Here is a 230686-nt window from a genome sequence, read left to right as displayed (position 1 = left end):
TGAAAGTGAAGCAATTGGTCGGTAATTTCGTCTGCGGTCAGATTTCGTTTCAGGCCGATGGTACCGGTGGCGCAAAAGCGGCACCCGAACCCGCAGCCGCACTGAGTGGAAATACAATACGATTGCCACCCCCGTTTATAGGAAAGTCGTACGGCCTCTATGCGTTCGCCGCCCCCGATGGCAAACAGCACCTTGCTGACCTGCTGCGATGTGAGTTCCTTTACCGGAATAACGCTGGAAACATACGGACCCAGCATCCGGGCCAGCTCTTCCCGCAAAAATTTAGGCAGCATGGCGATCCGTTCGTATTCAGCAATTTTTTGTTTGAAAATAGCGTCCATAATTTGCCCATACCGGTACGCAGGCTGGTTGAAGTCGGACAAGATCTGCCCAATCGTTTCATATTTCGAGGTTGGGTTCATGTGTTCTCCTTACCGCCGGAGAAAATGCAAAAAAGCAACCGTCATCCGGCGCTTTAATGCGTCATTAACCAACTACGCAGGAAAAAACACGCTGCGTATGCGGACATAATCGCTACGTGCATCTGTCGATAGATTGGTAAAACTCCGGCAACAGATTTATTTTTTTGTGAACCGGGTCAACAGGCAGGAACCGGTTCACATAATCATCTACAACCTCAACCTCAATGATCATCGCTTTCATCCTCCTAGAGTGTATTAACTTTCAGTTCCACAATTTTTGTTGCGATATGTCTGCAAAACTCGCTGTCGTGCTCCACAAAAAGGATAGTTGGCGAATGCTCCAGCAGCAGTTCTTCGATTTGCATCCTGGAAATGACGTCGATAAAACGGTTCATCCCAAACATGCAAATGAGCGCGTTCGCAGAGGCTTTTCGCGATCAGAACCTTCTTCTTCTGACCGCCGCTGAACGAAGCGATGTCCTTTTCGAATTGCAAGCGCGAAAAATCGAGTTTTCTCAAAATCGCTTTGAATAAGCTTTCGTCAATCCCGCTGGATCTGGCGAATTCCGACAAATTGCCCCGCAACTCCGAGGTATCTTGTGAAACGTAGGAAATTTTCATCTGGCTCCCTTTTCGAAACACGCCGGAATAAGGTATTTCCTCGCCGCAAATCAGTTTGAGCAAACTGGATTTGCCTGAGCCGTTCGGACCGGAGAGCACGATGCGATCCCCTTGCTCGACAGTAAAGCTGATGTCGCGGCAAACGTTCTTCTCTCCATAATGAATCGAAATGCGGTCAAGCTCGACCAATTGGTGTTTATGATAAGTCATCTGTGATATTTTCAGGCTTTCCGAGCTATCGACGTTTCTCAGAAGCTGAGATCGTTCCTCGATCGCGGATTGCTGTCTTTGCTCGATCGATTTGGATCGCTTCATCATTTTGGCGGCCTTGTGACCGATATACCCCTTATCGACCTTAGAGCCGGAGTTACGGGTGCCGTTTTTCGTTTTTTCTACTTCGTGCGACCAGTTGCTCGTTCGCTTGGCCGCTTCGGACAGCCTCTTAATGTCCTTCCTCAGCTTTTCGTTCTCGGCCCGTTCGAAATTGTCCTGTCTTTGTTTATTCTCCCACCAGTCTGAAAAATTTCCGTTCTGGATTTCGATATTGGTCTTATTGATCGAAAGAATGTGATCCACACAATTGTCGAGAAACGCCCGATCGTGTGACACCAAAATAAAACCGCTCTTGCCGTTCAAATAATCACTTACTAGCTTCCGAGCATGCAGATCCAGATGATTTGTCGGCTCGTCGATCAGCAAAAAGCTGTTTTCCTTCAAAAACAGGACCGCCAGCATGACCTTCGTCTGTTCTCCATTGGACAACGAGTCGAACGGCCGGTACAACACATCCTCTGACAACTTCAGCAGCGAAAACTCGCGCATGAGTTGCCAGTGCTCGTAGTCCGGATAGATGTCGGCTACCACATCGAATGTATAATTTTCCTTGTGTTCGACGTGGAACGGGAAATACTCGAAGCTGACGTTAGAGGAAATCGTTCCGCTGTATTCATACTTGCCGAGCAGCAGATTGAGAAACGTAGTCTTCCCCCGGCCGTTCCTCCCCGTAAAGCCCAATTTCCAGTTGGTATCGATTTGTAAACTTACATGCTCAAAAATGTTGTCGTAACTGCCGTCATAGGCAAACGTCAAGTTAGTTACCTTGATCAATGACATTCCAGAAACCTCCTTGGTTCACAAATAAAAAAGAGCCGCAAGAAAGTTGACCTTTCTTACAGCTCAAAAAAATAAAGCAAATCCAACCCTGCGCAGAGTCAGATAAGGACATATTTTTTGAGTGAAAAGAATAAGGTAACTTTCTTGCCAATAAAGAATAAAACGGAATACACAGAACTTGTTTTATTCTTTAAACGTCAGCAAGAAATTTTACATTATCCTCTTCAACCCCTATCGTAAGCGTTAGCGCAATAGTAACATACCAGGTATTTCATTGCAACATCCCGGCAGTGGCAACATTCATCTGCTTCAGTTCGATTAAGTTCACATCATACATCCTAAGGAAATCTTGCCGTTGCGTTGGATTCTTATTGACTCAGGTAAGAAGGCGATTCCGAGTATCTTAGACTCGGCACCTAACTTCCTCACAGGTATCTACGACTCTACGATATTCCGCCCTCCGTCATGTGCGGGAATCAGCTGAATTTCTATAGCCTGCTAATCCAAGCAAGTAAATAGGTATCGCCGTTTGAAGCAACTTTGTTCCTGCATCTCATTTGGATACTTCTCTCCTTTTCTCACCATAAAAATACACCCCTTAGAAATCATCGGAGTAACCACGGGTTTTATCCAATGTCCATTCTAAGGGGTGTGCTTCATTGGTAACGCAGGCGTTTTCCGCGGCATTCGAAACTTGTCGTCGATCTTCTGTCTCGGTCGCCCGGTCTTTTAAGGCATCACAACCACTTTCTCTTTACAGGATGCACAATACTTCGCATATTGGATACAAGACTCCAATGAATCGTCCGGCTCCATCGGCCACCAGCGGATCGCCCCCGCAGGCGCTTGGGAAGCGACAAACTCCACTTCCTTGGGGATACGGCCCACAACGATAACCTCGATGTGCTTAAAGCCCGACTCCATCCCCCTTTGGAAAGTCTTTCTTAATTGAGTATGCACCGTCTCCGGATGAGAATAAGGAATGGGGAACAATATCGATACTCGGGAAGTATCTTCATGAATGACATGAGCCGTTTTGCGGGCGGGATCGTATACGGAGGTCTCCCATATGCGGCTGTACGGCAGATGCTCCGGCAGATCCAGCTCGATCAGCCTCGAATGAATTCTATCGTGGTATACCCGTTCCAGTTCTCTGACCAAGATCTGAATCTGCTTATTTCTTAGAAAAGTGGTGTTGTTTCCTCTCTCGTTCCGATATTGGATATAGAGTAAATCGGGAACGGCCGCAAACTTGGAGCAAAGAAACGTCCGGATCAGCATGTCGTAATCGTCGGCCACCAGCAACTCATCGCGATGACCTCCGACCAGATGATAGCAATCCCGAGACCATGCGCGGGGATGATTCGGCAGCCCGACCAAGTGGCGTACGGTATTGCCGTTGATCGTCGTATGCCTCTGCGCATTTTGCCAGCGGTTCATTTCACGCAGCCACACCCGATAAGATACGCTGTATCCAAAACCGCAATCCCAGCCGTACCAATGCGCATGAAGGTTCTCTGCGTACACCTCGGTGCAATCCCCGAAAACAAAGCCGCATTCGGGATTTTCCTGAAAAGCCCGAACGATCTTCTCCAGGCAATCGGGCATCAGGTCGTCGTCATGATCGACCTCGACTAAGATTTCACCTGTACAAAGACCTGCGGCATACCTTTTGAGCGCCCCAATATAGCCATTGCGGGAATCCTGGCGGTATCTGCGTACGCGAGGGTCTTTCAGAGGAAGCAAGTCATTTTTGTAAGTTTCCTCGTTATCTCCGGAATCGTCCACGATGACCCATTCCCAGTTCGGGTAGGTTTGATTTAATAGAGATCGATAAGGCCGTTGAATTCTTTCTCTTGACCTGTAGCTGGCCGTGAACACGGATATGAGAGGCGTATCGGAAGAAAAACGGGCAGGAGGAACGGCCTTGTTTTCAGGGAGCGGATCCGTCGCTCTGATCCAGCAATAAAACAATTTATGCGATTCGAGTTCGTCCGGCGAATGGAAGTGCAGCCAACGTTTTTTTTCATGAATAGGCAGCGATCTTAGGGTTGTAAAAGGCTCCCACTCATCTCCTATGGATACATAGACATGCGGCTTTCGGGGGCCGGCATCGACCAGTGGATCATCAGGTCCATACATTTTCACGGTGATGTGGTTTTCTTCCAACCCCGAGATCGGTTCTTTCAATTTCTCCTTCGAAATGTTGTCTGTCAAAAACAGATGAACCGTCAATAAAGGAATAAAGTCCGATGACAAGAGTTGATTCCCCTTTCTCAAATGTCGAACACAAGCTGGAGCCCAAGTGTCGATCCATTCTCTTCTTTCACATACGCAGTCTATTCCGCTGCTCCCCTATTTGTCCACCCAAAAGCCTTGTATGAGCGCACAATTCGCTTGAGACCGCATAGTCTGAGAGGTAGAAATCCGATAATGCAATGCAGGACACAACTCTTTTTCAAGAAAGGTGGAGTTATCTTGGAACATCCGTTGGTTAGTGTCGTGATTCCTGCTTATAACCGGCCACATACGCTAAAAATCGCCATCGACAGCGTACTTGAACAAACCTATCCGAATATCGAAATCGTCATTTGCGACGACAGCTCCAATAACGAAGTGCAACAAATGCTGGAAAAAGCATATCTGCCATCTTATCCCCAGATTAAATACTATAAAAACGAGAAAAACCTTTTTCTTGAAAACTGGCACAAATGCTTCGACCTGGCCTCGGGGGAGTATATCAATTACTTGATGGATGACGACGTCTTTCATAAAGAAAAGATCGCCAAGATGCTTTTCTTTTTTAACGAATTCGAAAACATTACGCTCGTCACCTCCTGCCGGCAAACCATCAATGAAGCGGGGATCTTTCTTTCGCCTGTCGCCGCAACGGTCAGACTCTACGAAGAGACAAGAGTAATGGATGGAAAAACGCTTGGGAATATCGCATTAACCCGTTGCTTAAATGTTATCGGTGAACCAACGACCGTGTTGTTTAGAAAAGCGGACCTTGCCGAACCGTTCGGGGTATACCGCGGGAAGCAATACTCGCTGATTAACGATATGGCTGCCTGGTTATCGCTATTGTCCACAGGAAAAGCGGTGTATATTTCGGAAGCGCTCAGCTACTTTCGGTTACATGCCAACCAAAACAACAGCACGCTTGGCTTTAAAGCGTTCAGCGAATGGCTCGATATTATGATCGCCTCCAGAGAGGAGGGTTTTCTGGAAACGGAGGAGTTGTACAAAACCGCCCTTCTTGCTTATCGGAAACGCGTCGAGGGATATCCGCAATTCGCAGAAGACATTCAGCGGATCGATACGATCTTGACTACGATAGAATGAGGACACGCGAATATCGGAGAGGTATTCGCCGTTCCCCCCGTTCATGGGGTTCATACTCTAAGGTATAAACATGGATTGGAAAAAGGATTTCCAGTGAGAAGAGGTTGCCTTATGTATGAAATTCCGTTCTTGCGACCGAACTTAGTCAAAAAGGAGCGGTTGCTTTCTTATTTTGAAAAAATAGAAGCAAGCCGGATTTACTCCAATTACGGACCCTTAAATCATCAATTTGAAATGCGCGTGATTGCCCGAATGTTCGGCGGCATCGGCGCAGCCGTGACGGTGCATAACGCTACTCTCGGGCTGATGCTGGCGATTTCGCAAAGCAAGCGGCCCCAGGGCAAATATGCGGTGATGCCCAGCTTTACTTTTGCAGCGACCCCTCTTGCCGCCGAGTGGTGCGGGCTGGAGCCCTATTTCCTGGATATTGAACCGGACGATTGGCAAATGAACAGAGCGCAAGTGACGGAAACGGTCGAGCGGCTGGGCGAGCAGATCGCGGTCGTCGTTCCCTACGCCACTTTCGGTTCGGCTATCGATTTATCCCTATACGATACACTGCTGCAGGAAGGAATTCCGGTCGTCATCGATGCGGCTGCCAGCTTCGGAACGACCGTTGCGGAGGATGCGGCACAATTCGGCAAAGGCTTCGGCGGAGCCGTGGTGTTCAGCTTTCACGCGACCAAAACGTTTGGCGTCGGCGAAGGCGGGCTGGTGTACAGCGCGGACCAGGATCTCATTCAGCGAATCCGCCGGGCCGGCAACTTCGGCTTCTCCAGCTCCCGGGAATCCGTAATGTTAGGCTTGAACAGTAAAATATCGGAATATACCGCCGCCATCGCCTTGGCCACTCTTGAAGGGTTCCAGGCCGTACAGAAGAGAAGAAAAACGATCATGGGCTATTATCTCCGCGAACTGCAGCAACAGGATTTAATGCAGCGGGGATGGTCTGTCCAAAAGATGCAAGGCCGGGTGCCCCTGCAATTTTTCTCTATGCTCAGCCCGGATCCTCCCGGCAACCGGGAAGTCATCAAGCGGTTAGCTTCCCATTCGATTGAAGCCCGGACTTACTTCTCCCCCGCATGCCATCAGCAGAAGCAGTTTCAAAGCTGCCCCCATTCTGATCTTGAGGTGACGGAACGGGTTGCAGACCGTATTATCAGTCTCCCCCTCTGGGAGGAAATGAATGAGGCCACCGTTAGGCGGATTGTGAAGGTGCTTGGAAGCATTACCGAGGGGAATGCCATATGAGGAAGATCATCATCTGGGGATCGGGCGGACACGCCCGCGAGGTCAACTGGCTCTGCGAAGAGATGGGAGTGCGGGTGCTGGGCTTCCTGGACGAACGGCCTGAAATGAAAGGCCAACTGGTGAATGGAGTTCCCGTATTGGGAACGCTTGACGATATCGAAGCGATGCGGCATGAGATCGAGATTGTCTGTGCCGGGGTCGGAGCCCCGGCATTAAAGAAGCGGTTCGTTTACGATACCATCCGGTCGGGATTCCGCATCGCAGAGCCGCTGATTCATCCGCGTGTCCGTGTGTCGAGGAGAAATATCGTGGGGCAAGGCAGCATGATCTGCGAAGGGGCCATCCTTACCGATAATATCCGGATCGGATGCCATGTCATTATCAATCGAAGCGCCAACATCAGTCATGATACGGTCATTGACGATTATGTCACCATCGCCCCGGGCGTGAATCTGGCGGGCAATGTGACCGTAGGCGAAGGAGCCTACATCGGCATCGGCGCCTCGGTTCGGGAGAAATGCCGCATCGGCTGCTGGTCTATGATTGGCGGCGGAGCCTTTGTCGCAGGAGATATCCCTGACTTTACTATGGCTGCGGGGGTGCCGGCCGTTATCAAAAAATGGCTTGCCAAGAATTAGGAAAGGAGAAAAATCATTTGGTTGACCATCTCAAAAACCAGGCTCCTTACTATTGTCCTTATTGCAATAATACGATTGTATGCTTTCGCCCGTGGCCGGATATTTACGATTTTCCCAAATGCGAGTATGAAATGTGGAACAAGCAGACCGCCATGTGTCCCGTGTGCTCCTCTTTCGACAGGGAAAGGCTGTATAAATTCTATATTGAAAGGGAAACGGATTTGCTCCTAAGGCCGCAAAAATTACTGCACATTGCACCCGAGAGAAAATTAAGAGAATGGTTAAAAGGATATCCGAACATTTCCTATATATGCGGCGATTTAATGCCTCAGGATTCGGAAATGGAACGGGTGGACTTAACGGCTCTGCCTTACGCTGACGAAACATTCGATGCTGTTATCTGCAGCCATGTGCTGGAACATATTACCGAAGATCACAAAGCGATGGGCGAAATCTACCGCGTATTGAAACCGAACGGCTGGAGCATTCTGCAAGTGCCCATCGCTTTGAACTTCGAGGAGATTCTGGAGGACCCAGCGGTGACCTCGCCACAGGCAAGAAGAGAATACTTCGGCCAAGACGATCATGTACGCATTTATAATCGGAAAGGGTTCGTTGCCCGATTGGAAGCGGCCGGGTTTCATGTCGTTTTATTTAATTTGGCGGAAAAATACGGTATCGAGGAAGCAAACCTGTACGGTTTGTCCGAGAAAGATACGCTGTATATCGGGACCAAGCAGACTGTTCCTGCACGATGAATCGACGGTCCCCCCATTGCGATAAAAGCAAAGAGCCGGCTTCCGCTTGGGAGACGGCTTTTTTTGAGGGTGAATTGGCGAAGTCTTGGTTTCTTCGAGAAGCCAATTGATGTCGATAACAGCCCCTTTCCCGATAGGCAAACCCCCGGATGCGCGTGAATGATATCGCCGGGCGGGATTTTCGGATCCCGACCCGTCTCCTCCCCCGTCATCCTCCTCATAGTGCCGGCTAAATAAAACAGTGCGAACCCCAACTGGCAACAAATGAATCGTAATTGCGGCGGATTGGCCTTTTCCCCTGTTCCTCGCTTTCCTTGCCAAAGCTGGCGCTGCCGTATGGGTATGCGAACGGAGCCCTCCCCCGATTTTTAACTAAAATCAGGCCAATAGTCGCTCCCCGCCACATCCTTGCGGATTGTAGTCGAAATGACCATGTCTCCGTCGAGGAACAGCACGATTTCCTCCCCAGGCTTCTTTAGTACAGATTATTTTTCCATACATTGTAACGAGCGCTTCCCCAAAGCTCGTTCCGCTTATTTTTATCGTTAAAAACAGGTTACTCGGCCAATAAAGTTTGCGGCCAATTCACCAATATGCGGTTCCACCTCTGCAAAAGCCGAGGCTCGCCGCGCATTACCACATACTATATTAAAGGCTTCACTATCTTAAATTTTTTGAGAGTGGAGCTGAATCAATAGACGGAGGTGACATCCAGTTGGCCGAATCCGCATTTAGAGCTCGATCGAGTGCAAATCAATTTATTACACAACCAGGGCCGTTCAATGTATTCTTTCAAACCGTTGAATATGATATGAACGGGGAGTACAACCCAGCGACTTCTACCTTCGTCGCCAGCGAGGGTGGCGTGTATACGATTAGCGTCAGCCTTTTGCTTGTGGCGGACCCTCTTGTGGACTTCATCGTACTCGTATTGGAGGGGCCTAACAACTCAGGAAAGATATTCGTTCCAAATGCGAATCCACCTGGCCTGCCTTTCACAGTAAACTTCACCGCTCAAATGAATTTCAATCCGGGCGACACTTTGAGGGTATTTCTTGTACCCAACGCCGGGGTGGTTAGTGTAGTAGCCGATCCAATTAATACTCATTTGGAGGCTGCGCGGACAGGTGGAGCAGTTGGGCCGACAGGACCTCAAGGGCCTCAAGGACCTCAAGGTGCTCAAGGACCTCAAGGTGCTCAAGGACCTCAAGGACAGGGCGTTCAGGGCGTTCAAGGACCGCAAGGACCTCGAGGCGTTCAAGGCTTCCAAGGACCTCAAGGCACGCAAGGACCTCGGGGCGTTCAAGGTGCTCAAGGACCTCAAGGACAGGGCGTTCAGGGCGTTCAAGGACCGCAAGGACCTCGAGGCGTTCAAGGCTTCCAAGGACCTCAAGGCACGCAAGGACCTCGGGGCGTTCAAGGCGCTCAAGGACCTCAAGGACCGCAAGGCCAGCGAGGCGTTCAAGGCTTCCAAGGACCTCAAGGCACGCAAGGACCTCGGGGCGCTCAAGGCGCTCAAGGACCTCAAGGACCGCAAGGACCTCGAGGCGTTCAAGGACCTCAAGGTGACCAAGGACCGCAAGGGCCTCAGGGCGAGCAAGGGCCGCAAGGCGTTCAAGGACCTCAAGGACTTCAAGGCTTCCAAGGACCTCAAGGACCTCAGGGCGAACAAGGGCCGCAAGGCGACCAAGGACCTCAAGGGCCTCAGGGCGAACAAGGGCCGCAAGGCGACCAAGGACCTCAAGGGCCTCAGGGCGAGCAAGGGCCGCAAGGCGACCAAGGACCTCAAGGGCCTCAGGGCGAGCAAGGGCCGCAAGGCGACCAAGGACCTCAAGGACCTCAGGGCGAACAAGGGCCGCAAGGCGACCAAGGACCTCAAGGACCTCAGGGCGAGCAAGGGCCGCAAGGCGACCAAGGACCTCAAGGACCTCAGGGCGAGCAAGGGCCGCAAGGCGACCAAGGACCTCAAGGACCTCAGGGTGACCAAGGACCGCAAGGCGATCAGGGACCTCAAGGAGCAACTGGCGCTCAAGGACCTCAGGGCGACCAAGGACCGCAAGGCGATCAGGGACCTCAAGGAGCAACTGGCGCTCAAGGACCTCAGGGCGACCAAGGACCGCAAGGCGATCAGGGACCTCAAGGAGCAACCGGCGCTCAAGGACCTCAGGGTGATCAAGGACCTCAAGGGGCGACTGGCGCTCAAGGACCTCAGGGCGACCAAGGACCGCAAGGCGATCAGGGACCTCAAGGAGCAACCGGCGCTCAAGGACCTCAGGGAGACCAAGGACCACAAGGCGATCAGGGACCTCAAGGAGCAACTGGCGCTCAAGGACCTCAGGGCGACCAAGGACCGCAAGGCGATCAGGGACCTCAAGGAGCAACTGGCGCTCAAGGACCTCAGGGCGACCAAGGACCGCAAGGCGATCAGGGACCTCAAGGAGCGACTGGCGCTCAAGGACCTCAGGGTGACCAAGGACCGCAAGGCGATCAGGGACCTCAAGGAGCAACTGGCGCTCAAGGACCTCAGGGCGACCAAGGACCGCAAGGCGATCAGGGACCTCAAGGGGCGACTGGCGCTCAAGGACCTCAGGGTGACCAAGGACCTCAAGGAGCAACCGGCGCTCAAGGACCACAAGGCGATCAGGGACCTCAAGGAGCAACCGGCGCTCAAGGACCACAAGGCGATCAGGGACCTCAAGGAGCAACCGGCGCTCAAGGACCACAAGGCGATCAGGGACCTCAAGGAGCAACTGGCGCTCAAGGACCTCAGGGCGACCAAGGACCGCAAGGCGATCAGGGACCTCAAGGAGCAACCGGCGCTCAAGGACCTCAGGGCGACCAAGGACCGCAAGGCGATCAGGGACCTCAAGGAGCAACTGGCGCTCAAGGACCTCAGGGCGACCAAGGACCGCAAGGCGATCAGGGACCTCAAGGAGCAACCGGCGCTCAAGGACCGCAAGGCGATCAGGGACCTCAAGGAGCGACTGGCGCTCAAGGACCTCAGGGTGACCAAGGACCGCAAGGCGATCAGGGACCTCAAGGAGCAACTGGCGCTCAAGGACCTCAGGGCGACCAAGGACCACAAGGCGATCAGGGACCTCAAGGAGCAACCGGCGCTCAAGGACCTCAGGGCGACCAAGGACCTCAAGGCGATCAGGGACCTCAAGGAGCAACTGGCGCTCAAGGACCTCAGGGCGACCAAGGACCGCAAGGCGATCAGGGACCTCAAGGAGCAACCGGCGCTCAAGGACCGCAAGGCGATCAGGGACCTCAAGGAGCGACTGGCGCTCAAGGACCTCAGGGTGACCAAGGACCGCAAGGCGATCAGGGACCTCAAGGAGCAACTGGCGCTCAAGGACCTCAGGGCGACCAAGGACCACAAGGCGATCAGGGACCTCAAGGAGCAACTGGCGCTCAAGGACCTCAGGGCGACCAAGGACCACAAGGCGATCAGGGACCTCAAGGAGCAACTGGCGCTCAAGGACCTCAAGGAGACCAAGGACCGCAAGGCGATCAGGGACCTCAAGGAGCAACCGGCGCTCAAGGACCACAAGGCGATCAGGGACCTCAAGGAGCAACTGGCGCTCAAGGACCTCAGGGCGACCAAGGACCGCAAGGCGATCAGGGACCTCAAGGAGCAACTGGCGCTCAAGGACCTCAGGGCGACCAAGGACCGCAAGGCGATCAGGGACCTCAAGGAGCGACTGGCGCTCAAGGACCTCAGGGTGACCAAGGACCGCAAGGCGATCAGGGACCTCAAGGAGCAACTGGCGCTCAAGGACCTCAGGGCGACCAAGGACCGCAAGGCGATCAGGGACCTCAAGGAGCAACTGGCGCTCAAGGACCTCAGGGTGACCAAGGACCGCAAGGCGATCAGGGACCTCAAGGAGCAACTGGCGCTCAAGGACCTCAGGGCGACCAAGGACCGCAAGGCGATCAGGGACCTCAAGGAGCAACTGGCGCTCAAGGACCTCAGGGTGATCAAGGACCTCAAGGGGCGACTGGCGCTCAAGGACCTCAGGGTGACCAAGGACCACAAGGCGATCAGGGACCTCAAGGAGCAACTGGCGCTCAAGGACCTCAGGGTGATCAAGGACCTCAAGGGGCGACTGGCGCTCAAGGACCTCAGGGTGATCAAGGACCTCAAGGGGCGACTGGCGCTCAAGGACCTCAGGGTGACCAAGGACCTCAAGGAGCAACCGGCGCTCAAGGACCTCAGGGTGATCAAGGACCTCAAGGAGCAACCGGCGCTCAAGGACCACAAGGCGATCAGGGACCTCAAGGAGCTACTGGCGCTCAAGGACCTCAGGGCGACCAAGGACCGCAAGGCGATCAGGGACCTCAAGGAGCAACTGGCGCTCAAGGACCTCAGGGCGACCAAGGACCGCAAGGCGATCAGGGACCTCAAGGAGCAATCGGCGCTCAAGGACCACAAGGCGATCAGGGACCTCAAGGAGCAACTGGCGCTCAAGGACCTCAGGGCGACCAAGGACCACAAGGCGATCAGGGACCTCAAGGAGCAACTGGCGCTCAAGGACCTCAGGGCGACCAAGGACCGCAAGGCGATCAGGGACCTCAAGGAGCAACTGGCGCTCAAGGACCTCAGGGCGACCAAGGACCACAAGGCGATCAGGGACCTCAAGGAGCAACCGGCGCTCAAGGACCTCAGGGTGACCAAGGACCGCAAGGCGATCAGGGACCTCAAGGGGCGACTGGCGCTCAAGGACCTCAGGGCGACCAAGGACCGCAAGGCGATCAGGGACCTCAAGGAGCAACTGGCGCTCAAGGACCTCAGGGTGACCAAGGACCTCAAGGGGCGACTGGCGCTCAAGGACCTCAGGGACCACAGGGGCCTCAAGGGCTGCTTTAGGGCAAAATTGACGCACCCATGCAATAATGAGCTTTATTTACAACAGATAAGTTCCGCGAATATAACCTGGCTGCCGAGGGCTTCTCTCGGCAGCTTCTTTTTTAACCTATAGCTGGAAACTGTAAAAAAGCGAGGGATATACCATGTTCAATTCTAATACCTTGATCACTCGAAAAATGATATGTGCATCCTTTATACGTTCCTGATCTTAAATTGACGCGATAAAAAAGAGATTTCTTCCCCGGTATTTTTTGTCGTTTCAGACAAACCTGACTGGGTTAAAAAATCCCAATGCCACCTGTCAACACCCGATAATACCGAAGCTTTATAATCACGACTCCGTTTTGGTGGGTGTCAGGAACCCGAAACTACGCGATTAGTCCCGCCTAAACCACGATATTGCAATGAGACCATGCTAGTCAGTGCTATGCTCTGGGCTAAGCTTCTAACTTGGGTGTTCCAGACCAGCATGAGTTTTTGAGCCGTTCTGTTTTCTCCGCAATCCATCTTTTCGAATGGGATTTACCGACACATGTACAGGTGAGCTCGTGGACATTCCTGTGTCTTCTCCATGCATCGCTCTAGCACTTTCATGACGTTGTTGCATAGATTGTGAAATAATCCGACGAACTCTGGAAATACTTGTTCAAGTAATGCCCTGCTATTTAACTTAGCCTGCATGTACATCACAGTTTCAAACTCATCTTGCCTCGTCAAGTGCTGCTAAAGCTCCGTGTAGGATTCTTCCCCCTCACGGTGTGCTTTAACGTCCCCACGGTAGTACAGTTCTGCCAAATGCCAAGCATCTGCTGCATCTGTTTTAACCTTACTCAACTGCGTGCCTTTGATCATTTAACTTGCTGAGGATTGACAATGTGAGGAATCCTACCATTCAAAACCTTCCTCTCCGTGCTGAACGTTCTCCCGTATGTTACGTTTCGTGCTATAAAGGCTTGTATTACGCTAAATCCCTTTGCCACGTAACTCCTACTACTGGCTGCATAATAACCTTCTTGACTCGATTCACCGGAATTCCCACATGTCTTCCAAACCCATAGCTTAGCTTGTAGTGCAAGGTCAAAAGCCTCTACCAGCTCAAAAATGGTCATTGGACGGTAGTAAGAGAACAGTTTTTTTGACGGGATATGCGCCCCTAAGCCACCCTCGTTCTCCCGGCTACCACCATCGAGATTCATTTTGATAACGAGTGCGCCAGCTTTTCCGTTTAGAGGTTAAGGTGTGCCATTCACCGCGTCAATACAGGCATGGTAAGAACAATCTTCATATCAAGCGTCTCTTTTCCTTATTCGATCCATCGAATCAGGTTCGGATTTTCATCCAATATGGATAGATACTGCTCCATCCATCCATATTTCGCTTCCGGATCGAGCAGCATATATCTTTTGTATTTTTCAAGACGGTCTTCGGGTTTAGACCATCCAAAGTGCTTCAATCGAAGCTCCGATAAACGGTGGGGAAGCTCGAATACATTCTCAGGGATCCGCCCGCAATGCAGCGGAGTCTCCTTCCATTTGTATACAAAATCAGAACGGTAACGGAACAAAAACGGACGATAGGTCAAGTGCGATCGCCAAAGATGGTCCTCCCTGTAATGGGTTTCGTTCCAAAAATCGAAGAGCCGAAAACAAAATAAGTCGACTTCGTCTTGCTGTAGCAGTTGTTGAATCTCACTCGCGAAGCGGTCCTCAAATATTTCATCCGCATCGAGATTCAAAATCCAATCGGGCTCTGTTTTCACTGTTTCCTCCCATTGTTGCTTTCGCAAATCGACTTCGTTGTTAAACTTTGACACCTCATTCCTTACCAGCCTAACGGGTATCCCCTGGAGCGCGTCGAGACAAACGTCAACCGTGTTATCTTCGCTGCCGTCATCGATAATCACCGCCTCATCGATATATTTCCGGTGTTCCTCCAGTACTTGCTTCAAATACCGTTTCTCCTCGTTCTTTACCACCATCGTCAATGTCAATTTATCCCGTGCTTGTTTTATCGGGGATTCTATCATTTGAACAATGCTTTTGGATAAAAACCCTATATCCTGCTTTTTGGTATGGTCACAAGTCGCGTGTTTGAACCTTTCTGCCGCATCAAGATCAGATTCCCGATAAATATGATAAGCTGGAAAATGAGTGTCAACATATAACGAAAACCCGATTGCAGCGGCACGAACACAGAAATGACGATCTTCCCCCCAAAAGGAAAGGTTCTTAATAGGCTTGAAGTTCACTCCGGCGACTAATGCATGACGACTGATAAGAGTACAGGCTCCTAGCCCTCCTACCTCATATACCCCCGGAACCTTTAATTGAGTAATAAATTGATCGTAACGGACGGCGATGTCCTCATCGCTTAAATCCTCACCCCGTTGCTGTTCCCACTGCGTGTACTCGTCACGAAGCCATACTTGGGGCTGAGGCGCTGAATCCGACTGCCATGAGGTCCAAAAAATTTCTGACACGATATCTTTCCCCGTAGCGACCAGTTGTTCAACCGTTCTGGGATGCAGCAGCAAATCGGAATCGACGAGAAACAAATAATCGTACTGTTCATCAATGGCATGTTGTATCATGGTATTTTTAAATTCTGCCACTTTCCAAATAAGTTGCTCGTTCCAAAAATGTGTGGTTTCGTTACGAAAATACTCATCCCCTTTCCCGGATGTCAGCACCGCAACATGGTCCACCGCCTTAGCGAAATCTCGAAGCATTTCACTTGCACGTTCATCCCGGTTATCGTCTATAAATAAATATCCGAATTCGATATGTTCCTGCCTTAAACGATGCAAAGAGATTAAAAATTCGCGTAAAATGGCCGGTTTTTGATGGACGGGACTTCCTATTAACACACGCGTTTTGTCATTCATAACGATCCCCTCCGGCCTTTACCTTGTCGTAATTGCTTAAGACAGATTCCAAATACCTTTTATTTTGCATGACTCTTGGGTCGGTCGGACGGTAGCTGCAGGCAATCTCATTATGATAGTGGGCTAATTCGTATTCACCAATTCGGTCGTAACATACGCAAAGCTGAAGGTGGGGCAGCCAGGTCGAGCATACAGGATTGAGAAACCCCCAGTTGTCTCTCGACTGTTCGAGTTGGGTGGCCACCTTATACCAGAATATCGCTGTTCGAATGTCCTCCTGCTGCAAGAAATGAAATCCCAAGCGGCAACAAAATTCGGCGCGGGGACTACCATATTGAAAGGAGCGCAAAGAAGATGCCAGTTCCTGTTCCCGATTACCGAGCTCGTGATAACAGTCCGCTAACTTCCCGCAGGCAGCAATATTATCTTCGATCCATCCCTTTCCCGTGGCCAGAAATTTTTCGTAATAACATATTGCTTGTTGGTACATCTGGTGATCAACGAGTTCATTTGCAAAGTAATATAAATCCCTTGGCGAAAATTCTTCGCCGTGGAGCAAACGTTTTTGGTAAATTCTAAGATTTCTGTCGCTATCATGGTGGAGTCTGCTATGTGTGATGGCAACATCACTATTCAAAATGTTACCCCAAACTTCGAGGTATTCGTGAACGGCACCGATCCACCGGAATTTATTTCTCCTCTTTACAAGACGGTTACGTCTAACGCTTGAAGTCACGTTACCAAATTCATCGAAAGCCAAATGATAATCCATCGTAACAGAATCAACGGATTGATCGAGTCCCCCTTTTAGAGTGGAGAATTTCTTACGGTCTTCATCTTTTAATATGTCATCCGCGTCCAACCAAAAGATATAGTCTTTTGTAGCGCAACTGAAAGCATAATTACGTGCCGCTGCGAAATCATCAATCCATACGAAATCAAAAATTTGATCTGTATACTTACGTACAATTTCCTTGGTGCCGTCGGTCGATCCTGTGTCTACAATAATGATTTCGTCAACGATATCCTGAACGGAACTCAAGCATCGAGCAATACTACCCTCTTCGTTTTTTACAATCATACATAGACTAATGGAAATCAAATTACTCACCTCATTACAGGTATATTCTGGGGGAACTGCCCATGTGAGCTTTATTTCTCCTTTATTTTCTCTATAAACGTTACGCCCAAAAAAAGCGGCCAGCCCCGCTAAGGACTAGCCGCTTATTTCCTAAGGCTGTATTAAAGCCCCTGTAAAAGTGATTGCTCCGATCGCATTAGCTGTACCGACAGGAGTTAGTGCAGCTAACGTATAGGTAATATTTCCAGTTCCAGGGGTTAGATCAACGTGGTCAACACTGGTCGCTCCAAATGTGGTATTTCCGGCTGCATGCTGATTTATGCTAAAAATTATCGTTGCCCCACGAAGGACTTGTAGTTGAAGTACTGTAGTACCTGCCGTAGACTCCCATCCAACGATACCAGTTAACCAAATGCGGCTTCCTGCAGGAACACCCGTTATTGTGATGGTTTGTAATGTAGTTGCGACTGCGCTTAACGGGATGGCTGAACTCCCCGTTGTATTTGGCGTATTCTCGGATACTTGAAATTGCTGGAAAGGGCTTGTGGTTCCTGTTGCTCCCGTGACTCCGGTAACTCCGGTAGCTCCAGTGGCTCCTCTGGGTCCGGTAGCTCCAGTTACTCCTGTAGCTCCAGTGGCTCCGGTTGCTCCGGTGGCTCCAGTTACTCCAGTTGCTCCAGTAGCTCCAGTAGCTCCAGTGACTCCGGTGGCTCCGGTAACTCCAGTGGCTCCCGTTGCTCCAGTGACTCCAGTGGCCCCGGTGACTCCTGTAGCTCCAGTTGCTCCTGTAGCTCCAGTGGTCCCAGTGGCTCCTGTGACTCCAGTGGCTCCCGTGGCACCTGTAGCTCCAGTGACTCCGGTGGCTCCGGTAACTCCAGTGGCTCCCGTTGCTCCAGTAGCTCCAGTGACTCCAGTAGCTCCGGTGACTCCAGTGGCTCCCGTGACTCCTGTGGCTCCAGTCGCTCCGGTGACTCCAGTGGCTCCCGTGACTCCTGTTGCTCCAGTAGCTCCGGTGACTCCAGTGGCTCCCGTGACTCCAGTGGCTCCAGTCGCTCCGGTGACTCCAGTGGCTCCCGTGACTCCTGTTGCTCCAGTCGCTCCTGTGGCTCCGGTGGCTCCGGTCGATCCAGTCACTCCCGTGGCTCCAGTCGCTCCCGTTTCTCCAGTCGCTCCGGTCGCTCCAGTCGCTCCCGTGGCTCCCGTGGCTCCAGTGCTTCCAGTCGCTCCCGTGGCTCCCGTGACTCCAGTGCTTCCAGTCGCTCCAGTCACTCCGGTGACTCCCGTGACTCCTGTTGCTCCAGACGCTCCAGTCACTCCGGTTGCTCCAGTAGCTCCAGTCACTCCTGTGGTTCCAGTCGCTCCTGTTTCTCCGGTTGCTCCAGTCGCTCCCGTGGCTCCAGTTACTCCGGTGGCTCCCGTATCTCCAGTCACTCCGGTCGCTCCGGTGGCTCCGGTCACTCCGGTCGCTCCGGTGGCTCCAGTGCCTCCGGTTGCTCCAGTCGCTCCGGTGGCTCCAGTGCCTCCGGTGGCTCCAGTGCCTCCGGTATCTCCTGTGGCTCCGGTCGCTCCGGTGGCTCCAGTCACTCCGGTGGCTCCAGTTACTCCGGTGGCTCCGGTGGCTCCAGTCACTCCGGTGGTTCCAGTCACTCCAGTCGCTCCTGTAGCTCCTGTAGCTCCAATGACTCCGGTGGCTCCAGTTACTCCAGTGGCACCTGTAGCTCCAGTCACTCCGGTAGCTCCCGTTTCTCCTGTCGCTCCGGTGACTCCACTCGCTCCGGTGACTCCACTCGCTCCTGTAGCTCCAGTTTCTCCAGTCGCTCCAGTCGCTCCAGTCACTCCGGTCGCTCCAGTGGCTCCTGTGACTCCTGTAGATCCAGTTTCTCCTGTGGCTCCAGTGACTCCTGTGGCCCCGGTAGTTCCTGTAGCTCCAGTGTCTCCAGTAACTCCTGTAGCTCCAGTCGCTCCTGTATCTCCGGTGACTCCAGTGACTCCCGTGGCCCCGGTGACTCCAGTCGCTCCTGTAGCTCCCGTTTCTCCTGTGGCTCCGGTGGCTCCAGTTACTCCAGTGGCACCTGTAGCTCCAGTGACCCCGGTAGCTCCCGTTTCTCCTGTCGCTCCGGTGACTCCAGTGGCACCTGTAGCTCCCGTGGTTCCTGTAGCTCCAGTTTCTCCAGTAGCTCCGGTGGCTCCGGTGACTCCGGTGGCTCCAGTCACTCCGGTAGCTCCAGTTACTCCGGTGGCTCCAGTCACTCCGGTGGTTCCAGTCACTCCCGTGGCTCCGGTAGCTCCGGTAGCTCCAGTTACTCCGGTAGCTCCAGTCGCTCCTGTTTCTCCGGTAGCTCCGGTTGCTCCAGTCACTCCGGTGACTCCGGTTGCTCCGGTGGCTCCAGTCACTCCGGTGACTCCAGTGGCTCCAGTGCCTCCGGTGGCTCCAGTCGCTCCCGTGGCTCCGGTTGCTCCAGTGCCTCCGGTGGCTCCAGTTACTCCGGTCGCTCCGGTGGCTCCAGTCACTCCGGTGGTTCCAGTCACTCCAGTCGCTCCTGTAGCTCCTGTAGCTCCAATGACTCCGGTGGCTCCGGTGGCTCCAGTTACTCCAGTGGCACCTGTAGCTCCAGTCACTCCGGTAGCTCCCGTTTCTCCTGTCGCTCCGGTGACTCCAGTGGCACCTGTAGCTCCAGTCACTCCGGTAGCTCCCGTTTCTCCTGTCGCTCCGGTGACTCCAGTGGCACCTGTAGCTCCCGTGGCTCCTGTAGCTCCAGTGTCTCCAGTGGCTCCTGTGACTCCAGTCGCTCCTGTAGCTCCAGTTTCTCCAGTCGCTCCAGTCACTCCGGTGGTTCCAGTGGCTCCGGTCGCTCCAGTAGCTCCCGTGGCTCCAGTTACTCCGGTGGCTCCAGTCACTCCGGTGGCTCCGGTCACTCCAGTGGCTCCAGTGCCTCCGGTTGCTCCAGTGGCTCCAGTCGCTCCCGTATCTCCAGTCGCTCCGGTCGCTCCTGTTTCTCCGGTTGCTCCAGTTACTCCAGTTACTCCGGTTGCTCCGGTGACTCCAGTGGATCCCGTGACTCCGGTGGCTCCAGTCGCTCCAGTCACTCCGGTGACTCCCGTGACTCCTGTTGCTCCAGTAGCTCCCGTGGCTCCAGTTACTCCGGTTGCTCCGGTGACTCCGGTTGCTCCTGTTTCTCCGGTCGCTCCTGTGGCTCCGGTCGCTCCAGTATCTCCAGTCGCTCCAGTCACTCCGGTGACTCCAGTGGATCCCGTGACTCCGGTGGCTCCAGTCGCTCCAGTCACTCCGGTGACTCCCGTGACTCCTGTTGCTCCAGTAGCTCCCGTAGCTCCTGTGGCTCCCGGATCTCCAGTTGCTCCGGTCGCTCCGGTGGTTCCAGTTGCTCCTGTGGCCCCCGTAGCACCCTTAGTTAACACGGGAAAAATGAGTCTACAGCTTTTTGGGGGGATTAATGATAAAGGGAGTAAGTTTAGAGGGTAAAATCTGATTTTCATAAGCAACCTCCATTTTAAGTGGAGATTAAATTAAAAAAGTATCATAATTTCTCACCGTTTCTAATATTTTATGCAGGTAAGTAGTTCAACGTACATTTTTTACTTGATACTTTTGCTCATAAAGCACTAATGAACAAAAAAAATAAGTTGAAAAACAAATGCTGTACAATACGATTACTATATTTTATTAAAATAAACCCGGAGAACAGCCACTCTTTTCAAAAGTGTCTATCTTCCGGGTGACAAGATTTTATTTTTCGCTATCTACAGGAATCGATATTTTCTTATTGTAGGTTTTAATATATTGGAATCCGTCCAGCAGCAGGAACTCCGGTTTGTCCGTAGCGTTAAAAGAATACGTCTGCTCCCATAGAATGTTGCCGTTCTTCAAATCCCACTGTAAGCTTGTGTGGATAAATTGTCCGTTTCCAAGAACGTAAACTGTTTTCTGGCAATGACGATATCATAGCCTGTATGGGTTTTTCGTAACGCTTCGAATCCATAACTTTTCATCACCTACTTTAATGGATCGATCGGATGGTGACGCAAGCGAGATGGGTTCTTGTATTTTCTGATACTCTTCAATTCAAGATCAATGGACTGAATATTGTCTGTAGGGAACGGATTAGATTTCAATTGGAAGTCTGGATTACTTCTCCCTGTTCTAGTCAATCCAACTTCTGATCCATTCACATAAAGTTTTCCTGAAAATCTTCTCGGGTTATTCCTCTAATTCATAATGCCCCTTCACGATGGTCGAAGTTGGCGAAGCCTCCCACGATGATAGCTATAAGCCGCTGTGGGAGCGGTTAGCATCCCTTGGTTACGCCTTAATAAAAGAGGAATTAACGGGTCGGAAGGCAACTGGTTGCAACAGAGTATAGATGATCGTGTGGAAGAAGCCCGTCAGGCCATTGCATGGGCAAAACAGCAGCCGATGATTGACGAGAAGCAAACCGGGGTTTGGGGAGCAAGCCAAGAGGGTTGGGTTATTCCCAAGAGTGCCAAGAAGGAATCGCTCGCATTTAGCCTCCTTCTATCGCCCGCCATTAATTGGTTAAGTCAAGGACAATACTATACACCCATTGAAATGAAAAACGATGGATACTCCGAAGCGGAGATTCAAGACAAGGAGTCGTATGACCGGCAAGTGCGCAAGCTTTTGGAGAAACAAGCTTCCTATGATGAGTATCTCAAAATCGCTCGCGAAAATAACCTCATGTCAAAAGACAGATGGACATTTGTAAGCAAAAATTTCTTGTCGGATGCCACTGATGATCTTCGTAATGTAAATACCCCCGTACTATTGATCCTGGGCGAAGAAGACATGCAGGTCGATGTGAAGGAGACGGAACGGGTATATCGCGATACCGTAAAGCTTGAGCTGCTGAGTGTAGCTGTCTTCCCTGATGCCGATCGTTCCATGTTAAGCAAGCAAACGGCGAATTCGAATGGGCACTATTCATTAGTCTCTTCGCTCCCAGACAGATTACAATACCGGGTTATATGGATGAAATTGAGCAATTTCTAAAGAAACTTCCTAAACACACATAATGGCTATAGAGATGGAAGAGATGAAGAACTTAACTCGTTATCGACTTGCCTTAGCTAAACTAAATAATAGTCAGAAAAGGATGCTCTTCACGCTTTCGAAGACCATCCTTTTTATACTTCCATTTGAGATTAAATGATGCGTTTCTCAGTCTCTATCATTTCACTGGCTCTCCTTTTTCATCTGTCGCTTCGGCCATATAACGGTGCGGCCTCCTCCCTATTATCTCTTCTCCGTATAAAACGCTTCGCACCGAGTATAGCGAGTGATACAATGATGCCTCCAATAATAATCATAATCATCGTGAACAAGCCGACGAGTCCAGGCACGGATTCGTGGAAGGTTATGACTGGTCCGCCATATTGATGCGGGAAGATGACAAACCTGATGATTTCTAAGTAGCCAAGGTGAAACCCAATCGACGCCCAGAGGCTCCCGGTCCATAGACGGAGCAGCTGCAAACATGTTCCAAAGCTTAGAATTAATGTGACATAAAAGACGTTAATGGAGTTTCCGGGAGGAAATCCACAGAGCACTTGAAGCCAGGTAGCTGTAACAGGAACAAGTATAAATAGAATAATTTGAAATAAAACGGCTAGCCAAGCCGCGAATCGATGACGCAAGAGATCATACAGCATGCCTCGCAATCCTAATTCCTCTGGTAAAGCTTCATATAGAAAAGCAACGATAACATTGGTAAGCAGCGCAGCAAGCCACTGATCGGGGGTATGCCATTTTTCAATGACAACCCACCCTTGCGAACTGGCTATGATGAACCCTAATGAAGCCAGTGCAATGGCTAAGAGAACCCCAGTCATAAAGTGAGGAAGTCTTTTCCAGGAGTATACTGACGGTTTGGGTTTAACACCCGTTATCTTATAGACATGCGGATACAAATACAAAATTATCGGAACAACCAGTCCGCTCATTACAATACCCTGAACGAACGTTCGAGAATTTCCTGATAGGCCGAGCAACTGGTTAGCAGCATCACCGGCAAGACCAGCTAGGAACAGACTCACGACTAATGTTGACCATCCGGCGAGCATCAAAAGAATCCATTTCTTATCTTTCATTTGACCAGCCCTTCCTTATTATTGATCACCTTGTCCATACAACTGCGCGGCCTCCTATAAGTCCTTTCTAGTGAACAGATATACAGTTAAGTAATAGGAAGCGATGAGTAATAGCAAGATCCCGATTGAAATAAGAAATAAAATTTGACGACTGATAAAGCTGTCATCGTTCATCATGCTCATCAACATAGCTAAAGGATTCATCAGAGCAACCAGGGCTATAATAAATACGGCATTAATAATTTCAGTTCCTTTTTTACTAAGTGTATAAAAGAGCGGCATATAAATCGAAATTAAAACAAGCATCATTCCTTCTAGAACGAATAAGCTCAAGATCGAATAGCCTGGTTTGTTAAGCTGTGGGAATGCTAGTGTAACGAGCCAGTGAATCCCGTAGGAAGCAAGGACTCCACAAAGCGTAGCAATGATGGTTGTTATGTATTTAGCAAGAACAATATGCTTTCGCTTTATCGGCAGTGTAGCCAGAAACTTATGGTTATGGTTTCTGATATCTATCATCGTACTCAAATTAACGGCGACGATAGCGACAGTGAAGCCCACAGTAAAAAAAGACATATCATGTTTTGGGATAAAAGCAATACTGAATACGGCCAGACAAATGATAATCATCCCAAGAGAGCCTTTTAAAGCGATGAAGTCTTTACGAAGTAAATTAAGCATGAATGCGTCCTCCCTTGGTGGTGAAATATATGATTTCTTCTAAGGAGGGTTTTTCGAACACAGCATAATTTCCAAACAACTGTGCGGCCTCCTGCCTATTATCGACTAAGCCTTCAAAACCAACAGCAGTCTCGCGAATCCCGACAAATTTGTTTCGAATATCCGAATCAAGCAGCTCTGAGCCGCCTTTTACAATGGCGTATCTATCCAGCACTTCATCTTTCGCCTCATTGAAAACGAGTTTTCCACGATTGATGAAAGCAATATAGTCGGCAATACGATCTAAGTCTGTTGTAATATGGGACGAGAAAATAATCGAATTTCTCTCGTCCTGCATCATATCCGCAAGCAGGTCGAGTAATTCCCTTCGAAACACGGGATCAAGTCCAGAGGTAGGCTCATCCATGATGAGGAGCTCCGCCTCATGCGATAACGCAACAGCAAGGGATAACTTGACTTTCATCCCCTTGGATAAATCTTTAATCTTCTTCTTGGGAGACAACTCGAATTGTTCAAGATAGCTGTTAAACTTCTTTTCGTTCCATTTCTTATAGAAAGGTGCAATCATTTTCTTCGTGTCACGAATCGTAAGATGCTCATAATAGAAGCAATCATCCGATACAATACCGATGCGCTGCTTAATGTCAATCTCTTGCCTCGGCATCTCGCAGCCTAGTATTTTTACACTCCCGGAGTCAGGACGGATCAGACCGACCATCATCTTGATCAAGGTGCTTTTACCAACGCCATTCGGACCAATGAGTCCGGTTATGTAGCCTTGTTTCACATCCAAAGTTACATGATCGACGGTAAAACCCGGGTAAGCCTTGGTTAAATTTCGTAATTCAATCGCATTCATGGTGTCTCTTCCTCCTGGAATAATAAAGTCAGATGATCGATTACATCTTGCTGACTCATGCTTAGTTCCTTGCTGTCCCGAATGATTTCTAACATTTTCTCTTCTAATCTTTTCATGCGCTGTTCCCGAATGAACTCTTTATTTGCGCCCGATACAAAACAACCCTTGCCTACGACAGAGTCGATGAGCTTCTCTTTCTCCAACTCTTCATAAGCGCGCTTGGTTGTAATGACACTCACTTGCAAATCCTTGGCCAGCTGCCTGATGGAGGGCAAGCTGTCCCCTGCACGCAAATCCCCGCTAAGGATGCTCTGTCTAATCTGGTTCATGATCTGTATGTAAATCGGGTCGCTTGATGCGTTGGATATGATGATGTTCAGGCTCCCTCACCTCGATGCTGTCAATATAGTGACTACCGTGTATATATACTATATACACTATATACTTGTGCGTCAATATATGATTTCCGCACTCAACTAAAAAGCCCCCTGTTAAGGGGAGCTTGAGGATAATTAGCCGTTATCCTATCGATATCCTTGACACTGAGAAGGCACGGTCGGCCTTCCGAACGGGTCGAATGGGACTCTGCATCCCGCTTTTGTCGCGAAGGGGAACCGTCAGGGATACTTCAAAAGCCGGACCGAAATCCGGCTTGATATTTAAAAGATGGAAGCGAGCTTACTCGTCTTTTTGATGCCGTATTCGCTGTTGAACACATGATCGCCCCACTCTGTGAGAGTTTTCCAATCGCTGGCTTCCGCGAGGTTAAGCCAAGCATTTTTACGATCGTTCCCCGTCCAGGACCAAGCCAAATATCCAATGTCGTTCAAATTGGACTGCTTCATAACCTCAAAAGCGTCTACTTTGCAGTCCAAATTATTGTGGCCATTCTTATAGTTGTAGCCGAACTCGCCGATAATGACGCAGAGCCCCATAGTTTTAATCGCGTTCAGTTCCTTCCCGATGTCACCCGCATCGTTCCATTTGCCGTACATGTGAATGGAGAACAAGACATTTTTGTTCGGATCGTGCTCCAACAGCGCCTTGCCATACTTTTTGATGGGGGAAGAATTTTGTCCGCAGCCTGAACTGTCGATGATGATCGGGTTCGTCAGCCCTGCTGTACGGACTGTTGTGATGGCGGTTTTATACCCATCGAGCCACGCGGTATCAGTCAGCTTGTGGTCGCCCCATTCATTAGCAATATTAATGAGCGTGTACTTGGAATAGGACTTCAGCACGGTGCTGATGTCTTCCCGTGCAAAATATTTGGCCATGTCATTCAAACGCTTAGGGTCGTTGTTCCTGTCGCTCTCGCCTTTTTTGCAAGTTACATCATGCAGTTCGACGACAGCGATCAGTTTCAGCTGCTTGCAGCGTTCGAGAATTTGCTTCAGACGGGCGGCCCGGCCTTTCGTTTCCCACACAATACGGACGCTATTGGCGCCATACGAACGAATCGTGGCAAGCGCGTTGTAGGATTCGGTGTCCCACCAAATATGCGGGTTATTGACTCCCCGCATAATAAATGGATTCCCGTTGGGGTCTTTCAAGATTGAGCCGCTTACATGAAAGTTATTGTGTGCGTTTCCGTGCGGCAAGGTTAGACTCGCCAACTCCCCTGTCACATCTCCGCCGGGAGCGCCGAGCAGATTGCGAACCGCCGTTTTCGCGTCTTCTTCCGTGAGTGCCCCCATATTTCGGGCTAACTCGATGTTTTGCAAGTGATCGTATACTTTGGCTGGATTCGATGCGCGCAACGATTCCCCGGCTTCCGCGTTCAGCGCTTTGCTGGCGTTATCTACGAGTTGGCGTTCCGATTCGGATGCTTCATGCAACGCTTCCGAAGACAAAGACTTGACTGCGTTGACCGTCTCCGCTCCCAACGACATATTGCGGAAGAGTTCTGCTCTTCCAAGCAATTCGAGCGCGGAGGTTAATCCCTTCGGCGCCGGTGCCTCCGGAGCGTTCTGAATCGCGATCATCGGACTGGCAAAAGGAGTCGGAGAGAGATGAGCATCCGATTTGCGGGTCCCCGGAGTAATTCCCGTGATGTCGGGCGCGTGCACATTGCAACCTGTGTCCGAATCGATGATGCGCGTAACGTCCCGCTGCTCCGTCGCGTTGCATCTGGATAACAGGGTCTCGGCAAACACCCCGCGCGTCGGTAAGGTGATATGCCGTTCCGCGATCAGCCTTGCCATGGAGGCGTGCCGCTTCAGTTGGCCGTTCTCAAGCAACGGAAAAGCTACCAGGTTGCCGACGACGCCGACTGCTTCATTCTGAATTTGATCGAGCAGCGATTTCCCTTGGAACAAGTAGGCATCCAATCTGAGGGCACGCCGGTCCGGATCTTCTGCCATCCACAAACCGCGCAAATATTTCATCGGGTCTTCGCGAAGCAAAGCCGCAAGCTCCTTGATGCAGCAATAATCGCGATGCGCCTGTCCCCGATAACCGGAAAAATCGATCTTAGGCACCCTAAGATTGATTACGTGGGCGTTGGCTCCTTTTTTCAAGACGATAGGTACCGCCGCGTCAGGCTCATCCCCTACTTTGTAACTGTGCGTGCCTCGCAAGAACTCCGATGGATCCGTATGGGCTATGAGGCGAATGCGCTTAAGCATATACTCTTGTTCCACCTCTTCCGTATACACCAGCGGACCGGTCGGCGAAGGCAGAGTCTTCGTGACCAACTTCTTGGGCGCGTCATACACGATCTCCAAAGTCTCGACCTTGGACAGATCGATAGGGTCGGAAGTGAATCGGACAACTCCCCCCGGCTTTTCCTGATGGGTACTCAACTCGACCGCTTCTCCGTCGAATGTATTGATGGTCAAGCGAATGTCGGAATTCCATGCTTCGTTCATCTCGACCGTCCACCGGGACGCTGTCGCAAATGGCTCCGTATACCCGTACACGTCACCGCAGTTCAGCACCCGGCGCAAGGCCTCGAAGCAAGGGGCATATTCGGAAGGGAGCATCTGACGCAAAACGGAGGCGTGCTTGTCCAACCATTTTAAAAATGGCAATGAATATCCGGTGGTCTGAAAAGTTTGAAAATCCGGCAGCGCCTGATACAAAAAAGCGGGAACCTCGTAAGGGATCAACAGCACATCCGCTTGCTCGACAAGCTCGGTTCGGACGCGAAAATGCTTGAGCACTTCAAAATACTCGATCGTCAGAGCGTGGTTCACATTGTGATTGCGTACCGTCCGCGTTCGGATCTCCTCTCGTTCCGCCTGAGTGGATTGCGTAATGATCGTGGAACGGAGGGAACGATAAGAGGATGCCCGCTGAACGATGGCATCCGCAAGATTTTGAATGGTTGAAGCCTGTATCTGGCGGTGTCCTTCCGAGGAACTACTTGAATAGCCGCCCCCTCCGCCGATCGAGAAAAAGCCCAGATTCAATCCTCCGCCAGCTTGAGCGGTCCAACTGCTTCCCGATTGCATCTCGTTGAGCACGGACTGGACCACTTCGCCGATTTCACGATCGCGAAAAAGCTCGTGCTGGAGTTGCTCCGCTTGGGCCGTGAATTCCCGACGGGCATTTTCCTCGTGCCGCGACCACTCGATGATCGCGATCTTCGTCTCTTCACAGGGGGCAAGCGCCAGGGAGTACAGCAGTTCGCCCAGACTATGTCCCATCGGCATCCATGCTTGGCGATACAAATTGACTTTGCCGAGCACCGGATTGCCGGCCTGAACCGCGTACATATCCTCATCGAAGCCGATTGCTCTTCTGATCTCCCCCCTTGGGAAAAGTCCGCTGTATGGTTGATCGGGATCGTGAATGCCAAAGTCATACTGGAGATCGGGCGTCTGTTCCCTTACGATCTGCCGGAAGAAAAACTGTCTTGTTGCAAAATTTCGGGCAATCGACAGCGTACAGTCTGCCCCTTCTACCGAAATTGACTGATCGAAAGAGGCGGGTGAATTCCGAATGTCTGCCGAGTCGGGATAATCGATCGTGATCGTTCCGGTGCCGGGCGGCACGCGTGTGATTCGTTTTAACAAGTCTTCACTCAGGATCAATTCATGCGGCAAGCCAGCGTCTCGTATTCCTTCATGCATATGAGCGTGCAGGATCTCAAATGAGACGCTCTCCCGCGGGGAGTCTTCGGTGATCGGTACCAGACGCAATTCAAGCAGCGGATCGGCTTCAATGTGAGAGAGATCGATCGAGCCGTATCCCATTTTATCGGTAGTCAGGATGGCTAGACTCATAGGCGCTTCGTTCTCCATCAGCGCGATGACCGTAAACTGAACCCCCTCAAGCGGCGTTGCCTTCTCGTCGCGCACTCTGACGCGAACTTTGCCCACCGTTTGAACGGATACCAATTTCGTTCGATCCGAGGAGTACCGATACAGTACGCGCTGTCCTCCTGCGAAGGTCGTAGAAGATACCCGGTGCGGCTCCTCGATCGCCGAGTCCTCTATTTCAGAGCCGCTAACTGGAACAAGGGGCGTTTCTTGGAGCTTTTTCCGATAATCGATCCCCCCATCTCGTTCGACGTTAAAAGAAATGGGCTCCGGAACAACGATGCTTTCCATAACCTCACCGTTGTGGTGTTCTCTTGGCATTTTGTACCTCCATTGATGTCTTACTTCGCTTTTATCCTTTCCTGTTCATTGGATTCTCACTCTCCTCTCTTACGCGCCACTAGGCGCCGTCACGCCATGCCTCTGTCTCGCCTTCATCGATTCCACGGATGGAGTGCGATAGGAACAAAATGAAAAAAAAGCACCATTAAGGTGCGCTGTCTTTCTTCAGTGGAAGAGCCAACTCAGTTGGTCCTTCCTGTATGCCACACTACGTTTTTATCATGTACTATCGGGAATCTGCCCATTTTTTAGGGTCAAGTGCCCTTTTTCCAATCTCGGCATATTGTAAATTATGCCAAGCGAAAGCTTCCAAAGCGACTTTTGCAAGATGAGGGTTCACGATACATTGCCCCTCAAAAGATTAGGAGGAAAACCATGACATGCCATCAACCTTTCGTTCAGAACCCGGCCGGCTTGCAGGGTTCCGATCCGTCCGAACAATCGCTAGTGCAGCCAACGAATACTCAAATTAGACCTCGCGATGACGTGTTTCACGAGTCCCATTATACCTGGTACCATACCCCGCCTCATCACGGACACCCCGGGGTGTGTCCTTCATGGGAGGGCGAACCGCAAGCCGTAATGACTCATCCTTGGGAGCACGGGAACTGTCCCGCGATGGTTCACCCCTGGGAGCAGGATCACTATCCGTCCATGATCCTTCCCTTCATGTATCATCCATGGGATCCGCATATGGATCCCTGCCTTCATCCTTATCCGTCTCCAGAGTGGGAGTGCTACTTGGCCGACGACCATCATGATTGGTTCCATCCCTGGGACCATCCCCACGCGTACAGCGACCATCCGTGGGATAACTGTCATTGGTAAGAGCCGACCGGTCTCCCTTTCTGGAAAGAGCGGGGTTCATCGCTAGCGACATGACCGTTGCGTCAATGTCGTTAGCGATGTTTTTTTATTTTAACGGCTCAGACTGCCCTCCAGTCGCAATCGTTGACGATAGGGACCGACCGGTATAAAAATCAGCCCCGTTTCATCCCGGGAAGCCGTCCGATAAAGCGCATCGCAGGAATTCACGTCAAACCCGAGAAGCGGGCGCCCTCCCATTCCGAGGGCGGATGCGGCCAGCAATAATCGGTGCACGAGCATCCCCGCCTCCATTTGCTGTATGCGGTATCCCCGCTTGCCAAGCTGCGATTGGAAGAACCCCCTCTTCCCTGCCACGTGAAAGCCGAGCGGCACTTGAAACAAATTGATATTGGGAAGCGACATTCCCTCCTGCATCCGTTGCCGGTGATCTCCATGGCACACCGACTGCAGCGTATGCGAGGCGCCATCGTACCGATAAGCGCCATCCGGAACGTCTTCGATCCCGTAGAAGCAGCCATACAGGCATACACGGGGTTCCGGCCGCTCCTGCGGGCCATCCAGGTCGTTGCGATACGGGAAGGAAGCCGTCGCTTCCCGAAGCAGAGCGGCCAGGCGGGAGAGACCGATCGGCTTCAGAACAAATTCCGTCTCGGGCGAGAACCGGTTGCGGCACACCGCCGCCAAATCATACGATAAGCGGTCTACAGGCGGCAGAGGCAGGGTGAGCGCTTGATCCGGGATTGCCTCCTCATCCTTCCGGATGTGTCGAAACAAGCGCGTCGAATCCAGACGGGACGCATCGTTCATCCGAAGGAGCATCGGATAATCTGCGATCCGCCGCGACCTGACATAGTGATCATGATTGACTGGCGGCAACTCCCGGCACAGCTCGGAAGCGAAGACCGCATCCTCCTCCTCGTTCCCGCTTTCCACCAAGCGGATCGCCGGTTCCGCCGATAACGGGATAACCGCATACACGCTCTCCTCTTGTTCTGATAGTCCGAGCAGATGATTGATGGCTTGATCGAGAAATTGAAAATGCACGCCAGACGAAATTCCAAATCGTTTCGCGATTTCGAGCAGTTGTCCGATCAATACGCCGGCGTCCAGTCCCTGCAGCCGGTAGGCGAGATTGTTATATTTATAAAAGTTTTTCCAGTAAACTGTAGATACGAACGCGGCCCCGAAACAACCGTTCGCGTCGCAGCGATTCCCGAGCGACCTCGCCAAATAAGCGTCGAAATTCCCTTCGCGCAGCAATGCCAACCGATGATGCGCCGCATCGTAATGGTATACGCCGGCAGGCAATTCACCCAGCTTCAGATAGAGATAGAGTTCGCTCGGGTATAGCCCGCCTCCGGAAGGTACGAAGCGCCGGCACATCTGCAAGACGCCTCCCGATTCTTCCCGTGTATCCCGTTCCATGACGGATTGAGTCAATTGCGCAAGCCCGTATACATAGTAGAGGAAATGTCCGATATCGCGAAGGCTGGGCACCCCGGGCGTATCCCTCCCTTCGAGCGTCGCCGGCACTTCCCTGGATAGCGGAAACATCGGCAAGCCGCGATAAAGCTTGTAAGGAAACGGCGCGTCATCCCAATCCGTCTCCCAATCCAAGGGCTTGATCTTATCCGGATCATATTGCAAACGGTGAAGAAAAACGTCCAGATTCATCAGACTCATCGCTTTCCTCCCTGGCTTCAACCGCACCGTCCCGCAGCTGTAGTTAGGGGAACGGGTGCGGATATGGATTAAGCTGCTCGGGCGACAAGGGCTCCAGCGAATAAGACAGTTCCGCAGGGACTCTGAGCACTCTATCCAGTCCCGTCACACGGATGAGATGCTGCCCGAACGTCATCGGCAGCATGCCGGGAATGAGTACTTTCACGCAATGCAGTCCGTTGCGGCGCGTCTCCGGAGTCGTCTGGTCGACCACGATCACTTCCAGATTCAATTGGCGAAAAACATGCAGCATACCCTTCAGATCATCGGTAAGGTCGGCGTTCCAACCCCTTGGTTCAAACGCTTCGGCGAACGTTTGCAGCGGACGATCATTATTCAGCAGAAAATCGAGCCGTTCCTCCGCCTGTTTCAACCCGTACAGCATGGAGTGGTCCTCCATCTGAACGACCCGGTACGGATCGAGAAGCATCCGTTCATATTGCTGGCGGTTTTCCTCGAATTTCTCGCTGACCGTGAGCAGCATGCCCGCCACCTCGTGGATCGCGCTCTTGGCCGCGCGGATCGGATCCGGGTGGGCGCCCGCGGCGCAAATGAGGTTCAAGCCCCGCTCTTTCTTGTTTTTCGCGAGCGCCCACATGCTCGGTATGCCGTGCTCCATTGTCGAATTATACAAATACACGTCATAGCCCGCCACGGCCTCCAAACGATCCGTCATCCATCTCAATTCCCGGTCCTGAACTGAACGGAGGTCCAGACGCGGCAGTGGCAGCCGCGCGTACCAGGTCATGAGGAAGGAGTCGCGCTCCACCACTTCCAGCATCCCGTAGAAGATCGCTTCTTCCAGACTGCCGCCCAACGCGCAGCCATTAGACGTCTCGTAGACGAATCCGTGACCGCAGCCGGAACTGTAATAAGCCAGCAGCTCCGGTACGAGAATCGGGCGCTGCTGCAGAAAGGAATAGCCCCATACCCAATCGATCGGCCGTTCGGGATCGAATGGCTTGAACGGAAAGCCGGTGCGTTCATACTGTTCCTTCGCATGGACGCCTACGCGGAGAGGATCGAGGGCCTGATCCTGTACATTGCGGTAACTGTCATGAACGGCGGATCGCTTGCCGCGGGGCGAGAGACCGCAATAACGCTCCAGTCCCTCCAGGATGGCCGTCATTTCGCTAACCGCATAGGAGTGGGTCCGGCCGGCGCACGCCTCATCTCCGCCAAACAAGGGCAAATTGATGCTCGCATCGGCGAAAGGGGACACAAGGTCGGCCATTTTTCCGTTAAGCAAACCGGTCCTGGCATCTACATAGTCTTTGGCCAAAACATCCTTCAGTTCATCTATCGAACGACAGCGGTACGTGCCGGTGCTGATTTTCAGGCTTGGCTGCAGCGCAATGCGGGCCGTCTCCGCATCGTCTTCCGGCAGTCTGCCGCATATCGGACATAGCGGATCGGGCAGGAAGAAGTGCGAAGAGCTTTTGAGCGTACGCAGATCGATCAAATACATCCGGCTTTCCGTCTGCGGCCGCCCGCCTTCCAGCATCTTCACGGCTTCTTCCGCAACAAGGCGCGCCACCTGCGATAATCCCGTGCGAGACGCCCAAGCGTCCCGGGCGATTCCCCTATGCGACGCCAGCTTCTGCTGCAGGTGCCACGATTCCCGGCGGTCACTTCCCGCCAACAGGAGCCGGGTATCCGTGCATTGCGAGCATCCTTGTCCCTCGGGACGAACCAGCGGACCGACAACCCCCTCTCCGAATGCAACAAAGCCGCGGAGCCAGGGCGTTCCCGACCGCCGGAACCGCTCCTCCGCCGCAGGATGAACGGAAGGATCCCAAGCATCGTTCAACACCAGCGCCAAGTCTCCCGTTGCCGCCTCTCCGGATTCCATGCTCATCTGCGGGACCAGCCGACAGCGGTCATCGGCAGACAATTGTTTGATTACCAAATCCGCGAGCTCCCCTTGCCCGATGACCGTCACGATCGCGCTCAATTCGTCTCCTCCTCTCGCAGCGACACGCCAAACACGCCTGCCAGCTCTTCTCTCATAAACGGCTCTGTCGACAAATCCACGACCTCGATCCGCTTACGGTTCCCTTGCAGGATCTGCCGGGCAGACTCCAGCATCATGCCGTGCTCCGCCTCATCGAAGCCGGGGATCGTCAGACTCTGCGGCAAGGCATCCTCCACCTTGACCGAAGAGCGCTCCAGGATTTGGCCTTGGAGGTCCGCCGGATCGTTTTGGATTTTCATCAGCGCCTGTCGGAGCGCTTCTCGCAGCGCCATCGCGGGGTTGACTCCGACTCCGCCGTACCAGTACCCGTTCGTGCCGACCCAGATGACCGGGAAACCCGCAACCTCTTGTCCCAGTCCGATTAGCGGGGCGTCCTGCATCGTAGTCAATGCGCGCAAGCAATAGCGGCAAATATCGTCCTCAACTTTGCTCGGCTTGATGCGAGAAACGGAGGGAAGGCTGGACTCGGAACGATTTTTCAGCTCCTCGAACAGACATTTCCGCAATCCGCGGAGGATCGCTTCCGCTACTGTCGCTCCCGCGCCGATCCCTACATATTCATCTGGCTGCGAATCGAGCAGGCTTGCGGAATCCGGCTGGGCAGATCTGGCCGCCCTCATCACCCGGGCCAGCCGGGATACGTACGCTTCGATGCCGGCCAAGCCCGCTTCCTTCCTTGCTTCATGGTGCGTCATTCCCGAACAGACGATCTGCGGCAGCAGCTCGGCTGGGCCTTCGGACAGCGGGTCGACTGGCTGGACGCGGCACTGCGAGAGCGGAAGCTGCTTCGAGTCCCCTTCCTCCCAACGGTGAAGAATGCCGGTCTTCGCGGAAGTCAAGCGATAGAAATAAGAGAGGAGCCGGTCTGCTTCCTCTCGCTCCGTACGTTGAGCGATCGGAAGGTCGAACGGATCCGCAGGCTCGGCCGGACGAAGACCGCTGACGAGCGGATGGGGAAGTAACGAATGCCACTCGCCTTCTAATGTTTCGGGATTCAGCAGAAACAGCTTTCCGCTCAACTCCGAAGCGATCGTCCCCGACACGGTCTTAAGCCATTCGAATACGACCACATTCGCGAGCATGGCTTCCGTCGTAGTAGAGACGGGGGCCCGCCGATCTGCATCGCCCAGGGCGGATCGGTGAATCCTGCGCCATGCGGATTCGAAGCAGACGTCCGAATCCGGGTGCACCAATGGCCCCGCTATGCCCGCCTGCCTCAAGTAGATGGCAGGCACCAGCAGCTTCTTCGCTTCCCTGCAGGCCGCGTGCAGCGCTCTTAGCTCTCCGGGTTCGTCATCCTGGGCGACGTAGAGAACGGAATCCGCCAGCTTCACGACTTCCGGCCAATCGACGAAGCCATCATGCGACGGAATGATCTCCTCGACCTCGATCTCGCTGTCCGATAGACGCGCGGCTGCCGTCAGCTCGGAGATCCGCTGGCGATCCGTGGTCGCCCGGTTCGTGATCAGCATACGAAACCGGGGCAACCCGGATTCCAACAAGGCCGCAACGAGCGAGACAAATATCGGACCGGAACCGACCGCAATCGGATTTGCCTGGCGATAGGTTTGAAAGCGGTAAGCGCCCGAGCCGCCCAAGCTATCCAGAAATTCGATCTGTGCGGCATATTTCCGTACTACCGCTTCCGGGAGGCTGTGCGGGCGGTCTTGGCTGCAATCCCGGACAAAGCCGTTATTGAGCAGCACTTCCGCGATTTCATACACTCGTAACCTGTACGGTTCCGGCAGCCCGTCCGTCAGCTCCGCCATGGAATAGTCCCCGTTGAACACGGGCATTAATTTTTCGATCCACCGATCGACCATGTCGCCTTCCATTCGGAATGAACCCGTATTGTTGCGAAAGTAGACGCCTCCATTCGAATCGGGGAGAAAGAACGTATCCCCTTTCACTTTCAGACGCATAGAAGGATTCAAGTTTTATTCCTCCTTAAGGTTTTGCCGGAGGGACAACCGCATGGACGCAGGCCTTCGGTTTCCCCTCATGTTTAAGTTATGTAGAGCGTTTTGTCCTTCATGCCTGAAACAAAAAAAGGAACAGCCCCTGCAGGACGAGACATCTGCAGGGGCATGCCGTTTTGTGGATCGCCAAGCGTGCTTTGCGGTGCTCAGCGGCAGCGGGCGCAGCTTCCGCAACGTGCGCAGTTACCGCAGTGGGCGCAGTTGAAGCAGTTACTGCAGCGGAAACAGTTGCTGCAGCGGAAGCAGTTGCCGCATGAACAAAACCCGCCGCAAAAACCGAAGCAAAAAAAGCAAACGCCAACACATAAGCGGGGATCCCCCGAACCGCTCTGATTTTGCCCCGACGCAGGCGTCATCCCCGTCGAACTGAACTGGCCGACTTTCAAGTTTTGCAGATCCTTCTGGAAATCGCTCATTTTATACCCTCCGTATCATTCATTCACTGTCCTTGCATGTGACAATCGTGAAATGAGAAGGTTTAGGTCGGGATCCGAGCATGCGGCCCCTCCCCCCTCTCGACTGGATATTTTATGAAATAAACTCCGCTAGTGTTCCTATGTCATCCGCCTACCAAAAAACGGTTGAGATTTCGGGATTTCGATGTCTGCCTTTGTATTTCTCCCTCAGAAAGCAAAGCACATCAATCAGTCGGCAAAATGCGGAAAAGCGGCAAACCGGAATGGCTTGCCGTTCTCAACTTGGGGATGGACGGATAGAGGATACAGTCGAGTGGCGGCAGACTCAGACTTATTCATACTCCAGCACGGGATCGGCCTGTCCGGTGCTCGTGATGTCGAGGAGCGCTTGAAATAGATTAGGAGGATATTCGGCGATCCGGTGGCATAGATACAAATACCATTCACGGCCATACGTTAAATAAACGCGAACGGGATAACCCGCCTTCTTCAATCGGCTGCTCAAATCCGGCCGAATCCCGTATAACAGCTCGAACTCAACGCCGGGCTCATGGATCCATCCCCGCTTGATGACCTCATCAATGACAGACTCATCGTGGGTGGCGATCGACACGCGATGGCCTATGCGGATGGCCTGCTCCACAAGCTGCACATATCGCTCATTTAGGGCGGATGAACGCGGCATAGCGAGATGATCCGGCTCTTGGTACGCCCCTTTTACGATGCGGATCCGGCCAGGGATGGGCTGTAAGGCGTTCAAATCCTGAGCTGTCCGGTTCAATTGTGCCTGCAGCGTAATGCCGATGTTCGCATATGCGGACGTGGCCCTTTCATAGATTGCGAGTATCGCATCCGTCTTGGCTGATTCTTCCATGCTTACAAACAGCTCGATGCCGGCCTGCCGGGCTAGAGCGGCAAGTGCTGTCAGATTCTTATATGCCAGATTGCCGTCTAGCGATAAGCCGATGTGGGACAGATCGAACGACACGCGAGCCGGTATTCCACGCTCTGCCAACGCATGAACGAGCAGCGACAGCTCCAGAGCCGCCGCTTCGCATGCATGGAAGTCTGCCGTATTTTCGCCAATATATTCAAGCGAGATGGCGTACCCTTTATCAGCCAGCTGTCGACCTGCCCCAAGGCCATCCTCCCGCTTCTCCCCCGTCACATACTTAGCTGCTGCACGCTGCAGCAGCTGGTAGATGGCCGGCGTCTGCTCGACATAAGTCTTCACATCGGCTCGGCGGGCAATGGATTTCATCGCCTCGGCAATTTTTTTTTCCAAATTAGTCATTGTCATCATCAAGTGGTCCCTCCTCTTGTCTTATAGATCCAATGTACAAGAGGACAGGAGGAGAGGATTGTAAAAAATTGCGCTTATCTAGACGGACAGGGCATAAGTTTGAGGGGTTGTCCCGACGATTTTAGCAAAGGCTTTCGCAAAATGGCTCTGATCATAGAAGCCGGTGTCCACCGCAATTTCGGCAATGGGCCGCCGATTTTTCAATTCTTTCTTGGCATGATTGATGCGCAGCAGGTTTTGATACGCATGAGGCGGTAGATGCGTGCTTTTCTTGAACATGCGAATGAGATGATAACGGCTGATCCCGGCTTCCTGCTCCAGCGAGTCGAGCGTGATCCGATCCGTATAATGCTCATGGATATATTCCTTGATCAGATTGACGTACTTCGGTTCCAGCATGCCATAAGGCTCATGCGTCAGATCGGAGGCATGCTTGTTTACGAGCTTGTGCACCAGTTCGATTAACGCCGTTTCGGTTTCGAGCGGCGACCCGCTCCGGATCAGTGCGTCCATAGTACGATTGAGCAGCTTGCTGCAAGCTTCATTCTTCCCCTTTTCGAGCAAGAACGGAATATGAAGCCGGTTGATATCGGGCATTTCAAGCTGAGCGAACCATTCCGGTTTAATGAACAGCATTTTGTACTTCCATTGCGCATCTTTCGCAGGCTGACAGGCATGTAGAATGAGAGGCGGGAAGCTGATCATTCGTCCCGTTCCAACGCGCCACAAGACGCCATCACACCATGCCTGCGTCTCGCCTTCATCGATTAAACCGATGGAATACTCCTCGTGAAAATGCTTCTGATACGCCAGGTCATTCTTATGGCATCGCTTCGCCTCCAGAAAAGGCAGCGCTTCGTCACGGTAAAAGGTCACATCCGCCATTTACAAGCCTCCAAATTAGGTTAAGCCAGGCCAATGCCTGACGTGTACGTACTAGTTTATCACATAGTTACAGTTCGTATTGATATACCTATGACCGTAAGCACGATATGAACAAAATAAAAAAAAAAGCACCATGAAGGTGCTTTACCAAGGATGAATGATTCCAGTTGTATCTCCAGCGAATGCCGCCACCATTGCCACAAATGCAACAGAGTAGAGAAGGGATTTGAAATACAGTTTTTTGATCACGTTTTTCATGCTTAATCCTCCATTTCTTTAGCGCTTTTAATATAGTATGTGCTTAACTTTTCAAGCGCAGGCTTATGCATAGGGATATTTTGTTCTATATGACTACGTATAATCATGTTCAAACATTCCTTCTCTTTGATTGCATCGTTCACTTTTGAGTAGTAAAATGCTCCTTCCATCAGACGGCTAATGTGGGAATCGAAGTCGCCTATAGCTAAATAGTATTCGCTTTGAAGTCGTAAGTAATCAGCGTACTCGGAATAAGTCAACGGATTTCTTTTATCTATGATCGATAGGCTTACTTTGCTGCCTTCGATTACAACTTTAGCGCCTTCAAGGTTTCTTTGTTCCAAGTACAGTTGCAGGAGATGCTTGGTGGCGGGAAGGGCAAAGGCATCACTGCAAGTCTCGAGGAATGACCATAGCTGTTCAATGGCTTGAGCCGTATTGCCCTTCACCGCATTGAATAATGCTTCCATCAGGATGACATGCTCTTGTGAGTTCGGATAATTAAACTGTTTATACTGTAAAGAGTACATCTCAGCCTCTTTGTATTCCTTTAAGCCGAAATGCGCGTCTCTCAGCACGCCAAGCGCATATATTTTGTAAGGACTGTGACCGCTATCTTCAGCAAGTACTTTTTTGCAATGCTCGATGCTCTCATCATAAATTCTCAAATGATAAGCATGAACCCCTAATTTGTAGTGTAACTCAAGATGCTCCTCCTGCGGCAAGAAGCCGGCATAGTGAAGAATATACTTTCCGCTGTGGTACGTTTCCTTCAATCTGTTGAAATCATTTCGTTCAATTAGATAACGTTGATACATGCTTTTGGCTATGTAAGGCATGATTCCGTGGGAACGCGAGTAATCAAGGATGAGATCATACAATGAAAGCTTGATGCTGTCGTTATCAATGGAGCCGATATCACGATACAATTTCCCTACTAAATACAGGCTGTCTTCATTCGGTGACTCAAGAAACTTGGCGGCGATTTTGAGTATTAGCGAAGGATGTTCAAGTGTTTCTAGTTCGTTCTGTAAAATCGCGTACACAACTTCCGACTTGTGTCCAATTTCGATATATTGTTCAACGATTTCGTTATGGGGAATGTCTAATTCTGCAGCGATGGACAAGATGGATTGAAAATCAGGGCGCTTGACCTCACGGTTTTCAATTCTCGACAGGCTTCCTTTATCTACGCCGACCGCTTCCTGAAGCTTCGACAGACTCATTTCCTTCTTCTGCCGATAGTGCTTGATTAGCTCCCCCAAGCTCTTGGGCTTCGCGGCAACGGAACTCACAGACTCACTCTCCTTTGGCAGCGCAAATCCGCCGCCCGCATTTTACCATCCTGAATGCATATCACAAAAAATCGTTTTGTCAAAATATCCGCACTTCTCTATTTCTTCGATTTTGCGTTCAATCATCGCAAAGGCCGGATCTTGCGTATTTTTATGGGAAATTTCCTCTTCAAGAAGCATATCGAACAATAGGCCAGTGCCGCATCCCATATCGAGAATCCCTTCTTCGCCAAGGAATTTGCGGATGTAGCCGTACACGACCGAGTATCTGGCATATTCCGTGATGCCGGCCAGGCAGTCCCATACTTTGGAGCGGTATTCCTCATCCCATTGTTGTCGAGTGCTCTCAATAGAATCGGGTACATTCGTGCTTTCCATTCCGATTTCTCCCGGTCGCTTAGTAATGAAACGGAACTTTCATGTTACCAGTGAGCAAACAGAGAAATCATGGCTTGACGCAGCCTGATGCGGCATGATGGCAGAGAAATGCAGAACTGAGACTATTCAGGTTGAGTTCTAGATATTATGATAGTGCCGCAGTTATATTTTGTCAAATAATGTCTTGTAGCATAGGGTTATCCGGAATATCGATAATGTGTCTATGGTAAACGAATCAGACGTCCCCCATCGCTTCCAGGCTTTCCGGAATAATCTGACCGCCATCAACAATGATGGTCTGGCCCGTAATATAACCTGCCTCCTTCGAAGCCAAGAAGAGAGCGGCATAAGCGATATCTTCGACGCTACCGAGCCGCTTGAGCGGGATGGACGCCGACATCGACTCCAGATAATGGTCCCCAAGGCCTTCCAAGCCTTCCGTCATAATGTTGCCGGGCATGACGGCGTTAATGGTAATGCTGTAACGCGCGAGCTCGAGCGCCGCACTGCGCATGAATCCCAACTGAGCGGCTTTGCTTGCGCCGTAGTGCGACCATCCCGCATAACCGGTGGCCGGCCCCGTAATAGAAGAGGTAACAATGATTCGGCCGTATTCCGCTTTCTTCAGAAAGGGCAGGCAGGCTTGAAGGGAAAACAGCGTCCCGCGCGCGTTCGTGTTCATCACATGATCCCAATGCTCGCCGGTCATCTCCTCAATCGGCGCATTCGGAAAAATACCGGCATTGGCGCACAGCACGTCGATCCCCCCGAAAGTACCGGCCGTCTCGTTCGCAACCCGCTTCATCGACTCCAAATCTGCGACATCGCCTTCGAAGGCATGAGCAACGCCTCCGTTCTTCCGGATTTGCGCCGCGGTTTCCTCCGCTTTTGCGAGGCTGCGTGCGACGACTGAGACTTTCGCCCCATGTGAGGCGAAGGTTCTCGCAATTCCTTTGCCGATTCCTTTGCTGGCTCCGGTCACGACGACCGTCTTATCCTTCAGTGGCGTCAGCATACAAAACACTCCTATCGTCTATAAAAATAAGCTGCATCGTTTCCATTACATGGATTCAATGTAATCCTACTACAAATCCGGATGCGGAGACAACGCATGATAGATAGAAGTTTTCCAACCTAAGAATGTCATCATCACATATCCGCCACATTTGTGGCTCCAGACTGAATATAAGGATAGTTATATTCGGTTATAATTATGCGAACTCGGGCAGGTCAATCCACATCGAGATATCTCTCCGCCCCCTCCCTAAGTCCTATTTTCCCAAACTTTCCGGGTAGCATAAATATGTAAAAATCCATAGCAGGGATTGTCAAGAGAACGGCGCTATTACTGGAATGGTGCACATCATCATAGGACAGGGAATCACATTGCATCCCGTTATCGCATCCAATGTTGAACTTGATATGTTTCGAATGAGTAATAAAATCGGCCTATGTTCATATTTTCACAAACGGGCCGCATGCCCCATTAAATAAGCGTGAATTTCCTGTATATTAAACGGTGCAAACATGTATCGTTATACAAGATACAGGATAAAAAGTCATAATTAAAAATAAAAGCGTATGCATTTTTTCAGGTATTACTAGGCAAAGCTAGGGAAATCTAGTGACGCAAAGCTAAAGGGGCTAAGGAAGAAATTCTATGCCAGCCAGCTGCCGGCCAATAGCAACCACACTCTATTCGTCGTATGCGTTATTTTGCATGATTCCATCGCAAGTCCTCCCTAGCTGCCTATTAATATAATCTATTGATAGGAAGTGAATTACGGATGAAGATTAGGAGAAAGCAGAGTGCCCGAAGATTGTTCGCCATGACGGTAATGACCATCATGATGTTCGTCTCTTCCCTGGCGCCGGCTTATGCAGGAACGACTGTTCCCGCAGCAAAGGAACCTGATATCAAACAGGGCTCAGCACAGGAAATCCGGAATGTCATGTACTATGGCGATTGGTCGATCTGGGGAGGACAAGGGAACTTTTATCCCAAGGATATACCCGCCGATCAACTAACCCACTTGAACTATGCCTTCCTAGATTTTGATGCCCAAGGCAATCTCGTCTTTACGGACAAGGATGCGGCTGTCGGCGCGCCTGTCGGTCAGGATGGCGTACAATGGGACGCAGCCAATGCAGGCGTCCTCATCGCCCTGCAGCAATTGCGCGCCGAAAACCCGAATCTGAAAATCGGCATCTCTCTTGGCGGATGGTCGAAATCAGGCGACTTCTCCGTTGTGGCGGCCGATGCTGCGAAGCGGGCGAATTTGGTCCAGAATGTCATGAAATTCATTAAGTACACGAACATGGACTTCGTCGATGTGGACTGGGAGTTCCCGGCTGAAGTGCGACAACCTGATCTTGTCGATAATAAAAACGATGAAGGCACGAAATACGCCACCCCGGAGGATAAAAATAATTATATTTTGCTCCTGCAAGACTTCAAAAACGCCTTGAACCAACAAGGAGCCGAGCTTGGCAAAACGTACGAGCTGTCCGTTGCTCTTCCCGCTCCCAAGGCAAAAATTGATATCGGCATTGATGTGCCGAGGTTATTTAACATTGTAGACTTTGCCAATATCATGACTTATGACATGCGGGGCGCATGGGATGAAGTAAGCGGCCATCATACCGGTCTGTATCCGAATCCCAATGATCCGCTCACCGGCAACAATCTGTCCATCGACGAGAGCGTGAATTATTTGATTCAGCAAGGAGCCGAGCCGAATAAGATCGTCATCGGGGCAGCCTACTATACCCGCGGCTGGGATCAAGTGTCGCAAGGACCCGATCCGAATCATCCGGGACTATTCGGTCAAGCCGCATTATCCGCCAAGGATGCGGATCAGACTCCATCCCGCGGCGCGGTTGGCGAATCCCCTCTCGTCCTTGGGGACGGCGGCCGCCGAACTGGGATTTGGTCTTATCGCAATCTCGACAAGTTGAAGGCCACTTACCCGAATCTCACAGAATATTGGGATGATGCTGCCAAAGCTCCTTATCTGTATGATAAGACAAGCGGCGTATTCTACACCTATGACAATGAAAGATCCATTCAAGAGAAGACGAAATATGTGCTTGAGCGCGGCCTCGGCGGGGTCATTGCATGGATGGCTTCCAATGATGCCCCTACTGCGGACCCTGCCAAGCGTGACAAATTAACAAAGGCGACGAAAGAAGGCCTCTTCGGAAGCCTGCCGCTGCCGACACATGCAATCCAATATGCCAAGCTCGGTGTTACGGCAGATGTGAAACCGTATACGGAGCCTTGGGGCAACAATAAAGGGTATGAAGTTACGCTTGTCAACAACGAAGCTTTGACCGAATCGAATCAAGTGCTGAGAGCCGTGGAACGAGGCGCAAAAACGATTAAGCTGCCGAAGCTGTATATCAAGACAGATGGACCGTTGACTTCCGGCGATTATCTGGCTGGCTCCGTAACCTACGAAAATGGTTACACGGTCGTTGACCTGAAATCGGTCTATGATGCAAAAACAATAGAGCCGGGCGCTTCTTATGCGTTCAAACTTAAGGGAGATGCCCAGATGACAAGCATGGAGCTTGTTCAGCGGGTGTCGAATAACAGCCCGGAAATGAACAGACAACTCATTCTGGGCGATGAAGCTCCAAGCAAGAATCAACCGCCTGTATTGCATGGCGTGACCGATCTCACGCTTCGAGTCGGCGACATCTTCGATAAGCTCGCCGGGGTTACCGCTACGGACGCGGAAGACGGAGACGTAACGTCGCGTATTACCGTGACGGGGGAAGTAGACACGAATGTGGCCGGGAAGTACCAACTGACGTATTCCGTCACGGATTCGCAAGGCTTAACGGCCGAAAAAGAACGCATGATTACAGTGACCGAAGCGGTAGCTCCGGAGCATGACTTTGGGGCTGGCCAAGGAATCGAGTGGCCGAAGCAAGTCCATTCTCCGTTCATCGACATGGTTGCATGGGTGACCAAGCCGGGCTATTCCAACAATGGCGCCCCTAACCTTGCCCGAATTTCCGAGGATACCGGCGTGAAATTCTTTAATCTCGGCTTCATTCAGTCCATTTCGAAGGAAATCGTTGACGGTAAAGTGCAATGGGGCTGGGGAGGATACTCCGTACTGAATGAAAAGAATGCAGACAATGCCCAATATCAAGGAATCAAGCAGTCGATCCGGGAGCTGCGCGAGATGGGCGGAGATGTCGCGATCTCCCTTGGCGGTTTGAACGGCGTTACGTTCTGGGAAGTAACTCAAGACACAGATACGTTGTTCAATACGTATATGGAGCTTGTTCAAGGCTATGGACTGACCCGATTAGACCTCGACATTGAGGGCGGCGCCCAGAACAAAGCCCTGAATATCGCGAATGCGAAGGCGATTAAAAAGCTGCAAGACGCAACCGGAGTCGATATCGTATTGACGCTCCCTGTACTGCCAAGCGGTCTGACTTCCGTTCAATTGGATGTATTGGAGGCTTACCTGTCTGCCGGCGTGGATGTCAAAGTCGTGAACATCATGACGATGTGTTATGGCAGCGGAACGCTCCTGCCTGGCGAGAACTACGGTTCCGCTTCGCTGAGAGCCGTTGATTCGACGAAGAATCAAGTGAAGCAATACTACAAGCAGTATGCCAACACGGATCTAACCGATGAAGAGGCTTATGGAATAATTGGAACGACGCCATCAATCGGTTTTGAAGGCGCGGCTCATCCGATCTTTACGACAGAGTGGTCTCAATGGGTGGTTGATCATGCGATCGAGAAAGGGCTCGCGATGACCTCCTTCTGGTCGATGAACCGGGATGCGATGTTGGAAAATAATAGCGGCGTAACGGCGCAATATCAATTTACCGATATTTTCAAAGCATTCGGAAATGGCAGCATTCCGCCGGCAGCTTCAAAACCCGTGATTCATGGGGCAACGGATAAAACGATTTTCGTGGGCGAGGACTTCGATCCGATGGAAGGGGTTACCGCTGCGGATAAAATGGACGGCGACCTGACCGATCGCATCGTCATCGAAGGAACGGTTGATTCCTCTGCTCCGGGGGCATATCAGCTGGTGTACACCGTTGAGAACAGCCAAGGGCAGCAAGCGGTTGCGGAACGTACGGTCACCGTTGCAGAAAAGATCAATCACAAGCCTGTGATCCTTGGCGCAACGGATAAAACGATTCTCGTTGGCGATCACTTCGATCCGCGAGAAGGGATTACCGCTGCGGATGAAGAGGACGGCGACCTGACCGATCGCATCGCGATCGAAGGAACGGTTGATTCCTCTGTTCCGGGAACATATGAGTTGGTATACACTGTAGAAGACAATCAAGGCCTGCAAGCGTCTGCAAAGCGCCAGATTAACGTGATTGATGGACTTGCGGATACGTATGATCCGACGAAGATCTATTACGAAGGCGATTCGGTCATCTACAAAGGTGAGAAATACACGGCAAAATGGTGGGTGCAAGGCCAAGCGCCAGATACCTCGCAAGCCTGGCAAAAAGAAGTGATTCCAAATGAAGACGGCAGTGTGGATTACGTGCCAGGCAATGTCTATGTAGGAGGCGACTTGGTTCGCTATGAAGGCAAGCTCTACCAAGCCAAGTGGTGGACACAGAGCATTCCGGGAAGCGATGACTCCTGGAAGCTGGTAGAATAATAAGAAGACGAAGCTGTATGTACCGGGACTGGCCTGCATGGGCCGGTCCCTTCCGCTTGCCACGAACCGAAAATGAAACGGGGCTGGCCCGCCTCGAGAATATCATCCTCCGCCCACTCTAGTAATCTACCCTACTAAAGCTGAACTACCTCCGCCCATTCTAATGATCTACTCTACTAAGCTGAACCTACCTCCGACCACCCTTGTTACCTTCTTGCCAAAGCTGCATTATCTCCCGCTCTAGTTATCTGTTTCACCAGGCTGCATTATCTCCCGCACTCTAGTAATCTACTCTACTAAAGCTGCACTCCCTAGTTACCTTCTTCACCAAAGCTGCATTACTCCCGCACTCTAGTCACCTGGTCCACCAATACTGTAAAAGTACAGCATTTTCATTGACACGGGGCTGCGAAAATAGGAATGCTGCAAAAATACAGCAATTCCCCTACGGGAAGGCATAAATAGCGTTCAAAATGGCGAAATAATGTAATTTTGCAGGATTTTCTCGGATTTTTGCCTCTTGAGGTTAAAAATGCTGCGCCTGTGCAGCATTTTCATACGGGGACTAGCTGAACCGCGGTTCCCCTTTCCTTTATTCCTTGAGCCCGGAATATCCCAATTCTGGCTAGTTGCATCGTCCCTGCCGGCGAGCTCCCGCGATCATCAACGCCGCGTCCGGCAACAATTGTTATACGATCTGGAAAATGTATCCTTGATCCTCTATTCTAGAGAAGGTGCAGGACAGATTCTTCAATGCCAAAAGGAGGTTAGAATGAAAACAGCACTCGGGGTTGGACTTGTTGTACTAAGCGTTATTGCCGCGATGTCCGTCGTCGCTTGGGATATTTCCATGGCGATGAAGTTATCCGGCTATGCGGGATTGGGCTCCTTAGCCTTAGCCGCTCTTTTTTCTGGCGCTGTGATTGATCCCGATTCCAGGCGTGCGGATATGGCGACCGAAGGCAGGGAATCGAGAGACCGAAGGTTCAAATTATCCACTTTTTTCCTGCTGGTCGCTTCACCGAATCTGCTTGCGTGCCTCATCCTCTACTTCGGTTCGAAATGATTTCAATCGGGGATGCGACCGACTCCATCGCATCATTTGCGATAGAGTCGGCTTTACGCTGCAACTTTAAAATACTTTCGTCGTCCAGGATTCACAATTCCATGTCTCCGTCACGACATCACGATAAAATTCAGGTTCGTGGGAAATGAGCAGGATGCTGCCCTTGTATGCCTTGAGTGCACGTTTCAGTTCTTCCTTCGCATCGACATCCAGATGGTTCGTCGGCTCATCGAGCACGAGCAGGTTGGTCTCGATATTGACGAGCTTGCAGAGGCGAACCTTCGCCTTCTCGCCGCCGCTGAGCACGGCGATCTTGCTCTCGATATGCTTCGTCGTCAGCCCGCACTTCGCCAATGCCGCACGCACCTCGAATTGGGTGAAGGAAGGGAACTCGCTCCAGATCTCTTCGATGCACGTATTATAGTTCGCATCTTTGACTTCCTGTTCGAAATAGCCGATATCGAGATTATCTCCCCGTTCCACAGAGCCGGATATCGCTGGAATCTCGCCGAGAATACTGCGCAGCAGCGTCGTTTTACCAATACCGTTCGCACCAACCAATGCGATCTTCTGACCGCGTTCCATTCGGAGGTTCAACGGACGGGACAACGGCTCATCATAACCGATGACCAGATCTGTTGTCTCGAACACCAGCTTGCTGGAAGCACGGGAATCTTTGAAGTTGAACTGCGGCTTCGGCTTTTCCTTCGCCAGCTCGATAATCTCCATCTTATCCAGCTTCTTCTGTCTCGACATCGCCATGTTGCGCGTAGCGACACTGGCCTTGTTGCGTGCGACGAAGTCCTTGAGGTCGGCAATCTCCTGCTGCTGACGCTTATAAGCAGCTTCCAACTGCTGCTTCTTCATTTCATAGACTTGCTGGAACTTATCATAGTCGCCGACATAGCGCGTCAGCTCCTGGTTTTCCATATGGTAGATCAGGTTAATGACGCTATTCAAGAACGGAATATCATGCGAGATAAGAATAAATGCATTCTCATAGGCTTGCAGATATCGCTTCAACCATTCGATATGCTGTTCATCCAGATAGTTCGTCGGCTCGTCCAATAACAGGATGTCCGGCTTCTCGAGCAAGAGCTTCGCCAGCAGCACCTTCGTGCGTTGACCGCCGCTCAGATCGTTGACGTCCTTATCAAGACCGATATCATTCAGCCCGAGGCCGCGTGCCGTCTCTTCGACCTTGGCATCAATCATATAGAAATCTTGATTGGTTAACGTATCTTGAATCGTACCGACTTCCTCGAGGAGCTTCTCCAGCTCTTCTGGCGTTACGTCCCCCATCTTGCCGTACATGTCGTTCATTTCTTGTTCCAGGTCAAATAAATATTGGAAGGCTCCCCTTAACACATCACGAATCGTTGAGCCCTTGCTAAGTACGGCATGCTGATCGAGGTAGCCGACACGTACGCGCTTGGACCATTCAACCTTGCCTTCATCTGGTTGAAGCTTGCCGGTGATGATATTCATAAATGTGGACTTGCCTTCTCCGTTGGCGCCGATAAGGCCAATGTGCTCGCCTTTGAGCAGGCGGAAGGATACATCCTTGAAGATTGCACGGTCTCCAAAGCCGTGGCTTAGTCGTTCTACGTTTAATATGCTCATCCATGACACCTTTTCTTATATACTTTGTGCTTGATTTATTATAAACGTTATCGAGCCTAAAAGTAAGCGAAAAATAGCCTGAGCCCGTTTTATGCATGTTCGGCTGTGGAACTGATGCGTCCGTGGACAGGGGATTCTGCCCGAAGCTTGCTTACGTGATAAGTTCTCTGTCTGCAGGAAGAAAATCATGCCCTGGAAAATGGTTGGAGGGAAAAGGAGCAGGACTCTTTTTCCCTCATGACAAAAAGTCTTGGATCCGGTCTCGATACTTCCCCATGGCGCCTTGAATCATAATCAGATTGCTGGCGCCAATCAGCTGAACGATCTCAATCATCCGCGGATACACTTGTTGAAAATATACATTTGCGGCAAGCAGCGGCTTCCGGGCCGGAAGCATATTGCCCCATCGATCGGGGGAAGCCCCTTTCTCGGCGGCAAGCTGAAATGCCTTGAGCGTCTCAAGCGCTACGATTACCTCCGTTACCTTCTCGAAAACATGGCCATGGCTTTCCAATCCGGCGGTCTTCACCAGCATGTCGATCATGCCGAGCAAAAACTCCGTTTTGGCAATGTTCTTGCAAATGCGTGCCGGCGCAGGTGTGAAAATGACTCTCATCCAGTAACCGGCATGCCATTTTTTCATCCCCGCATATGAAGACCCGGTTTCTAACCGCGAACTCAGCGGATCATTGTAAGTGGACTCTCCGCCTACAAAGCTTTCCCTGCATAGAAAGCTGATGCCTTCCAGGTTGCTGGGAACTGCGTAGGCGAAGGAATAGGGGCTTTCCTCTTCCACAGTGAAAGAGAACGGCGCGGGGAATACCAGAATTACGTCCGCGGTTGCTCCTTGCGTGTCTAACAAAAAGGCACCGCGAATCACGATTCCGTCTTTGTTTTTCTCCATGATTCAGGCCGCCTCCGGCTCTTCGAATGTTCGAAGAAAAGTGGATACCCTCCCCGCCTTCGGCTGAATAAATACATGAGAAAGCGTAATATCGTTTTCCCGGCAGGCTTCGTAATCCGTCGCAAGTTCGAGGCATACGCGGGATATTGCTCTTCAAACACCCCGGCCGCAGCCGAAAAAGCCATAATGGCGGTGTTTATGTAATCGGGGAATGATGATTTATCCGCTCGACATACTCGCTCCCGTTTTTGACCGGCATTCAGAGCGCCTCCTCGTTTCTGCCTCTACTTTATTCGTTCCAGGACAGCTTGGAATGAACGAATATCTTGGCTTCTCAAAATAACGAGGACACGGGCTGGCATGCGGCCATAAATTCATTTTAACGGTCCCGATGGACCAAATAATTCAATAAATGCTTCAAAAAAGCGATATGGCGAGGGATCGCTCTCAATGCTTCGCTGGCCAGGCAGTAATGCTCCCACATCTCTTTTCTGGCGCCTTCATGACCAAGGATGGTCACAAATGTCGAAGTGTTGTTTTCCGCATCCTTGCCGACAGGCTTTCCGAGCAACTGCTGGTCTCCTTCATAATCAAGCAAATCATCCTTAATCTGAAACGCAATCCCCGCATGATAGGCGAATTTTTTCAACGCCGACATTTCCGCCTCGTTCACCCGCGCGAGAATGGCAGGCATGATGATAGAGGCCTCGAAGGCAATCCCGGTTTTGTAAAAGCATATCGCGTTCATTTGCTCCAGCGTCAGCGCCTGGCCTTTGGATTGCAAGTCCATCGCCTGGCCCGTGCAAATATCCGCGGCCTTTTGGGACGAATATCGCATCAGTGCCAGCACCGTGTTCGGATCGAACCCGTCCAGGGAAGCTTGTTCTTCGATCGCCTTCTGAATCAGGAACAGGCCGGTTAATTCGGCCGTGGCGCTGTTATACGCCTGGTGCAGGGTTGGCCTTCCTCTGCGCGTCGCCGCATTATCCTGCGATGGCAGATCATCGAAGATTAAAGAGGCGGTATGCATATATTCCAATGATCGCAGCAGCGGCACAAGCGCTGAAGCCTTCAAGCCATATTCCTGTACGCCCATGACCCAGGCCAGGATCGGTCTCAACCGCTTGCCGTCCCCTTCGAGACTGTAATTGGCGGCATCAATAAGCGTGTCCTGCACCGCCGGATTTCCGTGATGCTTCGAAATCGGCAACACCTCGTTGATCTGGCGGCGAACCGTTTTGATCGTTGCGAAAAACCGCTCCTTTTCCTTCCGCTCGTTTTTCAACGCGGTTACCATCTGATCACGAAGCAGTTTATCCAAAAAATCAACCCCGTCCGCTTTGCGCACCATATGTTGGATCAGACGGTTGAATTCCGGGATGCCGGCCGTGAAGAGATCCATGATTTCATGATACTTTTCGTTCCCGACGCGCTGTTTGCACCGTTTTAGACCGTTGATCGCGCGAGCCAGGATCACCTCGCGGGACTTGGCATCGGAGCGGTACACGTTATGGATCAAATGGGAGATGACCGCCCAGTACAGTTCAAATGGATTGATCAGATCCTTGCGCTGACCATGGTATTTCAAATAATAAGTATAGGGTGTTACGGCGCCGTCTCTCATATCGTCAAACATATCCGCAAAATCATCGGCCAACTGGTTGTAGATGCCATAACAAAATGTGCGGTGATGAAAGCCTTCATCCTCGGGGGCGCGAATGAGCGGGCGGACGACCAGCCGGGAAGAAGAAGATTTCAGGATGATTGGCACGTACAGCTCTTCATTGGTGTAATCCGGATTCGACAGTTCCTTTGCGCGGTCCAGATCCTGGGAATGAAAAAACACGTAAGACTGCTCGAAAAATATTCTCTCCGTCTCCGGCAGCTGATGTTCTTTAATATACTCAAAAGCATCCCGGAGCTCCGAATGGATGAACCGGAGCATCTCTTTGTCCCTGCCGGCCCATTCTTCCCATTCCGGCACCGTTCCCGTGAGCAGCGCGGAACGTATCATGCGGGAATATTGCTCCTTCTCGCGCTCGCGCAGCACATGAGAATCGAGCAGGTCGTCAATAAAGGGATAGGTCAGTCCGTAGGAATAACCTAGCCTGATGGCTTCATCAAGTCTTCGGGCGCGTTCCGCCGGCAATATATCGTCCTCCATATCTTCGAGGACATGGAGAACAACTCCGGCAATGATTTTAATTAGCTTGCGCTGGGCCTGCTCCGCATCCATTCCTTCCGGTATATGGGCGGATACGCTTCTCAGCTTGCCGATCACCCATATCGCGGCGTCTTCGATCCCTTCCTTCTGAGCCCAACGATATACCCCGGCCAGGCTCATCGCTTCGGGCTGTTGTCCTCCGTTGGCGGCCGTGGAATGAAGCAAGTGCTTTTTGAGGCCGGCCATGCAGCGCTGAATTCGAATCTGGGTGTCCGAAGAATCCAACGCTTTGCCAAGATCCCTCATATACATATAAGACACGCTTCGCTCCAAGTAAGCGTCTAATTTTCCGGCATCGTTCAGCCAATGTATATATTTCTCATCATCCGAAGCTTCCGGTTTTCTCTTCCTCCGCGACCAAAGGGAGAGCCATGAAGGAGGATGAAGATGGTCCTGTTTCCAGCATTCAAAATCTGCGGTCAGAGCAGGCGCATAAATCTTGTCCTTGACCTGCGCAGCGAGGGAGGCAAAATAGTGAGCGGCCTTCTGCTCGGCTGCCCGATACCCTCTCTCGGCTTGATCGGTCATGTCGTATTTCATAGGATGTCCCTCGGCTTCTCGTATGGATTCATTCGTGCCCCGGCTGTTCGTCGGATCGGGGTTAAGACTTTATACGTGAGATCATCTTAGCGGTTACGAAATTATGACGAGGCAAGTGATGGAATGCACGCCAGAATTATTGTGGTAAGATCAATGAGTAACCACATCTTTTGTTCAAGGAGGCTTATCATCATCATGGCCGACCAACCAATCGACGGGACGAAGAAAAAAGGTTCTGATCTCGATCCCCATATGCGTTTGGAACCAAAAAGATTCACGGGGTTGCAATGGTTATCCCCAACCGACAAACCGTTCCGGTTAAGCGGTTTCCCCTGGTTTAAGCAGGAGCGGTTTTTCCGCAGACTTCCCCTTCAGTCACAGCATACGATCCCCCCCATTGTCTATATGCTCGCTAACCATACAGCAGGCGGGCAGCTTGCGTTCCAGACCAACTCCCGTCAGTTGGCGATTCGCGTGCACTTGGCCAATAAGGCGGATTTGTATCATATGCCTGCCACCGGGCAATGCGGATTTGATCTTTATCTAGGGAAGCCCGGGGAGCAAGTTTATTTCAGAACAAGCCAATATGATCATGCCCAGCTCCATTACGAAGCGATGCTGTACGATTTCCCCGCTGCCGGGATGCGCCATGTGACACTGAACTTTCCGCTCTACCAGGGAGTGAATGGGCTGGCCATTGGCGTAGAGCCGGGTGCGGTAATCGCCGCGCCGCTCCCCTACCGCAAGGACAAAAAAGTGATCGTCTATGGCACATCGATTACGCAGGGCGCCTGCGCCTCCCGGCCGGGAATGGCCTACACGAATATATTAAGCCGCCGCATACCTCTGGAATTTATTAATCTCGGATTTTCCGGGAGCGGCTGCGGAGAGCCGGAGATGGCGCATATCATCGCCGGGATCGACAATCCGGCGATGCTGGTGCTTGATTATGAAGCCAATGCCATCAATCCGGACCTGCTCAAGCAGACATTGCCGGAGTTTATTCGTATTTACCGGGCGGCTTTTCCCCAAGTTCCGCTCCTCGTTATTTCGAAAATGGAATTCGCCAGCGAGTCTTTCATGCCGGAAATAAGGGCACTGCGTCAGGAAATGGGCCGGATTCAACGGGAAGTTGTCGAGAAGTTCCGCAAGCAAGGCGATTCGCAACTTCATTTTTATGACGGCAGCACACTTCTTGGCACCGATGAGACCCGGTTTGAATGTACGGTCGACGGCATCCACCCCACCGATCTTGGCTTTATGCGCATGGCCGACAAGCTGACGCCGATCTTCAAGCATCTGCTGCGGCACGAGCTTGCCTGAGTCTTCCCAGCAAAAGTCCTCCTGCGCGACGCAGGAGGAAATATTCTTCCGCTTTGGATATGGGCTTGACACGAACACGCCTCTCCCCTCCTCCTTCCGTATTTCCGCCATGATACGGGCATCGGCCCTCCCTTTTGTCCTTCAGCAACCTTACAATTTTATAAGCCTCTTGAAAGCTGGATCGATTAGTGTGCAGATGTCTTCTGCTGTATAGTTAAGCCATGGATAACAATGCTAAACTTTCTTGAGGTGATAGATATGAACGGAAACAAACTAGTCTCGGCTCTTTCTTACTGGAGCGTTCTTTTTGCCCCGATTTTATTTCCGATACTTGTCTGGATTGTCGGAGACTCCGAGAGCAAGAGTCATGCCAAACGAGCGCTGTGGACGCATATTCTTCCTACGGTTACAGCCATTGCAGGCTTTGCGGCGTTAGGAGTCATCAGCCTGAGCGTGCGGGAGGTCGAGGTGACCTTGGGGATTGGATCGGTTATTACCGTCGCTCTTTGCGGTCTCATTAGCGTATACTTTTTTATTTGGAATATTGTCAAAGGGATTCAAGTGATCAAATCATAACCATGATATTGCAACAGAGGGAGGTGCCGGCCGGCACCTCCCTCTCCACAATCATAGGGAACTCTATCGAACCCGAAATCCCTTCCCGAACCGAAAAAGAAGTTGAAAGCGGAAAGAACCTCCAACATCACGGCAGCCGTGAAGCAGAGGTTCTTCTCATTGCCCAACACATCAAGTCCTTCGTACCTGCGCATCGCCTTGCGAAAGGTTCACGCTGCCGTCTCCCAGCAGCTTGCGGTTAATGAGCGTGCAGATTTGATCCCAGGCTTCATGGATGAAGAAATGCCCGCCTTGAAATCGGTGATATTCAAATGATCGCTTGGTGTATTGCGCCCATTCCAAAATATCGGGCAAATTAACAAGTTCATCTTCATCGCTCAGAAAAAAGACAATATCGCCATCCACCGGCCTCGGCTTTCCGTTCACCCGATATTGCTCGATCATACGGTAATCCTGCCTTAGAATCGGCATGAAGTGCTGCAGCAGCTCCTTGGATTCGAAAAACTGCGCCGGCGTACCGCCTATCTTCCGGATTTTCTCCAAAAATTCCGCATCAGACAGCTTGTGCATGGGCTCTGTGTCATACTTCAGATGGGGCGGTATGCGGCCGGATAAAAATAGCGCCACCGGCTGCGGCAGTCCGGAAGCCCGGGCAGCCGCGGCGAGCTCATAAGCTAAGCCCGTTCCCATGCTGTGGCCATATACGGCATACGGACGCTGTAAAATCCAAGGACGCATCTCGACCAAAAAGTCTTGGACAGCTTCCTCCACACTCGCATGAAAGGGCTCTGCCATTCTTCGGCCATGCCCTGCCAATTCCAAAGGACGCACCTTGATTCCCGGTTTGAGTTTTTCCGCCCATTTGCTATAGATGGCATGCGCTGAACCGCCGGCATAAGGTATACAGAACAAATCGATCTCGCTCATCCCGCTCACTCCCCTGGCCTCTCCCAATCTGTCCTTCTAGTAATGATAAAATCCCCGGCCGCTTTTGCGCCCAAGCAGGCCGGCATCGACCATCTTCCTCAACAACGTGCAGCATCTGAATTTCGAGTCGCCGTATTCCTTATACAAGACATCCAGCGAACGGACGACGGTATCAAGCCCAATCAGATCCGCCGTCTCCAGCGGCCCCATTTTATGGGCGTAGCCTTTTTTGAACATCAGATCGATCTGTCTCGGCTCCGCCACTCCCTCCTGGACCAGGAATGCCGCTTCATTCATGAATAAATGAGACAACCGGTTGGAGACGAAGCCGGGAGAATCCTCCACCAGAATTGGCTGCTTCCCGATGCTCTTGAGGAGCGCTTCCGCCGCTGCAATCGTCTCCTGCGAAGTGTGGTAGCCTCGCACGGTCTCCACGATTTCCTTGAGCGGGACGGGATTCATGAAGTGCATCCCGATCACCTTGTCCGGCTTGTCCAACAGGGACGCAAGCTTGGTGGGCGAAATGCAGCTTGTATTCACGCCGTAAAACGTATCTTCGCTGCATACCTCGCCCAATTCCCGGTACAGCCGGCTTTTGGCCTCCCAATCCTCGGTAATGTTTTCAATCACCCAGGATACATGTGCAAAATGATCATATGTATTCGTTACCGTAATCCGGCTGAGGATGTCTTCGGCGTCCCATTCGCGCAAGGCAGGAGAAATCATACGATAATTTCGAATATTGCGCTCGATTTTTTGCGGTATTTGCTGCAAAGCTGCCGGATCAATATCTTTGACAATCACCTTATAGCCATGAGAGGAGAGAGTGGACGCAACATCCACACCCATCACTCCGGCCCCCACTACGGCAATCACACTCATGCAGGCCACTCCTTATATTATTGTAGTAGTTACTTCCGGTTCAGAATCCGGATCGCGCCGCCGTATCACGCGGCGGTTCCGGCATGTATTGAGATGTCGAATTGATGGATGTCGGCGTTCTATGGAGTGATCTGTTCGGATCTCACGATGAGCATTGGGAGGATGGGTCTAGGAAGAAATGGGATCAAAATAAAAACGGACGGCTCATGGCAAGCGTTCTCCGTTCGTGAAGTCATTCGAATGCTGTTCTCTTCAAAATATAACACATAATAGTAGATTGTTCCATTGTTTATTTTAAACTATTATATTTTAGTATACTCCTTGGAATTAAAGCTAATGGAGAGGAGCCCTCCATCCGATAAAAGAACCATCCCCCAATTCCAATGGACGGGGGACAGTCGGGAAAGGAGGAGTTCACATGCGTATTGAGTCCGGCTGCCGGCTTCCGTCTTCAATCCAACGGAAGACTCAGAACAATGAATTATTATTTGAAGACGTCTTGACAGTGGATTCATGGAACTCAACATACAGGCCTGCCCTTCTCCGTTCATAAGTAATGTGGAATCCCCGCCGGCCTCTAGCCCAATAACTGGTTTCGGCTATGACGCGAAGGATGACAGAAGCAGTCCAACGTATGGTCATTCACCATGCCTACCGCCTGCATATAAGAATAACATATCGTGCTGCCAATAAATGAAAATCCGTCTTTCTTCAAGCTTCTAGACATTCGGTCGCTGATTTCATTGGACACCGGAACTTCCTTTACGCTTTCCCAGCGGTTCACGATCGGGCTGTTCTCGAGAAAACTCCATATATAACCGGAAAATGAACCATGCTCCTTTTGAATGGTTAAAAAAGCCTTGGCGTTCGTGACGACGCTTTGAATTTTCAGCTTGTTGCGGACAATTCCTTTATTATTCAGTAACGATTGCAATTTTTCATCGGTATAATGAACGATTTTCTCTGCGTCGAAATCATCAAAAGCTTTGCGGTAATTTTCTCTTTTTTGCAAAATCGTCCACCAACTGAGTCCCGCCTGCGCTCCTTCGAGGCACAGCATTTCAAATAATATTCGATCGTCGTATACGGGAATTCCCCATTCTTTATCATGATACTCTCTGTATAACGGTTCATTTTCCTTTACCCATGCGCATCGCTTAATCATTTGCCTTTTCTCCTTATCTATCGCGCTATGTCTTCGCCGTTGCATCATTTTTCGGCTTGCTGATATTTATATTATCGTCTTGGGATACGATTTTCATCAAGCCCGGCCGGAGCATCGCTATCAATGGGGCGCCATGGAGTTTCCTAAATGTTCCTCTAGGTTTTTATCCACTCCGAATCAGGGACAGCGTCATACATTGATACCATATTATTGAATTCTCGTCTCTGCAGTTTCTAGCAATCAGGGCAGTCGATCTTTTGGAAAAGGGTGATGCTTGTTTGCCTGTTCAACATGTATTTAGCAAATGGAAAAAGACGCGCATTTTGCAAAACTCATCGCTGAAGCGTTACATCCCCAAGACGGCCATATACAATTCCATCAGTCTGAGGGATATGCTGAACCGCTACAACATGGTGTATGTGAAGCCGGATAAAGGCACTCACGGGAAAGGAGTCATGCGCGCCAAAAAACGCTCCAATGCATCGTTTGAGCTGAGAGAAGGAGTTTCCACCAAAGTGTTCCGTTCAATGGACGATTTGCAGTCCGGGATCAAGTCCAGAATCGGGAAGCGAAAGTATTTGGTGCAGCGGGGGATTCGTATGATGAGCCACCGCGGCAGAAAATTCGATCTCCGGGTCTTGGTTCAAAAAAATTTAAACAATAAATGGGAGGCCATGTCCATCTTCGGCCGCAAGGCAGCCGCCAATAAGATTGTCACGAATGTCAGCAATGGCGGTTCCATGGAATCGCTGTCTGCCCTATTGCGTCCACATATGAATCCGTCCTCCATTGGCAAGCTCCGCCGTGAATTGAACCAAATGGGCTTATCGGCAGGAAAAAAATTAAGTAAAAAATACAAAGGTCTAAAACAGCTAGGGCTCGATATCGCGCTCGATAAAAATCTGCGGCCATGGATCCTGGAAGTGAACACAAGTCCGGCCATATATGTCTACCGAACCATCAATCCTTCCGCCTATCGCCGAATTCTGCGTTATGCCAAAGCATACGGGCGATTCAAGTAAACGGAAGGAGGCCGCCTGCAGAAGAATCCCGTCGCAGGCGGCCAGTGTTCAGAAGCGGGCCGGCTCTAAATCGCATCGTCAAAAAATGGACTGGCCGCGTTGCCAGAGTCAGCGTATTTTATGGCCATTAGGCAAGTTCGGCATGGTTTGATCCCCGTATCTGTTCAGTAATACATCTTTGGACATGAATAAATAGGCGGGGGTTTGTTTTTTTAAGTTCCTTAACGGATTGTTTGCCGAGACGAAATAGATCGGCATCATCGTGGCATACTTGATCCATTTATACAGCACGTTGCTTATCTGTATCGTTTCGAAGCCTAACCCGCTTCCTCCCCGGTTTAACATCGTTATCCCGATAATTCCTTTAATATCATGGCGCTTCGGATGATTGCGCACATATTCGGCAAGATCAGGCAACGATTTTTCAATGAGGCGATAGAGTATTTTTCCCTTTTTGATTTCACTTTTTATGGACATCATGTTTTTCAAAAGCATGACATTATGCAAATGAATTTTTAACAAAACGTCGCCTTTTTTAATCATGGTTCCATCGGATAAGAGCACGTGCCTCCCCCGGAACGAAGTAATCCTGACGCGGAACGTGCTGCCGCCTTCATGTTCGATGCATTTCAATCTGGTACAGGCATAGTACATCGGATCAATGACACTCCAGATGGAAAGTGCAAAAGCTTTGAACCACATGAACTGTTCCCCTTTGTCGATATCTACTCTTATTTTGCCTTGGGAAAACAAATTCATGGGTGGAAAGTTTCAGTATTATTTCTAACATTAATCATCGAGCTCCACGCCCTGTAGGGACTCTCGCCTATGATTTGGGAAGCCGAACGCAGAATTCACTCCCGTGGCCAAGCGCGCTTTTGGCGGAAATGCGCCCTCCATGCGCTTCCACGATCGCTTTGACGATCGCCAGTCCGATCCCGGCTCCGCCGGTTCGGCGGTTGCGGGATTTCTCGCCCCGATAAAACCGTTCAAATATAAACGGCAGTTCCTCTTGAGCGATGCCAGTTCCGGTATCCGTAAGGGTGACCTTCGCATAGGACGGCTCTTCGGAGATAACGACACGGATGCTGCCCTCGTTCGTATATTTATAGGCGTTATTCAGCAGGTTTACAAAAACTTGAACGAGCCTTACATAATCGCCGGTCAAAAAAACATCCTGGTCCTGCTCTATAGCAATGGAAATATTTTTATCTGCAAACTGGCCGGCTACCGTTTTCACGGACTCCCGAATCACTTCATTCAGCGACACTTTATTTTTTTGAAGCTGCAGCATCGGATTTTCGACCGCCGTCAGCTTCTCAAGATCATGGATGAGCTTCACCAATCGCATCACTTGTTCATGGCATACCTGCAGCTTGTCAGGCGTCGCTTGCCACACCCCGTCCTGGAAAGCTTCAATATGGCTTTGAATCGTGGCTAATGGCGTACGTAATTCATGCGCGATATCGGCCGTCAAATTTTTGCGCAGCTTATCCTGCTGCTCCAGGGCATCCGCCAGGTGATTCAACGCCAAGCCTACCTCGTCGATTTCTGTTTTCGGGCTGGCCAGTGCAACCCGGGAAGACAGATCTCCGGTTCTCATTCGGGTGGCTATCTGCTTGATTCGCATGAGCGGGCGGCTTAAACTATTTGCCATGAAGACGCTGAAGAGGGAGACGCCAACGATCACAATAAGGAGGGCGCCCCATAATAAAAAGTTGAACAACCTCAGGAACTTTTGATTTTGGGAGGCAAAGGCGCTCTCGATTCCTTGAATTTCGAGCTTGCCGATTTTTTTTCCGTTTTTCATCATGCTTTTCGTAATGATATTATCGTTATCGCCGATCTCGTATCCTGTATCCGCGCCTCCGGGCGGAGTATGCATCATCCTGCCCATCCTGCTTGTATCCCAGATCAGCTCATTCCTGTCATCGTAGATTTTGACCGTATAATTACGGAGCATGGCTTGGTGGGAAAGCTGCATGAGCGAGCCCATCGGCCATCCGTCTGCCTCCGCGTTGTAGGAGGTCTCCAGATCGTTAAGCAACATGTCGGCTTCTGCTTGCTGCTGATTCTTCATATACTGGCCGAAGGCAAAGGTCATGACCAGGTAGACGAGAAGCGTTATGGTCAGCAGCGAGGTGAGCGCTACCCCGATATGCGACAATAACAGCTTTTTGCGAAGTCCGCTCTTATTCATCCGGATTCACCTGAAATTTGTATCCGACGCCGAAAACCGTCGCGATAAATGTCGGTTTTCTCGGGTTATCCCCTATTTTTTGCCTAATGTTTTTAATATGAACATCGATCGTGCGCTCGAATCCCTCAAACGTGTCCCCTTGGATAAGGTTAACGAGTTCCAGGCGGCTGAATGCTCGCTTTGGATTCTTCGCCAGAAGCTCAAGCAATTTGAATTCAATGGGCGTGAGCGAGACAGACCCCCCCCTGACTTTCACTTCATGCCGTTGGGGATCAATGGACAGATCGTTATTGCAGAAGGAAAGAGGCTTTTCTTGCTGCGGCGCGACAGGAAGCTGCGCTCTGCGCAACAAGCCAATCACCCGCACCACCAGCTCTCTGGGGCTGAATGGCTTCATAATATAATCGTCTGCTCCGATCAGAATTCCATTCACCATATCATCCTCGCTGCTTTTGGCGGTCAGCATCAGGATGGGAACGTTGGATGTCTTGCGGATGGTTCTGCAGATTTCTTCGCCGGACATGTCAGGCAGCATCAAGTCCAATATGATCAGGTCAGGCCGCAGATGCTCCCACAGACTCAGCGCTCCCTTCCCGGTATCCGCTTCATACACCAGATAATCATTTTTCTCCAGATAGGCTTTAATGACTTGAAGGATATCAGGCTCATCATCGACAATCAAAATTTTTGCGCGATCCATACGTATCAACCTCACCCTATATACAAAGATAGGCCTTGCGATATTCGCGAGGCCTATCATAGCACAGTATTAATTGAAATTCATCATACTGCCGCGCCACTGAGAATTGCTCATCATTCCCCGTCCCATGCCATTGCCGTTGTGACAGCTGTCGTACATCCGTTCAATCTGTTGATCCGAGAGGCCGGGGTGCATTTGCTTCGCGAACGGCAGCATCTGTTCAAAGCCGCTGCGGTCACCGCCCGCATTATTATCGGCCGATGCCGCATATGCGCCGGCTGCTCCCATCCCCATGAACCAAGACCAAGGCGCTAACGCCAAGCCATACTTTTTTCATTAGTGTCTCCTCCTTTTGGTTATAATATAAAGGAAAGATGTGAAGATCGTATTTGCAAGTTGTGAAGATGTTATAAAGGAGTTTTGTCGGTCATGCGCAGACTTCTGGAAATGCAGAGCCTCGTTAGCTTAACGCTGTTAACAGCACGGCAATCGTATTGAACACGCCGTGGACGATCATGCCGGGCACGGCTGAACCTGTCCGCTCATAGGTCCAGGCAAGCACGACGCCGCTAATAAAATTTACGGGCATCGCATTCGTTGTAGGGAAATGAGCTGCGGTAAAGATGAGCGAGCTAATCATGATCGCCCGCCCAATGCCGGTACGCGCCCGCAGCCATTGATATATAAAGCCCCGGTAAAAGATTTCTTCATAAAAAGGAGATACGATACCTGCCGCGGCAATCGCGATCGCGATGGTAAAGAGCGAGACATGCTGCTGCAGACTCTCTGTCTTGCTGTTCTCCACCGGGTTGCCAAGAAGGCCGGTGAGGTAGACGGCCGCGAGGCTCAATACGATAAGAATCAGCGTCCAGAACGGAATCCTCCGCCACACTTCTCCCGGAAAATGCTTTACCCCCAGATCCGCCCACGACAAATTGTGCGGCCGCAACGCAACAACATAAAGCCCAATCAATAGCGTAATCGCGATCGTAAGCCCGGTTAACGTTCCGGAATAAAGCGGATTACCCAGCCACTGCTCATAGATCGACTGCACCGGGTATTTGATCACGAATATCACAAAGACGAATTCCAACGCAAGCAATGCTGCCAGTTCCCGCCATGTCCAGCGGCTGTTTTTCTTCTGCATCACTGTCTGTTCCCTCCTGATCCCTCAATCCTCTGTCGTATAATTTAACTATACAAGGTGACGCTGCGTCACTTGCAAGCTTTATTATTGAGCGGGAACAGCAGGACGGGAGGACTGCAGAATACCGGCTTGGCAAAAAAAAGAAGCGGATCTGAAATCTCAGCAGTTCCCGCTTCTCCATCGCATCTATTTTACGTATGTGGCTATCGAATTGCTCAGATCTCGCAGTTCTTCGTTCAAATGGGCTAAGGTCTCCTCTGTTGCCGGCGCATCTTGGCCGTCATAGACAAGCTGTTCGAGGAATTCCAAAATATCCTCCAACTTGCGTCTGCCTTGATAAAATTGCAATGCGTCGGCGTCGACGGCATAATCCGGATGCCGCTTCCGGTATATGCGGATAAAGGATTCAAAGAAGGGTTCATCAACCAAAAACATCATGTCTGCCTCCACGGGGGCCAGCTTCAGGCCTTCCCAGTCGATCAACACAAGCTGCTGCCCGGACTGCATCATATTCCAGGGGGGGATGTCCGTATGGCAGAGAGCCAATCGGATGTTGCTGTTTTTTAGACGTTCCGATCGCTTCTCTACGCTGTCAACCAGGGCCAAAATCTGCTCCCGATAAGGATTGATCCGTTCTCGCACATCGCCGGGAACCGCTTCATGCTCCTGCTGCCAAAATTCCTTCAACGACCGGGCAAACGGAACTTGAAAATCTTCCTTCAACGCGTCCGTACCAATGGAATGTCTTCGCCGTAACGATGGAGCTCCCCCATCATATCCGCAAGCTGGCAGACCTGCTCCGTCGTCAACGCGTTGCCGCCAATGGCGGCGCCGTGAATATATTCATACATCAGATAGATCCCGTTTTCATCTTCGCATTGATAATGGCCGCTCTTCGTCAGCAGCGGCACCGGGATTTCCCCTTCAGGCCGCTATGCCGCAAGAGCCACAACAAGACCGGCACATAGTTATCGATCAGAGCCGCCCATTTTGGGGTCGAAGCCCTGCTCTTTTCATACATTTTCAAGAAATAGTCCTGATGCGCCGCACCTGCTTTAAAGGCGAGCGCGGACCATCCGCCCTGCTGCGGGATGACCTTCGCTCCCTCGATATCATAATGGCGGTTCTTGAGTAGGAAAATGAATATTTCCACCATCCTGAAAACTGCACCATTTCCCTGGACACGCCCATCCGGCAGTCGAAATCCGCAAAACTCCACGATTTCTCCAGACGCTCCTATTCAGTAAGCGAAATCCTGCATAAATACAGCAATTCGATATGGACGACTATTCCAGAAAGGGAATCCTGCAAAATTACAGGAATTTCCCCCGTTTCGCTTCGGTTTGAAGCAAAAGGGCCTAAAATGATGTAGATTTGCAGCAATTCCTCGGGATGGGGACTCATTAAGCCGAAATTCCTGTAAAATAGCAGCAATTTCCTCCGCACGTCCAAGCCCCAGGAGGCAACGATGCTTCCAGCAGGCCGGATAATGCTTCGAGCAGGCCGATAATGCTTCCAGCAGGCCGGATAATGCGATGATGCCCCCAGCATCCGACGCGGTCGCTTGGATCCCGTAAAATCAGGCCAATGAGTAGTCTATGGGGCTTTTTACTTGTGAGTGATCTCTTCTCCCGGTAGAGAAAATCGATTTAAAACACTCTAAGAGCCAAAGTTTGGAAGAGGAAAATGGACCATCTCCACCCCTTCACAAAAAAACAGGGGATTTTCCAACAGCCTGAAAAGTGCAACATTTCCGGCAGATTTTTGCTTTCTATCTCTTGTATTGGCTGCAATTGATGCGTTTTTGCAGGAATGCCTGTAACGGAGTAAACATCGTAAGGAAAATCTTCACTTTTGCAGCTTTTCGGCAAGTCGAGGCTTGAGATTCAGGAGGGCCGTCTCACGGCAGCTAAATCCTGCGGATGAGACAGCCCCTTCTTCGTTACTTAGTGTCTCGCCGCTTGACGGCTGATCAGGAGCATCATGAGGGCCAGGGCGAGAAAATAAGCGGGCATCGTGAGTAAAGAATCATTGTGCAAGTAACTCATCCCGCTCGTAATCAGACTGACCACCACATAGTAGCCTAATCCGAAAATCGCGCCCGCCGTACCAAGCACATCGCCATAATGGACGAGCGCCAAGCTCAGGCAGTTCGGAATGGCCATCCCTATCCCCAGCAAGAGGATAAAGATGCAGGCTGCCATGAGCACCAAGAAGACAGCGGACGGTCTGATTCCATACAGAGCGAGACCTGCAAGGCATGCAGCTCCGGCCGCCGTCACGGTACAGCCCATCCGGATGATGCGTTCTGCCGGAAATCTCGCGACCATTTTTTTCGACAACATCGCCCCGAATATGGAAGACATCGCTACCAAAATACCGAAAAAACTGAACATCCCCGGGGTCATCCGAAAAAATTCAATAAAAATAAACGGCGCTTCGGCATAGTAGCTGAACAAGATGCCATTGGTGGCGCCGATGAGAAAACCGAAGGCCCATATTCTCCGGTCCGACACGAGGCGCTGGGCCACCGCCCATGTGCTAATCTTCGCCGCGGCGGACACTCTTGTCTCGGGCAGAGCCGCCAGCGTGTACATGAAAATCGCGATGCTCATCACGACGAGCGTGACGAACACCGCCCGGAAGCCAAGCGCTTGATCGATCCACCCGCCGATCAAGGGCCCGATTGCCGGCGTGAAGGCAAGCGCAGCCGATATTTGAGCAAATACGGCATGACGCTTGGCTCCATCGATACTCTCGCGCAAGATCGTCTGCGTCACGACGGATCCGGTACTGGCGCCAAAGGCCTGAATGAAGCGGCTCACCAATAACCATCCCGCCGAAGGAGACAGGGAACAGCCCAAGCTTCCCAGTCCATAGACGAAGATTCCCCATAGCAATGCGGGACGCCGCCCGATGGAATCCGAGAGCCTTCCCCAGCAAAACACGCCGCAGGCGAAGCCGAGGAAGTAGATGCTGAGCGTCAGTTGAATCAGGTTGCCGCTTGCCTGGAGATGACTGGCGATATCCGGCAAGGACGGCGTATATATCGTTTCGCTAATCTGCGGAAAACCGACTAAAACAATGAGCAACCATAATGATGGCGTTGAGATTTTTCTTTGCACTGCGAATATCCCCCTATAAATTCGAAAATCTCGATTCGCGGCAAAGAAATTACGGAATAGGGGGTTTGCATTTGCACAATCTGGAAAATGAGAGCATAACCATTCACCTTTTATCTTATAGGGGGTTAAAGCATATCAAGCATTATAGCAATATTCCAGGGAACTGACAATCGGTTGAAATAAGAATGGAATACCCGTTCACCGCTTTTGAATCCGCTCCGCAATGTCTGCAAGCCGCTGCACGCCAACGCGCAATTGCTCTTCATTCATCACTGAATAGGTCAGCCGAATCCAGGGTTGCATCTCATGAAGCGGGTCGCAGATTTGACCGGGAACGAAGGAAATAGATTGCCGGATGCTCTCGTGAAATAGATCGGAGGCGGGAACCGTATCCGGAAGCCGAAGCCATATATTCAGCCCCCCCTCCGGAGTGGACCACCGCCAATCAATAGACGCGGCTGCCAATTCCTCCTCCATAATATCTCTTCGGATCTGAAGGGCAATTCGCAATTTTTCCAAATGCTGCCGCATCCGTTCCGACTGAAAATAATGCAAAAATATTTTTTGCGTAACTAACGGGTTTCCGTTGTCAGCCAGCGATTTGGCGGCGATCAAAGGCCCGATGACCGACGGACGCCCATATACGGCGCATATCCGCAACCCCGGCGCCACATACTTGCTGAAGCTGCGGAGATAGACTACCCATCCTTCGGTATCATAGGTGAATAAAGGCTGCGGCGGCCGTTCTTCAAAATACATATCGTGAAACGCATCGTCTTCTATCAGCACGCAGCGGTAACGTTCGGCCAGCTCGACGAGCTGCTTGCGCTGCACGGTCGGCAAGGTATAGCCCGTCGGATTGTGGAACGTAGGATTCATATAGAAAAATCGCGGCCGATGCCGCTTCATCAGCATTTCGACCATGTCCATGTCGTAGCCTGCGGGAGCAAACGCGACCGGAATCAATCGGGCTCCCTGCGCCCGGAATATATCAAGCCCCGCGCTGTATGTCGGGCGTTCAACCAATATGGCATCCATTGGCCGGATAAAGATTCGGGCCAGCAAGTCGATCGCCTGCTGCGCCCCAGTCGTGATCAACACCTCGCTTGGGTGCAGATGAACCCGGTAATGGCCCATCAGATACTGGCTCAGGACCTCGCGCAGCTCTTCATCCCCCTGCGGAGTGGAATAGATCCCCATAAGCTTCGGGTAGATGTCAAATACCTTTTTCACATACTCGGATAGAAACAGATTCGGCAGTAAATTCGGGTCGATCACCGCTTGGGAAAATTGATAGGCGGCCGTTACCTTGTGAATGTCGGACAGCTCACTGTTCATTTGAACGGCGGAGGATGGGGGCTTCTGTTGTTCATCATGCCCCCTAGCAAGCAGACTCCCGGCTTCGGAGCAGACATAATAGCCCGATTTCTCCTTGACATAAGCTTTTCCGCTCTGTTTGAGCAGTTGGTAGGCTTTGAACACCGTCAGCCGGTTCACCCCCAATTCAAGGGCAAGACAGCGAATCGAAGGAAGCTTGTCATGCGCATTCCATTCCCCCCGTTCCATTCGCGCCATGATGTGATCGTACACTTGTCTATAAAGCATGCAGACGCTCCCCCTTGTCGAGGTTGTTCGAAATTTTGTTCAAAAAAGACTCCTGAGACTATTGTACCGCACTTCCCTCCCATCTGTTCTATTGGCAAGCATCTGTTCTATTCCGGTCCGTATAACATGATGGGAAAAGGAGGCGCACTTATGATCATCGTGAATTACTTACTCGTCTGTCTTATCTTTGGCACAACCTTTCTCGCCATCAAAATCGGCGTCGATGTCTCTGCCCCGCCGTTTCTATCGGCCGGAATCCGCTTCTTCATCGCAGGGGCGCTGTTGTTCGGCTGGATGATGTGGAGGAAAAAAGCAAGCCTGCCGCTCCTGCTGCATAAAGATATGCTGCTTACCGGCATCGGACTCACTTTCGGCACCTTTGCCGCCTTGTATTGGGGCGAGCAATATGTCGCTTCGGGAGTCGCGGCCGTCTTATCGGCTACGGGCCCGATGATGATTCTGATCCTGCAGCTCATCATGCTGCGCCAAAAACCGTCCGCCCGGTCTCTGCTTGGCTGTCTTGCCGGATTATTCGGCGTTTTCCTGCTCATCGCGCCAAGCCTTACGTTATCCGCCAGTCTCGGGCTGCTCATTGGCAGCATTGTCATTATTGCCGGAGAGGCGTTCTATGCATCGGGCGCGTTGTACTCCAAACGGGTTACGCAGCGTTTCCCGGAGTCGTCGCCGATTGCGCTGAATGCGGCGCAGATGATATATGGCGGATTACTGCTGATCTTGCTGTCCGCTTGCACAGAGCGGTGGCATGTTCAGAGCCTGTTGTCCGCGCAAGCGCTCGGATCGCTGCTCTATCTGATCATTATCGGTTCGATGATCGGGCACAGCCTGTTCTATTGGCTGGTGGCCAAGACGGGCCCGGTCTTCGCCTCTACTTGGCTGTATGTATCCCCGTTGGTCGCCATTGCCATCGGTGTCCTTCTCTATGGAGAATCGGTCACTTGGATGACAGGAATCGGTGCCATCACCGTCATTGCAGGTACCGTGCTTGTCAATTGGGACAGCTTGCAGAAGCTGTTCCGGAAGCCCCGGACGAAAGAGGCGCCCCTTCAGGAGGCTCACTCCCGATCTTAAGGCAGCTTATGCAGTTGATAACACGCAGATAACACGTAACCAGGCTCCCTCTGTTTTGAATGGGGTGCAGACGGAAGCTGCTCCTGGAAAATAACGGCCGGCAGCGTTCGGATCCCGGAACGCTGCCGGCCGTGTTCATCGTTCTATGAATTGCCATAACTATCCGCCGCGATGACCGGGGCATCACATATACCGGGCGATGATGCGGACCAGCTTGACCGGGAGCTCTTGCAAATTCGTCATATCCAAAAATCGCTCGGCTCCATAGATTTGACTAATGACCTCTTTATCTTGGCCGATGGCGGCGGCCAGCACGGCCACTCCCTTCCGCTCATACTCGGCGATGGTCTGCTGCATGTCCCGGATCGCCCGGCTTCCCGTGTAGTCATCCATCGCTTTCGGTTGGCCGTCGCTGATGCTGATCAGCAGCTTGGTCTGCTGCGGAGCGGAAGCCAACCGATCTCCGAGGATGCGTAGAGCGAGGCCGTCCCGGTTATTGCTTCTGGCCCGCATCCCCATCAGCCTGAACCGATCTTCGGGATCCGCCGTCTCTCCGTCGGTATAAGCAAATATCGACATCTGCTCCAGGCGGGCAGCATCGGCCGTGTCCCCGTAGATGAAGACAGGTATCTCGCACATTCGGCAAAATTCGTAGACGGCGAGCGCCGCGCGCTTGGCGGCTTCAAGCCTGCCGAAGGCGGACATCGATGCCGACTCGTCCACTCTCAGGCCGACGGCCAGGGACGGGAACTCCGTCGGAGGACGCCGCTTGGCGAAATGCTTATAATCGCGGCAGGCGATGCTGTCGGCTACAAATTTGCTGCCGTAATACCGGTTCCTCGCCCATTCCGAAGAACTCTCATACTCCAACAGCGGAAGCGCCTGTCTGGCCATTTCCCGTACGACAGGCATCAGTTCCTGGCTCAGGCGTGCATATTCCTGACGATGCTCATCCAGGACGTCCGGATGATGAACGATGAGCCTGATCCCTTGATGAATCGACTGCGCCGCCGCCTCTCTGGCCTCTTGATTCCGCTTTTTCCGAAAATCCCGCTGCCGGTGCTTCGCGTCATCCGGCACGTTATCCGGATGGGACTCATGATACAGGGGAGCCCCGTCCTCTCCCATATCCCGGCTTGCCGTACCGGCTGATTCGCTGGAAGCCGCTGCGCCAATAGAGCTTTCGTCGCTATCCGCCGACTTTTGCAAGGCGAAGCCCCTTTCCTCGGCTTCCTTGTCATCCACAGCGTCAAGATCGCCGGCAGTCTCCCATGTCCTTATCTCAGCGGTCCCAAGAATCGTTTTTTTTTTGCGGCCGCGTCGATAGTATCGAGACCTGCCAACAACTCATGGCTTTGCAGCGCTTCTTCCAATCGCTTGATTTCTTCGGAATCGGTCGTCATTTTGTAAATGACTTTATAGTAGAGCGACTCACGGGCCGAAGCGCCTCGGGCAACCGCATCCGCCCAGTAGAAGAGCGAGCGCATCCCGGCCACGCCCTTGATGGCATGGGCCCGGGCAGCTTGATCGAGAACGATGATGACATCCGCCAATACGCCCAGCACCCGTTGATTTCGAAAGTCGGTTTTGGCCATGGTCCGTTCCACCATAACGCTCTTGGCCGGCAGATCCATCTTCTCCGTATGCTGCACCCGGTCGCGCAGCGCTTCGTTCAGCGGCCTCGTCCCGGCATAACTGCGATTCGTCGTAATGACCGCGATGAAGTCGGGATGCCGGCGGATCACTTCGGTCGGCAGGTTGATGCTTCCATCCAGCTCCAGAGCCGAGTTCAAGGCCATGAGCACGGCGGCATCGCGGATTACGGTCGGCTCTTGGATTTCCAGCAGATAGCCATGCCGGTAGGCTCTCACGATCTCGGAGGGGTAGAATCGATACTCCACCCCTTCACCCTCGTGATGCTCCGCAACCCGCTTCAGCAATTGCTTCATCTTGAGAGCCGCCTCTTCCGGGGCAACCCCCAGGGCGTCCGTCAATATTTCCGTGGCGCTCCGGAACCCGTCGCTCTCATACAAAGCATTCAATGCAAGCTGTTCTTCCGGTTTCAGCTTTGTCATCCGTTCGGGCGCAATCACCGGCAAGATCGCCCCAATCACATCGGATTTATCCATATCGGCGAAGCAAGTCACCTTCGTATAGGGCAGCCCGAAATGAGCGGACAATGCTTTGGCAAGCTGCGTTTTGCCCGACCCGGCATCGCCCTCCAGCAAAATATTCGCGATTTTCATCTCGCCGCGGTTCCAGTTTCGTTTTATTTCCTTACATATCCGCAACTCTTCCTCGCTTGCTTGATGAGAACGCGCCTTCGTCCAGACAAGCGCTTGTTCGGTCTCAGTTAAGTTTCTCCCAGGCGACAAGCGAAAATCTTCTGCGTGAATCATCTTCCTTCTCCTCTCGGGCCGTTTCGAGTAACATGCCTTGATCTCTCACTCTATTATTTAGTAGTTTACTTATTTACTAAATTACTAAACATAATTATAGAGTGCATGTTCGGCTTCGTCAATCCGCGTCTTGCCCAACAGATGCCCGCTGAGAGGACATCCGGCCAATGCGCGCAAAAAAAGCCGCCATCATGCGGCTTATTGTGCAAGTGCAGCTTCGGCCCTTTACTGCTGCGGCATGAGAACATGGCGCAGCGTCGATTTCAGATCCGATAGTTCACGGTGATAAGCATTCATTTGCGCCCTTAGACGATCCATCACCGTTTTGTTCCGGAGGAGCTTGATTTGCTTGTCCATCGTCTCTTTGGCCCAATCCTTCACATAAACGATTACTTGCATGTCCAACAGATGCAGCAGATTGATTTCTTCCTGCCCGGGCAAGGCATGGTAGACGAGGATCGGCATTTTTTTAAATAAGCATTCGCTAACCGTTACTCCCCCCGGCTTGGTCAGTACCGCGTCGGCCTGATTGTATAAATCATTCATTCCCGCTCTCGATTCAATATAAGGCATCGGAATGATGCCGGGGCAGTTTTTCTTCTTCAAATGGCGATATAGCGCTTTATTCTTTCCGCATAGCACGATATAACGAACTCCCTCCGCCTTCCCGATCGTGCGGCACAACGATTTCATGATCCCCGCGCCAAGATTTCCCCCCGTAATCAAGACCGTGAATTCGGAATCCGCTTGCTTCCGTTCCGGACGCGAAGCGGTGAATTGCGGATGCACCGGTATGCCGGTGACGAAAATATGATCGGCCGGAACGGATCGGTTGGTCAGCCACTCCTTGATATGCGCATCCGGAACGAAATGATAATCGATTCCGTCCCTCCCCCATACATCATTGATAAAAAAATCCGTATACACATTGATTACCGGAATGGAAAGGAGGCCGTTGCGTTTCAAGCGATCAAGCAAGTACGACGGCAGCGCATGAGTGCACAGGATGCAATCCGGCTGCCTTTCCCGTATCAATTGTTGCATGCCTCTCATAAAGATCATCTCATAGAGACGGTAACGCCTCTTGCTGCGGAGCTGGCGGCCGCAGCTTTTCCGGTACATCCAGCTGTAAGTCATCGGCAGGAAGTGAATCCATTTCAAATAGGTCGAGGACACCAAGCCTTCCACGCGCCTGCCGTAGGTGTAGTCCAAAATATCAACGATGTCGCATTCGATGGACGGATCGATCGACCGCAAATGCTCCGCCAGCGCATCGGCGGCTTGATGATGTCCCATTTTGATTTGCAAAAAGGGCAGTAACAGAACTTTTGTGGCCATGTCCTTTCCTCCCCAACCAAGCTTCCTCTTGAATGATTAATTTGCGCGAAATCACCGGCCGGCATACATAAAGGGCATGAATCGAAGCTGGAGCGCATCGCGCTCCATGAATTACCGCAGACATGGACCTGCCGATTTTTATATACTGGTATATAGAAAGGAGTTTTAAGTTATGCTATTATTTGTGTTTATCGCATTCCTCTTGGCTATGCTGGCATACCTTTTATATAAAGCTCATCTGAATACGCGGCAAGTAAATATGAACAGGATCAGCCTGGAGAACAGCGCGCCGAACCGTTCCGGGCAGGCCCTTCATGTCTTGCATCTATCGGACTTGCATCTGGAGAACATCTCGATTTCGCCGAAGCAATTATTCGACAAGCTTGCAGACGAACAGATTGATCTCATCGCTCTAACCGGCGATTTTCTTGATCGGACCCGCTCTATACCGAAGCTGATCCCCTATCTCAAGGTGCTGAACCGCCTGCAGCCGGCCTACGGCATGTACGCGGTGTTCGGGAATCATGATTATGTGCTGAAGGGCAAGGACTTTGCTTCGTTGCAGCAAACATTGGAGCAGAACGGCTGTAAAACGCTGCGGAATGAAAATGTCATGATTGACATCAACGGAACGCGGCTCAATATTATCGGGATCGATGATTCCAGCACGGAACGAAGCGATCTTGCCGCTTCCTTCGAAGGGATCGAGCACGGATACCGCCTTGTGCTCACGCATGATCCGAATATTGTGCTGAACATGAGACGATACCGATTTGATTATTTGCTATCGGGGCATTTTCATGGGGGACAAATCCATTGGCCGAAGCCGTATCATTTGGCGGCCATGGGGAAGCTGGTCGGCATGAATATGATCAAAGGCCTGCATGTCTATGACGGCAAACCATTCTATATCAGCGAAGGCCTGGGTCAGACCGGGGTGAACATTCGCGTAGGCAGCCGGCCTGAAATAACCATCCACCGCTTGCCGGTGGCATCATCCGAATCGATGATGGAACAAGCAAAGACTCTGGCAGCCATGTAACCGCCAGAGTCTTTTTTGTCATCCCGCGAACCGGTTCAATTTCGTCCCGCGGCAACCAAGGGAGCCGCCGGGCCCTTCCCGCAACCCTGCCGCAGCATCCGGGCAGGAACCTCTTCCAGCCGCTCGCCTTCGCGAAGCCGGTAATTTTCCCTCTGAATTCTTCCCGGGTTCTCAGGCTGTTGCAAACCCCCTGTTTTTTGTGAAGGGGTGGAGATGGTCCATTTTCCTCATCCAAACTTAGGCTTTTAGAACGTTTTAAATCGATTTTTCTACCGGGAGAAGAGATCCCTCACAGGTAAAAAGCCCCATAGACTACGCAATCGCCTGATTTTACGGGATCCAAGCGACCGCGTCGGATGCCGGGGCATCATCGCCTTCAGGAAGCACTATCGGCCTGCTGGAAGCATCGTTGCCTCCTGGGGCTTGGACGTGCGGAGGAAATTGCTGCTATTTTACAGGAATTTCGGCTTCACGAGTCCACATCCCGAGGAATTGCTGCAAATCTACATCATTTTAGGCCCTTTTGCTTGAAGCCGAAGCGAAACAGGGGAAATTCCTGTAATTTTGCAGGATTTTCTTTCTGGAAAAGTCGTCCCTATCGAATTGCTGTATTTATGCAGGATTTCGCTTACTGAATCGGCGTGTCTGGAGAAATCGTGGAGTTTTGCGGATTTCGCCTGCCGGATGGGCATGTCTAGGGAAATGGTGCAGTTTTCAGGATGGTGGAAATATCCATTTTCAACTTAAAACTTCTTTCTCAACAGCCGGGTTCTGCATGAATGTGATCCTTGGGTCGCTCACTGTCCCGCCTCCCTCAGCATGATCATGATCTCCTCAACGACGATCTCCGGTTCATCATGATGAATGTAATGCCCGCTGCGGGCCGCTATTCGCTGCTTGCTTGAAGCGGAAAATCGCATGAAGCCGGCTTGAAGCTTCTGCTCAACTTCCAATATAGCTCGAGAAGGCCAGTCCTCCCCGCTGTCATCGGGCAAGCCTCTTGTAATAATGGAGAGAGGAATGCCGCTTGTCCGGGCATGCTCTTCGACCTGCCGGTAACTCTGGACCTTATCGATCTTCTCCCGGTTCAGCATCGGATTTTCGTAATATTCCCGGTTTCTTGCGATCAGATGTTCAGGCAACACCTTTTCATAGGCAAGCTCTTTAAATTCGGGGGCGGCGTCAACCAAGACGATGCCGGACACCGTATGGGGATACAGGCTGGCATACAATCGGGCGACCAACCCTCCAAAAGAATGTCCAACCAACACATAGGGCGGTTCCATATCTTGCGCCAGCAACAACCCGTACAGTTCAACGGCCAGATCCAGGCAAGTCCGCGGCACTGGCACCGCTTCGCTCCTGCCAGTCCCTGCCCTGTCATAAGACAAGGTAGACGCCGCCGGCGAGATCCGGTGCTGGATCTCGTTCCAAGTCTCGGAACTGTCGCCCAATCCCGAGATGAAGATAACGCCCATTCCGCCTTTTCCCGAAGCTTTGCTATACAGTCTGATGTTATTAACCGTATGGAAGCTTTCCATAAAACCGCTCTCGCGGCCCAAATCAGATATCCTGTTGTTCATCTCCCGGTTCTATGTCCTTTCTTTGAAATCATAACTGCCATAATTTGCGATTTATTGGCAGCGTTGGCTGCATGCTTTCTTATTCTCCAAGTTTTCGCTAATCTCCTGCTTCAGCCTTCCCAGAGCCATATATTTTCGCCGGATCACAAAATAGGCACATTAAAGAGCGCAAAGTAATATTCTGCAGTAATGATTGAACCGAGGGAGATCTTAGATGAGAAAGAAAATAACCTTTGATTACATTGTTGTAGGTACGGGCCCGGCCGGCGCTGTTCTGGCAAAAATCTTATCGGACGATAAAAAAACGTCGGTGCTCGTGCTGGAGGCAGGCGAGAACCGCGATAAAGACGTCCCGATCCGGGACTCCACGCAAGCTCCGGAACTGGAGGAAAACTTTTTCCCCCAATATTTTTGGCAAGGAGAAGGCACCCCGCAAGAAGGCGTCGACGATCGAGCCTTTGAATGGACCACAGGCCGCCTGGCCGGAGGGGGATCGTCCATTAACGGAGAACAGTATGTACGTCCGACTGCGGAAGTAATGGAGAAATGGGAACGGCTGCTTGGCAATCTGTGGAGCCCCGAAAAAGCCGTCCAGCGGTTCAAACGGTTGGAGCGGTACACTGGGGAAACGACGGACGCGAGCGCGCACGGATATCATGGCCGAATCGACATTAGACAGGCACCGGCAGAGCCAACGGCGATGGCGGAAAAATTGACGGACGCCATAGAAAAAGCGACCGGATTTCCGCGTATTCTCGATTATAATGATCCGGACACTCCCCTGGGGCCCTTTACCCGCTGGCAATTGTTCCAAAAACGGAATGGGGAGCGGGAAAGCGCATCGACAGCCTTCCTCTCGGCCGATGTGGTCACGCCAGCCGGCCGGGGCGTGCGCGGGCGCAAGCTGACGGTACGGTATCAAGCTACCGCGCTTCGCATCCTCTTTTCCCGCAAACGCGCGATTGGAGTGGAGTATTTGCAAGCAGGCAAATGCGTTCGGGCTTACGCACGCAAGAAGGTCATCCTATCGGCGGGGATTAACAGCGCCCAGCTCTTGATGCTATCCGGCATCGGCCCCGCAGGCGTGCTTAGGGAAGCCAATATCCCCGTTATCTATGACAATCCCAACGTCGGTCAGCGCTTGCGAAACCACACCTTGAACTTCGCGGTGTTCTCCGCGAATCGTCATGATCGGGCGTTGCCAGCTAATGATCCCGATGCGCTGTATACGGGCGGAGCCTTCTTGCCCGATCCAACGGGCCTCGATCCCCATCGGCGCGCGGTTCAGCTTATCGGAATCGGATCCAGAGGCATGTTAACCGTGGCTATTCTCTATTTGCGTCCCAAAAGCCGCGGGTCGATCACGATTCAAAATAAAGACCCCCTTACCATCGTGCTGGCTGACGAAGGATTCCTCGCCAATCCGGATGACATGGAGGCCGTAAAGAATATTTACAAGATATATATTAAAAATATCGCTTCAGAATTGGCCCTCATTGATCCATCCTACCGGTTGGTATCGCCCGATCCGGCGGTGATCGATAATGACGCTCAGCTTGAAGCCTTTATTAAAGACAATTTTGATCACAATCATCATCAGCAGGGCTCGCTCCGAATGGCACCGCTCCGCAAAGGAGGAGTCGTGGACCGCGCAGGCAAGGTTCACGGAGTAAAAGATTTGATTGTTGCCGACGCTTCAATCATTCCATTTACGGTAGACGGCAATACTTCGGCTTCGGCATATCTTATCGGGTACACCATCGCCAGGCGGTTGCGCGGAGAAACGATGCGCCGGAAAGGGCGCGATTTGGCCAAAATGGAGCGGATAGAAGAATAAGGCTGCGAGAGGAAGAGCCGTCTTGAACAAGCCTCGCCAGCATTGGAAGCCGGCGGAACTTATGGTGAAGACGGCCTCTCCCCAGGCATGGAATGGCCCTGCGTCCAGCTTATCCCAAGAAAGCTATCGATTCTTTCGTTTTTCTTGCAAAGGCGATCGGATTGTCAATGGACTCCCAGTGGATGTACATTAAACGGGGGCTTTCATTTAACCAGTGGTTGTGGAGTGCCGTGACTTTAATTCCGTGCCGTTGAAGATTGCGAATTAACCGGTTGGCTTGATTCTGAAACACGGCCGTTTCCCCTAGACAAAGGGCGCGTCCGGAGCGATCCAGCGATTCGAAGGAGAAGAGCTGATAACGGACCAATGGAGAAGTCGTCCGTCTTCCCAGAATGGTCGCTCTCAGCCTTCTCGCACGGCTGACGAAGCAGACCGGACCCGGATCGATCTCATGCTCCCCTCCCAAGATTCTGGCAAACTGATTACATAATCTTCTGAACTGCGCACTCGCTTTTACACTCGCCATGATAAACCTCCTCTTGGTTTTGCCACATTGTATTACTGTCATGAGCGAAGTGTATATGTGAATGCCCAGTCGAACCGGAATCTCTCTAAAAACGGTTACTTTTTTGCGAATTGGGCGCAAGCCGTGCTCCAGGCAGGCTTTTTCCCATAAACTAATGTTTTTGCCTCCGCCCGTCAAGGGTAACACATCGTCAAATGCAGCACCGCTTCCTCCTCGCCGGGATTGTGGTAACGGTGGGATTCCGTTGCCGAGAATTGGATGGAATCAAAGGTTTGCAGCGAGTATGTCTTCTCTCCGATCGTTAATTCGATGGAGCCTGCCATCACCGTAACGATTTCAATCGTGCCGGCATGATGGTTCTCCGGAACGTATTCCGTATGCGGCTGTACATATGCGCGATGCATCTCCAGCTTTTCCCTGACGTCGCTGAACATCGGCTCAAGCGTCCATCCTGGATGGTCGCTGTCATATTTCGGCCCTTCGCCGGCACGGGAGAGCGACACCGCATTTCCCGGCTTCAACAGCGCCATCAGCGGGACCTCCAATTGCTTCGAAATTTTCCACATCATCCCGATCGTCGGATTCGTGTCTCCGCGCTCGATATTGCCGAGCGTCAATTTGCTTACCCCGGTTCGAGCCGCGAGCTCCTCCAGACTCAGCTTCCGATCCTTGCGCAGCTTGCGGAGGTTGCAGCCGACCGACTGCATCAGCATTTTCGTCTCATCTTCATGGACAGGCTTCATGCCGCATCACACCTTTACCAGAGATTAAAAGTATATTATTATTTACTTTATATTATTTATAGTATATCATCATTTACTGCGATTGGATGAAAATGATTATCAATGAGGTGAGACAAATGAGAGCCATCATCGTTGGCATATTATCGTCGCTGTTCTTCTCGGCGACCTTTATTATCAACCGGGCCATGAATCTTTCCGGCACCAGTTGGGCATGGACCGCGTCGCTCCGTTTTCTGCTGGCGCTTCCCTTCCTGATCGCCATCGTCGCCTTCCGCGGCAACCTGGCAGGCCTGCTCCGCGAGATGCGCAAGCACCCGCTGCAATGGCTGCTCTGGGGCACCCTTGGCGGCGTCGGCTTCTACTCGCTGCTCAGCTTCGCCGCGGTCTTCGCTCCTTCCTGGCTCACTTCCGGCACGTGGCAGATCACGATCTTGGCGGGAGCCTTGCTGTCGCCGATTTTTTACGTGACTGTGCCCGCGGAAGAAGGGCCGCGAAGAGTGCGGCAAGCGATTCCCTATCGTAGCTTACGTATATCTGTCATTATATTAATCGGCGTCATCCTCATGCAAGTGACCGAAGCGGGGCAAATTACGATCTCCGAGCTGCTGGCGGGCTTCCTTCCGGTTCTCGCCGCCGCCTTCCTCTATCCGCTCGGCAACCGCAAGATGATGGAGCTGTGCCACGGCAGGCTGGATACTTTCCAGCGCACTCTGGGCATGGCGATCAGCAGCCTGCCGATCGCGATTCTGCTGGGCCTGTACGGGACGGCCAGCGTCGGCTGGCCGACCAGCCCGCAGCTTCTGCAGGCGCTGCTGCTCGCCGTCTGCTCCGGCGTGATTGCCAGCCTTCTGTTCTTCCTCGCCACCGATATGGCGAAGCACAATAACATGCTGCTGGCGGCGGTCGAATCGACGCAATCCGGCACGATGGTATTCACCGTGCTGGGGGAGGTGCTGCTGTTGAACGGCACATTCCCGCAAGGCTTGTCGATGGCGGGCATGATCATCGTCATTATCGGCATGGCGGCGACCAGCCTGGCGGGGCGGCGGTTCGCGCCGGCGGCGCCCGCGGCGGCCGCTAAGGAGCAGAGGGCGTAAGGCCGCGGCTCCCCTACATGGCGCAACCCTCCGGTGCCGCCGGAGGGTTGCGTCGCGTGTTGCGTTCATTTATCCGTCAGGGTCGTCATGGCCTTCACCAGTCCGTTGTAATAGCGGAAGGAAACATAGCATGCCTCTCCGTTAACCATATGGACCACCCGCTTCAGCTTGTCTATCTCTTGAATATTGTTCACATTGACAATATACGCCTTGTGGCACCGGTAGAACCGCTCGTCCAACTGCTTCTCCAGCTCTTTCAGCGTTCCATAGAACTCAATCTGCCGGTTCCGCTCGTGAAGCTTGATTTTATGCGGCGAGGATGAAGTCTCGAAGAAGAGCACATCCTCATATTTCACATTGATAATGGATTCATCGGTCTCGATCGTGATCCTCCGGGGATCCGCGCCCTTCTTCAAATGACGTTCATATGCTTTGCGCAGACATTCCTCCAACCGCATCTCAAATTGGCCCGGATGATCCTTCATAATAAAATCAAAGGCTTCGACTTTGTACTGAAACGTCAGATAGCTCAGTTCCGAATGAGTGGTCACGAAGACGATCAAGCAGTCCGGATACTTGTCGCGCAGCAGCCCGCCGAGCTGGATGCCGTTCATATCGGCCTTCAGATCAATATCGAGCAGGAAAAGGGCCGGAGTGCCGTCACGTCCCGGCCGCTCCGCCAGTTCGCGGTAGTCGCCGGTAGCCAGAGCCACCTTCATGTCCAGCTTCTGCTTGATAATGGAATGTGTCACGAATCGTTCAAGCTGTTCGCGCTGCCGTATGTTATCCTCGCATATATAGACGCTTAACATGAGGTAATCCCCTTTATCCCGATATATCCTTCCCGCGATGGATCTGCTTGATCCGAAGCTCCTGCATGAATGTCATCGCGGCAGGGTCGATCTCCGTATTCAGAGCCGCATGGGGGTACTTGCGATCAAGCAGTTCCCGCACGATTGACAGGCCGAGGCCCCGATTCTCTCCTTTGGTGGAAAATCCGTATTCGAACATTTTATATAGCGGCGGGATCTTCTCGGAGCAGCTGTTGCGAATAATGAAAAGCGTGGAACCCTTCGCCGATACGATGCCAAGCTCGACCCGGGGCTCTGGCGTCTCCAGCGCCGCCTCGATCGCATTATCCATCAGAATCCCCATGATTCTGCACAGATCGAGCGTGGACATGTCCACCTCGTCGATGTCTTCCGCGATGTCGACAAAGACATCGATCCGCTCCGTCAGAGCTCGCAGCATTTTCGAGGAGAGAACCCCTTTGAGCGGCGCGCTCTTGATATGTCCGAGCAGCGACAGTCTCGTATTCATCTGGAACAGCTTCTCGGAATACGCGTATACATCACCGTAGAAGCAGCGCTTCAGTTCCGTATAGTTCTCTTCCTCAATGAACCCTTGCAGTGTAGATAAAATGTTGGCATAGTCATGCTTAAATGCTCTCATATCATGCAGCACCGCTTCCAAGGAGGCCGCATACTCCTCCATCTGCCCCAATTCCCGCTCCACCTGCCGTTTCTCCATTTCCTTCGCGAACGTGTACGTATATAACCGGTGACTGGTGGCAATAACGGCGATATACACCGCCAGCAGCAGCGTATGCAGAAGCATGCCGTCCACATCGGTCGCGTCCCGGTAAAAGAGAAGGGAAAGATAGATCCCTCCCATGATCATGCACATATTGCCGAACGAAATAAATATGCGCTGCCGCAAAGAAAACACATGCTTCTCGCCGCGGCCCTCCCGCTTCGTTCCGTCCGCGAACATCCGCCCAATCAGATAGGCGACGAGTCCAATGAACGCGAACAGAAATAATTGCTCTGCCGCCGGATGAGTCTTAGGCAGCAGCTCTGCCCACAAAATGTGGCTGATCTGCTGGGCGAACAGAAAATTTACATAAGTCAGCGCGCCGAATAGCAGTGATGCTGCAACATCTTTGGTCCGCATATAGACGAGCAGGAAGAATAACGCGATGATCAAGGCCGTGCTCATATCCATGTTTATACCACCGGCTTCTCTTTTCTTCTAGGTTGCCCGGTCCGGGGCTTCTCCCTTCCGAATCGCGAACAGGAAGCCCCACGTCAAAAACAATTGGGCAGCGATGATTACGAGTATCGACACATATGAGTATACCATCCAGGTTGCCGATACGGCCATCGACATGGCCCAGAGCGCATACTTGCGCTTATGCTCGAACATCTGGCGGGTGTGGCTCCAGTTGAGATTCGGCCGCTTATAGTCGTAATACAGCTTGATAAACGTAACGAGAACGAGCGAGCACAGCATGACGGCGAGCAGCCCTGGCGAATACCCCGCCGGATGAGAGGCGCGGACGATCGCATAGGCAGCCGCATACAGCGGCAGCGTAATCGCGAGACTGAATATATATTTCCCCGCGAACAGGCTCTTTACCGATACCGGCAGAGACAGCAGCAGCTCGCGGCAGGGCTTCTCGTAAGAGAACAGCACGCCGGGCGTCGAGCAGGACGACAGCAGCGTCGACAGGAAGAGCGCCAATTCGCTGTCCGCATCAGAGACCATAACGGCGTTCCAGAGGAAAAAAAGGATAAACAACGAATACCCGATATGATTCACAAGGAGCACTTTATCGCTTGCGAAGCGGACGAACTCCCTCTTGAGCCAATTGAACTTCATGCTCGATCGCCGTGACGGGAAGCGCAGGAAGCCGCGTTCATAAGCGAAAAGAACGGCGCCAATGCTGACGATGGAAGCGGCCCACCCGGCGATGGCGCATGCCGCCCCTGCCAAGACGGATTGCAGAAGCGTGAGCCTCCCGCTATATGCGCTTGCGGCAAGAATAGACAGGACAAGGGGCATGACGCGAAGCGCATAGGTCTTGATCCATAACACAAGCGCATACTGGAAAATGAACGTTCTCTTGTCTACCGGCAGAGACAGCAGCAGCTTGTACTTCCGGTCTCTGACCTTGGAGATGGACGACAGCGCCGATAAATACAACGCAGCCGCCATCGTCCCCTTCAGAAGGGTGCCGAGCGATTGGAGGCCGAGAGCAATATACGGAGCGGGGATGACGAACAGGATGACCGCCATGACGGCAGCGATAGCGAACAGTTCTCTGCTCCATCGTTTGTTCTTGGTCTCATCAAGCAGCAGAACTTGAAAGAGCGATGCCGGGTTATTCATGGCCAATCACCTGGAAGAAGCGCTCTTTTACCGAGCGCTGCCCGCTGGTCGTGACGCATTCCTCGATGGTCCCCTGATGAAGGATGAAGGCCTGGCCGCAGATATGGTCCACGATCGGGAACAAGTGGGTGGACAGCAGCACCGCGTTCCCTTGCGCCGCATAAGCCCTTATTTCCTGATAGAAGGTCTCGATCGCCACCGCGTCCAGGCCCACCAGCGGTTCGTCCATAATCAGCAGCGGGCATTGAAGCAGCAGCGCATTGATCAGCGCCGTCTTCTGTCTGTTGCCGAGCGACAAGGCGCCGATCTTCCGATGAAGGAAGGAGTCGAAAGAGAAAGCCGCGCATAGTTCCGCCAACCGGGCGGTGTCAAGCCTTTTGCCGTATAGACGGTGCACCATTTCCATAAAGGCGATGGGCGGCATCTCATCGAACAATTCCGGATGATCCGGGATAAAGTATCGATGGCGCTTCAGCCGCAACGAATTGCCCGGAGTGAGCTTCTCGCCGCAGTAGCGAATCTCTCCCCTATATTGGCTGTGAATCGAGGCAAGAATATGGAGCAAGGTTGTTTTTCCCGCTCCATTCGCGCCGAGCAAGGCGCAGATGGTTCCCTCCTCGACCCGCAAGTGAACATTTTCGATAACGTGCTTATTTTTCGTATACCAACCATACAGATGGTTCACTTCCAGTATCATCGCATCCACCCTGCCTTATTTATCCGAATGTTTTAGGGCGCCATAGAGCTTGAATCCCGTTCCAAGCGCCACGGCAAACGCCACGATCGTGAGCAGGAGGCTTCCCTTGATGGCATAAATGACGCCTGCCGCCCCCCATACGGCGAGCATGACGACGGCAAAGCTTATTTTTTTCTTTTTCGTATCCAGCATCGCTGACCCCTTCCTATTGAGTTGATACGCTTATTGTACTTGTTCGCGGGAGGAGATCTGCCGTTCTGTCTTCACAGGCATCGTATTCGTGCCGACAGTCATCGGACGGCAGCCTGCCATGACGCTCAAGACCTCAAAGGGCACGTTCAGGATGCGCCTGCCCCCTGCCAGGAGCTACCAGGCCGGAGCGTTCGTCATGTTCGCGGCAGAAGAAAAGACATGCCCCGAGCTCGTCCCTTGGAACGGGTGATCTCCGAAGCATGCCTTTTCCTTTTTCATATCTTCTTCGTTCTGTTCTATCTCTTGTTGTTGTCTATTCGGACTGCCCTTCTTGAATTCCAACGACGCCGGTCGGATCGATGCCCGTCTTCACCTTGAATACGTCCGCAAGCGAGCTGAAGGGAAGATATAGCGTGCCGTCCTTGACGAGCGGGGCCGTTTTCAGCTCGACGTTCAGGTTGCCGACGGCGGCCGTCGTCCCGCCTTCCTTCAAGGCGATCCATGTCGCCCCGCGCACGAATTCATAAGCGCCCGTATCCTTATTATGCTCGACTGCGTAGCCAAGCGCCTTCCCGATCGCTTCCGCCGGCACCATCACGTCCTCTTCCGTCGTGAATACGTCCTCAGACGGGACGCCGATGCCCTCGCCATTGACGACGATCACCCAATGCATGCCCCCGAAGGAATCTTGCGGGAGCTGATCCGGCCGGCTCTGTATCGTGACATCGCCTTGCTCGTTCAAGCTTACGTCCGCCTTCAGCACCTCGGTTGCGAATTGGAGCGGCACATACATCGTCTTGTCCTTAAGCACGGGCGCTTTGCCGAGCCGGATCGGCATCTTGGCGTAGTTGAACTGGTCCTTGTTCAGCTCCACGCTCGTCCATAGGGCGCCCTTCACGGCTTCGACCGACTTCTTCTTGGCGTTCCATGTCAGATCGTATCCTGCGCTCTCCATCACCGGCCGCAGCGGAATCAGAAGATAGTTCCCGTCCAGCACAATAACGGCATCGACGTACTGGCCGTCAACGGTCAAGCTCTGCCGCTCGGAGACGAGTTTCAGCCAGTCCTTGTTGAGACTCGTCCCGCGGGTCGTGCCGATGATTTCTCCGTTCTCGTTATGGACGAATTGCTTCACATATTCATCATAAAAATTACGTTCCTGCTCCACGGGAACTGTCGTCCCTTGATCGTTCATCGCGCTCGCCGGCGCGGCAAAAGGTTGCGCGCTCGTCAGAGCGATCGCCAAAGCGATAGAAGCCGCAATGGTTTTGTTCATTGGATGTCATCCTCTCTGGAGTGCGGGTCATATCATGGACTCCAATTGCGCAATTGGGTGACCGCTCTCACACTCTCAGACGGAGATGATTCATGCAAGGTTGCACAGAGCGAGCGATTTTTTGGCCAAGAGCATTGGCAGAGAGCCCTGCGCTCCTTTCTCCCCTGGCCCCTTCAGCGAAGGAGGCGCAGGACCAGCTTCTCAAGCAGCGTCCATGGCAGAAGCATCTTCGCGGCCAGGAGCAGGCGCGCCCCGCTCCCGATCGGATAGCGGAAGCGCGGCCGCTTATCCGCCGCGATGCGGCCGATCAGACAGGCGACTTCCCATGGATCGGCCTTCGAGGATGCGCTTTGCCGGGAGAAGCGGAGGATGGTCTCCAGACGGCTCCGGTATGGGGAAGCATCGTCTCCCGCCATAGACGAGAATCCTTTCTCCCAGATATTCGTGGGATACGCGCCAGGCTCGATCAGCGCCACATGGACGCCATACGGCTTCATTTCCAGCCGGAGCGACTCGCTGAAGCCTTCGATCGCGAACTTGGCCGCCGCATAGGGCGCGTAGCCGGGGAACGCGATCCGGCCGCTGATGCTTCCGATATTGATAATCGTGCCGCGGCCTTGCTCCCGCATATGGGGCAGCACCGCCTTCGCGGCGGCAATCGCGCCGAACACGTTCGTCTCGAATTGCGCGCGCCATTGCTCCATCGTCACTTCCTCCACATAGCCGCCCTGCGCGTAGCCCGCATTGTTCACGAGCAGGTCGATTCGGCCATAGGCGCCGAGCGCATGCGCCACGGCCGCTTCGATGGACGCCGCATCCGTGACATCGACCCGGCGCACTTCCAAGCGGGACTCCACGCCGCGGGCAGCCGCCAGTGCGGCCAATGCCTCCGGCCGGGACGTACCCCGCATCGTCGCGATGACCTGGTAGCCCTGTTCCGCCAGCTTCACGGAGGCCAGCATGCCGAACCCGCTCGAAGCGCCCGTAACCAAGGCTACAGGGCGATCCGCCGCTTTGCCTCCATCGCGCATTGTCTTTTCCATCGGTCTCCCCTTCCCTACAGCTTGTATTTGCGCATCACCGGAATGCCGACGCGCGTCAGCAGACCCGCGAGCGAGCGCCACGCGAGCCTCGTGCCTATCGGCAGATGATCGCAGAACACGGCGCTGTACTCAATATCCGCCCGCGCGCCCCGATTCCGCTTGAACTGCGCCGCTCCCGCGCTCTCGTGCAGCAGATGCCCGTTCTCCCGCGCCAGCTCCAGAAGCGCCGCCGACAGCATCCGGTACAGGCCAAGCCGCTGCGGGAGCGCCGTATCATAACCGAACAGCGGCGTCGTCATTATCCCGTCCCGGCAAAAAAATCCGAGCACCGCATCCAAGCGGCCGTCTTTGCGCAAGCCGTGAAGCTGCAAAATGCCGTCACGCAGCGCCAGGCGAATAAATTCTCGCGAAAAGTCCGGATTGTAGCGAGAGTACTTCTCCAGGTACAGCTTGCCGTACAGCTCCTCGATGCGGGGCACATCGGATTCCCCGATCTGCCCGGGGCCATCGATCGTATAGCCATGCCGTTCGATCAAGGCGTAATCCCGCTTCAGCAGCCAGCGCGCCTTCGCATTCTGCCATGCGGGGTCGGCGGGACGAAGCAGATAGATCTGCCGGCTCGGCACGAGGCAGGCGCCTTCCCGGCGGCACCCCTCCAGCAGAGGGCCGTGCAGAGAAGAAGTGAGCGAGCGCAGCATGATTGCGTGCCCCGGGTACTGCCGCTTCAGCGTTGCGACGATAACACGCATATGGCTTTCCGTCAATCGCTCCGGATAGAGATTAGTTGACAACAGCCAATTGTTGACCATCACGCAGGCATCGAATCGGGCCGCCCGCAATCCGGCGCCGATTCCGTTCAGCAGCACCGAGAGAGCGGCCCGCAGCGGCCGGCTCGGGAGCCTGTCGAGCTCCTCTCTCGCATACCGGACATAATGGGTGTAGGGAGAGCAGACGAACGTATTGTCGCCGTATTCCCCGTCCCCTGCCGTGACCGGCAGAACCATGCCGTCCACGCTCAACGCCATCAGCCTTGTGTTCGCGTTGCGGATATACGCGGACACATTCGACTCCATCAGCGGCAGCAGGAAGCTCTTCGCATAGCGCCCGTCTGCCGAATCCGGCCAGCAGAGATCGGAGAGGGTGGCCGCATCATAGAGCCGAACGGATTCTGTTCTCATATCCAGCTCCTCCGCACTCGTCTGAGCTTCCGGTCTCCTGGCCCCTGCGCATACGGCGCGAATTCGATCGCCATCGGCCGGCATCCGGCTTGCCGGCAGAGGCCGTCCAGCGCGGCGCGTACCGCCTCCTCTGCCTGCGGCCGCGACGCGGGATCGATACGCAGGGCCACGCGCATCCGCTCGGGCGACAACTGCACCGCCTCATATTCCTCAATCCGATCCGATGAAGCGATAATGGCGCGGGAGATGAAGTCCGGGAATAACGGAATCGTCCTTCCGCTGTCCCCGGCAGCCGGCACGCAGAACAGATCGTCGCAGCGGCCGTCAATGGATTCGATGGCCATAAATGGCGATCCGCATGGGCAGCGGCCCTTTTTCTCCGTCAGCACATCGTTCAGACGATAGCGGATTATCGGCTGCGCGAGTCGGGAAAAATCGGTCACGATAGGAACGAATTTGCCATGAGCCTTGTCAACATATTCCTTGTCCATGTGCACGATATCTTCATTGACATGTATCGTGCCGTACGCGCACGTCGAGGCGAGAAAGCCTTCGGTGCATTGGTACACTTGGTGAAGCCGTTGCCCGAAGGCGGCTTCGATGAAGGCTCGGTCCAGCGGATCGAGCACTTCCGCGACCGAGATGATCTTGCGCGGCCGGATCGGCAGATCCCCCGCGCGGCGGGAAGCCGCCAGCATGCGCAGCAGGGACGGCGGTCCTACGAGGACGGTCGGCCGCAAAGCATTCAGCCGTTCGATATGGCTGCCGTACGGTGTCAGCAGATCGAAAAAGGCGAACTGCAGCCGGCCCTGCCGCACGCTCTGATATAGCTTGCTGTCCGCCCGGAGGAAGAAAGCGATCCGCTCGCCGCGCAGCAGCGCGCCCGGCAGCAGCTTCGCCACGACGGATCCCGCCCAGGCGAGACGCTCGCGCTCGCTGACGAGGAACAGGCCGCGGTTCCCGCTCGTTCCCGATGAGAGCCCGATCGTGACCGAGCCGATCGCGGAGCGGAAATCCCGGGTGCGCTCCGCCCGCAGCGCGATCTCCATCGCCTCCTCCTTCCTGACGCCGACCGTGTTCAGCCGATCGAAATGCGCCATCATCTCTGTTTTTTCAATGATCGGAAATTGCCGCCACTCCGTGTCGGACCATCCTTCCCACAGCTCGCGGTAAAAGGGGGATAAGGCGCGCACGGCCGCGATATGACGAGCAATCTTCCGTTCCTGCCAACGCTCCAGCGCAGACCGGGAGCGGAGCCTCCCGACGCTCAGCGTATGGATATAGCGCGATGCAAATGCAATGAGCGGTGTCGCTCTCATGGATTTCCCTCCTGATTGATATGCCGGTCCGCCTCCCGGCAGTGGCTCGGCACGATGCGAATATCCGGGCGCGCCTCATGGAGCCGGCACAGCCGCTCGAAGCGGTCTCGGTAATCGGATCGGCTCGACATAATGATCCCGGCGAACGGATGCGGCGGCCGGCGCTCCCGGATGGCCCGGCCGGACCAGGCGGCGTCCGCGCACAGGAAGAAGCTGCCGCGCTCCGTCGTCACGAAGATCCCCATCTGCCCGTGCGCATGCCCGGACACGTCTGCCGCCACGACGCTGCCGTCCCCGAAGAGGTCGCAGCCATAATGGAACGGGAGCCCGTCCGGCAGCTTCAGCCATTCCATTCCTTCGCCCGTATCCGCTATCATGACGGAACGGGCCTCGAAATCATCGGGCATCAAATCCGGCAAAAAACCGGCCCGCAGGGCAGACCACCCGCGCTTGCCCCGAATCACCTCATACGCGGAACGAAAGCAGTGGAAGCGGGCGTTCGGGAAATCCTTCAATCCCGCGATATGATCGGCATGGAAGTGAGAGACGATGATCGTTCCCACATCGGCCGCCTCCGCGCCGAACCGCGCCTTCACCTGCGCGGCGGCGCTCTCGCTCTCCGTGAAGCGGACAGGCGTCACCATCCGGTACAAGCGGTATGGCCATCCCGCCGCCGCCTCGAAGAAGCGGGAGGCGTAGCCGGTATCGAAGAGAACCAGCCCTCTGCCGGGGTGTTCGATGACGGCGAAGCCCGCCGGAAATACGGCCTTGCGCAGCGATCCGTTCTGTATCGTCACCCATTCCGGGTGCGTGCACGAGCCCGTCGTCAGCCAAGTCAGCCGCACAAGGGTTCGATTGATGCTGCTCATTGCGTTCACTCCATCCTGTTCTTCCGTTCTGATTAGGCGGCAATGCAGGGTTCATTGACGACCGTATAGACGATACCCTATACCGGCTCAACGGGATGCGTTCTCCTGCTTCCACCAGGCCGCAAAGCGCGCGAAGCCTTCCTGCAAGCCAACTCGCGGCTCGTATCCGAGCTTCTCTCTCGCCTTGCGGATGTCCAGCGTCTGGCTGCGGCTGACGACGCCGACCGAATAGCGCGTGAACGGAGGCTCGCCGTTCAGCTTGAACAGCCGGTACGCCGCTTCCATTCCCGCGGCGAGGCCGAAGGCCGTCCGGTACGGCACGCGGCGGTACCGCGGCGCCTCCCCCATCTCCGCGAACAAGCGGTTCACCGCGTCGACGAACCGGATCGGCTCGCCGTTGCTGATGTTGTACACCTCGCCGCAGGCCGATTCCGGCGCTCTCGCGCAGCAGATCAAGGCTTCCGCGGCGTTGTCCACATAGGTCAAGTCCAACAGTGCCCGGCCGCCGTCGATGAGCGGAATGCCCCGTTCCCGGTTGGCCCTCATCAAGCGCGGGAACAGCGCCCGGTCGCCGGGACCGAACAGCGCGCGCGGGCGCAGGATGATCGCGGACAGCCCGTCCTTCATCGCTTCGCGCACCCGCTCTTCGGCCAAATATTTCGTGCGGACGTAATCGTTCGCGAAGCGGGCAGGCAGCTCGCTGTCCTCGTCGACGCCGAGGCGGTCGGTATAGTCGAAGTAGACGCTCGGCGTCGAGACCAATACGAACCGCTGCGCTCCATGACGCTGCGCGGCTTCTATCATGTGCTCGGTGGCGGCGACATTGCCCGCATAGAAATCGGCATACGTCCCCCACACGGTGGACAGCCCCGCGCAGTGGAACACCGCCTGCTGCCGTTCCCCCGCGCGCAGCACGGCCTCCTTGTCGCCGAGATCCAGCGGAAGAAAGCGGATGCCGTCAGCCGTCAACAGCGCGCCCCGCTCCTTGTCGCGGCCGACGGCGGTGACATCCCAGCCCGTCTGATGCAGCCGCCGGGCGAGGCACATGCCGAGAAACCCCGTCGCCCCGGTTACCAATGCCTTCATGTCGCATCACCATTCCATTCCAGATCGATTGTGCTTGCTTCCGTCGGCGGAACGCCATGCTTCCGTCCTAGGCGAAGCAGGGCGATCAACGCCGGGACCTGGCCCAGGACAGGCCAAGGATCGCGAGCCCGGAGCAGCACATCCCGGCTCCGGCACAGCGCCCGCAGCGCTTCCTTGCGCTCCGTCCACGCCAGACCGCGGCGCAGCAGGCACGCGGCCATCGCGAACCCGATCATCGCCTGGCGTCCGCCCCGGGGAGCGATGAGCTCCGCTCCGCCCTCCGGCCCGGCATCGCGCAGCACCGCTTCCGCGATCCCGTCCTCCGGAGCGAACAGATGAATTCCGCTCGTCGCCCTCGGATTGCATTCGATCGGGAACAGCGTTCCGTCGGCCGCCTCGATGAAATCGAATGCAATCTGGCCCGTCAGCCGCTCGGCCTCCGCGAAGCGGCGAACCCAGCGGAGCGCCTCCGGGTGGTCGATGGCCGCGAACTGAACGGCCGCGCCGAGGCCGGCGCGGTAGCGGGCCTCATAGGCCGCATGCGCCACCACGCGTCCGTGGCGCACGATGCTGTAGGTGCAGATCGGCGCGCCTTCAATATATTGCTGCAGCACCCACGGATTCGCGGGCGACAGGTTCGCGGGCGCTTGAATATGGCCGCGGCCCGGCCGGGGGCTGCCGATCTGCACCTGGGATGCGAACCGGGAATAGGCCGGCTTCAGCACGACCCGTTCCCGGTCAGACCAAGCGGACAGCGCTTCCGCCAAGTCCGCCGGCGTCTCCATCAGGCGCGTGTCCGGAACGCGGAAGCCGCAAGCGGCTGCGGCCCGGATGAAATCCGCCTTATGATGCAGCCGCAGCAAAGCCGTCAGGCTGTCCGCGAACACAGCGGCCCCGGCTTCCTCCAGCCGCTCGCGGTGCCGCGCCAAATAAAAAATCTCCTCGCAGGTCGGCATGACATGCCTAATGCGATGCTTCGCCACCGCCTTCGCGACCGCATCGGCAAACGCTTCCGGCCCGAACCTCGGCGCCGGCACGGTGAACGAGCCCGCGGCGGCGCGCGAGTAGCGGCTCACATAAGCGGGCAGGCTGTCGCAGACATAGACCCGGCACTTCGCGGCATGCAGGAGGCGGGCCCACTCCAGCGCGGCCGGCGCTCTCCCTCCGGTAATAAGCACGGCGGTCGGTTCCGCTTCAGTAGTCAATGATCATTCCTCCAAGCGTCAGGCCTGCCGACGTCCCGAGCAGCAGGATGCGGTCCCCGCGCTGAATGCGCCCCTGTGTCATCGCTTCATGCAGCCCCATCGGGATCGAAGCCGCGATCGTGTTGCCATGATTCGGCGTGATATACAGGAGCTGTTCCTCGGCGATCCCGAGCTTCCTGCCCAGCAGCCTCATCGCCATCGCGCTTCCTTGATGCGGGATGACGAGGCGGAAATCCGCCATGCGCGCTCCGGCCGCCTCCAGCAGCTCCTTCGTGAAGTCCGGCAGCAGCTTCGAGGCCATCCGATAGATGGCCTGACCGTCCATCCGGAACAAAAACTCCTCGCGCGTCGCTTCGTTGTAAGCCGAAGCGTGCAGCCTCGATCCGCCGCCGCGGATTGCCGACAGCTCGGCGCCGCCGGCGTAGGTGCGGATAGCCGCATGGACGATGCTTGATGTCTCCCCCTCCTCCGCCCTGGCGGCAATCACCGCGGCGGCCCCGTCTCCGAAGAGGGCCGCGCTCTGCCGGTCTTGCCAATTCAGGCCGGTCGAAGCGATATCCGACGAGATAATCAGCACCCGGCGGTAGCGGGAAGCCTCGATCAGATAAGATATCGTATCAAGAGCGACGAGGAAGCTCAGACATGTCGAATTGATGTCATAAGCCGGTATGCCGGACCATTCCGGCCCCAGCTCTTGTTGCAGCAGGGCCGCATTACAAGGAATCGGCTGTTCCTGCGTGCCGCTCGCGCATACGATGCAATCGATGTCGCCCGGACGAAGCCCGGCCCGGCGCATCGCGTCCTGGGCGGCTTGCGCGGCCATATAAGAAGCCGTTTCATCTTCAATGAAATGGCGGACCAAGACGTCCGATTTTTTTTGCACCCAGCCATCCGGAACGCCCAGAAGCCGATCCATATCGGCGGATGTCATTTTTCGCTTTGGCAAATATTTGCCGCTGGCCAGCAGCTTGACTTGTCGGTTATGCACGCGGTCTCCTCCCCTGTGACGAAAAAACTCAATACAAGTCATTTTAGCACAGAGATCCTGACTGTTGATGGGAAAATGGACCCCCTTCCTGCGGCTTATCCCTCTTTTATCCATCGGCCATGCCAAGCTCGGAGAATTAAAAAAGCCAGCTTGACTTCCGCTTTTTCCGGGGAAGACAACTGACTTTTTTCACTGCGCGCACATCTCCATGCCAAGCGGCTCTATGCGAATATCGCAGACCTAACCTGACTTTTACGCAAACAACCTCATTAAAGGAATGACATGCTGGAGCATTCCGACGCATAGTTGAATGCCCTGCAGCAATTTGCCCCCATCGAAAGCGCCGGAAGCTCTTTGTTCCGGGCCCGCCTCCGCGGCTCCTCTCTCCGGCCCGTCATCCCTTGCGCCCAACAACATATCAAGCAGGCCCGAGGTTTGCGCCCGTTTCCCTTTTCTTCTCCTTTGTTTCTGCAATGCGTTCTTGGAAGTCATTGCGCCATGCAAAGTGATTTTATCTTTGTTCGCTGCCGTGATCTGCCCGATATACCACCTGCCATCCTTCGTAATGACAAGCACCGGCTCGGCAGGCCACTTCCGATGAAGCGGTAATGTCATCATTATCACCTCTATAACTCTAAATTACTAAAGCATATTCATTGCGGGACAATGATGCGTGTATGTTTGCAATGGGGTGTAACACTGCCGGCCAAATAGGTTTTATTCTCCGAAGCTGTCGGATTTGCTGTTGATCGGCAGGATGCGCCGCTCCGCGCGTTCGTACAGCGCGAGCAAGCGCTTGACGAACCCGAGCTTCGGAACGAGCCAGTACATGACCAAGGCGGACACAATGCCCATTAGCGCCCCCGCAGCGATATCTACCGGATAATGAACCCCTACCCAGATCCGGGAGACGGCTACGCAGCAGGCGAGCCCCAGCCAGATCCACCCTTCTTTCCTGCGAACGAGCCAGAAGGACACACAGACGGAGAAGAAGAGAATCGTATGATCGCTTGGAAAAGAGTTGTCGATAGCATGATCAATCAGCTTGTTGACCTGCGGAAGCTCCGCGAACGGCTGATGATGAGAATAGAGCTTCCCGGCCGCTTTCCCCATGATTTCCGCCAAAATGAACGCAAGTCCTGCCTGGATGACCATCATTCTGTTCCGGCCGCTCCGGGTGAACCAATAGCCAAGCATCGCCAAGGCGAGCGCGTACAGCATATATTCCGCCACGAAGACGGCGGCGGGATTGAGGGCAGCGAATTGCTTGCCCAGATCATTAATGGCGCGAAAGATATCTATGTTCCATTGAGACAAAATGACCTTCCTCCTCTATTTATATTTTCTATTTCTATATGACTATGACGACAGAATCAACAGCTCGACTTCAATGAATGTCCGATTTGTTGAAGTACACGATCGCGGCCATCAACCCGATGACTGCGGCCGCAATAATCACCGCATAGGAATACAGCGGAGGATAAGCGGGAACGAAGCCGTTCTCCGCGATTACATGGACCGCCGACCACGGAAAGATCGCCTTGTATTCCCGGTTGGCCAACGCCACGTTCCCCATCGTAATCACGGCCGTAAAAATAATGGTCGGCACATAGTTTTTGAACAGAAAAGAAACGAACATCGTCGGGGTCGACAAGAGAAAGAGCAGACTGCCCCCGATAAAAAACTTCTTCAACGAGTGCAGCACAACGCCGGCAGTCAAGCCTTCAAACTGTCCCAGCAATCCGAATATAAACGTCAGTCCCCACGACGTAAAGGTCAACACCATGATCCACAGGAAAAGCAGCACCAGCTTGCTGGCAATGAGGCCGGTTCTGGATACCGGGATAGTCAACAGGTTTTTCAAGGTGTCTTCCGCATATTCGCGGTTGAACAGATAAGCCGTGATGACGCCGTACAGCAGCGTCCCGATAAGCAGGGTCGTATACAGATTGGTCTCCGACCACGCGTCGCTGAATAAGACGGGCATGCCGGGCTTTTTGGCCATGTAGTCCAGATAGCCGATAAAGACCATAATCGGGGCGGCCGCCGCTCCAATCAGGCTGACCATGAACATTTTGGCCCGCTTCAGCTTCAGAAGCTCGGTGCATACCAAATTAACCAATCGTACCGCCCCCTATCAAGTGAATGAAATAATCTTCCAGTCCATCTTCGCTCAGCGCAATTCTCGTCACTTCGATCTCATGCTCGACCAGCATCTTATTGATCTGCCCCTGGTGACCGAGATGCGAATACACACGAATGATCCCGCCGTCCTGCACCTCATAGTCGGAAATCCCGAAATGCTGCTCCATCAGCATGGCCGCCCGATTATCATTCGAGACCTGGAATTCGAGAAATTTGCGGTTCCGCCGCCGAAGCTCGGCAAAGGAGAGCTCCTCCAGCAGCTTGCCTTGATGAATAATCCCGATATGATCGGCCAATTGCTCGACCTCGGATAAAATATGACTCGAAATCAGAATCGTTATTTTGCGTTCTTCGGCCAGCGACTTGATGAGCTTCCGGATCTCCTTGATGCCGATCGGATCCAAGCCGTTGGTCGGCTCATCGAGGATCAGCAGCTCCGGATGATGCAGAATGGCGCGGGCGATGCCCAGCCGCTGCTTCATTCCCAAGGAATATTGGCCGACCAGCTTGGCGGGCTCATGCTGCAGCCCGACGATCTCGAGCGCTTCCTCGATGGCATTCTTTTTATGAACGCCCATGAGCTTGGCATTGATGAGCAGATTCTCCCGGGCGGTCAAGTTTTCATAGAAGCCTGAGAACTCGACAATTGACCCTACTCTCCTTAAGATCTCCTTCTGCTTGCTATGGAGATGTTCCCCGAACATTTCGATCTCGCCGCGCGTCGGCTTGATTAACCCGAGAAGCATGCGAATGGTCGTTGTTTTCCCAGCGCCATTCTGGCCGAGGAAGCCGTAGATCTGCCCTTGCTTCACCGTCATGTTCAGGTTGTCCACCGCGGTCTGATCGCCATAGGTCTTCGTTAACCGGATCGTCTTGATAATTGCGGTCATAGCTGCACCTCCTGCTGCGGGGCGATGTCTTCGCCAGCCCATACCTCTATGATAAGACGGCGATTTTAAATGCCTCTTAATCGGTTCTTAAATAAATCTTAACGGTGCTTCGGAAGGGAGAAGGTGAACGAGGTTCTTTGTCCCGGCTCGCTTTCCGCCCATATTTTCCCGCCGTTCTTCTCTGCCAGCGCCTTCGCGATGGCGAGCCCAAGGCCGCTTCCTCCGTACATCGGGCTCCGCGACCGCTCGGTCCGGTACATTCGCTCGAACACTTTGGCCAATTCGTCCTCCGGAATGCCCTGCCCCTTATCCCAGATGGTCAGATGATACGCGCCCCCGTGCTCGGCCAGTTCGATGCCCAATGCTTGTCCGTCTCGGCCGTGCTGCACGGCGTTTTTTATCATATTATTCATGATTCGCTGAAGACTGATCCGATCCGCCGTTACCACGCATTTGTCCTCGGGAATGGATGCGTTCAGCTTCATGTCCGCCCGCTTCAGCTCGGGCAAAAACGCGATGACCGCCTCGCGCGCCATTTCGGCCAAATCGAGCGCTTCCGGACGCAGCGGAACTTCGTCCGCATCCAGCTTGGCCAGATCGAATATTTCATCGATCAACTGCTTCAACGCCGTTGCCTTCCTTAAAATAATGCCGACATATTCTTGCTTTTCTTCGCGGGAGGCCGCGATATCATCGTTCAGCGCATCCACATATCCGATAATTGAGGTCAGCGGCGTCCGAATATCATGGGAAATATTGGACAACAGACTTTTTCTCGCCGCTTCGGATTTGATTGTCTGCACCCGGATTATATCCAATTGCTCGATCAGCTCGTTGATGGCGAAGATGACCTCATTGATGAACGGCTCTTCATTCGCCAGCAGGCGGGTGTTCACATTCCCGCTGCCCGCCCGCTTCAATGCCGCGGACATCTCTGCCAGCTTCGTCCTGAAGCGAAGGCGCATGAGCAGCAGAATGACCGTGATCGCCGCCAGCGCAAAAAATAAAGCCCCGCGCAGGAATCGGTGGGGCTGGTTCGTCGCTTCTATCGCAAGAAGACCGGTCATAAGCAATAATTGCGCGCCGAGAAGCAGGATCGTTGTGTCACGCTTCATCTTTTTCACCTGCAAACTTGTACCCGATCCCCCATACGGTCTGGATCCATTTCGGGTCGGACGGATCGGCTTCGATCTTCTTTCTGAGCTTGCGGATATGCACCATCACGGTATTATCGTCTTCCACATAGGCGCTGCCCCACACTTGGCGAAAAATTTGCGTCTTCGTAAAGACTTGCTCCGGGCGGGAAGCCAAAAACTTCAACAGCTCAAATTCCTTGGCCGTCAACGCGACCTCTTCTCCCTCTCTCGTCACCGCATATTTTTTCAGATCGATGGTCAAGCCTTTGTACCGGATATGCGCCTCCTCGTGGCCGGCACTGCTGCCGGCCTCGCTGCCCAGGACCAAAAACCTTCTCAAATGAGCCTTGATTCTCGCAACCAATTCGTTGATGCTGAATGGCTTCGTCATATAATCATCCGCTCCGATGCCCAGCCCCAGCACCTTGTCTATCTCCTGGTCCTTGGCGGTCAGCATCAGGATCGGAATATTTGTCTTCTGGCGCAATCTTCTGCACACTTCAATGCCGTCGATTTTCGGCATCATCAGGTCTAGCAGGACCAAATTATATTTATGGCTCTCGAACAGACGAAGGGCTTCCTCTCCATCGGCCGCCGCATCGGCCTGATATCTTTCTCTTTCCAGATACGTTTTAACCAGGTCACGTATTTCTTTTTCATCATCGGCTATGAGCACGCGAATCTCTTCCATCTTCTCACCGACTCCATAAGGTTATTTACAGTCATTTGTAACATGCTCTGATCCCGGGGACGAGACACGATGCCGCCAGGCGGAACATCGCGCATGGCCGCTCTTGATCATTCGTCCATGATCATATTACAGTATAATCGGCTTGTCCGCTATCAATGTGACGGAAATGAAAGACTCGGAGCTGCGCTTGCCAGGAACGATATCAAGAAATCATGGCAGCAATAACCAGCATCGGCCTGCGCGGACCTTCTTTTTAACCCTCGTATGGTCGTCTGCCGCATACCATGCTTTTCCTTTGCATCAGCAAAACACGATCTATTGTTTCTTTCGAATGCGCATAGTTCCGTTTGTTTTCTTCTGTATGGCAAAGCTGCTCCGCCTCTTCAACCTATTCCGCATTCAGCCCAAAACATGTCGACTGCAACGCTTTTGCTTCATCCCTACTCTCTGTCCATTGGGCCCGGAACGGATAAGCTCTGCAGATGGCCGGGTTCGAGCGTACATTTTATAACCATCACGGTTCGTTGTTTTGTAATACAGTACCGCATTTGCTGGAGATAGGTAACCGTCATCATGCTCATCGTACACGGATTCATGCTTTTTATAGAAGCCCTCTTTCGTGTGAGGGCGGGTAGAGGTCACATTTCCATGTTCGTCAATTCCCGCTGACAGGCGGTCGGATTCCATTCCGTCAGCACCAATTCCTTGTCGGACAGGCCTTGCCTGGCCAGCAGCCTCATCACCCGCGCAAGCATGTCCTCCAAATCATCCGGATTCGGAGAGCCCCCCTGAACATCTCCACTATTCCGCGATACGGATGCACGGGAGCCGCAGCAGACTCATTGGTTGCCAATGGCTTTCGCACCTGTTCCACTAATCCCCAGTAATCTCCCGTACCCGGTCATTCGCTTCGTTAATGTGCAGTATGATCCGCACCTCGGTCATCCACTCCGCGAATGCTGCAGTATAATCCGCACCTCGGTCATCCACTCCGACAATGCTGCGGTATAATCCGCACCTCGGTCATCCACTCCGCGAATGCTGCAGTATGATCCGCCCCTCGGTCATCCACTCCGCGAATGCTGCAGCATGATCCGCCCCTCGATCATCTACTCCGCGAATGCTGCGGTATAATCCGCCCCTCGGTCATCCACTCCGCGAATGCTGCAGTATGATCCGCCCCTCGGTCATCCACTCCGCGAATGCTGCAGTATGATCCGCCCCTCGGTCATCCACTCCGCGAATGCTGCGGTATGATCCGCCCCTCGGTCATCCACTCCGCGAATGCTGCGGTATCTCCCCATCATTTTCGGCATCTCCTCCACCAATACTGCAAGAATGCAGCAATTTCATTGGCACGTGGTAGCAAAAATAGGAATGCTGCAAAAATACATCAATTACCCTACGGTAAGGCACAAATAGCGTTCAAAACGGCGAAATGATGTAGTTTTGCAGGATTTTCTCGGAATTTCGCCTCTAGAGGCTAAAAATGCTGCACCTGTGCAGCATTTTCATGTTCGCAGGCCATCTTGCTCCATCCGCAGACCATCCTGCCTCACAAAGGGACAAGCTTGCGCCCTAACCTAACCTGTCCTGCCTTCCCCAGCCCCGCGCGTCAAAAGAAAAAGGCTGTCGACAGGACTTTGTCGACAGCCTGAGGCTGCCGGAAATGTCCGGCAGCCTCTTCCAAGCTGCATCCCCGCTTCATCGCGATGACCGCGGCGACAGGATCCTAAGCGATCGGGAGAGCCAGCTTGCCCCCATCGCGCCATTGAGTAACCGATGAACCCCATATACGCCGTTCGCCGCCGTGCATGCGACGACATGGCGGCTTGTCCGCAGCGAATGGGCAAAGCGCGAACGTTCCCTTATTTTTTGCAGTTGATCTTCGGTCATGCCTTTTTTCGACAATGCCTCGTCAAATTCTTGCTGGGCCGCCTGCTTGGCTTTGAACAGCATCATCTGCACCCGGCTGTACACGTTGATCGCCCCGTCGCCCGTCGTCTCGATCGGCAGAAAGATCGCGTCGGGATATTTCTCGGTAATTAACGATTGCACCCCGTCGGATACCCCGGAAGATGGCATGCACCCGAACGGCTTGACGGAGATCGTCATGTTCACCTTCCGCTTCTTGACGTTCAAGATCAGCTTGCCGACCTCCATATGGCCTTCTCCGCCCCGCAGATGATTATTGTAGTGCTCATGGGCGACCCGGGCTATCTCTTCCATGTCGGGCAGATGATAGCGATACAGGCCGATGGTCCGCGCATACGCGTGGAACATGACCCGCAGGACGCGATCGGCGAGCCACAGCATCCTGAGCCTCTTCTGCGGATTTTTCCCGGCCAGGCCATGCTTCCCGGAGTCGGCTTGACGAAGCGTCATCCGCTCCTTCGTATCGAAGCGCCCCGACCAGATCAGGAACAAGATCCAGGCCGTCATCGACTGCACCTCGACCTCGGCCCCTTCGCTTTCCAGGAAACGCTGCAGCTGATAATTCCCGTCTCCCTCGGTAGTCATCGCCCAGAATTCGCCGAGAATGCTTACTTTCGGTTTGACCTTGGTCCGGTCTACCCGAACGGCCTCCAGTTCCTTGCGGCTCTTGAGCAAGGCCGGCCGCAGCCGTTTGCGTGCGCTCATCGCTTCATAGAGATACCGCTTGCACCGTTCCAGCGCGGCATCCGTCGCGCCGGGCTCCACTTCATAGGGGCGAATCCGATAAGCGAGCGCATTCAGAATGTCTCCCAGAAGCACGGCCTTCAAAAAGCTGAGAAAAAACGCGGTATCCAGCTTCAACGCCGATTCGCTGCCGGTCGCCTGCTTCAACCCGTCCGTCTGCTGAAAAATGAGAACCCGAAATCCGTCAAATCCTGCATCGCGCAGCGCCTTCCGGTACTCCGTAACATAGGTGCCGAAGCGGCACGGGCCGCAGGAACCGCTCGTGACGAACAAATAGCTGGAGATGATCTCCTCCTTCGACTTCCCTTCCACATCCCGCAAGCGATGCAAATATTTGATCAAATTGCCGACCGTGAAGTAGGTTGGATTGCACTGCCCGCGGTTGCCGAACTCTTTCCCGAAGCGAAGGGACTCATTGTCCGGACAATCAAGATGCTTCACCCGATACCCCAATCCCGTCAACGCGCCCTCGACCAAATAATCGTGGGCCATCGTCAAGCCTCCGAAGAGAAGGGTTGTCGTCGCTTTGTCTTTGGCCAAAAACTGCCGCGGCACCGGATCGAACCATTGACTCAGGGTCTGCTGATCCAGCCCGAGCGCTTTTTCCTGTTCCTTCTGAAAGTTCAGCATCATCTCTTCGATGGACGCCTGATTTTTGTCTTTTTGCTTGCTTCCTGCAGCAGACATTTCTGACTCACTCCTTCGTTTTTCGTGTGGATGCTAGATAACCTCGGCTTGTTCTCCCGGCTTTCTGCCCGTAAGCTCGGCGAGCTTTTGGTCCAGCCGCTGCTGCAGCTCCGCCTTTTTGCGCGCCACATCCTGCAGCCGTTCTTCATGCAGGCCGAGGCTGTGCGCATACGTCTTCACCCGGATCTTGATCGAGCCGCCCGGTTTATTGGCATCGATATCATGAAGCGCCGAGTATGGCGTCCCGGCGGTCGATATGATCGATTCGATCAGCCCGTAGGTCGGCGCATCATGTCCGCATTTGAAGCTGGACAGATCCAATACCGCCACATGGGGATGACGCGCCGCGAACTTGGCCGCCCATACTTTTTGCACGCTGTTGGAGCTGAAATTTTCAGGCCATACGTCGCTTACTTCCAGAGCATATTCGACGCGGCCGCTCTTCAGATCCTCGCTGAAAAAGCGCTGAAGCCATGCCTCGTCCTTCGGAATGGATCGCATGGATAACACAGGGTAACCGAGCACCTGGAACTCTTCGAGCACGCCGTGATTCAATCCGGGGTCGGAATGATATGGGCGGCCGATCATCAGAATGGCAAGCCGGTTTTCCCGCTCGATCTGCTCCAGGATCTCCCGGCCCTTTTCCTGCATTTCCGCGTCGAACCGATCCATCGCCTTCCACCCCTGCTCTGCGGCAAAATCGCTCTCGTCTTCGGTGATCCGCAGCTTCTCGGCGAATGCCTCGAACAGCTGCTTTTTCAGCATGTTCGGCTCGGTGAAGGTAACCGCCGGATCCAGGTAGGCGATTCCTCTCGCCGCGAAAAAATCGACCTCCTTGGTGAAGGCGGCTTTGATGACGTTCGGAGCGCCCGCCACGATCGGGCAGCTCGCCGAGTCCATCACATTGTGAAGATGGGTCGGGATATGCGTGATGCACGGGAAAAAGATGTAATCGAGCGGTTTGGACTCATGGTGCTTGAACAGCAGATTATGGACATGAGCCTGGGCCACTTTCGACGGATAGCAGGGATCGATCGAGCCATATTTCCCGCCTTCCTGCCACATTTCCTCGCTCGTGTTGTCACTGAATACGATGTTGCGCTTATCGATGCCGAGCGTCTCGAAGTACGTCCGCCAGAACGGAGCGGTCGACCAAATGTTCAATACCTTCGGTATCCCGATCCGGATCCGCCGGCGCCGTTCCATCGAGTCGGCGGAAGAGCGCGCGAACGGACGCCGGTTCGGTATTTTGCGCATGCCAAATCCGAACAAGCGGCGTGTCAACCGGACGTCTTCCACCTCCGCCCCCGGTTCCGGCAGCGGCTCCGCATCGTAGAAATGCTGGAACATGCGCCGCGCTTCATATTCGACGAGATTCGGATAATGCTTTTTCAACGCCTGCCGCTCTTTCGTTAATTTCAAGACCGCTTCCTGATCTTCCACCGTTCCTTTCTCGCAAGAGAACCCGGAAATATAACGGGCCGTCAGGCCGTCCGGCGTCTCGGAATCGATAAACGTCCGGCTGCAGTGGTTGGGACAAAAATTGCAGCGGGTCGATTCATCATTGCGGCTGACATACCGCAGATTGATAGCGGCATCCAGGCCCAGGAAGCTGGAATACCCCCGCCGCTTCACGACGCGCAGCGTTTCCATGGCGGCTCCGATCGCCCCCGCTTCGCCCGGATGCGGATGAACGTATACTTCGGCATCGGGAACCCGCTCCTTGATATAGTCGACCTGGGCCTTGACGGCCGCCAGATTGTATTGGGTTCCGCCCTGGAGCACGAACTTGCGGCCGAGCTCGGACATGCGCGGAATCTGCACGACATACTGCCATACGTTTTTGGGCAGGACGAGAGCGAGCCCGGCGAGCAATTCCTCCTTCGAATACCCTTCCTTCTGGAAATTGACCCGATCCGCATCGAGGAATACCGCGCAGCCGTAAGAAAATTTCGGACTCAAATCGGCATGGAAAGCCGTATCCGCATACTCTTGCACCGGAATGCCGAACTGATCCGCCATCGCTTGCAGAAGCATTCCGTTGCCCGCGGAGCATTGATTGGACAGCTTGAAATTGCGAATGTCCCGGTTTTTGAGGAACAGAACCTTGATATCCTGACCGCCGATATCGCAGATGACATCGATGTCGCCGAACTGGTGAACGGCGCTCATCATATGCGCGACCGTCTCCACGATATTGACGTCGGCGCGCAGCGTTTTTTCCAGCACGTCTGCGGCGTATCCCGTAGCGCCGAAGCCGATAATTTCCAGTTCGGCCCCCTGCCCCTCCAGCGTATCCCGGATCCGCTTCAGCATTTCCTTCGTATCTTCCAGCGGATTCCCCTTGGACAGTTGATATTCTTTCAGCAAAATACCCCCTCGTTCATCCACCAGTACGGCTTTGGACGAAGTGGAACCGCCATCCAATCCGATCACCGCCCTGACCTTCTGTCCCGGCGTGAACGTCGCGGGAGTGAACTTGGGGATGCTGTAGCTCCGGCGGAACTGCTCCAGCTCGGTCTCGCTGGCCACCAGCGGCGGGCCTGCCTTCTCGCCCAGCTTCGCCTTGCGGCCGTGGGCAATGAACTCCTTCAGCTTCTCCAATCCCGCGTATAAGCCGACGTCCGCCGGTTCATGCAGTCCATACAGGACAGCGCCGTAAGCCGCATAATACTGCGAATTCTCCGGAACGAAGATCAAGCTGTCGATAGGCACGTCTTGCGGATATTCATACCCGCGCTCTTTCCAGGTCTGAGGAATTCGCAACCGCCAGCATTCCTGCAAGAAAGGCAAATAAGTGTTCGGCCCGCCCAGCAGCAGGACGCGGTGCCGCAGCGTGTTGCCCCGAGTGAGCACGGACAGGTTTTGCATGACGATGGCATCGGCGAGCGAGCACATGATCTCCCCTGATGGAATGCCGCTCTTCACGAGATTGACGATATCGGTTTCGGCAAATACCCCGCACTTGGCGGCGACATGATGCAGCTTCGAATCGTCAAAGCGCAGCTTGCCTACTTCTTCCGCAGGCATCCCTACTTTAATCATGCACTTGTCAATCGTGGCGCCCGTACCGGAGGCGCATTTGTCATTCATGGAGGTAAGCGCTTGCTTATTGCCCGTTTCCTTGTTTTCCTTGAAAATGATAATCTTCGCGTCCTGCCCCCCGAGTTCGATGACGCTTCCGACATCGGGATGGAGATGCTCCACGGCCATCGTGACCGCATTGACCTCCTGCACAAACTTCGCGCCAATGTGAGGCGCAATCGGCCCGCTGCCGGAGCCGGTCGCAAAGACACGAATGTTTTCCGGCTTCATATCCGGAAATTCGTTGCCGATGGCAACCAGCAATTCCAGCACTTTCTCTGCCTGCTTCGTATGATGGCGCTGATAATCCGACCATACGATTTGCTTGCTGTCCGGATCCACCACGGTCGCTTTGACGGTCGTCGAGCCGACGTCAATTCCAATAATGAGCGAATCCGGCTCCCGGGTAATGGTTGTCATTCGCTTGCCTCCTTATCCCAGATCAGGTTTTGGTTAGTGTACACTTCAGGTGTGATATTTATCACACCCGCATTCGCTAAAAAAAAGACCATAAAGGCGGCGAGAGCGATGGCTCCAACCTCTTCTATGGCTCAGGAACGCAAGGAAGCGGCTCCAAAAAAGATTTCATCCATTTCCGTTTTAATTTTTTGCGTAATCGCCTGCTGTTCCTCTGCGGTGATTTCCTCTTTGGAATAACCGAATAGATAATGATTTAAATCGAAGGCTTTTAACCGGCACTTGGTATGAAATATGTTGTCTTGATATACATTGACATCGATCAGATCGAATTGCCGGATGATGCTGTCGTCAAGATAATCTTGGATCGATCGGATATCATGATCGATAAATAATTTGCGCCCGTCGATATCACGCGTGAATCCCCGCACCCGGTAATCAATCATCATAATGTCGGTATCGAAGGAATCGATCAAATAATTCAGCGCTTTCAATGGCGAGATTTCGCCGCATGTGGCGACATCGATATCCGCTCTGAATGTGCTGATCCCTTCATTCGGATGATACTCGGGATACGTGTGGACCGTAATATGGCTTTTATCCAATTGCATGACCACCGCCTCGGGAAGAGGCTCGGGCATTTCATGGGATGATGTCCGGGGAACCTCGATCACCGGTCCCTCGGATACAAGCATGGTCACGCTTGCTCCTTGAGGAACATAATCTTGTTTGGCGGTGTTCACGATATTCGCGCCGATCATCCCGGTTACGGTCTCCAATATCTCCGTCAGCCGGTCTGCATTATATTGTTCGTCGATATACTCGATGTAAGCTTCACGCTCTTCTGTGGTCTTGGTGTAACAAATATCGTACATATTGAAGCTTAATGATTTTGTCAGATTGTTAAAGCCATGCAGCTGGATGCGCCGCTGTGGAGTGACTGCCATAGTAGATGCTCCTTTGGATAATGAACTTGCACACGCTCACGGCGTGGCGGATAGACGGGAACTCCCCTATTCGCTCCCCGATTTCTTCAGTATCCCTCTTCGGCGCATATTGTTATACAAAATGGCTCCAAAGTTAGAAGATTCCACAAGAAAAGGCTGCTGGTATGCTCCAGCAGCCTCTGTGTATTCGTTGCGTTCAACCGAGAACGTTGCCTATAAATTTTTCCAATATGCCGACATCCGTAATGCTCTTGTTGCAGGCGTCGCTGTTCACGCATACATAGTTGCCGATTGCCTTGTAGTAATCAGGCGATGCGTTCGCCGGCTTCGATTTCGTGACCGCCGAGAATAACGCCACCTCTTCATGCCGATGGCACAAAAAGCAAATGCTCTTCTTGTTCGTCGGGGTATATCTTCCTTCGATGCCCACTAGCTGGCCGTTCAGATGGTACACAAAGAACATTCGATTCGTCGCGATGTCGGTCCAGCCCACATAGGTGACATAGCGGAAATCGATGTCAGCGGCATTGGGAACCTTCAGCTTTTTGATTTTAGGGAACAGGTTCCTGATCTGCTTTTCCGTCACGGGCGCAAATTCCGTCATGTACGGCACCAGCGACTCCAAATAGTCCTGGAATTCCACCGTTGAATGCAGCGTCGAGATTTTCTCCAGCGCTTGCTTCTGCGCCTCTTCCGCATCCGGGAACGCTTCGACGATTTTGGTGAGCGCGCTGTATCGTACCGATTCCACGACTTTCGGATCGGTCACCGTGCTGCACGCATGCTGCAGCAGATTGGTCTGTTTCTTAATCAGGTTATATTGATGGTTTCTAATAAATGGTTTCAACATTGCTTTACAGCCCCTTATTTATAATGGAATGGAAATAAGGTGCAAAGCCCATTATTAGAAACGATATCAAGCTCTCTCGGGCGACATGTCCTTATGATCACTGTCCGCCCCATGCAAAGTATCGCCCTAATATTAGGCTTTGCATGAGTCGTTGCCGATTCCGGCAAACTGCTTTGCCATTTCTACCGACCTCCCTTGTGCTGTCCATTATAAGGGGAATACGGCCTGAACGGCAACTCCCTTTTTTTGCGGCCGAGCAGCTTATCTTTCCCTCTTCCATGAATCCTTGAGAGAGACAATCCGGTTGAACACGCGTCTGTCCTCCGTCGTATATTTCGTATCGAGGCAGAAATAGCCGTGCCGCACGAACTGAACTTTTTCAGTGGCGGAAGCGTCCTTTAAGGCGGGCTCCAGCACGGCGTGCTTCATTTTGACGAGCGAATGAGGATTGACCAGCTCCTCCCAGCAGTTTCCCGACTCCTTCAGCACGGCGGAAGGCCGCAGCAGCATATCGTACTCATGAACCTCAGCCGGAATGCCATGCGCCGCAGACACCCAGTGAATCGTCGCTTTCACCTTTCTGGCGTTGAATCCGGACCCGCTCTTGGTCGCGGGATCATAGGTGCAGTGCAGTTCCTCGATCTCCCCCGTCACCGGATCCTTCACCACCTGCTCGCACCGGATGAAGTACGCCCCCTTCAGCCGCACCTCCGTTCCTGGAGACAACCGGTGGAACCCGGCAATCGGCTCCTCCATGAAGTCTTCCTTTTCGATGAACAGCTCTCTGGCGAAGGGCACCTCCCTGGTGCTTGACGCTTCATCTCCTTCTTTATTTTTGAGGCGGAGTATTTCCGTCCGATCTTCCGGATAGTTGGTTATAATCACCTTCAACGGGTTCAGGACAGCCATATAACCGATCGTTCTTTCCTTCAAATCCTGGCGGATAAAATGATCGAGCATGGCAGAGTCCACTACGCTGTTCTGTCTCAGTATCCCGATCTCCTCCATAAATCGTGCAATGCTGTCCGGGGTGACCCCTCTGCGCCGCAGCCCGCGGAGGGTCGGAAGACGCGGATTATCCCAGCCGTCCACGAAGCCCCCTTCCACCAGCTCGCGCAAATACCGCTTGCTTGTCACCATCCCGGATAGACTTAAGCGTCCGAATTCCCGCTGCTTCGGCGGCTCCGGAGCTTCCAGCTCACGGAGCACCCATTCATACAGCGGACGATGGTCTTTGAACTCGGCAGAACAGAAGGAATGGGTAATTCCTTCGATCCAATCCTGAATCGGGTGGGCAAAATCATACATCGGATAGATGCACCAGTCACTCCCCGTCCGATAGTGCTCCGCATGCACAATACGGTAGAGAACGGGATCCCGCAGATTCAGGTTGGGCGAGGACATATCTATTTTGGCGCGAAGCACTTTGGATGCGGTCGGGAAATCTCCCTTCCGCATTCGTTCGAACAAGAGCAGGCTCTCCTCCACGGGCCGATTGCGGAATGGGCTATCTGTTCCCGGTTCTGTCAATGTCCCTCTGTATTCGGTCATTTGTTCGGGCGTCAGCTCGCAGACGTAAGCTTTCCCCTTGCGAATCAGCTTGACGGCATACTCATAATTTGTTCCGAATAGTCCGAACCGAAGTAGACCGCCGGTTGATATCCCAGCCACTCAATGTCTTCCCGGATCGCATCCACATATTTGTTATCCTCCTTCAGCGGATTCGTGTCATCAAAGCGCAAATGAAACGCCCCGTTATACTTGCTCGCGATAGAATGATTCACATGGATCGCATACGCGCTCCCAATATGCAGATACCCGTTCGGTTCGGGGGGAAATCTTGTGGCAACAGGTCTGTGATATTCCCCTTGCGCGATATCATCCCGCACGAGCTTTTCCAAAAAATTCGCGGCTTCCGCCGTTTCCTTGCCAGGATTCATCATGCACAACCTCCTTGTATGGTTTGTTCTTCATGCAGGAAAATAAAAAAATCCCGCCTCCAAGACTGCTGTCTTGGGGACGAGATTTGCTGTCGCGGTGCCACCCCGGTTCGCCGATATATCGCTATATCCGCCTCATCAGGTACGGCAGCCGCATCGGATGCTTATACCCTAGCTCTGTAACAGGAGCACCTGTCGCACCATCCCGGCAACCCGTTCCGATGCGCCGCTCAGAGGCTTGGTTCAACGAAGGGAATCCTGCTCCTTTTCAGCTGCCGGAGCTCTCTGTATGGCTTCCTCATTCATCTACTCTTCTCTTCATGGCGTTTCTTATTTGGTACATAGTATCATCAATGATAGCCAAAGTAAACATGCGCGATAGCAATTGGGTTTTTACTCCTCGGACCAATAAGTATAGTACCTGCCCAATCGTTCATTCATCTGTTCCAGTCTATCGCTGCACCGTATATTTCATGCGCACGAACTCGAACCTGCCTCCATTGGTGCTCTGCATGAAGGTATGCTGAGGAACAAAGCCGGCTCTTTCGTATACCGTGATGGCTCGCCGATTAAAGGCGGCAACCGATAACGTTAGCGTATGAGGCGCATATTTCTCTAGCGCGAGCTCGATGGCGAACCGTAAAAAGACGAGCCCGATCCCTTTTCCGGTGAATTCAGGCTTCAATCCCAAGCCGATATCGACAATCCCGGATTCCGTTGGAATCAAGCACAAAAATCCGGCGAGCTCATCATTGTCGTAGACGCTGAAATAGTGATCTCCCCTTGTATCGGGATGAATGAATTCCTCTAAATCCTCTTGATCGGCTTCCATGTCATAAAAGGAATAGCTTCCGCTGTAATGCCATTTCGCAATGATTTCGGCTTCTTCCTGCGTCATGGTTCCGCATCTGAATTGCATTGGCTACTCTCCTCTGCCCCAAGGTAATAATAAGGTATCTAACGGCTTCGTTTCTGTCAACTTTTCCCTCTCACGCTTCGGATCTTGGCAAGTCAAGCACCTCAATCCGAATCCTTCCTTTCTATTTTTTGACTGGGATTCTTTGTGAATCTGCCAACGGGATATCGTGTGAGTTGCGTGAACTGCTCCCTGTGACAAGTGCCGTATTTGGAATCCGCGCATTCTGGTATACTTGGTACAGGCGTACAAATTTCAGTCCGAAGCAGGTGTACAGTACATATGAATACCGTTCTAATCGATCCTCAACGCTGTCCGTTATGCGGACAGCCCAATCATTGCGCGTATGCGGCCGGGCGGCCTCATACCGAATGCTGGTGCATGAAGCGCTCCGTTCCTCAGGAGCTGCTGGAGCAGATACCGGCCGAACAGCGCCGGAAAGCATGCGTGTGCGAAGAGTGCGTCAAAGCGTTCGTGGAGAAAAATAAAGATTGACATCGAGAGCACTGCCATTTTATGATGAATGTATATTTTGGAAAAGGAGGTTGATGAAGATGACATGGAATCAAGCTGCGGCATTGCAACTGCATATCGATTGGGAACAGTCTCTCGTCGGCCTCTACGGAGTGAGAACAAGATAATCGGGTGATCCCCCTCGCGGGGAGGCTTATATCGGTTGCTTGCCATGGACGATGACGTCTATGGCTTTTTATTATGATCAAACGGCCGCGGGACGAGAGTCTGCGGTCTTTTTTATTTTGTTATTATTCAAACAAACTCGAACGGAACTGGGAAAGGAATTACGATATATATGCATACGGATAATTTTATATATGGCAGTGACCTGCCTGCTCAAGAATGCTATTACCGCACCATCGAGCTGCCTGCCGGCACGCTCCACGTTTATGCCAATAACGCTCTTTATCAAGATCTGGGGGCCAAAGTATTTGAAATGGCCAACAATAATTTGCAAATCCCGAACCGCGTCTATATGAGCTATACGCCGGACGTCCATGTCGGTGTCGGCACCTGCATCGGCACGACCGCCGTATGGAACGCCAGCGATGGTTATGTCTCCCCTTCTATCGTTGGGAGCGATATCGGATGCGGCATGCGGGTTCATCTGACGAATGTGCACCGCGACGCCTTGCAGGATGTGAAGCTGCGGCGCAAGCTGGTGAAGGCGATCGAGAAGCTGGTTCCTGTCGACTCCCATGCGCGCGGCCATTTCTCGGACATCCGCCTGGAGCATGTGCTGGTCAAAGGGCTTCATGGCTTGCCCAAAAAATACGTGCCGGACTCGTATACGCCGAAAAAGATGACCTCCCTCACCCATGTGGAGCACAGCAAATTCGCGTTCGACGCAGAGATGCTGAACGAGATGCCGGCCGCAGCATGGCATCGTTCCCACCGCCAGCTCGGAACGCTCGGCGGCGGCAACCACTTCGCGGAAATTCAGGCGGTGGAGATCGATGAGTCGAACCGGGATACGGCCGAAGCTTGGGGATTGTTCGACGGCCAGGTCATCGTCATGATCCATTCCGGATCGCGAGCCTGGGGCGGCGCCGTCAGTCAGCAGTGCAGCAAGGAGATGGCGCAATGGATGCGGTCAGCCGGTGTCGGGACGGCCGATCCAAGGTTAGTGTTCGCCCCGTTGTCGGAGCCGGTGGCGGAGCGCTATGTCCATCTGATGTATTCAGCGCTGAACTATGCGGTTGTGAACCGCCATCTGATGGCGTTCGGCATTCGCGAAGCGTTCCGCGATGTGCTCGGGTCGAAGGTCGAGATGACGACGCTGTATGATTTGATGCACAACTATGCATGGGAAGAAAGTCATGACGGACGCCGCATGTTCGTGCACCGCAAAGGGGCGACTCGCGCGCTGCCGCCGCACCATCCGGATAATCCGAAGCCGTATGCGGCGACCGGACATCCGGCGCTTATCCCGGGTTCCATGGGCAGCGCATCTTACTTGATGGCCGGCCGTGACCCAGGTGCGGCGAACTACTACTCCATCTGCCACGGCGCAGGGCGCGTCCGTTCGCGCAGCGCCACGAAGCAGCTTGTGACCGTAGACGAGTTCGCGGCCTCGCTTCAGGTCGGCACGGACGACGAAGTCGTCGTGAATCAGCGCATGCTGGAGTCGATTATCGACGAAGCGCCGCAAGCCTACAAGGATGTGGAGCAGATTATCGAGAGCGTCGTCGGAGCAGGTCTTGCCGGCGTCGTGGCAAGATGCAAGCCATTGGCGACAGTCAAAGGCGGTTAACGCTTACACTAAAGAGGAGTAGTGGAGGGCCGGATGGAGTTTGTGATGAAAAAAAGCGCATTTCAAACGATCGAGCAGTTGATTCAAGCGATAGACATCGTTCCGCGAAGACATGCGACGCTGGTCATCGGAATCGATGGCTGCGGCGGCTCGGGCAAAAGCACACTCGCATCTCAATTAGCGGCGGAATGTCCGAATGCAACCGTTGTGCATATGGACGATTTTTATTTGCCATCCGCTGATATCGTCGAAGGCTCCCCGATGGAGAAGCCTGTCGGCGCGGATTTCGATTGGCAGCGCATGCGGCGCCAAGTGCTGTGCCCACTCAGCCAAGACCGGGAAAGCCGCTATCAACGGTATGATTGGGATAGCGATACATTGGCGGAATGGCATACGGTACCGGTGGGCGGGGTGGTCATTGTGGAAGGAGTGTACTCCATCCGGCACGAATTGGCGGAGCAATACGATGTTACGATATGGGTCGATTGTCCAAGAGAGACGAGACTGTCGAGAGGACTCGCTAGAGACGGAGAAGGAGCGCGCGATATGTGGGTGACTAATTGGATGGTTGCGGAGGACATCTATATGGCGAAGCACCTCCCCCATCAAAGAGCCGATCTGGTGGTCCACGGGACGGAAAATGGAGGTACCTCGGTACCCGGGCTAAAGGCCAAGCCGATCATTGATATGATGCAATATTGAAGCTTATATGGACGGGAAAGATGCGTTTGTGAAGGAACTGGAAAAAGAGCATTGCATTGGTATATGAATCATTAGCGCTGCGATGAAATAGGAGAAGCTGAAAGATTTTGAGGGGCAGTCATGCGGACCGGGAATCCGTTAATCGTGTACAAATAACGGAACCAAGGTCCGCACTGCTCCTATTTTCTATTGCTGAAAAATATCTTTCGTTCCTTGCGCCCGGTTCATTCTTGAAAAATCAACTTTGGCAAAGGCAATCGTCGAGAGCAATAAAAATAAGATCCCGAATGAAATGATAAAGATGATGCCCAGTTGAGGAGTTATCACAAAATCACTTACTTTAAACGCGAGCTGTTCGGCGACTAACTCGTCTGGCGGCAAAGACATTTTTTCTAAACTAAGCGCTCTGAAAAATGCCGCGGCATAGGTCATCGGATTAAACAACGCCATATACTGCAAGCCGTCCGGCAGCAAGCTAAGCGGAATGTACACGCCGCATAAAAAAGTGAACGGCGTTGTAACGGCGACCGAGACAATCTGAAAGGTCTGCGAATTTTTGGCTAATGTCGCTAAAAATAATCCGAACGCCGAAAATACAAGTCCGACTAAAATCATGAAGCCGATGATGGCAAAGGGGGTCATGATAGATGCATAGGTCATGCCGATACAATAACCGATGATCAAAATCATAATCCCTTGGAACGTAGCAATCGTTGCCGAGGCCAGCATTTGTCCGGCCGCGATCTGTATTCTTTTGACAGGACTAACAAGCACTTCTTTCATATAACCGGACACGATATCTTCGATCGTCGAGGTTGCGATATTCAGCGATGTCTGGAACACGACAATGATTACAATACCGGCCAGCACATAATGTACCGGATTCGTTATCGATGTGCTTGCAAAAGCGGAGCTTAATAAATATAAATAAAAAAACGGCATTATCAGCATTAAAACCAATTGCACACGATTTCTGATAAATAGTTTGACATTTCGAAACCATATCGCCGCAACAATGCGCATCCCCGGTTACCCCCTTATATCCTTGCCCGTAATTTCGAGAAACACATCGTTTAACGTACCTTTTTTAATTTCGATATCGGTAATCGCCGGCCGATGTTCGCTGACGATGTCCAGCAGGTCGGATAATCGGGTAAATTCTGCGGCGAAGTAACCGTTTTTTCTCTCATAGCTCATCTCAAAATGTTGTAACAAGTATTCTAATGCACGCTCGTCGCTGCTAGCGATATGAACTTTGTCTTTGGTGTATCGCTGCTTCAATGCGTGCGGCTCATCGAACGCAATAATTTTGCCGTGGTCCATAACAGCCACTTTATTGCAAATTTCAGCCTCGTCCATATAATGAGTCGTTAAAAATATCGTCAAATTTTTCTCCTTTTGCAGCTTGATAATGTACTCCCAAGTATTCGCTCTCGTCTGCGGATCAAGCCCTGTCGTAGGTTCATCCAAAAACAAAACTTTAGGAAAATGCAGGAGGCTTCTGGCGATCTCGACTCTTCTTTTCATGCCTCCCGACAAGCTGCCGGCCATTGCCTTTTTCCAGTCCGTCATATCAACGATCTCCAGCACAAAATCAATACGCTCATTCATAATGGATTTCGGCAAACCGTAAAAATAGCAGTGCATCTTCAAATTTTCTTCAACCGTCATTTTGTTGTCGAGGGTTGAGTCTTGGAACACAACCCCAATCACGCTTCGGACCTTGTCTTTATCCCGGTTTACATCCTTGCCGTCGATAAGCAGCACGCCCGACGTTTTCTCCATGATCGTACATAAGGTGTTGATTGTAGTGCTTTTGCCCGCGCCGTTAGGTCCTAAAAAACCGAAGATGCTTCCACTCTCGACTTCAAAGGATACCCGGTCGACCGCTGTGAAATCCCCATATTTCTTCACAAAATCTTTCACCACGATAATGTTGTCCATCCCAATCACCGCTTCCTAATTTTCATTGGAATTTCCATTTTTCAGAGATCGGCCGAATTTACCAATCATATAGTCGAAACTGCCTTTTTCCGCTCCCAACATTTTTTCCATCATGGAAGTAAATGCAATTGCTTTGGTCATCAATTCATCGGGCTGCCACTGGAAAATTCCTTCGTCAAATATAAATTGGGAAGACACCAGCAGGATTTCGACCGTTTCTTTGGGATAAGGAGTATCGAACACCCCTTCCGCTATTCCTTGTTCAATGACTTCCGTCAAGACTGGGGTTAGTTGAAGAATCGTTTCTATCAAGCTTTTCTGATGCATTTCCGCATTGTTCACTTGGTGCAGCTGCTCGATCATTTGTTCCTTCCGGCCTGCGTCCGGCTGCTGCGACATCATGATCTGAAATATTTTGTCATGAGCCGTCAGCTCGGGATGGGCGGCGACTGCCTTAGCGGCTTCGACTCCGAAGTCAATAAAACGCATGACAATCGCGTCCATGACCTCTTCCTTGGATTGAAAGTAATAATAGAACGTGCCCTTGGCGATCCCAACCATGTGCAAAATATCGTTAACCGTTGTTTTGGAAAAACCTTTTGTCGTGAAAAGCAACTCGGCGGCGTCCAATATTTCGTTTCTTCGTTCTTCCGGTTTTTTAGAAATCCTCATTGTTCATACCTCCACCGCACCCGACTGACTGTCGGTCGATAAGAATCTTAACATTTTTCCAGTTCGCACGTCAAGGGCATTTTTGCCAGTTCTTCAGTGTTGACCCTACGGCACGGACGGCTCGTTCGCTGCCATTTCCCCCATTTCCTGATTAAAATCCCTGCTTTATTCACACACTAACCGCAGTTGAGGAGGTTGAGGGCATGTACATTAAAGAAACCGACCTGCCAGGCATCGGTCATAAATACGAAATGGTAACGCAAAGCAGCGATAGGCTGGTCGTTGTCATCCATGATGACGGCCGGCGCGAAATGTATCATTTTGATAACCATGATCAGGATGATTGCACATCCATGGTTACGCTCGAGGATGAAGAAGCAAGACAACTTGCGGCGATCGTCGGGGGAATGACTTACCGGCCGAAGGCATTGGAGACGATGGATGTCGCTTTAGAGGATTTGACGATTGAATGGTACAGAGTCGCGCCTGATGCTGCCTGTGTCGGCAGCACGATCGGCCAAGCGAATATCCGTCAGACGGCGGGAGTCACGATCATTGCCGCTATTGAGAAAGGCGCCAAGCATATCAATCCCGGTCCGGAGTATACCTTTAAGGCAGACACGATCCTCGTCGTTGCGGGCGAACGCCACCAATTGAAGCAGTTGAAGCAGCTGCTGCAAACCGGGAGACGCTGATCATGGATCATCTCGTACTGGAAGTTGGACTTGCCGTTCTTCTCATTGCCCTGGTTGGACTGCTCGCGGCCAGCATTCGGACTTCGGTCATTCCTTTTTATATTTTGGTCGGCATGGCCGTAGGCCCCCATGCGCCGCATTTTGGCGCATTCGACTTCCGATTTATCGAGAGCGCGGAGGTCATTGCATTTATGGGACGGCTTGGCGTGCTTTTTCTGCTGTTCTATTTGGGGCTGGAGTTTTCAATCGGCCGCTTAATGAAATCAGGCCGCTCCATCGTCATGGGCGGAACGATCTATATTCTTATTAACTTTACTTTAGGCTTGCTCTATGGGTGGGTCAACGGCTTCCCTATTGAGGAAACGATGGTTATGGCCGGCATTACGACCATTTCATCCAGCGCGATTGTGGCGAAGGTGCTCGTCGATCTGAAGCGAACGGCCAATCCCGAGACCGAGATGATTTTGGGCATCATCATGTTCGAGGACATTTTCCTGGCGGTATACATCTCCGTCCTGTCCGGGCTGGTCCTGAGCGACTCGTCCTCTGTCGGCGGCGTCATATTGTCAGCCTTGTATGCTCTGGGATTCATGCTTCTCTTGCTGATTGCAGGGCGCTCAGCTGCGCCTCTTCTGAATAAGGTCTTCAACATCCGTTCGAATGAATTGTTCTTGCTGCTTGTGTTCGGCTTCTTATTCCTCGTAGCCGGGTTCTCGGAGACGATTCACGTAGCGGAAGCGATCGGAGCGCTGCTGACCGGGCTCATACTCGCTGAGACGATGCACATGAAACGAATCGAGCAGCTGATTTTGCCGTTCCGTGATTTCTTCGGCGCGCTGTTCTTCTTCAGCTTCGGACTGACCATCGTTCCTTCCGCGCTCGGCGGAGCCTTGTGGCTGTCGGTGGGAGCCGTAGCGGTGACCTTGTTCGGCAACTTCCTGGCCGGTATGCTTGCTGGCAAGAGCGCAGGCTTGTCGCCCAAGGCGTCGGCCAATATCGGACTGACCATTGTATCCCGCGGCGAGTTCTCCATTATCATGGCGAACCTCGGCAAATCCGGCGGACTGCTTGAGTTGCTCCAGCCCTTCGCTGCGCTGTACGTCCTCATCCTTGCCATTTTGGGGCCGCTGTTGACGAAGGAATCCCGGCTCATTTTCAGAGGCTTGAACAAAATTTTTCGCTGGGAAAAAAGCAAAGGAAGCGTTCACAAGCGGGCGGAATAATCCGCCGGCAATAGGTCATATGCGTCGATGGCTCAATGGAAGCCGCAGGCGGTTTGCGAAGAAGCAACACTTTTAAGTAGGTGCTACATGACGGCGAGCATGAAAAAAGGTTTCTGTAGACCCACTCGCCTTTCGTTTGTTATTGTATATGAACAATAACGAAGCTTGGGGTTGTGATGCATGTGAATGGTCCGAAAATAGCTATGTTATCGGTGCTCAGTAATGCCTTCGTCGTCTTGTTGAAGCTCGTCGTAGGCATGTTTACCGGCTCGATTGCCGTCATCTCGGAAGCGATCCACTCCTCCCTGGATTTGGCGGCTTCCTTGATCGCTTTTTTCTCGGTGCGGCTGTCGGGCCGTTCCGCGGATAAGAATCATCCATACGGGCATGGCAAGGTGGAGAACATATCGGGAACCGTGGAGACGCTGCTTATTTTTATTGCGGGCGCCTGGATTATGTATGAATGTGTTCACAAGCTGTTCGAGCCTGCGCCGATTGAACTGCCTTATTTGGGCGTCATCGTCATGTTTGTCGGGGCGGGCATCAATTTCATCGTATCTCGCCGAGTAAGCAAAGCGGCATCAGAGCTGAATTCGGTCGCCATGAAATCCAATGCGCTGCATTTGCTTACCGATGTGTATACATCCTTAGGCGTCGGTTGCAGCCTGTTATTGGCCACCTTGACCGGATGGACGATATTGGATCCGATCATCGGCATAATCCTGGCTCTGTACATCATGAGAGAGGCGTATAAGCTGATGAAGGAATCCTTTCCTCCCCTGCTGGACGCTCGCTTGACCGATCAAGAGGAAAGAGAAATTGTGCAAGTGATTGAATCTTTTCAAGAACAATATATTGAGTTCCATGACTTGCGCACCCGTCGATCCGGTCCCGTCGAATACGTCGATTTCCATCTCGTAGTCCCCTCCAAGCTGGATATCGCTACAGCTCACCAGCTATGCGATGACATCGAGCAGGCGATTACGGCGGCGTTCCGCCGTGCGCAAGTATTCATACATGTCGAACCGGAGCATGAACGATTGGCAACTCAAATGAATAGGGGCTGACACTCTCAGAAAAAAGGTCTGCGCTGTTCATTGGAATCGATGGCTGCGGAGGAGGGGTGCTGTGGTGAAGCATCGCCCGCATGAGATAGCGAGCGTATGCGATGTTCTGAAGAGGGTACGGGAGGCGGGCTTGCCGCGCCTCCTTGTTATTTAACCTTCGATAAGCATGTTGACCGGAACGTCCCGTTCCTCTTCCGGATTGCTAAGGGGGTAAATTCTTGCGATGCCACTCTCTTCATTCACATGTTGAATGTATACGGGCTCCCCTAGGTAAGTAACGTCTGTCATAACCGGCGATGCTGAGATTTCGATAGCTCTTTGCGTATTCATTCCTATCAACCTCCATCTGGGCCTCTATCATGATACGCTCTATAATATACGTAAGATGTCATGTTGTTATACGTTGGCTCAATGGAGTAAGCTCAACATGCCTTACAGCCTCCGGGTCATGCTCAACGAATTCGGGTAAGTCAGCTCGAAGCCGTATTTCCTGTAGAAGCCAACGGATGGGACATCGGCCATAAGCAGGATGTGTGCCCCTTGCGGCGCCTGCTGCTCCAAATACTCCATCAATGCGTTCATTATCGTCTGCTGACATTCCTCGCCTTGGCTGGAGGGATGGATCAGGACGTCTACGATCTGAAAATAACAAGCCCCGTCGCCGATGATTCTCCCCATTCCGAGCAACTGCCCATGGTCATCTCTCATCACGACGCACAGCATCGACTTCAGCAATGCCGTATGGGCAGCCGCCTCCTCCTTCGGGGCAAGACCCGCAGCGGCCCGGAGTTCCACATACTCTCCCGTGCCGGGAACTTCATGCAAAATGTTCATCAAGCTGTCCTCCTTTAGTCCTTCCTCAAAACAGCTCTTTCCTATACCAACATACTACATATATGCAAGTGCGAAAGCTCTGAAATAGGTTCGCCGGGGGCTATAGAAAAGAAATAGTAAACCCTGTGACGCAGCTTAAACGTTTTTTTATAAGCAGACATAAATAATCGGCACCGATTATGGGAAGTATAAACATAATTTCTCTTGCAAACTTGCTAAGACTTCTTGCGGCACTTCCCTGATTTTGATATCCCGTCCAAGAAAAAGCAGCCAATTCGTCATTTCGGTCAATTCTTCGGAATGATTCACATTGATAAAAGTCCTTAGTATGGCTGTGGTTTGGAAAGGATCCATATAGGAAATGGAAACTTTTAAAGGGTGGTACTTTTTGAACTGGGCAATCGCCTTTGGACCAAGTTCAAGGACAAGATTAACGACTTCTTCTTGCTTACTTAGTTTTTCTAAAATCTTTTTCTTGCTTAGCCTTTTTTTCGAAGAGTATGGTTTGACCTCGGTAAGATTGTCGACAGGATAAATCCTCCTCCTCTCATCCTGTAGGTCAAAGCCTTCAATTAACCAAAGGCCTTTTTCACGATAAAGGTGCAAGAGATAAACGGGATAAGACTTTATTGCCTTCTCTTCTTGGATGGCAATCCATAAATAGCGATCCGAAAGAAGGATTTGGATGAGTTTTTCCAACATGGGATGAGGCAGGTCGGACAGATCAAGCAGGTCTGGATTATAGGGGTTAGTTCCTTCAAAAAGCAAGATTTGATTTAACAGAACGAGGTCATCTTGCTGGTTTTCCGAGAGGAGACCCAGCAATTTCTCAGCTAAAGACTGACGGCTCTTTAGATAAGGGAGCTGTAGATTTCTTGTGGCCATAAAGGCAATAAAAAGAGCTTTAATCTCATTATCGGTAAAGCGAACAGTGGGCAGGACGGAGTTGTTCATGACAAAATAACCCCCATCCCTTCCGACTTCGGCGACAAGCGGCATCCCCATGGCTTCAATTTCTCTGATATCTCTAATCGCTGTCGAACGAGAGATATTAAATTCCCGCATGATTTCGGAAATCGTGAAATGAGCCCGGTTGTTGATATACCGCATAATGATATTAATCCGTTCAACTTTTTTCATCGAGACTCCTAAACAGTATCATTTTTTGACATGATTCAAGACTATTATAAACATAGCAAGTGAAAAAACAAATCAGTTGATAAATTTAAAACAAAGGAAGGTTATAAACATGGCACAATATAAACTGGAAGAAAAAGACAGTTTCGCCGTTTTAGGTATTGGAACTGAGCTTAAGAGCAAGTACACAGACTTTGCTGGCTTGAACAAGGAAAAGGCAGACTTTTGGTCGGCCATCAGACAAGATGGAAGGCTGGACACTTTAAAGGCCATCGCCGCAAATGACTACCTTTTTGCCGTGAACGAAGCGGTGAATAACAAATTAATGTATTATGCCGGCGTCATGACAGAGCAATCGGTACCGGAAGCATCCAGGGTTATCCAATTCCCTAAGGGGGAATACCTCGTTGTTAAAGGGGAAGGACAGACGGCTGAGGAATTGAGTCATCTTCTTGCTGGCATTGCCTTCGGTCAAGTCTTGCCGGAAGCGAAGAACTTCGCCTATGTTGGCGGGCCGAATGCCACGGTCGAGATGGGGCAGCGTAACGGCTTCGTATATGGTGAAATGTGGATTCCTGTCGTTAGGAAATGATCAAATAAAAGGAGCGGTAGAAATGTCCTATATCGTTGATTTTAAAAACGTGTCTACGGTCGGTTTGGAGTCTTCGCCAGTAGCAGAAGCTCTTGCCGGTTTACGAGCGAATGAGGCCCGTTATTTTATGAACAAATATAAGCATGAATTTACGGTTGTACCCGCGAGCGACAGCCAGGAGACCCTTAATTACGTGAACCGGGTTTTGAAAGAAGAACGGGATATTGAGTTTGCGGCCAAGCCTTTGGAAACGTCAAGTTTTCAAGTGGAAAATATCAAATGGGCCTTCGTCTTTTATGAGGACGGTCTTGAGGTCAACGTCATGTATACGGTTGATGACCCTAAGAAGCGAGCCGTTGGTTTTAAGCTTTCCGAGGGGATGGAGGTACCGAAGGAGTTAGAAGGGAATTTTAAGTTTGCCCGGCAGAAGTCTAAACTGGCTGGAACCATTCGGGGCTCGTATTTTGTAATCAAAGGAGAATATTAAAGCCGGCATTGCGATCGCAATACAGCACCTCTCCATCAAGAAGAGTGACCCGAGAGAAGGGACATTTTGAAAAAAGTGCCCTCCCTTGGGTCACGTAATAGCTTATATATGTACTTTTCTAAGAATTGCCCTTCGCCTCTTCATTTGGTATAGTGAAATCCCGAAAGACGCCCCAAGGAGGTCAAGACGGATGCGCTACTACAAGCCAAGCGAGATAGCGAAGGAGCTTCACATCAGCACGAGCGCTTTGCGCCACTACGAATCATGGGGAGTCGTCCCCGCCCCTGCGCGCGCCGCCAATGGGTACCGCCTGTATACGATCGAGCATCTCACGTATTTCCGCTGCCTGCGTGCCATGTTCCCGGGCTTCGGCGTCGCGGTTACCTGCAAAGTGCTTCGCCTTATTCAAGAAGCGAATGTCGACGCTGCCTTCTGGATCGTGAACAAGGAGCAGGCGAATCTTCAGCAGGAGAAAGTCGCCGCGGACCAAACGCTGGAGCTGCTGCACCATCTCGAGCTTCCTCCAATCGCGAACAAGAGGCTGAAGGAGTTCATGACGATCGGCGAGGCCGCCGAATTCACCGGCGTGACTGCATCGGCCATACGCCATTGGGAGAAGGAAGGATTACTGACGCCGGCGCGCGATCCCGAAAATGGCTACCGCCTGTTCACGCCGACGCATATCCGGAAAATTTTGCTGATTCGCACGCTGCGAGGCACCGTCTACTTTTTGAAGAGCATGAAGGAAATTGTGCAGGCCTTGGACAACCACAGCATCGAGCAAGTCAAAAAAGTGACGGAGGATGCCCTCCTCACAATCAACAAGCGCAACCGCCAGCAGCTCCAGGGGGTGCAACGGCTGGTCGAGCTGTGCAACGTCCTGGAGCTGCTGTGACCGGTTTTCTTTCATCAATGAGCAGCCAGCTTGGCATTGTTATCGTGATAGACTGCAACCCGCTCCACTAACTTCTGGCTGGATGAGTCGAGCCCTTTAATCATTACTTTATTGTTGTTCTCCTTGTGCTTCAGAACGACTCTATCGATGGCTCCCACGGCCGAATCATCCCATACATGCGCACGGGAGAAGTCGATGACAACCTCCTTCCCATGACAGCTCGTATCGAAGGCGCCGACGAAGCTCTTCGCGGACGCGAAGAACAGCTGTCCTCCCACTTGGAACTGTTGCTTGTCCCTGTCTCCCCTCTGCGTAACCTTAATTTTTTAAATTTTCGCCGCGAAAAAAATCGCGCTTAACAGCACGCCCGCAATGACTCCCTTGGACAAGTCATGGGTTGCCGCAACGATGATAACCGTAGTCAGCATCACTTTCGCGTCCGTCTTCGGCGCTTTTCTCATATATGTGAAGGACGACCAATCGAACGTTCCAATCGAGACCATAATCATGATTCCCGCCAGGACGGGCATAGGAATTTGAACGACGACATCGCCAAGCACATTGATGAGGAACATAAGAAAGACGCCGGCAACCAGCGTCGACAATCGCCCTCGGCCGCCTGATTTCACATTGATCACGGATTGGCCGATCATTGCGCAGCCTGCCATGCCTCCACAGAAGCCGTTAATGACATTGGCGATTCCTTGGCCGCGCGCTTCCCGATGCTTGTCGCTGCTCGTGTCTGTCATATCGTCGACAATCGATGACGTAAGCAATGATTCCAAAAGCCCGACAATCACCAGAGCCAATGAATAAGGGAAAATAATGCCCAGCGTCTCCAGCCGGAAAGGAACATCCGGTATCAGAAAAGCCGGCAGCGCGCGCGTAATCGAGCCAAGATCGCCGACCGTTCCCAGATCAAGCTTCCCTATCATGGCGGCTGCGGTTAAGATGACAATCGCGATCAGCGGCGCCGGAATTGCCTTGAAAACTTGGGGACGACGTACACAATAAGCAACGTAATCCCTACAGATAAGATAGGTCAGCGCTGATTTACCGATAAAATGCGGGATTTGCGCCATAAAAATAAGAATAGCCAAGGCATTGACAAAGCCGATCTATGGGATGCGGGATGTTCATACAAGAAGAACATGCCAGCGCGAAGCGGCGGACGAGGCTGGAGAGCATGATGGCTAACCTGAATGCGGGCGACAAAATTGTCGTTGCCAGGCTCTTCTCGTTGGCGGACTCCACCCGGCATCTGATGGAGCTGCTGGAAGCGCTGCAGCAGAAGGATGCCTATCTGTAGAAAATATAGCTACGAGCACTTCATCAAGAGCATCGTTCAAAGAAACCGTGAGGCATCTTCTCGATTTTCAAAGCGATGTGATTAGCCAAAAAACGAAGCAAGGACTGTATGAGGCGAAGGAAAAAGGCCACTCGGCCGGACGCCCGCGGAAACCCGACGAGAACGTGAAGCGCGCCATCCTGATGTACCAAAGCAAATCATATACATTATCTGAAATAAAAGAGGCGACCGGAATCAGCAAATCGACATTATACCGCTATCTAGAAAACTAACCGGCTAAAGTCAGTTATTTCCATTCTCGCAAAATGCAAAAGGACGGCATCGTTTTCGATACCGTCCATATTGTTGCTACTCCGATGCACCCGTAACGTTGTCAACATTACTGCCTATCGATTTACCCGTTCCAGCAGCTTATCTAATTTTTTCTGAATCTCCGGCATCACTTCTTCCACGGTCTTGGTATTGTTCTGGGCGGCGGCAAACTCGTTAATGAACAATTCATTGATTTGCGAGTAGTTCGCGACCAAATGGTTGAACGATTCCACGCCGTATTTGTTCGCTCCGTCGTATACGTTTTTAATGACGGCCGGATCGACGCCTTCGAAGCTGTTATAGTATTTTTCCTTCGCTTGCTCATTGATCGGAGGCGTGCCGCCGCTCAATTCGATCGATTTCTCCTGCACGTCCTTGGAGATCATGAATTTAATGAATTCATACGCTTCCTTCGGATGCTTGGAGTCTTTCAGCACAAATAACGGGTCAACATACAGTACGCTTCGCTCCTCCGGATTGCCGCCGAACGGAACGGCGGCGACGCCGACCTTGAAGTTGAATTGATCCTGGCTCGCCAGATTCCAGGAGCCGCCCACCGACATGCCGATCTTGCCGGACAGGAACGGATCCCCGAATTGTCCCGCCACGGACTTGGACCAGGCGGGCGACGGAGAGACCTGCTTATCCCAGATGAGTCCGATCCATTTCTTATACGCGGCAATCGCTTCCGGCGAATCGAAATGCGTCTCGCTTGGCTTGCCGCCGTTCGTCCATGTGTCATCGGAATAGACCTTGGCCCCGAAGTAGGCCGGTCTCATATCCAGCTCGCCCCAGTTGAAGTCGAGGCCATACTGCGCTTTCTCGATATCATCGTCCCGTATCGTCAGCTTCTCGGCCACCTCGACCATCTTATCGAACGTCCAGCTCGGATCCTCATAGTCCGAAGGAGGATACGGCACGCCCGCTTTATCGAACAGATCTTTGTTATAGAGCAGGATCGTTACATAGTTGCTGAACGGAATGCCGTACGTTTTGTCCTGCACCTTGTAAATGTTCATCAGCTCTTCTTTGATGCCGTAATCGGCCGGGTTGAAGTTGTCTTCCTTCATAATGCCGGTTAAATCCAGGAGCAAATCCTTGTTATAATATTCGGCGAAGCCGCCGTAACCGAAGTGAGACGTCACGTCGGGCGCGTTTTTGGCCGCGATATTCGCCTGCAATTTGGAGTCGAATTGCTCATAAGGCGCTTTTTCGACTTTGACTTTAATATTCGGGTGCTTGCTCTCGAAGTCCGGAATCAGCTTCTCCACATACGTCCGGTCTGGCGAGTCGATCGTGTAATACGTGATCGTCACGGGGCCCGAGCCGCCGCTTTCTTCTCCTCCGCCGCAAGCGGACAAGAGCATCGCGACAGCAAGAGTCAGACTCAGCAGCATAAACCATTTTTTAGTGCGTTGCTTCATTTCCATACATCCCCCTTAAACGTATTTATGTATATCAAGTAATTGAAGGCGGAACGCGGAGTCAATTACTTAATACCTGTCAGCACAATCCCCTCCGTGAAGCGCTTCTGCGCGACGGCGAAGATGGCGACGACCGGCAAGGTCGTCATAATCGATGCGCACATTAACAAGTTGTAAGGGGCTATCCGGAACTTGGACGACATCATCGCCGCCAGGCCGACCGGCAACGTGAATTTATCCTGCGAGCTCAAGTACAAGACCGGTCCCAACAGATCGTTCCATGTCCAGATGAACGTGAAAATGGCGACGGTAGCCAAGGCCGGACCGGACAGCGGCAGCGCGATTTTCCAGAACATCCGAAATTCGCCGCAGCCGTCGATTTTCCCGGAGTCATATAATTCATTCGGCAGCGACATGAAAAACTGTCTCAGCAAAAAGATCTGATAAGCGGAACCGAAAAACGTCGGCACGATGAGCGGCAAAAAGCTATTCATCCACCCCAGCTTCGAAAAAAGCAAAAATTGCGGAATCATGACGGCCGGATAAGGCAGCATCATCGTCGATATCATGAGCATGAACATCAGCTTTTTGCCTCTGGCCCGGAATCTGGAGAACCCGTAAGCCACCAAGGAGGAAGACATCACCGTGCCAATCACCGAAAAAGCGGCAACGATGAGACTGTTCTTGTATAAAATCCCGAACTTGATTTCGTTGTCGGTGAACAGCGTCTTGAAATTATCCCAAGCAAGCGTATGCGGAATTAGGGTCGGCGGAAATTGCAGCATTTCCTTCGATGTTTTCAATGCCGTCGAAACCATGAACACCAACGGAAACAGCATCGTGATTGTAATGGCAATCAATAACAGGAAGGCGAAAATCTGGCCAAGGGTCATTCTCGGCTTGCGATCGCCGATCAGCTTCGGGTTCGTATCCATCGCAATCTCGCTCATTATTCCCGCCCTCCTTCGTAGTAGACAAATCGATTCGATGATTTCATAATGATGACCGTAATAATGAGAATCGCAATCAGCAGCAGCCAGGCCATCGCCGACGCGTACCCGAGCCGGAAGTCCTTGAACGCGCTTACATAGATGTTATAGACATAGAACCGGGTCGAATAATTCGGACCGCCTTGGGTCATGACATAGGCCTGGGTAAAAACCTGGAACGATTCAATAACGGACATAATCAATTGGAATAAAAAGACCGGTGAAATCATCGGGAACGTCACGTTCCAGAACGTCTTCCATCGGCCCGCGCCATCCAGCTTCGCCGCTTCCAGCAAGCTGCTCGGAACGCCCTGCAGACCGGCCAGGAAAATGATCATCCCCGCGCCTACGCCCCAGAACGTCATGATGATTAACGCCCAGATGGCATACTGCTCGTCGAGGAACCAGGCCGGCCCCTTCACCCCGAACCAGGACAGAATATAGTTGAATACCCCTACCTCCGGGTTGAAAATCCAGAACCAGAGCAGCGACATCGACACGCCGGATACCATGCTCGGGAAGTACATCGCGGTCCGGAAAAATCCGCGCGCCGGGATTTTCATATTGATCAGCATCGCGAAGATCAAGGATAAAAACAGCCCTAACGGAACGCTAATCAAGGTGTACTTCAGCGTGACGACAATCGATTTATAGAACAATTCATCCTCGAACAGCTCCTTGTAATTGTCGAGACCGATAAAATGCGGACTGCTGATAATGTCATAATCCGTGAAGCTGTAGTACAGTGATGCCAGTATCGGGTATAATGCAAAGACGACGAATCCGATCAGCCACGGCGAAATAAACAAGTAGAAATGGATATTGTCGCGCTTGGACTCAGATAGCTTCATCCTCCCAACCCCTCCCCTTTGTATGTATTCATATGTGCTACACAGGCCTTATAAAATTAAACCGCTTTAACTTTAATGAAAAGCAGCCTCTTCTGCGACATATCATCGCCCCGCCCTGGTCAGGCCGCAGGAAGCGATAACGTCTCCATGCTCAGGTCGTATGAAGCGATAACGTCTCCCTGTCTCAGGTCGTATGAAGCACGATAACGTCTCCATGAAGACGGTTACGAAGCTCTCCTTGAAAAGTTAAAGGGCTTTAACTTTATGGGCCATGAGTGAATATGAGTTAATAATAACCAGATCCGTTCGATTTGACAATACCTTTTTTTATACGGTCTGTCCACAGCTGAGCCGGGTGCGAAAAGGCCGGGCCACTTCCCGTGGCACGGCCTCTCCCCCCCTCATTGGTTGCTCGCCCGATCATTCGCCGGGATTCTTTTTATATTTTTCCGTCCGGCTATCCTGAATGACGCCGCTCCAATTGAGCCCGAATCCGAAATCATACCGGTGGCCCTCCGAATCAAGATGGCACTCCATATCATGTGCGGCATCCTCGAGCTGCGCCTCCACGGTCTCCATATTCTCAGGCATTTGCATCGGCAAGAGACCGGATGGCTCGGCGGCGCCGGAGATCACCTCGAGGATGGCCTGATCCTGCACGCCGAAGTGCGCGAGGATTCCATCGGCCGCCGGCTCGAACTCGGCGACGACCGCCGGAGTGGTCAGCAAGAGCGAGACGATGACCGGCTTGCCCTTCATCCGCTCGGCCGTATCCAGCAGGAGATCCAGATCGGCCGCGTTATGCGTCGTCACCGTTTTTCCACAATAGGATCGGTTCTGCGCCTCTCCTTCCCGGACATCTCCGGCAAGGCTCTGCTTCCGTGCCTGCACTGCCGTGTAAGGCTTATACTGCAAGCTGATCGGCACATACCCGTTGCCGCCCTGATCCGCATCTTCCTGGCTATACCCCGTTCCCGACTTCGGACTGCGCATGCAGACGAGCGCGAAGTCGGCCTCATCCGGATTATCCGTCACCTTGAAATATTTCGCTGCAATATCCAGATTCAGGGGATATTCGAGAATCTCCGGCGTCGGATTGCCGAACCAGTCCTTCCCCGGCGGCGTGTACCGCTTCGGAATATAGACCGTGCTGCCAGGCTTGAGCGGCAGGATGCCATTCTTGTTCTTGAGCATCACGATCGACTTGAGCTGCGCTTCATAACCGGCTTGCATATAGCTTGGGTTCCCGACAATTCGCGCGCTCGCCTCGACGTCCAGGTACGGATTCTCGAAGAGACCGAGACGGAACATGTTGGTCAGCAGCCGTACCGCCGATTGCTCGAACCGCTCCCGCATTGCCGCCTCGCCATGCTCCGCCACGCCCATGCGATAGGCTTCCAGCACAGGCTCGACTTCGTTGTTGCCGCCGAATTGATCGATGCCGGCCATAATCAGCTTATAATGCCGCTCAGCGACGGACAGCTCCTCGACCCCCCACGGCTTGCCCGACAGGAAAGTGTCTTTGCTGCCTGATTCATCGGCGGTAATCAGCCAATCCGTGCAGACGACGCCGTCATAGCCATACTGCCCCCGCAGCAGGTCGCGGATAAGATAAGCATTATACGAATTGCCGACATTCTCCCCGTTCACGGTATCCTGATCGGTCGATATCGTGTAGTACGGCATGACGGCGGAGGCCCTCTTCGTCGGCCCGTCAAGCCGGAACGCGCCTTCCGTGAACGGCTTCAGATGCTCCTCGAAGTTGTTCCCCGGGTAGACCGCGTATTTCCCGCACGCGTAATGCGCATCTCGTCCGCCTTCCCCCGATCCGCCTCCCGGCCAATGCTTCACCATCGCATTGACGCTGTCATATCCCCAGCCGTCCGCAATCTCGGCGTCCCCCGCCGAAGTCTGGAAGCCGTCGATATAAGCGCGGCCCATATCCGTCGCGAGACGCGAGTCTTCGCCAAAGGTTCCGTTGAACCGGAACCAGCGCGGATCGGTCGCGATATCAATCTGCGGCGACAGTGCCGTGGCGATGCCCAGCGCCCGGTATTCCTTGGCCGCGATCTCGCCGAACCGGCGCACCAGCTCCGGGTCGAAGGTAGCGGCCAAGCCGAGCGGCTCGGGCCACATCGAGATGGCGCCCCCTGCCCCGGCATTGAATTCCGAGCTGGAATCGGAGCTGTGCCGCGGGTCGGAGCTGTTGTTGGCCGGAATGCCCAGGCCCGTGCCTTCCGCAAACGCCTGGACCGCATTGCTCCACCGGGCCGCCGTCTCGGGGCTCTCCACCGAGGTGACGAGAATATGCCGCACATGATCCTCCGTCAGGAACTTGATCTGCTCATCCGTCAGATCCCATGGATTCGCGCCGCTCTCTTCATAGGGCTTGCCGCCATAGGTGCTCGCGAACCAGCCGCTGCTGGCCGCGGGAATGGCTTGATGCCGGCTGTACAGCATCAGGCCCGCGATTTGCTCAATCGACATCCGGGAAGCGAGATCCTTCGCCCGCTCCTCCGGAGGCAGCCGCCAATCTTCATATTTATCCAGGCTTCCATTCCGGTTCAAATCCTTGAAAAAGAATCCGTCCTGCTCCAATATCGAGACGCCGGACGTCTTGGAATATCCGATCGTCGGCCCTTGCTGATTGTGTACATAAGCGATGGTTTCTTCTCGGCTTGCTGCCGTTGTCTTTTTCTGTGTCACGTCTCCTATCCCTCCGTTATCCGTTCTCTTTACTCCAGTCCCAATGTCTCATTCAGCCGCTCGATCATCTTTTCCAGCTCGGCTTCTGTCATCCCGCTGCCCATCATGCCCGCTAAAGAGCGAAGAGCGTCATATTTTTTCCATTGCACGAGGGCATCGAACAGCTGCGCCAGACCATTGTCATCCATGCTCTCCGCGAACATTGCCCCCATCTGCTTGAGGCTCTCCATGCTGTCGTTCATCGCCTGTTCGGCGATCTGGGCTGTAGCCGGAATCGCCATCAGCTCATAGAACCGCGTCATGCGGGTCACCTTCGGGAACGGAAGCGCCGTCGAATGTAGGTCTATCGCTGCCGCAAGCGGAGTCTCCGCCGAGGAAGGCCCGACCAGAATCTCATAGGTTCCGCTCTCGGCGTACCAGTCATGAATATCCGAACTGTAATAAGCGAAGGAGCGTGCATCCAGGGTGAAGCTGACCTCAGCGGCTTCGCCAGGCTCCAGGCTGATCTTCGCGAATCCCTTCAGCTCCTTCACCGGTCTGACCACGCTGCTGTCGGCGTGCTTCACATAGAGCTGCACGACTTCCTTCCCTGCGCGGCTGCCCGTATTGCGCACCGTGACGGTTACGGTCGCCGTGTCCGTATCGTTCATGCTTGGCTTATCGATCCGGATCTGCTCATAAGCGAATGTCGTATAGCTGAGTCCGTGCCCGAACGGGAACAGCGGCGTTTCTTTCTTCGCCTCATAATAGCGATACCCGACGAATATTCCTTCCCCGTAGAACACTTCTTTTTTCCCGCCCGGGAAGTTCAGATAGGCCGGCGTCTGCTCCACCGAGACCGGGAACGTCTCCGCCAGCTTGCCGCTCGGATTGACATCGCCGTAGAGCACATCCGCCGTCGCGCTGCCGGACGCTTGCCCGCCCAAATAGCCTTCGAGCACGGCCTTCACCTTCGGCAGCCATGGCATCGCCACAGGCGATCCGTTGGACAGGACGACGACCGTATTCGGCTGCACCGCCGCTACGCGCTCGATCAAGGCGCAATGCGAAGCCGGCAGATCGAGATGGGTCCGATCCAGCCCCTCCGATTCGAAGGCATCCGGCAGACCGGCAAAAATGACGGCGACATCCTTGCCCGCAGCCAGCTCCGCCGCCTCCGCGATCAGCGCTTCATCGATCGCGTCCTCCTCCAGCCGGTAGCCGGGAGCGAAGGCGACCTCGCCTTCCGCCGCCGCGGTGATGAACTCGAGCGCGGTATCCATCCGCGTCGGCACAATATGCGAGCTGCCCCCGCCCTGATAGCGCGGCCGCTCCGCGAAAGCGCCGATGACCGCGACGGATTGCTGCTTATCCAGCGGGAGCAGGCCGCCGTCGTTTTTGAGCAGAACCATGCATTCCGCCGCCGCCCTCCGCGCCAAAGCGTGGTGCGCTTCCTTGTCATAGGTGAAGCCCGGTTTCCTATTGTCGTGAGCTTGGAGAATTACAGTCAGCAGCCGCTCCGCCGCCTGATCCAGGACCGCTTCGTCCAGTTCGCCCGCTCGCACCGCATCGACGATCATCTGGTCATGGTCCGGTCCGGCATAAGGCATTTCCAGCTCCAGCCCCGCCTTCAATCCCTTCACCCGCTCGTTGATCGCGCCCCAATCGGTCATGACGAAGCCTTCATGCTTCCATTTCTCCTTCAGCACGTCGGTCAGAAGCTGTGTATTCTCGGAGCAGAACTCCCCGTTCACCCGGTTGTAGGCACACATGACGGTCCACGCCTTCCCGTCCATAATCGGGCCTTCGAAGCTGCGCAAGTAGATTTCATGCAGCGACCGTTCGTCGACGATTGCATTGATGGAATTCCGCAGCGTCTCCTGATTGTTGGCCGCGAAGTGCTTGACCGAAGTGCCGACGCCCTGCCCTTGCACCCCCAGCACATGATGGGCGCCCAGTTCCGAAGACAGATACGGATCTTCCGAGAAATATTCGAAGTTGCGGCCGCACAGCGGAGAACGCTTAATATTTACCGCGGGGCCGAGCAAAATCTGAACATCCTCCGCCAAGCATTCTTCCCCAAGAGCAGCTCCCACTTCCTCAATAAGCTCACGATCCCAGGACGACGCGAGGCCGGCGCCGCTCGGAAAGCATGTCGCCGGAACGGTCTTGCTCGACATATCCGCCGGATTCGCTTGCTTGCGAAGCCCGTGCGGCCCGTCCGTCATGACGATGGAGGGAATGCCCAGCCGCTCGACCGCCTTGGTCTGCCACATATTCAGTCCCGAGCAGAGACTTGCTTTTTCTTCCAGTGTCATTTGCTTGATGATGTCTTTTACCTGTTTACTCATGCGATAATCCTCCTGTATGCGGTATTGCGATGTCTTTCGTTGTCTGTCCGATTTCCGGCAATGGCTTGACGGCAGCCACGCCCAGCACGACACAGAATGCCAACGCGATATAGAAGAACGTCCAGCCGCCGATACCGAGCAGCAGCGGAGCGATTGCGGGCACGATCGACTGCGGCAGCGCATTGGCTACGTTCATCAGGCCGAAATCTTTGGCCGCATCCTCCTTGCGGGGAAGAATGCGGGCCACCAAGGCCATGTCGACGGCGCTGAAGCAGCCGAAGCCCAGGCCGATGATGGCTGATGCTACAATGTATGCCGTATATTGAGGCACGAAGGCATACAGCAGAATGCCAAATACCATAATGAGCGCAGAGCCGTACAAGAAAGGCTTCTGCTTCTTGAATTTATCGGACAATACGCCGCCGAATATACTCGTCACGGCCGAAGCGATCAGGCAAATAATATTCAAAGTGCCGACGCTGTTCGTCGCTTGACTCTCCGTGAAGCCCATCCGGTTCACCAGCATGACCGTCAAGTACAGTGTGCTGCAATACCCCATCATCAGCATGAACTTCGAGACGATAGCCCAGGTGAATTCCGGGAACTTTCTCGGGCTCGGATAGATTTTGCTGATTTTCTCGCCAAGCGACAGCTTCTGCCGGTCAGACTTCACGATCTCTACCTTGCCGTCGCGAATCAGAAATAAGCTGAGAACCGGACCCGCAATGCCGATAAGCGCAACCACCATCCATTTCATGTCCGCAGAAGCGGAATTCATCAGCATCATCAGCACCATGCCGATACATACCGCCGCGGGGAAGACGAGCCCGATAATGCCGGAGATTGTTCCCTGTCTCTCCTCTTTGACTTGATCCGGGATAAGCGCTGTATACGCCGCGATACCGAAGTTGAAGAACAACTGCGCAACCGCCCAGCCGATCAGGATTTGCCATATTTCCGTGGCCATTCCCACCCACAGCAGCGCGGCGCATCCGACCAGCGGGCCAAGGAACATCCATGTTCGTCTTCGTCCGAAGGAGATATTCGTCCGGTCGCTGATGGCGCCCCCGAGCGGATTCCCGATCAAGGCGAAGAAAGCCCCTACGCCGGCGACTAATCCGTAGGAAGAGGTGTAGCCGTTCGGATCGACTTCAATCATTTTGAAGGTGAGCAGCAGCATTGCCGGGGTCATCAATCCGAGCATCATGCAGCCATAACCGAGAATAATGCCGAACGTCAGCCGGCCGAGCGGCGTTCGGACTTGCCCTTTTATCATTGGTTCAGCCATCGTAACTTCCTCCTAAGCAGTAATTGAAACCGTTTGCAAATCCAATTATAATAAAAAGCCCCTGTCTCCAGACAGGCGGCTATTTATAGACTTTTATAGTTTTTTTTAACGTCTTTGTTAGAAACGCTTTCACGTCGGCATGATCCGAGATTAAAAAGTGACTCATATGGACGATGCATCGGTACATTAGTATTATCAGTACATCGGGATGAGCTCCATGAGCTGCACTCCATGAGGGGCCAGCAACGACAGATAGGTCCTGCTGTGTTCAATCTCGACATACTGGACATGCATCCGGGGACCGGAATTCGCCTTGAGATAAGCGATATCCTCGGCAGACAGCGGCTCGGGCGCCCCCATCTCCACCCAGCGGTCATAGCTGCTCCCGTGCTTGCGGCTGATCGCATACGTGACCAGCCGGTACCTCCCCCGGCGGATTCCTTTTAACTCAAGCTGTATTTTTAACGTCTTTTCATCCTTGAACCCGTTGTACCGGTTCGTGGCGTTGATGAAGGACGTATCTCCCATCGCATACAGGTCGTCGAAATGACAATAGTTAAAGGTCAGGATCTGATATCCTCCGCGGCCGGCGGTCGCGATATAGCGCTCCCCTCGGGCCAGAAGGCGATCGCCGAGCTTGGCGAGCAGCTCATACGCCACGAACGCGGCCTTCGGAATGCCGTGCTGGGCGATCAGTCCGAGCCCTCCGTGATACAGCTGGGCCGAAGCGGCAGTCTCCTCGATATTGTCGCTCAGCACCCAATAGCCGAAGCCGGCGATGCGGTCCAGATTATCGACAATGTTTTTGGCGAGATAGGCCGCCTTATACACCGTGTCATTCGTCAATTCCCGATGATAGGCGGTCGAATTCCACTCCGTGAGAACCAATTCCTTGTCGGACAATCCTTGCTCGGCCAGCAGCCTCATCTCTTGCCCAAGTATGTCCCGCAAATAATCCGGATTCGGAGAGATCCCCATGAACTCCTCCAATATTCGACGGTATGAATGCAACGGGAGCCGCAGCAGAGCCGCCGGGTCGGCGTGAACCATCTCCTCGATATGCTCATGCGGATAGAAATGAAGCGGTATGAAGTCCGGCAAGCACTGATTGCGGCGGCAGAACGCAAAAAATTCATCATTCAACCGCGGCGAGCGAACCGTGATGATCCGTCCGGGCGCGCCGATGTGCAGCCGCTCCGATACGCCCTTCAAGGTCTGATAGGTTCGCAAATACATCTCCATATATTCTTCCAGCGTTCCCGGCCAGAACGTCTTCAGCTCCGGCTCATTCCAGAACTCGAACTTCCAGCTCTCTACTTCCTCCGCACCGTAACGATTCATGCAGTGACGCAGAAAGCGGTCCACGAGCAGGCACCATCGCTCGAGCGACCGCGGCGGACTGACGCAGCTTGCCTTGTAGAACACTTTCTGGTCCGGATCGGCCGCCAGCAAGGAAGGCATGAAGCCCAGCTCCACGAACGGCTTGAGACCGACGGACAGCAAGAAGTCGAACAGTTGGTCCACGAACCGGAAATTAAACCGGGGCCGTCCCGCCTCGTCCTCATCATATACCATCATCTCATCGTCGAAGATGCCATGGAACCGCAAATAGCGGAAGGGGCACACCCGCTGTACATGCCGCAGCTGCTCCTGAACATCGGCATGCAAGCCTTCCTTGGCTTTGCCGATCGTGATCAACTGCTTCCATGTATGCCGGATCGGCTCGCCTCTGGCCGATAGGTCCACTTCATAGGCGGCCTCTTCCACCTCGCGAATATCATCATCTACTGCGCCAAGCGCTTGGCTGCGCTGCAAATACTGATTAATGATGCCCAACGCGCTCGATTGATTGAACGTCATATAGTTGGCCGAAGGCTTTTCCTTCTCGTCCGTCGGCGGCCGGTACTGCCTGCGATACTCGTTGGGCGTCATATGATACTTTGCTTTGAAGGCAGCGTAGAAGGATTTCGCATTCGGAAATCCGTGATGCATGGCAAGGTCCGCGATCGGCGCGTCGGCATGCCGCAACAGATCCTCGACCGTATTTTTCAAGCGGATGCTGGTCAGATAAGCCTGAAAGTTCAGGCCGATGTTCTCGCTGAAAAATTTGGACAAATACGGCACCGACAAGTATTCGCGCTCGGCGATCGCCTGCAGCGTGATCGGCTCCTGATAATGCTCGTCGATAAAGGTAATGATGCGCAACATTCGGTCCATATACTTCTCATTCATTGCGCCTTCCATCGCGGGCCGCTTGAATTGCTTCAGGAGGATGGAAACCACGCTCAGCATCCGGGCCTGCATGTCGAGCTCGTAGCCTTCCCCCTTTTTATGCTTCAACTGCACCATCTCCGCCAGGCACTGGCGAATGCGGTCCAACGCCAGCTTCTCCTCCTTGCTGGCCTCTCCCGAATAACATGCGAAATTGATGGCTTCGACGCCCTTCACATTCTCCTTCATATACTTGAACGGGATAAGAAACGTCGCGATAATATTGACGTCCAGCCCAATGACTTCATGCACATGACCTTGATTGATCAACAGCACATCCCCTTCGGTCAAGGAAAATTTCCGCTGATTGACCATCGCTTCCAAGTTGCCCCGCAGCACGAAGATGATTTCCATGCTGTTATGCCAGTGATTGGGAACGTAGTTCACGCTGTGCAGCGACACATCGAAGGGCAAAGCCTCGTCTGTTTCCACGAATTCATAAATCGGATGACTCACCGGGATATCCTCCATTAGTACGATTTCTAGCGATGCGTATATCCTTATACCTACATTCTATATGAAGCCGGGCTGAAAGCAAAAAAATCATTGCGGCCGCAACTTCATGCGACGAGTCCGCCACAGCTGCAGTCCCCTCCGCCCCTTTGCTCGATTACATAACAAACCGGACTTCCTTCCGCCATTCGTATCAGCTCCACCAAAGCTGCATTTACTCCGTCCAATCTGTTCATCTACTCCATCAATGCTGCTTTACTCCCTCCACTCTGTTCATCTACTCCACCAATGCTGCATTTACTCCGTCCAATCTGTTCATCTACTCCAACAATGCTGCAAAAATACAGCAATTTCATTGACACCACTCTATGAAAAAAGGAATCCTGCAAAAATGCAGGAATTCCCTGCGCTATGGCCTGGATTGGGTTCAAAATAGGCGAAATAATGCAGTTTTGCAGGATTTTCTCGGAATTTCGCCTCTTGGGTCTCAAAATGCTGCGCCTGTGCAGGATTTTCATGTGACTTGCCTGACTTGCCTCCTCAGCCCTGCCCTCTCCCCACTTTGCCCTGCTCTCCATGCACAAAAAAAGCCGACCATCAAGTTGTTCGGCCACCAATCTTGCTATTTCCCGGCATTGCCCGCGCTTGCGCTCCTCACTGCTTCATATGCCGTTAAATAAAGCCGGGTTTCCGCCACGACCACGCCGGACAGCCCCAACAGGGCGACCAGATTCGGGAGCGCCATCAGTCCGTTCACGATATCCGAGAGCAGGTAGATCGCCTGCAGCTTGATGAACGCGCCTGCCGCGACCAGTTCCACGTCCCGGTCACATTGAGCTTCTTTTCCTCGCCCCACCTGTTCATCAACTCCACCAATGCTGCATTTCCTCCCCCCACCTGTTCATCAACTCCACCAATGCTACTTTACTCCGCCCCATCTGTTCATCTACTCCACCAATGCTACTTTACTCCGCCCCATCTGTTCATCTACTCCACCAAAGCTGCATTTACTCCGTCCAATCTGTTCATCTACTCCACTAAAGCTGCTTTACTCCGTCCCACATGTTCATCTACTCCAGCAATGCTACTTTACTCCGTCCCATCTGTTCATTGTATCTCCACCAATGCTGCTTTACTCCCTCCACTCTGTTTATCTACTCCACTAAAGCTGCTTTACTCCGTCCAATCTGTTCATCTACTCCAACAATGCTGCAAAAATACAGCAATTTCATTGACACCACTCTATGAAAAAAGGAATCCTGCAAAAATGCAGGATTTCCATGCGCTATAGTCTGGATTGGGTTCAAAATAGGCGAAATAATGCAGTTTTGCAGGATTTCCTTGGAATTTCGCCTCTTGGGTCTCAAAATGCTGCGCCTGTGCAGGATTTTCATGTGACTTGCCTGACTTGCCTGACTTGCCTGCTCAGCCCTGCCCTCTCCCCACCTTGCCCCGCTCTCCATACACAAAAAAAGCCGAACATCAAGTTGTTCGGCCACCAATCTTGCTATTTCCCGGCATTGCCCGCGCTTGCGCTCCTCACTGCTTCATATGCCGCAAATAAAGCCGGGTTTCCGCCACGACCACGCCGGACAGCCCCAACAGGGCGACCAGATTCGGGAGCGCCATCAGCCCGTTCACGATATCCGAGAGCAGGTAGATCGCCTGCAGCTTGATGAACGCGCCTGCCGCGACCATCACGATGAACGCGATGCGGTAAGGCAAGATCGCCCGCACGCCGAATAAATAGACAATGCAGCGCTCGCCGTAATAATTCCACCCCAGAATCGTCGTAAAAGCAAATAAAACAAGACATATCATGAGAACGAGGGAGCCGAACGGCATCGCGGCATCGAACGCCGCCTGCGTCATCGCCGCGCCTTCCGCCGTACCGTTCCACGCCCCGGTCACAATCAGCGTCAGGCCGGTAAGCGTACAAATAATAATCGTATCAATGAACGTGCCAGTCATCGAGACAAGCCCCTGTTCCGCGGGCCATTTCACCTTGGCTGCCGCCGCTGCGATCGGGGCGCTGCCGAGCCCGGATTCATTCGAGAATACGCCTCTCGCGATGCCGCTCCGAATGGCCATCATGACGGTCGCGCCGAGGAATCCGCCTCCGGCCGCCGTCGCGCTGAAGGCGCTCTGGAAGACAAGCGACAGCGCGTCCGGAATCTTGTCGGCGAACGCGATCAGAACGATGGCGCTGGCAGCGACATACACGAGAGCCATCGCGGGCACGACTTTAGTGGTCACCCTCGCAATACTCTGGAGACCGCCAATCGTCACCAGAGCTACCGCGAGGGTCACCACTCCCGCGGTTACCGCCACGGGAATCCCCAGGCTGGACTCGCTGGAGGATACGATAGCGTTCACTTGGGGAAGGGTGCCGATTCCGAAGAGAGCGACCAATATCCCGCTTATCGAGAAATAGATCGCGAGCGGCTTGAACTTCGCGCCCAGGCCTTGCTCGATATAATACATCGGCCCCCCCGATACTTGCCCGTTATCGTCGATTTTCCGGAACTTCACGGCCAACAAGCCTTCCGCATACTTCGTCGCCATGCCAAAAAACGCGGCCAGCCACATCCAAAACAGCGCGCCCGGCCCGCCTATCTGAATCGCGGTGGCAACGCCGACAATATTCCCCGTTCCGATCGTGGCCGCCAGAGCTGTAGCCAGCGCGCCAAAGCTCGTCACGTCGCCTTTGCCGTCATTTTTCGCCGTGAATATCAGCTTGAGCGCCAGCGGCAGACGGAGGACCTGCAGCAGTCCGAGCCGAATCGTCAGGAAGATCCCGGTTCCTACCAATAAGATCAACAACGGCGGCCCCCACACAAATTGATTCACCCGATCCAGCCATACTTCCAATCCATGCATTACAATTCCCCTCTTCATCTTGAAATCAAAGTCCGAAGACATAAAAAAGAGCCAAATCGATAGATTTGACTCCGGGGACATTTTTGCAGAATAGCAAAAAGAAGGATATGTGAATGCTATCACAATACCAACATAACGATGCCTGACATCTGCAATCCCTGTCCTTTTACCTGAGAGTTTTAACGCGTTTCTTGCTGCGTCTTGCCCCTTCGGTGCTCCGCGATGGAGTCTCTCCAGAGTCCTGTCCGTATACGGTCCTGCTTATCCAATTCGGTTACGAACGATAACAAGCGCCTGAGAGCTTTGCCCCTTCGGCCAGGTTGATCCTGTCTCCCGTATACTTCATCCAGATATGAAGTTTGTTCATCTATTATAGAGAACCATCTCGGATTCCGCAAGAGATTTTCGGTATGGGAAAAAGAACCACCCCCGCTTTCTCCCGCTCACAACGGGCATGATTCGTCCTCCTGGAGAATACATATCATGTGAGAGCCTGCAATCATTGTCAATGAATATTCTCACAAAGGAGTGATTATGCTTGTCACCGTTCCAAATCAGTCCGAAGGTTGAAGCATTTTTGCAGGGAACGAAAAAGCTGTTCATCAATGGCGAATGGGTCGAATCCGTCCAGAACAACGTCTTCTCGTCGATCAATCCGGCCTCGGGGCAAGTGCTGGCGGTCGTGTCGGAAGCGCGGGAAGAGGATGTGGATCGCGCGGTCAAGGCGGCGCGTCAGGCTTTCGATCATGGCCAATGGTCCACCATGAGCGCCGCGGATCGCAGCCGGCTCATCTATAAGCTGGCCGATCTTATCGAAGCGAACAAGCAAGAGCTGGCCGAGCTGGAGACGCTGGATAACGGCAAGCCGCTGCGGGAGACGAAGGCGGCCGATCTCCCGCTCACGATCGAGCATTTCCGTTATTATGCCGGCTGGGCCACAAAAATCGTCGGACAAACCATTCCTACGGCAGGCAACTTCCTTACCTATACGAGACATGAACCGGTCGGGGTCGTCGGCCAGATCATCCCGTGGAACTTCCCGCTGCTGATGGCGGCCTGGAAGCTTGGCGCCGCCCTCGCCACCGGCTGCACCGTCGTCCTGAAGCCGGCGGAGCAGACGCCGCTGTCGGCCCTCTACCTCGCACAGCTAACTCAGGAAGCAGGGTTCCCGCCTGGCGTCATCAACGTCATTCCGGGCTTCGGAGAGACCGCGGGCGCGCCGCTCGTCCGGCACCCGCAAGTCGACAAGATCGCCTTCACCGGCTCGACGGTGGTCGGAAAATCGATCATGCGCGAGGCCGCGGACACGGTCAAAAAAGTAACGCTCGAGCTCGGCGGCAAATCGCCGAACATCATCCTCCCGGACGCCGATCTGTCCCGGGCGGTGCGCGGCGCGCTCCGGGGCATCACCTTCAACCAGGGACAGGTGTGCTCGGCCGGTTCGCGTCTCTACGTGCAGAAGAAATTGTATGACAACGTCGTGGCCGACCTGGCATCGGAGGCGAAGCGGATTCGCGTAGGCTTCGGCCTCGATCCCGATACGGAAATGGGCCCGCTCGTCTCGTCCGAGCAGCATGACATCGTGAAGCGCTATATCGAAGCGGGGAAAGCGGCCGGCGCGGAGCTCGTTGCGGGCGGCAACGTGCCTGCCGATCAGGGCTATTTCGTCGAGCCGACGGTATTCGCGCATGTCGATCCGAAGATGACGATTGCCCGCGAAGAGATCTTCGGGCCGGTGGTGGCGGCGATGCCGTACGATACGCTCGACGACTTGATCGAACAGGCCAACCAATCCGACTACGGCTTGGCTGCGGGAGTATGGACGCAAAATCTGAAGCAAGCCCACTATCTTGCAAGCAAACTGAAAGCCGGCACGGTCTGGGTGAACTGCTATAACGTCTTCGACGCGGCCGCTCCGTTCGGCGGCTACAAGCAATCGGGCCTCGGGCGCGAAATGGGATCCTACGCGCTCGACAACTATACCGAAGTGAAGACCGTCTGGGTGAACCTCAACTAGAACGGGGCCTGGGACTGAGAATAGGAATGCGGCGACCAAGATACGGCGGACGGGTGACGGGTTAGTCCACTCCCGAGACATAAGCTCGCGAACCCTGGATTTCGGCAAGACGTCAAGCCGCGCGCGGCTTGGCGTCTTTTTGCCATTCGCTCAACCCCCTCCGGCCCCTGAGCAGCACCGCCGCCACCTCATAATTTTTCTATTTTCTGTTAATAAGTCGGACTCTCCATGAATAAATATACATATCAAATCGTCACACCCCGGCTCTTCATACGCGCTCCCAGAAGTTAAAGCGCATATCTTGCTGCACATGCCGCGGTCTATTGCCCCTCACCGGTATAAGCTCAGCTTGAGTTCTTATACACATCCATTCCAATCGCAAGGAGGAAAATGAAGTTGGCAAATCGTTGTCTACCCCATCCATTGTTCCGGAGATGGCTGCTTGCCTGCGGCATGGTGCTCGCCCTCGTGCTCGCCATGATCGTGTTCTCCGGCAAGGCGCTTGCCCACGGTTACATCGATGCCCCAAGCAGCCGCGCCGACCTGTGCGCCAAGGGCGTCAACAAAAAATGCGGGTTCATCATCTATGAACCGCAGAGCCTGGAAGCGCGCAAAGGCTTCCCTGCCGCCGGTCCGGCCGACGGCAAGATCGCAAGCGCGGACGGCGCTTTTCCGGAGCTGGATCAGCAATCGGCCACCCGCTGGAGCAAGGTCGGCATTACGCCGGGAACGACGACGTTCCATTGGACCATTGAAGCCAATCATGCGACCACGAGCTGGAAGTACTACATCACGAAGCAGAATTGGAATCCGGATGAACCGCTCACCCGCGCTTCCTTCGACCTGACCCCGTTCTGCAGCGTCGATTACAAAGGCAAGCAGCCGCCTCATTCCTATTCGGATACATGCGAAGTCCCGAGCCGCACCGGCTATCAGGTCATTTTGGCGGTATGGGAAATTGCGGATACGGCGAATGCGTTCTACAATGTCATCGATGTGGACTTCGGGGGCGGTTCCCCGACCGATCCGACGCCTCCGGCCGCGCCGGCGAACCTGGCCGTATCGAACGTCACGTCTACGAGCGCCGTGCTGACATGGGATGCATCGACCGACAACGCAGGCGTCACGGGATATAAGATATTTAGAGGCTCCACGTTGGCGGCTTCGACGAACGGATCGACGTTAACCTATACCCTAACGGGCTTGACGCCGAGCACCTCCTATTCGTATACGGTCCGGGCCGTGGATGCCGCCGGCAATCAATCGGCCAACAGCAATGCCGTCACCTTCACCACCCTGCCCCCGCAGCCCGATACGGAGTCTCCTTCCGCGCCGTCATCCTTGACAGCATCCGCTATCACTTCGTCGAGCGTGACCTTGACCTGGAGCGCATCCACGGACAATGTCCGCGTTGCCGGGTACCGCATTTATAACGGATCTGCACTGGCGGGGACGACCAGCGGATTGAGCTACACCGTGTCCGGTCTGCAGCCGGAGACCTCCTATACGTTTACGGTTGCGGCGTTTGATGCCGCCGGCAACACATCCCCGCCCAGCGGCGCGTTGAGCGTAACGACAGCGCCCGCTCCTGTCGCCGCGCCTTGGGCTCCGAACACCGCGTATGCGGCAGGCGCGCTTGTCACTTACAACGGCAAGACGTATGAGGCGCGGGTCGCGCATACCTCGCAAGCCGGCTGGGAGCCGCCGAATGTCCCTGCCCTATGGCTGTTGAAATAATGCCGCAGCAATGAACAGAAGCCCTGATCGTCAGGGCTTCTTCCTTTCCCCGTATTAAGAAGGATGATCTATACGGGCTGGCAATATGATGACGCAGCCTATTTCGGCTTGACCAAGAAGGAGTATCAAGAGCTGCTTTTCAAGAAGCCGGAAGCCCGGAGCGTCAGAAAAGGGGCTGCCCCCCTTTTCCGCTTGCCATGCATGCGCTTCAAGCATCACGCGCCTTCTTGTCAGCCCTTGCGGGCTGAGACGAGAGAAGCGTAGGTTTGATTATACTCCTCCCGCAGCTCGGCGACGACATCGGCAATGGGCGCCGTCCGCTTGATCGCCCCCACGCCTTGCCCGGCCGACCAAATATCTTTCCATGCCTTTGCTTCGCTGACTTGCGCAAAAGAAAAATCCATCGTGTCCTTCTTCTTCAATTGGTCCGGATCAAGCCCTGCCTTGCGAATGCTCGGAACGAGATAATTGCCATGGACACCGCTGAACGCATCCGTATAAATCAAATCTTCCGCATTCGATGCCATGAGCATGCTTCGATAAGCTTCACTTGCAAAGGTCTCGGCCGTAGCGATAAAGCGCGTCCCCATATAGACCATATCGGCGCCGAGCACCTCCATCGCCACGATATCCCGCCCGCGGGAGATACAGCCGGCGACAATCGTGATTCCGCTCCAGAACTCTTGCACCGCGCTCAGAAAAGCAACCGGGTTGAGCGTTCCCGCATGCCCTCCCGCACCGTTGCAGACGAGTATTAAGCCATCGACCCCCGTATCGGCCGCTTTTCTCGCATGCGTCAGATGGATCACATCGGCAAACACAAGCCCCCCATAGGCATGCACGATATCGACAACCGCTTGCGGATTCCCCAGCGACGTAATCACAATCGGGGGCTGGTACTTCTTGATCAGCTCAAGATCCGCTTCGTAGCGCTTGTTCGTCCGGTGCACGATCAGATTGACGGCCCAGGGAGCTACGGGCTGTTCATTCTCCTCCTGCCGGGCTGCGGCCAGCTCTGAACGAATCCGCTCCATCCACTCTTCCAAAATTTCTGGCGTACGGGCGTTCAGCAGAGGAAACGAACCAACAATACCGGCTTTGCAGCCTTCAATCACCATTTCCGGGCTTGATACCAGAAACATCGGAGCGGCAATCACAGGCACTGCGAGCCGCTCTTTTATCCGTGCGAATTGCTGTTGCGACATGCTCCTCATCCCTTCAACAATTTCTGTGTGTCCCCGTAATCTAGCAGCTGCTTCTGTTGATTAATTACAGGTTACCAATTATGACCAGTTATTTCAATCATACGATTCTGCTCTTCACGTTATCACTTGTTCTGAGGCCCCCCTCCTAATCACGGTCATATAAGAAAAAAACGCCGAGCCTACCGGATGCGAAGGCTCAGCGCTTATGTTCTGCTATCCTATTGTTGAAATCGGACTGCCGCTGCGTTCTGTTTACTTGAAGGAAGCATACCCTTCATCCGCCATCACGACACTGCCGTTAATCGCGCCGGCTTCCTCGAGAGACATCAAATAGACCGCATCGGCCACTTGCTCGGGCTGCGTCAATTTATTGCCCATGACTTTGGATTTCATCGCCTCCAACATGCCGTTATCCTTGTAGCCCTGAATAATCGGCGTATCCACTGCGCCCGGCGCGACCGCCACGACGCGAATGCCGTAAGCCGCCAGCTCCAGCGCCGCCGATTTGGTCATCATGATGACGGCGCCCTTCGTCGCGTGGTAAGCGAACGTTCCCGGCGAAGCCAGGAAGCCGAATACCGAAGCGGTATTGATAATGACGCCCTTGATGCCCAGCTCTCTCATCTTGCGCCCGGCCGCGATAATCCCATAGGCTACTCCGTGCTGGTTCACGTTGATGACATCATGATAATCCTTCAGATTCTGGTCAAGCACCGGCGTAACCCGTCCGATGCCGGCATTATTGAACATGACATCAATGCGGCCGAATGTCTCGACCGCCCGGTCCACCAAGGCCTCCACCTCTTCCAGCTTGGATACGTCCGTCTTGACAAAGACGGCTTGTCCGCCCTGCTCCCGAATCAGATCGACCGTGGCTTGCCCGGCTTGTTCATTGAAGTCCGCGACTACGACGCGGTCGCCCTTCCGCGCGAATTTCAACGCCGTCTCCCTGCCGATTCCGCTTGCTCCTCCGGTGATAACGGCTACTCTGTTCTCGGCCATGCTTCATTCCTCCCCACTGTTGTCACTTAGAACCGCCTTGCTGAAATGTGAGATAGCTCATTGACTTCAAGCGCTCTCTTATGCATTTATTGTAGCACCGCTTGTTATTAACTAAAATTTATATAAACTAATATATAATTAAGCACTGCTTAAGTAGAGGGGAAAAGTTTATGAATCTCGAACAACTGGAGTACATTGTCCAAGTTGCCAAAACCGGGTCATTTACGAAAGCGGCGGAGCAATCGCATGTCACGCTGTCGGCGATAAGCCAATCCATCTCCTTGCTGGAAGCGGAATGGGGCGTCAGCCTGTTCCACCGCTCGCGCGGGCTGGGAGCGGTTCCGACGCCGGAAGGCAGAGCCCTTATCGTCAAGGCGAATGAAGCGCTTGACGCCCTCCGGGAGCTCAAGGCCGAAGCCCAATCCTACAGCGACGCCTTGAGCGGACGATTGCGCATCGCCACCATCCCGGGACCGATGCATTTATTGGTGCGTGTCGTCTCGAGCTTCAAGCGGGATTATCCGGGGGTGAAGGTGGAGATTATGGAGAAGGGCCCGAAGGAAATATTGGAGCTGCTGAAGCATGACCAGATTGACATTGGATTAATCGCCCTGCCGGAAAGCTTGCTCCATCAACAACGGGGCCTCGTCTTCGAACGGCTGTTGGAAGGTAAAATGGTAGTCGGGGTCAATGAACAGTCCCCCCTTCGCCTGGAGAGCGCGATAACCCCCGATAAATTGGCGAAGCAGACATTCGTGCTCTATGACGACGTGCATATCCGGAACTTCATGGATCAGTTTGCCGCGGCCTACGGCGAGGTTGACATTCTGTTCATCAGCAACAATACGCAGGCGATTTACAATGCCGTCAACGAAGGGATCGCGGTGACGATCGGACTCGAATATTCGTTCAAGGAGGACGGAGAGCACATCCTTACGCTGCCGCTGGAATCCCCGAGCAGCGAACCGGTTTATTACGGATGGGTGCATCCGGAGGAGAAGCATATCGCGCGGGCGGCGAAGCGATTTCTGAACAGGCTTCAGGCCGAGCTCTAATCTTCATTCGCGAGGCTGCGGCTGCATAATAAAAGGCAGTCCCCGGTGCCGTCCTGCGCCCTTCCTGCGGACGTCAAAGTCGGCGGCGGGGATTGCCTTATGTGCCAGTCGCGTTAACGGTCGTGGACTTGCTGTCTTCTTCTGCTACTGCCGTTCAGACCACAGAATATCGGCCACAACCGGCATATGATCCGAAGGGAAGCGGCCGTTCGCCTGATCCGCCAGAACCCCGTATTGCAGTACCCTGACCTGTTCATTGACGAAAATATAATCGATCGGCGAGTCAAGATCCTCCCCATTATCGCCTTTGAAGCATTCGCCGTCCCGGTACAGGCATTCGATCAGCCGCTGAAGCTCAAACCCGTGGAACGTGAACGACGGTCCGAAATGCGGATGCTGCGCCGCGCCGCGCGCGTCCCGCAACGCGCCAGAGCTGGCCCCGGCCCCGGCTCCGGTAAGGATCCCGTACGGCACGGAGGTTTCCGTGCAGTTGAAGTCCCCTGTGACGATGACGGGGCATCGTTCTTCCCGCGTCGCGATCCGGTTCAGCAGCAAGCGCGCGCTCTGCTCCATCGCGACCGTCCCTACATGATCGAAATGAGTATTGAAATGCATGAACCGCGTTCCCGTCAGCTTATCCTCAAATCGAACCCACGTCACGATGCGCGGGCAGGCGGCGTCCCAGCCAAGGCGCCCGGGAGTCTCCGGCGTCTCGGACAGCCAGAATGTCCCAGTGCCGACCGGCTCCAAGCGGCTCTTGCGATAGAATACCGCGCAGAATTCCCCTCCATCGGCGCCATCGTCTCTCCCCTTGCCTACCCAGCCGAAATCAGGCAGCATGCGTTCCAGATCGGCGATTTGATGGCGCAGCGCTTCCTGGAGGCCGACCGTATCCGCGCGGTGAAAGCGGATCATGCTGGCGACCATATCCGCTCTGCGGCTCCATCTCTTCTCCCCATCCTCAATGTTATCGCTACCATACCGAATGTTAAAAGACATGCATCGCAATGATTGGTCCTCATTATGTAGCATCATAAATCTTCACTCCTCTTGGCGATGTGGCGTTCCCTTTGCGATGGTTGGTGCAGGCTGCACTCTTCTATTCTATCTCACCCGATCCCCGATGGGAACTGCCGCTCCGACAAATTTCAGTGCGGCGGCTCGGTTATCGCCGGCAGATCGCTCTCGGCCGTACGCGATCTGGCCTTGGCCACCTCCGTGCCGCATTTTCCCTTAACTGAACGATTGGAATGAAGCGAACAGCATGCTTATCCCGGCGACGATTCCAATCCACCCGCCCATCCGAGTATATGAAGCCGCCGATGCGCCAGCTTGCGGAAGGTGCAGAGCTCATGTGCCTTACAGATTGACGATGAACAGAAAGGCGAATACCATCCGGCTAACATTATAGCGAGCCTGTCCTTTCCGCGCTTATCGCCCGCTACTGGACCAATCTAAGAGTTGAGAGGGCGGAGATTTTTCAACAGACGCCCCTGCATATCCCCACATACTCATCCAAAGTGTATCGATGTCTTTCCTATAAAGACGGGGGTGTCCAAAAGTAGTATGCAACACTACATTGTGACAGCCCCCTGCTTCTCAAAGCTCGACTCGCCGAAAAACTGCAAAAAACACTTTTCCGTGATGACGTGTATTCCGCTCCAGGGAATCCTGCAAAACGGCATCAATTTCAGACTCTCCAATAGATAAAAGAACAAAATCGAAGAATATATTGTACTCTTACAGGAATTTCATCCTATAGCGGCTTAAAGAGCAGAAATTGATGCGCCCACGCAGCATTTCAATGCTTCGTCCGGTTTGCGGCCGCCGTTTTTCCCGCATCCGCATTCTCTGTCAGCTCGTCATTTCCATCCTTTTGCAGCGCCTGTGCGATACTCCCGTTCGAATCTAGCTCAACTATTGAGGTTGCTCCCAACCTGCTACCTCTTCTCTTACACGAGGCGCTACTTCCGTTCCGAATAGCCGTATCGCTTCCATGACCTCTTCATGAGGCATAGTACCGTGCGGCATATGTAACATGAATCTGGTGACGCCAACATGCTTGCGAAGATGAATAATTTTTCGGGCTACGGTTTCCGGGTCGCCAACGTATAGGGCGCCTTCCCAGCTGCAGGCCGCGTCATAATCCGCTCTCGTGTACGGGGGCGCACCTTTTTCAGCGGCTCTTGCGTTAGTTCTTGCAAATGTTGACGGAAAGAACGTTTCGATTGCTTCTTTTTGAGTCTTCGCAACAAAACCGTGGGAATGTGAAGCAATTGGCAACCGGGTTACATCATGACCAGCCTCAGCAGCCGCTTTCTTGTAAAGCCCAACCTGTGAAGCGTAGTCGAGCGGCTTCACTCCTCCGATAATGGCAAGAACAAATGGAAGTCCCAATGCCCCTGCACGAATCGCCGATTCCGGACTTCCTGCGCTTCCAATCCAGACCGGCAAAGGATCCTGTACGGGGCGCGGATAGATGCCCAGACCCGGAATCGCAGGGCGGTGCTTCCCGCTCCAGCTTACGTTCTCCGACTTCTGAATGTGCAGCAGCAGCTCCAGCTTCTCATCGAACAGCTCTTCATAATCGTCCAGATCGTAACCGAACAAGGGGAATGATTCGAGAAAGGAGCCTCGGCCGACCATAATCTCTGCCCGTCCATTAGACAGGCCGTCAAGTGTTGCAAAATCTTGAAATACGCGTACGGGATCAGCAGATGACAAAATCATAACGGCGCTCGTCAGCCGAATATTCGTTGTTTTAGATGCAGCAGCAGCTAATACAACCGCAGGAGATGATGCCGCAAAATCACGGCGGTGATGCTCGCCCACCCCATATACATCCAGTCCTACCTGATCCGCGAGAACAATCTCCTCCACTACTTCACGAAGCCGCTCCGCGTGACTTATCGTTGTTCCCGTGCTGACATCAGGTGTTGTCTCGACAAACGTGCTTATACCTAGTTCCACGATCGATTTCCTCTTTTCCAATGGTGTTCATGTTCATAATGCGCACACTACAGACGGTATATTAATTTACCACTTATTTTCATTATTTCATAGGCTGTTTTTTTAATTTTCAATGATTTTCTGTATAAAAAAATCGAGTTCCACATTACATGGAACCCTGACCTGCAGCAACTACAACTTGATGGGGAACTGCAGCTTCTGAAATCCCATGCCGGGCACAGTAAGGCAGCTGCTTCCTTGCTGTGCCCGGCGCTCAAACGACAACACCTCCGATCCACATACAATCGGAGGCGCTCCCAATTCTATCTTTTACACTTGTTCGACGACGACCGCGACGCCATGGCCGCCGCCGACGCATAAGGCGGCCAGTCCGGCGGCCGCCTGCCTGCGCTTCATCGCATGCAGCAGCGTCACGAGGATCCGCGCCCCGCTGGCTCCGATAGGATGCCCGAGCGCGATGGCGCCGCCGTTCACATTGACGATCGCCGGATCGAGGCCGAGTTCGCGGATGACGGCGATCGCCTGGGCGGCGAACGCTTCATTTAATTCCGCCAGGTCGATATCCGCGATGGACATCCCCGCCTTCTTCACCGCCGCTTGCGCGGCCGAGACGGGACCCATGCCCATCAAGGCGGGGTCCACGCCCGTGCAGGCGTAACCGCGGATGCGCGCAAGCACGGGCAGCCCCATCTGCTTCGCCATGCTCCCGGAGCAGACAACAAGCGCCGCCGCCCCGTCGTTAATCCCCGAAGCGTTGCCGGCCGTGACCGTGCCGTCCGGCTGGAAGGCAGGCTTGAGCCGGGCCAGCGCAGCAGCGGTCACATCCGGGCGCAGGTGCTCATCCGCATCGATCGTCGTCAGCCCCTTCTTGGTCCGGATCTCCACCGGCGCGATCTCGGCGGAGAATTCGCCGCGCTCCCATGCCTCGCGGGCCCTCTGCTGGCTCGTCAAGGCATAAGCGTCCTGCTCCTCCCGCGCAATCCGGTACTTCGCCGCGATATTTTCCGCGGTCTGTCCCATATGGATGCCGCCAATCGAGCAGGTGAGCCCGTCTTTGAGGACGCTGTCCACGACCACTCCGTCCCCCAGCCGGTATCCGGCTCTTCCTTGCATCAGCAAATAGGGGGCCATCGACATATTTTCCATGCCGCCCGCGATGATCAGATCCGCATCGCCCGACTTGACGGCCTGCGCGGCCATGATGACCGCTTTGAGACCCGAGCCGCATATTTTATTGATCGTTACGGCCGGCACCTCGCAGGGCAGGCCCGCCTTCATCGCCGCCAGACGAGCGGGGCCTTGGCCGCTGCCCGCCTGCAGCACATTGCCCATCATCACCTCTTGCGCGTCTTCCGGCCGGATCCCGGCGCGCCGCAGCGCTTCCGTAATGGCCCGCGCTCCGAGCTCAACCGCCGGCACTGCGCTCAATCCGCCCATGAACGCCCCGATCGCCGTCCGTACGGCGCTTGCAATCACAACGTCCGTCAGACCGACACCCCCATTCCGCAATTATACGAGGTAAGGAATCGATATGCACAAGGATGCATGAGGCATCCCGCTTCATTTACGCCGGCTGTCCGTCCGGCCCGAGGATTTGCCGCAGCGCCTCGATGAATACCTGATTGTCCTGCTCCGTTCCAATGGAGACGCGGATCGTGTCCGGATAGCCGAGCAGGCTGCCGGCACGGACCACCACGCCCTTCGCCAGCAAGGAGCGGAAGACGTCGTCTCCGGAGCGGCCCAGCTTCACCATCAGGAAATTGGCATGCGATGGATAGCAGGACAACCCGAGCTGCTTCAGCTCCGAGACCAGCTTCGTGCGGGCCGCCTCATTCCGCCGCGCGCAGTCGGCGGCGAAGGCTTCATCGTCCAAGGAGGCGATTGCCGCGGCTTGCGCCATCCGGTTCGAGTTGAACGGTTCCTTCACTTTGATCAGCTCCTGCACGATGCTTGGGTGCATCATGCCGTAACCGGCCCGCAGCGCCGCCAGACCGTAGATTTTGGAGAACGTGCGGAGGATGACCAGGTTCGGATAGCTGGCAAGCAGCGGCACGGTCTGCAAGTAATCCGGATCGGATACATATTCGTAATAAGCCTCGTCGATGACCAGCAAAATATGGCACGGCACCTGCTCGATGAAGGCACGCAGCTCGTTCCGCCCCACGATCGTCCCGGTCGGATTGTTCGGATTGCATACGAAGATCATCTTCGTCCTGCTGCCGATCGCCTTCAGCATGCCGGCCAGATCATGAACGCCGTCCATGAGCGGCACCGTTACCGGAACGCCGCCCTCGATGCGGACGTTCGTCTCGTAGCGGGAGAACGTGACATCGGCCATAATCGCTTCGTCCCCTGCCGCGATATAGCTCCGCGTCAATAAGCGGATAATCTCGTCAGAGCCATTGCCGACGATGAAATATTCCGGATCCGCGCCAAGGCGGGCGGCCAGCTTCGCCGCCAATTCGGGGGCGGTGCCTTCCGGATACAGAGCGCACTTCTCCATTTCGCGGACGACGGCCTGGGCGGCCAGCTCCGAGCAGCCGTACGGATTTTCATTGGACGCGAGCTTGATAATCTCCGTAAGGCCGAACTCCCTTTTTACCTCTTCAATCGGTTTGCCCGGCACGTAAACGCCTAACGGTTCGATTTCCTTTCTCGTCGGAATCTTGACAGAGACCTGCATAGAATATCCTCCTTGCTCCTTTACTCCGATGCCCGGGACGCCAACGCGGGACTTACCCGGAACGGCGCCTCGGTTTTGTGCCGAATCTCTTCCGCGTCAACTCCCGGCTGCGTCTCGATCAAGACCATGCCTTCTTCGGTAAAATCAAACACGGCCAGATCGGTAATTAACCTGTTGACCACTCGTCTGCCCGTCAGCGGCAGGCTGCATTCGCGCTTGATCTTGGGTTCGCCGTGCTTGTTCACATGCTCCATAATGACGACGATGCGCCGGGCGCCGTTCACCAGATCCATGGCGCCTCCCATGCCCTTGATCATTTTGCCGGGAATCATCCAATTCGCCAGATCGCCCTGTTCCGATACTTCCATCCCGCCCAGGATCGCCAGATCGATATGTCCGCCCCGGATCATGGCGAACGATTCGGCGCTGTCGAAATAGGAGGCGCCTTCCACGACGGTTACCGTCTCCTTGCCCGCATTAATCAGATCCGGATCCTCGGTCCCTTCCTGCGGGTACGGACCGAGGCCGAGCAGGCCGTTCTCGGAGTGGAGCATCACATTGAACTCCGGCGGAATGACGCCGGCGATGAGGGTGGGCATGCCGATGCCGAGATTGACCGTCATTCCGTCCGCAATCTCCAGCACCGCTCGCCGGACGATAGCCTCGCGCGCGTCACTCATGCGAATCCCCCCGTTCCTTGCCGCGCCGCCGGCTGCACGACGCGCCGTTCAATCCGTTTCTCGTATCCGGTCCCGTGGAGCACCCGCTGCACATAGATGCCGGGCGTGTGAATATGATTCGGATCCAGCTGTCCCGGCTCGACCAGCTCCTCCACCTCGGCAATCGTAATTTTGCCCGCCGTCGCCGCCAGCGGATTGAAGTTCCGGGCCGTCTTCCGATAGATGAGATTGCCGAGCGTATCCCCTTTCCACGCCTTGACGAACGCAAAATCGCCGACAATCGCCTCTTCCATCATATATGTGCGGCCGTTGAACTGTTTATGCTCCTTGCCTTCCGCCACCGGCGTTCCTACGCCCGTCGCCGTATAGAAGGCCGGGATGCCGGCTCCGCCCGCGCGGATGCGCTCGGCCAGCGTGCCCTGCGGAACGAGCTCCACCTCCAGCTCGCCGTTCAGAAGCTGGCGCTCGAATATTTTGTTCTCCCCGACATACGAAGCGATCATCTTCTTAATCTGGCGGTTCGCCAGCAGGAGGCCGAGCCCCCAGTCGTCCACGCCGCAATTGTTGCTGACGACGGTCAGATTCTTCACGCCGCTGTCTCTCAGCGCGGCGATGGCCAGCTCGGGGATACCGCACAGGCCGAATCCGCCCACTATCAAGGTGGCGCCGTCCTGAATGCCTTGTATCGCCTCGGCGGCGGATTGCACGACTTTCCCATTCTTCATGCCATGCGCTCCTTTCATCGGCATATCTCGCGCCTAATCGCCCTTACACGGTAGGCGACGCTTCCGGCGAATCGGCGCACCAGCTGTACATATATTGGCTATCCTCATACGACAGCGCCTGCTTGACGACGCGCAGCGGCCGGAACGTATCGATCATGACCGCCAGCTCCGTCGTTTCTTTTTTGCCGATGCTGTCTTCGATCTTGCCGGGATGCGGGCCGTGCGGAATGCCCGACGGATGCAAAGTGATGGAACCTTCCTTCACGCCTTTGCGGCTCATGAAGTTGCCCCGGACGTAATAGAGCACCTCGTCGCTGTCTACGTTGCTGTGGAAATAAGGAGCCGGAATCCCTTCGGGATGGTAGTCGTATAACCGGGGAACGAAGGAGCAGACGACAAAGTTATTCCCCTCGAAGGTCTGATGTATCGGCGGCGGCATATGGATGCGGCCCGTAATCGGCTCGAAATCGGCAATATTGAAAATCCAAGGGTACAAATACCCGTCCCAGCCTACGACATCGAACGGATGATGATTAAACATATGCAGGTGAATATATCCTCTAGACTTCGTTCTTACCTCGAACTCGCCGGTCTCGGTATAGGTTTCCAGCTTCTCCGGACCGCGGAAATCCCGCTCGCAGAATGGGCTGTGTTCCAAAAGCTGGCCATGCGAGTTGCGATAGCGCTTCGGCGTCGTAATCCAGCTGTTCGTCTCTACGGCCAAGAGCTTCGTGCGCCCCGGTTCCGGTATGACGCGATAGATCGTTCCGATCGGGATCACGATATAATCTCCCGCCCGGTAACGAAGGGTGCCGAACATCGTCTCTACCGCGCCCTCCCCTTCATGCACGAACAACAGCTCGTCCCCGTCTCCGTTCCGGTAGAAATAATCCATCGGCCGGTCGGCGTTCGCAATGGCGATGAGCAAATCCTCGTTGCCCAGCATATATCGTCTGCCTTCGACGGCATCGCCCGTATCCGTGCAGTCGCCGGTCAGCAGATGGCGGTGGCGCAGCGCGCTCTGCTCTTCGAATTCAATGTCGAAGGCAGCGTGCACTTCCGCCTTGGCGACAGCCGTCGGCGCATGATGGTGATATAAGATCGACTGAATGCCGGAGAAGCCCTTCGTTCCCATCACTTGCTCACGGTACAGCGTGCCGTCCGGCTTGCGGAACATCGTATGCCTTTTGCCCGGAATGTCTCCCATGCGGCGGTAATAGGCCATGACATGCATCCTCCTCTCTCAATTCAGCATCGGCCGTTCGGTTTCTTTGCCGTTCAACCGATGGTGTTGCGCAGCAGGCCGAGCCCCGTGACTTCCAATTCGACGACATCGCCGGACTCCAGCCAGCGGTGCGCTTCCGGTCCCAGCTCGAGAAGGCAGCCGGTGCCGACCGTCCCCGATCCGATAATATCGCCGGGGTACAGCGTGGCGTCTGCCGAAGCCCGCGCGATCATATCCCCGAACGTATAATAGAGATCGCGCATATTGCCGCGCGACAGCTCGACGCCGTTGACGCGAGCGGTCATCTCCAGCTCGTGGCGCCCGCCGGAGCGATAGCGCTCCAGCTCGTCCTTGGTGACGAGATATGGACCTAGCGACGTGGCGAAATCTTTGCCTTTGGCCGGGCCCAGGCCGACCTTCACTTCCTCACGCTGGAGATCGCGGGCGCTCCAGTCGTTCATGATGCAATAGCCGAAAATATAAGCGTCCGCTTCTTCTGCCTGAATATCGCGTCCTTGCTTGCCGATGACGCAGGCCACCTCCAGCTCGTAATCCAGAGCGGAGGCGGCGGCCGGCCTGCGGATGAGCGCGTCCGGACCGGAGATGGCCTGATGGTTGCTGAAATAGAACACCGGGAACCGGTACCATTCCGGAACCATGTCGAGCCCCCGCCGCCGCCGTGCCCCGATCACATGCGCTTCGAAGGCATAGAAATCGCGGACGCTCGGCGGCTTCGGAATCGGCGCGAGCAGGGCGGCATCGGCCGCAGGATAGACGCCCGGATGCGCAAGCATCGCTTCCGCATCGGGACCAAGGCGGCGATCGAGTCTCCCCGCTTCCTCCATATAATCCTCATGATGACGCACGAATTCCAGCAAGTCGCCCGGCAGCCGCCCCGCGCTGGCGGCATGCATGTCGACGACGCAGCCTTCTCTCAGCCAGCCGGCGCGCGGCGCGCCCGTGCCGGTGTCAAATGTCACGAATTTCATAGAACCTCCCGCTTACCGTATCCCGCTACTTTTTTCTCTCCAGCATAAATGTGTCGGAGACGGCCCGGGTATAGACATGGCCGGCCATGCGTCCGATCGGCAACAGCTTCTCCATGTCGATTTTGCCGTCGGCATACAGCTCGTCGTTAATATGCATCAGCACGACCCTGCCGATGACGAGACTCCCGGCGCCCGCCTGGTCGCCGAAATGAAGGATATCATGGAGCACGCACTCCATATGAATGCCGCTCTCCTTCACCCGGTAAGGACGGATGAGCTCGCTCGGGATCGGGGTCAAACCCGACGCCTGGAACTCATCCACCTCCGGATCGAATTCGGCGGCCGTCTCATTCATCGGTTCGACGATCCGTTCCCCGACGATATTGACCACGAATTCGCCGGTCGCTTCAATATTGACAAGCGTATCCTTCTTGCGGCCGTCCGTTCCCCGGCGCATCGGGGCGAAGCAGATCAGGAGCGGCTCCGCGCAGATGGCCGTGAAGAAGCTGAACGGGGCCAGATTCGCCGTACCTTCCGAATCGATCGTGGACACAAAAGCAATCGGACGCGGCAGGATGGAGCCTATCATCAGCTTATAAGCGTCTCTCCAGTGCAGCTCATGCGGTGCGATTTCCATGCGGCTTCTACTCCTTCCTGCGGCGCGGGACTACAAGTTGCCGCGGCGTTCCTGCTCCCGTTCGATCGATTCGAACAAGGCCTTGAAGTTGCCTTCGCCGAAGCCGACGGCTCCTTTGCGTTGAATGATCTCAAAAAACAGCGTCGGTCTGTCGACCAGCGGCTTCGTGAAGATTTGCAGCAAATAGCCTTCATCATCGCGATCGACCAAAATTTTCAGTTCCTTCAGCTTGGCGATATCCTCATCGATCTGTCCTACCCGTTCCGTCAGCATATCGTAGTAAGAATCCGGCGTGCTCAGGAACTCCACCCCGTTCGCGCGGAGCGCCGTCACCGTCGTGACGATGTCGTTCGTCAGCAGAGCAAGATGCTGCACGCCAGGGCCGTTGTAATATTCCAGATACTCCTGGATCTGCGATTTGCGCTTGGCGGTCGCCGGCTCGTTGATCGGAAATTTGATTCTGCCTCCGTTATGCATCACTTTGGACATCAAGGCCGAATATTCCGTGCTGATATCCTCGTCATCGAAATGAATCATTTGCTTGAAGCCCATCACTTTTTCATAGTAAGCAACCCATTCATCCATTCGCTCCACGTTGCCGACGACATGGTCGATGCCGATCAGTCCCGTCGGCAGATGCGGCAGACTGTCCTCGATCGATTCATAGCCAGGCAAGAACAGCCCGTTATAATCGTCCCTCTCTATCAGCGTATGAATCGTGTCGCCATACGTGCCGATAATCGCTTTTTTGACCTTGCCGTGCTCATCCGAATACTCGGCGGGCTCCATAACCGGGATTCCGCCGCGCGAGACCGCATCCTTGTAAGCCTTTTCAACATTGCTGACCCGCAATGCGACATCTTTGACCCCATCGCCGTGCAATTTGACGAACTCGGCAATTGGATGCCTGTCGGAGAGAGCGCCGGAGAGTACGAACCGAATTTTGTTCTGCTCGACAACATACGATACTTGCTCCCGGTTGCCGGTCTCCAAGCCGGAATAGGCGATTGGCCGGAATCCGTACCCTTTGACGAAATAGTGCATCGCCTGCTTCGCGTTCCCCGTATAAAATTCAATGTAGTCGATGTCCTGAATCGGGAAGATTTCTTGCTCCGTTCTTTCGGTAATCGCTTGTTTTTTCATAAACACCCTCCTACGCTTGATTGCTGCCACTGAGAGTATATGACGGATTCCAATATCTAGCAAAAGCGTACTCGAACGCGAGCATGCTCCAACGCGCGGCGGATGAAACGCGGCTGCACCCCGGCGCATAAATCCGGCAGGGATCAACCGCATCGGGACGCTAGCGCAGTGAAGCATCTCCAAGTTGCAGGCCGTTTTTTCGGAAAGGCTCGAAATTGTGAATGTTTTTTGAACAAACAGAAGGAAATGGGCGGCTTCTTGTCAAAAAATAAGGAGTATGCGCATTTATGGTATTCATTTCGAATTGGAGTTGATAGGACGATATGTATGCCAAGCGTTCCGGCGACCCGGCCGTCGAGCAATTGTTGGAAGTCATTATGAAGCTGCAAAGCATCGAGGAATGTTATGATTTTTTCGAGGACTTGACGACTCCGAAAGAATTGCAGGCCTTGTCCCAACGGCTGGAAGTCGCCAAAATGCTGTTGAACGGCAGCACGTACATGGAGATCGAAGCGGAGACCGGCGCCAGCACGGCCATTATCTCGCGCGTCAAGCGTATCCTGCACTATGGCAACGGAAGTTACCGGCTCATGCTCGGCAGGCTTGAAGAGGAACAGCAATAAAATCGGGACCGGGAAGCTCTCCGCGGCTCCGTCTCATTCAGATGTTTTGCCGGCAAAAGAGCCGACACATGCTAAACGCAAGCGCTTAGCGCGTGTCGGCCCCTTCTAGTTCATCAGCTTGCGGCTGACGAAGGCCAAATCCTGGTCATCGATTTTCCCGTTGCCGTTCGCGTCCATATGCCTTATCTCTTCCCAATCCGGGCTGTGCTTCGTCTTGCCGTAATGAGAGGCGACGATGCCCAGATCGCCGACGGTTACCTTGCCGTCCCCATTATAGTCCCCGGGAAGCGGTACACCGGCTTGAATCGTCTTGGAAAAGGGCGCCGCCTGCGCTTCCCGTCCCTGCTCGTCGCCGAGCACCGCGCTGGAGATAGAGATATCGCCGGTGTTCGAACCGATCTCCTTCTTCACGCGGAAGGTCAGCTCCAGCAGATCCGCCGCGCCATTGACCGCATTGCCCTCGCCTTGGCTCGCCACAATCAGATGCAGCTTGCCGGGCGTCTTCTTATCGCTCTCGACCAGACTGATGCCTTTCTTGACCGATTTGACGGACACCGGTTCCATAAAAGCCGGATCATACTCGACTCGGATATCCTGCGCATAGATGCTCTGCGAGCCGCCGTTCAAGCCGTACGTTACGGTGAACTTCTCCCCCGGCTGAACGCTGCTTGCCCCGGTCAATCGGGTCTGCCATCCGGCTGCCGCCGAATCGATGGTTACCGTGATGGTGGCGATATTCGAATCGGATTGGCCGTCGTTCGCCTTGAAGGTGAACGTGTCCGGGCCCGTCTCTCCCTCATTCGGCGTATAGGTGAAGGCGCCTGTCGACGCGTCCGTCACCACGGCCTTCCCTTTCGTGCCGTTGTCGACAATGCTGTATTTCAGTCTGTCTCCGTCGCTGTCGCTAGCCGTGAGCGTGCCGCTTACCGGGGTATTGGCCGCCGTGCGGAACGAGGCGTCCGCCGCTGCAGGCGCCGTATTGCCGCCCGTGCTTTTGCCTTTCGCCAGTTGATACAATCTGTCGTACAGCTCGCGAATTTGTGGATCCTGGCTGTACGCCGCTTCGCGCAGCACCGGACCGCTGCCCTTGTAGTACGCTTTGAACGTGTCCGGGCTGGCAAAGCCATACTCATAGGCAGCGTCAAGATATTCATGGAACCGCTTGCGGAATGCCTCGTCCACCAGCATGCGGTTGTCGAACTCGAGTTCTACGCCCATGCCGAACCGCTTCGCCGTTTTGACTCCGTCAACCAGACGATCGATCGGCAGCGGCTCGAAGAAGTAGTTCGGCTGGTAGGCTGCCGCATCGAATCCGGCATCCTTCCACATAAAGGCTTTATATGCCATAGAGTGCGGAATCCAGAACGATGTCAGGCCCTGCGCATGCACATCGGCATTGACCCTGCGGACGAACTCCGGACCCGATTCGCTGGTGCTGATCGACTCATCCAGCCAATACAGGCCGACAAGCTCCAGGTTGGAGTACGGGTTCTCTTCCCAACGCTTGAGGACTTCCTGGATCCACCAGCGGACCGCCTTCTGCCGATTGGCCAGCGCCTGCTCCCGGCCGACGCTTCCCTCACTGAAGTTCTCGGACACGCCGTCCCCGTCCACATCGCCGAAGTCCGTCACATGCTCGGCCGGAAGCGGGATCATCGTCACCACCTTCATCTTGTAGTCCGGCTGATTCAACTTCTGCCCGACTTCCTTCACCGCTTCATTCAACTGGCTCATATCGCCTTCCGGCTTGAAGGTTTTGTCGAGATACCATTTCCAGTCCGGCAAGAGCGAATCATACCCCAAATCGCGTCCTTCGGGCGACTTCAGGCCGAGCATCAGCACGCCGTCGAAGAACCAGTCCGTCAGTTCTCCGTTTTTGTTGACATAGCCGATCTCGGGAATCAGATTATCCTTCGTCCATTCCGGCGCATCGCTGTAGTACCCGTTATAGACGAGCGACAGATTGCGGATTCCGGCCGTATCCGCGCCCGGGCGCAAATACTCGAACGGCTTGGCAGGCACCTCCGAGGCCCCTTCCAGCCTGCCGTCCGCTCCGATGATCTCGATCTCGTCGAGGAAGGTCCAGGCTTTCGGGTGCATCGAGAACATCACTTTGACGTAACGCGCATATGCCATCTTCGCATCGGGCCCCGCCGCAGGAATGCCATCCTTGCTGCCATCCCACACATAGTACTGTTCCTTTGGCGGACCGTCGACCCACAGCAGCTCGGTCGCCTTGTGGGAGACCTCTCCCCAATTCACGTTATCGTTCGAGACGTATATCGATACCGTCAATGGGAACAGGATGGCCGATCCGGGCCAATCCTGAAGGAAGTGGGACTTAATGCCGGAGATCGACTTTGCCTCCCCCAGGTCGAATACGATCTCCCGCGTCTGCTTCTGCAAATGTCCGGTCCATGCCGGATCCAGCACGTTCGTGCCGCCGGTTTTGCCGTCCGTCAGCTTGTTGCCGGTATCCGGGTAGCGATAATCCGGCGCCTCCGACCATACATACGTGGAATCCTTGGCCAGATTGCGGAGCTCCGGCCCGCTCTCGGCCGCATGCGCATTCGGAACCGGAATGAAGGTGAACAGCATCATTATGCATAAGACCAGGGATATTCTCTTTTTCAAAGACAGCATCATTTTCCCTCCTGAGTGTGGTTTACATTCCCCCATGCCGCTTCTCTTGGCGCGACGGCCTCGCGCCCGACGCCTATCAACTCCCTCCCTTCCCGGAGACGCACAGGTCATAAATCCTTCGAAGTCCTATATGTAAGCGCCTTCACTATAACAATAAAAGACCTTCTAACCCGATGGAAAGAGATTTGTTATGACTTTCATATACAGTTGTTTACCTCCCTAATGCGCAATATGGATAAAACCGGACCTCCATCTGCCGGAACTGCATCAATTTAAAACGTTTTCGAGAACGCAGACACGGCTCTTTCGATGAAGATGGGAATAAGTTGCATTGCTGCAAATCTTTATTGACTGCTGCGCAGGAGGGCTGATACCATTACTTGCATACGCCCTAATATCCAAGTTGTCCCATCGGAGTTATCAATAAAATGTGGCGCGTTCAAATTAAAGGGTGCGGACGGCCCAGCGCAGAAGCTGGAAGCCGCCGAGAGAAAGGAGCATGCAAGATGAAGGGCAGACCCTACCGAAAAAAAGCGATGCTGTGGGCACTTATCGCGGCGATGAGCCTGACGGCCGCCTGCGGAAGCGGAACCGGTGGCGCGAAGACGGATTCCCAAGGCGGAACGGATGGGAGCGGCACGGAGACCATCGTGCTTCAGAACGTCTCCTACGATCCGACGCGCGAGCTGTACGCGGATTACAATCAGGCATTTGCGGCTTATTGGCAGAAGAAGACAGGGCAATCCATCACCGTGAAGCAATCCCATGGCGGCAGCGGCAAGCAGGCGCGTTCCGTTATCGACGGGCTGCAGGCCGATGTCGTCACCCTCGCCCTGGCTTACGATATCGATGCCATCCAACAGGCCGGCCTGATCAACGACGGGTGGGAAAAACGATTGAAGGACAACAGCGCTCCCTATTATTCTGCCATCGTGTTCCTCGTCCGCAAGGGCAACCCGAAAGGCATCCGCGATTGGAACGATCTCGTGAAGCCGGATGTCCAGGTCATCACGCCGAATCCGAAGACATCGGGCGGCGCGCGATGGAACTATCTTGCCGCCTGGGGCTATGCGCTGGAGGCTAGCGGCAACAATGAGGTCCAGGCGAAGGAATGGCTGCGCAGCCTCTACCTCAACGTGCCCGTCCTCGATTCCGGCGCGCGCGGCGCGACGACCACGTTCGTCGAGCGCGGCATCGGCGACGTGCTGATCTCGTGGGAGAACGAGGCGTTCCTGGCGACCAACGAGCTGGGCAAGGATAAATTCGAGATCGTGGTGCCCAGCCTAAGCATTCTGGCGGAGCCGCCCGTGGCGGTCGTGGACGGGATCGTGGATAAGCGGGGAACGCGCGAGGCGGCGGAAGCATACCTCGACTATTTGTATAGCGAGGAAGGGCAAGAAATCGCCGCCAAGCATTATTACCGGCCGCGCTTGGAATCCGTCGCCGCCAAGTACGAACAGCGCTTCCCGCAAGTGAAGCTGCTGACCATCCGGGAACAGTTCGGCGGGTGGGCCGAGGCCCACAAGAAGCATTTCGCCGACGGCGCGCTGTTCGACGAAATCTATAAACGGTAAATGTTCGATCTCCCGGAAAAAAGGAGGAGGCAATGCCCATGACAGCTGCACCGCCCTCAAAACAGACCCCGCATAAAGGCAAGCCGTATGCGGTCCTGCCCGGATTCCGCATCACGCTCGGTTTTACCGTCGGCTATTTGTCTCTGCTCGTGCTCATCCCGCTGTCCGCCGTCGTGCTGAAGTCGCTTGAGCTGAACTGGAGCGGCTTCTGGGCCGCCGTCTTCGATGAGCGCGTGCTCGCGGCCCACCGCATCAGCTTCGCGGCGGCGTTCGCCGCCGGACTGGTCAATGTCGTGTTCGGCTTTGTCGTCGCCTGGGTGCTCGTGCGCTATACGTTCCCCGGCAAGCGGCTGATCGACGGCATTATCGATCTGCCCTTCGCCCTGCCGACCGCGGTCGCGGGCATCGCGCTCACGACCATTTACGCCGAGAACGGCTGGATTGGCCGCTGGCTGTACGCAATCGGCATCCCGAGCGCCTACTCCGCGATCGGCATCGGGATCGCCCTCGTCTTCATCGGTCTCCCCTTCGTCGTCCGCACCGTACAGCCGGTGCTGGAGTCATGGGAGACGGAGGTCGAGGAAGCGGCCGCCACGCTCGGCGCGAAGCGGCTGACCGTCTTCCGTCGCATCATCGTGCCGCAGCTCCTCCCGTCTCTCCTGACGGGATTCGCGCTTGCCTTCGCCCGCGGCATCGGAGAGTACGGTTCGGTCGTCTTCATCTCCGGCAATATGCCTTACAAGACGGAGATCGCGCCCATGCTTATCATGACGAAGCTGGAGCAATATGACTACGCGGGGGCCACCGCCGTCGCGTTCGTCATGCTCGCCCTGTCCTTCCTGCTGCAGCTGCTTATCAATACGCTGCAATGGAAGTCGGCGCGCCGCATGAGCTCGCTATGAAGGCAGGAACGCCTGCCGAGTTCATTCCCGGGGCAGCCGCCCTGCTTATTTCCGATACTTTCATCCCGAAGGAGGACTACACGAATGGCCGCTTCTCCGTCCGCTGCCGTCTCCCCTTGCCCGCCGCCGGCGTGCCGCAAGCTTGCGCCCCGTGCCGGCTGCACGACCGAATCCCCGCTCGTCCGCCGGCTGCTCATCGGCGTCACGCTCGGTTTCATCGGTCTCGTCCTCTTGCTCCCGCTCGCGGCCGTCTTCGCGCAGGCGTTCAAGCGGGGCGCGGACGTCTACTTCGCGGCATTGACAGAGCCGGACGCGCTGTCGGCCATCCGGCTGACGCTAATCACGGCCCTCATCGTCGTGCCGCTGAATACGATATTCGGCATCGCTGCCGCATGGTGCCTGACCAAATTCGCCTTTCGAGGCAAGCAATGGCTCATTACGCTTATCGACCTGCCCTTTTCGGTATCGCCGGTCATAGCGGGCTTCCTCTTCATTCTGCTGTTCGGCGCTCACGGCTGGTTCGGCGCCTGGCTGGCGGCGCATGATGTTCAGATCGTGTTCGCGCTTCCGGGCATCGTGCTCGCGACGCTGTTCGTCACCTTTCCGTTCGTGGCGCGGGAGCTCATCCCGATCATGCAAGCTCAGGGCACGCTGGAAGAAGAAGCGGCCGCCACGCTGGGCGCGAAGGGATGGGCCATGTTCCGCCGCATTACGCTGCCGAACATCAGATGGGGGCTGCTATACGGCATTATTATTTGCAACGCCCGCGCCATGGGCGAGTTCGGAGCCGTATCCGTCGTCTCCGGCCATATTCGCGGCGAGACGAACACACTCCCCTTGCATGTGGAAATCCTGTATAACGAGTATCAATTCTCTGCCGCGTTCGCCTCGGCCTCGCTGCTGGTCGCCCTGGCGCTCCTTACGCTCGCGGCGAAGCAGTGGCTCGAACGGACCCGGGCCTGAACGCAATCCGGTCTTATTCGAAGAACATCCGCTACGGATGTTCTTTTTTCTATAGATCTGCTTGACTCTCCGCTCGCATGAAGCCTCCCTCTCTATTGGCCAGGCACGGCCTATCCCCCCATCTGAAGCTGATTGTTCAAACAGACCAATTTGCCAAAAGATAGAGAGAAGTTTAGTCAAGCATTCTTCCTTTTCTATACTCTATTAAGAGAGAAATGAAAGGCGGGTGAAATATTGTGAAATTGAAAGCAAACGAAAAAGAGTTGCAACGTTATTTTGAGGGAATGGCTCAACTCATGAAGCAGGTCGTGAAGGAGTCTGGCACGGTGGACGAGCTGCAAGGAGACAAGCTCGTTCAAGCGCTTCGGACAGCCATCCGGGAGGAGATAGACAATGAAGGGAAACGGAGCCCGGATTCACCGCTCAAACCATTGCTGGAAAGGTACGTTCACCGCCAGGTTGAATTGACCTCGTTCGGGGGAACGATTCAAGGAATGATTAACGAGGTCGGTGAAGACTATGCAGAAATTAGAGAGTCGGATGGATCGATCGTGCTCGTGCACCTGACTCAAGTCATCTCGTTCCAGAGTCAATAAGAGGAAGGTGATTGAAATGAAAGAAAAGCTCCGTTCATTGCTTGGGAAACAAGTCCAGGTAGCAAGCGCATTGGATTTGATAACAGGCGTTCTCGTATCCGTCGATGACATGAAGCTGACTGTCCGGACTTCCCGGTTGACGGGGTATGACAATGGACAGTACGCCATCTTTCAGCTTCATATGGTGTCCTTTGTCCGAGTTCTCTCCTAACAAGCTGAAATAAGGCGGTGACCATGATGACCTACCCTAGAGTACCCGGTCTTGTAAGCATTGTGATTACAAACTATAACAAAGCGGATTTTTTGATAGATTGCTTGGATGGCATCCTGCGGCAAACTTACCCGAACTGGGAAATCATTCTCGTCGATGATGCCTCGACAGACGATTCTTTGCTGCAAGTGGAGAAATGGCTGCAACTCAATCGGGAACAATTGGCCGACCGCACGTTTATGACGGTGCCCCTGCCCCGCAATATCGGCTATGCCGGAGCGGTGACGACCGGCTTCTTTTTGGCTGCGGGTGAATATATCGCTGCCCAGGATTCGGATGATATTTCGCATCATGAACGTCTGGAGCGGCAAGTGTCCTTTTTGTTGGGCCGCCCGGATATCGAGGTGGTGGGAACCAACTATGAGGTGTTCCATCACAATCTGTGGGAGCCGAGATCAAGAGCGGGCTGGATCCGGTACGGAGAACAAATACGCAAAGTATATGCGAACGGCGGCCACTGCGTATGCCATGGAACCATCATGCTTCGCGGGAAGCTGTTCGATCGGATCGGCGGGCATACAAGGAGAATAGAAGGCGCGGAAGATTATGAATTTATTGCCAAGGCGCTGAAGGCAAAGCCCCTGAATATCGCCAATATACCGGATGTTCTGTATTATTACCGCAGCCATCCGAATCAGCGCTCCCGGAAATACTTTGGAAAAGATCGGATGAAGCGCAATGAGAAATAAAGGCTACCGCGTGCTGATGGTGTTGGATAGCTTGGCCATCGGCGGAACGGAAACCCATGTGCTCAGTCTGGTCAAGGGACTGCAATCAATAGGAGTGAAGCCGGTATACTGCGGAGCGAACGGCTTAATGTACAACTCCTTCGCGCAGGCGGCATGCCCGATTCATGCCGTCGATTTAACAGCGGGCGCCTTTATGCTGGATAGCTCGCTGCAGCAGACGAACCGCACCTTGAAGCAGATCATGCGCTACCGCAAGATCGATGTCGTCCATGTCCATCAGACCCCGTCGGGAATGTACGCGGCCATGGCCGCTCAAGAATTGGGCATATCTGTCGTGTTTACGGTTCACGGGGCTTATTATCCCGAGGAGCAGCTTGTCCGCACTGCCCGATGCAGCGGCGCAATCATCAGTGTGAGCAAGCCTGTACAGCGTTATTTGCATAATCTGGGAATCACTTCCCTGCTGGTTCCGAACGGGGTGGACCCGGAGGAGTTCTACCCGGCGCCCTCTCATGCACTGCGGAACTCGCTTCGGATACCGGATGATGCGACCGTTGTCGTCTACGCAAGCCGGCTCGCCTGGGACAAGGCCATCGTCTGCACGATGTTAATTAAAGCGGCGGAACGGCTGCGCGCCACGGATCTGCCCAACCTGCATCTGGTCGTGGTCGGCGATGGCATTCAATTTTCAGAAATTTGCGAGATGGCCGATGCTGTCCATGATCATACCGGACAAACCTTTATCCATATGGCCGGGAATCAGACGAAGATTCGTGACTATTTCGCGCTTGGGGATATCGTCGTCGGCACCGGACGCGTTGCCCTTGAAGCAATGGCTTGCGGGAAGCCCGTGCTGGCCATCGGCAATCACGGCTTCTTCGGTCTCGTCGAGCCGTCTGTATATGGACAAGCGTGGGACTATTATTTCGGCGACCATGATTCTCAATGCAAGACGACGGAAGAGGCCATCGCCGAATCATTGAAAAAAGCATTGGCCGATCGGGACGCTCTCAAGGAGATTGGAGCGCAAGGCCGAAGATGGACATTAAAGCATTTTGATATCCAAAAAATCGTTGCGCGCATGGATGAAATCTATACGGCTGTTCAAGCCCGAACCCAATGACGGGAGTGTGATATCAACATGAAAAAAGTCTTGTATCTCGCATGGATTGGATTTAATAATTTGGGCGACGAATGGATGCGAGCCATGTTTGAACAACTGGCGAAGCTTCATTTGAGCCCGGAGGAATACCAAGTCATTCTCTCGGTGCCCGGAGTGGACATCAAGGATGTGACGAAGTACGACACGATTGTCATGGGAGGCGGATCCCTGCTAATCCCAGGCTATCTTGATATCCTGCATGATGCCGTGCGGGAAGGAAAGCGCGTAATCATCTGGGGCAGCGGCCATGATCGCTTGAACGCGTTCAGCTTCGGTCCCAATACCCCTCCGGAGAGTGAACGGTTTTGCCTGAAAATGAAAGAAGTTGTCGATCATGCGGCCTACTGCGGCGTGCGCGGACCGTGGACATTCGAATATATGCGGCAGATGGGCGTCGCCATGGATCGGGTAAACCTGAGCGGCGATCCCGCCATGCTCGCCTCCCCGCCGGCATCCGACCCGGATGACGAACACACCTCAGAACGATGGATCGGCATCAATTGGGGCACATCCTACAACCGGATTTATGGCAATGATGAAGCATACGTCGAGAATCAGCTAGCTTCCGCCGCCAAATTTCTGATCGAGGAAGGCTATAAGATATATGTATATCCGGCATGGGGGCCGGATCGGGAGGCATGCAAGCGGCTGTGCACGAAGATCGGCGCTTCCGACCATGTCGTATATGATGCGGGAGTGCATTCCTATGAAAAATATTTGCAGCTGATAAAGCGGTTTGCCCTGACCATCAATTTCAAGCTTCACGCCAACGTTCTGTCCGCGGCGGCGAATGTGCCTTTCGTCTGCTTGGGGTACCGTTTCAAATCGTTCGATTTCGCCCATTCCATCGGTCTTCCGCAATTGGCCATCTCCACGGACGCGGCGCAGCTCGCCGATCGGATACGCGACACGGCCGCCTATGCGCTCGCGAACAAGAAGTCGATTCTCGAGCAGATCGGCACTCACCGGCAAGAAGCGAGAGCAAGCTTGGAGAAGCCTTTTTTGGAGCGTCTATTTTAACCGGTTGTTAGCCTAAAATGAAGCCGCCCCGTACGAAGCCATCCCGCTTAAGGATGGCCTTCGTGCATCATGCCTTTTTGAGTAAAGGGGGGCCCTTGTCACTTTCATGACTTTGGGGACACCCCCTCCCTCCTGCCGTGCTTCCTATGGCGCAGCCCGGCAGTGGCAACAGCCGTCCATTCGTTCACCGGTGCAGAAGCTTCAAAATATCGAGCGGCGTCTCGAAAATATACCGGGCCTCCTCGAATCCGGATGCCGATTTCGCCCCCCACAGCGCAAGTCCGAAATCGACTCCCGCCGCCATCGCGCACTTCATATCATAAGGGGAGTCCCCGATATATATCGCTTTATCCGCTGCGCAATCCATAAGCCGCAGCCCCAATTCGAGCGGTTCGGGATCGGGCTTGTGCCTGCTCGTATCACTGGCGCACACAACCGATTGAAAATAATGATCGATGCCGAGCAAATAGAAGCTGTCCTTCATTTCTTCCGCCGTCTTGGACGTTACGATTCCGCAAGCCGGAAGCTTCGCAATGACGTCCTTCATCCCCTCGAAAATGGGCACGTTGCTCATATACGGTTTTTCTATCTCCGCACATCTTTTTATGGCGGCTGGAATGTCTTTCACGTTTAACATTTCCATCGTTTTGTAGCTTGGAATCCCCAGCGAGAAGCGAAGCTCGTCCAGATGATACGTGAGACCGAGCTCGGCCAGCGTCTCTTGCAGCGCATGGAGCCCGATAAGCTCCGAATCGATAATGGTGCCGTCCAGATCAAAGAGAAAAGCTTGATACATCCCATTCATCCTCCCCTATTCTTATTCGCAACCAATGGTACAGGATGAAATGGATTTCAAGTCAAGCCTCGAAATAAAATTTATACCGAAGATCGAGCAAGGATACGGTAAGGAATGTTCACCTTGTCGCGTGAACGCCGCACCGCCAGGTCGAAGGCCTGCTCGCCGACCTGCACGAGACGATGGTCGATGGAGCACAGGTCGAGGGCTACTCCGACCGGCTGGTTCTCCTGCCCCATAATCGCCAGATCATGCGGAATGGCCAGCCCGTTCGAGACCGCGTACCGGTATATCCCGCCAGCCACCTCGTCCCCGTTGGCGAATATGGCCGTCGGTCTGTCCTCCAGGCTGAGCAGCTTCTCGGCCGCTCGGTATCCATCCTCGAACGAATAGCAATTCGAGATGACGTAATCGTCCGGCACGCTGCCGAATACGTTTTCATACGCCGCGAACGTCTGCTGCGTGCTCCTGCTCTCCTCTCCCCTCGCGATCGTGAAGGCCGTTGCGGTATGCCCCTTCTCCTTCAAATACTGAAAGGCGTCTACATAAGAGGCATACCGATCGATATAAGCGCAGCCAATCTCGGGATGCTCGGTGAATTCGCAAGCAATCACCGATCCGTACTCGACATATGGCAATATCTGCTCCCAATCATTCGCGCGGGAGGTAATCATCACGCCGTCCAGCCATTTATTTTTCAGCATATAGAGATATTCCAGCTCTTTGCTCTTATCATATTTCGTCGGCAGCACGGCCACGGAATAATCCAGTTCCCGCGAACGGTTCAATGCCCCGTGCAGCAACTGATCGAAGGCCTGATTGTTATTGTACGGCATAATGACCCCGATCATTCGGGTCTCCCCTCGAATCAAGCCTATGGCATTGCGGTTGGGAGCGAAACTCCATTCATCGATAACCTGCTGCACGGCTTTTCTCTTTTCTTCGGACACATATTTGTAATTGTTGATCACTCTGGATACGGTGGAGACCGATACTCCGGCTTTCTTCGCGATATCGTGGATATTCGGCACAGGATCATATCCTCCTTATATGAGCCCCGTTAGTGAGGAATCAAGTATGACTCCTTCTATCATACCGATATTATGCGTCTCTGGGCAAATGCCGCGAGCGAAACGGGGAGGAGCGACGGCGCTACTTTCACCGCCGAATCCCTTTTTTCCGCTTCGGGGATGTGTTTCTTCTCCCTTTTTTCATTTAAGCGGCGGGAAGAGCGGCGAATAATGGTTGAGGCAGGGAAAACTTCATTCATCTTGAGAGAGTCCAAGGGATTTTGTGGCGCTTCATTTTGTGTGTGGCGGATCCCGGCTCAACGCTATGGGTGCCAATCTCCGCCCTTTCGTAAAAAACAAGGGGTTTCCAACCGCCTGAAAACTGCACCATTTCCCTAGACACGTCTATCCGGCAGGCGAACTCCGCAAAATTGCACGAGATTTCTCGCATACGCCGATTCAGTAAGCGAACTCCGCTAAACTGCACGATTTCTCGCGTACGCCGATTCAGTAAGCGAAATCCTGCGTAAATACAGCAATCCGATAAGGGACGAGTTTACCAGAAAGGGAATCCTGCAAAATCTCCTAGGCCCCCTAATTAAACTGGAGCTTCCGGCTCCAATATTATAAGCTGTTATCAGAGGGGGACAACTAGTATGGGAAAGCACTTTAGCAAGGAAAAACGCCTGCAAATTGTAAAGGAAGCAATGGCCGGCATTAAGGTGGGAACACTTGCCCGAATGTACGGTGTCCATCCGGAGACGGTACGTGTTTGGGTTAGAGACCACCGTGACGAAATTAGCCAAGAGGAGATACCCGCAGCAGACGAGCATCTGCAAGAACTCCGTCGACTTCAAGAGGTAGAGGCAAAGTTCGAGCAGGCAAAAAAGCTCCTGGGTGAAAAAGAGCTTGAGATCGAGATCCTACGAGAAGTCGTAAAAAAGAAGAACCCCGCTTATCTGAAAGACTTGAAATAGCAGAACCGTTTATTAAGCGGGGGCATGCAGCAGCTAAAGTTCTGCGTATCCTGAAAGTTCGCGAATCGACGTACTATGGCCGGAAGAAACGAGAGGCATCCAGTACCGAAGAACAGGCTTCATGCGCTCTAAAAGGGCGTCCTGTGCCTGGATTTTCCTCTACGAATACGGGCCGGAAAGTTTCAGATGAACAGATTAAAGAATGGATGCTCGAACTCCTGGAAGGAGAAGAGCACATTTATGGGTATAAGAATTTGGCGCTGTGCCTCCGCAGACAACGTGGATTGATTCTAAACAAGAAAAAGGCGTACCGCATTTGCAAAGAGTTAGGAATTCTTCAGAAACAACGGAAGAAAACAAGCAAACATCCTCGAAGAGTACCGAGAAACCGGACGGTAACCGGGGTGAACCAGCTATGGCAAATTGATATTAAATATGGGTACGTGATTGGGCGCCAGCGTTTCTTTTTCGTGCTCAGTATCATCGATGTATTTGACCGCGTCGTCGTCGGACAATACCGGGGTTCCGTGTGTGAGGCCAAGCACGTCGTACAGACACTATGCCGGGCGCTACAAGAACGCCTGAATCCCGGCGATGAGTTGCCCACCGTCCGCACCGACAACGGGCCTCAGTTTGTCAGCAAGTTGTTTGGTGATACGTGCGAGAGTCTGGAGATCGTCCATGAACGCATCCCGCCACGCAGTCCGAATATGAATGCCTACATTGAGTCATTTCATAGCTTACTCGAACGTGATCTGTTCAGCCTGACGGAATTTATGACATTTGAAGAGGCCTATGAAGCACTTGATCGTTACATGGATTTCTACAACAACCGCAGAATGCATGGTAGCCTAAAGAGCATGTCACCATCGGAATACTCAAAGTGGGTCATGACGCTGGAGGACCGATCAAAATATCATCGGGCCGTGTAACCACGCGAAATAGGAAGCAATTCTAAGAACGCATCTTTTTTGGTGGACATGACTCCAGATATAGGGGGCCTAGCCGAAATTACAGGAATTTCACCCGTTTCGCTTCGGCTTGAAGCAAAAGGGCCTATAATGATGTAGATTTGCAGCAATTCCTCGGATGCCGATTCATTGCGCCGAAATTACTGTAAAATAGCAGCAATTCCCTCCACATATTAAAGCCAGAGGAGGCAACGATGCCTACTGAAGGCAATGAAGCCCGCAGGATCCAACGCGGTTCCTTGGATCCCGTTTCACTGATTTATAATCCCATAAAAAACCAAATCTTCAAAAGATCCGTTTTTATAAACATGATCTTTTAGAGTGCCTTCGTATAACATCCCGCACTTTTCCATAATCTTTCCAGATGCGGGATTCGACTTAAAATAACGTGCATAAACACGATGATAATTCTTCTCTTTAAAAGCAAATTCTATCACGGCTTTGGCTGCTTCTGTCGCATATCCCTTTCCCCAATATTCTTCTCCTATCCAATAAGCGACTTCACCATTTTTATGTTGATCATGATTTGAAAGAGCAATCGCGCCATATAACTGTCCGCTATTTTTGTCCGTTATGGCGAATTCGTACATTCGGTCTAATTCAAAGTTTTGCTCATGATTTGCAATCCACGAAAGAGCGCATTCCAAAGAATAGGGATAGGGTAAATTCAAAGTGCTTTTGTATAAATTATAATTGTTGCAAAATTCGCTAACCTCTTTTGCATCAGACTCTTGAAATAGCCGCAGAAGCAATCTATCCGTTTCTATTGTTTTTTCTGCTTTACTATAAATCATGATGTTCCCCCCATCGAAAAACAAGTTTTGTCGCCCATTATATAACAATTATGAAATGGATTACTACCCTCCAAGCAATAAAAGCCGTCAGATAAGATCTGCGGCTTTTTTACGGCGAAATGAACCCTACGGGAAAGCAGAACAGTTGTATCATAACGAGCAAGGATTAGAGAGGCTCAGCACATTATGCACAGAACTAAAGCAAGGACAGGCACGGAGCCAGAGTTATTATGGAAGCTACGGGACATTATCACCTTGGACTTGTCTGTTGCTTGGCCCGGGAAGAAATCCGTCAACTTGGTTACCAAGTCAACAACCCCTTCCGCCGTTATTCATCTCCGATAATCAATGACCTCTTCCCAACTCCAGTGGTCGTAATACCCCTCCGGCACCATCAGGCCGCGAATCCACTGCCCCGTCCGTCTGCCATCCGGCTGAGCCAGCATCACGTGCGCCTTGCTTCGGTCGGTACGAATCCAGGCGAGGCTCCTTGCCTCCTTCAGCAGGACCGGAAAAAAATCTCCGGCGTTCCGAGGCGGACGAGTCAGCGCTGCCTGCCGCCCTCCTTCAAGATTCACGAGCACCAGAGAAGGGAGCGGGCGCTCGCTAGGTTCGCCGGACCAGGCGGCTTCTTTCGACCGGGCGGCGATCAGAATATCATCGTCCAGCCAGGCAAGATCCCGATCGGCATAGCCTGCGGGCGTAGATGATTTTGGCAGGAACGACGGCGGGCCGGTTAATACGGTCAGCCGCTTGTTGCTTGTCGCTTCCCGACCGTAGCCTTCGATATAGGCGAGCCTGCTGCCTTGCGGTCCCCACTGGAACCACTCTTCATAATTCAGCATTTGCCCGGCCTTCAAGAAGGTCCCCGCGTCCGCGGACAACAAACATAAAGTATTGCCGTCTGCCGACATCGACGCCGTCGGAACGGCGAGGAACGCAATCCATTTCCCGTCCGCCGACCATTTGAAGCGGCTTGTCGTCACGGCAAAGAAATCCCGGGATTGGCTTTTAATGGTATAAAAGAACTCGCTGCGAGTCTCTTTGTCCGGACGCACGGTATATAATTCGATATCCGACCATTTTCCGTCCGGCAGCAGGCGGGCTTCCACAGAGTAGAGAATAGAGCCGTCCGGTTTCCAGGAAAAGTTGCCGGCATGGTCGGCGATTCGCCGCGGCCCCTGCTGGCTATCCGCATCAAGGACGTACAGAGTGCGACGATCCTCCTGCGATTGGAAAGCCAAGACGTTGCCGGATGGCGACCATTGTGCGTTATGCCCCTGCCCGGCCTCGCGCATCTTGCCCGTGACGGCATGATAAAGCCATACTTCCTTCTCCTCCTTGCCCTTCGAGAAGGCAAGCCAGCTCCCGTCGCGGGACCAGCGCGGACTGCGGATATATTCTCCGCGGGTCAGCTGCTTCTCCTCAGGGCCGATCGCAATCCACAGATCGTTGCCGCGAATAAAAGCGGCGGCCGCTTTCCGTTCCGCAGCGTTCTCTGCCCGGACGGCCGCCGGCCAACATGAGCAGAATAACGCACAGACGATGAGCGCCATCAACCATTTTTTCATGGGAACCCCTCCTGCCGCATCCGATATTCCTCTAGAACCTAGAGTTTCCCGTTATGCCGAAATTATGAGAACTCGAGCCGCGGTTCCTAAGGCATGGATTCCGTAAGCAGTTGGAGACGGAAAGCTTTCCTTGCATGCGGCCGCCGATGCCGGAGCACAATAATAACGGTGTGCGAATGCCATTATCCAAGTGTCCATTAAGGGGGTGGGATCGGGATGAACGGAATGTTTGGTTTTTTGAAAAATTGGAGTAATCGAAAAACGCTTTGGTCTTTATTGGCGATTGGCGTCGGCGCGGCGGCCGTCGGATTGACGCAGCAGCGCATGCGCATGAACGGAAGAAGAAACCAACCCTTGAAGCAGCTCCGCAAAAAGCTTCGCACCGGATAGCGCAACATAACAGCCAGTTCCTTCTCGGGTCTGGCTGTTATTCCATGCAACCCCGCTATATCCGAGCATGCTTCCGGACGTATTGTCCCGTGACAGAGTGCGGGCAATCAATCAGGCCCTCTGGCGTGCCTTCAAAAATAACCTGTCCACCTTCATGTCCAGCCCCCGGCCCCAGATCAATGATCCAATCGGCTTGGCAGATGACATCCATATTGTGCTCGATAACAATGACTGTGCTGCCTTTGTCGACGAGACGATTCAGAAGCCCGATTAACCGAGCGACATCAGACATATGCAATCCGGTCGTCGGTTCGTCAAATACATAGATTTGACCGCCGCTCTCCATCTCGGCTGCGAGCTTGATCCGCTGTACTTCCCCTCCGGATAAGGTGCTCAGCGGCTGTCCCAGCGTAATATAGTCCAGCCCGACATCACTCAACCGCTCCAGGACAGGCCGAATCTGTTCATCCCTGAAAAATTCCTTGGCCTCCGCGACGTTCATCGCCAATACGTCTCCGATATGCTTGCCCTGCAGCGTATGCTTCAAAACGTCCGCGGTAAACCTGTGTCCTTGGCATACTTCGCAGACGCTGACTATCGGATCCATGAAGGCCAGGTCAATATAGGTTTTCCCAAGGCCCTTGCATTCCGGACAAGCCCCCTCCGAATTGAAGCTGAACAGCGAGGCGCTCACCCGGTTCGCCTTGGCGAACAGACTGCGGATCGGATCCAAGATTCCGGTATACGTCGCCGGGTTGGAGCGCTTCGTGGCCCGAATCGCGCTTTGATCGATGAAGACCGCTTCCGGATAAAATTCTGGGAGCACCCCATTCACAAGGGAGCTTTTCCCGGAGCCAGCGACGCCGGTTACGGCGGTCAGCACGCCCTTCGGGATGTTCACGCTGACATCCTTCAGATTATGCAGCGAAGCGCGCTCGATCGCGAGCCAGCCCTGCGGCTGCCGCGGTGACCGATTGAGCCGCGGCCGATGTCCGAGATGCCGCCCGGTGAGCGTCCCGGAGGCGGTCAGCCCCTCCAAGCCGCCTTCATATACGATCCGGCCTCCATTGGATCCGGCTTCAGGCCCCATATCCACGATGTGGTCCGCGATCGCGATCACATCCGGGTCATGCTCGACGACAAGCACCGTATTGCCCTTGTCCCGAAGCTGCTTCATCAGCGTATTCAGCCGATGGACATCACGGGGATGCAGGCCGATGCTCGGTTCATCGAAAATATAAGTGATGTCCGTCAGACTGCTTCCGAGATGGCGCACCATCTTGACCCGCTGCGATTCCCCTCCGGACAGTGTGGAGGTCTCGCGGTTGAGGCTGAGATACCCCAGCCCGATGCCGATCAGGCTTTCCAGCCTTTCAAGGATAGCCGAGACAACAGTGGCGGCGGCAGGCGCAGCGATCCCGCGCATGAAGGGCAAGAGATCGGTCACTTGCATCGCAGCGCAGTCCGCGATGCTTTTGCCGTTGATCGTGCACGTTAACACGTCCGCTTGAAGACGGGCGCCATGGCAGAGCGGACACTGCCCCCGCGTGACAATGCGGTCGAACTCTTCCTTGTAGCGCGTCTTGCCCTCCTCCGGTTCCTTGGCCAGGAAGCTCCTCTCGAAGCGCGGGATGATGCCTTCATACTTGGAGGTCGGCGGCCATCCGGGACCCGGATCCTTGATTTTCAGATCCGTCTTGTACAGGAGCGTGTCCCACTCTTCCTCCGTATAATCCCGGAGTTTCTTGTCATTGTCGAACAGCCCGGAGCAGACGTAGCGTTTCCAGCGCCACTCCCCGGGCCGGAAGGTAGGGAATTGGATCGCGCCTTCATTCAAAGATTTGCTCCGATCGAGCAGGCGATTGATATGGATGGCGGCGACGGTCCCCAAGCCTTCGCATTTCGGGCACATCCCTTGCGGGTTGTTGAAGGAGAAGACGTCGGAATAACCGACGAAGGGCTTCCCTATGCGGGAATACAGCAATCGCAGCAACGAATAAATGTCGGTCACGGTTCCGACCGTCGACCTGGCGTTGCCGCCGATGCGTTTCTGATCAACGACGATCGCGACCGAGAGATTGTCGAGCGAGTCGACATCCGGCTGGCCGTAATGCGGAAGACGATGGCGCACGAAGCTGGTGAACGTCTCATTGAGCTGCCGCTGCGATTCCGCCGCGATCGTGTCAAAGACGAGCGAAGATTTGCCGGAGCCGGACACGCCAGTGAACACGGTAATCTTCTTCTTCGGAATGCTCACCGTTACATTTTTCAGATTATGTTCCCTGGCGCCTGCTACATGAATCCAATTTTGCCGATGGTCGGGGCCTTGACTTATTGACGTCATGCTATCTCCTGCCTTTTGTAAAAATAACAACTATTAATTTCCTATGAGCAACTATATGGTTATTCTAACGAAGCATCATCAAGAGCATCCGCTACCTTCCGGCACAGCTCCGCGAAGATGCCCTGTTCCCCGGGCGTAAGCACGGAAGCGGCGATGTCCGCGGCTTCGCGCCGGCTGTGCGCGGCGATAGACAGGAACGTTCTGCCCTCGTCCGTCAATGATGTCGTCTGTTCGCGGCGATCCTGCTCGCCTGCCGTCTGTTCGATGAATTGCTGGTCCTTCAACACTCGCAGCGCTTTGGAGATGGCCGGGCGCGACATGCCCAGCCTCTCGCTGATCTCCGAAGGCATCAGCGGACCGCGGATGCGGAGCAGCTCCAGGATATCGTACTGCGCCCATGTAAGCTGTTCCGGATTGATGCGCGCACGTCTCGCAACCAAGACGCATTGCAGATGAGAGAGCGCGTTTTCCAGAGCTCCCGGTTGTTCAGGCTGCATGAGATTACCTCATTTCATTGATGTTGATCTGCTCTCATTATAGCAATATAGTTTCCTTCAGGCAATTATTTAAAATATATCTAATGCAACAGACAATCCCATGCCTCCTATGAAAAAAAGGCTCCGGCACAATCAAGGCCAGAGGTTTGTCAGTCTTACTTCTTCATCATCGTCATTTACCGCTCTTGCTTGTCGTCGCTTCCCGATTCAACTGGGCAATCAACTTCTTAACGGTCATGCCCTTTTCCTTCGCCAGCTCTTCCGAGCTTTTGACGCTAACTGCCATCTCGGCGCCATCCCGGTCCATATTCTTGCCGATAACCTGCCGCTTGAGTTTACCGCCGGACACGCCTTCTGCTCGGAGCGCAGACGATGCGGGCATCACTTGAAGCTGCGACTGCAATCCGTTATTCGCAACCTTTCCATGCGCTTCTGCCGCAGAAGCCTTAACCATTTTGCTGGCGATGCTGCTGCTCGGCACTTCCGCCGCATAGGCCGAACCGGCCATAGCTAGAACAGCTAACGATGCGATACCTGCTGTCAATCTTTTTTTCATAGTAAATCTCCTCCTGATTGTGATAGCTGCCGCAATCCTGGTTTTCCCGCCGTATTTTTCATACGGCGGCGGCACAATCCATACACTACATGGGGAAAGTGTCAGCAGTAAGGCAGGCTTACATAGAATTACGAAATCCATATGAAAAGTATAGGAGCATCCCGTACACCCCGCCATTTAGCTGGCTCTTGACCATAATATTGCATCGTATTGACCATTCCGGAATGCCCAGTTTGATCCTCCCATTGATTTCATCAGCAATTTTTTGCTGACGTATTTGCTGGCGGGCCGCCGCTCCAGCACGATAATATCCGCCTTCCATTCAGCTCTTTCCTACAATTTCAGCACTTTACTTCGCTCTCCCCCTACGTCAGGGGATCTCCTGTTCCGTCGTTTTTCTCTACTCTCCCATCAAATCAGGAGCCGTCCTCTCTCAGCTCTTGCAACATTATCCCAACAAGTCAGGAAGCACCCTCTCTTAGCTCTTGCACCATTATCCCAACGTGTAAGGAAGCGCCCTCTCTTAACTAATGCAACATTATCCCGACTTGTCAGGAAACGCCTCTCTCAGCTCTTACACCATTATCCTAACGTGTCAGGAAACGCCCTCTCTCAGCTCTTACACCATTATCCTAACGTGTCAGGAAACGCCCTCTCTCAGCTCTCTTGCACCATTATCCCAACAAGTCAGGAAGCACCCTCTCTTAGCTCTTGCACCATTATCCCAACGTGTAAGGAAGCGCCCTCTCTTAACTAATGCAACATTATCCCGACTTGTCAGGAAACGCCTCTCTCAGCTCTCTTGCACCATTATCCCAACGTGTAAGGAAGCGCCCTCTCTCAGCTCTCTTGCACCATTATCCCAACAAGTCAGGCAGCTTCCATCTCAGTAATTTATCCGCACTTCCCGACGAGTCAGGTTTATTGATGTAGGTTGATAACAAATGATAATTAGAAATGGTCCTATTGCTAGAACACCGACCATCCGTGACACCTTGTTCTCAGTTTAAGATACTCTTCTTTTAGAGCTGTTCTTTCTCATTATTCAAGAAGGATGAAATCCGAGCATCGTCGATTTCCTGAGCTTTTGGAAGATCGTTTCAACAATACGATTTCCTGACCCATGGGGAGTTTGGATAAAGAAGAACCAAACATAGACGACTTCCTGACCTACGGGGAGTTTGGATAAAAGGAGAACCAAACATAGACGACTTCCTGACCCACGGGGAGATTGGATAAAGGGACAAGCAAACATAGACGACTTCCTGACCCACGGGGAGATTGGATAAAGGGACAACCAAACATAGGCGACTTCCTGACCCACGGGGAGATTGGATAAAAGGACAACCAAACATAGACGACTTCCTGACCTGCGGGGAGTTTGGATAAAAGGAGAACCAAACATAGACGACTTCCTGACCCACGGGGAGATTGGATAAAGGGACAAGCAAACATAGGCGACTTCCTGACCCATGGGGAGTTTGGAAAAAAGGACAACCAAACATAGACGACTTCCTGACCCTCGGGGAGTCTTAAAGGGGCCGGGCAGTTTGAGCTATCGTCATGTTCTGCAGACAGCAAATCCTCGTCCGCATCTGGTTACTTTTGCAGTGTCTGCTTCGCGCCGACCCCGGCTTTGCCGTCGCTCCCCCCTTTCATCCGGGCTGGAGTGCTGAAAGCAAATAAATCCCTGTGCAGCCGCGTTCAACAGATTATGCCTTGCAGTATGGCCGCATACTCTTACTGGGTTGTCATTCCTTGCTCTTGGAGCGAAACCTGCACGATTTTGGCCTCGCCGCCGGGAGCAGATTTCGGCAAGGCGGCTTGAACCGGCTCGGCCTCCTTCGCCCCACCTCGCCGGAGCCCGACACGGCCACCTGGAAGCCTTCCTTATGCAGGCCGTAAAAGATCAGATCGGCCTCGCTTCCTTACTTTCGATAATTAATATCTTGGTCTAGTCCATCATTCCACCCCGATCTAGCGACATGACAGTACAGGATATTCCCAGACCGGTAACGTTATTGAATCGGAGGGATCTGGCGTTGCCATACCGGGCCTGGTCTGAAGTAAAATTTTGATATCTATAATTTTGTTATCTTGCTATTCTATTCGTATTTCCGTACAAACGACTATGGCGAAGGATATACTAATACTAGGAATGGAGGTGAGCGCCCATGCCGGAGCTTGTAACCGATGAAATGTGGCAGGCCATCGTCAGCAATAACAGCGCTTATGACGGCCATTTCTGGTACGCGGTGAAATCGACGGGCATATTTTGCCGCCCTTCCTGCAAGTCCAGGCCGCCGAAACGCGAGAATGTCGGCTTCTTCCGCAGTCCGGAAGCGGCGTTGTCCGCCGGCTACCGCCCATGCAAGCGCTGCAAGCCGACTGGACAGCGGCTGCCGGATGACGAATGGATTGCGATCGTGACCGCCTATATCGACCGGAATTATGCGGAGAAGCTGACGCTCCGCCGCCTGGCCGAGATCAGCCACGGGAGTCCTTATCATTTGCACCGCATTTTCAAAAAGATCATGGGCATGACGCCGGTTGAATATGTCCAGCGGCGTCGGATTGGGCAAGCCAAGGAACTGCTTCGATCCACGAAGCTGGCAATCGCCGAGATCGGGCAGTCCGTCGGGGTGTCCAATCCCCCCTACTTCATTACATTGTTCAAGCAGACCGCCGGGTGCACTCCGGCAGAGTACCGGAAGCGGCAGCTGGCGGATGCGAAGGAGGATATCGAGTATGGAAAAGAAGAAAGCTGATTTGCCGATTTATTGGTCCGTTGTCGAGTACGGGGAGTGGAATCTTATTCTTGCGGCGACAGACGCGGGGCTCTGTTATGTCGGCTCTCCGGGGCAACCGCTCGATGCCATTGCCGAATGGGCGGGCCGCCGCTGGCCGGGCAGAATGCTGCAGCGGAATGACGGGAAGCTTCAGCCGTATGCGGCGGAGCTTGCCGGCTATTTGCAGGGCAAGAAGCGCAGCTTCGCCATGCCGTTGGATTTGCAGGGCACGCCTTTTCAGTTGGCAGTCTGGCGCGCACTATGCGGCATCCCGTATGGACAGACGCTGTCCTATTCGGAGCTGGCCGAGCAGCTTCAGCGCCCGTCGGCAGTACGGGCCGTCGGAACAGCCATCGGGGCCAATCCCGTCCTCATCACCGTCCCTTGCCATCGCGTCATCGGCAAGGACGGAGCGCTGACGGGCTACCGCGGCGGCCTGGATATGAAAGCGAAGCTGCTGCGGCTGGAACGGGACGTCTTGTCGGCAGGAGGGCGGATGCATGCTTGACCGTCTGGCACAACGGATGGCACAGCTAGATTGGAGCTCCGTCCGGCTCTCGCTGGACGAGCATGGCTATGCGAAGCTTCCTGCGGTCCTCGATGCGGCAGCCTGCGAGCATCTTATCGGGACCTATACGGAGGAAGCGAACTTCCGGAAGACGATTTCCATGGCGAGATACCGCTTCGGAATCGGGGAATATAAATATTATGATGCACCGCTTCCGCCGCTGCTTCAGCAGCTCAGAGAAGGGCTGTACCCGGAGCTGGCCGGCCTTGCCAATGTGTGGCGGCAGCGGCTCGGCAGCGGCGGCTCGCCCTATCCGGAGCGGCTGGCCTTATTCCTGGAGCGCTGCCGCGAAGCCGGCCAGACCCGCCCTACCCCGCTTATCCTGAAATACGAAGCGGGGGGCTACAATTGCCTCCACCAAGATATGTACGGCGATGTGTTCTTCCCCTTCCAGGTTGTATTTGCGCTGAACCGTCTGGGGGAAGATTACAAGGGAGGCGAGTTCCTGCTGGTGGAGCAGCGGCCGCGGGCGCAGAGCCGGGGGCATGCCCTGTCGCTGGCGCAAGGAGAAGGGCTCGTCTTCCCGACGAATCATCGCCCGGTGCAAGGCGTGCGCGGCTATTACCGGACCGCGGTTCGGCATGGGGTCAGCACCGTTACGGAAGGCGCGAGATATAGTCTGGGCATCATCTTCCATGATGCGAAGTAAAGGAGGACGGACATGAAGCCGGAATGCACTTACACATCGCCGAAGACCATTCTTAATAAAGGCACCGGATTTCTGTCGGGCTACAGCCATTCGCTTAATCCATACACAGGGTGCGCGTTCGGCTGCTCCTACTGCTATGTGCGCCGCATGCCGGTGTCGATCTTCCGCGAAGAAGAATGGGGAAGCTGGATCGATGTCAAGCAGAACGCGGCGGAGTTGTTCCGGAAGGAATACCGGAGGGCGAAGGAGAAAGGTCCGGTGACCATTTTCATGTCTTCCAGCACCGATCCGTATCAGCCGATCGAGCACGAGGAGCGCATTACCCGGTCGCTGCTGGAGATTATGGCCGACCGTCCGCCCGACTTCCTGCTCGTGCAGACGCGCAGTCCGCTCGTACGCAGAGATATCGACCTGCTCGTCAGGCTTGGCGATGCCGTACGCGTCAGCATGACGGTGGAGACGGATCTTGAAGAGATACGCAAGCACTTCTCGCCCCAAGCTCCGCCCATTCCGGCCCGGCTCAAGACGCTCGAGCTGCTGGCGGAAGCAGGGGTCCCGGCCCAGGCCACGATCGCGCCGGTGCTGCCGAGCAGCGAGGCGTTCGGAGCCGTGCTGCGCCCGCTCGTGAACCGGGTGTGCATCGACGATTATTTTATGGGCGACGGCAGCGGCGGCAAGAGAACCCGCCAATTGAACATGCAGGCGCTGTACCGGAAGCTGGGGCTAGAGGAATGGTATCATCCCTCCGCCTATCGCCTCGTCTATGATCGGCTGCGGCGGTATTTCTCCGAGGAGGAGCTGTTCATCAGCCAGGCGGGATTCGAGCCTTGACACTCTATGCGTCAGCCCATTCAGCTGAAAACATTGATCGGGGCAAAAATAAGAAGCAGGGCCGTGTGGACACTATGCAACGTGCCGGAATGTCTCCGCTTCTTCTCGCTTCGTGCCGAAGATAAGCCGAAGCCCCGGCCATACCGCCGGTGGTTATCGGCATAGAGCATCGCTGAACAGCTCCTTATTTTCGCTTCATGCTTCGAATCAGCGCTTTCGCCTCCGGAGCGACGCGGTATGACTCCGTAATCTTTTGCAGCGCTTTGTTGTAGGTGAAGTCATCTAGCGTATTGCTTCGCAAATAGTCCATTGTAATGTCCGGCAGCCTCACGAAACAGATGGACACCGCCCAGGCTACCGCCATCTTGACATAGTAGCCCTCATGCTTAATCCGGTCCAGCCGCTCCAGCACGCGGTGAATATAAGGCTCATCGGCATAATAATTCAGGAGCATCACGACGCCGAAGCGAATCTCATATTCCATGTCCGATTCGAGATAAGGCTGGACGAATTCCCAGACCCGCTCTTTATGCAGGGATGCGATTTTTAGCCCCGAGCAAAAGCTGTCGCATACGGACCAGTTATCGATTTTGGGCACGAACGCGGCGACGTGCCCAAGGATCTCCTCCACATCCGCCTTGGCGCAGCCAATAACCATGCCCTGCAGCATCACTTCCTCGAAATAATCGCTATTCGCCTGCGCCAAATAAGTCCGCCAGTCGCCCTTCGCAATGCTCCGGGCGAGCTTGCGCAGCTCAGGCAGCCGCACCCCGACGACATTGTCAATATTCGGAATCAAGGAAGCGGAAAATTGCCGGTATTTCTCCTCCGCCAGCGCCATAATCCGTGCCCGAATCGCAGTCTCCATCTCCAATCTCCTCCCGCTTGAATTTCATACCGTCCGAAACGGTCCTGACCGCCGCCCGGACATCAGCCACCGCTTATTCATAAGCCAGAACCCACAAATAAATGGAAGCGACCGAGCCATATGGCGAATACGCCTGCCGATACCGATCGAACTGCGCCTTGGTGATCGCATCAAGCCCATACAGGGCCATCATGCCCCGGCGAATGGCGATGTCGCCCCAGCTTACGATGTCCGGCCGCTCCAAAGCATGGAGGAGCAGCATCTCGGCCGTCCATTTCCCGACTCCGGGCAGCGTCATTAAGCGAGCGGCCGCCTCCGCATCGGGCAAGCGCCGCAGCTCCTGCAGATCGAACGCGCCAGTGGCTGCCATCCGGGCAATCTCCCGAATGCGCTCCGCCTTCGTCAGCGGCATGCCGCAGCCCTGAATCCGTTCAACCGGCTGCGCTGCCAGATTCCGGGGAGAGATCTCCCCCAGCCGATCCTGCATCCGTTCCCAGACCGTGTTGGCCGCCTTCACGGAGACCAGTTGTCCCACGATGGCGTGGACGAGCGCGGCGAACGGATCGGGGATAATGACCCGCTCCACCCTGCCGAGCCGGGCCATCGCAGCCCCAAGCGCCGCATCGGCGCTTCGCAGGTAATTGATTTCCCGTTCCCCATAGTCAAAATACTTCGTCGCGACGTTCCCCAATCCGCTCCCCTCCTCCGTCCGGCTTCTGAGCTTGCCGTTCATAGTAATCTTGCCCGCGGAAGCCGTTGAACACGGAGACAAGCCCGCACAGCCGCAGCCGCTCTTCGTCCACCCGTTCTCTTCCATAGGCCTCGATGAAGCGCTCCGCATAGCGGTCGCTCCCCAGATTGAATTGCAGCGACCACAGCGACCAGAACAGATCATAATGCGGATCGCCCAATCCGGCATAACCTACATCGATGTACCCGCTCCGCTCGAATTGATGCAGCATCAGATTCGGCAGGCAATAATCGCCATGAATGAGCGTCCGTTCTCCGCTGCCGGATACCGCGCCGTATAGGGCCAGCATATCCTGATAAGCGGCATCGGCGCCGGCATAGCCCATGTAACGGAGCAAGCTCAGCTCCGCCTTGCCGCTTCGATAGTTCTCCTCCGCCCGGCTGACCATCTCCTCCAATCCGTTCATGCAGGGACAGTCCGCCCCGGGAAGCTCATGGAAATAGGACAAGCTGCCGGCAAAGATATCGCACAATCGGGATGGCTCCGCCAAATATTCGGAGCTGGCCGCGTCCGTGCCCATGATCCGATCGGTGATGAGATAATCCCGGGAAGCATCGCTAAAATACATTCTGACGTTCGGACACGCGCCGAGGCTCGAGAGATGCGCCGTCATCCGCGCTTCCTTCTCCATCTGCCCCGAGGCAGTCACCTTCACAAAAAATGAATCGTCCGCGCGATCCATTCGATATACGACGGAGCGGGGCTTGTCCTTCACGACCGTTGCCGCCGCTCCCTGGCAATACGCCTGCACCGCTTCCGGATAAGACGCAAGCCTGGCCATCGTGTCTCTGCTCATCTCTATCCCCTCCACCGTTAGCTGACAGCCCGTACCAGGTAATGTTCATACGTCGCCGGCAAGCCTTGAGCCGTGGCATGTCGACGGAATATCTCTTCGATGGCGGGCAGAGACTCATCAATCACCTTCCCGATGAGCACGGGCGATTGTCCGAAGCAGCGGATGCGGATCACATCCATCGGATCATGCAAATATTGCACGCTGGTCACGGTCTCGATCTCAACCTGCTTCAGACCTCCCTGTTCCAGTCGCTGCGCAAGGCGATCCAATATAGGCGTTCCGTCCGGCGCAGGCTCGAAAAATCCGGGAAACAAGCGCGGCAGTTCCCGCGACAGCCGATCGCCCGGATGGAGCGCGAGAAGGCGCCCGCCGGGCTTCAAGACCCGGGCCATATGCGGATAGCATGAGGTCGGTCCTCTGCGGTTGTAGGCGCAGTCGAACTCCCCGTCCGGGATGAAGCCGCTCGTCACATCCAAGCCGGTGATTCGCTTCACGATCGGAGACCATTGCACTGTAAATTCCCCATGGCCGCAGCCTACGTCGAGCACGATGCGATCGCGGATCATTTCCCTTACTTCCTGCTCGAACCGCGTCTCGGCATTCGGCTCCGCAATCGTCGACTTCCACGAGTATGCATAGGCGCCGGATAAGGCCGCGATTTGGGCGTACCACGCAAAGGTATGGGGCGTAAGCCATTCCTGGTGATTTCTTGGATCCTCCAGTTTCATGTGCACAAGAACACCTCCGGGCCGTGATTTATACCTGCCTTTTCAAAAGTACATCAAGTCTACCATCCCTTCTGGAAAAATCAATACCGGAATCTTGCGATCCAACTGGCCGCTAACGCCCATACACACAACATCTCGCCGCTGGAAAACGAGTGACATTCCATAATTTATTCGGGAAGAAGGTATCCCCGCATATTTTGCCGATAGATGTAGATGCAGGTGCTGCCCAGCCGGTTCCGATTATTAGACGCGCGGGCCGTGAGAGCAGGCGAAGATGAATACATATCGATGCCGACAGGAGAAGGATGGTCAATGAATGACACGATAGAACGGGATGAGTGGGAGCTGGAGAGAGAGTTATACTTGAAAACGAATGACTTGACGAATGCGGGCAGACACGAGGAAGCGATCGCCAGCGCCGCCGGGATGCTGCGCTATTTTCCCCAGCACGAAGGCGCATTGCATCTGATGTCATTATGCTACCTCCGCATGGAGCGGTACGAAGAAGCCGAGCATACGGCGCGTGAACTGCTCGCCGCTCATCCAGAGGCGGAAGCGGGCTTGGAGCTCATGGGCATGCTTCATTTCGAGAGAGGAGACTCCCGCCAAGCGGCGGCCGTTTTCGAGCAATGCATCGAGTTGAGCCCGGACTCCGCTTATTATCGAAAATGGCTGGCAAGAGCATTGTACCAAGGCCTGGATCGCAATCGGGCTCTGCGGCGGTTCGGATGCGAGTTCCGCCCGGAATATGGGTCCCAAGCGAACAAGGCCATCGCAGCGCTGCATGAGGCGCTTCGACGGGAACCGGATAGTGAATCCCATTATCTGATCGGCTTGTGCTATGATGCGTTAGGCTTGCCGGAAAAGGAATTCGAACACCTGAAGGAGGGTGTCGTCTTCGATCCGGACCATGCCGGCATCCATACTCGCCTTGCTCGCTCTTACGTGATGCATGGCGATGTGAACTCGGCCCAGTCCCATTGCGAATTGGCGCTGATGCTTGATCCTCATTGCCCGGAGGCCCTTGCGGTGGAACAGACGCTCGATGCCTACCGTCAAAATGCCAAGCAGTATTATAACGCCAAAAAACAATATTGGAAGGCCGTCTGCCGGATACATCCTGCAGAAGCTGATCATTGGCGGCAGGCCGCCCGGATCAAATTGGACTACGGGGCCGAGCGGCCGTTGAAGGAACTCAAAACCTATTTAAAGCTGGAACCCGCGGACTTGGAGATGCAGGTCACCTATGGGAAGCTGCTGCATGACGACAAGCAGTACTTGTCCGCCCGGCGGCATTTCCGCAAGCTGGACGCCCTGCACCCGGGCAATGTCCATATCCAATCCTGGCTGGATACGATATCCCAATTGAACCGCGCCAAGCTGTACCTCACTCCGCTTCGCAGATGGTTGGTTCGCTGCTTGATCCAGTATCCGTATTGGATTTTGCTGTTTTTGCTTGTCATGCCTTTTTATCTTATCGCGCATTTGTTTTCAAGACGGAAAGCATAGAGGTTTACTAGCTTCCGTGCACGAATTGCAAGAGAGGAGTCGCCGTTTCTTTGGAGTATTCTACAGCATTTATTCAAGCCATAAGAGAAGCCTGCTCACCGTATAAGGGAGATAAATGTTATCCCGATGGGATCCCGGATCATATTCAGACAAGAGTGAGGCAAAAATTCGCCGTGCCGGATGACGAGCCGCTTATCGCTTTTTTCGATTTCACGATTTTCGGACACGGCAAAGACGGCATCGCCATCGGCGGGAGCGGATTTTATTGTAAAGAAGTATGGACCAAAACGTTCATCTCCTGGACAAAATTCGCAAAGCTGAAAAAGATTGAAATTCAAAACAAAAACCTGGTTCTTGATTCGATTCTCGATCTCGGCGTTGCCTCCTCGCCCATCCCAGGCGGCCAATTGACGGCTTTGGCGGCCCGGCTGCGGGATACGGCGCTTGAGTTCACTTCACAGGAAGCGGCTTCACAGCTTGAGAGAGAGCACGGCGCCGGGCAGGAACAGATGCGGCTGCATGAAGCGCTCCTTCGCGTCTTCCAGCCTTATCGCCGGAATAAAGTCTATCTTCATCCGGTACCCGATGACTTGCTGGCCCCCGTCCGTATCAGGTGCAATATTCCGCGGGACGAGACCGTATTCGTCTTTTTTGATTTTACTATTTTCGGCAAAGGCAAAGGAGGGATCGCGTTCACCGAAGAAGGAATGTACTGGAAGGCCATCACGGTCAACTTCCTGCCCTGGCGGCACTTCACTCCCCCCGCCCGGGAGCCTTCCGATGACACGACGCTGCGTCTGGCCGGGAACGAGATCAATTTGTTCGGCAGTCCGCTCAAGCATGCGGAATGGGTGGACCTGCTCAACGAGATCGGCGAGCTGCCGGAATTGGCTGCCATGAGCCAAGAAGCCGAGACAGCGCCTTCGGCTAGTTCGGAAGTACATACCAACGGTTCCGACTCGCTGCGGCAGGCGATACTTCGTGTCTTGCAAACGTACGGCGGAGAAGCCATTTATAAGAAGACATTGCCGGATAAAATCCATGAGCGCGTCCGGAGACATTTTCCGCTGCCTGCCGATTGGTCCGTCTGGGCGTATTTTGATTTTGCGCTGATCAGCAAGGGAAAAAATGGCGTCGTCTTCACCGATCAAGGGCTTTATTGGAAAGGGCTGGCTGAAGGCTGCGCTTTTATCCCCTGGTATCGGATTCGCCAAGCCGAGCTGGAATACAGGGCGAAGCAGGACGTTATCGTGCTGGATCACGAAGATTCTTACGCCGTCAACGGCAGTCCAATCCGCGGAGCGGAGTGGCTCGATATGCTTGCAAGGATAAAGGCGCTGCCCCAACTATCCGGGCTGGTCGGTCCGATTGCTGCCGTCTACCCAGACGAGACTTCTCCGCTGCTGGATGAGGAGTTCATTGCCGCGGTTTGCCGCGCGCATTCTTTTTTTGACAAATTACATGATTACAATATGGACGACGAGAAGAAAACGCTGTTCCGGGAGCATTTTCGCATCCCCGGCACGGAGCCATTGTTGGCGTTCCGCAAGACAGACTCGGTGAACTCGGGGAGATACGGCTTGACCGTCACGGGACGGGCCGTGTGCATCTGCAACGAGACGCTCTACTGCAAGCGGGCGCGAGTCATCCTGCCTCTGGGCGGGCTGCCTGCGTTGCGCCTAACGGTGCGCGGCAAATCGCTCTATGTTGGCGAGGAAGAAATTTTCCGCCGCGGAGACGCCGTTTCCCTGCTCGCCATGCTTACCGATCTCCAAGTGTATGCCGAATCGCTGAACGCGGCGGACAACCCGGTGCGCTATCCTTATGACGCCTCCTACGCGCCGCGCTGGAATCTTCCGGTGCGGAATTCGGAAGAGGAACGCTGGATTGTGGCGGAAGGCGGGATGCTGCGCGGGGTGTACAGCGGCTCGGAGCTGACATGGGCCGCAGATACGGGACAACTGGATCCGGCGCGCACCCGCTGCTGGAAAAAAGGGCTGGCGGCATGGATTGGTGCGGAAGACGCCGGCTTTGTCCGCTCGCGCGGGACCCATTGATCGAACCTAACCAAGAGCAACCATAAGCAAGGAGATGACGAGAATGGACAGGCTATCTTTTTTGAAGCGGATGGCACGGCAGCATCCGGACGATGCCGAAGCGCTCTATTGGCTGGCGGCGGAATACGCGGCTTGCGGACAATGGGTGGACGCGATCGGGCAATACAGCGCCGCGCTAGCCGTCTGCGCCGACGATGCGCTTCGCGCCGCCTTGCTGGCGGGGCTGACGGAAGCGACCGCCCGGCTTCGGCAAGGCGGCGTTCCTGCGGAGCCATCCGCTGCGGCCGGCAGCGCACGCGCAGAAAGCGGCGAATCTGGCGCCGAGTCCCCGGCTGCCGCGGGAAGCCATGCGCTTGAACCCGGAGACGCGGCAAGCCGAACCCCGGAATCCGCAGACACCGGTGAAGAGGAGGACGGGGAATTCGAGGATGAAGACGTCCCGGACGAGGAATGGGATGCCGCGCACGCCGGCCAAGCGGCCGTCTTCGCCCGTTCGGGCATTGGCCTGCAGGTGCTGGATGGCGGAAAATCCGCCGCGTCGCAGCCATCGGCCGCGTCCCACAAGGTGACGTTCGCCGATGTCGCCGGATTGCAGGAGTTGAAGAAGACGATACAGCTGCGTATTATCAGCCCGTTCCAGAACCAGGGGCTGTTCTCCAAATTCCGCAAAAAGGCGGGCGGAGGCGTGCTGCTGTACGGTCCCCCGGGCTGCGGCAAAACGTTTATGGCCAAAGCGACCGCGGGCGAATGCCGGGCTGCGTTCTTCCCTGTTCACATTGCGGATATTTTGGACAAATACATCGGCGTCAGCGAGCAAAATCTGCGGGATTTGTTCGACAAGGCGCGCGCGCATAAGCCGAGTATTCTGTTCTTCGATGAGATCGATACGGTCGGCTTCAACCGTTCGAAGTCTTCGTCCAGCATGCGCGGCATGATCGATACGTTCCTCGCCGAGATGGAAGGCATCGATACGAGCACGGATCAACTGCTCGTCATCGGCGCGACGAACATGCCTTGGGACGTCGACGATGCCCTCAAGCGCCCCGGCCGCTTCGATCGGCTCGTCTTTGTCGCGCCTCCGGACGAGGAAGCCCGGGAGCATATGTTCCGCTTGAAGCTGGAAGGCCGCTATATCGAGAACATCGACACCGGGCGGCTGGCGAGCCGCACCGAATTTTTCTCCGGGGCGGACATTGAACATTTATGCGAGAGCGCGGCCGAGCGGGTGCTCGGCGAAATTCTCGAATCCGGACGCGAGCGTCCGATTCGGATGGCCGACTTCGAAGCGCTGCTGGAGACCGCGCGCCCGTCGACGCTGGAATGGCTGCGCAAAGCGAAGAACTACGTCAAATATGCCAATCAGACAGGAGCGTACAATGACGTGGAGGATTATTTGCGCACATACGGCCGGCGAATTTGAACCTTCAATAGATAGGGAATGTCTCATCGCCCTGATCATGACCCAGGGCAAGACGGGATGCCAGAGAAGGGAGACCGGGAAAGGCGGCGGGACATTCCGCAGGACGAGGACTGCAACTAGCAGGATATTCGGAGGAAGACCAATGGGACTGGCGATGGAAGTTGCTTCTGGCTTGGCCCCTAATCCTGCGTTTGTGCAGGATTTTACGCTCTTTCAGCCCCTCCCTGAATCAATTCCTGCAAAACTCAGTCTGTTGGAAAACCACTGTTTTTTACGAAGGGGTGGGGATGGTCCATTTTCCTCATCCAGACATTGGCTCTCAGCGCGTCTTAAATCGAGTTTTTTACCGGGAGAAGAGATCCATCGCAGGTGAAAAGTCCCATAAACTGCTCAATGCCCTGATTTTACGGGATCCAAGCGACCGCGTCGGATGCTGGGGGCATCATCGCATTATCCGGCCTGCTCGAAGCATTATCGGCCTGCTCGAAGCATCGTTGCCTCCCGGGGCTTGGACGTGCGGAGGAAATTGCTGCTATTTTACAGGAATTTCGGCTTAATGAGTCCACATCCCGGGGAATTGCTGCAAATCTACATCATTTTAGGCCCTTTTGCTTCAAGCCGAAGCGAAACGGGGAAAATTCCTGTCATTTTGCAGGATTCCCTTTCTGGAATCGTCGTCCCTATCGAATTGCTGTATTTATGCAGGATTTCGCTTACTGAATAGGAGCGTCTGGAGAAATCGTGGAGTTTTGCGGATTTCGCCTGCCGGATGGGCGTGTCCAGGGAAATGGTGCAGTTTTCAGGATGGTGGAAATATCCATTTTCCTACTCAAAACTTCTTTCTCAACAGCCTGTGTTTTGCAGGATTTCCGGCCACGGAGTACACGTCATAACGAAAAGCTGCATATTCACAATATTTTCAGCCGCTTCCTGTGAGTGCAGGCGCGGGGCTGTCTCATCAATGCGAAACAACGGCTGACGGGACAGCCCCTTGTTCGTCCTTTCCTTCTTCTTCATGCCGTCCTCTGTATTCATGCGGCGTTGAGCCCTCGCTCCTCCGCGGCATCGGCCTCGGCAGCGGCGCAGCCCGCCAGTTCATAAGGCAAGCAGAGCCGAACGCCTGTCCCCGGATCGGGCACGGTATCCGCCTGGCTCCCGAACACCTCCCGCAGCACCTGCGGTATCCTCACTTCTGCCGGCGTTCCCTCGCGGGCGACCGCCCCCCCGCTCTGATCGCGACCATATGCTGGGCATCGCGGGAGGCATGATTCAAGTCGTGGACGGCCATGACGATCGTGCGCCCTTCCTCCGATTCAGCTTGTGCAGCAGTTGGAGCACCTTCAGCTGACGAGCCATATCGAGAAAGGTCGCGGGCTCGTCAAGCAACAGAATGTCCGTCTGCTGGGCCGCGCCATTGCAATCCAGGGGCGATGCCGCCGGCCTCCGCGACGGGGCGCTCGCGGAAGGCGTTCATGCCCGTCATGGCGATCGCCCGCGCGACGCGGAATGGACAGATTCAAGTGCCGCATCCTCTGGAACAGCATCTGCAAACTCTATGAAATCAGCATGGCAGCGCCGAACTGCGCCTGATGCAGCCGCTAGTAGATGCCCCGGGCGGCCAACAGCTCATCATGCTTCCCTTGCTCCGTAATGCCCTGCTCGGTGACGACGACGATCCGATCCGCATTCTTAATCGTCGCCAGCCGATGCGCGATGACGAGCGTCGTCCTTCCCTGCGACAGCGCGGACAGCGCCTCCTGGATCGCGGCCTCGGTCTCCGTATCCAGCGCCGACGTCGCTTCGTCCAGAATGAGGATGGCCGGATTCTTCAGGAACATGCGGGCAATCGACAGGCGCTGCTTCTGACCGCCCGACAGCTTGACGCCGCGCTCGCCGATAAACGTGTCCATCCCTTGCTCCAGCGACAGGATCAGCTCCTCCAGTTGCGCCTGCCGCGCGGCTTCCCATATTTCTTCCTCGCTCGCGCCGAGCTTGCCGTACGCGATATTTTCCCGAATCGTGCCGTCGAACAGAAATACGTCCTGCTGCACGATCCCGATATGGGAACGAAGCGATTCGAGCGTTATTTTCCGAATATCCGTCCCGTCGATCGATATCGAGCCCTCATCGATCTCATAGAAGCGCGGCAGCAGGCTGCACAGCGTCGTCTTGCCTGCGCCGGACGGTCCGACGAGCGCGACGGTCTCGCCCGCCCGAATGGTCAAGTCGATGCCGTTCAAAATCTTCTCCTTGTTCTTATAGCCGAAGCTGACGCCGCTGAAGCGGATATCCCCCTTCGGCTTGCCGATCGGGCGGGCATCGGGAGCATCGGCGATATCGGGAGCCGTCTCCAACAGCTCGAGATACCGCTTGAAGCCGGCGATCCCCTTCGGATACATCTCGATGACGGCGTTGATCTGCTTGATTGGGCCAAGAAAGACGTTAGACAGCATCACGAAGGCAATGAATTCCCCGTACGTCATCTGCTCGTTGATGACATACCATGTGCCGCATACGAGCACGAACAGCGAGATGAGCTTCATCAGAATGAAGCTGACCGAGGAGTTCCACGCCATAATCTTGTACGTGACGAGCTTCGTCAACCGGAAGCGGGCGTTGTTCTCGGCGAAGCGGCGAATCTCATGCTTCTCGTTGGCGAACGCCTGGACGACCCGGATGCCGCTCACATTATTCTCCACCCGCGCGTTATAGTCGGCGATATCGGCGAACATTCGCTTGAAGGCTCGCGACATTTTGCGGCTGAAATAGAGCGACAAGTAAATCATGAGCGGCACGATGATGAACGTCAGCACGGCCAGCTCCCAGTTGATGCTCAGCATGATGCCGAAGGCGCCCGCCAGCGTCATGACGGCGATAAAGAGATCCTCCGGTCCGTGATGCGCAATCTCGCCGATATCCATCAGATCATTCGTCATGCGGGACACAAGGTGGCCCGTCTTGTTGTTGTCGAAGAAGCGGAAGGACAGCTTCTGCACATGATCGAACAGCTTTTTGCGCATGTCCGTCTCAATGTTGATGCCCAGCTTATGCCCCCAGTATGTAACGACGAAGTGGAGCCCGGCACTGACGACATAAATGCCCAGCAGCATGAGGCAGGCATACAGAATCCACCTCCAGTTGCCGCTCGGGAGCAGCTGATCGACGACGCCGTTGACGGCGACCGGAAAGGCGAGCTCCAACACTGCGGCCAGGATGGCGCAGGAGAAATCTAGAACGAACAGCCATTTATAGGGCTGATAATAAGCAAAAAACCGTCGCAGCACAGTGAAAACCTCTCTTTTCCTTCATGATCAAGCCTCTGTCCGCCACTTGCCTACGCTTTGGACCGAGCAAGCAGATAGAGAAAATAAGGGGCGCCGATAACGGCGACGACGATGCCTGTCGGCACCTCGGACGGCTGCAAAATCCAGCGGCCGATCGTATCTGCCGCCATCACAAGCAGCGCGCCGGTCAGCGCGGAAGCCGGCAGCAAGAGTTGATGCTTTGGTCCGACCAGGCGCCGGGCCAGATGCGGGCCGATCAAGCCGACGAAGCCGATGCCCCCGCTCACGGCGACGCTGGAGCCGGCAAGACCGACCGCAGCCCCAAGCAGCTTCAGCTGCTCGCGCGACACATTCGCGCCGAGGCCGATCGCCGTCTGCTCCCCCAGATTCAGCACATTCATGATGCGGGCCTTGCAGAATACATAAGGCAGGAGCACGACGATGAACGGCAGCAACGCCAGCACGAACTTCCAGTTCGTTCCCCAGATGCTGCCCGCCAGCCAGGTCGCCACGAATTGATACTTCTCCGGGCTGAGCCGGAGCGTCAGCACGATCATGGCGGCGCTGATGCCCGCCGCCACCGCCACGCCCGTCAGCAGCAGGCGCGTCGGCCGCATCCCTTCATGGCGCTTATAGGCAAGCGCGCAGATGAGGGCGGCCGTCAGTCCCGCCCCAATCCACGCCAGCAGCGGCAGCAGGAACACCGGAGCGGCGGCCGTCGTCGGATAGAACGAGATGAACAGCATCACGACAAGTCCGGCGCCGGCGTTAATGCCGAGAATACCCGGGTCGGCCAGCGCGTTGCGGGAGATGCCTTGCATGACGCAGCCCGATACGGCCAGGCCCGCTCCGATAAGCAAGGAGAGCACGATGCGCGGCAGGCGGAATTCGAACAGAATCAGCTGCTGCTTATCGGTCCCCGCTCCGAACAAGGTGCGCGCCAGATCGAGCGGAGACAGCCGGATGAATCCGGTATTCATGCTGACAATGAACATCGCAACAATCAAAATTCCCAATATGGCCATAATCGCCAGGCTCCGATTTCGCTTGCGGCGCTCCGGGGTCAATGAGGTAATCTGTGCCATTTTGCTTACAGCTCCCTTCTTTCTTTACGCGCCAGGAAGAGGAAGAACGGAACGCCGATAAGCGCAATCAGCGCGCCGACAAGCGTCTCGAACGGCGGATTGATCATTCTCGCGGCCAGATCGGCGAATACGACGAGCAGACTGCCGAATACCGCCGAGCAAGGAATAATCCAGCGATAGTCGACGCCGACCAGATAACGCGCCAGATGAGGGATAATGAGTCCAACGAAGCCGACCGCTCCGACAACGGACACGGCCGCCCCGGCCAGAATCAGGACGATGACCGTCCCCGCCAGCTTCACCAGTCCGGTGCGCTGCCCCAGCCCCTTCGCGATCTCGTCGCCCAGACTGAGCATCGTAATCGAGCGCGAGATGGCGATCGCGCCGATTAGCGCGGCCGCTATCCAGGGGAACATAATTTTGAGCTGGAACCACTTCGTCCCGGCCACGCCGCCCGCATACCAGAAAGCCAGATCCTGCCCGATCTTGAAGTAGAGCGCGATGCCTTCGCTCAGGGCTGACAGCAGCGCGCTCAGCGCCGCTCCGGCCAGCACAAGGCGCACTGGCGTCAGTCCGCCCTTGGCCAGCGATCCGATGCCATAGACGAGCACGGCCCCGAGCCCGGCGCCCAGGAAGCCGTACATGATCAGATACATGAACGGCAAGCCCGGGAAAAAAGCGAAGCAGATGGCCAGCATAAATCCGGCTCCGGCATTAAGCCCCAGCAGTCCGGAATCCGCCAGCGGGTTCCGGGTCATGCCTTGCATGATGGCTCCGGCCACAGCGAAGCAAGCTCCGACCATCGCCCCGCCCAAGACGCGAGGCAATCGGAGCTCTTGAATAATCTGATGCTGCGTCACATCGGGATTGAAGCGGAAGATCGCTTCCCATACGGTCGCGAACCTGATATCCGCCGCGCCGAACGATATCGATAAGACGAGGCCGAACGCCAACGCAATCAGGCCGCCTATAATTATGATGATGCCCGCCCATGGACGCGACCGGAAGTCGGCTTTCTCCGGGACGGGTTCCTTGCGCAACGCGTTCGCTGCTTGATTCATGCATGTCACCCTCATGGCAATTTGATATTGATTCTCATTTTCACCAATATCATTCTAGGTCGATTGCACAGCAGTGGCAATGGACAAACGAAAGCGATTTTTTGCACAAATCCCAAAGCCCTTCCTCTCCCATCGATGGACGGGTTGCCGGCTAACCCCCTCAGCCGCGCCCTATCGGGCATGCGAACGGCTTCCCGATCCCCTTCGTTCTTCCCTTTTTCTTTTGCACAAAATAAAATGCGCTCCTTTTCATCCGCCATTGAAAGGCCTGTATTTTTCTACCACACCAATCAATGATAATCATTATCAAATTTGAGAGGGGCAGGATGTTGAAGATGATCAGATCCGGCTCGATCCCCCGCATGCGGCCGCCCATGAACCAGCGTGCTGATATTCATTCTCTTTCACTCGCTTGCCATTGTCTCCCGCCTGCTCCCGGCCGGAATTGGACAAACCGGCGCGTTTCTTTGTACAATCTCAGTCATTAATATCTGCTTGCGACGGAGGGATCGGAAGGATGAAGATGACAAGAAGCCAGATCGCCAGGCTCACCGGAGTGCACAAGGAGACGATCCGCTACTATGAACTCCAAGGCGTGCTGCCTGCCCCCAAAAGGGCGTCCAATGGCTACCGGGTCTACACGGGCGAGGATCGGGTCCGGTTAAAATTCATCAAGGACGCCAAGTCGCTCGGTTATTCGCTGCATGAAATCAAAGAAGCATTGCAGTTGCTGTCAACCCGAATGGAGGCCGATGAGCTGAGAGAGGTGGTGCGGGACAAAATCGGCCAGCTTGAAGCCAGAATCGAAGCGCTGGAGAAGATGAAGGGGCTGGTGGCCGAACTGCTGGCGACCGCGGAGGAGGACATTGAGCAGTATTTGCAGACTTTCCGTCCGCACGATGGGAACAGGACTTGACATTGTAGCATGCTACAGACTTTATACTACGGGTGACAACAACAGAAGAACCCGTTCCCTCAATCCGGGAGCGAGTTCGTAGCACTGGAGGTATGTAACATGACAGGATGGGAACTTGCCGTCATCGCCGCCAACCTGCTGGCGGCCGCATGGAGCTGCTTCGGCAGGAAGGACAAGCGGCGGGATGCGGCGGCGCTGTCGGTGCTGGCCGCCGCATGTCTGCTGCACGCCGGCATCGGCCCGCTTCGGCTGCAGATGCTTCCCGCCTATATCGTGACCTTGCTTCTAGGCCTGATGCTGCTCAGCCGACTCCTTCGCGGCGGCGGGCGGCTCCGCCCGGCCCGCATCACGATCGCGGCGCTGTCGCTGCTCGTGCTGGCCTTGTCCGGGGCTTCCGCCTATATGACGTATCTGTTCCCGGTCTTCGCCCTCCCGGAGCCGACTGGCTCCTATGCGATCGGGACCGCATCCTATCACCTGGCCGATCCGAGCCGCGAGGAGACCTATACGGACGACAAGGGCGATAAAAGGGAATTGATGATCACCGTCTGGTATCCGGCCGATCCGGATGCCGCAGCCAAGCTGCCGCGCAAGCCCTATCCGAAGGAAGTGGCCGAAGCCATGAGTCTTGTCTTCCGCTTTCCGCCGTCCCTGTTCGGATATTTGGACGCCATCCCGACCCATACGGTCGAGGGAGCCGCCGTCTCGGGCACGCAGCCGAAGTATCCGGTGCTGCTGTTCTCTCCGGGTGTTCGTTCCACGCGCTACCAGAGCATGACGATCGTCGAAGAGCTGGCCAGCAACGGATATATCGTCGTCGGCATCGATCACCCGTACACGTCCTCGAAGGTGACTTATCCCGATGGGAGGAGCGTGCTGTACCGCCCCGATCCGGAGTACCCTGCATCCGCGGCGCAGTATGAAGCGAATGTGGCCGGGATTGACATTCGTTCCGAGGATGCCCGCTTCGTGCTGGACACGCTGACCGGATGGAACGCCGGCACTGGCGATGGGGGCCATCTGCTGCGCGGCAAGCTCGACCTTGATCGGGCCGGCATTTTCGGACATTCCTATGGCGGGGCGACGACGGCCGAGACATTGGCCAAGGACAGCCGCTTCAAGGCCGGGGCCAGCCTGGAAGGCGGCTTCTGGGGCAGCGTGGCGCACACGGGCCTGAAGCAGCCGTTCATGTATATGCTGACATCCGATACGGCGGACATGATCCGGGAGCAGCTTGAAGGCAGCCAAGCCGCCGATGACGGCGGAATCGGCCAGGGCACGCGGGAGAAGCTGTTCTACGAGGAATATATTCCCGATCTGCAGTCCGTCTACGAGAAAAGCGCTGCCGACCGCTACTACTTGACCGTCAAGGGCTTTTTCCATCAGAGCTTCGCGGATGTCGCGCTCCTGTCTCCGCTGTTCGCCAAGGAGGTGCCCGCGGACCAATCCGTACGCATTAACCGGGACTATGTCCGCTCCTTCTTCGACCGCTACTTGCTCGGCAAGGAAGCGCCGCTGCTGGACGGGCCGTCGCCCCAGTATCCCGAGGTGGAGTTCGATCCGAAGCTGACCGTGACCGGAGCGGCGGCGGCCCCCTCCCGGCAGGGTAACATCCCGGCCGCGGCTCTCCGCCGCATCGGCGCGGAGCCGCCCGCAAGCCTGCGGCAACGTTCGCGGCATGCCCGGGTCCGCGCGGTCTTGAGCGCCATCCACAGGCCTAAGCCCGCGGGGACCCCGCATGCTCCGGCGTTCCCTGCCTGATTCCCTTCCCGTCACGCCGGCCCTCGCCCAAGGAACTCCCCGCCCGCTAATCCTGCTCAATCACCGGCGGAATTCCCGGATACTTGACGACAGGCCATTTCGTCTTGCGGAGCGCCTTCATCAGCTCCGGCGAGCCATAGACATTGTCTCTCACCAGATCATGCGGAGTCAGCGCCATCCATTGGTTGAGAGACACGTCGGCGAAGCGGTCGCTCTTGAACATTTCCAGGAACCACAAGCTGTCCGTCCCCGTGTTCTGAATGTAGTGGCCGAACGCGAACGGAACGTATCCGACGTCGCCCGCCCGGTAATTGAACGTCCGTGCCGAGCCGTTGCCCGCGAAGACCGTCATTCTTCCTTGACCGCGAAGATAGTACTGCCATTCGTCATTATTCGGATGCCAGTGCAGCTCCCTCATCGCGCCGGGCTTAATCTCCACCAGGGCGGCGGCCACCGTGACGGATACGGGGAAGTTGGAGGAATCGACGATGCGGACGGAGCCTCCCGGCGTCGTCAGCGGAGGCTGGGCGAGCAGACGGTGCACGAAGCTCCGCTCGACGGTGCCGTTCGGGTCCGGCACTTGCTCCTCCGGGATCGGACCCGGAACCTCGTCCTGGAAAATATACAATTGCTCGGCCGGCACATGCTTCAATGCGCTGATCGGCACTCCGAAATTGGCCGACAGCACTTCCTTCGGGGTGTGCGCGAACCAATCGGAGATCGAGAGAGTGTTCAGATCGGAAAAATTGCCGTCATCGAACACAAGCAGAAATTCGCAGCCTTCCTCCAGCCCCTGAATGGAATGAGGAATGCCCGGCGGGAAGTACCACAAATCGCCCGGACCGACATCGGCGATAAAATTGCGGCCATTCTGATCGACCGCCGTAATCCTCGCCCGGCCCAATATCATGAAGGCCCATTCGGCCTGCTGATGCCAATGAAGCTCTCTTACCCCTCCCGGCGTAAGACGCATGTTGACCCCGGCCAGCGTCTTCGCGACCGGCAGCTCCCGCACCGTAACCTCGCGGGACCAGCCACCCTGATTCAACTGCATATGCGCGTCGGAGAACGAGAACTTCAAGTTCGGCACCAGTCCTTCGTCCGTAACCGGCGGCACGAACATATCCGGGTTCTCCCGATCGCGCATCACGTCGCGCGGGCCAAAGTCGGTTGCACCGGCGCCGTCGCTTTTTCGAATCGGATGCGGGATGCATTCCGGCTGCGCTTGCTTCGGATTGTGTTGCACCCGTTAACCACCTCCGCCTCAATTTGTTGTAGCTTGGCATCTTCCTGACGAACCATTGAGGAACTGCAGGTTTTCTCTCTGCACAAAGTAAACCATATGAGGCGGCGGCAGTCAGTATACCCGGAAATTGGCGAGAGAAACATGAACTGCTCCCATATCCGTTATTACGCATCATTTATCACTTATCCACATAGACAGAAATCTCGATCAGATTTTCATCCGGGTCCCGCACATAGACCGAGATGATGCGGCCGACGGCGCCGGTGCGGACCACCGGTCCCACTTCTATCGGAACGCCGCAAGCTTCCAGATGCTCAATGATTTGTTCAATTGAGGTTTTCGTAATGAGACATACATCGGCAGAGCCCGGAACCGGCTTCCTCGCTCTCGGCTCGATATCCTGCCCTACTTCATGCAGATTGAATTTCTGCCTGCCGAACCGCAGCGCCTTCCGGTTGTCGCCGAAGGTGACGACTTCCATGTTCAGCACATGATGATAGAAATGAATCGTCTTTTCAATATCTTTTACGGTCAAAACGAGATGATCCAACGCTTCGATAGTCAACATTCGATCTCTTCCTTTCCTTACAAGCTTCCTGCGCTTAGTCCAAGCGACAGTGGCAGGCAACGTTTCCTCGGCATTTCCCCAGCAGTGTCCGACAGATGAAGCTTAGATTCCGCTATAACTATCGTATTCCTATTCGTCAGCCGCCATGCCGATGGCAAGATACGACCAGCACATCCATATCGCGGCCATGGCGCAGCAGCGACCGGACCGTCGAGCCGCGGACAAGCTCTTTCGCCAGCGTCCGCTTCCTCGGTTGGCCGACAATCAGTTGGGTCGCCCGGCATGCGGCAGCTTGGCACAGAATGACTTGGTGTACGAGTTCAGACTCCGCCGCGTCATGAACCTGGAACGTCCCGCCCAAGCGGACCGTCATCTCCTCCAGCCCGGAGATCCTGGTAAGCTCTTCTTCCGCTGCTTCCCTTCCTCCCGGACGCACATGGATCACATGCCATTCAGCCTTGAGGCGCCAGGAGATGCGGAATCCGCGGCGAATCAATGTTTCCGCAGATGACGCATTCGGGACGCAGACGATTATGGCCTCGTGACGGCGCCACGGTCCGCGCAGCGAAGAGGTCCGCTCCCACGATTCCAGCCGCTCATCGACATCGTCTGCTATCTCCCGCAGAGCCAATTCCCGCAGGGCAATCAAGTTTTCCGTTTTGAAAAAATGAGTTAGCGCCTGTTCCACCTTCTCCATCGCATAAATTTTTCCCTCCCTCATTCGCTGCCGCAGCATCTGTGGAGTCACGTCGATAAGCTGCACTTCGTCCGCCGCATGAAGCACGCGGTCCGGCACCGTCTCGCGTACGCGAATGCCGGTCAGCTGCGCTACGGGATCATTCAAGCTCTCGAGATGCTGCATGTTGACGGTCGAGATGACCGATATTCCTGCGTTCAGCAGCTCCAGCACATCCATATACCGCTTCTTCCGTGCGCTTCCCGGCACATTGGTGTGTGCCAGTTCATCCACGAGCACGACATCCGGCCGGGATCGAAGCACCGCCTCCGTATCCATCTCCTCGAGGCGCGCTCCCCGATACGTGACGGTCCGGCGCGGCACGATCGCGAGGCTCCCCGCTTGCGCCTGCGTATCGCTGCGGCCGTGCGTCTCCAGCAGGCCGATCACGACATGGAGCCCTTTGCGCTGCAGCTCATTGCCTTCGCGCAGCATCGCGTACGTCTTGCCCACGCCCGGAGCAGATCCGACATATACTTTGAAGCTGCCTCGCTTCGGCGCGGCGGCCGCGCCCTCTCCTCTCGGCGAGTCCGAACGCCCCTGGCTTCCGGCGGCGGAGGGCCCCCTCATCTTGGCTGCCAGCACGCGCTCCCCTTCATATAGAGAACGATCCGCCATGAAGAACAGATCGATGCGCTCCATCCTCCGCAGCAAGCCATTGACCGCGGAGCCGTGCCAGAGCTCCTGGAGCCGGGTCTGCCTGGAATGGCCCAATACGATCCGGGTCGCCTTCTGCTCGGCCGCATAGCGGATAAGCGCGTCCGGGAAGGAGCGGCGGGAAGGAAGCGGACGCTCCTCGAATCGCCCGCCTACTTTCTCCGCCAGCTTCCGCATCGAACGCCGAAAGGCGCGCTCCTCCCGGGTCAGCTTCTTCCCCGGCCGTATGAACGCGGCGACCAGCAAATCGCCATTAAGCCGTCTGGCTATCTGTTGGCCGCGGCGAATACAGAGGGAGCCGTTCCAGTGATACTGCACGGCGACGAGGATACGCTCCGCCGAACCGGCCGGCCCGTCCATGCCCTTCGCTTCCCGGCGCTGCGCGAGAGAGGCGTGCGCGTCCTTGGCGACCAGCCGCAGCGCAAGCTCCCGCAGCAGCGCCACCTGATCGCGCTGGAATGCGGGGGCGCACGGAAGCGTCGCCAAGCGGGCGATCATCGTCTCCGGAGTGATGTCGATGAGCCTCACTTCGTCGGCCAGCGCCAGCACGTCGGCGCTTACCGCGGCTTCGCCTGCGAGGCCCGATAAGGCGCGGGCCTCGTCATTCGCCCCGTCCAGCTCATAGACGTTCACCGTCGTAATGACGCTGATGCCATGAGCGAGCAGGCAGCGGATATCGTCAAGCCGCGTTCGGCCCCGCGCTTCCGGGCGATTGCGATGGGCCAGGCCGTCAATGAGCAGCACGTCCGGATTGCGGGCCAGGATCGCCTCCACATCGAGATCCTGCTTGGCCGCATTCCCTGGCCACGGAATGCCGGGAATGGATTCAAGCTCCGTTCCCGGCTCCGCCAGGCCGGCAGGGTATTGGCTTGAGCCGCCTGCGACCGCCACATCGATGCCCCGGCCCATCAGAAGCTGCCCTTCCTGCAGCAGCTCATACGTTTTCCCGCAGCCATTGACCGGGCCGATATACAGCTTCAATCTGCCATGCCGCTGCTTCGGGAGCGGCAACACTTGTTCATCCGGCGTCTGGTGCCGTTGCTCTTCCACATGTGATCCCTCCTTAAGGGGAAGGCCCTGCTTCCGCTTGAGCGACAAGCGTATGGCAAGCAGGGCAGGGCCGCTCCGTTACCGGTTCAGCAGCGCCCGGAGATCCAGGTTCAGGGCCAGCACATTCACCCGCGGCTCGCCGAACAGCCCGAGATCGCGCCCTTCCGTATGCTCGCCAACCAGCTTCTCCAGTTCCGCCTGCGCGATTCCGGTCAAGCCGCTGATGCGCGGAATCTGAACCCGTGCCGCTTCCGGCGTAATATGCGGGTCCAGGCCCGAGGCGGAGTTGGTGACCAGATCGATCGGAAGCTGGGCGGCCGGCACGGCCGGATTGCTGCGCTCCCAATCGCGGACAGATGCCTTCATTCGTTCCAGCAGCTCCGGATTGGACGGAGCATAGTTATTCGAACCGGACGCTTCCGCCTGATAGCCGATGCTCGAAACCCGTCCGTGGAAATAGCGCGGATCGTCGATCGGCTGGCCAATCAGCTCGGAGCCGATGACGGCTCCGCTGCCGTCGCGGATAAGACTCCCGTTGGCGCGTTCCGGGACCAAGGCCTGCAGCAATCCGGTGCATGCGAGCGGATAGACAATGCCGCACAGCACGATGAAGACGACACTGAGTCTTGCCATGCTGATTACAGCCGCTGCGCCGCTTCGAGCACCTTGCTCTTGTGTCGCCTGTACAGAATGGTTCATCATATTTCATCCTTCCCTCCCGATTCGGTTATACCCAGAGATGAACGACCAGATCGATTAATTTGATGCCGATGAATGGCGCGATGACGCCGCCGAGGCCATAGATGAGCAGATTGCGGCTGAGCAGCCGCGAGGAGCTCACCGGACGATAGGAGACGCCCTTCATCGCCAGCGGAATCAGCAGCGGAATAATAACGGCATTAAATAGTAATGCCGATAATATGGCCGACATAGGCGAACCGAGGCCCATCACATTCAGCGCGCTCATCTCGGGAATCGCGGCCATGAACATGGCTGGAATAACCGCGAAATACTTCGCGATATCGTTGGCGATGCTGAAGGTGGTCAGCGCGCCCCGGGTCATGAGCAATTGCTTCCCGATCCCTACCACTTCGATGATCTTCGAAGGGTCGGAATCGAGATCGATCATATTGGCCGCCTCCTTCGCGGCGAATGTCCCGCTGTTCATCGCCAGCCCCACATCGGCCTGGGCCAAGGCCGGCGCGTCATTTGTGCCGTCCCCGGTCATGGCGACCAGCTTGCCTGCCGCCTGCTCCCGGCGGATAACGGCGATCTTGTCCTCCGGCTTGCTCTCCGCGATATAGTCGTCCACGCCGGCTTCGGCGGCGATGGTCGCGGCGGTCAGCGGGTTGTCGCCCGTGCACATCATCGTCTTGATGCCCATCTTGCGGAGCTGCTCGAAGCGTTCGCGCATGCCCGGCTTGACCGTATCCTTCAAATAAATCAGTCCGACAATCCGCCCGTCTGCCGCGACCGCGAGCGGGGTGCCGCCCTGCGAGGCGATCCGGTTCCCCTGCTCGTCCAGATCCGCAGGGATGGTCCCGCCTTGGGCGGCCGCCCATTTTTTGACTGCATCAATGGCTCCTTTGCGCACTTGGCGCCCGTCCTTCAGATCGACGCCGCTCATGCGGGTCTCCGCTCTGAATTCAATGCAATCCCCGCCCTCCGCAAGGGCAGGATCGAACGTAAGATTTTCCTTCTTCATCAACTCCAGCACGGAGCGGCCTTCAGGCGTATCATCGTTCAGGGAGCTAATCGCGGCCCATTCGGCCACGGTATGCAGCTGTTCATTCCCGACAGGCACGAACTCGCTGGCCATCCGGTTGCCGAAGGTGATCGTTCCGGTCTTGTCGAGGATCATGGTGTTGATATCCCCCGCGGCCTCCACCGCTTTCCCGAACATCGCCAGCACATTGTACTGCGTCACCCGGTCCATGCCGGCTACGCCGATGGCAGACAGCAGCCCGCCGATCGTCGTCGGAATCAGACAGACAAGAAGCGCAATGAGAACCGCCGCATCGAGCTTAATATTCAGGTAGGCCGCGATCGGGGCCAGAGTGACAACCACAATCAGGAAAATAAGCGTCAAGCTGATCAGCAGCGTATGGAGCGCAATCTCATTCGGCGTCTTCTGCCGCTTCGCTCCTTCGACGAGCGAGATCATCCGATCCAGGAACGTATCCCCCGGATCGCTCGTGATTCGTACCTTGATGGCATCGCTGACAACGCGCGTGCCGCCGGTTACCGAGCTGAAATCGCCGCCCGCTTCCTTGATGACGGGAGCCGATTCCCCCGTAATGGCGGATTCGTCCACAGACGCGAGACCCTCGATAACTTCTCCGTCACCGGGAATCACTTCCCCTTGCGAGACGAGGACGATATCTCCCTTGCGCAGCTCCGATGCGGCCACTGCAGCAACGCCGTGTCCCGTAACCTTGTTCGCCACAATGTCCTGCTTCGATTTTTTCAGAGATCCCGCCTGGGCCTTGCCCCGCCCCTCCGCCAACGCCTCTGCGGCATTGGCGAACAGCAGCGTGAACAACAGAATCAGGAACACGGCCAGATTGAAGCCCATATTTCCCTCCGTACCGAAGTAGCCCGGGAACAAGAGCATCAGCAGGACGACGAAGGTGCCGGCCTCGACGACGAACAAAACGGGATTTCTCATCATCGTCACCGGATTCAGCTTCCGAAGGCTATCCTTCCCTGCTTGCTTGACCATATCCTTCGTTAGCACGCGCTTGCGATTCGCTGTATTCATATCCGATTCACCTCACAGATTCCGGAGCGTCAGATGCTCCGCGATAGGACCAAGCACGGCAGCCGGGAGGAACGTAAGCGCCCCGATAATAAGGACCGTTCCAACCAAAATACCGACGAAAAGCTTATTATCGGTCCGGAACGTCCCGGTCGTCTCGGGAACGGGCTGCTTCCGTAGCAGCGATCCGGCTACCGCAAGCAGAGCGATCATCGAGATGTAGCGCCCAAGCAGCATGACGAGCCCGGTCGACAGATTCCAGAACGGCGTGTTGTCCCCGAGCCCTTCGAAGCCGGAGCCGTTGTTGGCGGCGGAGGACGTATACTCGTACAGGACCTGGGTAATGCCGTGGAAGCCCGGATTCGTAATGGCCCCCCGGCCCAGATCGGTAACGAACGCAATCGCGCTCGGCGCCAATATGATAAGCGGATGCGCCAGGATGGCGATCGCAATCAGCTTCATTTCCTTCGCTTCGATCTTCCGTCCCAGAAATTCGGGAGTGCGCCCGACCATCAGCCCGGCAAGGAACACCGCCAGGATCGCATACATCAGCATGTTCACCAGCCCGACGCCATCCCCGCCGAAGACGCAGTTCAGCATCATCTGCGCGAGCGGTACCAATCCGCCCAGCGGGGTCAGCGTATCGTGCATATTGTTGACCGAACCGGTCGTCGCGGCGGTTGTCACCGTCGTGAACAGCGCGGACTGGGCGATGCCGAAGCGCACCTCCTTGCCTTCCATATTGCCTTGGGACGCATCCACCCCGAGCGCGCTCCATGCGGGATTGCCCGCGCTCTCGGCATAGCAGGCCAGGCTGAGGAATAGCAGGAACAGAATCGACATCGCGCTGAAAATAACCCATCCCTGCTTCCGGTTCGACGCGAAGCGGCCGAATGTATACGTAAGCGCGGCGGGAATGCACCACATCATCAAGATTTCGAGCACATTCGTGAGCGGAGACGGATTCTCGAACGGATGCGACGAGTTGACGCCGAAGAAGCCGCCGCCGTTCGTCCCGAGATGCTTAATGGACACGAGCGATGCGACCGGGCCCGCAGCGATATGCTGCGTTCCGCCCTCCAGCGTCGCCGCTTCCGCCGCCGGAGTCAGCGTCTGCGGCACCTTGAGCGCCCCCAGCACCAACGCCATCACGATGGCGAGCGGCAGGAGAAGACGCACGTGCGCCTTGACGAAGTCGGTGAAAAAGTTGCCGATGGCCCGGCCCGTCAAGCCGCGCATGAACGCGATCGCCACCGTCAAGCCCGTCGCGGCGGAAGTGAACATCATCATCGTAATGACCGCCATTTGCGAGAAATACGATAATCCCGTCTCGCCGCTGTAATGCTGCAGATTCGTGTTGGTCATGAAGCTGATGACCGTATTGAACGCCAGCGTGTGCTCCATCCGCTCCGTTCCGTTTGGATTCAGCGGCAGCAGATGCTGGACCCGTAAGATGACGTAGCTAACCGCGACGAGCATCAGATTCGTGGCAAGCAGGCTGAACATATATTTTTTCCAGCTCATATCCGGACGGCGGGCAAGCCCGCCCAATCTGTAGATTGCGTTCTCCACCGGTCCGAACAGCCGGTCCGTGCGATTGGGCTCATTGGAGAACACAGCGTATATATAAGTGCCGAGCGGCTTCACCAGCAATAACAGCGCGAGGAGCACGACGGCGATTTGCAGCCAGTCCATAGAGCTTGCCTCCCTTAATTTCCTTCTATTGCTTCAAAATTTCTCCGGATGAACCAGAGCATAGCCTAAATATAAGAAGAGAAAAACAGTAACAATCCCGATGACAATCATCCGCGCTCTCCTCCTTCATCCACGACCCGCCCGCACCAGGCCAAGAAGCCATAGAACAGGGCGAATGCCGCAGCAATGAGCACGGCCATAACGAGATCAGACATGCGGATACCTCCTTACGAATAAGCGGCCGGTTCGTCCGTTACCAGGAACGAATAATTCCGGCTCGAGGTGTAAATGACATAGTTCGCGCCCAGCCCGCGGTAGATAAGCCGCGGATTTTGATTTGCCGTGATGACATAAATCGGCTTCGACGTCCAGCTCCGGCAGATTTGCAGGTAACGGCAGCACAGATTCAAGCTTCGTTCGAATAAAAAGATTTTGCCGACGGCCAGCTGCGGGATGACCCATGTTTTCTCATCGGACGTATGGAGCAGAATCAGATGGCGAGCGCCAAGAGCGCGCATCCGCTTAAGCTCACTACGGTTGTTCGCCAGGGCGGCGAAGGGAATGTCCTTCTCCAGCAGCAGCTTGACGAACGCTTCGCCTGCGGCATTGGGCGCAGACACCAGTACGACTTCCTGTTGATCCATTTCTTCTCTCCTCCGATTCTTCGTCCGGAGACAGCAACAAAAAGAAGCCGGCAACAAGAGGAACTCTTCTCGCGGCTTCCAGGCACAGCAAATATAACCGTGTCTTTCACGACGTTCGTTGCCTCTCTCGGTACGCTTACGAGGTTAGCTGTCGGATTCGGGCGAGAGAGTCGCCCTACCTCGGGACATGGCGCATCATCCGCGCCTTCGCATGCCCCGGGATTCACCCCATGAATGTCCGCAGACATCCGGTTGGTTCCCCCGCTCCCTGCCATGCAGGGATTCAGCGATACAGACAATCATGTGCAATTGGCATGAAAAAAGACCGCAGAGGAACCCCCTGCGGCCGCAATGGTCACAAGTTCATCATCCTCCCCCTCATGAGCGCAGCAGCCGCAGGTGGCGGAATGCCGCACTCAACAACGCTTACGAGGTTAGCTGTCGGATTCGGGCGGTGAGAGTCGCCCTACCTGAGTGATGCGGCCCTAGGCGCCGCGCTCAGGATTCACCCCATGTGCCGCTGATCGGCTCTCACACCGATCAGGCCGCACCGTTGGTTCCCCCGCTTTCCTTGCGGAAACTCAGCGATTGTAAAATGAAAATATTTGAAATTCATGAATCGTATATTACGCTTGCCTCCACGCTTTGTAAAGGAAGCGGAAAGGCAGAAAAACTCCTTTTTGGCAAGATTAAAAGAAACGGCGGCGCTTACAAACGGCCCTTTCTTGGCCTGCCTCGCTGCAGCTCGTGTTTTCGCGGTTATCCTACTTCGGCGGGAGAGCGTCCTCTCTTCGCGGGAACATCGGGCTTCATTGGACCGCTCCCGGCTCCCGAAATGCACAAAAAAACCGTCTCCTCACAAATGGTTGCGGCGATGCCTCCATCTGGTCCAGAAACGGTTTCTTTATCTGTTTGGACGGCCCACGGCCCTTCCGTCCGTCTATTCAAGCTGTGACGACAAACGAAAATCCTTCGATGTCCTCGGCCGCCTCCTCGAACAACTCCAGCAGCTTGCGGCCGTACTCGCCCAATCTTTGCTCGCTTGCCTCATAATCGAGCCAGGTGACCGTTAGCGGCAGCTCGACATACCCGGTCAGACAATCCCAGAGCGCATCCAGGTTGCGGCCGTAATGCTCCGGCAATTCCAGCGCTTCCTGCAGGAACGCATGGAGCTGTTCCTTGCTCTCGATGGAGCTCCCCTCCAAGACGACATTGCGCACGGAGCGTCCCCCTTTCTCATTCTATCGGTTCGAACGTCTCATAGTGGTCTTCGGTCTTATAGATCAGTCCGTCGTTGGAAAACACAATTCTGTCCTTTCCACGATGGCCCTTCGTATAGTTGATATCCGCTTCATACCAGATTCTGCCCTTTTTCTTGGGCAGCTTCCCTTCCCGGTTGCGAAATATGTCGCCGCCGATGCTTTTGCCTGGAGCTGCCTCGTGCAGATTGCCTTGGCGGGCATCCCAGCCCAACCTCCTCGCTTCCTCCTTGGTGATGAAGTTATCCGGCAATTGCTTGTGCGCCTTGATATAGCTCGCAACCTCTTCGAAGCCGGTCAGCTCCTGCTTGCCCGAATCCGGAATGGCGGACGGCTTGCTGTCCAGACCGCAGCCGGCCAGCAGCAGCAGGCTCAATAGAAAGACCAGTACGGATTTGATGACTTTCAACGATGTCTACCTCGCTTCGCTCTTCGTAGAGCAGGAGGCTTCATGAATGCACTTCCTGCCCTCTCGCTGTAGTATCATATATCTTGGCCCTATTTTCAAGCCTTTGCCTTGCGAATGCCTCTCTCATTCCGCATCTAACAAATTCTAGGTCACTATCTGCGGGTAGAATGTCCAATCAAGGCCAAAACGCCTTGCATATGATGCCATTAGGTTCGACACTAATGAGAGAGAGGAGCTGAGACTCATGTCTCATGGATGCAAAGGCGAAGAATTTTGCCCGACAAAAGCGGTGTTCGATCCGCCGCAATATATCTTCAACAAAATGTATCATCCACAGAAGGTCGAAGTCATCCACCCGATCGAGATCATTAATCAACATTTCTGCGTGCCGGTATTCAAGCATGTGTTTCCCGTAAAAGAGAAGGATGTATTTTGCTCCAGCGCAAAAAAACGGAGAAGAGCAAGAAGATAATAAATATTTCCATTCCGCTCCTTATCATTGACAAACGGATGAGACCAGGCATATGATAACAACGTAAATTTCATCAATTCCTCGTTAGGTGAGGCTCCTATACAAACATAGGCCACTGCCCGGAAATATCGAAAGATACCAATGGGTAGAACAGGAACTGCCGGATTAAGGCTTTTCTTAAGGTGGCTAAGAGCGGACGCTCTTTACGTTGTATAGTGCTAAAACTGGACTAGGGGGAGCAAGCGCCGTTATCTCTATTTCTGCGTGTATTCAACCCTCTAGCTCAGCTGGAGGGTTTTTTATTGACTATCAAAGGGGGGAATATGTCCATGGACAGTGGACCGAGCAGCTATCAGCCGCATAGGCGCCAACATCCTGCACTGAGGAAGAGCCGTCTGCTCGCCGCTCTTCAAGCGATACCCGACTTATTATATTCCCCCGAAAAAAATCGATGGCGGCGGGTTTATTTAAGTATGCGTATGTGACTTGAACGGCATCGGTATACGGTTCCGGCTCCCTCTGGATACAGGGGGAGCTTTTTATGTTGATGTTCAGAACGAATCGATACCGTGGGGATTCCTTCCGAGATGACCTGCGAGAGGAGGATTTGACAATGGCACGTATAACGAAGCGCAAAAACGATCTGGCGCAAAAAATCACGCACCGCCTCATTCAGGCATCCATCTCGCTGCAAGAAGATGTTCTGGAAGAATGGAACACCCGCCCTCAAGGTCTGACCGAAGCCGAAGCGAAGGCGCGGCTTGAGCATTACGGCAAAAATCTGGCAGTTCGCGGCAAGCCGCCTGCTTGGTATATTCAACTGCTGTCGTGCTTCGCCAACCCATTTATTTTGATACTGCTTTTCCTGGGGCCTTTTCCTGCATCGCGGACCAGGATATCCAAGCCGTTCTCATCATCGCAACGATGGTAACCGTCAGTGTCATCATTACGTTCACCCAGGAATTCCGCTCGGCGCGCACGGCCGAGAAGCTGTCGGCCCTGGTCCGGACGACTACCTCGGTATGCCGGCAGGGACGCCGCCAGGAGATCGACAATGAGCTGGTTCCCGGGGATATTATCCGCTTGTCCGCCGGGGACCTGGTTCTGGCTGACGCGAGGCTGATCGCCGCCAAAGATGTGTATGCCGGCGAATCCGCCCTGACGGGCGAGGCGCTGCCTGTCGAAAAATTCGACACGCTCCCGGAGGGCATATCCCGGCTGGCGATCGCGCGCCGAGCCTGCGAATGCGCTTGGGCTGACGAATATATGCTACATGGGTACGAGCATCATCAGCGGCTCGGCGACGGCCGTCGTTGTCGCCACCGGTTCGGAGACTTATTTCGGTTCCATGGCCAGCCAGCTGACGGGCAAAGCCCCGTTCACCAGCTTCGATCTCGGCGTGAAGAGCATCACCTATCTGCTGATCCGCTTCATGCTGATCATGGTTCCGGTCATTTTTTTGGTCAGCGGATTCACGAAGGGCGATTGGTGGGACGCCCTCTTGTTCGGCCTGTCGGTAGCGGTCGGATTGACGCCGGAGATGCTGCCTGTCGTCGTGGCCGGGAATCTCGCCAAGGGAGCGGCGGCGATGGCCCGCAACAAAGTCGTCGTGAAACGCCTGCACGAGATCCAGAATCTTGGCGCCATGGATATTCTGTGCACGGACAAAACGGGAACGTTGACGGAAGACCGGATTATTTTGGAGGAGCATCTTGACATCAATGGCAATCCGGACAAAAGCGTACTGGATTATGCCTGCTTAACAGCTATCATCAGACCGGCCTGACCAATCTGCTCGATGCCGCCATCTTGCAGCATACCGAGCATTCCCACATGATCGACCGCTATGCGAAGCTTGATGAGATTCCATTCGACTTCAACCGGCGCCGGATGTCTGTCGTCCTCCGCGAGCCCGAAGGTGACCATCTGCTCGTATGCAAGGGCGCGGTGGAAGAATTGCTTGACATCTGCACGCATGTCTACGAGCAGGGCCAGATCGTCCCGTTCACTTCCGCACGCGCAGCCAAGGCGCAGCGCCTCGCCCGCGAGATGAACGAGGACGGATTGCGCGTGCTGGCCGTCGCGGTGAAGCGGACCCCTTCCCGCGATGAACCTTACGGCATCCCGGATGAACAGAATCTTGCGCTTGTCGGCATCCTCGCCTTCCTTGATCCGCCGAAGCCTTCCGCCAAGAAGGCTATCCGGGCGCTGGCAGACCATGGGGTAAATGTGAAAGTGATCACGGGAGACAATGCGGCCGTCGCCTGCAAAGTATGCAGGATGTCGGGCTCCGCACCGAGGCGGTTCTGCTTGGAGACGCCGTGGACGCCCTGACGGATCAGCGGCTGGCCGAGATCGCGGAGTTGACCACCGTGTTCGCCAAGATCAATCCGCTGCAAAAAGCGCGAATCGTTCGCGTCCTCAAAAGCAGAGGCCATACGGTCGGGTTCATGGGCGACGGAATCAATGACGCCGTGCCGCTGAAAGAAGCGGATGTCGGCATTTCTGTCGATACCGCTGTCGATATCGCCAAGGAAGTATATTAAAATGACCGCGAGTTCCAATTTCGGCAATATGTTCAGCGTTCTGGCCGCCAGCGCCTTCCTTCCCTTCCTGCCGATGCTGCCGATTCATCTGCTGCTGCAAAATCTGTTTTTTGATATTTCCCAGCTCTCGATTCCGTGGGACACAGTGGATAAAGCGTATTTGCGGAAGCCTCAAAAATGGAATGCCAAGTCAATCAGCAGATTTATGGTGTTCATCGGCCCGATCAGCTCGCTGTTCGATATTACGACATATGCCTTGCTGTGGTACGTCTTCGCGGCCAATTCCGCAGACCAGCAAGCTTTGTTCCATTCCGGCTGGTTCATCGAGGGCTTGCTGTCGCAGACGCTGATCGTTCATATGATCCGCACCGGGAAAATACCCTTTGTCCAAAGCATGGCCAGCACTCCCGTGCTCGTGTTGACGGGACTGGTCATGGCATGCGGAATCGCGCTTCCTTATACCGGAATGGGCGCCGCCATCGGCCTGGTGCCGCTGCCGCTGTCGTTCTTCCCGTGGCTTATCGCGACGTTGCTCTGTTATTGCGCGCTGACCCAGACGATCAAGACCTGGTATATCCGCAAATTCGGGGAGTGGCTGTGAACTCCACAAAAATTGCTTGACTTCCGCGGTAACATCGAGCTGCCCGCATCATACGATGTGGGTAATCATCGATGGAAGGAGATTATGATCATGGAAGTTCCGATTACCGGATTTGTGCATCATAGCGAGGAGGGAAACATGCACTCCCACAAGTTATATATTACTTCGTGGAATGGGAGACCTGTGCATGTGCATGAATTTTCCGGCGTGACGTCCGTGGAAGTCGGTCATCGGCATAAATACGCCGGAACGACGGAAGCGGCTCCGAGCGGAGTTCAGCATACGCATCAATATTATGCGGAAACCTCATTCGATGCCGGTCATTCGCATATTATCAGAGGCACGACGGGCCCGGCCATTCCCCTGCCCGGGGGCGGGCATATTCATATGTTCGAAGGCGTCACGACCGTGAATGGAAGCACGCCCCACGTCCATCATTATGAAGGCAGAACGGGGAATGAAATCTCCCGTTAGGGCGCAATTTCCTGTTTCTTCATAAAATGGCCGTCCCGGCACATACTAAGCGGCAAAACGATATGTAAGGAGGAGCCATTTCTTGCGGATACAGCAGATCGAGACCTTTCCGCTCTTCTATCGTCTTGCCCGGCCATATGGCGATGCCAATGGCCTTAAAATGTACCGGACGAGTTATATTATCCGGCTGACAACCGACACCGGCGTTACCGGATGGGGAGAATGCGCCGACTGGCTGCCGACGCTGCACTCCGGCTTCCATGAGCGGATTATTCCTTTTTTGACAGGCAAATCCGTCGCCGATCGCGGCGCCTGGCTGCGCATCATCCGGAATTGGCATGCGCGCGCGGCTGCGGCCGTCAGCATGGCATGCACTGAAATTATGGCCCAAGCGGGCGGTATGTCGGTATGCGATCTGTGGGGAGGAAAGCATCGGAGCCGCGTGCCGGTGTATGCTTCTTTCCAATCCTATTGCGAAGAAGCGGATTGGATGCAGGTTTCCCTGCAGCAAGTGGAAAGAGCATTGAACGACGGATTTGACAAGATCAAGCTGAAGATCGGAGGGAAGTCGGTCGCTGAGGATCAGGAGCATGTGCGGAAGGCACAGACGCTGCTGTCGGGCGGCATCGGATTGGCCCTCGACGCGAATCAGAGCTACGACGCCGCGGCGGCGCTGCAATGGCAGACGCTGCTGCAGTCGTGGCCCAATCTGATGTGGCTGGAAGAGCCCCTTCCTGTCGCGCAGGTCGAAGAATACGCGCTGCTGAGACAGCGGATCGCGGTGCCGCTGGCCGGAGGCGAAAATCACGGTTCAGCGGCCGCTTTCCTCCCCTTGATGACGAGGCGGGCGATAGATATCATTACGCCGGATCCGCTGCATATGGCCGGGATCGACGAGTACAGGCACGCGGTGTCCATGGCGCGCACATTCGGCCTGCGCGCGGCTCCGCACGCCTATGACGGGGCGCTGTCACGCTTGTACGCCATGTTCGCCCAGGCTTGTATCGAGCCGTGGACCAAAATGGGCACGGATTCGATCGAGCCGGTGGAATGGGACGTAATGGACAATCCGTTCAACCGCCTTGTTCCGCTGCGGCAGGAGAACGGCGCCGTTACCCTTCCAGAGGGAACGGGGATTGGACTTGAACTCGATCAAGAACTGCTCGCGTTCTATCAATGGGACGGCAGCGCCTATTCATAGGCATGCCGTCCCTACCGGGCATCTGCAGAAGCGGGCCGCTGTAACGTCCCTATCGGCTGGAGATGCCGACGGAGAAGCTCCGCCTGTTTTAGGGAGTCCCTTCTCCTTCCTCGCGGAAGCGGTATGTCCAGAACAATTCCCGGCTGTGCCGCGCCCGGAACGACGGCTCTTCCAGCGTTCCCTCGCCAAGCAAGTGCCGGACCTGGCTCTTGTGCGCATGAATCGCATGTATCTTCTGCTCGACATAATCGCTGACATCGCGAACCTCGTCCGGCGGGCCGAGCAGCTTCTCGCGGCCGGCCGCAATCGCGATGCACAGGACGCGGGGACGCTTATCCTCCGGCATCCGCCCCACGGCCCGGACGACGGCGGCCCCGGTTGCGTCATGGTCCGGATGCACGCTGTACCCGGGATAGAAGGTATAGACGCATTCGGGCTCCAATTCCGCCAGCAGGGCTGCGATCCGATCCGCGAGCTTCTCTCCGTCTTCGAATTCTATCGTTTTGTCATGGTATCCCCACATCCGCAGGTCGCGAATGCCGATGCGGCGGCACGCTTCCTCCAGCTCTCCCTTGCGGATGAGCGGCAGCGTAGCCCGGTTCGCGAACGGAGGGCTGCCCATATTCCGCCCCATCTCCCCCAATGTCAGGCAGGCGTAAGTGACCGCGGCTCCGTCATGTATATGTGCGGCCAATGTGCCGGCGATGATTCCTTCGTCATCCGGATGCGGCAGGATGACGACAATATGACGCTGTCTGTTCATAAGATGTCTGCTCTCCTCTTCATCACCTTTAAAATGGTTCTTCGCTTAGCTGCAGACTGACGATCAATCTGCCCTCCCGATCATGGCCCGCCATAATCAGCCTGGCGTGCGCCTGCGCCTCCTCGTCCCAGTGGGTCAAGCCTTCCGCGTACACCCAGCCGTCCGGGGTCTTCAGTCCGACCCGGTACGGTCCCTTCCCGGCGATCGAGCCTTCGGCATAGCGGATGACGGTATTGGTGACGAAGGCGGAAGCGGTATGCTTGGACTTATCGCGATGAGACGCATAGGCCCCGGTCGTCATCTCGAGATGGAGATATAAGGGCTTCTCCCGCCATAATTGCAGGGCATGCTGCACCTTCTCTGGCTGTATCAACTGCATATTCTCATTCCTCCGGACATGGAACAGCCCCTCGTCCGCCGCAAGGCGCAAGGGGCTATCTTCTGTGTTATCGCCGCCGGCGCGTGGAACGGCGGCGGCGGCTGCCATCATTACTTGTAGTGTACCGGAATTTCTGCGATATGGGAAGCGATCTTCAGCGTATCCGGACCGGAACGCGTCCCGTTCCTATTCCGTCCGCGGCTTCCCCGCCGGCAGATCCAGGTCATAATAATCGTTCGCATTGCGGATTCGGAAGCCGCAGGATGTGTACAACCCAAGCGCATTCTCATTCTCTACCGCCACTTCGAGAGCTGCGTCCGCCGCTTCATGCCGCTCCCTAATGAGATGGAGCATATGCTGGAGAATCCGTCTTCCGTACCCCCGCTTCCGATGCTGCGACAAGATGCAAAATCCAAAAATGAACGCCACGCCTTCTTCGAGCATGACATGAATTTTCCCGATCGGCAGCGGTTTTCCGTTCAGTGGCCGCAGATCGGCGATATACGCTGTGTCGGCCCGCGATTGGAAGGAAGCCTCCACATAGTCCCGCGCATCCGCTTCATCCATACCGAAGCCATCCGCGCTCAGACGCGTGAGAATCTCGATGTCGCTTGCTTCCGCCTTGCGGAGCGCTATCTCTGCATCCGGCGTGCCGCTCAGCGCCGCTTCATTCCACCCGCCGAGCTGCATCCAGTATTCCGAGAAGTTGTATCTCGCTCCCGCGCTCTCCGCATATGCCCGGCCGGAGTCCGAGCGCCGCTCGCAGATGAAGATAAGCTTTCCTGTATTCCGGCGGATGCATTCCTCCTGAGCGGCGCGAACCAGCTTGCCGAATATGCCTTGGCGGCGATACTGCGGATGCACCATTCCGCTCACTTCCACTTCGGACGATAGGAATTGATACAGGCCCAGAAATCCGACAACTTGCCCGCCTGCGTAATACAGAAAGGCAATGATCGCATCGTCCTTCCGGTCTTGCAGCATGTCCCAGTTCAGCTTCAGAATGATTCCGTCATGCTCATTGCATAGGTCAGCCAATTCACGAATGGCGGCAAGCTGCTGTGCATCGAGCCGCTTGAACGCGTGTTCGCCATCCTGGTTCATCGCCCGCTCATCTCCCATTCTTTCACTGTCGATTTCCTATTTCCTTCTCCATAACCTCCGCCAGCCCGCGAACGGATTGCGATCCGAGATCGCCCTCGCCCCGCTTGCGCACAGACACGCTTCCATCCCGCTGCTCCTGCTCCCCGACGACGAGCATGTACGGAATTTTGGCGCGCTGGGCATCGCGTATTTTGAAGCCGAGCCGTTCATTGCGGCCATCGACTTCGGCTCGAATGCCGCGGGCTGCGAGCGCCTGCTTCACCTGAAGCGCATAATCCGCGAACATCTCGGATACAGGGAGCACCTTCGCTTGAACGGGCGCCAGCCACAGCGGGAACGCGCCGGCATAGTGCTCGGTCAAGATCCCGATGAACCGGTCGATGGAACCGTACATCGCGCGATGGATCACGACCGGGCGGTGCTTCTGGCTGTCCTCGCCGATATAGGCGAGATCGAATTTCTCCGGCATCTGGAAGTCCAATTGAATCGTTCCGCACTGCCAGCTCCGCTTCAAGGCGTCAAGGATATGGAAATCGATTTTCGGCCCGTAGAAGGCGCCGTCCCCTTCGTTAATCCGATAATCGACGCCGCGCCGGCCGAGCACCTGCTTCAGCGCCCGCTCCGCCTCGTTCCACAGTTCCTCCGATCCCATCGAATCCTCCGGCCGGGTAGACAATTCGATCTTGTACTCGAAGCCGAATACGTTGTAGAGCTCGTCAATCAAGGACATGGCTTCGTTGATCTCGTCTTCGATCTGATCCGGACGGACGAAAATATGCGCGTCATCCTGGCAGAATGTGCGGACGCGAAGCATGCCGTTCAAGGCGCCCGACATCTCGTGGCGATGCACTTGACCGAACTCGCTAAGCCGGATCGGCAGCTCGCGGTAGGAATGCAGGCCATGTTTGTAAATCAGCATATGTCCCGGGCAGTTCATCGGCTTCAGCGCAAATGTCGTCTCGTCGACCTTCGTGAAGTACATATTGTCCTTATAATGATCCCAATGCCCCGACTGCTCCCACATCCGGTTATTCATCATGAACGGCGTGCGCACTTCCTCGTAACCGCGCTGCCGCTGCAGCTCGCGCGAGAAGTTCTCCAGCTCCGTGCGAATCGTCATCCCGTTCGGCAGATAGAACGGCATGCCCGGCGCTTCCTCGGAGAACATGAACAAGCCCAGCTCCGTGCCCAGCTTGCGGTGATCGCGCTTCTTCGCCTCCTCCAGCCGGTGCAGATGCTCGTCAAGCTGCTCCTGCTTCACGAACGCTGTGCCGTATATCCGCTGCAGCATTTTGTTGTTCGCGTCGCCACGCCAATAGGCCCCGGATACCTTCTGCAGCTTGAACGCCTTGATCCGTCCGGTGGACGGCAGATGCGGACCCCGGCACAAATCGACAAATTCGCCCTGCTTATAAATGCTGATGACCGCGTCCGCAGGCAAATCATGAATCAATTCCAGCTTCAACGGCTCTTCCCGTTGTCCAAAGAGCCGCAGCGCTTCCTCGCGGCTGACCGCTTGCCGCTCGATCGGCAGATTCTGCTGAATGATCCGCGACATTTCTTGTTCGATGGCCGCCAGATCCTCTGTGGACAGCGGCCGCTCGATATCGATGTCATAATAAAAACCATCCTCAATGACCGGGCCGATTCCAAGCTTGACTTGATCGGCTCCATATATCCGCTGAATGGCTTGCGCCATGACATGCGCCGTACTGTGACGCAGGATGCCGAGCCCTTCCGGGCTGTCCTGCGTAATGATTTCGACAAGGCTGTCATGCCCGATCGTCCGGTTCAGATCCACGAGCGCGCCATCGATCTTGCCGGCAACGGCCTGCTTCTTCAAGCTGGCGCCGATCGAAGCCGCCACGTCCGCGATGGTCGTGCCCTGCGTATACCTCCTGTTCGAATTGTCTGGAAATGTAACCTTGATCTCCATGCTTCAGCCTCCCTTTCCTCGATTCTGGTCCAAGCTCGATGAACGCACGCGGGAACGCAAAAAAACGCAGCTCTCCCGGACAGGGACGAGTGCGTTCCGCTCGTGGTTCCACCCTAGTTCGACCTTGCATGGCCGCCTGGCCGCTTCGCTTCACGAGCCGTGCAGATGCAAGATCCTTCATTGGACATCCGGTAACGAGGATGAGACGGTGCCGCTTACTTCCGCCGCTTATTATTCGCTCGACGGGTTCAACGCCACGGCTGCAAAGGGGTAATTCCGCAACCGTAGCCGAAGAAGCTTGCAGCAGTCGCTTCTCTCTCTGGGCAGCCCGTGCAGGGAATCATGTCTTTGGTCATTGCCTTGTGAATATGGAATTAATATTACACGCGCATTTCAAAAAAAGTCAAGTCCTTTGCTCACGTTGATTTTTCTGCAAAATAGCGTTCCCAAGCTGCCCCCATGCCTGATACGGCGGGGTTCAGCCTTTCAGCTTCTGATTCATAAATACGACTTCGCGGGCAAGCCGCTCCAGTCTGTCGCGAACATCCGGATCGGCTATCTGCCGCTCCGCATTGAAATGATCGTCATGCAAGTAGACATAGCTTGGCGCGACGAACGCCCGCAAATAACCGGCGATCGGCTTCAACTGATTCTCCACGACGAGGTAATGCTGGTACGTGCCGCCCGTCGCGACAAAGCCCATCACTTTATTGTACAAGGCGGCGGTCGGAACCAAATCGAACAGATTTTTCAGCACGCCCGTAATCGAAGACTGGAAAATCGGCGTCCCGATAATATAACAATCCGCGGCCGACACGATATCGATGACGGTCTTCGTATCCCCCGTATAAGCCGACGGATCTCTTCCGTCGCAGAACTGGACCTGATATTCCTTCATATCGAGATATTCGGTCTCGATATCGGGATGGAAGCGCTTCGCCGCCTGCAATGCGCTTTGCACCGCGATTCCCGTCTTCGAACCCACGATCGTTCCAGATATACCGAGTAATTTCATGCCCGACACTCCCTCTCTTCTTCCGACTATCACGTCGTTCGACATCCATATCATGGTTTTGCTACTTTTACAACATTTATGTATAATAAGTATGACCTACACGGATTGGCTTTGTCAATCCGGTAACGCGGCGGACGCCGTCTCGCTTATAGATACATTATCAACTTCTATGTTGACTATGTATGCGTCGTTCGTTAGAATATGACTATTGCAATTGACAAGCATTGGCAAGCTCCAATGCAATGGCGGCGGAAGGCAGAGGTTCCTCTCTCCCTTCCGCTCTTCTTGTTGACAGACTCCGATAATGAAAGGATTGAGTACGCGCGATGAAAGACTATCGAGTGCTTCTTTTTTATAAATACGTTGCGATTCCCGACGCGGAAGCCTTTGCGGCCGAACATCTGCACTATTGCAAGGACCTCGGCGTCAAGGGGCGCATTCTGATTGCAAGCGAAGGAATCAACGGCACGCTGTCCGGAACCGTGGAACAGACCGAACGGTATATGGCGGACATGCACCGCCATCCCCTGTTCGAGGATCTCGTGTTCAAGGTGGACGAGAGCGGCGGGCATGCCTTCAAAAAGCTGTTCGTCCGCCACAAAAAGGAACTGGTTACGCTTCGCTACGACCAGAAGCTTGATCCGAACACGGATGGCGGCGGACGGCTAAGTCCGGCCGAGTTCCAGCAATATTTGCAGCGTGACGATGTCGTCGTCCTCGACGGGCGGAGCGGCTATGAGTATGATCTGGGCCATTTCCGGAACGCGATCCGTCCGGATGTGGACAGCTTCCGGGAATTCCCCGGCTGGCTCCGCGACAATATGGAGCAGCATAAGGACAAGACCGTCATCACGTACTGCACGGGAGGAATCCGGTGCGAGATGCTGACGGCCGTCATGCGCAAGGAAGGCTTCAAGGATGTGTATCAATTGGACGGCGGCATCGTGACGTACGGCAAAGACCCCGTCACGCAAGGCCGGCTGTTCGATGGAAGCTGCTATGTGTTCGACGAACGAATCTCGGTTCCGATCAACCATACGGACGAGAGCGTCGTCGTGGGCACCTGTTATCATTGCGGCCAGCCGACCGAAAATTATATCAACTGCGCGGATGATACCTGCCATCGCCAGCATCTGTGCTGCGATGCGTGCCAAGATAAGCACGAGGGCTATTGCTCCGAGGAATGCCGGGAGCATGATTCGGCCTCCGCGCCAGCGGCCCGCTAGCAGGGCGGTGATGGCCCATGATGAATAACGCGACGCTCTCGACGCGCGAGAAAATCATGCATATGCTCAAGACGGACGGCGAGCTGAGCGCCAAAGCGATGAGCGAGCGGCTGGGGATCACCTTGATGGCTGTGCGCCGCCACCTGAATGCGCTGGAACGCGATCATTTGATCGAAGCCGGCACCGTCCGCCAGCCGATGGGCCGTCCGATGTCCGTCTATCGTTTAACTCCCGGCGCCGATGATTATTTTCCGAAGAATTATCATGCCGTCGCCCTGGAGCTCCTGGCCGAGCTGGCTCACGATTCCGGAGGCGACATGGTGAACCGCCTGTTCGATCTCCGGCAGCGCTCCTTGTTCGCTCAATACGAGTCCCGCCTGCGCGGAAAGGATCTCGCCGATAAGATCGCGCTGCTGACCGATATTCAGAATGAGGGCGGCTATATGGCAGAATGGGATAAAATAAACGAGAACGAATTCGTCTTGACCGAATACAATTGCCCGATCGCCCGAATTGCGAAGCAGTATAACCGCGCCTGCGCCTGCGCCTGCGAGCTGCGGCTGTTCGAGGACTTGCTCGGCGCGGAAGTGGAACGGACATCCTGTCTGGCCGGCGGAGACAGGAAGTGCGTCTACCGCATCCAGGCGGCCAATGGCGGAATCCGGTCAGCCGAGGGGGGAACATCATGAACAATATGGGCTTCGTCATCGTGGAAGTCTGCGCCAATAACGGCATTAATTCCGACGCTCTGGAGGAGTTCGAAGCGGAGAATCCGGATATTGCCGTCCTCCGCATGGAGTGTCTGTCGCTGTGCGGCCTGTGCGCCCGCCAGCCCTATGCGCTCGTCAATGGGAAGCGCGTCACGGCCCGTTCCGTGAACGAATGCCTTGAGCGCGTGAAGGATAAAATCGCGGCAGAGCTGGATGAATATGCGGAGGAAGATCCGTACGAAGAGTAAAGGAAACGCAAAAACCAGTAATACACATCTTATTGTGTCTTACTGGTTTTTGCGTGCTGTTATTTCAAGGCGATGCCGAATTCCGAACCCGGGGCGCCGGCGAATACGATCGTGCCGTGCTCCGGCAGCGTCACCTCGCTGTTGCCGCTGACGACCGTGAAGTTCACGCATAGGCCCTGCTCGTCATAGACCGCGAACGCGCCCTTCGCCGGCAGCGCGACGGTCATCGTTTTGCCTGCGGCCGCTTTCGGAACCGTGAACCACTTGGCATGCCCGTTCGCTTGCAGCGTGACCTTGGATTCCTTGCCCGCGTAGAGCGGCTTTACTTTGTCCTCGCTCACATACAAGCTGCCGGCCGCCTCCATATATTCCGCGCCATCCTGCTTGAAGAAGCGGAATTCCGCCGTATCGCGCCCTCCGACGGTCGGAATGTGAAGCTGGGTTACCGCCGTGTTCGGGCCTGTAATTTTTTTATCTCCCAGATAGCCCGGAAGATCGACAGCGCGGTCAATCCGCAGCGTCGGCTGCATCAAAAGATAAATGATAGAGGTATACTTTTCATTCACGAGATAGTACGCTTTGCCGTCCCGCTTCGCCCAGGCGTCCGCCGTCTTCTTCGGCAGCGGATGGTCGGTCAGCTTCTCCGCGGCATAATGGGACAAGGCAAGCTGCCCCAATCCCGGCAGCGACAAATAATCTCTTAACCACAAATAGGTGCGCCCGTTCTTCCCGGTCACGAAGCTGACCTTCGAGCCGCCGTCTTCGTTCACGAAGCTCCCGTCTGCGGTATATACATATCGCTCCCGCGCATTGTTGATTAGAAAGGCCATTGGCAAGGACAGTTCTCCGCTTTCGCTGATCTCTACCTGAATCTGCCGGCCCAGGAAGCCGTAATAGCCCGCCAGCTTCTCCATTTCCGCAGGCATCTTGGCTGTGACCGGCTTGCCGAAGGACTTCTCCGGCTTGATGGCTGTGATTCCCCCCTTCTCCTTCAATGCATGCAGCAGCAATTCGTTCGCCAGCATCTGGTTGGTTGAACTTGAACCGCCGGAAGACAGCACCGCTGCCGCCATCTTCTGCTCCGGAAGCACTACGAGGATAGAGTGGTAGAGCATCGCATCCCCGCCCTTGGCCAAGCCCTGTATTCCGTATTCATCGAACGGGAACAGCTTCACGCTGTCCCAGCCCAGACCGTAGTTGATCATGCTGTCCGCATCTTCCGGCCACAGCCCCTTCTTGTACTCCTCCTCCGCCATGGCGCGCACCGCCTGGCCCGAGAGAATGCCATCCGCTTCTCCCGTAAAGATTTGCGCAAACCGGACCAAATCCTCGGCCGTGGAGTACATTCCCCCTGTCCCGATCACATTGGCGGATTCATACGGAAGCTGCCCTTGGTATACGGGGTAATAGAGTGCGGCGAGCTGGCTTCTATCCACTTCATCCTGGGGCGTCTTCGTATGGGTCAGTTGCATTGGTTCGGTAAAATATTTATGAAGAAATGCGGTAAAATCCATGCCGCTGACTCTCTCTACCAAAATCTCCGCGAGCGTAAATCCGTCGTTGCAGTAGACCGAAAACGCTCCCGGGTCGGCCTTCAAGCTCTGTCCGGACAATTGCTTCAGCAAGGTATCATGCGCATAGCTGTCATTGTCCTCGAATAAGAACGCACTGCCGAGGCTGGAACCCTGAAGGCCGGAGGAATGGTTGAGCAGCATGCGCGGCGTAATCTTCTTGTACCGTTCGTCCTTCATCGTGAAATCGGTTATGTAGCGGACCAGGGGCGCATCGAGATCGATCTTGCCCTCGTCAGCCAGCTTCATGACGGCAGCGGCCGTGAACACTTTGCTCGTCGAGCCGATGCCATAGACCGTATCCTTGGTCAACGGCCTCTTCCCTTCCATATCGTTCATGCCGGTCTGGCCGGAGACGATGATCTTGCCGTGGTCAATGAGCGCATACTGCACGCTGATCGTTCCATACGTTTCGGTGAGCAGCGCCGCCTTCTCGGCCGCAATCTTCTCTAATCCTTCAGCGGCAGCCGCGACAGTGCTGCTGCCGGACGGGGACGCCATCGCCGCATACGGCCCGATCATCGACAGCGCCAGCGCTGCGGCCAGCACCCAAGAGAGCCTTTTCTTCATTCCCATTCCTCCTCATTGCAAATCTATTAATTAGTACGATCTGCCAGCCAGAACGGTTCAAAGAAATCGGAAAAAAATGGTGAAAAAACACCCCTTCCCGATCTGCAGATTCAAGGAGGGGCGTCTTATGCCCGCATTAGCGGGCGGTGATGCGATCGCCTATTCAATGTCTTTTCGTGCGGTTATTTCAATGCGATGCCGAATTCCGAGCCCGGTGCGCCGGCGAATACGATCGTCCCGTTTTCCGGCAGCGTCACTTCGTTATTGCCGCTGACGACCGTGAAGTTCACGCATAGGCCCTGCTCGTCATAGACCGCGAACGCGCCCTTCTTCGGCAGCGCGACGGTCATCGTTTTGCCTGCGGCCGATTTCGGAACCGTGAACCATTTGGCATGCCCGTCCGCTCGCAGCGTGACCTTGGATTGTTTGCCTGCGTGGAGCGGCTTTACCTTCGCCCCGCTCACATACAATCTGCCGGCCGTCTCCATATATTCAGAGCCATGCTGCGTGAAGAAGCGGGATTCAGCCAGATCCCGGCCCATCATCACCGGGATCTGAAGCTGGCTCGCTGCCGTGTTCGGTCCCGTTATTTTTTTGTCCCCCAGGTAGACCGGCAGTTCATCAGTGCGGGCAATCTGTACCGTCGGTTCCATCATGAGGTACACGACGGAAGTATACTTCTCGTTCACAAGATAGAACGTCATTCCTTCCCGCTTCGCCCAAGCGCGGGCCGTTTCCTTCGGCAGTTCATGCTTTTCCAGCTTCTCGGCAGCATAGTAGGATACGGCACTCTGCCCGAGTCCCGGCATCGTCACATATTCTCTTACCCACGGGTAAGTGCGTCCATTCTTCTCCGTGACGAAGCTGACCTTGGAAGTGCCATTCTCGTTCACAAAACTTCCATCCGCCGTATACACATATTTTTCCTTCGAATTGTCCCTTATAAAGCTCACCGGCAGGGTCAGCTCTCCGTTTTTCTTAATATCTATCCGGATATTCTCGCCGGAAAGGCCGTAATAGCCCGCATACTTCGCCACCTGTGGGGGCATCTTCGCCTTGACCGGCTTGCCGAAGGACTTTTCCGGCTTGAAGGCTTTGATTTCTCCCTTTTCTTTGAGCGCGTGCAGCAGCAATTCGTTCGCCAGCATTTGGTTCAACACACTGGAGCCGCCGGAGGACAACACCGCCGCCGCCATGTCCTGCTCCGGAAGCACGACTAGTGACGCATGATACAGCACCGTGTCCCCGCCCTTGGCCAAGCCTGTCATTCCATACCGGTTGAACGGGAACAACTTAACGCTGTCCCAACCCAGGCCATAGTTGAAGTCACTATCCGTCTCTTCCGGCCACATCCCCTTCCTGTACTCCTCCTGTGCCATCGCCTGTACCGCCTGGTCGGAAAGGATGCCGTTCGCCCGGCCCGTAAACAATTGCGAGAAGCGAGCCAGATCTTCCGCCGTGGAATAAATCCCTCCGGACCCGATTGCATTGACGGTCTCGTTCGGAAGCTGTCCTGGATAGGCTGGGAAATAAAGCCCGGCCATTTCGTAACCTTTCAGATCGTCCTGCGGTGTTTTGGTATGGGTCATCTGCAATGGTTCGGTAAAATATTGGTGAATAAATGCGGTAAAATCCATGCCGCTGACTCTCTCTACCAAAATCTCGGCCAGCGTAAATCCGTCGTTGCAGTATACCGAGAACGCTCCCGGATCCGCCTTCAGCTTCTGGGCGGATAATTGCTTCAGCAAGGTATCGTGCACATAGGTGTCATTGTCCTCGAACAAAAAAGAACTGGCAAGGCTGGAGCCTTGCAAACCGGAGGAATGGTTGAGCAGCATGCGCGGCGTAATCTGCTTGTATCGTTCGTCCTTCATCGTGAAATCGGTTATGTAGCGGACCAGGGGCGCATCGAGATCGATCTTGCCCTCGTCAGACAGCTTCATGACGGCAGCAGCCGTAAACACTTTGCTCGTCGATCCGATCGCATACATCGTATCCTTGGTCAACGGCTTCTTCCCTTCCATATCATTCCTGCCGGTATGGCCGGACACGATGATCTTGCCATTGTCAATGAGCGCATACTGGACGCTGATCGTGCCGTACGATTCGGTGAGCAGCTGCGCCTTCTCGGCCGCGATCTTCTCCAGGTCTTGGGCGGCCGCCGCGACAGGGCCGCCGGCTGCCGGAGAAGCCATCGCAGCTGAGGGCACGATCATGGACAGCGCAAGCACTGCGGCGAGCACCCAAGAAAGTCTTTTCTTCATTCCAGTTCCTCCTTTATTGTGTATCTAACACTTAGTACGATCTGCGAGCGCGTTCGGTTCAAAAAAATTGGTAAAATTGGAATAGAAACGAAAAACGCCCCTTTCCTGACCCATAAAATCAGGAAGGGGCTCCGATGCCCGTATTTACGGGCCGCGATGTCAACGCCTATCGATTCAATTCGGTTCGAAAAACAAAATAGCCAGTCAGAATGAGGGTCGGCGATATTTTCACATTATCTCCATGCAGCTATCGCCATCTGTTTATCGTGCAGACGTTGCATGGAGCGATCTGAAGATGATGGCCGATGGAAAAAACATACGATCACCCTTTCTTGCGTTCGATGTGTAAGCGGTGTGGAGAATTCCCCCATCGCATTTTAACTATAAAGCAGTGGCCGCTTAAGGAGCAATTGCACGGCGCCAGCAGCGTATCTGCCCTGATACTCTGTCTCCCCTCCGGACCCGGAATGAATCGCATCCGGAAACCTTCCTGTTTCATGCTGCCAAATTGGGGGTTGAAAGTGACGCCGCGTCAGCGGATATACTCGGACAAGGCTTGCTTAAGCAGGCTGTGAGAAAGGGGAAAAGAAAAATGAAACAAGGAAAGACAGCCGCCCGCGTTCTAACGCTGGCGCTGGCCGCCATCATGGCGTTCGGTCCGTCCGCTGCGGCAAAGGGGTCTGATAATATCGGAACGAAGGCGCAAGCCGCGCGCTTCGGCCCCGGCGATCTGAAGGAAGTGGAGGCATTTGCAGATAAGTTTTTTGCAAGCGATTCTTTCCGCTCGTCCGGAGCTCCCGGCGCGGTGGTTGCCATTGTGACGGACAATCAGGTACTTCTCGATAAAGGGTATGGCATGGCGAACGCGGAGAAACGGATGCCGATGACGCCGGATACGGTCGTCCGGATTGCCTCCATCAGCAAATCGGTTACCGCGACAGCCGTCATGCAGCTCGCCGATCAAGGCCGGATTGGGCTGGATGACAACATCGAAGCTTACTTGGGCGAAGGCTTGAGGTTGAATAATCCGTTCAAGGAACCGGTAACGATCAAGCATTTGCTGACCCATACGACCGGCTTCGATTATACGGATATGGACGCGAAGGATATCCATACCGATTTCGGCAAAGACACATCGATGGAGCAATATCTTCGGGAGCGCATGCCGTCCGTGGTTCGGAAGCCGGGCGATATGTTCAAATACGATAACTTTGCCAATCTGCTCCAAGGCTATATTGTCGAACAGGTCTCGGGGATGCCGTTCGAGCACTATATGGAGAACAATATCTTCAAGCCATTGGGCATGACGCATTCCGGCTTCGTCATGGATGCAGACACCCGATCCGCCATGGCCGTCGGTTATGACTCTTCCGGCGAGGCAATTGCCCCGTACGCCTATACGCCGACCGTCGCTCCGCACGGAAGCATGCATTCGACCTCCCGCGACATGGCCAGGTTTATGATGGCCCATCTGAACAGCGGCGGGATCGATGGCAATCAGATCCTATCCGGGTCAGCAGCGGCAGAGATGCACCGCTTCCACTATGCCATCCACCCGATGAAGCCCAATATGACCTATGGGTTCGAAGCGGCGCTGCATCCGCTGCATAACGGCCGGCACGTGATCGAGAAAGCGGGAGACACCGACGGATTCTCTTCGTGGATGTGGCTGCTGCCGGAGGAGAAAGTCGGCATCTTCATCGCCTATAATACGAAAAACGCTCATTTGCGGGTAGCGTTCATGCAGGCATTCATGAACCGGTTCTTCCCGGAAGAGTCTGCCAAGCCGGTCTTTCTCAAGCCGAGCCGGACGGAGCTGGAGCGGTTCTCCGGCCTCTATCGCGACGCTCGCAAAGGAATGAACTTGACCCGCGTCGCCGCATCCGACGATGGCAAGCTGCTCGTCGAGGACAGCGTTGGCGGCAAAGTTGAATTGCGACAGATCGACCCGCTGCTCTTCATCGATGACTATGGGTTAACGATGGCATTCAAGGAGAGGGAGGACGGCTCTATCGGATATATGATGTATCTGAATCCGTACAGCATGGCGGTGAAGACTCCGGATCAGCCCCCAAGCACCGGCACCGCCGCGACGGCCGCTCAGCCGTACCGCGATGCGATGGAACAGCTGCAGAAGCTGGGTGTGCTGAAGGAGCAAGAGGATTACCCGCCCGGTGCCGAGGAAGCCGTGACCCGGGGCGAATTCGCCCGCCTGCTGACCGGTATGCTCGATCTGCCGCTGTCCGGCAGCGCGCCCGGGTTCACGGATACCGCAGACAGCCCGTACCTGCGGCATATCAATACATTGGCAGAGCGCGGAATCATCAAGGGTGCGGCCGGCGGCGCATTTGAGCCGGAACGCATGATCAGCCGTCAGGAAGCGGCAGCCCTCCTGTGGCGGACGCTCCTCCAGGTTGCACCAGCGAAGCCTTCCGAAGCGGCGCTTGCCGGGACGGCCGAATCCTGGGCGCTGGAAGCAGTGCAGAGCATCGCGGCCCGCCGGCTGTTCGGCCCGGATACCGTCGCGGGCGCTGACGGCACCATCGATGTCCGGGCAAGGGATCCGCTGCTGCGCCAGGAAGCGGCATATATGCTCTACCACGCCTTCCAGGGGTTATATCGCGAAGGCGGGCTGTTCTAGCGAAGAAGCAGCTCCCAGACTCGTCGGGAGCTGCTTCCTATAGATGTCCTTAATACACGATATCTTCTAAGACTCTTCTGGGTGCGCGAGCAATTCGAGCAGAAACGGCTTCAAGTCAATGATGCGCAAATGCTCCGGCTTGCGATCGGTCCCGCAAATCAGCAGCGGCACGAGCGACTCCTCGCTTCGCAGCGCTCCATGCCCCCCGCCGCCCTTATGCTTCGGCGAGCTCCTGTCCGCCAATTCGTAGCCCGGCTTCGCCGTGACGACAAGGAACTCCCCCTCATGGGAGTGAAGCGCCGCCGATAAGCGCCGCAGACCGTCCGGATATTGGCCGTAGCCAATTGTCTTCGCCGCGGAATCCATCCGCAGATCCATCACCTTCGCGTCGCCTTCAATCGTCCATGCCTGCCCGTAGACATCGATGAACGGCCCGTCTGAACGGTACCGCATCTCCCGGCTCATGCTCCCGGGAACCGCATGCACCCAGCCGCGTTCCTTCCACGCAATGATGTCGATGCGCGGGTCGGCCGCCAGCGCTTCGGCTACCGTCCGAAGCGGTTTGTCCTTGCCGTTCGCGTAAATATAGGCCATCGTCTCATTGACTGCAAGAATCAAGTCGGCCTCATCGGTCACCGTCTCGCCGGGCCGCAGCACGCGATAGTTGGCCAGGAGAGATGGCAGCTCGATGACCGGATTGTCCCGGGCAGGCAAGATGGATGTCATGCCGCTATCCCCGGCAATGACAAAGACCGCTTGCCGGATCGCGTCTTCCATCGAGCCGAATTCCTCCAGCAAGGAGCGAAGCTGGCGATCCGCTTCTTCGACGCCCCTCCGCTCTCCGGGGCCATGCTTGTGCATCTTCTGATCCAGATCGGGCATATAGACAAACAAGAAATCCGGCAGCTGGTTGGTACGTATCAAATATTTCGCAGCCTCGACCGAATACGTATTATTGAAGCCCATGCGCCCGGTGATGCCGTCACGAAGATCGGCCACATCCTCGAACGGATTCAATAATGCTCCTAGGGCCAACAGATCCGGCCCTGCCACCTCCATCTCCCTCGGCAAGGAGGCGGGACGCTGAATCCAGGCGGGGATCGTTAAGGTGTGCTTCTTCGTCCCCCGGTAGATCAACCCGTTAATGGAGCCGGCTGTCTGCCCGCGCCGGGCCAAGTCCTCATAAATGGTGGGAACTCGGGGATTCAGATGCGAGCCGTTCAGGTGCAGCAAGGCATCCGTCAATACCGGGTTGACGCCGTGCTTCATGACCTCCATCGGCCCCGTCCCATAGTTAATAACTTTCTTTTCGGATGCCGAATACCAGGTCAGCCCCGGGACTCGATGTCCGTCCGGATACGTTCCCGTCAGCAGCGAGCTGTCTATCGTAACGGACATCGTCGGAAAAGAAGAGACCATGTTTTTATAATACTGCCCGTGCTTGATCAGAAACTGAAACGCAGGCAGTTCATTCCGTTCAATCCCCCGATCGATGGCCTGCGGCATTAACGAATCAACCAACAAATAGATCACCTTTTTGGAGGCTGTTCCTCCAATGGACTGCGTCTGAATCCGGTCTTCCGGCTTCTGATCTGTCCGCTGGCATCCGGGAACAAGCACCAGGATGCAGAGCAATAGCAGCAGCCGGCTCATCTTGGTCCGCATGAACGCGTCACCCCATCTGTACATGAAGTAGGCTATGTGCCAAAATGGCAGGGGAGGCCGAAAAATCCGGCAAGGACCGGGAGACCTCCCCTGCCTGCTTGGCATGATTAACCTCATTACAACATAGGGTGCGATTTAAGCAGGCTTTTATGCTCTTTTCTTTGGAAAAAAACGCCGATGGCAAACGCGGTGAAGTCCGCACTTTCCCCGCTCTAGCCACCCCCAGGCCGTCTCTCCGGTTCCGGGTGATATGGGAATTTTACCTCCGGGTACTCTGCGCTCGGTCCCTTCAGGAGCTCGCCCCCGGTACCCTTGAGATGTCTGTTGAAGAAATCAAGCGCATAATGATGGATGATGTCAACTCCTCTCTCCGCCTTCATATCGCCCGCCATGCCCGTGCAGCGGAGCAGGTCCGAGAACAGCGGGAAATCCGTGAAATTGTAATGGGCCGCCCCTTCAACAGTGAGCAGCGTCGCTCCCTGCTGCGCCACGCGATCGATCAGGTCGTACTCCTTTTTCAACCCGCGCAGCATGTCCCGCGTCAAGTACATTTTCTTCAATTCTTCATCGCTGATCGTCTCGTTGATCTGCTCGATTTGCCGCTTTCTCTCCATAAAATCTTCCGCTTCCATAAATAGAAAGGGCTTCGGAAGAGTTCCTTTGTCTTCCGCATTATACAGGGCGCCATCCATATTGATCCCGGCTTTGACGCGAGGATTCGAGTAGATGGCCTCAAATGCCGCTGCCCCTCCGAATGAGTGCCCCATCATGCCGATCCGGTTCAAATCGATTTTCCCTTGAAACGGGCTTGAAATCGTCCCGTCATGGAACAATTCCAGTTGATCGATGAGAAAGTCCACATCTTGGGACCATATCACCCCCGCGCTCGGAGCGGCATCATAAAATCCCGACGGGGAGAACGGTTCCTCGAAGCCGCTGACCCGTCCATCCGGAAAATCGGTGGCCATCGTGTGATACGTATGATCCGGGGCGACGACCATATAGCCGTGGCTGGCAAGCTGCTCCGCTTGCGAAGTATGCAGCAGCCGGGACGTTCCCATTCCATGGCTGAGGATGATGACAGGGTAAGGCGCCGCATCCTCACGGGGATCGGCCTCCATATTGGAATTGGTCCGGATATATTTCCAGTAGTCCAATACAAATGCAGGCAGACGCAGCTGCTTGGAAAACGAAGACATCATCCGATCAAAGGTGTCCTTCGATTGCGGAAACAGGAGCGCGGTCTCCTGCCGGTCGGCAGGAGCCGCCGGATACCAAATCTGAACGACGAGCTCTCTATGATCACCGGCGGATGCGGTATGCAGCTCTTCTCGTCGTTCATCCGTGAAATGGAACGTCATTGTGCCTACTTCGAAGGCCCCGTCCGGCTTCGGTATGCGAAACACCGGAAAGA

192 protein-coding genes, 5 pseudogenes, 5 riboswitches and 1 other annotated feature (2 of these 203 only partly in view) are annotated in these 230686 nt (G+C 54.4%); of the genes and pseudogenes, 66 read left to right on the top strand and 131 right to left on the bottom strand.

The genetic code is table 11. The annotated features are described in order from the left end of the window. The 3 genes and pseudogenes from L6439_RS13555 to L6439_RS13545 form a co-directional block, all read right to left on the bottom strand. Positions 1 to 422 carry the 5' portion of a Cfr family 23S rRNA (adenine(2503)-C(8))-methyltransferase gene (locus L6439_RS13555; RefSeq protein ID WP_213469372.1) on the bottom strand. It extends 610 nt beyond the left edge of the window, so the window shows 422 of its 1032 coding nt (coding positions 1–422); it begins with the start codon at positions 420 to 422; its stop codon lies beyond the left edge, outside the window. A 245-nt stretch (positions 423 to 667) separates the two neighbouring features. Further along, positions 668 to 2156 (bottom strand): annotated as a pseudogene (gene abc-f, locus L6439_RS13550) (ribosomal protection-like ABC-F family protein). Positions 2157 to 2885: 729 nt separating this feature from the next. Further along, entirely contained in the window at positions 2886 to 4415 is a 1530-nt protein-coding gene (locus L6439_RS13545) for a glycosyltransferase (protein WP_213469373.1), read from the bottom strand. Positions 4416 to 4634: 219 nt separating this feature from the next. Between L6439_RS13545 and L6439_RS13540 the strand changes: the two genes are divergently transcribed. The 5 genes from L6439_RS13540 (at position 4635) to L6439_RS13520 (ending at position 13130) form a co-directional block, all read left to right on the top strand. Beyond that, complete coding sequence (locus L6439_RS13540; protein ID WP_213469374.1) at positions 4635 to 5501, top strand: glycosyltransferase family 2 protein; 867 nt, start codon at positions 4635 to 4637, stop codon at positions 5499 to 5501. Positions 5502 to 5612: 111 nt separating this feature from the next. Beyond that, positions 5613 to 6752, top strand: coding sequence for a DegT/DnrJ/EryC1/StrS family aminotransferase (locus tag L6439_RS13535; protein WP_213469375.1), 1140 nt, complete (start codon positions 5613 to 5615; stop codon positions 6750 to 6752). Further along, positions 6749 to 7390, top strand: coding sequence for an acetyltransferase (locus L6439_RS13530; RefSeq protein ID WP_168182111.1), 642 nt, complete (start codon positions 6749 to 6751; stop codon positions 7388 to 7390). The genes L6439_RS13535 and L6439_RS13530 overlap by 4 nt, the downstream gene beginning before the upstream one ends. 17 nt (positions 7391 to 7407) lie before the next feature. Next, on the top strand, positions 7408 to 8148 hold the full coding sequence (locus L6439_RS13525) for a methyltransferase domain-containing protein (RefSeq protein WP_168182135.1): 741 nt from the start codon (positions 7408 to 7410) through the stop codon (positions 8146 to 8148). 1127 nt (positions 8149 to 9275) lie between these two features. Further along, complete coding sequence (locus tag L6439_RS13520; protein WP_237096861.1) at positions 9276 to 13130, top strand: hypothetical protein; 3855 nt, start codon at positions 9276 to 9278, stop codon at positions 13128 to 13130. Positions 13131 to 14321: 1191 nt separating this feature from the next. On the opposite strand, the gene L6439_RS13510 is transcribed toward L6439_RS13520, so the two are convergent. Both L6439_RS13510 and L6439_RS13505 read right to left on the bottom strand, forming a co-directional pair. After that, positions 14322 to 15902 (bottom strand): glycosyltransferase, encoded by a 1581-nt coding sequence (locus tag L6439_RS13510; protein WP_168180433.1) that lies wholly within the window; start codon positions 15900 to 15902, stop codon positions 14322 to 14324. Next, a complete protein-coding gene (locus tag L6439_RS13505) occupies positions 15895 to 17004 on the bottom strand; it encodes a tetratricopeptide repeat-containing glycosyltransferase family 2 protein (RefSeq protein ID WP_213469377.1) in 1110 nt (369 codons plus the stop codon). The genes L6439_RS13510 and L6439_RS13505 overlap by 8 nt, the downstream gene beginning before the upstream one ends. A 4342-nt stretch (positions 17005 to 21346) precedes the next feature. On the opposite strand from L6439_RS13505, the gene L6439_RS13500 reads away from it, so the two are divergent. Beyond that, positions 21347 to 22009, top strand: a complete 663-nt coding sequence (locus tag L6439_RS13500) for an alpha/beta hydrolase family protein (RefSeq protein ID WP_237096860.1) — start codon at positions 21347 to 21349, stop codon at positions 22007 to 22009. A 200-nt stretch (positions 22010 to 22209) separates the two neighbouring features. Here L6439_RS13500 and L6439_RS13495 read toward each other — a convergent pair whose 3' ends face one another. The 5 genes from L6439_RS13495 to L6439_RS13475 all read right to left on the bottom strand — a co-directional run bounded on the left by L6439_RS13495 (position 22210) and on the right by L6439_RS13475 (position 29232). Continuing rightward, positions 22210 to 23106: a CPBP family intramembrane glutamic endopeptidase gene (locus tag L6439_RS13495; RefSeq protein ID WP_213469378.1), complete on the bottom strand. Its 897-nt coding sequence runs from the start codon at positions 23104 to 23106 to the stop codon at positions 22210 to 22212. A 54-nt stretch (positions 23107 to 23160) separates the two neighbouring features. Beyond that, the gene (locus L6439_RS13490) at positions 23161 to 23787 is read right to left on the bottom strand and encodes an ABC-2 transporter permease (RefSeq protein ID WP_213469379.1); all 627 of its coding nucleotides are present in this window, start codon (positions 23785 to 23787) and stop codon (positions 23161 to 23163) included. After that, the gene (locus L6439_RS13485; protein WP_213469380.1) at positions 23780 to 24646 is read right to left on the bottom strand and encodes an ABC transporter ATP-binding protein; all 867 of its coding nucleotides are present in this window, start codon (positions 24644 to 24646) and stop codon (positions 23780 to 23782) included. The genes L6439_RS13490 and L6439_RS13485 overlap by 8 nt, the downstream gene beginning before the upstream one ends. After that, positions 24643 to 24975 carry a GntR family transcriptional regulator gene (locus L6439_RS13480; protein ID WP_237096859.1) on the bottom strand — a complete coding sequence of 111 codons (333 nt, stop codon included), beginning with the start codon at positions 24973 to 24975 and terminating at the stop codon, positions 24643 to 24645. The genes L6439_RS13485 and L6439_RS13480 overlap by 4 nt, the downstream gene beginning before the upstream one ends. 330 nt (positions 24976 to 25305) lie before the next feature. Then, positions 25306 to 29232 (bottom strand): cellulase family glycosylhydrolase, encoded by a 3927-nt coding sequence (locus L6439_RS13475; protein ID WP_237096858.1) that lies wholly within the window; start codon positions 29230 to 29232, stop codon positions 25306 to 25308. A 396-nt stretch (positions 29233 to 29628) separates the two neighbouring features. Here L6439_RS13475 and L6439_RS13470 point away from each other — a divergent pair, with 396 nt between their 5' ends. Next, complete coding sequence (locus tag L6439_RS13470; protein ID WP_213469381.1) at positions 29629 to 30081, top strand: hypothetical protein; 453 nt, start codon at positions 29629 to 29631, stop codon at positions 30079 to 30081. Between the two features lie 90 nt (positions 30082 to 30171). Here L6439_RS13470 and L6439_RS13465 read toward each other — a convergent pair whose 3' ends face one another. From L6439_RS13465 to fabG, 8 genes are all read right to left on the bottom strand, one after another. Then, the gene (locus tag L6439_RS13465) at positions 30172 to 31764 is read right to left on the bottom strand and encodes a SagB family peptide dehydrogenase (RefSeq protein ID WP_213469382.1); all 1593 of its coding nucleotides are present in this window, start codon (positions 31762 to 31764) and stop codon (positions 30172 to 30174) included. A 43-nt stretch (positions 31765 to 31807) separates the two neighbouring features. Further along, complete coding sequence (locus L6439_RS13460) at positions 31808 to 33757, bottom strand: TOMM precursor leader peptide-binding protein (RefSeq protein WP_213469383.1); 1950 nt, start codon at positions 33755 to 33757, stop codon at positions 31808 to 31810. Continuing rightward, positions 33754 to 35700, bottom strand: a complete 1947-nt coding sequence (locus L6439_RS13455; protein ID WP_213469448.1) for a putative thiazole-containing bacteriocin maturation protein — start codon at positions 35698 to 35700, stop codon at positions 33754 to 33756. The genes L6439_RS13460 and L6439_RS13455 overlap by 4 nt, the downstream gene beginning before the upstream one ends. Positions 35701 to 36504: 804 nt before the next feature. Then, positions 36505 to 37467, bottom strand: coding sequence for a proline dehydrogenase family protein (locus L6439_RS13450; protein ID WP_213469449.1), 963 nt, complete (start codon positions 37465 to 37467; stop codon positions 36505 to 36507). An 87-nt stretch (positions 37468 to 37554) separates the two neighbouring features. Next, the gene (locus L6439_RS13445; protein ID WP_168180422.1) at positions 37555 to 38361 is read right to left on the bottom strand and encodes an AraC family transcriptional regulator; all 807 of its coding nucleotides are present in this window, start codon (positions 38359 to 38361) and stop codon (positions 37555 to 37557) included. 260 nt (positions 38362 to 38621) lie between these two features. Then, positions 38622 to 39914, bottom strand: coding sequence for a helix-turn-helix domain-containing protein (locus L6439_RS13440; RefSeq protein ID WP_213469384.1), 1293 nt, complete (start codon positions 39912 to 39914; stop codon positions 38622 to 38624). 42 nt (positions 39915 to 39956) lie between these two features. Next, a complete protein-coding gene (locus L6439_RS13435; protein WP_213469385.1) occupies positions 39957 to 40292 on the bottom strand; it encodes a hypothetical protein in 336 nt (111 codons plus the stop codon). A gap of 235 nt (positions 40293 to 40527) precedes the next feature. After that, positions 40528 to 41307 (bottom strand): 3-oxoacyl-ACP reductase FabG, encoded by a 780-nt coding sequence (gene fabG, locus L6439_RS13430; RefSeq protein ID WP_213469386.1) that lies wholly within the window; start codon positions 41305 to 41307, stop codon positions 40528 to 40530. Positions 41308 to 41886: 579 nt separating this feature from the next. Next, positions 41887 to 41971, top strand: a riboswitch (cyclic di-GMP riboswitch). 108 nt (positions 41972 to 42079) lie between these two features. On the opposite strand from fabG, the gene L6439_RS13425 reads away from it, so the two are divergent. Continuing rightward, positions 42080 to 45955, top strand: a complete 3876-nt coding sequence (locus L6439_RS13425) for a glycosyl hydrolase family 18 protein (protein ID WP_237096857.1) — start codon at positions 42080 to 42082, stop codon at positions 45953 to 45955. 772 nt (positions 45956 to 46727) lie between these two features. Further along, on the top strand, positions 46728 to 47021 hold the full coding sequence (locus tag L6439_RS13420; RefSeq protein ID WP_213469387.1) for a DUF5316 domain-containing protein: 294 nt from the start codon (positions 46728 to 46730) through the stop codon (positions 47019 to 47021). A gap of 66 nt (positions 47022 to 47087) precedes the next feature. On the opposite strand, the gene L6439_RS13415 is transcribed toward L6439_RS13420, so the two are convergent. The 3 genes from L6439_RS13415 to L6439_RS13405 form a co-directional block, all read right to left on the bottom strand. After that, entirely contained in the window at positions 47088 to 48644 is a 1557-nt protein-coding gene (locus L6439_RS13415) for an ABC-F family ATP-binding cassette domain-containing protein (protein WP_213469388.1), read from the bottom strand. A 235-nt stretch (positions 48645 to 48879) separates the two neighbouring features. After that, on the bottom strand, positions 48880 to 49548 hold the full coding sequence (locus tag L6439_RS13410; RefSeq protein ID WP_237096856.1) for a 4-hydroxyphenylacetate 3-hydroxylase C-terminal domain-containing protein: 669 nt from the start codon (positions 49546 to 49548) through the stop codon (positions 48880 to 48882). Positions 49549 to 49927: 379 nt separating this feature from the next. Then, positions 49928 to 52312 carry a polyprenyl synthetase family protein gene (locus L6439_RS13405; RefSeq protein WP_213469389.1) on the bottom strand — a complete coding sequence of 795 codons (2385 nt, stop codon included), beginning with the start codon at positions 52310 to 52312 and terminating at the stop codon, positions 49928 to 49930. A gap of 195 nt (positions 52313 to 52507) precedes the next feature. On the opposite strand from L6439_RS13405, the gene L6439_RS13400 reads away from it, so the two are divergent. Both L6439_RS13400 and L6439_RS13395 read left to right on the top strand, forming a co-directional pair. Beyond that, positions 52508 to 53635, top strand: coding sequence for an SGNH/GDSL hydrolase family protein (locus tag L6439_RS13400; protein WP_213469390.1), 1128 nt, complete (start codon positions 52508 to 52510; stop codon positions 53633 to 53635). A 258-nt stretch (positions 53636 to 53893) separates the two neighbouring features. Then, the gene (locus tag L6439_RS13395; RefSeq protein ID WP_213469391.1) at positions 53894 to 54211 is read left to right on the top strand and encodes a magnetosome magnetite crystal formation protein family; all 318 of its coding nucleotides are present in this window, start codon (positions 53894 to 53896) and stop codon (positions 54209 to 54211) included. Between the two features lie 171 nt (positions 54212 to 54382). Here the strand turns inward: L6439_RS13395 and L6439_RS13390 are convergent, their stop codons facing one another. From L6439_RS13390 to L6439_RS13380, 3 genes are all read right to left on the bottom strand, one after another. Then, positions 54383 to 55138, bottom strand: coding sequence for a thioesterase II family protein (locus L6439_RS13390; protein WP_213469392.1), 756 nt, complete (start codon positions 55136 to 55138; stop codon positions 54383 to 54385). A gap of 36 nt (positions 55139 to 55174) precedes the next feature. Further along, entirely contained in the window at positions 55175 to 56020 is an 846-nt protein-coding gene (locus L6439_RS13385) for a 3-hydroxyacyl-CoA dehydrogenase family protein (RefSeq protein WP_168180414.1), read from the bottom strand. A gap of 577 nt (positions 56021 to 56597) precedes the next feature. Continuing rightward, positions 56598 to 57185, bottom strand: coding sequence for a DNA-3-methyladenine glycosylase I (locus tag L6439_RS13380; RefSeq protein ID WP_213469451.1), 588 nt, complete (start codon positions 57183 to 57185; stop codon positions 56598 to 56600). A gap of 278 nt (positions 57186 to 57463) precedes the next feature. Here L6439_RS13380 and L6439_RS13375 point away from each other — a divergent pair, with 278 nt between their 5' ends. Beyond that, the gene (locus tag L6439_RS13375; protein WP_168180413.1) at positions 57464 to 58207 is read left to right on the top strand and encodes a YheC/YheD family protein; all 744 of its coding nucleotides are present in this window, start codon (positions 57464 to 57466) and stop codon (positions 58205 to 58207) included. Positions 58208 to 58315: 108 nt separating this feature from the next. Here the strand turns inward: L6439_RS13375 and L6439_RS13370 are convergent, their stop codons facing one another. From L6439_RS13370 to L6439_RS13325, 10 genes are all read right to left on the bottom strand, one after another. Further along, positions 58316 to 58909 carry a YkoP family protein gene (locus tag L6439_RS13370; RefSeq protein ID WP_213469393.1) on the bottom strand — a complete coding sequence of 198 codons (594 nt, stop codon included), beginning with the start codon at positions 58907 to 58909 and terminating at the stop codon, positions 58316 to 58318. Positions 58910 to 59033: 124 nt separating this feature from the next. Next, complete coding sequence (locus L6439_RS13365; RefSeq protein WP_213469394.1) at positions 59034 to 60407, bottom strand: sensor histidine kinase; 1374 nt, start codon at positions 60405 to 60407, stop codon at positions 59034 to 59036. After that, on the bottom strand, positions 60400 to 61107 hold the full coding sequence (locus L6439_RS13360) for a response regulator transcription factor (protein ID WP_213469395.1): 708 nt from the start codon (positions 61105 to 61107) through the stop codon (positions 60400 to 60402). The genes L6439_RS13365 and L6439_RS13360 overlap by 8 nt, the downstream gene beginning before the upstream one ends. A gap of 69 nt (positions 61108 to 61176) precedes the next feature. Beyond that, on the bottom strand, positions 61177 to 61428 hold the full coding sequence (locus tag L6439_RS13355; protein WP_237096855.1) for an FAD/FMN-containing dehydrogenase: 252 nt from the start codon (positions 61426 to 61428) through the stop codon (positions 61177 to 61179). A gap of 139 nt (positions 61429 to 61567) precedes the next feature. Beyond that, positions 61568 to 62254 carry a CPBP family intramembrane glutamic endopeptidase gene (locus L6439_RS13350; RefSeq protein ID WP_213469452.1) on the bottom strand — a complete coding sequence of 229 codons (687 nt, stop codon included), beginning with the start codon at positions 62252 to 62254 and terminating at the stop codon, positions 61568 to 61570. 186 nt (positions 62255 to 62440) lie between these two features. Beyond that, positions 62441 to 62977, bottom strand: coding sequence for a phosphotransferase family protein (locus tag L6439_RS13345; protein ID WP_237096854.1), 537 nt, complete (start codon positions 62975 to 62977; stop codon positions 62441 to 62443). Beyond that, on the bottom strand, positions 62974 to 63165 hold the full coding sequence (locus tag L6439_RS13340; protein ID WP_237096853.1) for a hypothetical protein: 192 nt from the start codon (positions 63163 to 63165) through the stop codon (positions 62974 to 62976). Before L6439_RS13340 ends, L6439_RS13345 begins: the two co-directional genes overlap by 4 nt. Beyond that, on the bottom strand, positions 63153 to 63410 hold the full coding sequence (locus tag L6439_RS13335) for a hypothetical protein (protein ID WP_237096852.1): 258 nt from the start codon (positions 63408 to 63410) through the stop codon (positions 63153 to 63155). The genes L6439_RS13340 and L6439_RS13335 overlap by 13 nt, the downstream gene beginning before the upstream one ends. 790 nt (positions 63411 to 64200) lie before the next feature. Next, positions 64201 to 65379, bottom strand: a complete 1179-nt coding sequence (locus tag L6439_RS13330) for a multidrug effflux MFS transporter (protein WP_213469396.1) — start codon at positions 65377 to 65379, stop codon at positions 64201 to 64203. 198 nt (positions 65380 to 65577) lie between these two features. Continuing rightward, positions 65578 to 66984: an aminotransferase-like domain-containing protein gene (locus tag L6439_RS13325; RefSeq protein ID WP_213469397.1), complete on the bottom strand. Its 1407-nt coding sequence runs from the start codon at positions 66982 to 66984 to the stop codon at positions 65578 to 65580. Positions 66985 to 67134: 150 nt separating this feature from the next. On the opposite strand from L6439_RS13325, the gene L6439_RS13320 reads away from it, so the two are divergent. Continuing rightward, positions 67135 to 68073 (top strand): DMT family transporter, encoded by a 939-nt coding sequence (locus L6439_RS13320; protein WP_213469398.1) that lies wholly within the window; start codon positions 67135 to 67137, stop codon positions 68071 to 68073. Between the two features lie 183 nt (positions 68074 to 68256). Here L6439_RS13320 and L6439_RS13315 read toward each other — a convergent pair whose 3' ends face one another. The 3 genes from L6439_RS13315 to L6439_RS13305 all read right to left on the bottom strand — a co-directional run bounded on the left by L6439_RS13315 (position 68257) and on the right by L6439_RS13305 (position 71810). Next, positions 68257 to 69282 (bottom strand): vWA domain-containing protein, encoded by a 1026-nt coding sequence (locus L6439_RS13315; RefSeq protein ID WP_213469399.1) that lies wholly within the window; start codon positions 69280 to 69282, stop codon positions 68257 to 68259. Between the two features lie 68 nt (positions 69283 to 69350). Continuing rightward, positions 69351 to 70472, bottom strand: coding sequence for an AAA family ATPase (locus L6439_RS13310; RefSeq protein WP_213469400.1), 1122 nt, complete (start codon positions 70470 to 70472; stop codon positions 69351 to 69353). Positions 70473 to 70697: 225 nt separating this feature from the next. Then, positions 70698 to 71810, bottom strand: coding sequence for an MGDG synthase family glycosyltransferase (locus L6439_RS13305; RefSeq protein ID WP_213469401.1), 1113 nt, complete (start codon positions 71808 to 71810; stop codon positions 70698 to 70700). Between the two features lie 172 nt (positions 71811 to 71982). On the opposite strand from L6439_RS13305, the gene L6439_RS13300 reads away from it, so the two are divergent. Continuing rightward, positions 71983 to 72852 (top strand): metallophosphoesterase, encoded by an 870-nt coding sequence (locus L6439_RS13300; protein WP_213469402.1) that lies wholly within the window; start codon positions 71983 to 71985, stop codon positions 72850 to 72852. Between the two features lie 797 nt (positions 72853 to 73649). Here the strand turns inward: L6439_RS13300 and L6439_RS13295 are convergent. Beyond that, positions 73650 to 74393, bottom strand: coding sequence for an alpha/beta fold hydrolase (locus L6439_RS13295; protein ID WP_420540593.1), 744 nt, complete (start codon positions 74391 to 74393; stop codon positions 73650 to 73652). Between the two features lie 256 nt (positions 74394 to 74649). Between L6439_RS13295 and L6439_RS13290 the strand changes: the two genes are divergently transcribed. Continuing rightward, positions 74650 to 76272 carry a GMC family oxidoreductase gene (locus L6439_RS13290; protein ID WP_213469404.1) on the top strand — a complete coding sequence of 541 codons (1623 nt, stop codon included), beginning with the start codon at positions 74650 to 74652 and terminating at the stop codon, positions 76270 to 76272. A gap of 109 nt (positions 76273 to 76381) precedes the next feature. On the opposite strand, the gene L6439_RS13285 is transcribed toward L6439_RS13290, so the two are convergent. After that, positions 76382 to 76798 (bottom strand): DUF1259 domain-containing protein, encoded by a 417-nt coding sequence (locus L6439_RS13285; RefSeq protein ID WP_168180601.1) that lies wholly within the window; start codon positions 76796 to 76798, stop codon positions 76382 to 76384. Between the two features lie 173 nt (positions 76799 to 76971). Beyond that, positions 76972 to 77541, bottom strand: a complete 570-nt coding sequence (locus tag L6439_RS13280) for a helix-turn-helix domain-containing protein (protein ID WP_213469405.1) — start codon at positions 77539 to 77541, stop codon at positions 76972 to 76974. A 116-nt stretch (positions 77542 to 77657) separates the two neighbouring features. Here L6439_RS13280 and L6439_RS13275 point away from each other — a divergent pair, with 116 nt between their 5' ends. After that, a complete protein-coding gene (locus tag L6439_RS13275) occupies positions 77658 to 78638 on the top strand; it encodes a DMT family transporter (RefSeq protein ID WP_213469406.1) in 981 nt (326 codons plus the stop codon). 65 nt (positions 78639 to 78703) lie between these two features. Here the strand turns inward: L6439_RS13275 and L6439_RS13270 are convergent, their stop codons facing one another. From L6439_RS13270 to L6439_RS13150, 25 genes and pseudogenes are all read right to left on the bottom strand, one after another. After that, positions 78704 to 79450 carry a LytR/AlgR family response regulator transcription factor gene (locus tag L6439_RS13270; protein ID WP_213469407.1) on the bottom strand — a complete coding sequence of 249 codons (747 nt, stop codon included), beginning with the start codon at positions 79448 to 79450 and terminating at the stop codon, positions 78704 to 78706. A gap of 13 nt (positions 79451 to 79463) precedes the next feature. Next, positions 79464 to 80642, bottom strand: coding sequence for a sensor histidine kinase (locus L6439_RS13265; protein WP_213469408.1), 1179 nt, complete (start codon positions 80640 to 80642; stop codon positions 79464 to 79466). Between the two features lie 27 nt (positions 80643 to 80669). After that, entirely contained in the window at positions 80670 to 81809 is a 1140-nt protein-coding gene (locus L6439_RS13260) for a hypothetical protein (RefSeq protein WP_213469409.1), read from the bottom strand. Next, positions 81802 to 82506 (bottom strand): ABC transporter ATP-binding protein, encoded by a 705-nt coding sequence (locus L6439_RS13255; RefSeq protein WP_168180595.1) that lies wholly within the window; start codon positions 82504 to 82506, stop codon positions 81802 to 81804. Before L6439_RS13255 ends, L6439_RS13260 begins: the two co-directional genes overlap by 8 nt. Positions 82507 to 82521: 15 nt before the next feature. Then, positions 82522 to 82698 (bottom strand): hypothetical protein, encoded by a 177-nt coding sequence (locus tag L6439_RS13250; protein WP_168180594.1) that lies wholly within the window; start codon positions 82696 to 82698, stop codon positions 82522 to 82524. Between the two features lie 313 nt (positions 82699 to 83011). Beyond that, complete coding sequence (locus tag L6439_RS13245; RefSeq protein ID WP_213469410.1) at positions 83012 to 83974, bottom strand: stalk domain-containing protein; 963 nt, start codon at positions 83972 to 83974, stop codon at positions 83012 to 83014. Positions 83975 to 84147: 173 nt separating this feature from the next. Beyond that, positions 84148 to 85017, bottom strand: a complete 870-nt coding sequence (locus tag L6439_RS13240) for an SDR family oxidoreductase (protein ID WP_168180592.1) — start codon at positions 85015 to 85017, stop codon at positions 84148 to 84150. A gap of 14 nt (positions 85018 to 85031) precedes the next feature. Continuing rightward, positions 85032 to 86195, bottom strand: coding sequence for a GNAT family N-acetyltransferase (locus L6439_RS13235; protein ID WP_213469411.1), 1164 nt, complete (start codon positions 86193 to 86195; stop codon positions 85032 to 85034). Continuing rightward, the gene (locus L6439_RS13230) at positions 86192 to 87514 is read right to left on the bottom strand and encodes a F390 synthetase-related protein (protein ID WP_213469412.1); all 1323 of its coding nucleotides are present in this window, start codon (positions 87512 to 87514) and stop codon (positions 86192 to 86194) included. Before L6439_RS13230 ends, L6439_RS13235 begins: the two co-directional genes overlap by 4 nt. Further along, on the bottom strand, positions 87511 to 88383 hold the full coding sequence (locus tag L6439_RS13225) for an MBL fold metallo-hydrolase (protein ID WP_213469413.1): 873 nt from the start codon (positions 88381 to 88383) through the stop codon (positions 87511 to 87513). The genes L6439_RS13230 and L6439_RS13225 overlap by 4 nt, the downstream gene beginning before the upstream one ends. Before the next feature lie 87 nt (positions 88384 to 88470). Beyond that, positions 88471 to 89469: an NAD-dependent epimerase/dehydratase family protein gene (locus L6439_RS13220; protein ID WP_213469414.1), complete on the bottom strand. Its 999-nt coding sequence runs from the start codon at positions 89467 to 89469 to the stop codon at positions 88471 to 88473. Continuing rightward, positions 89466 to 90674, bottom strand: coding sequence for an ATP-grasp domain-containing protein (locus tag L6439_RS13215; RefSeq protein ID WP_213469415.1), 1209 nt, complete (start codon positions 90672 to 90674; stop codon positions 89466 to 89468). The genes L6439_RS13220 and L6439_RS13215 overlap by 4 nt, the downstream gene beginning before the upstream one ends. Then, on the bottom strand, positions 90664 to 91662 hold the full coding sequence (locus L6439_RS13210; RefSeq protein WP_213469416.1) for a beta-ketoacyl-ACP synthase III: 999 nt from the start codon (positions 91660 to 91662) through the stop codon (positions 90664 to 90666). The genes L6439_RS13215 and L6439_RS13210 overlap by 11 nt, the downstream gene beginning before the upstream one ends. 252 nt (positions 91663 to 91914) lie before the next feature. Then, positions 91915 to 92280, bottom strand: a complete 366-nt coding sequence (locus tag L6439_RS13205) for a hypothetical protein (protein ID WP_168180585.1) — start codon at positions 92278 to 92280, stop codon at positions 91915 to 91917. Between the two features lie 99 nt (positions 92281 to 92379). Then, the gene (locus L6439_RS13200) at positions 92380 to 92979 is read right to left on the bottom strand and encodes an undecaprenyl-diphosphatase (protein WP_168180584.1); all 600 of its coding nucleotides are present in this window, start codon (positions 92977 to 92979) and stop codon (positions 92380 to 92382) included. A 70-nt stretch (positions 92980 to 93049) separates the two neighbouring features. Then, positions 93050 to 93784 carry an ABC transporter permease gene (locus L6439_RS13195; protein ID WP_213469417.1) on the bottom strand — a complete coding sequence of 245 codons (735 nt, stop codon included), beginning with the start codon at positions 93782 to 93784 and terminating at the stop codon, positions 93050 to 93052. Next, positions 93777 to 94697 carry an ABC transporter ATP-binding protein gene (locus L6439_RS13190; protein ID WP_213469418.1) on the bottom strand — a complete coding sequence of 307 codons (921 nt, stop codon included), beginning with the start codon at positions 94695 to 94697 and terminating at the stop codon, positions 93777 to 93779. Before L6439_RS13190 ends, L6439_RS13195 begins: the two co-directional genes overlap by 8 nt. A 98-nt stretch (positions 94698 to 94795) precedes the next feature. Next, entirely contained in the window at positions 94796 to 95812 is a 1017-nt protein-coding gene (locus tag L6439_RS13185) for a sensor histidine kinase (RefSeq protein WP_213469419.1), read from the bottom strand. Then, a complete protein-coding gene (locus L6439_RS13180; protein ID WP_213469420.1) occupies positions 95802 to 96524 on the bottom strand; it encodes a response regulator transcription factor in 723 nt (240 codons plus the stop codon). Before L6439_RS13180 ends, L6439_RS13185 begins: the two co-directional genes overlap by 11 nt. A gap of 1704 nt (positions 96525 to 98228) precedes the next feature. Then, positions 98229 to 99890, bottom strand: coding sequence for a 2-hydroxyglutaryl-CoA dehydratase (locus L6439_RS13175; protein ID WP_213469421.1), 1662 nt, complete (start codon positions 99888 to 99890; stop codon positions 98229 to 98231). 33 nt (positions 99891 to 99923) lie between these two features. After that, positions 99924 to 103394, bottom strand: a complete 3471-nt coding sequence (locus L6439_RS13170) for a BadF/BadG/BcrA/BcrD ATPase family protein (RefSeq protein WP_213469422.1) — start codon at positions 103392 to 103394, stop codon at positions 99924 to 99926. 131 nt (positions 103395 to 103525) lie between these two features. Then, positions 103526 to 104338 carry an adenosylmethionine decarboxylase gene (gene speD / locus L6439_RS13165; protein ID WP_213469423.1) on the bottom strand — a complete coding sequence of 271 codons (813 nt, stop codon included), beginning with the start codon at positions 104336 to 104338 and terminating at the stop codon, positions 103526 to 103528. 196 nt (positions 104339 to 104534) lie between these two features. Continuing rightward, entirely contained in the window at positions 104535 to 105188 is a 654-nt protein-coding gene (locus L6439_RS13160) for a FusB/FusC family EF-G-binding protein (protein ID WP_213469424.1), read from the bottom strand. Positions 105189 to 105449: 261 nt separating this feature from the next. Continuing rightward, positions 105450 to 107131, bottom strand: a pseudogene (locus L6439_RS13155) (glutamine--tRNA ligase/YqeY domain fusion protein). 69 nt (positions 107132 to 107200) lie between these two features. Further along, positions 107201 to 107459, bottom strand: a binding site (T-box leader). A gap of 120 nt (positions 107460 to 107579) precedes the next feature. Beyond that, complete coding sequence (locus tag L6439_RS13150) at positions 107580 to 108047, bottom strand: GNAT family N-acetyltransferase (RefSeq protein WP_237096851.1); 468 nt, start codon at positions 108045 to 108047, stop codon at positions 107580 to 107582. Positions 108048 to 108326: 279 nt separating this feature from the next. Between L6439_RS13150 and L6439_RS13145 the strand changes: the two genes are divergently transcribed. From L6439_RS13145 to L6439_RS13135, 3 genes are all read left to right on the top strand, one after another. Then, the gene (locus L6439_RS13145) at positions 108327 to 108539 is read left to right on the top strand and encodes a cysteine-rich CWC family protein (RefSeq protein WP_213469425.1); all 213 of its coding nucleotides are present in this window, start codon (positions 108327 to 108329) and stop codon (positions 108537 to 108539) included. Positions 108540 to 108855: 316 nt separating this feature from the next. Further along, positions 108856 to 110313, top strand: coding sequence for an RtcB family protein (locus L6439_RS13140; protein ID WP_111154787.1), 1458 nt, complete (start codon positions 108856 to 108858; stop codon positions 110311 to 110313). 33 nt (positions 110314 to 110346) lie between these two features. Beyond that, entirely contained in the window at positions 110347 to 111015 is a 669-nt protein-coding gene (locus L6439_RS13135) for a uridine kinase family protein (RefSeq protein WP_237096850.1), read from the top strand. A gap of 186 nt (positions 111016 to 111201) precedes the next feature. Here the strand turns inward: L6439_RS13135 and L6439_RS13130 are convergent, their stop codons facing one another. From L6439_RS13130 to L6439_RS13120, 3 genes are read right to left on the bottom strand one after another with little or no spacing between them, the layout of a single operon-like run. After that, positions 111202 to 112038, bottom strand: a complete 837-nt coding sequence (locus L6439_RS13130; RefSeq protein ID WP_111154789.1) for an ABC transporter permease — start codon at positions 112036 to 112038, stop codon at positions 111202 to 111204. Between the two features lie 6 nt (positions 112039 to 112044). Next, positions 112045 to 112959, bottom strand: coding sequence for an ABC transporter ATP-binding protein (locus tag L6439_RS13125; protein ID WP_006677425.1), 915 nt, complete (start codon positions 112957 to 112959; stop codon positions 112045 to 112047). Positions 112960 to 112974: 15 nt separating this feature from the next. Next, the gene (locus L6439_RS13120; RefSeq protein ID WP_111154791.1) at positions 112975 to 113631 is read right to left on the bottom strand and encodes a TetR/AcrR family transcriptional regulator; all 657 of its coding nucleotides are present in this window, start codon (positions 113629 to 113631) and stop codon (positions 112975 to 112977) included. Between the two features lie 203 nt (positions 113632 to 113834). Between L6439_RS13120 and L6439_RS13115 the strand changes: the two genes are divergently transcribed. The 3 genes from L6439_RS13115 to L6439_RS13105 all read left to right on the top strand — a co-directional run bounded on the left by L6439_RS13115 (position 113835) and on the right by L6439_RS13105 (position 116616). Beyond that, positions 113835 to 114326: a cation:proton antiporter regulatory subunit gene (locus L6439_RS13115; protein WP_006677427.1), complete on the top strand. Its 492-nt coding sequence runs from the start codon at positions 113835 to 113837 to the stop codon at positions 114324 to 114326. 2 nt (positions 114327 to 114328) lie between these two features. After that, on the top strand, positions 114329 to 115549 hold the full coding sequence (locus L6439_RS13110; RefSeq protein ID WP_213469426.1) for a cation:proton antiporter: 1221 nt from the start codon (positions 114329 to 114331) through the stop codon (positions 115547 to 115549). Positions 115550 to 115731: 182 nt separating this feature from the next. Next, entirely contained in the window at positions 115732 to 116616 is an 885-nt protein-coding gene (locus L6439_RS13105) for a cation diffusion facilitator family transporter (protein WP_475721008.1), read from the top strand. A 150-nt stretch (positions 116617 to 116766) separates the two neighbouring features. On the opposite strand, the gene L6439_RS13100 is transcribed toward L6439_RS13105, so the two are convergent. The 3 genes from L6439_RS13100 to L6439_RS13090 form a co-directional block, all read right to left on the bottom strand. Beyond that, positions 116767 to 116946: an H-type small acid-soluble spore protein gene (locus L6439_RS13100; protein ID WP_006677430.1), complete on the bottom strand. Its 180-nt coding sequence runs from the start codon at positions 116944 to 116946 to the stop codon at positions 116767 to 116769. A 102-nt stretch (positions 116947 to 117048) separates the two neighbouring features. Then, complete coding sequence (locus L6439_RS13095; RefSeq protein WP_213469427.1) at positions 117049 to 117450, bottom strand: GNAT family N-acetyltransferase; 402 nt, start codon at positions 117448 to 117450, stop codon at positions 117049 to 117051. A gap of 177 nt (positions 117451 to 117627) precedes the next feature. Further along, entirely contained in the window at positions 117628 to 118590 is a 963-nt protein-coding gene (locus L6439_RS13090; RefSeq protein ID WP_168180567.1) for a helix-turn-helix transcriptional regulator, read from the bottom strand. 109 nt (positions 118591 to 118699) lie between these two features. Between L6439_RS13090 and L6439_RS13085 the strand changes: the two genes are divergently transcribed. The 3 genes from L6439_RS13085 (at position 118700) to L6439_RS13075 (ending at position 120561) form a co-directional block, all read left to right on the top strand. Further along, positions 118700 to 119179 (top strand): GyrI-like domain-containing protein, encoded by a 480-nt coding sequence (locus L6439_RS13085; RefSeq protein ID WP_213469428.1) that lies wholly within the window; start codon positions 118700 to 118702, stop codon positions 119177 to 119179. A gap of 22 nt (positions 119180 to 119201) precedes the next feature. Next, the gene (locus tag L6439_RS13080) at positions 119202 to 119666 is read left to right on the top strand and encodes a phage tail protein (RefSeq protein WP_168180565.1); all 465 of its coding nucleotides are present in this window, start codon (positions 119202 to 119204) and stop codon (positions 119664 to 119666) included. 190 nt (positions 119667 to 119856) lie between these two features. Next, positions 119857 to 120561: a TioE family transcriptional regulator gene (locus L6439_RS13075; RefSeq protein ID WP_168180564.1), complete on the top strand. Its 705-nt coding sequence runs from the start codon at positions 119857 to 119859 to the stop codon at positions 120559 to 120561. A 14-nt stretch (positions 120562 to 120575) separates the two neighbouring features. Here L6439_RS13075 and L6439_RS29675 read toward each other — a convergent pair whose 3' ends face one another. Together L6439_RS29675 and L6439_RS13070 are read right to left on the bottom strand one after the other, a co-directional pair. Continuing rightward, entirely contained in the window at positions 120576 to 120839 is a 264-nt protein-coding gene (locus L6439_RS29675; protein ID WP_420540581.1) for an STAS domain-containing protein, read from the bottom strand. 48 nt (positions 120840 to 120887) lie between these two features. Next, a complete protein-coding gene (locus tag L6439_RS13070) occupies positions 120888 to 121643 on the bottom strand; it encodes a SulP family inorganic anion transporter (RefSeq protein ID WP_420540580.1) in 756 nt (251 codons plus the stop codon). A 50-nt stretch (positions 121644 to 121693) separates the two neighbouring features. On the opposite strand from L6439_RS13070, the gene L6439_RS13065 reads away from it, so the two are divergent. Both L6439_RS13065 and L6439_RS13060 read left to right on the top strand, forming a co-directional pair. Beyond that, complete coding sequence (locus L6439_RS13065) at positions 121694 to 121870, top strand: recombinase family protein (protein WP_237096849.1); 177 nt, start codon at positions 121694 to 121696, stop codon at positions 121868 to 121870. A gap of 182 nt (positions 121871 to 122052) precedes the next feature. After that, a complete protein-coding gene (locus L6439_RS13060; RefSeq protein WP_237096917.1) occupies positions 122053 to 122142 on the top strand; it encodes a helix-turn-helix domain-containing protein in 90 nt (29 codons plus the stop codon). Positions 122143 to 122256: 114 nt separating this feature from the next. On the opposite strand, the gene L6439_RS13055 is transcribed toward L6439_RS13060, so the two are convergent. From L6439_RS13055 to L6439_RS13010, 10 genes and pseudogenes are all read right to left on the bottom strand, one after another. After that, a complete protein-coding gene (locus L6439_RS13055) occupies positions 122257 to 123606 on the bottom strand; it encodes an ABC transporter substrate-binding protein (protein WP_168180563.1) in 1350 nt (449 codons plus the stop codon). 65 nt (positions 123607 to 123671) lie between these two features. After that, positions 123672 to 124556, bottom strand: coding sequence for a carbohydrate ABC transporter permease (locus L6439_RS13050; RefSeq protein WP_213469429.1), 885 nt, complete (start codon positions 124554 to 124556; stop codon positions 123672 to 123674). After that, positions 124556 to 125446 carry a carbohydrate ABC transporter permease gene (locus L6439_RS13045; protein ID WP_168180561.1) on the bottom strand — a complete coding sequence of 297 codons (891 nt, stop codon included), beginning with the start codon at positions 125444 to 125446 and terminating at the stop codon, positions 124556 to 124558. The genes L6439_RS13050 and L6439_RS13045 overlap by 1 nt, the downstream gene beginning before the upstream one ends. Positions 125447 to 125866: 420 nt before the next feature. Next, entirely contained in the window at positions 125867 to 128152 is a 2286-nt protein-coding gene (locus tag L6439_RS13040; RefSeq protein ID WP_213469430.1) for a glycoside hydrolase family 3 protein, read from the bottom strand. 29 nt (positions 128153 to 128181) lie between these two features. Beyond that, positions 128182 to 130482: a beta-glucosidase family protein gene (locus L6439_RS13035; protein WP_213469431.1), complete on the bottom strand. Its 2301-nt coding sequence runs from the start codon at positions 130480 to 130482 to the stop codon at positions 128182 to 128184. Further along, positions 130475 to 131770 carry an MFS transporter gene (locus L6439_RS13030; protein WP_168180558.1) on the bottom strand — a complete coding sequence of 432 codons (1296 nt, stop codon included), beginning with the start codon at positions 131768 to 131770 and terminating at the stop codon, positions 130475 to 130477. Before L6439_RS13030 ends, L6439_RS13035 begins: the two co-directional genes overlap by 8 nt. Before the next feature lie 195 nt (positions 131771 to 131965). Continuing rightward, positions 131966 to 134497, bottom strand: coding sequence for a GH39 family glycosyl hydrolase (locus tag L6439_RS13025; RefSeq protein WP_237096848.1), 2532 nt, complete (start codon positions 134495 to 134497; stop codon positions 131966 to 131968). A 233-nt stretch (positions 134498 to 134730) separates the two neighbouring features. Then, positions 134731 to 135111, bottom strand: coding sequence for a hypothetical protein (locus tag L6439_RS13020; RefSeq protein ID WP_213469433.1), 381 nt, complete (start codon positions 135109 to 135111; stop codon positions 134731 to 134733). 5 nt (positions 135112 to 135116) lie between these two features. After that, positions 135117 to 135314 (bottom strand): annotated as a pseudogene (locus tag L6439_RS13015) (alanine:cation symporter family protein); the annotation flags it as partial. Positions 135315 to 136033: 719 nt separating this feature from the next. Next, positions 136034 to 137374, bottom strand: coding sequence for an alanine/glycine:cation symporter family protein (locus tag L6439_RS13010; protein WP_168180556.1), 1341 nt, complete (start codon positions 137372 to 137374; stop codon positions 136034 to 136036). A 148-nt stretch (positions 137375 to 137522) separates the two neighbouring features. Continuing rightward, positions 137523 to 137621: riboswitch (glycine riboswitch) on the bottom strand. A gap of 291 nt (positions 137622 to 137912) precedes the next feature. On the opposite strand from L6439_RS13010, the gene L6439_RS13005 reads away from it, so the two are divergent. Next, a complete protein-coding gene (locus L6439_RS13005) occupies positions 137913 to 139391 on the top strand; it encodes an aldehyde dehydrogenase family protein (RefSeq protein ID WP_168180555.1) in 1479 nt (492 codons plus the stop codon). A 453-nt stretch (positions 139392 to 139844) separates the two neighbouring features. Next, positions 139845 to 141128: a lytic polysaccharide monooxygenase gene (locus tag L6439_RS13000; protein ID WP_237096916.1), complete on the top strand. Its 1284-nt coding sequence runs from the start codon at positions 139845 to 139847 to the stop codon at positions 141126 to 141128. A gap of 230 nt (positions 141129 to 141358) precedes the next feature. On the opposite strand, the gene L6439_RS12995 is transcribed toward L6439_RS13000, so the two are convergent. Both L6439_RS12995 and L6439_RS12990 read right to left on the bottom strand, forming a co-directional pair. Further along, positions 141359 to 142333, bottom strand: a complete 975-nt coding sequence (locus L6439_RS12995; protein ID WP_168180553.1) for an NAD(P)H-dependent flavin oxidoreductase — start codon at positions 142331 to 142333, stop codon at positions 141359 to 141361. A gap of 252 nt (positions 142334 to 142585) precedes the next feature. Then, on the bottom strand, positions 142586 to 143335 hold the full coding sequence (locus tag L6439_RS12990; RefSeq protein ID WP_168180552.1) for an SDR family NAD(P)-dependent oxidoreductase: 750 nt from the start codon (positions 143333 to 143335) through the stop codon (positions 142586 to 142588). 170 nt (positions 143336 to 143505) lie between these two features. Between L6439_RS12990 and L6439_RS12985 the strand changes: the two genes are divergently transcribed. Further along, positions 143506 to 144390 (top strand): LysR family transcriptional regulator, encoded by an 885-nt coding sequence (locus L6439_RS12985; RefSeq protein WP_168180551.1) that lies wholly within the window; start codon positions 143506 to 143508, stop codon positions 144388 to 144390. A gap of 144 nt (positions 144391 to 144534) precedes the next feature. Here the strand turns inward: L6439_RS12985 and L6439_RS12980 are convergent, their stop codons facing one another. From L6439_RS12980 to hppD, 10 genes are all read right to left on the bottom strand, one after another. Continuing rightward, on the bottom strand, positions 144535 to 145425 hold the full coding sequence (locus tag L6439_RS12980) for an endonuclease/exonuclease/phosphatase family protein (protein WP_168180550.1): 891 nt from the start codon (positions 145423 to 145425) through the stop codon (positions 144535 to 144537). A gap of 882 nt (positions 145426 to 146307) precedes the next feature. Continuing rightward, positions 146308 to 147360 carry an LLM class flavin-dependent oxidoreductase gene (locus tag L6439_RS12975; RefSeq protein WP_168180549.1) on the bottom strand — a complete coding sequence of 351 codons (1053 nt, stop codon included), beginning with the start codon at positions 147358 to 147360 and terminating at the stop codon, positions 146308 to 146310. A 309-nt stretch (positions 147361 to 147669) separates the two neighbouring features. Next, positions 147670 to 148797, bottom strand: a complete 1128-nt coding sequence (locus L6439_RS12970) for an acetyl-CoA C-acetyltransferase (RefSeq protein ID WP_269155990.1) — start codon at positions 148795 to 148797, stop codon at positions 147670 to 147672. A 127-nt stretch (positions 148798 to 148924) separates the two neighbouring features. Next, positions 148925 to 150043: a histidinol-phosphate transaminase gene (gene hisC / locus L6439_RS12965; RefSeq protein WP_168180548.1), complete on the bottom strand. Its 1119-nt coding sequence runs from the start codon at positions 150041 to 150043 to the stop codon at positions 148925 to 148927. A gap of 20 nt (positions 150044 to 150063) precedes the next feature. Next, positions 150064 to 150723 carry a 3-oxoacid CoA-transferase subunit B gene (locus L6439_RS12960; protein ID WP_168180547.1) on the bottom strand — a complete coding sequence of 220 codons (660 nt, stop codon included), beginning with the start codon at positions 150721 to 150723 and terminating at the stop codon, positions 150064 to 150066. Then, positions 150720 to 151448 carry a CoA transferase subunit A gene (locus tag L6439_RS12955; protein WP_168180546.1) on the bottom strand — a complete coding sequence of 243 codons (729 nt, stop codon included), beginning with the start codon at positions 151446 to 151448 and terminating at the stop codon, positions 150720 to 150722. The genes L6439_RS12960 and L6439_RS12955 overlap by 4 nt, the downstream gene beginning before the upstream one ends. 43 nt (positions 151449 to 151491) lie before the next feature. Beyond that, positions 151492 to 152673: a homogentisate 1,2-dioxygenase gene (locus tag L6439_RS12950; RefSeq protein WP_168180545.1), complete on the bottom strand. Its 1182-nt coding sequence runs from the start codon at positions 152671 to 152673 to the stop codon at positions 151492 to 151494. 53 nt (positions 152674 to 152726) lie between these two features. After that, positions 152727 to 153662 carry a fumarylacetoacetate hydrolase family protein gene (locus L6439_RS12945; RefSeq protein WP_168180544.1) on the bottom strand — a complete coding sequence of 312 codons (936 nt, stop codon included), beginning with the start codon at positions 153660 to 153662 and terminating at the stop codon, positions 152727 to 152729. A 25-nt stretch (positions 153663 to 153687) separates the two neighbouring features. Then, a complete protein-coding gene (locus L6439_RS12940) occupies positions 153688 to 154299 on the bottom strand; it encodes a flavin reductase family protein (protein ID WP_168180543.1) in 612 nt (203 codons plus the stop codon). Positions 154300 to 154329: 30 nt separating this feature from the next. Beyond that, positions 154330 to 155442 (bottom strand): 4-hydroxyphenylpyruvate dioxygenase, encoded by a 1113-nt coding sequence (hppD, locus tag L6439_RS12935; RefSeq protein ID WP_168180542.1) that lies wholly within the window; start codon positions 155440 to 155442, stop codon positions 154330 to 154332. Positions 155443 to 155765: 323 nt separating this feature from the next. Here hppD and L6439_RS12930 point away from each other — a divergent pair, with 323 nt between their 5' ends. Continuing rightward, a complete protein-coding gene (locus tag L6439_RS12930) occupies positions 155766 to 156065 on the top strand; it encodes a YerC/YecD family TrpR-related protein (protein ID WP_168180541.1) in 300 nt (99 codons plus the stop codon). A gap of 105 nt (positions 156066 to 156170) precedes the next feature. Here the strand turns inward: L6439_RS12930 and L6439_RS12925 are convergent, their stop codons facing one another. After that, a complete protein-coding gene (locus tag L6439_RS12925; RefSeq protein WP_331253382.1) occupies positions 156171 to 158711 on the bottom strand; it encodes a DUF4855 domain-containing protein in 2541 nt (846 codons plus the stop codon). A gap of 503 nt (positions 158712 to 159214) precedes the next feature. Between L6439_RS12925 and L6439_RS12920 the strand changes: the two genes are divergently transcribed. The 8 genes from L6439_RS12920 (at position 159215) to L6439_RS12885 (ending at position 165885) form a co-directional block, all read left to right on the top strand. Beyond that, a complete protein-coding gene (locus L6439_RS12920) occupies positions 159215 to 160282 on the top strand; it encodes a sulfate ABC transporter substrate-binding protein (RefSeq protein ID WP_168180539.1) in 1068 nt (355 codons plus the stop codon). A 38-nt stretch (positions 160283 to 160320) separates the two neighbouring features. Beyond that, positions 160321 to 161184 (top strand): sulfate ABC transporter permease subunit CysT, encoded by an 864-nt coding sequence (cysT, locus tag L6439_RS12915; protein ID WP_213469435.1) that lies wholly within the window; start codon positions 160321 to 160323, stop codon positions 161182 to 161184. An 84-nt stretch (positions 161185 to 161268) separates the two neighbouring features. Further along, a complete protein-coding gene (gene cysW, locus L6439_RS12910; RefSeq protein ID WP_213469436.1) occupies positions 161269 to 162147 on the top strand; it encodes a sulfate ABC transporter permease subunit CysW in 879 nt (292 codons plus the stop codon). 236 nt (positions 162148 to 162383) lie between these two features. Continuing rightward, positions 162384 to 162743, top strand: a complete 360-nt coding sequence (locus L6439_RS12905) for a hypothetical protein (protein WP_168180536.1) — start codon at positions 162384 to 162386, stop codon at positions 162741 to 162743. 16 nt (positions 162744 to 162759) lie between these two features. After that, positions 162760 to 162954 carry a hypothetical protein gene (locus L6439_RS12900; RefSeq protein WP_168180535.1) on the top strand — a complete coding sequence of 65 codons (195 nt, stop codon included), beginning with the start codon at positions 162760 to 162762 and terminating at the stop codon, positions 162952 to 162954. A gap of 26 nt (positions 162955 to 162980) precedes the next feature. Further along, positions 162981 to 163703 carry a glycosyltransferase family 2 protein gene (locus tag L6439_RS12895; protein ID WP_213469437.1) on the top strand — a complete coding sequence of 241 codons (723 nt, stop codon included), beginning with the start codon at positions 162981 to 162983 and terminating at the stop codon, positions 163701 to 163703. Beyond that, a complete protein-coding gene (locus L6439_RS12890; protein ID WP_213469438.1) occupies positions 163693 to 164826 on the top strand; it encodes a glycosyltransferase family 4 protein in 1134 nt (377 codons plus the stop codon). Before L6439_RS12895 ends, L6439_RS12890 begins: the two co-directional genes overlap by 11 nt. A gap of 18 nt (positions 164827 to 164844) precedes the next feature. Continuing rightward, positions 164845 to 165885, top strand: a complete 1041-nt coding sequence (locus L6439_RS12885; RefSeq protein ID WP_168180532.1) for a polysaccharide pyruvyl transferase family protein — start codon at positions 164845 to 164847, stop codon at positions 165883 to 165885. Positions 165886 to 166069: 184 nt separating this feature from the next. Here the strand turns inward: L6439_RS12885 and L6439_RS12880 are convergent, their stop codons facing one another. Together L6439_RS12880 and L6439_RS12875 are read right to left on the bottom strand one after the other, a co-directional pair. Next, entirely contained in the window at positions 166070 to 166681 is a 612-nt protein-coding gene (locus L6439_RS12880) for an HAD family hydrolase (RefSeq protein ID WP_213469439.1), read from the bottom strand. 80 nt (positions 166682 to 166761) lie between these two features. Further along, positions 166762 to 167712, bottom strand: coding sequence for a LacI family DNA-binding transcriptional regulator (locus tag L6439_RS12875; RefSeq protein WP_168180530.1), 951 nt, complete (start codon positions 167710 to 167712; stop codon positions 166762 to 166764). Between the two features lie 635 nt (positions 167713 to 168347). Between L6439_RS12875 and L6439_RS12870 the strand changes: the two genes are divergently transcribed. Both L6439_RS12870 and L6439_RS12865 read left to right on the top strand, forming a co-directional pair. Beyond that, positions 168348 to 168668: a transposase gene (locus L6439_RS12870; RefSeq protein WP_172879205.1), complete on the top strand. Its 321-nt coding sequence runs from the start codon at positions 168348 to 168350 to the stop codon at positions 168666 to 168668. Beyond that, positions 168665 to 169600: an IS3 family transposase gene (locus tag L6439_RS12865; RefSeq protein WP_213471791.1), complete on the top strand. Its 936-nt coding sequence runs from the start codon at positions 168665 to 168667 to the stop codon at positions 169598 to 169600. The genes L6439_RS12870 and L6439_RS12865 overlap by 4 nt, the downstream gene beginning before the upstream one ends. Before the next feature lie 290 nt (positions 169601 to 169890). Here the strand turns inward: L6439_RS12865 and L6439_RS12860 are convergent, their stop codons facing one another. Together L6439_RS12860 and L6439_RS12855 are read right to left on the bottom strand one after the other, a co-directional pair. After that, entirely contained in the window at positions 169891 to 170433 is a 543-nt protein-coding gene (locus L6439_RS12860) for a GNAT family N-acetyltransferase (protein ID WP_168179047.1), read from the bottom strand. A 332-nt stretch (positions 170434 to 170765) separates the two neighbouring features. Then, complete coding sequence (locus L6439_RS12855; RefSeq protein WP_168179048.1) at positions 170766 to 172004, bottom strand: TolB-like translocation protein; 1239 nt, start codon at positions 172002 to 172004, stop codon at positions 170766 to 170768. Between the two features lie 216 nt (positions 172005 to 172220). Between L6439_RS12855 and L6439_RS12850 the strand changes: the two genes are divergently transcribed. After that, positions 172221 to 172394 carry a DUF3918 family protein gene (locus L6439_RS12850; protein WP_168179049.1) on the top strand — a complete coding sequence of 58 codons (174 nt, stop codon included), beginning with the start codon at positions 172221 to 172223 and terminating at the stop codon, positions 172392 to 172394. Between the two features lie 55 nt (positions 172395 to 172449). Here L6439_RS12850 and L6439_RS12845 read toward each other — a convergent pair whose 3' ends face one another. From L6439_RS12845 to L6439_RS12830, 4 genes are all read right to left on the bottom strand, one after another. Continuing rightward, positions 172450 to 174738 (bottom strand): ATP-binding cassette domain-containing protein, encoded by a 2289-nt coding sequence (locus L6439_RS12845; RefSeq protein ID WP_213471357.1) that lies wholly within the window; start codon positions 174736 to 174738, stop codon positions 172450 to 172452. A 59-nt stretch (positions 174739 to 174797) separates the two neighbouring features. Then, a complete protein-coding gene (locus tag L6439_RS12840; protein ID WP_168179051.1) occupies positions 174798 to 175235 on the bottom strand; it encodes a MarR family winged helix-turn-helix transcriptional regulator in 438 nt (145 codons plus the stop codon). 172 nt (positions 175236 to 175407) lie between these two features. Beyond that, positions 175408 to 175791, bottom strand: coding sequence for a hypothetical protein (locus L6439_RS12835; RefSeq protein WP_168179052.1), 384 nt, complete (start codon positions 175789 to 175791; stop codon positions 175408 to 175410). Between the two features lie 118 nt (positions 175792 to 175909). Next, entirely contained in the window at positions 175910 to 176113 is a 204-nt protein-coding gene (locus L6439_RS12830) for a hypothetical protein (RefSeq protein ID WP_213471358.1), read from the bottom strand. 1852 nt (positions 176114 to 177965) lie between these two features. On the opposite strand from L6439_RS12830, the gene L6439_RS12825 reads away from it, so the two are divergent. From L6439_RS12825 to L6439_RS12810, 4 genes are read left to right on the top strand one after another with little or no spacing between them, the layout of a single operon-like run. After that, entirely contained in the window at positions 177966 to 178559 is a 594-nt protein-coding gene (locus L6439_RS12825) for a bifunctional transcriptional activator/DNA repair enzyme AdaA (protein WP_168179053.1), read from the top strand. Then, positions 178540 to 179088 carry a methylated-DNA--[protein]-cysteine S-methyltransferase gene (locus L6439_RS12820; RefSeq protein WP_168179054.1) on the top strand — a complete coding sequence of 183 codons (549 nt, stop codon included), beginning with the start codon at positions 178540 to 178542 and terminating at the stop codon, positions 179086 to 179088. Before L6439_RS12825 ends, L6439_RS12820 begins: the two co-directional genes overlap by 20 nt. After that, a complete protein-coding gene (locus L6439_RS12815; RefSeq protein ID WP_213471359.1) occupies positions 179081 to 179797 on the top strand; it encodes a 2OG-Fe(II) oxygenase in 717 nt (238 codons plus the stop codon). Before L6439_RS12820 ends, L6439_RS12815 begins: the two co-directional genes overlap by 8 nt. A gap of 12 nt (positions 179798 to 179809) precedes the next feature. Next, positions 179810 to 180628 carry an SPL family radical SAM protein gene (locus tag L6439_RS12810; RefSeq protein ID WP_168179056.1) on the top strand — a complete coding sequence of 273 codons (819 nt, stop codon included), beginning with the start codon at positions 179810 to 179812 and terminating at the stop codon, positions 180626 to 180628. A gap of 184 nt (positions 180629 to 180812) precedes the next feature. Here the strand turns inward: L6439_RS12810 and L6439_RS12805 are convergent, their stop codons facing one another. From L6439_RS12805 to L6439_RS12790, 4 genes are all read right to left on the bottom strand, one after another. Continuing rightward, positions 180813 to 181496, bottom strand: a complete 684-nt coding sequence (locus tag L6439_RS12805) for a DNA alkylation repair protein (protein ID WP_213471360.1) — start codon at positions 181494 to 181496, stop codon at positions 180813 to 180815. A 73-nt stretch (positions 181497 to 181569) separates the two neighbouring features. After that, complete coding sequence (locus L6439_RS12800) at positions 181570 to 182187, bottom strand: DNA-3-methyladenine glycosylase family protein (RefSeq protein ID WP_213471361.1); 618 nt, start codon at positions 182185 to 182187, stop codon at positions 181570 to 181572. Then, positions 182159 to 183043, bottom strand: coding sequence for an aminoglycoside 3'-phosphotransferase (locus L6439_RS12795; RefSeq protein WP_213471362.1), 885 nt, complete (start codon positions 183041 to 183043; stop codon positions 182159 to 182161). The genes L6439_RS12800 and L6439_RS12795 overlap by 29 nt, the downstream gene beginning before the upstream one ends. A 17-nt stretch (positions 183044 to 183060) precedes the next feature. Further along, positions 183061 to 183771, bottom strand: a complete 711-nt coding sequence (locus tag L6439_RS12790; protein ID WP_237096915.1) for a class I SAM-dependent methyltransferase — start codon at positions 183769 to 183771, stop codon at positions 183061 to 183063. A gap of 312 nt (positions 183772 to 184083) precedes the next feature. Between L6439_RS12790 and L6439_RS12785 the strand changes: the two genes are divergently transcribed. From L6439_RS12785 to L6439_RS12770, 4 genes are all read left to right on the top strand, one after another. Further along, the gene (locus L6439_RS12785; RefSeq protein WP_213471364.1) at positions 184084 to 185280 is read left to right on the top strand and encodes a tetratricopeptide repeat protein; all 1197 of its coding nucleotides are present in this window, start codon (positions 184084 to 184086) and stop codon (positions 185278 to 185280) included. A 50-nt stretch (positions 185281 to 185330) separates the two neighbouring features. After that, positions 185331 to 187337 carry a hypothetical protein gene (locus L6439_RS12780; protein WP_213471365.1) on the top strand — a complete coding sequence of 669 codons (2007 nt, stop codon included), beginning with the start codon at positions 185331 to 185333 and terminating at the stop codon, positions 187335 to 187337. A gap of 43 nt (positions 187338 to 187380) precedes the next feature. After that, the gene (locus L6439_RS12775) at positions 187381 to 188757 is read left to right on the top strand and encodes an ATP-binding protein (RefSeq protein WP_213471366.1); all 1377 of its coding nucleotides are present in this window, start codon (positions 187381 to 187383) and stop codon (positions 188755 to 188757) included. A 142-nt stretch (positions 188758 to 188899) separates the two neighbouring features. Beyond that, the gene (locus tag L6439_RS12770; RefSeq protein ID WP_213471367.1) at positions 188900 to 189130 is read left to right on the top strand and encodes a hypothetical protein; all 231 of its coding nucleotides are present in this window, start codon (positions 188900 to 188902) and stop codon (positions 189128 to 189130) included. Positions 189131 to 189788: 658 nt separating this feature from the next. On the opposite strand, the pseudogene L6439_RS12765 reads toward L6439_RS12770, so the two are convergent. The 4 genes and pseudogenes from L6439_RS12765 to L6439_RS12750 form a co-directional block, all read right to left on the bottom strand. Then, positions 189789 to 190249: pseudogene (locus L6439_RS12765) on the bottom strand (ABC transporter ATP-binding protein); the annotation flags it as partial. A gap of 106 nt (positions 190250 to 190355) precedes the next feature. Continuing rightward, positions 190356 to 192041: an ABC transporter ATP-binding protein gene (locus tag L6439_RS12760; protein WP_213471368.1), complete on the bottom strand. Its 1686-nt coding sequence runs from the start codon at positions 192039 to 192041 to the stop codon at positions 190356 to 190358. Positions 192042 to 192091: 50 nt separating this feature from the next. Next, positions 192092 to 193126, bottom strand: a complete 1035-nt coding sequence (locus L6439_RS12755; protein ID WP_168178437.1) for a FecCD family ABC transporter permease — start codon at positions 193124 to 193126, stop codon at positions 192092 to 192094. Between the two features lie 5 nt (positions 193127 to 193131). Further along, entirely contained in the window at positions 193132 to 194187 is a 1056-nt protein-coding gene (locus tag L6439_RS12750) for a FecCD family ABC transporter permease (RefSeq protein ID WP_213471369.1), read from the bottom strand. Positions 194188 to 194704: 517 nt separating this feature from the next. Between L6439_RS12750 and L6439_RS12745 the strand changes: the two genes are divergently transcribed. After that, on the top strand, positions 194705 to 195103 hold the full coding sequence (locus tag L6439_RS12745) for a MerR family transcriptional regulator (protein WP_213471370.1): 399 nt from the start codon (positions 194705 to 194707) through the stop codon (positions 195101 to 195103). Between the two features lie 99 nt (positions 195104 to 195202). Then, a complete protein-coding gene (locus L6439_RS12740) occupies positions 195203 to 196864 on the top strand; it encodes an alpha/beta hydrolase family protein (RefSeq protein ID WP_213471371.1) in 1662 nt (553 codons plus the stop codon). A gap of 46 nt (positions 196865 to 196910) precedes the next feature. Here the strand turns inward: L6439_RS12740 and L6439_RS12735 are convergent, their stop codons facing one another. The 10 genes from L6439_RS12735 to L6439_RS12690 all read right to left on the bottom strand — a co-directional run bounded on the left by L6439_RS12735 (position 196911) and on the right by L6439_RS12690 (position 207886). Then, the gene (locus L6439_RS12735) at positions 196911 to 198110 is read right to left on the bottom strand and encodes an oxalate decarboxylase family bicupin (protein WP_168178433.1); all 1200 of its coding nucleotides are present in this window, start codon (positions 198108 to 198110) and stop codon (positions 196911 to 196913) included. A 178-nt stretch (positions 198111 to 198288) separates the two neighbouring features. Further along, positions 198289 to 198678 (bottom strand): VOC family protein, encoded by a 390-nt coding sequence (locus L6439_RS12730; protein WP_213471372.1) that lies wholly within the window; start codon positions 198676 to 198678, stop codon positions 198289 to 198291. Between the two features lie 136 nt (positions 198679 to 198814). After that, the gene (locus L6439_RS12725; RefSeq protein ID WP_213471373.1) at positions 198815 to 201121 is read right to left on the bottom strand and encodes a histidine kinase; all 2307 of its coding nucleotides are present in this window, start codon (positions 201119 to 201121) and stop codon (positions 198815 to 198817) included. A gap of 78 nt (positions 201122 to 201199) precedes the next feature. Further along, entirely contained in the window at positions 201200 to 201820 is a 621-nt protein-coding gene (gene kdpC, locus L6439_RS12720; RefSeq protein WP_420540592.1) for a potassium-transporting ATPase subunit KdpC, read from the bottom strand. 28 nt (positions 201821 to 201848) lie between these two features. Next, positions 201849 to 203882: a potassium-transporting ATPase subunit KdpB gene (gene kdpB, locus L6439_RS12715; protein ID WP_213471375.1), complete on the bottom strand. Its 2034-nt coding sequence runs from the start codon at positions 203880 to 203882 to the stop codon at positions 201849 to 201851. Between the two features lie 12 nt (positions 203883 to 203894). Continuing rightward, entirely contained in the window at positions 203895 to 205574 is a 1680-nt protein-coding gene (kdpA, locus tag L6439_RS12710; RefSeq protein ID WP_213471376.1) for a potassium-transporting ATPase subunit KdpA, read from the bottom strand. Positions 205575 to 205607: 33 nt separating this feature from the next. Beyond that, entirely contained in the window at positions 205608 to 205685 is a 78-nt protein-coding gene (gene kdpF / locus L6439_RS29670) for a K(+)-transporting ATPase subunit F (protein ID WP_083835564.1), read from the bottom strand. A gap of 116 nt (positions 205686 to 205801) precedes the next feature. After that, positions 205802 to 206218: a hypothetical protein gene (locus tag L6439_RS12705; protein ID WP_168178429.1), complete on the bottom strand. Its 417-nt coding sequence runs from the start codon at positions 206216 to 206218 to the stop codon at positions 205802 to 205804. Positions 206219 to 206335: 117 nt separating this feature from the next. Beyond that, positions 206336 to 206517: riboswitch (cyclic di-AMP (ydaO/yuaA leader) on the bottom strand. 109 nt (positions 206518 to 206626) lie between these two features. Then, positions 206627 to 206815, bottom strand: a riboswitch (cyclic di-AMP (ydaO/yuaA leader). A 347-nt stretch (positions 206816 to 207162) separates the two neighbouring features. After that, a complete protein-coding gene (locus L6439_RS12695; protein WP_168178427.1) occupies positions 207163 to 207438 on the bottom strand; it encodes a barstar family protein in 276 nt (91 codons plus the stop codon). Positions 207439 to 207454: 16 nt separating this feature from the next. Beyond that, entirely contained in the window at positions 207455 to 207886 is a 432-nt protein-coding gene (locus L6439_RS12690; RefSeq protein WP_213471377.1) for a ribonuclease domain-containing protein, read from the bottom strand. 244 nt (positions 207887 to 208130) lie between these two features. Between L6439_RS12690 and L6439_RS12685 the strand changes: the two genes are divergently transcribed. From L6439_RS12685 to L6439_RS12650, 9 genes and pseudogenes are all read left to right on the top strand, one after another. Beyond that, positions 208131 to 208358 carry a hypothetical protein gene (locus L6439_RS12685; protein WP_168178425.1) on the top strand — a complete coding sequence of 76 codons (228 nt, stop codon included), beginning with the start codon at positions 208131 to 208133 and terminating at the stop codon, positions 208356 to 208358. Between the two features lie 73 nt (positions 208359 to 208431). Next, positions 208432 to 208601: riboswitch (M-box (ykoK) riboswitch) on the top strand. A 298-nt stretch (positions 208602 to 208899) separates the two neighbouring features. Next, a complete protein-coding gene (locus tag L6439_RS29875; RefSeq protein WP_237096847.1) occupies positions 208900 to 209289 on the top strand; it encodes a cation-transporting P-type ATPase in 390 nt (129 codons plus the stop codon). After that, positions 209283 to 209486 (top strand): annotated as a pseudogene (locus L6439_RS29870) (P-type ATPase actuator domain-containing protein); the annotation flags it as partial. The gene L6439_RS29875 and the pseudogene L6439_RS29870, both read left to right, overlap by 7 nt. 145 nt (positions 209487 to 209631) lie before the next feature. Continuing rightward, positions 209632 to 210144, top strand: a complete 513-nt coding sequence (locus tag L6439_RS29865) for an HAD-IC family P-type ATPase (protein ID WP_269155987.1) — start codon at positions 209632 to 209634, stop codon at positions 210142 to 210144. Between the two features lie 23 nt (positions 210145 to 210167). Continuing rightward, on the top strand, positions 210168 to 210692 hold the full coding sequence (locus tag L6439_RS29860; protein WP_475720939.1) for an HAD family hydrolase: 525 nt from the start codon (positions 210168 to 210170) through the stop codon (positions 210690 to 210692). After that, on the top strand, positions 210680 to 210904 hold the full coding sequence (locus tag L6439_RS29855) for an HAD-IC family P-type ATPase (protein ID WP_237096845.1): 225 nt from the start codon (positions 210680 to 210682) through the stop codon (positions 210902 to 210904). Before L6439_RS29860 ends, L6439_RS29855 begins: the two co-directional genes overlap by 13 nt. A 1-nt stretch (position 210905) precedes the next feature. Then, positions 210906 to 211505, top strand: a complete 600-nt coding sequence (locus L6439_RS29850; protein ID WP_237096844.1) for a cation transporting ATPase C-terminal domain-containing protein — start codon at positions 210906 to 210908, stop codon at positions 211503 to 211505. 90 nt (positions 211506 to 211595) lie between these two features. Beyond that, on the top strand, positions 211596 to 211979 hold the full coding sequence (locus L6439_RS12655) for a YmaF family protein (protein ID WP_168178424.1): 384 nt from the start codon (positions 211596 to 211598) through the stop codon (positions 211977 to 211979). Between the two features lie 82 nt (positions 211980 to 212061). Beyond that, positions 212062 to 213180, top strand: a complete 1119-nt coding sequence (locus tag L6439_RS12650) for a mandelate racemase/muconate lactonizing enzyme family protein (protein WP_213471378.1) — start codon at positions 212062 to 212064, stop codon at positions 213178 to 213180. A gap of 88 nt (positions 213181 to 213268) precedes the next feature. Here the strand turns inward: L6439_RS12650 and bshB2 are convergent, their stop codons facing one another. From bshB2 to thrS, 4 genes are all read right to left on the bottom strand, one after another. Then, entirely contained in the window at positions 213269 to 213943 is a 675-nt protein-coding gene (gene bshB2, locus L6439_RS12645; protein ID WP_213471379.1) for a bacillithiol biosynthesis deacetylase BshB2, read from the bottom strand. A gap of 28 nt (positions 213944 to 213971) precedes the next feature. Then, positions 213972 to 214322 carry a YojF family protein gene (locus L6439_RS12640; protein ID WP_168178421.1) on the bottom strand — a complete coding sequence of 117 codons (351 nt, stop codon included), beginning with the start codon at positions 214320 to 214322 and terminating at the stop codon, positions 213972 to 213974. 186 nt (positions 214323 to 214508) lie between these two features. Beyond that, entirely contained in the window at positions 214509 to 215426 is a 918-nt protein-coding gene (locus tag L6439_RS12635; RefSeq protein ID WP_168178420.1) for a GNAT family N-acetyltransferase, read from the bottom strand. Positions 215427 to 215448: 22 nt separating this feature from the next. Next, positions 215449 to 217362 (bottom strand): threonine--tRNA ligase, encoded by a 1914-nt coding sequence (thrS, locus tag L6439_RS12630; protein ID WP_168178419.1) that lies wholly within the window; start codon positions 217360 to 217362, stop codon positions 215449 to 215451. Between thrS and L6439_RS12625 the strand changes: the two genes are divergently transcribed. Next, entirely contained in the window at positions 217352 to 217636 is a 285-nt protein-coding gene (locus L6439_RS12625) for a hypothetical protein (protein ID WP_168178418.1), read from the top strand. The two genes, thrS and L6439_RS12625, sit on opposite strands and share 11 nt — an antisense overlap. Before the next feature lie 204 nt (positions 217637 to 217840). Here L6439_RS12625 and L6439_RS12620 read toward each other — a convergent pair whose 3' ends face one another. Further along, a complete protein-coding gene (locus tag L6439_RS12620; protein ID WP_168178417.1) occupies positions 217841 to 218377 on the bottom strand; it encodes an NADPH-dependent FMN reductase in 537 nt (178 codons plus the stop codon). 326 nt (positions 218378 to 218703) lie between these two features. Here L6439_RS12620 and trhO point away from each other — a divergent pair, with 326 nt between their 5' ends. The 3 genes from trhO to L6439_RS12605 are packed head-to-tail and all read left to right on the top strand — an operon-like array spanning position 218704 to position 220561. Then, the gene (trhO, locus tag L6439_RS12615) at positions 218704 to 219603 is read left to right on the top strand and encodes an oxygen-dependent tRNA uridine(34) hydroxylase TrhO (protein WP_213471380.1); all 900 of its coding nucleotides are present in this window, start codon (positions 218704 to 218706) and stop codon (positions 219601 to 219603) included. A gap of 17 nt (positions 219604 to 219620) precedes the next feature. Then, entirely contained in the window at positions 219621 to 220292 is a 672-nt protein-coding gene (locus L6439_RS12610) for a helix-turn-helix transcriptional regulator (RefSeq protein ID WP_213471381.1), read from the top strand. Continuing rightward, positions 220289 to 220561, top strand: coding sequence for a YuzB family protein (locus tag L6439_RS12605; RefSeq protein WP_168178414.1), 273 nt, complete (start codon positions 220289 to 220291; stop codon positions 220559 to 220561). Before L6439_RS12610 ends, L6439_RS12605 begins: the two co-directional genes overlap by 4 nt. A 59-nt stretch (positions 220562 to 220620) precedes the next feature. On the opposite strand, the gene L6439_RS12600 is transcribed toward L6439_RS12605, so the two are convergent. Continuing rightward, positions 220621 to 222702 (bottom strand): serine hydrolase domain-containing protein, encoded by a 2082-nt coding sequence (locus L6439_RS12600; protein WP_213471382.1) that lies wholly within the window; start codon positions 222700 to 222702, stop codon positions 220621 to 220623. Positions 222703 to 222884: 182 nt separating this feature from the next. Next, the gene (locus L6439_RS12595) at positions 222885 to 224966 is read right to left on the bottom strand and encodes a serine hydrolase domain-containing protein (RefSeq protein ID WP_213471383.1); all 2082 of its coding nucleotides are present in this window, start codon (positions 224964 to 224966) and stop codon (positions 222885 to 222887) included. A 592-nt stretch (positions 224967 to 225558) separates the two neighbouring features. Here L6439_RS12595 and L6439_RS12590 point away from each other — a divergent pair. Beyond that, complete coding sequence (locus L6439_RS12590; RefSeq protein WP_213471384.1) at positions 225559 to 227607, top strand: serine hydrolase domain-containing protein; 2049 nt, start codon at positions 225559 to 225561, stop codon at positions 227605 to 227607. A 66-nt stretch (positions 227608 to 227673) separates the two neighbouring features. Here L6439_RS12590 and L6439_RS12585 read toward each other — a convergent pair whose 3' ends face one another. Further along, entirely contained in the window at positions 227674 to 229272 is a 1599-nt protein-coding gene (locus tag L6439_RS12585) for an alkaline phosphatase family protein (protein WP_237096843.1), read from the bottom strand. 212 nt (positions 229273 to 229484) lie between these two features. Continuing rightward, on the bottom strand, positions 229485 to 230686 hold the 3' portion of the coding sequence (locus L6439_RS12580) for an alpha/beta hydrolase family protein (protein ID WP_213471385.1). Its footprint extends 316 nt past the window's final position; the window shows 1202 of its 1518 coding nt (coding positions 317–1518); its start codon lies beyond the right edge, outside the window; its stop codon occupies positions 229485 to 229487.

This window comes from Paenibacillus dendritiformis, assembly GCF_021654795.1.
Taxonomy (GTDB): domain Bacteria; phylum Bacillota; class Bacilli; order Paenibacillales; family Paenibacillaceae; genus Paenibacillus_B.
Note: the sequence above shows the minus strand (reverse complement) of the source record. Positions and strands in the feature narration are given on the sequence as shown.

Excerpts from the sequence above, each read along its gene's own strand:
- L6439_RS13535 (WP_213469375.1), top strand. The coding sequence starts at position 5,613 with ATGTATGAAATTCCGTTCTTGCGACCGAACTTAGTCAAAAAGGAGCGG.
- L6439_RS13530 (WP_168182111.1), top strand. The coding sequence starts at position 6,749 with ATGAGGAAGATCATCATCTGGGGATCGGGCGGACACGCCCGCGAGGTC.
- L6439_RS13510 (WP_168180433.1), bottom strand. The coding sequence starts at position 15,902 with ATGAATGACAAAACGCGTGTGTTAATAGGAAGTCCCGTCCATCAAAAA.
- L6439_RS13495 (WP_213469378.1), bottom strand. The coding sequence starts at position 23,106 with ATGAAAGATAAGAAATGGATTCTTTTGATGCTCGCCGGATGGTCAACA.
- L6439_RS13490 (WP_213469379.1), bottom strand. The coding sequence starts at position 23,787 with ATGCTTAATTTACTTCGTAAAGACTTCATCGCTTTAAAAGGCTCTCTT.
- L6439_RS13485 (WP_213469380.1), bottom strand. The coding sequence starts at position 24,646 with ATGAATGCGATTGAATTACGAAATTTAACCAAGGCTTACCCGGGTTTT.
- L6439_RS13480 (WP_237096859.1), bottom strand. The coding sequence starts at position 24,975 with ATGAACCAGATTAGACAGAGCATCCTTAGCGGGGATTTGCGTGCAGGG.
- L6439_RS13475 (WP_237096858.1), bottom strand. The coding sequence starts at position 29,232 with ATGCCAAGAGAACACCACAACGGTGAGGTTATGGAAAGCATCGTTGTT.
- L6439_RS13470 (WP_213469381.1), top strand. The coding sequence starts at position 29,629 with ATGACATGCCATCAACCTTTCGTTCAGAACCCGGCCGGCTTGCAGGGT.
- L6439_RS13465 (WP_213469382.1), bottom strand. The coding sequence starts at position 31,764 with ATGAGTCTGATGAATCTGGACGTTTTTCTTCACCGTTTGCAATATGAT.
- L6439_RS13455 (WP_213469448.1), bottom strand. The coding sequence starts at position 35,700 with ATGCGTCTGAAAGTGAAAGGGGATACGTTCTTTCTCCCCGATTCGAAT.
- L6439_RS13450 (WP_213469449.1), bottom strand. The coding sequence starts at position 37,467 with ATGACTAATTTGGAAAAAAAAATTGCCGAGGCGATGAAATCCATTGCC.
- L6439_RS13445 (WP_168180422.1), bottom strand. The coding sequence starts at position 38,361 with ATGGCGGATGTGACCTTTTACCGTGACGAAGCGCTGCCTTTTCTGGAG.
- L6439_RS13435 (WP_213469385.1), bottom strand. The coding sequence starts at position 40,292 with ATGGAAAGCACGAATGTACCCGATTCTATTGAGAGCACTCGACAACAA.
- fabG (WP_213469386.1), bottom strand. The coding sequence starts at position 41,307 with ATGCTGACGCCACTGAAGGATAAGACGGTCGTCGTGACCGGAGCCAGC.
- L6439_RS13425 (WP_237096857.1), top strand. The coding sequence starts at position 42,080 with ATGAAGATTAGGAGAAAGCAGAGTGCCCGAAGATTGTTCGCCATGACG.
- L6439_RS13420 (WP_213469387.1), top strand. The coding sequence starts at position 46,728 with ATGAAAACAGCACTCGGGGTTGGACTTGTTGTACTAAGCGTTATTGCC.
- L6439_RS13415 (WP_213469388.1), bottom strand. The coding sequence starts at position 48,644 with ATGAGCATATTAAACGTAGAACGACTAAGCCACGGCTTTGGAGACCGT.
- L6439_RS13410 (WP_237096856.1), bottom strand. The coding sequence starts at position 49,548 with ATGGAGAAAAACAAAGACGGAATCGTGATTCGCGGTGCCTTTTTGTTA.
- L6439_RS13405 (WP_213469389.1), bottom strand. The coding sequence starts at position 52,312 with ATGAAATACGACATGACCGATCAAGCCGAGAGAGGGTATCGGGCAGCC.
- L6439_RS13400 (WP_213469390.1), top strand. The coding sequence starts at position 52,508 with ATGGCCGACCAACCAATCGACGGGACGAAGAAAAAAGGTTCTGATCTC.
- L6439_RS13395 (WP_213469391.1), top strand. The coding sequence starts at position 53,894 with ATGAACGGAAACAAACTAGTCTCGGCTCTTTCTTACTGGAGCGTTCTT.
- L6439_RS13390 (WP_213469392.1), bottom strand. The coding sequence starts at position 55,138 with ATGAGCGAGATCGATTTGTTCTGTATACCTTATGCCGGCGGTTCAGCG.
- L6439_RS13385 (WP_168180414.1), bottom strand. The coding sequence starts at position 56,020 with ATGAGTGTGATTGCCGTAGTGGGGGCCGGAGTGATGGGTGTGGATGTT.
- L6439_RS13380 (WP_213469451.1), bottom strand. The coding sequence starts at position 57,185 with ATGATTAAGCGATGCGCATGGGTAAAGGAAAATGAACCGTTATACAGA.
- L6439_RS13370 (WP_213469393.1), bottom strand. The coding sequence starts at position 58,909 with ATGTGGTTCAAAGCTTTTGCACTTTCCATCTGGAGTGTCATTGATCCG.
- L6439_RS13365 (WP_213469394.1), bottom strand. The coding sequence starts at position 60,407 with ATGAATAAGAGCGGACTTCGCAAAAAGCTGTTATTGTCGCATATCGGG.
- L6439_RS13360 (WP_213469395.1), bottom strand. The coding sequence starts at position 61,107 with ATGGATCGCGCAAAAATTTTGATTGTCGATGATGAGCCTGATATCCTT.
- L6439_RS13350 (WP_213469452.1), bottom strand. The coding sequence starts at position 62,254 with ATGCAGAAGAAAAACAGCCGCTGGACATGGCGGGAACTGGCAGCATTG.
- L6439_RS13335 (WP_237096852.1), bottom strand. The coding sequence starts at position 63,410 with ATGGTGGAAATATTCATTTTCCTACTCAAGAACCGCCATTATGATATC.
- L6439_RS13325 (WP_213469397.1), bottom strand. The coding sequence starts at position 66,984 with ATGCTTTATAGACAAGTGTACGATCACATCATGGCGCGAATGGAACGG.
- L6439_RS13320 (WP_213469398.1), top strand. The coding sequence starts at position 67,135 with ATGATCATCGTGAATTACTTACTCGTCTGTCTTATCTTTGGCACAACC.
- L6439_RS13310 (WP_213469400.1), bottom strand. The coding sequence starts at position 70,472 with ATGATTCACGCAGAAGATTTTCGCTTGTCGCCTGGGAGAAACTTAACT.
- L6439_RS13305 (WP_213469401.1), bottom strand. The coding sequence starts at position 71,810 with ATGGCCACAAAAGTTCTGTTACTGCCCTTTTTGCAAATCAAAATGGGA.
- L6439_RS13300 (WP_213469402.1), top strand. The coding sequence starts at position 71,983 with ATGCTATTATTTGTGTTTATCGCATTCCTCTTGGCTATGCTGGCATAC.
- L6439_RS13295 (WP_420540593.1), bottom strand. The coding sequence starts at position 74,393 with ATGGAAAGCTTCCATACGGTTAATAACATCAGACTGTATAGCAAAGCT.
- L6439_RS13290 (WP_213469404.1), top strand. The coding sequence starts at position 74,650 with ATGAGAAAGAAAATAACCTTTGATTACATTGTTGTAGGTACGGGCCCG.
- L6439_RS13285 (WP_168180601.1), bottom strand. The coding sequence starts at position 76,798 with ATGGCGAGTGTAAAAGCGAGTGCGCAGTTCAGAAGATTATGTAATCAG.
- L6439_RS13280 (WP_213469405.1), bottom strand. The coding sequence starts at position 77,541 with ATGAAGCCTGTCCATGAAGATGAGACGAAAATGCTGATGCAGTCGGTC.
- L6439_RS13275 (WP_213469406.1), top strand. The coding sequence starts at position 77,658 with ATGAGAGCCATCATCGTTGGCATATTATCGTCGCTGTTCTTCTCGGCG.
- L6439_RS13270 (WP_213469407.1), bottom strand. The coding sequence starts at position 79,450 with ATGTTAAGCGTCTATATATGCGAGGATAACATACGGCAGCGCGAACAG.
- L6439_RS13265 (WP_213469408.1), bottom strand. The coding sequence starts at position 80,642 with ATGGATATGAGCACGGCCTTGATCATCGCGTTATTCTTCCTGCTCGTC.
- L6439_RS13260 (WP_213469409.1), bottom strand. The coding sequence starts at position 81,809 with ATGAATAACCCGGCATCGCTCTTTCAAGTTCTGCTGCTTGATGAGACC.
- L6439_RS13255 (WP_168180595.1), bottom strand. The coding sequence starts at position 82,506 with ATGATACTGGAAGTGAACCATCTGTATGGTTGGTATACGAAAAATAAG.
- L6439_RS13250 (WP_168180594.1), bottom strand. The coding sequence starts at position 82,698 with ATGCTGGATACGAAAAAGAAAAAAATAAGCTTTGCCGTCGTCATGCTC.
- L6439_RS13245 (WP_213469410.1), bottom strand. The coding sequence starts at position 83,974 with ATGAACAAAACCATTGCGGCTTCTATCGCTTTGGCGATCGCTCTGACG.
- L6439_RS13240 (WP_168180592.1), bottom strand. The coding sequence starts at position 85,017 with ATGGAAAAGACAATGCGCGATGGAGGCAAAGCGGCGGATCGCCCTGTA.
- L6439_RS13235 (WP_213469411.1), bottom strand. The coding sequence starts at position 86,195 with ATGAGAACAGAATCCGTTCGGCTCTATGATGCGGCCACCCTCTCCGAT.
- L6439_RS13230 (WP_213469412.1), bottom strand. The coding sequence starts at position 87,514 with ATGAGAGCGACACCGCTCATTGCATTTGCATCGCGCTATATCCATACG.
- L6439_RS13225 (WP_213469413.1), bottom strand. The coding sequence starts at position 88,383 with ATGAGCAGCATCAATCGAACCCTTGTGCGGCTGACTTGGCTGACGACG.
- L6439_RS13220 (WP_213469414.1), bottom strand. The coding sequence starts at position 89,469 with ATGAAGGCATTGGTAACCGGGGCGACGGGGTTTCTCGGCATGTGCCTC.
- L6439_RS13205 (WP_168180585.1), bottom strand. The coding sequence starts at position 92,280 with ATGATGACATTACCGCTTCATCGGAAGTGGCCTGCCGAGCCGGTGCTT.
- L6439_RS13190 (WP_213469418.1), bottom strand. The coding sequence starts at position 94,697 with ATGACCGCAATTATCAAGACGATCCGGTTAACGAAGACCTATGGCGAT.
- L6439_RS13185 (WP_213469419.1), bottom strand. The coding sequence starts at position 95,812 with ATGAAGCGTGACACAACGATCCTGCTTCTCGGCGCGCAATTATTGCTT.
- L6439_RS13180 (WP_213469420.1), bottom strand. The coding sequence starts at position 96,524 with ATGGAAGAGATTCGCGTGCTCATAGCCGATGATGAAAAAGAAATACGT.
- L6439_RS13175 (WP_213469421.1), bottom strand. The coding sequence starts at position 99,890 with ATGTCTGCTGCAGGAAGCAAGCAAAAAGACAAAAATCAGGCGTCCATC.
- L6439_RS13170 (WP_213469422.1), bottom strand. The coding sequence starts at position 103,394 with ATGACAACCATTACCCGGGAGCCGGATTCGCTCATTATTGGAATTGAC.
- speD (WP_213469423.1), bottom strand. The coding sequence starts at position 104,338 with ATGGCAGTCACTCCACAGCGGCGCATCCAGCTGCATGGCTTTAACAAT.
- L6439_RS13160 (WP_213469424.1), bottom strand. The coding sequence starts at position 105,188 with ATGTTGAAACCATTTATTAGAAACCATCAATATAACCTGATTAAGAAA.
- L6439_RS13150 (WP_237096851.1), bottom strand. The coding sequence starts at position 108,047 with ATGCAATTCAGATGCGGAACCATGACGCAGGAAGAAGCCGAAATCATT.
- L6439_RS13145 (WP_213469425.1), top strand. The coding sequence starts at position 108,327 with ATGAATACCGTTCTAATCGATCCTCAACGCTGTCCGTTATGCGGACAG.
- L6439_RS13140 (WP_111154787.1), top strand. The coding sequence starts at position 108,856 with ATGCATACGGATAATTTTATATATGGCAGTGACCTGCCTGCTCAAGAA.
- L6439_RS13135 (WP_237096850.1), top strand. The coding sequence starts at position 110,347 with ATGGAGTTTGTGATGAAAAAAAGCGCATTTCAAACGATCGAGCAGTTG.
- L6439_RS13130 (WP_111154789.1), bottom strand. The coding sequence starts at position 112,038 with ATGCGCATTGTTGCGGCGATATGGTTTCGAAATGTCAAACTATTTATC.
- L6439_RS13125 (WP_006677425.1), bottom strand. The coding sequence starts at position 112,959 with ATGGACAACATTATCGTGGTGAAAGATTTTGTGAAGAAATATGGGGAT.
- L6439_RS13120 (WP_111154791.1), bottom strand. The coding sequence starts at position 113,631 with ATGAGGATTTCTAAAAAACCGGAAGAACGAAGAAACGAAATATTGGAC.
- L6439_RS13115 (WP_006677427.1), top strand. The coding sequence starts at position 113,835 with ATGTACATTAAAGAAACCGACCTGCCAGGCATCGGTCATAAATACGAA.
- L6439_RS13110 (WP_213469426.1), top strand. The coding sequence starts at position 114,329 with ATGGATCATCTCGTACTGGAAGTTGGACTTGCCGTTCTTCTCATTGCC.
- L6439_RS13100 (WP_006677430.1), bottom strand. The coding sequence starts at position 116,946 with ATGAATACGCAAAGAGCTATCGAAATCTCAGCATCGCCGGTTATGACA.
- L6439_RS13095 (WP_213469427.1), bottom strand. The coding sequence starts at position 117,450 with ATGAACATTTTGCATGAAGTTCCCGGCACGGGAGAGTATGTGGAACTC.
- L6439_RS13090 (WP_168180567.1), bottom strand. The coding sequence starts at position 118,590 with ATGAAAAAAGTTGAACGGATTAATATCATTATGCGGTATATCAACAAC.
- L6439_RS13085 (WP_213469428.1), top strand. The coding sequence starts at position 118,700 with ATGGCACAATATAAACTGGAAGAAAAAGACAGTTTCGCCGTTTTAGGT.
- L6439_RS13080 (WP_168180565.1), top strand. The coding sequence starts at position 119,202 with ATGTCCTATATCGTTGATTTTAAAAACGTGTCTACGGTCGGTTTGGAG.
- L6439_RS13075 (WP_168180564.1), top strand. The coding sequence starts at position 119,857 with ATGCGCTACTACAAGCCAAGCGAGATAGCGAAGGAGCTTCACATCAGC.
- L6439_RS13070 (WP_420540580.1), bottom strand. The coding sequence starts at position 121,643 with ATGGCGCAAATCCCGCATTTTATCGGTAAATCAGCGCTGACCTATCTT.
- L6439_RS13065 (WP_237096849.1), top strand. The coding sequence starts at position 121,694 with ATGTTCATACAAGAAGAACATGCCAGCGCGAAGCGGCGGACGAGGCTG.
- L6439_RS13060 (WP_237096917.1), top strand. The coding sequence starts at position 122,053 with ATGTACCAAAGCAAATCATATACATTATCTGAAATAAAAGAGGCGACC.
- L6439_RS13055 (WP_168180563.1), bottom strand. The coding sequence starts at position 123,606 with ATGAAGCAACGCACTAAAAAATGGTTTATGCTGCTGAGTCTGACTCTT.
- L6439_RS13050 (WP_213469429.1), bottom strand. The coding sequence starts at position 124,556 with ATGAGCGAGATTGCGATGGATACGAACCCGAAGCTGATCGGCGATCGC.
- L6439_RS13045 (WP_168180561.1), bottom strand. The coding sequence starts at position 125,446 with ATGAAGCTATCTGAGTCCAAGCGCGACAATATCCATTTCTACTTGTTT.
- L6439_RS13035 (WP_213469431.1), bottom strand. The coding sequence starts at position 130,482 with ATGAGTAAACAGGTAAAAGACATCATCAAGCAAATGACACTGGAAGAA.
- L6439_RS13030 (WP_168180558.1), bottom strand. The coding sequence starts at position 131,770 with ATGGCTGAACCAATGATAAAAGGGCAAGTCCGAACGCCGCTCGGCCGG.
- L6439_RS13010 (WP_168180556.1), bottom strand. The coding sequence starts at position 137,374 with ATGCATGGATTGGAAGTATGGCTGGATCGGGTGAATCAATTTGTGTGG.
- L6439_RS13000 (WP_237096916.1), top strand. The coding sequence starts at position 139,845 with ATGGTGCTCGCCCTCGTGCTCGCCATGATCGTGTTCTCCGGCAAGGCG.
- L6439_RS12995 (WP_168180553.1), bottom strand. The coding sequence starts at position 142,333 with ATGTCGCAACAGCAATTCGCACGGATAAAAGAGCGGCTCGCAGTGCCT.
- L6439_RS12990 (WP_168180552.1), bottom strand. The coding sequence starts at position 143,335 with ATGGCCGAGAACAGAGTAGCCGTTATCACCGGAGGAGCAAGCGGAATC.
- L6439_RS12985 (WP_168180551.1), top strand. The coding sequence starts at position 143,506 with ATGAATCTCGAACAACTGGAGTACATTGTCCAAGTTGCCAAAACCGGG.
- L6439_RS12980 (WP_168180550.1), bottom strand. The coding sequence starts at position 145,425 with ATGATGCTACATAATGAGGACCAATCATTGCGATGCATGTCTTTTAAC.
- L6439_RS12970 (WP_269155990.1), bottom strand. The coding sequence starts at position 148,797 with ATGGGCGGATTGAGCGCAGTGCCGGCGGTTGAGCTCGGAGCGCGGGCC.
- hisC (WP_168180548.1), bottom strand. The coding sequence starts at position 150,043 with ATGCAGGTCTCTGTCAAGATTCCGACGAGAAAGGAAATCGAACCGTTA.
- L6439_RS12960 (WP_168180547.1), bottom strand. The coding sequence starts at position 150,723 with ATGAGTGACGCGCGCGAGGCTATCGTCCGGCGAGCGGTGCTGGAGATT.
- L6439_RS12955 (WP_168180546.1), bottom strand. The coding sequence starts at position 151,448 with ATGAAGAATGGGAAAGTCGTGCAATCCGCCGCCGAGGCGATACAAGGC.
- L6439_RS12950 (WP_168180545.1), bottom strand. The coding sequence starts at position 152,673 with ATGGCCTATTACCGCCGCATGGGAGACATTCCGGGCAAAAGGCATACG.
- L6439_RS12945 (WP_168180544.1), bottom strand. The coding sequence starts at position 153,662 with ATGAAATTCGTGACATTTGACACCGGCACGGGCGCGCCGCGCGCCGGC.
- L6439_RS12940 (WP_168180543.1), bottom strand. The coding sequence starts at position 154,299 with ATGGAAATCGCACCGCATGAGCTGCACTGGAGAGACGCTTATAAGCTG.
- hppD (WP_168180542.1), bottom strand. The coding sequence starts at position 155,442 with ATGAAAAAACAAGCGATTACCGAAAGAACGGAGCAAGAAATCTTCCCG.
- L6439_RS12930 (WP_168180541.1), top strand. The coding sequence starts at position 155,766 with ATGTATGCCAAGCGTTCCGGCGACCCGGCCGTCGAGCAATTGTTGGAA.
- L6439_RS12925 (WP_331253382.1), bottom strand. The coding sequence starts at position 158,711 with ATGATGCTGTCTTTGAAAAAGAGAATATCCCTGGTCTTATGCATAATG.
- L6439_RS12920 (WP_168180539.1), top strand. The coding sequence starts at position 159,215 with ATGAAGGGCAGACCCTACCGAAAAAAAGCGATGCTGTGGGCACTTATC.
- cysT (WP_213469435.1), top strand. The coding sequence starts at position 160,321 with ATGACAGCTGCACCGCCCTCAAAACAGACCCCGCATAAAGGCAAGCCG.
- cysW (WP_213469436.1), top strand. The coding sequence starts at position 161,269 with ATGGCCGCTTCTCCGTCCGCTGCCGTCTCCCCTTGCCCGCCGCCGGCG.
- L6439_RS12900 (WP_168180535.1), top strand. The coding sequence starts at position 162,760 with ATGAAAGAAAAGCTCCGTTCATTGCTTGGGAAACAAGTCCAGGTAGCA.
- L6439_RS12895 (WP_213469437.1), top strand. The coding sequence starts at position 162,981 with ATGACCTACCCTAGAGTACCCGGTCTTGTAAGCATTGTGATTACAAAC.
- L6439_RS12890 (WP_213469438.1), top strand. The coding sequence starts at position 163,693 with ATGAGAAATAAAGGCTACCGCGTGCTGATGGTGTTGGATAGCTTGGCC.
- L6439_RS12885 (WP_168180532.1), top strand. The coding sequence starts at position 164,845 with ATGAAAAAAGTCTTGTATCTCGCATGGATTGGATTTAATAATTTGGGC.
- L6439_RS12880 (WP_213469439.1), bottom strand. The coding sequence starts at position 166,681 with ATGTATCAAGCTTTTCTCTTTGATCTGGACGGCACCATTATCGATTCG.
- L6439_RS12870 (WP_172879205.1), top strand. The coding sequence starts at position 168,348 with ATGGGAAAGCACTTTAGCAAGGAAAAACGCCTGCAAATTGTAAAGGAA.
- L6439_RS12860 (WP_168179047.1), bottom strand. The coding sequence starts at position 170,433 with ATGATTTATAGTAAAGCAGAAAAAACAATAGAAACGGATAGATTGCTT.
- L6439_RS12855 (WP_168179048.1), bottom strand. The coding sequence starts at position 172,004 with ATGAAAAAATGGTTGATGGCGCTCATCGTCTGTGCGTTATTCTGCTCA.
- L6439_RS12850 (WP_168179049.1), top strand. The coding sequence starts at position 172,221 with ATGAACGGAATGTTTGGTTTTTTGAAAAATTGGAGTAATCGAAAAACG.
- L6439_RS12845 (WP_213471357.1), bottom strand. The coding sequence starts at position 174,738 with ATGACGTCAATAAGTCAAGGCCCCGACCATCGGCAAAATTGGATTCAT.
- L6439_RS12840 (WP_168179051.1), bottom strand. The coding sequence starts at position 175,235 with ATGCAGCCTGAACAACCGGGAGCTCTGGAAAACGCGCTCTCTCATCTG.
- L6439_RS12835 (WP_168179052.1), bottom strand. The coding sequence starts at position 175,791 with ATGAAAAAAAGATTGACAGCAGGTATCGCATCGTTAGCTGTTCTAGCT.
- L6439_RS12830 (WP_213471358.1), bottom strand. The coding sequence starts at position 176,113 with ATGGAAGGCGGATATTATCGTGCTGGAGCGGCGGCCCGCCAGCAAATA.
- L6439_RS12825 (WP_168179053.1), top strand. The coding sequence starts at position 177,966 with ATGCCGGAGCTTGTAACCGATGAAATGTGGCAGGCCATCGTCAGCAAT.
- L6439_RS12820 (WP_168179054.1), top strand. The coding sequence starts at position 178,540 with ATGGAAAAGAAGAAAGCTGATTTGCCGATTTATTGGTCCGTTGTCGAG.
- L6439_RS12815 (WP_213471359.1), top strand. The coding sequence starts at position 179,081 with ATGCTTGACCGTCTGGCACAACGGATGGCACAGCTAGATTGGAGCTCC.
- L6439_RS12810 (WP_168179056.1), top strand. The coding sequence starts at position 179,810 with ATGAAGCCGGAATGCACTTACACATCGCCGAAGACCATTCTTAATAAA.
- L6439_RS12805 (WP_213471360.1), bottom strand. The coding sequence starts at position 181,496 with ATGGAGACTGCGATTCGGGCACGGATTATGGCGCTGGCGGAGGAGAAA.
- L6439_RS12795 (WP_213471362.1), bottom strand. The coding sequence starts at position 183,043 with ATGAGCAGAGACACGATGGCCAGGCTTGCGTCTTATCCGGAAGCGGTG.
- L6439_RS12790 (WP_237096915.1), bottom strand. The coding sequence starts at position 183,771 with ATGAAACTGGAGGATCCAAGAAATCACCAGGAATGGCTTACGCCCCAT.
- L6439_RS12785 (WP_213471364.1), top strand. The coding sequence starts at position 184,084 with ATGAATGACACGATAGAACGGGATGAGTGGGAGCTGGAGAGAGAGTTA.
- L6439_RS12775 (WP_213471366.1), top strand. The coding sequence starts at position 187,381 with ATGGACAGGCTATCTTTTTTGAAGCGGATGGCACGGCAGCATCCGGAC.
- L6439_RS12770 (WP_213471367.1), top strand. The coding sequence starts at position 188,900 with ATGGGACTGGCGATGGAAGTTGCTTCTGGCTTGGCCCCTAATCCTGCG.
- L6439_RS12755 (WP_168178437.1), bottom strand. The coding sequence starts at position 193,126 with ATGGCACAGATTACCTCATTGACCCCGGAGCGCCGCAAGCGAAATCGG.
- L6439_RS12750 (WP_213471369.1), bottom strand. The coding sequence starts at position 194,187 with ATGAATCAAGCAGCGAACGCGTTGCGCAAGGAACCCGTCCCGGAGAAA.
- L6439_RS12745 (WP_213471370.1), top strand. The coding sequence starts at position 194,705 with ATGAAGATGACAAGAAGCCAGATCGCCAGGCTCACCGGAGTGCACAAG.
- L6439_RS12740 (WP_213471371.1), top strand. The coding sequence starts at position 195,203 with ATGACAGGATGGGAACTTGCCGTCATCGCCGCCAACCTGCTGGCGGCC.
- L6439_RS12730 (WP_213471372.1), bottom strand. The coding sequence starts at position 198,678 with ATGTTGACTATCGAAGCGTTGGATCATCTCGTTTTGACCGTAAAAGAT.
- kdpC (WP_420540592.1), bottom strand. The coding sequence starts at position 201,820 with ATGAACCATTCTGTACAGGCGACACAAGAGCAAGGTGCTCGAAGCGGC.
- kdpB (WP_213471375.1), bottom strand. The coding sequence starts at position 203,882 with ATGAATACAGCGAATCGCAAGCGCGTGCTAACGAAGGATATGGTCAAG.
- kdpA (WP_213471376.1), bottom strand. The coding sequence starts at position 205,574 with ATGGACTGGCTGCAAATCGCCGTCGTGCTCCTCGCGCTGTTATTGCTG.
- kdpF (WP_083835564.1), bottom strand. The coding sequence starts at position 205,685 with ATGATTGTCATCGGGATTGTTACTGTTTTTCTCTTCTTATATTTAGGC.
- L6439_RS12705 (WP_168178429.1), bottom strand. The coding sequence starts at position 206,218 with ATGGATCAACAGGAAGTCGTACTGGTGTCTGCGCCCAATGCCGCAGGC.
- L6439_RS12685 (WP_168178425.1), top strand. The coding sequence starts at position 208,131 with ATGTCTCATGGATGCAAAGGCGAAGAATTTTGCCCGACAAAAGCGGTG.
- L6439_RS29875 (WP_237096847.1), top strand. The coding sequence starts at position 208,900 with ATGTTGATGTTCAGAACGAATCGATACCGTGGGGATTCCTTCCGAGAT.
- L6439_RS29865 (WP_269155987.1), top strand. The coding sequence starts at position 209,632 with ATGGGTACGAGCATCATCAGCGGCTCGGCGACGGCCGTCGTTGTCGCC.
- L6439_RS29850 (WP_237096844.1), top strand. The coding sequence starts at position 210,906 with ATGACCGCGAGTTCCAATTTCGGCAATATGTTCAGCGTTCTGGCCGCC.
- L6439_RS12655 (WP_168178424.1), top strand. The coding sequence starts at position 211,596 with ATGGAAGTTCCGATTACCGGATTTGTGCATCATAGCGAGGAGGGAAAC.
- bshB2 (WP_213471379.1), bottom strand. The coding sequence starts at position 213,943 with ATGAACAGACAGCGTCATATTGTCGTCATCCTGCCGCATCCGGATGAC.
- L6439_RS12640 (WP_168178421.1), bottom strand. The coding sequence starts at position 214,322 with ATGCAGTTGATACAGCCAGAGAAGGTGCAGCATGCCCTGCAATTATGG.
- L6439_RS12635 (WP_168178420.1), bottom strand. The coding sequence starts at position 215,426 with ATGAACCAGGATGGCGAACACGCGTTCAAGCGGCTCGATGCACAGCAG.
- thrS (WP_168178419.1), bottom strand. The coding sequence starts at position 217,362 with ATGGAGATCAAGGTTACATTTCCAGACAATTCGAACAGGAGGTATACG.
- L6439_RS12620 (WP_168178417.1), bottom strand. The coding sequence starts at position 218,377 with ATGAAATTACTCGGTATATCTGGAACGATCGTGGGTTCGAAGACGGGA.
- trhO (WP_213471380.1), top strand. The coding sequence starts at position 218,704 with ATGAAAGACTATCGAGTGCTTCTTTTTTATAAATACGTTGCGATTCCC.
- L6439_RS12610 (WP_213471381.1), top strand. The coding sequence starts at position 219,621 with ATGATGAATAACGCGACGCTCTCGACGCGCGAGAAAATCATGCATATG.
- L6439_RS12605 (WP_168178414.1), top strand. The coding sequence starts at position 220,289 with ATGAACAATATGGGCTTCGTCATCGTGGAAGTCTGCGCCAATAACGGC.
- L6439_RS12600 (WP_213471382.1), bottom strand. The coding sequence starts at position 222,702 with ATGAAGAAAAGGCTCTCTTGGGTGCTGGCCGCAGCGCTGGCGCTGTCG.
- L6439_RS12595 (WP_213471383.1), bottom strand. The coding sequence starts at position 224,966 with ATGAAGAAAAGACTTTCTTGGGTGCTCGCCGCAGTGCTTGCGCTGTCC.
- L6439_RS12590 (WP_213471384.1), top strand. The coding sequence starts at position 225,559 with ATGAAACAAGGAAAGACAGCCGCCCGCGTTCTAACGCTGGCGCTGGCC.
- L6439_RS12585 (WP_237096843.1), bottom strand. The coding sequence starts at position 229,272 with ATGCGGACCAAGATGAGCCGGCTGCTGCTATTGCTCTGCATCCTGGTG.